Annotated in this window: 220 protein-coding genes, 1 tRNA gene, 1 rRNA gene, 4 pseudogenes and 7 riboswitches (1 of these 233 cut by a window edge); of the genes and pseudogenes, 170 read left to right on the top strand and 56 right to left on the bottom strand. The window is 41.1% G+C overall.

Annotated features, from left to right (window positions below):
• The first annotated feature begins 107 nt into the window (after nucleotides 1-107).
• Nucleotides 108-249, top strand: a riboswitch (cyclic di-AMP (ydaO/yuaA leader).
• A 180-nt stretch (nucleotides 250-429) separates the two neighbouring features.
• From QNH36_RS20215 to QNH36_RS20160, 12 genes are all read left to right on the top strand, one after another.
• On the top strand, nucleotides 430-1,770 hold the full coding sequence (locus tag QNH36_RS20215) for a TrkH family potassium uptake protein (protein WP_283904068.1): 1,341 nt from the start codon (nucleotides 430-432) through the stop codon (nucleotides 1,768-1,770).
• Between the two features lie 12 nt (nucleotides 1,771-1,782).
• Nucleotides 1,783-2,439 carry a potassium channel family protein gene (locus QNH36_RS20210; protein WP_251544452.1) on the top strand — a complete coding sequence of 219 codons (657 nt, stop codon included), beginning with the start codon at nucleotides 1,783-1,785 and terminating at the stop codon, nucleotides 2,437-2,439.
• A 162-nt stretch (nucleotides 2,440-2,601) separates the two neighbouring features.
• Nucleotides 2,602-3,582 carry a BMP family lipoprotein gene (locus tag QNH36_RS20205; RefSeq protein WP_144478697.1) on the top strand — a complete coding sequence of 327 codons (981 nt, stop codon included), beginning with the start codon at nucleotides 2,602-2,604 and terminating at the stop codon, nucleotides 3,580-3,582.
• Between the two features lie 23 nt (nucleotides 3,583-3,605).
• Nucleotides 3,606-5,261, top strand: coding sequence for a methyl-accepting chemotaxis protein (locus QNH36_RS20200; protein WP_144478699.1), 1,656 nt, complete (start codon nucleotides 3,606-3,608; stop codon nucleotides 5,259-5,261).
• Nucleotides 5,262-5,618: 357 nt separating this feature from the next.
• Nucleotides 5,619-6,194, top strand: a complete 576-nt coding sequence (locus QNH36_RS20195; RefSeq protein ID WP_283904067.1) for a chromate transporter — start codon at nucleotides 5,619-5,621, stop codon at nucleotides 6,192-6,194.
• Nucleotides 6,191-6,721 carry a chromate transporter gene (locus tag QNH36_RS20190; RefSeq protein ID WP_283904066.1) on the top strand — a complete coding sequence of 177 codons (531 nt, stop codon included), beginning with the start codon at nucleotides 6,191-6,193 and terminating at the stop codon, nucleotides 6,719-6,721. Before QNH36_RS20195 ends, QNH36_RS20190 begins: the two co-directional genes overlap by 4 nt.
• Before the next feature lie 143 nt (nucleotides 6,722-6,864).
• Nucleotides 6,865-6,969: riboswitch (SAM riboswitch) on the top strand.
• Nucleotides 6,970-7,043: 74 nt separating this feature from the next.
• Nucleotides 7,044-8,057 carry a methionine ABC transporter ATP-binding protein gene (locus QNH36_RS20185; protein WP_283905447.1) on the top strand — a complete coding sequence of 338 codons (1,014 nt, stop codon included), beginning with the start codon at nucleotides 7,044-7,046 and terminating at the stop codon, nucleotides 8,055-8,057.
• Entirely contained in the window at nucleotides 8,047-8,712 is a 666-nt protein-coding gene (locus QNH36_RS20180) for a methionine ABC transporter permease (protein ID WP_283904065.1), read from the top strand. Before QNH36_RS20185 ends, QNH36_RS20180 begins: the two co-directional genes overlap by 11 nt.
• Before the next feature lie 20 nt (nucleotides 8,713-8,732).
• Nucleotides 8,733-9,560, top strand: coding sequence for a MetQ/NlpA family ABC transporter substrate-binding protein (locus tag QNH36_RS20175; RefSeq protein WP_283904064.1), 828 nt, complete (start codon nucleotides 8,733-8,735; stop codon nucleotides 9,558-9,560).
• Nucleotides 9,561-9,739: 179 nt separating this feature from the next.
• Nucleotides 9,740-10,999, top strand: coding sequence for a DUF445 domain-containing protein (locus tag QNH36_RS20170; protein ID WP_283904063.1), 1,260 nt, complete (start codon nucleotides 9,740-9,742; stop codon nucleotides 10,997-10,999).
• A gap of 89 nt (nucleotides 11,000-11,088) precedes the next feature.
• Nucleotides 11,089-11,481 carry a hypothetical protein gene (locus QNH36_RS20165; RefSeq protein ID WP_283904062.1) on the top strand — a complete coding sequence of 131 codons (393 nt, stop codon included), beginning with the start codon at nucleotides 11,089-11,091 and terminating at the stop codon, nucleotides 11,479-11,481.
• A gap of 5 nt (nucleotides 11,482-11,486) precedes the next feature.
• Entirely contained in the window at nucleotides 11,487-11,846 is a 360-nt protein-coding gene (locus QNH36_RS20160; RefSeq protein ID WP_283905446.1) for a cupin domain-containing protein, read from the top strand.
• A gap of 50 nt (nucleotides 11,847-11,896) precedes the next feature.
• Here the strand turns inward: QNH36_RS20160 and QNH36_RS20155 are convergent, their stop codons facing one another.
• Both QNH36_RS20155 and QNH36_RS20150 read right to left on the bottom strand, forming a co-directional pair.
• A complete protein-coding gene (locus QNH36_RS20155; protein ID WP_283904061.1) occupies nucleotides 11,897-12,397 on the bottom strand; it encodes a DoxX family protein in 501 nt (166 codons plus the stop codon).
• Between the two features lie 193 nt (nucleotides 12,398-12,590).
• Entirely contained in the window at nucleotides 12,591-13,106 is a 516-nt protein-coding gene (locus tag QNH36_RS20150) for a DoxX family protein (RefSeq protein ID WP_144478717.1), read from the bottom strand.
• A gap of 196 nt (nucleotides 13,107-13,302) precedes the next feature.
• Between QNH36_RS20150 and QNH36_RS20145 the strand changes: the two genes are divergently transcribed.
• From QNH36_RS20145 to QNH36_RS20125, 5 genes are all read left to right on the top strand, one after another.
• Nucleotides 13,303-14,490, top strand: a complete 1,188-nt coding sequence (locus QNH36_RS20145) for an MFS transporter (protein ID WP_251544432.1) — start codon at nucleotides 13,303-13,305, stop codon at nucleotides 14,488-14,490.
• A gap of 192 nt (nucleotides 14,491-14,682) precedes the next feature.
• Nucleotides 14,683-16,068: an MBL fold metallo-hydrolase gene (locus QNH36_RS20140; protein ID WP_283904060.1), complete on the top strand. Its 1,386-nt coding sequence runs from the start codon at nucleotides 14,683-14,685 to the stop codon at nucleotides 16,066-16,068.
• A 671-nt stretch (nucleotides 16,069-16,739) separates the two neighbouring features.
• Entirely contained in the window at nucleotides 16,740-17,438 is a 699-nt protein-coding gene (locus tag QNH36_RS20135; protein WP_144478723.1) for a response regulator transcription factor, read from the top strand.
• Nucleotides 17,428-18,834, top strand: coding sequence for a HAMP domain-containing sensor histidine kinase (locus QNH36_RS20130; protein WP_144479023.1), 1,407 nt, complete (start codon nucleotides 17,428-17,430; stop codon nucleotides 18,832-18,834). The genes QNH36_RS20135 and QNH36_RS20130 overlap by 11 nt, the downstream gene beginning before the upstream one ends.
• Nucleotides 18,835-18,894: 60 nt before the next feature.
• The gene (locus QNH36_RS20125; protein ID WP_144478725.1) at nucleotides 18,895-19,878 is read left to right on the top strand and encodes a Gfo/Idh/MocA family protein; all 984 of its coding nucleotides are present in this window, start codon (nucleotides 18,895-18,897) and stop codon (nucleotides 19,876-19,878) included.
• Between the two features lie 68 nt (nucleotides 19,879-19,946).
• Here the strand turns inward: QNH36_RS20125 and QNH36_RS20120 are convergent, their stop codons facing one another.
• Nucleotides 19,947-21,002: a lactonase family protein gene (locus QNH36_RS20120; protein WP_144478727.1), complete on the bottom strand. Its 1,056-nt coding sequence runs from the start codon at nucleotides 21,000-21,002 to the stop codon at nucleotides 19,947-19,949.
• A gap of 219 nt (nucleotides 21,003-21,221) precedes the next feature.
• On the opposite strand from QNH36_RS20120, the gene nadE reads away from it, so the two are divergent.
• Nucleotides 21,222-22,043 carry an NAD(+) synthase gene (gene nadE / locus QNH36_RS20115; RefSeq protein ID WP_251544424.1) on the top strand — a complete coding sequence of 274 codons (822 nt, stop codon included), beginning with the start codon at nucleotides 21,222-21,224 and terminating at the stop codon, nucleotides 22,041-22,043.
• A gap of 51 nt (nucleotides 22,044-22,094) precedes the next feature.
• On the opposite strand, the gene QNH36_RS20110 is transcribed toward nadE, so the two are convergent.
• Nucleotides 22,095-22,439, bottom strand: a complete 345-nt coding sequence (locus tag QNH36_RS20110) for a hypothetical protein (RefSeq protein ID WP_144478731.1) — start codon at nucleotides 22,437-22,439, stop codon at nucleotides 22,095-22,097.
• A 239-nt stretch (nucleotides 22,440-22,678) separates the two neighbouring features.
• A riboswitch (cyclic di-GMP riboswitch) is annotated at nucleotides 22,679-22,763 on the top strand.
• Between the two features lie 274 nt (nucleotides 22,764-23,037).
• Here QNH36_RS20110 and QNH36_RS20105 point away from each other — a divergent pair.
• Complete coding sequence (locus tag QNH36_RS20105; protein WP_144478733.1) at nucleotides 23,038-23,262, top strand: hypothetical protein; 225 nt, start codon at nucleotides 23,038-23,040, stop codon at nucleotides 23,260-23,262.
• Between the two features lie 53 nt (nucleotides 23,263-23,315).
• On the opposite strand, the gene QNH36_RS20100 is transcribed toward QNH36_RS20105, so the two are convergent.
• From QNH36_RS20100 to QNH36_RS20080, 5 genes are all read right to left on the bottom strand, one after another.
• Nucleotides 23,316-24,500, bottom strand: a complete 1,185-nt coding sequence (locus QNH36_RS20100) for an acetyl-CoA C-acetyltransferase (RefSeq protein WP_283904059.1) — start codon at nucleotides 24,498-24,500, stop codon at nucleotides 23,316-23,318.
• Nucleotides 24,501-24,563: 63 nt separating this feature from the next.
• Complete coding sequence (locus tag QNH36_RS20095) at nucleotides 24,564-26,006, bottom strand: GntP family permease (protein WP_144478737.1); 1,443 nt, start codon at nucleotides 26,004-26,006, stop codon at nucleotides 24,564-24,566.
• 37 nt (nucleotides 26,007-26,043) lie between these two features.
• Nucleotides 26,044-27,639 carry an acyl CoA:acetate/3-ketoacid CoA transferase gene (locus QNH36_RS20090; protein ID WP_283904058.1) on the bottom strand — a complete coding sequence of 532 codons (1,596 nt, stop codon included), beginning with the start codon at nucleotides 27,637-27,639 and terminating at the stop codon, nucleotides 26,044-26,046.
• A gap of 45 nt (nucleotides 27,640-27,684) precedes the next feature.
• The gene (locus QNH36_RS20085; protein WP_283904057.1) at nucleotides 27,685-28,410 is read right to left on the bottom strand and encodes a beta-ketoacyl-ACP reductase; all 726 of its coding nucleotides are present in this window, start codon (nucleotides 28,408-28,410) and stop codon (nucleotides 27,685-27,687) included.
• A gap of 187 nt (nucleotides 28,411-28,597) precedes the next feature.
• Entirely contained in the window at nucleotides 28,598-29,482 is an 885-nt protein-coding gene (locus QNH36_RS20080) for a LysR family transcriptional regulator (RefSeq protein WP_144478743.1), read from the bottom strand.
• A 184-nt stretch (nucleotides 29,483-29,666) separates the two neighbouring features.
• Between QNH36_RS20080 and QNH36_RS20075 the strand changes: the two genes are divergently transcribed.
• Nucleotides 29,667-30,002, top strand: a complete 336-nt coding sequence (locus QNH36_RS20075; RefSeq protein WP_144478745.1) for a nucleoside triphosphate pyrophosphohydrolase — start codon at nucleotides 29,667-29,669, stop codon at nucleotides 30,000-30,002.
• Between the two features lie 47 nt (nucleotides 30,003-30,049).
• On the opposite strand, the gene QNH36_RS20070 is transcribed toward QNH36_RS20075, so the two are convergent.
• Nucleotides 30,050-30,565: a DoxX family protein gene (locus QNH36_RS20070; protein WP_283904056.1), complete on the bottom strand. Its 516-nt coding sequence runs from the start codon at nucleotides 30,563-30,565 to the stop codon at nucleotides 30,050-30,052.
• Nucleotides 30,566-30,813: 248 nt separating this feature from the next.
• On the opposite strand from QNH36_RS20070, the gene QNH36_RS20065 reads away from it, so the two are divergent.
• On the top strand, nucleotides 30,814-31,266 hold the full coding sequence (locus QNH36_RS20065) for a DinB family protein (protein ID WP_283904055.1): 453 nt from the start codon (nucleotides 30,814-30,816) through the stop codon (nucleotides 31,264-31,266).
• 90 nt (nucleotides 31,267-31,356) lie between these two features.
• Nucleotides 31,357-31,752, top strand: a complete 396-nt coding sequence (locus QNH36_RS20060) for an HIT family protein (protein WP_283904054.1) — start codon at nucleotides 31,357-31,359, stop codon at nucleotides 31,750-31,752.
• Nucleotides 31,753-31,796: 44 nt separating this feature from the next.
• On the opposite strand, the gene QNH36_RS20055 is transcribed toward QNH36_RS20060, so the two are convergent.
• Nucleotides 31,797-32,009 carry a methionine aminopeptidase gene (locus tag QNH36_RS20055; RefSeq protein WP_283904053.1) on the bottom strand — a complete coding sequence of 71 codons (213 nt, stop codon included), beginning with the start codon at nucleotides 32,007-32,009 and terminating at the stop codon, nucleotides 31,797-31,799.
• A 208-nt stretch (nucleotides 32,010-32,217) separates the two neighbouring features.
• Here QNH36_RS20055 and QNH36_RS20050 point away from each other — a divergent pair, with 208 nt between their 5' ends.
• The gene (locus QNH36_RS20050; protein ID WP_283905445.1) at nucleotides 32,218-32,658 is read left to right on the top strand and encodes a Dps family protein; all 441 of its coding nucleotides are present in this window, start codon (nucleotides 32,218-32,220) and stop codon (nucleotides 32,656-32,658) included.
• 89 nt (nucleotides 32,659-32,747) lie between these two features.
• On the opposite strand, the gene QNH36_RS20045 is transcribed toward QNH36_RS20050, so the two are convergent.
• Nucleotides 32,748-33,056, bottom strand: a complete 309-nt coding sequence (locus QNH36_RS20045; protein ID WP_144478755.1) for a winged helix-turn-helix transcriptional regulator — start codon at nucleotides 33,054-33,056, stop codon at nucleotides 32,748-32,750.
• 183 nt (nucleotides 33,057-33,239) lie between these two features.
• Here QNH36_RS20045 and QNH36_RS20040 point away from each other — a divergent pair, with 183 nt between their 5' ends.
• From QNH36_RS20040 to QNH36_RS20025, 4 genes are all read left to right on the top strand, one after another.
• On the top strand, nucleotides 33,240-33,647 hold the full coding sequence (locus QNH36_RS20040; RefSeq protein WP_251544388.1) for a DoxX family protein: 408 nt from the start codon (nucleotides 33,240-33,242) through the stop codon (nucleotides 33,645-33,647).
• 13 nt (nucleotides 33,648-33,660) lie between these two features.
• Nucleotides 33,661-34,515: a VOC family protein gene (locus QNH36_RS20035; protein WP_251544386.1), complete on the top strand. Its 855-nt coding sequence runs from the start codon at nucleotides 33,661-33,663 to the stop codon at nucleotides 34,513-34,515.
• A gap of 28 nt (nucleotides 34,516-34,543) precedes the next feature.
• Nucleotides 34,544-35,143 (top strand): NADPH-dependent FMN reductase, encoded by a 600-nt coding sequence (locus tag QNH36_RS20030; protein WP_283904052.1) that lies wholly within the window; start codon nucleotides 34,544-34,546, stop codon nucleotides 35,141-35,143.
• Nucleotides 35,144-35,266: 123 nt separating this feature from the next.
• The gene (locus QNH36_RS20025; RefSeq protein ID WP_283904051.1) at nucleotides 35,267-35,902 is read left to right on the top strand and encodes an FMN-dependent NADH-azoreductase; all 636 of its coding nucleotides are present in this window, start codon (nucleotides 35,267-35,269) and stop codon (nucleotides 35,900-35,902) included.
• A 404-nt stretch (nucleotides 35,903-36,306) separates the two neighbouring features.
• Here the strand turns inward: QNH36_RS20025 and katA are convergent, their stop codons facing one another.
• Nucleotides 36,307-37,767, bottom strand: coding sequence for a catalase KatA (katA, locus tag QNH36_RS20020; RefSeq protein WP_283904050.1), 1,461 nt, complete (start codon nucleotides 37,765-37,767; stop codon nucleotides 36,307-36,309).
• A gap of 457 nt (nucleotides 37,768-38,224) precedes the next feature.
• Between katA and QNH36_RS20015 the strand changes: the two genes are divergently transcribed.
• Nucleotides 38,225-38,812 (top strand): cell wall hydrolase, encoded by a 588-nt coding sequence (locus QNH36_RS20015; RefSeq protein ID WP_283905444.1) that lies wholly within the window; start codon nucleotides 38,225-38,227, stop codon nucleotides 38,810-38,812.
• A 154-nt stretch (nucleotides 38,813-38,966) separates the two neighbouring features.
• On the top strand, nucleotides 38,967-39,881 hold the full coding sequence (locus QNH36_RS20010; RefSeq protein ID WP_186326807.1) for a nuclease-related domain-containing protein: 915 nt from the start codon (nucleotides 38,967-38,969) through the stop codon (nucleotides 39,879-39,881).
• 1,020 nt (nucleotides 39,882-40,901) lie between these two features.
• Here QNH36_RS20010 and dacB read toward each other — a convergent pair.
• Complete coding sequence (gene dacB, locus QNH36_RS20005) at nucleotides 40,902-42,383, bottom strand: D-alanyl-D-alanine carboxypeptidase/D-alanyl-D-alanine endopeptidase (RefSeq protein ID WP_481825327.1); 1,482 nt, start codon at nucleotides 42,381-42,383, stop codon at nucleotides 40,902-40,904.
• Between the two features lie 113 nt (nucleotides 42,384-42,496).
• Between dacB and QNH36_RS20000 the strand changes: the two genes are divergently transcribed.
• Nucleotides 42,497-42,697, top strand: a complete 201-nt coding sequence (locus QNH36_RS20000) for a hypothetical protein (protein ID WP_144478771.1) — start codon at nucleotides 42,497-42,499, stop codon at nucleotides 42,695-42,697.
• Between the two features lie 76 nt (nucleotides 42,698-42,773).
• Here QNH36_RS20000 and QNH36_RS19995 read toward each other — a convergent pair whose 3' ends face one another.
• The 3 genes from QNH36_RS19995 to QNH36_RS19985 are packed head-to-tail and all read right to left on the bottom strand — an operon-like array spanning nucleotide 42,774 to nucleotide 46,471.
• Nucleotides 42,774-43,898: a Ger(x)C family spore germination protein gene (locus tag QNH36_RS19995; RefSeq protein ID WP_283904048.1), complete on the bottom strand. Its 1,125-nt coding sequence runs from the start codon at nucleotides 43,896-43,898 to the stop codon at nucleotides 42,774-42,776.
• Nucleotides 43,882-44,994 (bottom strand): GerAB/ArcD/ProY family transporter, encoded by a 1,113-nt coding sequence (locus tag QNH36_RS19990; RefSeq protein ID WP_144478775.1) that lies wholly within the window; start codon nucleotides 44,992-44,994, stop codon nucleotides 43,882-43,884. Before QNH36_RS19990 ends, QNH36_RS19995 begins: the two co-directional genes overlap by 17 nt.
• Nucleotides 44,981-46,471, bottom strand: coding sequence for a spore germination protein (locus QNH36_RS19985; protein ID WP_251544375.1), 1,491 nt, complete (start codon nucleotides 46,469-46,471; stop codon nucleotides 44,981-44,983). The genes QNH36_RS19990 and QNH36_RS19985 overlap by 14 nt, the downstream gene beginning before the upstream one ends.
• Nucleotides 46,472-46,633: 162 nt before the next feature.
• Between QNH36_RS19985 and QNH36_RS19980 the strand changes: the two genes are divergently transcribed.
• The 9 genes from QNH36_RS19980 (at nucleotide 46,634) to QNH36_RS19940 (ending at nucleotide 55,818) form a co-directional block, all read left to right on the top strand.
• On the top strand, nucleotides 46,634-46,975 hold the full coding sequence (locus QNH36_RS19980; RefSeq protein WP_144478777.1) for a metal-sensitive transcriptional regulator: 342 nt from the start codon (nucleotides 46,634-46,636) through the stop codon (nucleotides 46,973-46,975).
• A gap of 56 nt (nucleotides 46,976-47,031) precedes the next feature.
• A riboswitch (FMN riboswitch) is annotated at nucleotides 47,032-47,177 on the top strand.
• A gap of 129 nt (nucleotides 47,178-47,306) precedes the next feature.
• Entirely contained in the window at nucleotides 47,307-48,389 is a 1,083-nt protein-coding gene (gene ribD / locus QNH36_RS19975) for a bifunctional diaminohydroxyphosphoribosylaminopyrimidine deaminase/5-amino-6-(5-phosphoribosylamino)uracil reductase RibD (protein ID WP_283904047.1), read from the top strand.
• A 12-nt stretch (nucleotides 48,390-48,401) separates the two neighbouring features.
• Entirely contained in the window at nucleotides 48,402-49,058 is a 657-nt protein-coding gene (gene ribE / locus QNH36_RS19970; protein ID WP_144478781.1) for a riboflavin synthase, read from the top strand.
• Between the two features lie 11 nt (nucleotides 49,059-49,069).
• Nucleotides 49,070-50,263 (top strand): bifunctional 3,4-dihydroxy-2-butanone-4-phosphate synthase/GTP cyclohydrolase II, encoded by a 1,194-nt coding sequence (locus QNH36_RS19965; protein WP_283904046.1) that lies wholly within the window; start codon nucleotides 49,070-49,072, stop codon nucleotides 50,261-50,263.
• Nucleotides 50,264-50,306: 43 nt separating this feature from the next.
• Nucleotides 50,307-50,777, top strand: coding sequence for a 6,7-dimethyl-8-ribityllumazine synthase (gene ribH, locus QNH36_RS19960; RefSeq protein WP_144478785.1), 471 nt, complete (start codon nucleotides 50,307-50,309; stop codon nucleotides 50,775-50,777).
• Nucleotides 50,778-50,939: 162 nt separating this feature from the next.
• A complete protein-coding gene (locus QNH36_RS19955) occupies nucleotides 50,940-52,337 on the top strand; it encodes a S1C family serine protease (RefSeq protein WP_283904045.1) in 1,398 nt (465 codons plus the stop codon).
• Nucleotides 52,338-52,349: 12 nt separating this feature from the next.
• Nucleotides 52,350-53,228 carry a peptidylprolyl isomerase gene (locus QNH36_RS19950; protein ID WP_283904044.1) on the top strand — a complete coding sequence of 293 codons (879 nt, stop codon included), beginning with the start codon at nucleotides 52,350-52,352 and terminating at the stop codon, nucleotides 53,226-53,228.
• 277 nt (nucleotides 53,229-53,505) lie between these two features.
• Nucleotides 53,506-54,315: a zinc transporter ZupT gene (gene zupT, locus QNH36_RS19945; protein WP_283904043.1), complete on the top strand. Its 810-nt coding sequence runs from the start codon at nucleotides 53,506-53,508 to the stop codon at nucleotides 54,313-54,315.
• Between the two features lie 261 nt (nucleotides 54,316-54,576).
• A complete protein-coding gene (locus QNH36_RS19940) occupies nucleotides 54,577-55,818 on the top strand; it encodes a S8 family peptidase (protein WP_144478791.1) in 1,242 nt (413 codons plus the stop codon).
• A gap of 464 nt (nucleotides 55,819-56,282) precedes the next feature.
• On the opposite strand, the gene QNH36_RS19935 is transcribed toward QNH36_RS19940, so the two are convergent.
• A complete protein-coding gene (locus QNH36_RS19935; RefSeq protein WP_349654827.1) occupies nucleotides 56,283-57,407 on the bottom strand; it encodes a CAP domain-containing protein in 1,125 nt (374 codons plus the stop codon).
• Nucleotides 57,408-57,630: 223 nt separating this feature from the next.
• Here QNH36_RS19935 and QNH36_RS19930 point away from each other — a divergent pair, with 223 nt between their 5' ends.
• The 11 genes from QNH36_RS19930 to QNH36_RS19880 all read left to right on the top strand — a co-directional run bounded on the left by QNH36_RS19930 (nucleotide 57,631) and on the right by QNH36_RS19880 (nucleotide 68,837).
• Nucleotides 57,631-58,626, top strand: coding sequence for a hypothetical protein (locus tag QNH36_RS19930; protein ID WP_283904042.1), 996 nt, complete (start codon nucleotides 57,631-57,633; stop codon nucleotides 58,624-58,626).
• Between the two features lie 126 nt (nucleotides 58,627-58,752).
• The gene (gene kynU, locus QNH36_RS19925) at nucleotides 58,753-60,039 is read left to right on the top strand and encodes a kynureninase (protein WP_144478797.1); all 1,287 of its coding nucleotides are present in this window, start codon (nucleotides 58,753-58,755) and stop codon (nucleotides 60,037-60,039) included.
• 15 nt (nucleotides 60,040-60,054) lie between these two features.
• Nucleotides 60,055-60,888, top strand: coding sequence for a tryptophan 2,3-dioxygenase (gene kynA / locus QNH36_RS19920; protein ID WP_283904041.1), 834 nt, complete (start codon nucleotides 60,055-60,057; stop codon nucleotides 60,886-60,888).
• A 97-nt stretch (nucleotides 60,889-60,985) separates the two neighbouring features.
• Nucleotides 60,986-61,612 carry an arylformamidase gene (gene kynB, locus QNH36_RS19915; protein ID WP_251544355.1) on the top strand — a complete coding sequence of 209 codons (627 nt, stop codon included), beginning with the start codon at nucleotides 60,986-60,988 and terminating at the stop codon, nucleotides 61,610-61,612.
• A 139-nt stretch (nucleotides 61,613-61,751) separates the two neighbouring features.
• Nucleotides 61,752-62,381, top strand: coding sequence for a TetR/AcrR family transcriptional regulator (locus QNH36_RS19910; RefSeq protein ID WP_283904040.1), 630 nt, complete (start codon nucleotides 61,752-61,754; stop codon nucleotides 62,379-62,381).
• A gap of 58 nt (nucleotides 62,382-62,439) precedes the next feature.
• Nucleotides 62,440-62,664 carry a hypothetical protein gene (locus QNH36_RS19905; RefSeq protein ID WP_283904039.1) on the top strand — a complete coding sequence of 75 codons (225 nt, stop codon included), beginning with the start codon at nucleotides 62,440-62,442 and terminating at the stop codon, nucleotides 62,662-62,664.
• A 68-nt stretch (nucleotides 62,665-62,732) separates the two neighbouring features.
• Nucleotides 62,733-63,617, top strand: coding sequence for an ABC transporter ATP-binding protein (locus QNH36_RS19900; protein WP_283904038.1), 885 nt, complete (start codon nucleotides 62,733-62,735; stop codon nucleotides 63,615-63,617).
• 3 nt (nucleotides 63,618-63,620) lie between these two features.
• A complete protein-coding gene (locus QNH36_RS19895) occupies nucleotides 63,621-64,418 on the top strand; it encodes an ABC transporter permease subunit (RefSeq protein WP_251544349.1) in 798 nt (265 codons plus the stop codon).
• A gap of 15 nt (nucleotides 64,419-64,433) precedes the next feature.
• On the top strand, nucleotides 64,434-65,231 hold the full coding sequence (locus QNH36_RS19890; RefSeq protein ID WP_283904037.1) for an ABC transporter permease subunit: 798 nt from the start codon (nucleotides 64,434-64,436) through the stop codon (nucleotides 65,229-65,231).
• 488 nt (nucleotides 65,232-65,719) lie between these two features.
• Nucleotides 65,720-67,126, top strand: coding sequence for a protoporphyrinogen oxidase (gene hemY / locus QNH36_RS19885; protein ID WP_283904036.1), 1,407 nt, complete (start codon nucleotides 65,720-65,722; stop codon nucleotides 67,124-67,126).
• 232 nt (nucleotides 67,127-67,358) lie between these two features.
• Nucleotides 67,359-68,837, top strand: a complete 1,479-nt coding sequence (locus QNH36_RS19880; protein WP_349654849.1) for a PAS domain-containing sensor histidine kinase — start codon at nucleotides 67,359-67,361, stop codon at nucleotides 68,835-68,837.
• 81 nt (nucleotides 68,838-68,918) lie between these two features.
• On the opposite strand, the gene QNH36_RS19875 is transcribed toward QNH36_RS19880, so the two are convergent.
• Nucleotides 68,919-69,299 (bottom strand): SET domain-containing protein, encoded by a 381-nt coding sequence (locus QNH36_RS19875; protein ID WP_283904035.1) that lies wholly within the window; start codon nucleotides 69,297-69,299, stop codon nucleotides 68,919-68,921.
• A 137-nt stretch (nucleotides 69,300-69,436) separates the two neighbouring features.
• The gene (locus tag QNH36_RS19870; RefSeq protein WP_144478814.1) at nucleotides 69,437-70,246 is read right to left on the bottom strand and encodes a hypothetical protein; all 810 of its coding nucleotides are present in this window, start codon (nucleotides 70,244-70,246) and stop codon (nucleotides 69,437-69,439) included.
• Between the two features lie 151 nt (nucleotides 70,247-70,397).
• Here QNH36_RS19870 and QNH36_RS19865 point away from each other — a divergent pair, with 151 nt between their 5' ends.
• From QNH36_RS19865 to cydS, 4 genes are all read left to right on the top strand, one after another.
• Complete coding sequence (locus QNH36_RS19865) at nucleotides 70,398-71,057, top strand: phosphatase PAP2 family protein (RefSeq protein ID WP_144478816.1); 660 nt, start codon at nucleotides 70,398-70,400, stop codon at nucleotides 71,055-71,057.
• Nucleotides 71,058-71,406: 349 nt separating this feature from the next.
• Nucleotides 71,407-72,753: a cytochrome ubiquinol oxidase subunit I gene (locus QNH36_RS19860; RefSeq protein WP_283904034.1), complete on the top strand. Its 1,347-nt coding sequence runs from the start codon at nucleotides 71,407-71,409 to the stop codon at nucleotides 72,751-72,753.
• The gene (locus tag QNH36_RS19855) at nucleotides 72,750-73,775 is read left to right on the top strand and encodes a cytochrome d ubiquinol oxidase subunit II (RefSeq protein ID WP_144478820.1); all 1,026 of its coding nucleotides are present in this window, start codon (nucleotides 72,750-72,752) and stop codon (nucleotides 73,773-73,775) included. The genes QNH36_RS19860 and QNH36_RS19855 overlap by 4 nt, the downstream gene beginning before the upstream one ends.
• 11 nt (nucleotides 73,776-73,786) lie before the next feature.
• The gene (gene cydS, locus QNH36_RS24005) at nucleotides 73,787-73,885 is read left to right on the top strand and encodes a cytochrome bd oxidase small subunit CydS family protein (protein ID WP_395883519.1); all 99 of its coding nucleotides are present in this window, start codon (nucleotides 73,787-73,789) and stop codon (nucleotides 73,883-73,885) included.
• A 49-nt stretch (nucleotides 73,886-73,934) separates the two neighbouring features.
• Here cydS and QNH36_RS19850 read toward each other — a convergent pair whose 3' ends face one another.
• Nucleotides 73,935-74,258, bottom strand: coding sequence for a BC1872 family protein (locus tag QNH36_RS19850; protein ID WP_144478822.1), 324 nt, complete (start codon nucleotides 74,256-74,258; stop codon nucleotides 73,935-73,937).
• 151 nt (nucleotides 74,259-74,409) lie between these two features.
• On the opposite strand from QNH36_RS19850, the gene QNH36_RS19845 reads away from it, so the two are divergent.
• Together QNH36_RS19845 and QNH36_RS19840 are read left to right on the top strand one after the other, a co-directional pair.
• Nucleotides 74,410-74,538 (top strand): hypothetical protein, encoded by a 129-nt coding sequence (locus QNH36_RS19845; RefSeq protein ID WP_260983618.1) that lies wholly within the window; start codon nucleotides 74,410-74,412, stop codon nucleotides 74,536-74,538.
• A gap of 17 nt (nucleotides 74,539-74,555) precedes the next feature.
• Nucleotides 74,556-74,678: a hypothetical protein gene (locus QNH36_RS19840; RefSeq protein ID WP_260983619.1), complete on the top strand. Its 123-nt coding sequence runs from the start codon at nucleotides 74,556-74,558 to the stop codon at nucleotides 74,676-74,678.
• Nucleotides 74,679-74,709: 31 nt separating this feature from the next.
• Here QNH36_RS19840 and QNH36_RS19835 read toward each other — a convergent pair whose 3' ends face one another.
• Nucleotides 74,710-75,702 carry an LLM class flavin-dependent oxidoreductase gene (locus QNH36_RS19835; RefSeq protein ID WP_283904033.1) on the bottom strand — a complete coding sequence of 331 codons (993 nt, stop codon included), beginning with the start codon at nucleotides 75,700-75,702 and terminating at the stop codon, nucleotides 74,710-74,712.
• A gap of 200 nt (nucleotides 75,703-75,902) precedes the next feature.
• On the opposite strand from QNH36_RS19835, the gene QNH36_RS19830 reads away from it, so the two are divergent.
• Nucleotides 75,903-76,163, top strand: coding sequence for a flagellar basal body L-ring protein FlgH (locus QNH36_RS19830; protein ID WP_144478826.1), 261 nt, complete (start codon nucleotides 75,903-75,905; stop codon nucleotides 76,161-76,163).
• 95 nt (nucleotides 76,164-76,258) lie between these two features.
• Here the strand turns inward: QNH36_RS19830 and QNH36_RS19825 are convergent, their stop codons facing one another.
• Entirely contained in the window at nucleotides 76,259-76,432 is a 174-nt protein-coding gene (locus tag QNH36_RS19825; protein WP_251544333.1) for a hypothetical protein, read from the bottom strand.
• Nucleotides 76,433-76,630: 198 nt separating this feature from the next.
• Between QNH36_RS19825 and QNH36_RS19820 the strand changes: the two genes are divergently transcribed.
• Nucleotides 76,631-77,431, top strand: coding sequence for a DUF2935 domain-containing protein (locus QNH36_RS19820; RefSeq protein WP_283904032.1), 801 nt, complete (start codon nucleotides 76,631-76,633; stop codon nucleotides 77,429-77,431).
• 35 nt (nucleotides 77,432-77,466) lie between these two features.
• On the top strand, nucleotides 77,467-77,805 hold the full coding sequence (locus tag QNH36_RS19815) for a YmaF family protein (RefSeq protein ID WP_144478830.1): 339 nt from the start codon (nucleotides 77,467-77,469) through the stop codon (nucleotides 77,803-77,805).
• A 184-nt stretch (nucleotides 77,806-77,989) separates the two neighbouring features.
• On the opposite strand, the gene QNH36_RS19810 is transcribed toward QNH36_RS19815, so the two are convergent.
• A complete protein-coding gene (locus tag QNH36_RS19810) occupies nucleotides 77,990-78,520 on the bottom strand; it encodes a DUF1259 domain-containing protein (RefSeq protein ID WP_313959730.1) in 531 nt (176 codons plus the stop codon).
• Nucleotides 78,521-78,728: 208 nt separating this feature from the next.
• Between QNH36_RS19810 and QNH36_RS19805 the strand changes: the two genes are divergently transcribed.
• On the top strand, nucleotides 78,729-78,851 hold the full coding sequence (locus tag QNH36_RS19805) for a hypothetical protein (RefSeq protein WP_283904031.1): 123 nt from the start codon (nucleotides 78,729-78,731) through the stop codon (nucleotides 78,849-78,851).
• Between the two features lie 47 nt (nucleotides 78,852-78,898).
• On the opposite strand, the gene brnQ is transcribed toward QNH36_RS19805, so the two are convergent.
• The gene (brnQ, locus tag QNH36_RS19800; protein WP_144478832.1) at nucleotides 78,899-80,263 is read right to left on the bottom strand and encodes a branched-chain amino acid transport system II carrier protein; all 1,365 of its coding nucleotides are present in this window, start codon (nucleotides 80,261-80,263) and stop codon (nucleotides 78,899-78,901) included.
• 315 nt (nucleotides 80,264-80,578) lie between these two features.
• Here brnQ and QNH36_RS19795 point away from each other — a divergent pair, with 315 nt between their 5' ends.
• On the top strand, nucleotides 80,579-80,713 hold the full coding sequence (locus QNH36_RS19795) for a hypothetical protein (RefSeq protein ID WP_260983621.1): 135 nt from the start codon (nucleotides 80,579-80,581) through the stop codon (nucleotides 80,711-80,713).
• Between the two features lie 97 nt (nucleotides 80,714-80,810).
• Here the strand turns inward: QNH36_RS19795 and QNH36_RS19790 are convergent, their stop codons facing one another.
• On the bottom strand, nucleotides 80,811-82,019 hold the full coding sequence (locus tag QNH36_RS19790; RefSeq protein WP_144478834.1) for a M20 family metallopeptidase: 1,209 nt from the start codon (nucleotides 82,017-82,019) through the stop codon (nucleotides 80,811-80,813).
• A gap of 55 nt (nucleotides 82,020-82,074) precedes the next feature.
• Here QNH36_RS19790 and QNH36_RS19785 point away from each other — a divergent pair, with 55 nt between their 5' ends.
• Nucleotides 82,075-82,455, top strand: a complete 381-nt coding sequence (locus QNH36_RS19785) for a hypothetical protein (RefSeq protein WP_283904030.1) — start codon at nucleotides 82,075-82,077, stop codon at nucleotides 82,453-82,455.
• 388 nt (nucleotides 82,456-82,843) lie between these two features.
• On the opposite strand, the gene QNH36_RS19780 is transcribed toward QNH36_RS19785, so the two are convergent.
• The 4 genes from QNH36_RS19780 to map form a co-directional block, all read right to left on the bottom strand.
• Nucleotides 82,844-83,680 (bottom strand): MetQ/NlpA family ABC transporter substrate-binding protein, encoded by an 837-nt coding sequence (locus QNH36_RS19780; RefSeq protein WP_283904029.1) that lies wholly within the window; start codon nucleotides 83,678-83,680, stop codon nucleotides 82,844-82,846.
• 15 nt (nucleotides 83,681-83,695) lie between these two features.
• Nucleotides 83,696-84,346 (bottom strand): methionine ABC transporter permease, encoded by a 651-nt coding sequence (locus tag QNH36_RS19775; RefSeq protein ID WP_144478840.1) that lies wholly within the window; start codon nucleotides 84,344-84,346, stop codon nucleotides 83,696-83,698.
• On the bottom strand, nucleotides 84,336-85,367 hold the full coding sequence (locus tag QNH36_RS19770) for a methionine ABC transporter ATP-binding protein (RefSeq protein ID WP_144478842.1): 1,032 nt from the start codon (nucleotides 85,365-85,367) through the stop codon (nucleotides 84,336-84,338). The genes QNH36_RS19775 and QNH36_RS19770 overlap by 11 nt, the downstream gene beginning before the upstream one ends.
• A gap of 85 nt (nucleotides 85,368-85,452) precedes the next feature.
• A riboswitch (SAM riboswitch) is annotated at nucleotides 85,453-85,556 on the bottom strand.
• Between the two features lie 89 nt (nucleotides 85,557-85,645).
• Nucleotides 85,646-85,749: riboswitch (SAM riboswitch) on the bottom strand.
• A 175-nt stretch (nucleotides 85,750-85,924) separates the two neighbouring features.
• Entirely contained in the window at nucleotides 85,925-86,668 is a 744-nt protein-coding gene (gene map, locus QNH36_RS19765; RefSeq protein WP_283904028.1) for a type I methionyl aminopeptidase, read from the bottom strand.
• A 254-nt stretch (nucleotides 86,669-86,922) separates the two neighbouring features.
• Here map and QNH36_RS19760 point away from each other — a divergent pair, with 254 nt between their 5' ends.
• The 27 genes from QNH36_RS19760 (at nucleotide 86,923) to QNH36_RS19630 (ending at nucleotide 122,694) form a co-directional block, all read left to right on the top strand.
• On the top strand, nucleotides 86,923-87,738 hold the full coding sequence (locus tag QNH36_RS19760) for a ZIP family metal transporter (RefSeq protein WP_144478845.1): 816 nt from the start codon (nucleotides 86,923-86,925) through the stop codon (nucleotides 87,736-87,738).
• Between the two features lie 262 nt (nucleotides 87,739-88,000).
• The gene (locus QNH36_RS19755; protein ID WP_283904027.1) at nucleotides 88,001-88,987 is read left to right on the top strand and encodes an ABC transporter permease; all 987 of its coding nucleotides are present in this window, start codon (nucleotides 88,001-88,003) and stop codon (nucleotides 88,985-88,987) included.
• A gap of 84 nt (nucleotides 88,988-89,071) precedes the next feature.
• Entirely contained in the window at nucleotides 89,072-89,899 is an 828-nt protein-coding gene (locus tag QNH36_RS19750) for a carbohydrate ABC transporter permease (RefSeq protein ID WP_283905443.1), read from the top strand.
• Between the two features lie 209 nt (nucleotides 89,900-90,108).
• A complete protein-coding gene (locus QNH36_RS19745; RefSeq protein ID WP_283904026.1) occupies nucleotides 90,109-91,764 on the top strand; it encodes a type 2 periplasmic-binding domain-containing protein in 1,656 nt (551 codons plus the stop codon).
• Between the two features lie 182 nt (nucleotides 91,765-91,946).
• Nucleotides 91,947-93,809: a sensor histidine kinase gene (locus QNH36_RS19740; RefSeq protein WP_251544326.1), complete on the top strand. Its 1,863-nt coding sequence runs from the start codon at nucleotides 91,947-91,949 to the stop codon at nucleotides 93,807-93,809.
• Nucleotides 93,802-95,310: a response regulator gene (locus QNH36_RS19735; protein WP_283904025.1), complete on the top strand. Its 1,509-nt coding sequence runs from the start codon at nucleotides 93,802-93,804 to the stop codon at nucleotides 95,308-95,310. Before QNH36_RS19740 ends, QNH36_RS19735 begins: the two co-directional genes overlap by 8 nt.
• Nucleotides 95,311-96,024: 714 nt before the next feature.
• Entirely contained in the window at nucleotides 96,025-96,828 is an 804-nt protein-coding gene (locus tag QNH36_RS19730; RefSeq protein ID WP_283904024.1) for a glycoside hydrolase family 16 protein, read from the top strand.
• A 22-nt stretch (nucleotides 96,829-96,850) separates the two neighbouring features.
• Nucleotides 96,851-98,185, top strand: a complete 1,335-nt coding sequence (locus tag QNH36_RS19725; protein ID WP_283904023.1) for a GH1 family beta-glucosidase — start codon at nucleotides 96,851-96,853, stop codon at nucleotides 98,183-98,185.
• A gap of 26 nt (nucleotides 98,186-98,211) precedes the next feature.
• Nucleotides 98,212-101,391: a cellobiose phosphorylase gene (locus tag QNH36_RS19720; protein WP_283904022.1), complete on the top strand. Its 3,180-nt coding sequence runs from the start codon at nucleotides 98,212-98,214 to the stop codon at nucleotides 101,389-101,391.
• Between the two features lie 20 nt (nucleotides 101,392-101,411).
• Nucleotides 101,412-102,746 (top strand): glycoside hydrolase family 30 protein, encoded by a 1,335-nt coding sequence (locus tag QNH36_RS19715; protein WP_251544317.1) that lies wholly within the window; start codon nucleotides 101,412-101,414, stop codon nucleotides 102,744-102,746.
• A gap of 117 nt (nucleotides 102,747-102,863) precedes the next feature.
• A complete protein-coding gene (locus tag QNH36_RS19710) occupies nucleotides 102,864-105,794 on the top strand; it encodes a carbohydrate binding domain-containing protein (RefSeq protein ID WP_283904021.1) in 2,931 nt (976 codons plus the stop codon).
• A 471-nt stretch (nucleotides 105,795-106,265) separates the two neighbouring features.
• Complete coding sequence (locus QNH36_RS19705) at nucleotides 106,266-107,201, top strand: aldo/keto reductase (protein WP_144478863.1); 936 nt, start codon at nucleotides 106,266-106,268, stop codon at nucleotides 107,199-107,201.
• A gap of 31 nt (nucleotides 107,202-107,232) precedes the next feature.
• Nucleotides 107,233-108,222 carry an L-glyceraldehyde 3-phosphate reductase gene (gene mgrA, locus QNH36_RS19700; RefSeq protein WP_144478865.1) on the top strand — a complete coding sequence of 330 codons (990 nt, stop codon included), beginning with the start codon at nucleotides 107,233-107,235 and terminating at the stop codon, nucleotides 108,220-108,222.
• 226 nt (nucleotides 108,223-108,448) lie between these two features.
• Nucleotides 108,449-109,396, top strand: coding sequence for an ABC transporter ATP-binding protein (locus QNH36_RS19695; RefSeq protein WP_251544310.1), 948 nt, complete (start codon nucleotides 108,449-108,451; stop codon nucleotides 109,394-109,396).
• Nucleotides 109,393-110,910, top strand: coding sequence for an osmoprotectant update ABC transporter permease/substrate-binding subunit OpuFB (gene opuFB, locus QNH36_RS19690; protein ID WP_283904020.1), 1,518 nt, complete (start codon nucleotides 109,393-109,395; stop codon nucleotides 110,908-110,910). Before QNH36_RS19695 ends, opuFB begins: the two co-directional genes overlap by 4 nt.
• A 629-nt stretch (nucleotides 110,911-111,539) precedes the next feature.
• On the top strand, nucleotides 111,540-111,707 hold the full coding sequence (locus QNH36_RS19685) for a hypothetical protein (RefSeq protein WP_186326811.1): 168 nt from the start codon (nucleotides 111,540-111,542) through the stop codon (nucleotides 111,705-111,707).
• A gap of 16 nt (nucleotides 111,708-111,723) precedes the next feature.
• On the top strand, nucleotides 111,724-112,185 hold the full coding sequence (locus QNH36_RS19680; RefSeq protein WP_023626815.1) for a cytochrome c oxidase subunit II: 462 nt from the start codon (nucleotides 111,724-111,726) through the stop codon (nucleotides 112,183-112,185).
• 15 nt (nucleotides 112,186-112,200) lie between these two features.
• Entirely contained in the window at nucleotides 112,201-113,886 is a 1,686-nt protein-coding gene (locus QNH36_RS19675) for a cbb3-type cytochrome c oxidase subunit I (protein ID WP_144478871.1), read from the top strand.
• A gap of 394 nt (nucleotides 113,887-114,280) precedes the next feature.
• Nucleotides 114,281-114,913 (top strand): SCO family protein, encoded by a 633-nt coding sequence (locus QNH36_RS19670; RefSeq protein WP_144478873.1) that lies wholly within the window; start codon nucleotides 114,281-114,283, stop codon nucleotides 114,911-114,913.
• A 2-nt stretch (nucleotides 114,914-114,915) separates the two neighbouring features.
• Nucleotides 114,916-115,473 carry a hypothetical protein gene (locus QNH36_RS19665; protein WP_283904019.1) on the top strand — a complete coding sequence of 186 codons (558 nt, stop codon included), beginning with the start codon at nucleotides 114,916-114,918 and terminating at the stop codon, nucleotides 115,471-115,473.
• A gap of 126 nt (nucleotides 115,474-115,599) precedes the next feature.
• A complete protein-coding gene (locus QNH36_RS19660) occupies nucleotides 115,600-116,280 on the top strand; it encodes a Dph6-related ATP pyrophosphatase (RefSeq protein WP_283904018.1) in 681 nt (226 codons plus the stop codon).
• Nucleotides 116,281-116,480: 200 nt separating this feature from the next.
• A complete protein-coding gene (locus QNH36_RS19655) occupies nucleotides 116,481-116,873 on the top strand; it encodes a MarR family winged helix-turn-helix transcriptional regulator (protein ID WP_144478879.1) in 393 nt (130 codons plus the stop codon).
• Between the two features lie 37 nt (nucleotides 116,874-116,910).
• Nucleotides 116,911-117,612, top strand: coding sequence for a polysaccharide deacetylase family protein (locus QNH36_RS19650; protein WP_144478881.1), 702 nt, complete (start codon nucleotides 116,911-116,913; stop codon nucleotides 117,610-117,612).
• An 81-nt stretch (nucleotides 117,613-117,693) separates the two neighbouring features.
• Nucleotides 117,694-118,689, top strand: coding sequence for a LacI family DNA-binding transcriptional regulator (locus tag QNH36_RS19645; protein ID WP_283904017.1), 996 nt, complete (start codon nucleotides 117,694-117,696; stop codon nucleotides 118,687-118,689).
• A gap of 228 nt (nucleotides 118,690-118,917) precedes the next feature.
• Nucleotides 118,918-120,318 carry a sucrose-specific PTS transporter subunit IIBC gene (locus QNH36_RS19640; protein ID WP_283904016.1) on the top strand — a complete coding sequence of 467 codons (1,401 nt, stop codon included), beginning with the start codon at nucleotides 118,918-118,920 and terminating at the stop codon, nucleotides 120,316-120,318.
• 92 nt (nucleotides 120,319-120,410) lie between these two features.
• Entirely contained in the window at nucleotides 120,411-121,901 is a 1,491-nt protein-coding gene (locus QNH36_RS19635; RefSeq protein ID WP_283904015.1) for a glycoside hydrolase family 32 protein, read from the top strand.
• Nucleotides 121,902-122,256: 355 nt separating this feature from the next.
• Nucleotides 122,257-122,694 carry a GreA/GreB family elongation factor gene (locus QNH36_RS19630; protein WP_283904014.1) on the top strand — a complete coding sequence of 146 codons (438 nt, stop codon included), beginning with the start codon at nucleotides 122,257-122,259 and terminating at the stop codon, nucleotides 122,692-122,694.
• A gap of 325 nt (nucleotides 122,695-123,019) precedes the next feature.
• On the opposite strand, the gene eutH (QNH36_RS19625) is transcribed toward QNH36_RS19630, so the two are convergent.
• The gene (eutH, locus tag QNH36_RS19625) at nucleotides 123,020-123,193 is read right to left on the bottom strand and encodes an ethanolamine utilization protein EutH (protein WP_251544471.1); all 174 of its coding nucleotides are present in this window, start codon (nucleotides 123,191-123,193) and stop codon (nucleotides 123,020-123,022) included.
• Between the two features lie 456 nt (nucleotides 123,194-123,649).
• On the opposite strand from eutH (QNH36_RS19625), the gene QNH36_RS19620 reads away from it, so the two are divergent.
• The 5 genes from QNH36_RS19620 (at nucleotide 123,650) to QNH36_RS19600 (ending at nucleotide 130,644) form a co-directional block, all read left to right on the top strand.
• On the top strand, nucleotides 123,650-127,333 hold the full coding sequence (locus QNH36_RS19620; protein WP_144478893.1) for a nitrate reductase subunit alpha: 3,684 nt from the start codon (nucleotides 123,650-123,652) through the stop codon (nucleotides 127,331-127,333).
• A complete protein-coding gene (gene narH, locus QNH36_RS19615; protein WP_283904013.1) occupies nucleotides 127,323-128,870 on the top strand; it encodes a nitrate reductase subunit beta in 1,548 nt (515 codons plus the stop codon). Before QNH36_RS19620 ends, narH begins: the two co-directional genes overlap by 11 nt.
• Nucleotides 128,845-129,402: a nitrate reductase molybdenum cofactor assembly chaperone gene (narJ, locus tag QNH36_RS19610; protein ID WP_144478897.1), complete on the top strand. Its 558-nt coding sequence runs from the start codon at nucleotides 128,845-128,847 to the stop codon at nucleotides 129,400-129,402. The genes narH and narJ overlap by 26 nt, the downstream gene beginning before the upstream one ends.
• Entirely contained in the window at nucleotides 129,399-130,106 is a 708-nt protein-coding gene (narI, locus tag QNH36_RS19605; protein ID WP_144478899.1) for a respiratory nitrate reductase subunit gamma, read from the top strand. The genes narJ and narI overlap by 4 nt, the downstream gene beginning before the upstream one ends.
• Before the next feature lie 64 nt (nucleotides 130,107-130,170).
• Entirely contained in the window at nucleotides 130,171-130,644 is a 474-nt protein-coding gene (locus tag QNH36_RS19600) for a hemerythrin domain-containing protein (RefSeq protein ID WP_144478901.1), read from the top strand.
• An 83-nt stretch (nucleotides 130,645-130,727) separates the two neighbouring features.
• Here QNH36_RS19600 and QNH36_RS19595 read toward each other — a convergent pair whose 3' ends face one another.
• Nucleotides 130,728-132,221 (bottom strand): nitrate/nitrite transporter, encoded by a 1,494-nt coding sequence (locus QNH36_RS19595; RefSeq protein ID WP_283904012.1) that lies wholly within the window; start codon nucleotides 132,219-132,221, stop codon nucleotides 130,728-130,730.
• Between the two features lie 89 nt (nucleotides 132,222-132,310).
• Between QNH36_RS19595 and QNH36_RS19590 the strand changes: the two are divergent.
• Nucleotides 132,311-132,478, top strand: a pseudogene (locus QNH36_RS19590) (IS1595 family transposase); the annotation flags it as partial.
• 83 nt (nucleotides 132,479-132,561) lie between these two features.
• Here QNH36_RS19590 and QNH36_RS19585 read toward each other — a convergent pair.
• Nucleotides 132,562-133,203: a hypothetical protein gene (locus QNH36_RS19585; protein ID WP_283904011.1), complete on the bottom strand. Its 642-nt coding sequence runs from the start codon at nucleotides 133,201-133,203 to the stop codon at nucleotides 132,562-132,564.
• A gap of 220 nt (nucleotides 133,204-133,423) precedes the next feature.
• On the opposite strand from QNH36_RS19585, the gene QNH36_RS19580 reads away from it, so the two are divergent.
• The 8 genes from QNH36_RS19580 (at nucleotide 133,424) to QNH36_RS19545 (ending at nucleotide 144,678) form a co-directional block, all read left to right on the top strand.
• On the top strand, nucleotides 133,424-134,497 hold the full coding sequence (locus QNH36_RS19580) for an NAD(P)H-dependent flavin oxidoreductase (RefSeq protein WP_283904010.1): 1,074 nt from the start codon (nucleotides 133,424-133,426) through the stop codon (nucleotides 134,495-134,497).
• Between the two features lie 264 nt (nucleotides 134,498-134,761).
• Nucleotides 134,762-137,098: a helix-turn-helix domain-containing protein gene (locus QNH36_RS19575; protein ID WP_144478908.1), complete on the top strand. Its 2,337-nt coding sequence runs from the start codon at nucleotides 134,762-134,764 to the stop codon at nucleotides 137,096-137,098.
• Between the two features lie 325 nt (nucleotides 137,099-137,423).
• Complete coding sequence (locus QNH36_RS19570) at nucleotides 137,424-138,845, top strand: MFS transporter (protein ID WP_144478910.1); 1,422 nt, start codon at nucleotides 137,424-137,426, stop codon at nucleotides 138,843-138,845.
• Nucleotides 138,846-138,905: 60 nt separating this feature from the next.
• Complete coding sequence (locus QNH36_RS19565; RefSeq protein ID WP_283904009.1) at nucleotides 138,906-140,093, top strand: amidohydrolase; 1,188 nt, start codon at nucleotides 138,906-138,908, stop codon at nucleotides 140,091-140,093.
• Between the two features lie 54 nt (nucleotides 140,094-140,147).
• Complete coding sequence (locus QNH36_RS19560) at nucleotides 140,148-140,771, top strand: trimeric intracellular cation channel family protein (protein WP_251544276.1); 624 nt, start codon at nucleotides 140,148-140,150, stop codon at nucleotides 140,769-140,771.
• 172 nt (nucleotides 140,772-140,943) lie between these two features.
• Nucleotides 140,944-142,476: a spore germination protein gene (locus QNH36_RS19555; RefSeq protein ID WP_251544274.1), complete on the top strand. Its 1,533-nt coding sequence runs from the start codon at nucleotides 140,944-140,946 to the stop codon at nucleotides 142,474-142,476.
• On the top strand, nucleotides 142,469-143,566 hold the full coding sequence (locus QNH36_RS19550; protein WP_251544272.1) for a GerAB/ArcD/ProY family transporter: 1,098 nt from the start codon (nucleotides 142,469-142,471) through the stop codon (nucleotides 143,564-143,566). Before QNH36_RS19555 ends, QNH36_RS19550 begins: the two co-directional genes overlap by 8 nt.
• Complete coding sequence (locus QNH36_RS19545; RefSeq protein ID WP_283904008.1) at nucleotides 143,563-144,678, top strand: Ger(x)C family spore germination protein; 1,116 nt, start codon at nucleotides 143,563-143,565, stop codon at nucleotides 144,676-144,678. Before QNH36_RS19550 ends, QNH36_RS19545 begins: the two co-directional genes overlap by 4 nt.
• Nucleotides 144,679-144,850: 172 nt before the next feature.
• Here QNH36_RS19545 and QNH36_RS19540 read toward each other — a convergent pair whose 3' ends face one another.
• Complete coding sequence (locus tag QNH36_RS19540) at nucleotides 144,851-145,951, bottom strand: carbohydrate kinase (protein ID WP_251544268.1); 1,101 nt, start codon at nucleotides 145,949-145,951, stop codon at nucleotides 144,851-144,853.
• Between the two features lie 323 nt (nucleotides 145,952-146,274).
• Here QNH36_RS19540 and QNH36_RS19535 point away from each other — a divergent pair, with 323 nt between their 5' ends.
• The 17 genes from QNH36_RS19535 (at nucleotide 146,275) to QNH36_RS19455 (ending at nucleotide 161,846) form a co-directional block, all read left to right on the top strand.
• Nucleotides 146,275-147,252 (top strand): carbohydrate kinase family protein, encoded by a 978-nt coding sequence (locus tag QNH36_RS19535; RefSeq protein ID WP_283904007.1) that lies wholly within the window; start codon nucleotides 146,275-146,277, stop codon nucleotides 147,250-147,252.
• Complete coding sequence (locus QNH36_RS19530) at nucleotides 147,236-148,153, top strand: pseudouridine-5'-phosphate glycosidase (protein WP_144478924.1); 918 nt, start codon at nucleotides 147,236-147,238, stop codon at nucleotides 148,151-148,153. Before QNH36_RS19535 ends, QNH36_RS19530 begins: the two co-directional genes overlap by 17 nt.
• Nucleotides 148,154-148,511: 358 nt before the next feature.
• Nucleotides 148,512-149,255, top strand: a complete 744-nt coding sequence (locus QNH36_RS19525; RefSeq protein WP_283904006.1) for an SDR family NAD(P)-dependent oxidoreductase — start codon at nucleotides 148,512-148,514, stop codon at nucleotides 149,253-149,255.
• Between the two features lie 410 nt (nucleotides 149,256-149,665).
• Nucleotides 149,666-150,025: a hypothetical protein gene (locus QNH36_RS19520; RefSeq protein ID WP_283904005.1), complete on the top strand. Its 360-nt coding sequence runs from the start codon at nucleotides 149,666-149,668 to the stop codon at nucleotides 150,023-150,025.
• 103 nt (nucleotides 150,026-150,128) lie between these two features.
• Nucleotides 150,129-150,725: a histidine phosphatase family protein gene (locus QNH36_RS19515; RefSeq protein WP_283904004.1), complete on the top strand. Its 597-nt coding sequence runs from the start codon at nucleotides 150,129-150,131 to the stop codon at nucleotides 150,723-150,725.
• Between the two features lie 123 nt (nucleotides 150,726-150,848).
• Entirely contained in the window at nucleotides 150,849-151,337 is a 489-nt protein-coding gene (locus QNH36_RS19510; protein WP_283904003.1) for a putative periplasmic lipoprotein, read from the top strand.
• Nucleotides 151,338-151,812: 475 nt separating this feature from the next.
• Nucleotides 151,813-152,316 (top strand): RNA polymerase sigma factor, encoded by a 504-nt coding sequence (locus QNH36_RS19505; protein WP_283904002.1) that lies wholly within the window; start codon nucleotides 151,813-151,815, stop codon nucleotides 152,314-152,316.
• Complete coding sequence (locus QNH36_RS19500) at nucleotides 152,306-153,211, top strand: anti sigma factor C-terminal domain-containing protein (RefSeq protein ID WP_283904001.1); 906 nt, start codon at nucleotides 152,306-152,308, stop codon at nucleotides 153,209-153,211. The genes QNH36_RS19505 and QNH36_RS19500 overlap by 11 nt, the downstream gene beginning before the upstream one ends.
• Nucleotides 153,212-153,329: 118 nt before the next feature.
• Complete coding sequence (locus tag QNH36_RS19495) at nucleotides 153,330-153,656, top strand: hypothetical protein (protein ID WP_283904000.1); 327 nt, start codon at nucleotides 153,330-153,332, stop codon at nucleotides 153,654-153,656.
• Nucleotides 153,657-153,843: 187 nt separating this feature from the next.
• Nucleotides 153,844-154,314 (top strand): IS200/IS605 family transposase, encoded by a 471-nt coding sequence (gene tnpA, locus QNH36_RS19490; RefSeq protein WP_144481521.1) that lies wholly within the window; start codon nucleotides 153,844-153,846, stop codon nucleotides 154,312-154,314.
• 458 nt (nucleotides 154,315-154,772) lie between these two features.
• Entirely contained in the window at nucleotides 154,773-155,873 is a 1,101-nt protein-coding gene (locus QNH36_RS19485) for a GerAB/ArcD/ProY family transporter (RefSeq protein ID WP_283903999.1), read from the top strand.
• Nucleotides 155,870-157,345: a spore germination protein gene (locus tag QNH36_RS19480; protein ID WP_283903998.1), complete on the top strand. Its 1,476-nt coding sequence runs from the start codon at nucleotides 155,870-155,872 to the stop codon at nucleotides 157,343-157,345. The genes QNH36_RS19485 and QNH36_RS19480 overlap by 4 nt, the downstream gene beginning before the upstream one ends.
• A 6-nt stretch (nucleotides 157,346-157,351) precedes the next feature.
• Nucleotides 157,352-158,500 carry a Ger(x)C family spore germination protein gene (locus tag QNH36_RS19475; protein WP_283903997.1) on the top strand — a complete coding sequence of 383 codons (1,149 nt, stop codon included), beginning with the start codon at nucleotides 157,352-157,354 and terminating at the stop codon, nucleotides 158,498-158,500.
• A gap of 181 nt (nucleotides 158,501-158,681) precedes the next feature.
• Nucleotides 158,682-158,975, top strand: a complete 294-nt coding sequence (locus QNH36_RS19470; protein ID WP_283905442.1) for a DUF2199 domain-containing protein — start codon at nucleotides 158,682-158,684, stop codon at nucleotides 158,973-158,975.
• Between the two features lie 109 nt (nucleotides 158,976-159,084).
• Complete coding sequence (locus tag QNH36_RS19465) at nucleotides 159,085-159,927, top strand: sugar nucleotide-binding protein (RefSeq protein WP_283903996.1); 843 nt, start codon at nucleotides 159,085-159,087, stop codon at nucleotides 159,925-159,927.
• Between the two features lie 436 nt (nucleotides 159,928-160,363).
• On the top strand, nucleotides 160,364-160,813 hold the full coding sequence (locus tag QNH36_RS19460) for a GNAT family N-acetyltransferase (RefSeq protein ID WP_283903995.1): 450 nt from the start codon (nucleotides 160,364-160,366) through the stop codon (nucleotides 160,811-160,813).
• Nucleotides 160,814-161,189: 376 nt separating this feature from the next.
• Complete coding sequence (locus QNH36_RS19455) at nucleotides 161,190-161,846, top strand: lysoplasmalogenase (RefSeq protein WP_251544252.1); 657 nt, start codon at nucleotides 161,190-161,192, stop codon at nucleotides 161,844-161,846.
• Nucleotides 161,847-161,935: 89 nt separating this feature from the next.
• Here QNH36_RS19455 and QNH36_RS19450 read toward each other — a convergent pair whose 3' ends face one another.
• Genes QNH36_RS19450 through QNH36_RS19440 form a run of 3 tightly spaced genes read right to left on the bottom strand, consistent with a single transcriptional unit; the run spans nucleotide 161,936 to nucleotide 165,726 of the window.
• Nucleotides 161,936-162,481, bottom strand: coding sequence for a 4Fe-4S dicluster domain-containing protein (locus QNH36_RS19450; RefSeq protein WP_251544469.1), 546 nt, complete (start codon nucleotides 162,479-162,481; stop codon nucleotides 161,936-161,938).
• A 4-nt stretch (nucleotides 162,482-162,485) separates the two neighbouring features.
• Complete coding sequence (locus tag QNH36_RS19445; RefSeq protein WP_251544250.1) at nucleotides 162,486-164,489, bottom strand: molybdopterin-dependent oxidoreductase; 2,004 nt, start codon at nucleotides 164,487-164,489, stop codon at nucleotides 162,486-162,488.
• A 16-nt stretch (nucleotides 164,490-164,505) separates the two neighbouring features.
• Entirely contained in the window at nucleotides 164,506-165,726 is a 1,221-nt protein-coding gene (locus QNH36_RS19440) for a PucR family transcriptional regulator (RefSeq protein ID WP_251544248.1), read from the bottom strand.
• A 259-nt stretch (nucleotides 165,727-165,985) separates the two neighbouring features.
• Here QNH36_RS19440 and QNH36_RS19435 point away from each other — a divergent pair, with 259 nt between their 5' ends.
• From QNH36_RS19435 to QNH36_RS19400, 8 genes are all read left to right on the top strand, one after another.
• Complete coding sequence (locus QNH36_RS19435; protein WP_251544246.1) at nucleotides 165,986-167,314, top strand: radical SAM protein; 1,329 nt, start codon at nucleotides 165,986-165,988, stop codon at nucleotides 167,312-167,314.
• Between the two features lies 1 nt (nucleotide 167,315).
• Entirely contained in the window at nucleotides 167,316-168,038 is a 723-nt protein-coding gene (locus QNH36_RS19430) for a TorD/DmsD family molecular chaperone (RefSeq protein ID WP_283903994.1), read from the top strand.
• 14 nt (nucleotides 168,039-168,052) lie between these two features.
• On the top strand, nucleotides 168,053-170,620 hold the full coding sequence (locus QNH36_RS19425; RefSeq protein ID WP_251544242.1) for a molybdopterin-dependent oxidoreductase: 2,568 nt from the start codon (nucleotides 168,053-168,055) through the stop codon (nucleotides 170,618-170,620).
• 19 nt (nucleotides 170,621-170,639) lie between these two features.
• Nucleotides 170,640-171,179, top strand: a complete 540-nt coding sequence (locus tag QNH36_RS19420; protein WP_251544240.1) for a DMSO/selenate family reductase complex B subunit — start codon at nucleotides 170,640-170,642, stop codon at nucleotides 171,177-171,179.
• A gap of 14 nt (nucleotides 171,180-171,193) precedes the next feature.
• Entirely contained in the window at nucleotides 171,194-172,027 is an 834-nt protein-coding gene (locus QNH36_RS19415; RefSeq protein ID WP_251544238.1) for a dimethyl sulfoxide reductase anchor subunit family protein, read from the top strand.
• 40 nt (nucleotides 172,028-172,067) lie between these two features.
• Nucleotides 172,068-172,988: a 4Fe-4S dicluster domain-containing protein gene (locus tag QNH36_RS19410; RefSeq protein ID WP_251544237.1), complete on the top strand. Its 921-nt coding sequence runs from the start codon at nucleotides 172,068-172,070 to the stop codon at nucleotides 172,986-172,988.
• 432 nt (nucleotides 172,989-173,420) lie between these two features.
• Nucleotides 173,421-173,618 (top strand): helix-turn-helix domain-containing protein, encoded by a 198-nt coding sequence (locus QNH36_RS19405; RefSeq protein WP_283903993.1) that lies wholly within the window; start codon nucleotides 173,421-173,423, stop codon nucleotides 173,616-173,618.
• A gap of 94 nt (nucleotides 173,619-173,712) precedes the next feature.
• A complete protein-coding gene (locus tag QNH36_RS19400) occupies nucleotides 173,713-174,072 on the top strand; it encodes a hypothetical protein (RefSeq protein WP_283903992.1) in 360 nt (119 codons plus the stop codon).
• Between the two features lie 263 nt (nucleotides 174,073-174,335).
• Here QNH36_RS19400 and QNH36_RS19395 read toward each other — a convergent pair whose 3' ends face one another.
• The gene (locus tag QNH36_RS19395) at nucleotides 174,336-175,247 is read right to left on the bottom strand and encodes a DNA-3-methyladenine glycosylase 2 (RefSeq protein ID WP_283903991.1); all 912 of its coding nucleotides are present in this window, start codon (nucleotides 175,245-175,247) and stop codon (nucleotides 174,336-174,338) included.
• A gap of 208 nt (nucleotides 175,248-175,455) precedes the next feature.
• Between QNH36_RS19395 and QNH36_RS19390 the strand changes: the two genes are divergently transcribed.
• The 3 genes from QNH36_RS19390 to adaB all read left to right on the top strand — a co-directional run bounded on the left by QNH36_RS19390 (nucleotide 175,456) and on the right by adaB (nucleotide 177,401).
• A complete protein-coding gene (locus tag QNH36_RS19390; protein WP_283905441.1) occupies nucleotides 175,456-176,157 on the top strand; it encodes a 2OG-Fe(II) oxygenase in 702 nt (233 codons plus the stop codon).
• An 88-nt stretch (nucleotides 176,158-176,245) separates the two neighbouring features.
• Nucleotides 176,246-176,884 carry a bifunctional transcriptional activator/DNA repair enzyme AdaA gene (locus tag QNH36_RS19385; protein ID WP_283903990.1) on the top strand — a complete coding sequence of 213 codons (639 nt, stop codon included), beginning with the start codon at nucleotides 176,246-176,248 and terminating at the stop codon, nucleotides 176,882-176,884.
• Nucleotides 176,868-177,401: a methylated-DNA--[protein]-cysteine S-methyltransferase gene (adaB, locus tag QNH36_RS19380; RefSeq protein ID WP_283903989.1), complete on the top strand. Its 534-nt coding sequence runs from the start codon at nucleotides 176,868-176,870 to the stop codon at nucleotides 177,399-177,401. The genes QNH36_RS19385 and adaB overlap by 17 nt, the downstream gene beginning before the upstream one ends.
• Nucleotides 177,402-177,811: 410 nt before the next feature.
• Here the strand turns inward: adaB and QNH36_RS19375 are convergent, their stop codons facing one another.
• Entirely contained in the window at nucleotides 177,812-179,008 is a 1,197-nt protein-coding gene (locus QNH36_RS19375; RefSeq protein ID WP_283903988.1) for a NupC/NupG family nucleoside CNT transporter, read from the bottom strand.
• 137 nt (nucleotides 179,009-179,145) lie between these two features.
• Nucleotides 179,146-179,247: riboswitch (purine riboswitch) on the bottom strand.
• Between the two features lie 1,058 nt (nucleotides 179,248-180,305).
• On the opposite strand from QNH36_RS19375, the gene QNH36_RS19370 reads away from it, so the two are divergent.
• From QNH36_RS19370 to QNH36_RS19365, 3 genes and pseudogenes are all read left to right on the top strand, one after another.
• Nucleotides 180,306-181,865 carry an ATP-binding protein gene (locus tag QNH36_RS19370; protein WP_283903987.1) on the top strand — a complete coding sequence of 520 codons (1,560 nt, stop codon included), beginning with the start codon at nucleotides 180,306-180,308 and terminating at the stop codon, nucleotides 181,863-181,865.
• A 164-nt stretch (nucleotides 181,866-182,029) separates the two neighbouring features.
• Nucleotides 182,030-182,401 (top strand): annotated as a pseudogene (locus tag QNH36_RS24000) (YfmQ family protein).
• Between the two features lie 235 nt (nucleotides 182,402-182,636).
• Complete coding sequence (locus QNH36_RS19365) at nucleotides 182,637-182,903, top strand: hypothetical protein (RefSeq protein ID WP_251618587.1); 267 nt, start codon at nucleotides 182,637-182,639, stop codon at nucleotides 182,901-182,903.
• A 65-nt stretch (nucleotides 182,904-182,968) separates the two neighbouring features.
• On the opposite strand, the gene QNH36_RS19360 is transcribed toward QNH36_RS19365, so the two are convergent.
• The 3 genes from QNH36_RS19360 to hxlA all read right to left on the bottom strand — a co-directional run bounded on the left by QNH36_RS19360 (nucleotide 182,969) and on the right by hxlA (nucleotide 184,982).
• Nucleotides 182,969-183,685, bottom strand: coding sequence for a 3-ketoacyl-ACP reductase (locus QNH36_RS19360; protein WP_251618589.1), 717 nt, complete (start codon nucleotides 183,683-183,685; stop codon nucleotides 182,969-182,971).
• 98 nt (nucleotides 183,686-183,783) lie between these two features.
• Nucleotides 183,784-184,341 (bottom strand): 6-phospho-3-hexuloisomerase, encoded by a 558-nt coding sequence (hxlB, locus tag QNH36_RS19355; RefSeq protein ID WP_144478968.1) that lies wholly within the window; start codon nucleotides 184,339-184,341, stop codon nucleotides 183,784-183,786.
• A gap of 8 nt (nucleotides 184,342-184,349) precedes the next feature.
• Nucleotides 184,350-184,982: a 3-hexulose-6-phosphate synthase gene (gene hxlA / locus QNH36_RS19350; protein ID WP_144478970.1), complete on the bottom strand. Its 633-nt coding sequence runs from the start codon at nucleotides 184,980-184,982 to the stop codon at nucleotides 184,350-184,352.
• 252 nt (nucleotides 184,983-185,234) lie between these two features.
• On the opposite strand from hxlA, the gene hxlR reads away from it, so the two are divergent.
• Nucleotides 185,235-185,594, top strand: a complete 360-nt coding sequence (gene hxlR, locus QNH36_RS19345) for a transcriptional activator HxlR (RefSeq protein WP_144478972.1) — start codon at nucleotides 185,235-185,237, stop codon at nucleotides 185,592-185,594.
• Nucleotides 185,595-185,743: 149 nt separating this feature from the next.
• Here the strand turns inward: hxlR and QNH36_RS19340 are convergent, their stop codons facing one another.
• The gene (locus tag QNH36_RS19340; RefSeq protein WP_144478974.1) at nucleotides 185,744-186,178 is read right to left on the bottom strand and encodes an Rrf2 family transcriptional regulator; all 435 of its coding nucleotides are present in this window, start codon (nucleotides 186,176-186,178) and stop codon (nucleotides 185,744-185,746) included.
• 221 nt (nucleotides 186,179-186,399) lie between these two features.
• Between QNH36_RS19340 and QNH36_RS19335 the strand changes: the two genes are divergently transcribed.
• Entirely contained in the window at nucleotides 186,400-187,263 is an 864-nt protein-coding gene (locus tag QNH36_RS19335; RefSeq protein ID WP_144478976.1) for an SDR family oxidoreductase, read from the top strand.
• Nucleotides 187,264-187,756: 493 nt separating this feature from the next.
• The gene (locus QNH36_RS19330) at nucleotides 187,757-188,851 is read left to right on the top strand and encodes an L-dopachrome tautomerase-related protein (protein ID WP_144478978.1); all 1,095 of its coding nucleotides are present in this window, start codon (nucleotides 187,757-187,759) and stop codon (nucleotides 188,849-188,851) included.
• Nucleotides 188,852-188,962: 111 nt separating this feature from the next.
• Here QNH36_RS19330 and QNH36_RS19325 read toward each other — a convergent pair whose 3' ends face one another.
• From QNH36_RS19325 to QNH36_RS19300, 7 genes are all read right to left on the bottom strand, one after another.
• A complete protein-coding gene (locus QNH36_RS19325) occupies nucleotides 188,963-189,262 on the bottom strand; it encodes a spore coat protein (protein ID WP_144478980.1) in 300 nt (99 codons plus the stop codon).
• An 18-nt stretch (nucleotides 189,263-189,280) separates the two neighbouring features.
• A complete protein-coding gene (locus QNH36_RS19320) occupies nucleotides 189,281-189,475 on the bottom strand; it encodes a hypothetical protein (RefSeq protein WP_144478982.1) in 195 nt (64 codons plus the stop codon).
• Nucleotides 189,476-189,492: 17 nt separating this feature from the next.
• Nucleotides 189,493-190,629, bottom strand: a complete 1,137-nt coding sequence (locus QNH36_RS19315; RefSeq protein ID WP_144478984.1) for a zinc-dependent alcohol dehydrogenase — start codon at nucleotides 190,627-190,629, stop codon at nucleotides 189,493-189,495.
• 18 nt (nucleotides 190,630-190,647) lie between these two features.
• On the bottom strand, nucleotides 190,648-191,016 hold the full coding sequence (locus tag QNH36_RS19310) for a spore coat protein (protein WP_144478986.1): 369 nt from the start codon (nucleotides 191,014-191,016) through the stop codon (nucleotides 190,648-190,650).
• A gap of 16 nt (nucleotides 191,017-191,032) precedes the next feature.
• The gene (locus tag QNH36_RS19305; protein WP_144478988.1) at nucleotides 191,033-191,278 is read right to left on the bottom strand and encodes a spore gernimation protein GerQ; all 246 of its coding nucleotides are present in this window, start codon (nucleotides 191,276-191,278) and stop codon (nucleotides 191,033-191,035) included.
• A 270-nt stretch (nucleotides 191,279-191,548) separates the two neighbouring features.
• Nucleotides 191,549-192,004 (bottom strand): CBO0543 family protein, encoded by a 456-nt coding sequence (locus QNH36_RS23995; protein ID WP_395883520.1) that lies wholly within the window; start codon nucleotides 192,002-192,004, stop codon nucleotides 191,549-191,551.
• 172 nt (nucleotides 192,005-192,176) lie between these two features.
• Nucleotides 192,177-192,320: a hypothetical protein gene (locus tag QNH36_RS19300; protein ID WP_186326814.1), complete on the bottom strand. Its 144-nt coding sequence runs from the start codon at nucleotides 192,318-192,320 to the stop codon at nucleotides 192,177-192,179.
• A 264-nt stretch (nucleotides 192,321-192,584) separates the two neighbouring features.
• Between QNH36_RS19300 and QNH36_RS19295 the strand changes: the two genes are divergently transcribed.
• The 7 genes from QNH36_RS19295 to QNH36_RS19265 all read left to right on the top strand — a co-directional run bounded on the left by QNH36_RS19295 (nucleotide 192,585) and on the right by QNH36_RS19265 (nucleotide 197,969).
• A complete protein-coding gene (locus QNH36_RS19295) occupies nucleotides 192,585-192,959 on the top strand; it encodes a VOC family protein (protein ID WP_144478990.1) in 375 nt (124 codons plus the stop codon).
• A 210-nt stretch (nucleotides 192,960-193,169) separates the two neighbouring features.
• The gene (locus QNH36_RS19290) at nucleotides 193,170-193,589 is read left to right on the top strand and encodes a VOC family protein (RefSeq protein WP_144478992.1); all 420 of its coding nucleotides are present in this window, start codon (nucleotides 193,170-193,172) and stop codon (nucleotides 193,587-193,589) included.
• Between the two features lie 238 nt (nucleotides 193,590-193,827).
• The gene (locus tag QNH36_RS19285; protein ID WP_144478994.1) at nucleotides 193,828-194,646 is read left to right on the top strand and encodes a VOC family protein; all 819 of its coding nucleotides are present in this window, start codon (nucleotides 193,828-193,830) and stop codon (nucleotides 194,644-194,646) included.
• Nucleotides 194,647-194,671: 25 nt separating this feature from the next.
• A complete protein-coding gene (locus QNH36_RS19280; protein ID WP_144479044.1) occupies nucleotides 194,672-195,436 on the top strand; it encodes a helix-turn-helix domain-containing protein in 765 nt (254 codons plus the stop codon).
• Nucleotides 195,437-195,611: 175 nt separating this feature from the next.
• The gene (locus QNH36_RS19275) at nucleotides 195,612-195,989 is read left to right on the top strand and encodes a VOC family protein (RefSeq protein ID WP_144478996.1); all 378 of its coding nucleotides are present in this window, start codon (nucleotides 195,612-195,614) and stop codon (nucleotides 195,987-195,989) included.
• Between the two features lie 146 nt (nucleotides 195,990-196,135).
• The gene (locus tag QNH36_RS19270) at nucleotides 196,136-196,954 is read left to right on the top strand and encodes a GNAT family N-acetyltransferase (RefSeq protein WP_144478998.1); all 819 of its coding nucleotides are present in this window, start codon (nucleotides 196,136-196,138) and stop codon (nucleotides 196,952-196,954) included.
• 235 nt (nucleotides 196,955-197,189) lie between these two features.
• Nucleotides 197,190-197,969, top strand: coding sequence for a hypothetical protein (locus tag QNH36_RS19265; protein ID WP_144479000.1), 780 nt, complete (start codon nucleotides 197,190-197,192; stop codon nucleotides 197,967-197,969).
• 204 nt (nucleotides 197,970-198,173) lie between these two features.
• Here the strand turns inward: QNH36_RS19265 and QNH36_RS19260 are convergent, their stop codons facing one another.
• Nucleotides 198,174-199,409 (bottom strand): IS110 family RNA-guided transposase, encoded by a 1,236-nt coding sequence (locus QNH36_RS19260; protein ID WP_283903986.1) that lies wholly within the window; start codon nucleotides 199,407-199,409, stop codon nucleotides 198,174-198,176.
• 309 nt (nucleotides 199,410-199,718) lie between these two features.
• Between QNH36_RS19260 and QNH36_RS19255 the strand changes: the two genes are divergently transcribed.
• The 3 genes and pseudogenes from QNH36_RS19255 (at nucleotide 199,719) to ltrA (ending at nucleotide 202,350) form a co-directional block, all read left to right on the top strand.
• Complete coding sequence (locus QNH36_RS19255; protein ID WP_144481372.1) at nucleotides 199,719-200,174, top strand: hypothetical protein; 456 nt, start codon at nucleotides 199,719-199,721, stop codon at nucleotides 200,172-200,174.
• Between the two features lie 74 nt (nucleotides 200,175-200,248).
• Nucleotides 200,249-200,566, top strand: a pseudogene (locus tag QNH36_RS19250) (lipid II flippase family protein); the annotation flags it as partial.
• Between the two features lie 455 nt (nucleotides 200,567-201,021).
• On the top strand, nucleotides 201,022-202,350 hold the full coding sequence (gene ltrA, locus QNH36_RS19245; RefSeq protein ID WP_144481371.1) for a group II intron reverse transcriptase/maturase: 1,329 nt from the start codon (nucleotides 201,022-201,024) through the stop codon (nucleotides 202,348-202,350).
• A gap of 509 nt (nucleotides 202,351-202,859) precedes the next feature.
• Here ltrA and QNH36_RS19240 read toward each other — a convergent pair.
• On the bottom strand, nucleotides 202,860-203,807 hold the full coding sequence (locus tag QNH36_RS19240) for a DMT family transporter (protein WP_144481370.1): 948 nt from the start codon (nucleotides 203,805-203,807) through the stop codon (nucleotides 202,860-202,862).
• Between the two features lie 126 nt (nucleotides 203,808-203,933).
• Between QNH36_RS19240 and pdxR the strand changes: the two genes are divergently transcribed.
• The 7 genes and pseudogenes from pdxR (at nucleotide 203,934) to QNH36_RS19205 (ending at nucleotide 208,889) form a co-directional block, all read left to right on the top strand.
• The gene (pdxR, locus tag QNH36_RS19235; protein ID WP_144481369.1) at nucleotides 203,934-205,319 is read left to right on the top strand and encodes a MocR-like pyridoxine biosynthesis transcription factor PdxR; all 1,386 of its coding nucleotides are present in this window, start codon (nucleotides 203,934-203,936) and stop codon (nucleotides 205,317-205,319) included.
• Between the two features lie 152 nt (nucleotides 205,320-205,471).
• Nucleotides 205,472-205,887, top strand: a pseudogene (locus tag QNH36_RS19230) (nitric oxide synthase oxygenase); the annotation flags it as partial.
• Nucleotides 205,888-206,021: 134 nt separating this feature from the next.
• Nucleotides 206,022-206,396: a hypothetical protein gene (locus QNH36_RS19225; RefSeq protein ID WP_144481368.1), complete on the top strand. Its 375-nt coding sequence runs from the start codon at nucleotides 206,022-206,024 to the stop codon at nucleotides 206,394-206,396.
• Nucleotides 206,389-206,763, top strand: coding sequence for a hypothetical protein (locus QNH36_RS19220; RefSeq protein ID WP_144481367.1), 375 nt, complete (start codon nucleotides 206,389-206,391; stop codon nucleotides 206,761-206,763). The genes QNH36_RS19225 and QNH36_RS19220 overlap by 8 nt, the downstream gene beginning before the upstream one ends.
• Nucleotides 206,764-207,005: 242 nt before the next feature.
• A complete protein-coding gene (locus QNH36_RS19215) occupies nucleotides 207,006-207,563 on the top strand; it encodes a helix-turn-helix domain-containing protein (protein ID WP_144481366.1) in 558 nt (185 codons plus the stop codon).
• A 61-nt stretch (nucleotides 207,564-207,624) separates the two neighbouring features.
• Nucleotides 207,625-208,731 (top strand): ethanolamine utilization protein EutH, encoded by a 1,107-nt coding sequence (gene eutH, locus QNH36_RS19210; RefSeq protein WP_144481365.1) that lies wholly within the window; start codon nucleotides 207,625-207,627, stop codon nucleotides 208,729-208,731.
• A complete protein-coding gene (locus QNH36_RS19205; RefSeq protein ID WP_186326891.1) occupies nucleotides 208,731-208,889 on the top strand; it encodes a hypothetical protein in 159 nt (52 codons plus the stop codon). Before eutH (QNH36_RS19210) ends, QNH36_RS19205 begins: the two co-directional genes overlap by 1 nt.
• Nucleotides 208,890-209,000: 111 nt before the next feature.
• Here QNH36_RS19205 and QNH36_RS19200 read toward each other — a convergent pair whose 3' ends face one another.
• Complete coding sequence (locus tag QNH36_RS19200) at nucleotides 209,001-209,897, bottom strand: DMT family transporter (protein ID WP_144481364.1); 897 nt, start codon at nucleotides 209,895-209,897, stop codon at nucleotides 209,001-209,003.
• Nucleotides 209,898-210,135: 238 nt separating this feature from the next.
• Here QNH36_RS19200 and QNH36_RS19195 point away from each other — a divergent pair, with 238 nt between their 5' ends.
• From QNH36_RS19195 to QNH36_RS19180, 4 genes are all read left to right on the top strand, one after another.
• Nucleotides 210,136-210,537, top strand: coding sequence for a DUF3231 family protein (locus QNH36_RS19195; RefSeq protein ID WP_260983685.1), 402 nt, complete (start codon nucleotides 210,136-210,138; stop codon nucleotides 210,535-210,537).
• Between the two features lie 31 nt (nucleotides 210,538-210,568).
• Nucleotides 210,569-211,150, top strand: coding sequence for a DUF3231 family protein (locus QNH36_RS19190; protein WP_260983684.1), 582 nt, complete (start codon nucleotides 210,569-210,571; stop codon nucleotides 211,148-211,150).
• A gap of 43 nt (nucleotides 211,151-211,193) precedes the next feature.
• On the top strand, nucleotides 211,194-211,652 hold the full coding sequence (locus QNH36_RS19185) for a hypothetical protein (protein ID WP_144481363.1): 459 nt from the start codon (nucleotides 211,194-211,196) through the stop codon (nucleotides 211,650-211,652).
• An 84-nt stretch (nucleotides 211,653-211,736) separates the two neighbouring features.
• On the top strand, nucleotides 211,737-212,282 hold the full coding sequence (locus QNH36_RS19180) for a hypothetical protein (RefSeq protein ID WP_144481362.1): 546 nt from the start codon (nucleotides 211,737-211,739) through the stop codon (nucleotides 212,280-212,282).
• A 152-nt stretch (nucleotides 212,283-212,434) separates the two neighbouring features.
• Here QNH36_RS19180 and QNH36_RS19175 read toward each other — a convergent pair whose 3' ends face one another.
• On the bottom strand, nucleotides 212,435-212,617 hold the full coding sequence (locus QNH36_RS19175; RefSeq protein WP_048009494.1) for a hypothetical protein: 183 nt from the start codon (nucleotides 212,615-212,617) through the stop codon (nucleotides 212,435-212,437).
• Between the two features lie 654 nt (nucleotides 212,618-213,271).
• Between QNH36_RS19175 and QNH36_RS19170 the strand changes: the two genes are divergently transcribed.
• The 8 genes from QNH36_RS19170 (at nucleotide 213,272) to QNH36_RS19135 (ending at nucleotide 225,805) form a co-directional block, all read left to right on the top strand.
• Nucleotides 213,272-213,718 (top strand): GNAT family N-acetyltransferase, encoded by a 447-nt coding sequence (locus tag QNH36_RS19170; protein ID WP_000620148.1) that lies wholly within the window; start codon nucleotides 213,272-213,274, stop codon nucleotides 213,716-213,718.
• A 296-nt stretch (nucleotides 213,719-214,014) separates the two neighbouring features.
• Nucleotides 214,015-215,235, top strand: a complete 1,221-nt coding sequence (locus QNH36_RS19165; protein ID WP_144481361.1) for an ROK family protein — start codon at nucleotides 214,015-214,017, stop codon at nucleotides 215,233-215,235.
• A 9-nt stretch (nucleotides 215,236-215,244) separates the two neighbouring features.
• Nucleotides 215,245-216,120 (top strand): carbohydrate ABC transporter permease, encoded by an 876-nt coding sequence (locus QNH36_RS19160; protein ID WP_144481360.1) that lies wholly within the window; start codon nucleotides 215,245-215,247, stop codon nucleotides 216,118-216,120.
• Between the two features lie 122 nt (nucleotides 216,121-216,242).
• The gene (locus tag QNH36_RS19155; protein ID WP_251009825.1) at nucleotides 216,243-217,004 is read left to right on the top strand and encodes a carbohydrate ABC transporter permease; all 762 of its coding nucleotides are present in this window, start codon (nucleotides 216,243-216,245) and stop codon (nucleotides 217,002-217,004) included.
• A gap of 15 nt (nucleotides 217,005-217,019) precedes the next feature.
• Nucleotides 217,020-218,294 carry an ABC transporter substrate-binding protein gene (locus tag QNH36_RS19150; protein ID WP_481825288.1) on the top strand — a complete coding sequence of 425 codons (1,275 nt, stop codon included), beginning with the start codon at nucleotides 217,020-217,022 and terminating at the stop codon, nucleotides 218,292-218,294.
• Between the two features lie 66 nt (nucleotides 218,295-218,360).
• Entirely contained in the window at nucleotides 218,361-221,765 is a 3,405-nt protein-coding gene (locus tag QNH36_RS19145) for a glycoside hydrolase family 31 protein (protein WP_144481359.1), read from the top strand.
• A gap of 18 nt (nucleotides 221,766-221,783) precedes the next feature.
• Nucleotides 221,784-224,117 (top strand): glycoside hydrolase family 31 protein, encoded by a 2,334-nt coding sequence (locus tag QNH36_RS19140; protein ID WP_283903985.1) that lies wholly within the window; start codon nucleotides 221,784-221,786, stop codon nucleotides 224,115-224,117.
• Complete coding sequence (locus QNH36_RS19135) at nucleotides 224,096-225,805, top strand: glycoside hydrolase family 13 protein (RefSeq protein WP_144481357.1); 1,710 nt, start codon at nucleotides 224,096-224,098, stop codon at nucleotides 225,803-225,805. The genes QNH36_RS19140 and QNH36_RS19135 overlap by 22 nt, the downstream gene beginning before the upstream one ends.
• 49 nt (nucleotides 225,806-225,854) lie before the next feature.
• On the opposite strand, the gene QNH36_RS19130 is transcribed toward QNH36_RS19135, so the two are convergent.
• Together QNH36_RS19130 and QNH36_RS19125 are read right to left on the bottom strand one after the other, a co-directional pair.
• Nucleotides 225,855-225,927 (bottom strand) — tRNA-Ala (locus QNH36_RS19130).
• Nucleotides 225,928-226,033: 106 nt separating this feature from the next.
• Nucleotides 226,034-226,729, bottom strand: coding sequence for an MgtC/SapB family protein (locus tag QNH36_RS19125; RefSeq protein ID WP_144481356.1), 696 nt, complete (start codon nucleotides 226,727-226,729; stop codon nucleotides 226,034-226,036).
• A gap of 147 nt (nucleotides 226,730-226,876) precedes the next feature.
• On the opposite strand from QNH36_RS19125, the gene QNH36_RS19120 reads away from it, so the two are divergent.
• From QNH36_RS19120 to QNH36_RS19105, 4 genes are all read left to right on the top strand, one after another.
• Nucleotides 226,877-227,791 carry a DMT family transporter gene (locus QNH36_RS19120; RefSeq protein WP_144481355.1) on the top strand — a complete coding sequence of 305 codons (915 nt, stop codon included), beginning with the start codon at nucleotides 226,877-226,879 and terminating at the stop codon, nucleotides 227,789-227,791.
• 14 nt (nucleotides 227,792-227,805) lie between these two features.
• On the top strand, nucleotides 227,806-228,357 hold the full coding sequence (locus QNH36_RS19115; protein ID WP_144481354.1) for a GNAT family N-acetyltransferase: 552 nt from the start codon (nucleotides 227,806-227,808) through the stop codon (nucleotides 228,355-228,357).
• Nucleotides 228,358-228,912: a GNAT family N-acetyltransferase gene (locus tag QNH36_RS19110; protein ID WP_144481353.1), complete on the top strand. Its 555-nt coding sequence runs from the start codon at nucleotides 228,358-228,360 to the stop codon at nucleotides 228,910-228,912.
• A gap of 611 nt (nucleotides 228,913-229,523) precedes the next feature.
• Nucleotides 229,524-230,686 (top strand): 16S ribosomal RNA (locus tag QNH36_RS19105) (it continues 387 nt past the right edge of the window).

The following is a 230,686-nucleotide window of genomic DNA, read 5'->3' as shown; positions in this document are numbered from 1 at the left end:
TAAAATAAGTCATTTTTGCGTTCCTTTTCATGTTTACAACCGAAATCCGGAGGAGTATGATTACAACAGTTTCAGATTTCTGGAACAAAAAACTGAATGAGTTTCATATTTCTAAATCGCTGAATCCGGCAGGAGCGGGGGAACCAATATTGTGGATGCGTCCACTTGGGGTGAAGCCTTTTCAAAAGGCAGGGCTATTCTGAGTCCTAATCCGACAGCTAACTTCGCAAGCGTTACAGAAGAGGAAGATGAAGCTTGTGTGACGACTATTCAAAAGTCCACAAGGCTGAAATCTTTTAGCCTCCGGGGGCTTTTTTGTTTTGCGTGATTTTAGATATGCCGGCTATATCTTGAACCAGTTAAACATAACTCCCTGCCAGGAAATATTAGACGCGTAATTCCTCATACTAAGGAAAGAAGGAAAACACCATGCGTAGGAGATTGTTTATTGAGCTGGACCCTCCAAAGATACTCGTCTTAGGTTTTGGGACGATTATCCTGCTGGGGGCATTGCTGCTGTCACTGCCCTCTGCTACAACTGATGGTAAGGGGCTTCCGCTGCTTGATGCATTTTTCACTGCAACATCGGCTACATGTGTGACAGGGCTGGTTGTCGTGGATACCGGTGACACCTTTACTGCCTTTGGAGAAGTGGTCATCCTGTCGATGATCCAGGTCGGCGGTTTAGGATTTATGAGCTTTGCTACATTGCTCGCATTCATCTTGGGGAAAAGAATCTCATTAAAAGAAAGATTGATCATCCAGGAGTCTTTCAACAACGAGAACGTTGAAGGAGTCGTAAGGCTTGTAAAAAGAATCCTGATTTTCACAGCAACTGCCGAGATTGTCGGCGGAATCCTGTTATCATTCAGGTTTTCGCAGGATATGGCTGCGGGAAAAGCTATTTATTTCGGCTTCTTCCACGCAGTGTCAAACTTTAATAATGCCGGATTTGACTTGATGGGAGGTTTCAGGGGCCTTACTGCCTATGCTGAAGACCCGATCGTCAATCTTACGGTGACGTCACTGATCAGCCTGGGAGGCATCGGGTTCATTGTAATGAATGAACTATTCGAGTATCGAAGCACTCGCCGCTTGTCCCTGCATTCGAAAATGGCACTATCTGTTTCAAGTATTCTGGTAGTTGGCGGGGCTCTCCTGATTTTTATCCTGGAGTATAATAACCCTGCTACCCTGAAGCCTTTATCAGCGGCTGGTAAAATTTTCGGGGCATTTTATCAGGCTGTCACTCCAAGGACTGCGGGTTCAAATACCTTAAGCATTCCTGATTTAAAACAATCAACCTTGTTTTTGATCATCTTCCTGATGTTTATTGGCGCTTCTCCCGGATCAACAGGAGGGGGGATCAAGACTACCACATTTGCCGTCTTGATCGGTGCTGTCAAATCGCAAATCCGCGGCAGGGAAGATGTGACCTTCTTTGGAAGGAGGATGGATTTCTCCATCGTTTCCAAGTCTTTGACGGTTACACTTATTGCTATTTTCTTAGTGATATCCATGACGATGGTGTTAACTATCACAGAACCGGGAAAAGATTTTCTTATGATTTTTTTTGAAGTGGTGTCAGCCTTTTCGACTGTAGGACTTTCAATGGGCTTGACCCCTGAGCTGTCCTCATTCGGGAAAATTTTAATACTTATTACGATGTTTGCGGGCCGGGTTGGTCCATTGACACTTGCTTATGCAGTGGCAAAAAAAAGAAAAGAGGATCACTATCGATATCCAGCTGGAAAAGTGATGATTGGGTAGGAGGAGTATATTATGGCAAAGCAATACGCAGTAATCGGGATGGGGCGTTTTGGGTCCAGTGTAGCGACAACACTGTATTATGAAGGAAATGAAGTGCTGGCGATTGATAAGAGCGAGCAGCATATTGAGGAATATAAAGAGTTTGTTACACATGCGGTAATCGGAGACTCAACTGATGAGCAAACCTTGAAGGCTGTGGGGATCAGGAACTTCGAGACGGTCATCGTGGCAATTGGCGATGATATCCAGGCAAGTATCCTTACCGTTCTGATTTTAAAAGAAATGGGCGTTTCCAATGTCGTGGCCAAAGCGCTCAACAAACACCATGCACAAGTATTATTCAAGGTTGGCGCTGACAAAGTCATCTTCCCTGAACGGGACATGGGGGAACGTGTTGCCCATCAACTGATGGCGTCCCCGAATGTATTGAATTTCATCGAGCTTTCAGATGATTACAGTATTGAGGAAATCAAGCTGCCAATGAGCATGGCAGGCAAAAACCTGATTGAAATCAATCTCCGTGCAAAATACAATATTACCGTAATCGGCGTCAAAACAGCAAATAAGGTCGATATTTCTCCAGATCCTGAAAAGACACTTCGAGCAGAAGATATTCTGATCGTCCTGGGAGAAAATGGCGACTTGCATAAATTCGCGAAAATTAAATAATGACAGTATGAGGCAGGCTGGGAAGAAGACAGCCTGCTTTTTTATTCGTTCACTATTTTGAAAATTTACAAAAAATAGACTTTCTGTTCTGGCATTAATAAAAATAGACGGTGGCCGATGAAATAAATATAAATTTACTTGAAAAGGGAGCAGGACATCAAGATGAAACGAATTATGTATATATTTTTTATCGCAGTTTTACTCGCAGGGGGACTTGCTGGCTGCGCCAACACAGAGTTGAAGGCGAAGGAAAGGGTTAAAATTGGCATCATGTTGTCTGACGTCGGACTTGGCGATCAATCTTTTAGTGATGCAGCGTTTGCCGGACTGACAAAAGCAAGGGATGAATTGGATATTCTTTTTGATTATCGTGAGCTGCAGGAAGCAGGCAGCTATGAAAAGGGGTTTACTGAGCTGGTGGAAGACGGAAATGATCTTGTCATCGGGCTTGGTTTCATGGTTCTTGAGGATTTGGAAAAAGTCGCAAAGAAATATCCGGAACAACAGTTTATACTGGTGGATTCGGTATCAGAAATGGAGAATATCACATCGATTACTTTTAAAGAAGAACAGGGCAGCTTCCTGGCCGGTGCGGTTGCCGGGATGACCACCAAATCAAAGGTCGTCGGATTTGTGGGCGGTGCGGATGTGCCGCTGATCCGCAAATTCAAATCGGGATTTGAGCAGGGTGTGAAAGCAGTCAAGCCGGATGCTGAGATAAAGGTCGCTTACTCTGAGGATTTTGGCAATGCTGACCTTGGAGGAAAGATTGCTGCAGGAATGATCGATGAAGGTGCTGATGTTCTTTATGCTGCCGCTGGTTTTACCGGAGTAGGTGTATTGAAGGAAGCGCAAGCCAGGAAAAAGTTTGCGATTGGTGTAGATAGCGACCAATACTTTTTTGCCGAAAAGGCCATTATTACTTCCATGCTGAAGAATGTGGATATCGCACTATATGAAGCAGTTAAGGAGTTCCAATCCGAGAAGAAGCTTAAATCAAGGCAAATCGAACTGGGCATTAATGAAAAAGGTGTCGGGCTTGCACCAATCCGGGTCATCAAGCTGAGTCCAGAGCAGGAAAAAACCTTGAAAGACTTGGAAGAGAAATTATCAACAAATGAAGTTTCAATTCAGCTAGATTAACAGCTGCAACTGGGGGAACAGACATGACAATAAAAAAGAAATTACTATTGAATTTATTGCTCGCCATTGGCTTATCGATTGTGATGATTTCTTTTATCATTTACAGAATGCTGATGGTCCAGGCATCTAATCAAGATTATGTACAGGTACTGCTGACCGTTCAGAACCTGGAGGCTGAAACATCGGCAACCAAACAATCGCTAAGCAATTTTTCCTTCAGTCCGACCGAAGGGAACAGGCAGGATGCATTAGCGAAAATGGAGAAGACCTCTAAAATTTTTGCTCAGGCAGAAGGATTGATTCAGCAGGAAAACAGCAAGAAAGTGTTGGACAAAGCTTTTGAAAAGTTTAATGCACTCAAATCCGAAGCTGAGAAGGCACTTGATGATAAAATCAGTGCCGAAGTGAAGCGGCAATCGCTGCGCAGTGAGGGCGTCCTAAATGATCTGTACCTCTTGAATATCCAGGTAAATGATTATTACGATTATCTTCAGGAGGATTTGAAGAACCAGATTCAATTCATAATCCTCTCGGCAATCATCGGCAGCATCCTGCTTGTTGTTGTTGCCGGGGGAATCGGGATCAGGCTGACGAGTTCGATTACAAGGCCATTGAAGCAGATTGCCATCAATGCCCAGGAAATCGCCAAAGGAAACCTGATGATTGAAAAAGTCCCATACAAGCATAAGGATGAGCTGGGGACTTTGAATGAGTCCTTCGACATGATGGCATCTCAATTGACTTCCTTGCTGCAAAAGGTGAATAGGACAAGCAAAGAAGTGGAAGAGTTTGCAGCGGAAATTGAACAGGAAAATGTATCGCTGACAGAGATTTCTAATCAGGTAGCTGTATCAACGGATGAGCTTTCAGCAGGTGCCCAAACTGTTTCGGAAGATCTGCAGCAATCCGTCGAACTGATTGACGACATGGATAAGGAAATCATGCTGAATCTGGACTACAGCCAGGAGTCATCCTCATATAGCCAGGAAGCAGTGGAAGCAATCGGAGAAGGCAGAAAAGCAATAGAAGGGCAAAAAGTGTTAATTACAGAAAACAAAGCGGCATCCTATTCCATCCAGACAGCAACGGGCAAGTTTGTTGGTTATGCCGCTAAAATTGAAGACATGGCCAAATCTGTTTCGGCAATCGCAGCCCAGACCAATCTGCTTGCGTTGAATGCAGCGATCGAAGCTGCAAGGGCTGGAGAGGCTGGCAAAGGATTTGCGGTCGTTGCGTCCGAGGTCAGGAAGCTGGCTGAAGAGTCAAACCTCGCAACAACGCAAATTTTCGATATGGTCAATCTGTTGAAGACTGGACTAGATGAAATCGGAGAAGCTGTGAACAAAGGCGGCGCCATCGCTGATGAGCAAATGGATTCGATGAACCTGACAATGTCAGCTTTTGAAAATATCGAAGCCAGAGTCAGCGGCATCTCTGAAAAAATCACCCAGCTTGTAAGCGGAATGGAAGCCTCCAAGGAACTGGGAGCCAAGGTCCTGCACAATGTTGAATCCATCAGTGCCGTCGTCGAAGAAACAGCAGCTGGAAGTGAAGAAATTTCAGCCTCCACAACGGAACAATTATCGGCATTCGGCAACCTTTCGAAAAAGGTAACAGACTTAAGGAAACTGACCAATGAGTTGAATGAATCTGTTTCTATCTTTAAGTTTAATAAATGATTATAAGAGTATCATGGCCTGGAGCTGTGGTACTTTTTTTATGGAGCAAAATGGACACTTGGTCGAATTATTTGAAAAAGTGGTCGAAATAATCCAAAATGTGGTCGATATATCCGGAAATTTGGTCGAAATAATCTAAAAAGTGTTCGAAAAAATGAAAAAATCGCCAAAATAATGAGTTGCGCAGTAAATCAGTGCATATAAAATGGCGGAAATTATGATAAATGATTCCCGACGGTGATATGATCCCTTTAATTTACATGCAGTTTCCAATATATGAGTCTATAATAAAATAAAAGAAATAAGAATTATAGAAAGAGACTGCATAGGGCTAAAAACAGAAGAGAAGGTGAAGTGTTGAAACAAAAAGATTTATTCCTGGCATTTTTCCGCGTGGGAATCCTTGGCTATGGCGGCGGGCCGTCATCGATTCCGCTCGTACATAAGGAAGTGGTAGATAAGTATAAATGGATGGACTCTGATGAGTTCGGTGATATTCTGGCTTTGGGAAATGCGCTCCCCGGTCCGATCGCGACGAAAATGGCAGGGTATATCGGCTATCGTGTGGGCGGGATCCTGGGCATGGTCAATGCCCTGGCCGCAACGATGATTCCGACGATTATCCTGATGATTATCCTGCTTACGACTCTGAACTCATACAAGGATCAGCCGTGGGTAAAAGGAATGGCAGATGCTGTTGTACCGGTTGTTGCCGTCATGCTCGCTGTCCTGACATGGGACTTCATTAAGAAATCGGGTAAATCGAAGCTTGGCTGGGCCAGGACAGCTATTGCGCTGATTGCCAGCCTGGTGCTCCTCCAGATCTTGAATATACATCCGGCAATCTTGATTTTCATTTTGCTGCTTGGCGCTTTAATAAAAAAAGACTCTTCTCCAATTGAAAAGAAACAAATGGGAGGGGAGCAGAAATGATTTATTTCCAAATATTTTTGGCCTTTTTCATTCCTGGTATTTTAGGCTATGGCGGAGGGCCGGCCTCGATCCCGTTGATTGAAAATGAAGTCGTCGACCGATATGACTGGATGACGGTCAATGAATTCAGTGAAGTCCTGGCGATGGGCAATGCACTCCCGGGGCCGATTGCGACGAAGATGGCCGGGTATATCGGCTATTCAGAAGGCGGAATCCTCGGCGCCATTGTCGGTGTGTTTGCAGCCGTGGCACCATCGCTGATTCTGATGATCGGTCTGCTAGGACTGTTGATGAAATTCAAGGATTCTCCTCGTGTCAAAAGGCTGACAATCGTTGTCCGGCCAGTCATTGCGGTGCTCCTGGGAGTCATGACCTATGATTTCTTTTTTTCCTCCTATGAAGGTGTCGGTTTGACACAGACCATCCTGATTGGCGGCATCAGCTTCGTCCTGATGGAAAAACTGAAGGTACACCCGGCGTATGTCATAGCCGGTGCCCTCGTCTATGGTGCCCTTGTTTTAGCGTAAACAAGGGTTTTTCTTTTTGAAAATAAATTCTCTTACAGCCCCAATGATGTAAGCGATTACAACCTGAAAAAGACTAAAAAACTCTGTTGACAAATATTTCAGAGAGTTTTAATATTTCAATTATCAAAATGAATTTAATAAGTTACTTATCAAGAGAGACTGAGGGATTAGGCCCGATGACGTCCGGCAACCTCCTTTATGGAAAGGTGCCACTTCCTACAGAATGGTTTCATTCTGAAAGATAAGTCGTATAGATATTTACGATGCCTCTTTCTTTGAATGAAAGAGGCTTTTTTTATTGAGTGAAAATGGGGGTGCAAAAATGATTGAAGTGAAGAATCTGGTCAAGGTATATGACACGAAAAAGGGATCGGTGACAGGCGTTGACGATGTTTCGTTAAAAGTAGAAAAGGGCGAAATTTACGGGATTGTCGGATACAGCGGCGCAGGCAAAAGTTCTTTGCTTAGATGCCTGAACCTCCTTGAGAAGCCGACATCGGGAGAGGTTTTTATTGAGGGTGTGGAGCTAACCTCTTTAGGCAAGGGCGATTTAAGGAAATCCCGGTTGAAAATCGGGATGATTTTTCAGCATTTCCATCTTGTAAGTGCAAAGACAGTCAGCGAAAATATCACTTTTGCGCTAAAAGCTGCCGGCACTCCGAAAACAGAGATAAATGAGAGAGTGCTAGAGCTTTTACATATGGTGGGCCTTTCCGACAAGAAAGACGTCTATCCTGCACAGCTGTCCGGCGGCCAGAAACAGCGTGTTGGCATAGCCAGGGCGCTGGCGAATAATCCATCCGTCCTGCTCTGCGATGAAGCAACCTCTGCTCTTGACCCAAGCACGACCCGCTCTATTTTATCTTTACTAAAAAAGATTAATAGAGAGTTAGGAATCACAATCGTGCTTATAACGCATGAAATGGAAGTGGTCAAGACGATTTGTGACCGAATGGCTGTGATGCAAGATGGAAAAATCATTGAAGAGGGAAATGTCTACGATGTTTTTGCCAATCCACAGGAGCCGCTGACAAAGGATTTCGTCAACTCCATCCTACAATTCGAATTGCCGGAAAGACTGATGAAGGAGCGGGAAGGCAAATTGATCAAGATTTATTTCCAGGGCGAGATTGCCGAGCAGGGGGTCATCTCGGATGTATTCCAGAAATTCAAGGTGAGGGGAAACATCCTTCACGGCAAAATCGAGTATATTCAGGAAATCCCACTAGGGATTTTCATTATGGAAGTTTCGGGCGAGACACTTGAAATCGACCGGGCCATTGAATACATCGCAGCAAGGACAAGAAATCTGGAGGTGATTGAAGATGCTGCTTGATAACCTGATCGCACTGCTGCCGGAACTGAATAAAGCATTCTTTGAAACAATTTATATGGTCGGCATCTCCATCCTTGTCTCGATCATTGTTGGGCTGCCGACAGGTGTTCTTCTTTTTGTCACCGATAAAGGCCTGTTCCTGGAGAACCAGCTTTTTAAAACTATTGCTGGTTTTATCGTCAATATGATCCGCTCGGTTCCGTTCATCATCCTGTTGATCGCACTGCTGCCGCTGGCGAATTTAATCGCCGGCACGACAATCGGGCCGACTGCGGCATCTGTTTCATTATCTGTCGCGGCGATTCCGTTCTTTGCGAGAATCGTAGAGCAAAGCTTGCGCGAAATTGATAAAGGGGTCATCGAGGCAGCGGTGGCCACCGGAGCGACTCCGTGGATGATCATCAAGGATGTCCTCATTCCAGAGGCAAAGCCTGGAATCGTCCAGGGTATCACCATCACGATCATCAGCCTTGTAGCATACTCGGCAATGGCCGGGATCGTTGGCGGCGGCGGAGTCGGTGACCTGGCAATCCGCTTCGGTTATTACCGGTACGACAATACCATCATGATTACGACGGTTATTATCCTGATATGCCTTGTCCAGCTGATTCAGTTTGGCGGCGACAGGATTGCTAAATTAGTAGACAAAAGATAAAAATTGGGGGTTATTTTAAAATGAAGAAATTATTATTCTCTTTACTGTTACTTCTATCAATCAGCTTGTTGGCTGCATGCGGCAGTGACTCAGCCTCAGGCGGCGATGCGAAGGCTGACAAAAAGCAGGTAACATTCGGAGCGACATCCGGACCGTACAGTGATATGGTCACAAAAGGCATCAAGCCTCTGCTTGAGAAAAAAGGCTATGAAGTGAAAGTGGTCGAATTCAGCGATTACATCCAGCCTAATCTGGCTTTGTCAAAAGGAGACCTTGATGCCAACCTGTTCCAGCACAAGGTGTACATGGAGAATTTTGCAAAAGAACACGATCTTGAACTGTCTGAAGTAATTGTTGTACCAACAGCGCCAATGGGGATCTACTCCAAGAAGTTCAATTCACTGGATGAAGTCGCAGAGGGTTCAGACATCGCGATTCCAAACGATCCAACAAATGCTGCGCGTGCCTTCCTGATCCTTGAGGATGCCGGCCTGATTACACTCGATCCTAATGCTGATCCGCTGACTGTTTCTGAAAAAGATGTAAAAGATAATGTCAAGAACCTGCAGTTCAAGCCAATCGAAGCAGCTCAGCTTCCAAGGGCTGTTGAGAGCGTCGACCTGTCAGCGGTACCCGGCAACTTTGCCCTCGCAGCAAAAATGGATCTGTTGACTGCGCTTCAGCTTGAAAACATGCCGGACCAGTATCGCAACCGTGTCGTCATTAACACAAAGGACCAGGATGCCCAATTTGCAGAGGACATCAAGGAAGTCGTCGAGTCTGATGAGTTTGAAAAAATCATCGATAATGATTTCAAAGGTTTTGGAAAGCCAGAATGGATGAAGTAAGAGTATGATGTAAGGAAGTCCCAGCAGCCGATGCTCCTGGGACTTTTCCTTTTTTATAGCTTTCTCCCCTATAAATTGGGTAAAATATTGAAGAGACTTTTTTTCCGAAATTCACATTGGGGGCTCCAGAACTAGAAACATTACACAAATTTCAATCAAACAGTAACAGAGGGAGATATATGGAAAAACGAAATAATAGATCTAGACATTTAGCGGCTATTTCGCTGGCGATTATGGGAGCGGGGTTCCTTGCGATGATTCCTTTCCAGGACTCGCTGATCGGGAAACTGCTGATGGGCGGCTTTGAAGCCGGTCTGGTCGGCGGACTCGCTGACTGGTTTGCTGTGACGGCGTTGTTCAGGCATCCGCTCGGCATTCCGATTCCGCATACGGCACTTTTGCCGAAAAATCGTGATAAAGTAACACGCGCATTAATCAATATGCTTGAGAATGACTGGCTCACAAAAGAAAGCATCATGGAAAAGTTCAAGCAGATTCATATTTTGGATAAAATTTTTGAAACAGTTGAGAAGGAGCTTCACTCTGAATCTGTTAAAAACAGCCTCCAGGCATTCAGCCTGGATGTGGCTAGGAAAGTGGACGTTGAAAGATTTGCGCCAACAATCGAAAAAGAAATCAAAGGCTTCCTGCTCTCAGCTGATTCTTCCGAGTTTTTGCAAAAGGCCTCAAGCCATATCCTGGCGAAGGAATATGATTCAGCTGCATTTGACTATGTCCTGCAAGAGACAGAAAAATGGGCATCACAGGCTGAAGCGAAAATGGTCCTTGGCAAGCTTGGAAAACAGGCAATTGATACAACCGAAGCGGATGGTCTCCTGAAATTCGCAATTCAATCTTTCAGCAATATGATCACCGAAGAAAAGGTCGGCAACATCTTGCAATCATTTATTTTAAAAAGAATGAAAAACCTGCAGCAGGAGGATAACCGATACCGCCATATGATTCTTGAAAAGATCCAAAAAGAACTGGGAAGTATCAATGAGCGCGAAGCCCTCATGTCGGAAATCCAATCCTGGAAAAATAAAATGGTCGAAGAAATGGATTTGACCGGACAAATCAAAGGAGTCCTGGCTAAGTCTAAGGATCGCTTGATGGCTTTTATCGAAAAGGACAGTTTTGTGGATGACACGGTGATTCCCGTAGTGAAAAAATTCATTGATGAAATCAAAGCAGACGATGAAAAAGTTTCAGCGACCGAAACATGGCTTCATGCTAAAATAGCTGGGCTGATTGAAAGAAACCATTCAAAAATCGGGAAGCTTGTCAGAGAAAACCTGGATAAGCTTGATACAGAAACACTGATTGACATGATGGAAAACAATGTTGGAAAAGACCTGCAATGGATCAGGGTGAACGGCGCGGTATGCGGTTTCCTGATCGGGCTGGGCTTAACCATCTTCAAACTCATTGTCATGTGAGCTTGAGACCAATTCGTTATCGGATTGGTCTTTTTACTATATTCGGGAATAAGAAATAAATGGTAGTATAATGGCGGGGAGGGGGATGTATGGTTAAAAACGGATTGCTTTTGAAACTGGGGTTGCTAATTGTGTTCATGACTGCTTTAACGGTGTATGGAGCTTATCACTGCAAAATTGTGAATGGACCGTACGATAAGCTGACAATCAGTAACATGGATGGCATCATTCACGTGATTGAGGACAAGGGTGAAATCGAAAAGATCGTATCCAAAATCAATGAAGGCAAACGTTCATTCAACTATAATGCTGGCTTTACATACGATTTTTTACCCCATGGCATCCTGAGCTTTGAAAATGAAGCGGAAAAAGTCCAAATAGGATACATAGTAACAACCGGGAATACGGTAACAAAATTTTGGGAGATAGAGACGGATTTTCTATTTGAAACTCTTCCGAATGCAACATCTAAAAAGGAGTGATTAAGCTGAAAAAGGTTAATATCAGTGAAAAGTTTTCGCTTTTTAATGACTATTGGAGCCCGAAAATAGCGGGGGAAATCAATGATATGCATGTGAAATTCGCCAAGCTGAAGGGGGAATTCATCTGGCATATGCATGAACATGAGGATGAGATGTTCCTAGTTATGAAAGGAAAGCTCTTGCTCAAGTTTCGGTATAAAGATGTGCATTTGAATGAGGGAGAATTTATCATTGTGCCAAAAGGCGTAGAGCACCTTCCAATTGCCGAGGAGGAAGCAGATGTCATCTTTTTTGAGCCAAAGTCCACCTTGAATACCGGTAATGAACAAAATGACCGAACGGTGTCTGATCTTCAATCGATATAAATGGCTATATGACAAAAGCCTCCTGAGTTGACTCAGGAGGCTAGCGTAATTCATTTAGCTGCCGCTTTGTTCCTAAGGATTGTTTTTCGGATGAATGGGATCACCCAGCGGTCCAGCCCATATCTTCCTGCGTTATATCCGGCGAAAAGGAGGATGAAGCCAAAGAAGATATCTGTTGGGTTATGTGATACGGTTCCGGCAAGGAAGAAACTGAAGTTCATGATCAATCCGAAGAACATTGCTGCTGTTGTCAGACAGCCAAGAATGAGTCCCAATCCAACGAGGAATTCACCGACAGGAACGATAAAGTTGAAAAGCTCAATATTTGGAAGTGCGAAATTTTCCAGAAAAGATACATACCATCCATAAACAATTCCATCAGGGCCTTTGACAGGGTTGGCAATGGCATTGGTCAAATACCCTGTTGCATCAAATCCCTCTCCGGTCAATTTTCCCCATCCGGCAGTCATCCAGTTATAGCCTAGCCAGATCCGAATGAATGTCAGCAGGCCAGCTGCCACATTGTTTTCCCTTAACCATTTTGCGAACATATGAATCGCATCCCTTCAAAATGAATGATTATTTGATTACACTACAATATATTGGTTTTCGGCCTTTTGATGCGGGCCAGAGAACGCTGTTCACAAAATAGCAATAACATATTGTCAAGAATTTGAACGAGCGATAATCTGCAAGGAAATGAAAAAGAGCCTGCAGAAAACAGGCTCTTTAAGGTCTTTAATGTTAAACGGTTTTATGTGCGGCTTCCGGTTCTCTCTTTAAAACAGTCTTGCGGATGAAAGGAACTACCCAGCGGTCTAAACCGTATTTGCCAGCATTGTAGCCAGCGAACAGAATGATGAAGCCGAAGAAGATGTCAGTTGGGTTATGAGATACAGTGCCGGCAAGGAAGAAACTGAAGTTCATCACAAGTCCGAAGAACATCGCAGCAGTTGTCAAACAACCTAGGATCAATCCAAGACCGATAAGGAATTCACCAAGCGGCACGATGAAGTTGAATAGGTCGACGTTTGGAATCGCGAAGTTTTCAAGGAAATTCACATACCATCCATAAACCATGTGTCCATCCGGGCCTTTCACTGGATTGGCAACTGCATTTTTCAGATATCCGGTAGCATCGAATCCTTCACCAGTCAATTTACCCCATCCAGCAGTCATCCAGTTATATCCGAGCCATACCCTGATGACAGTCAACAGGCCAGCAGCAACATTGTTTTCTCTTAACCATTTCGCTAACATCTAAATCGCTTCCCTTCAAAAATTAGTAATTATTGATTACACTTACAATATATCAAAATCCGAAATAAAAATGAGTTATCTGTGAAGTTGTTCACAAAAACGCAACAACAAATTGACGGAATATTGAACATGATCCTTTTTTAAAGGAAAGGTGGCGACAGTGCCTTTTCAATTCAGTCAGAAAGGAAGAAAGCATATGGATCAATCAGCAAGAGAAGCTCAGCAAAATCAGGGCACTGAGAAAATTTGGAGCAAGGATTTCCTGTTTATATTCCTGGCGAATTTCTTCATATTCCTCGGGTTTCAAATGACCTTGCCTACCATCCCGCTATTCGTGGAGCATTTGGGCGGAAATGACCAATTGATCGGTTTTGTCGTAGGAATTTTCACCTTTTCGGCATTGCTCGTGCGCCCATTCGCCGGCCGGATGCTGGAAACGAAAGGGAGAGGCTTCATTTACCTCACAGGTCTGGCAATCTTTGTGTTCTCAGTAGGTTCATTTGGATTCGCATCTGGAATTGCCTTCTTGTTTCTAATGCGAATTATCCAGGGGGTTGGCTGGGGATTTTCGACAACAGCATCTGGCACGATCGCAACGGATTTAATCCCGCCGAGGCGCAGGGGAGAAGGAATGGGATACTTCGGGCTCTCCGGAAACGTTGCTCTCGCGATGGGACCTACGCTTGGACTTGCTTTGGCTGCTGCCATTACCTTCAAACAATTATTTCTAATCAGTGCCGCTCTGGGCATTGCTGCATTTCTCCTTGCATCACGTATCACCTATAAAAAGGTGGAACAGTCCGAAGAGAAAACAGTGAAGCGAAGGTGGGATGTATATGAAAGATCTGCCCTGCAGCCGTCCTTGCTATTATTGTTCATTACGATCACCTTTGGAGGAATCGCTTCATTCCTGCCGCTCTACTCAGCGCAGAAGGGAATCGCAGGGATCGAGTGGTACTTTTTTATTTTTGCGTTGACGCTGATGCTCTCCAGGTCATTCGCAGGCCAACTTTATGATAAAAAAGGACATGGTGCTGTCTTCCTGCCAGGAACATTTTTAATCATGATCGCTATGATCCTTTTGGCGTGGCTGCCTAACAGCCTTGTGATGTTCATTGCAGCCGGCCTGTATGGATTCGGTTTTGGCTCCGTCCAGCCCGCATTACAGGCTTGGGCTGTCCAGGATGCTCCGATGAACAGGAAAGGGATGGCGAATGCCACTTTCTTCTCCTTTTTCGATTTAGGTGTTGGAGTCGGGGCGATGGCTTTCGGCCAGATTGGCCACTGGCTTGGATATGGAAGCATCTACATTGCTTCCGCCATTTCCGTTTTTGCTTCAATTCTTCTCTATATTTTAATGATGAAAAAGACCCCAAGAACCTAGACCTGCTTCCGGCTTTGGAGCAGGTTCTTTTTATTTGAAGTAGAAATTTTAATAGAGTAAAATACTTGTGTAGGTATATTTTGGAATTAGAGCAGCACCCGGCACCGGGGTTTTTTACTTTTAAAAAATATGGTGTGGGGTATAAAAGAATGAACTCTTCATAAACCTATTAAAAATGAAGGAGGAATTCATATGTATTTCAAATCATTTTTTGATGACCAGCTAGCACATATGTCGTACTTGATCGGCTGCCAGAGGACGGGCGAGGCGCTTGTCATCGACCCGGCAAGGAATATCCAGCCTTATCTGGATATCGCAAAAAAAGAAGGATTCAATATTTCAGCCGCAACCGAAACCCATATTCATGCGGATTATCTGTCAGGAGCAAGGGAACTTGCTCACCACCATGGCGCCAAGCTGTATGTATCAGATGAAGGGGATAAGGACTGGAAATATCAATATGTCGACCAGTATGAGCATGAATTGCTGACTGAGGGCTCGACTTTCAATATTGGGAATATTTATTTTGAAGTGATCCACACGCCAGGACATACGCCGGAAAGCATCTCATTCCTGCTGACGGATAAGGGCGGCGGTGCCAATGAACCAATGGGCATCTTTACGGGCGACTTCCTGTTTGTAGGCGATGTCGGCCGTCCTGACCTTCTCGAAAAAGCAGCTGGCATCAAGGATACATCGGAAGCAGGCGCCCGCCAGATGTACGAATCGCTCCGCAAAGTGGAAAACCTGTCTGACTTCCTGCAAATATGGCCAGCACACGGAGCAGGAAGCGCCTGTGGAAAATCCCTAGGCGCGGTGCCAATGTCGACATTAGGCTATGAAAAAAAATTCAACTGGGCTTTCCAGATCAAAGAAGAGGACCAATTTGTTCAGGAGCTGCTAGCCGGACAACCAGAGCCTCCGAAATACTTCGCTCAGATGAAAAAGCTGAACAAGGAAGGCCCTGAATTGCTCAGACGCGAGGAAACCCCTGAAGTGTCATTGTCCGACACAGGGAATGCTGCAGTCGTAGATACCCGGCAGGCAAGTGACTATGCCGCGGGGCATGCAGAAGGAACGATCAACATTCCATACAATAAATCCTTCGCAAACTGGGCAGGATGGCTATTAAGCTATGACCAGGACATCGTATTGATCGCAGAACCGGAAAAACTGCCTGATGTGAAAAAATCCCTGCAATCAATCGGTCTTGACCAGGTAACCGGGTATGTTGATTCGGAAGAGCTCGGAGGAAGCCACGAGGAATATAAGTCTGTAACTGCCAGCGAGGCAAAAGAGCTAATGGAAGACGAAAACTACTTTGTCATCGACGTCCGCAACCAGAGCGAATGGGACAGCGGCCATATCCCCGGTGCCCATCATATGATGCTCGGCAACCTGACCGACAAGATTGACGAAGTGCCAAAAGACAAGAAAATCATCGCCCATTGCCAATCAGGAGCACGCTCTGCCATCGGAACAAGCCTGCTGCTGAAAAATGGCTTCAAGGATGTATTAAACCTCGAAGGCGGCTTCTCCGCATGGGAACAAGAAGGATTGCCTGTTAAAAAAAATTAATACCAGAGCCAGCTCATTCTGTGAGCTGGCTTCTTTTTTTTACAAGAGTTAGTGCTGATGCATGTGAATTTGAAAAAGCAAAGCTCCCTTGTTTGTAAGAATATAATAGTTGTCACCAATAGAGGTTATTGGAGCCTTGATTTGTAAGAATATAGGAGAACTGGGTCACCTATAGAGCCTATTGGGACCTTGATTTGTAAGAATATAGGAGAATTGGGCTACCAATAGAGCGTATTGGGGCCTTGATTTGTAAGAATATAGGAGAATCGTGTCACCAATAGAGCGTATTGGGGCCTTGATTTGTAAGAATATAGGAGAATTGTGTCACCAATAGAGCGTATTGAGGCCTTGATTTGTAAGAATATAGGAGAACTGTGACGCCAATAGAGTGTATTGGGACTTTGATTTGTAACAATATAGGAGAATCTTGTCACCAATAGGGCGTATTGGAGCTGTGATTTGTAAGAATATAGTAGGGTCGTGGCATCAATACAGCTTATAGGAACCCTAATTTTTAAAGTGGCTAGGAAAAAGAGGTAACTGTCCCTTTTAATCATGAACAAACTATGTCCAATCCATTAAATAATCTGTAACATTACCCTAATCAGTTGATTATGTTCCTGTTGCGCTATAATTTAGAGATAACAGATTTCGTGATAGAGGGGATTGCCGTGAAAATATTAGTGATTGAGGATAATGAGAGTGTGTGCGCGATGATTGAGATGTTTTTTTCGAAAGAGGGCATTGAAGGCAGGTTTGTGAATGATGGCCTAGAGGGTTATGAGGCTTATAAAAATGAGGATTGGGATTTAATGATTGTCGACTGGATGCTGCCGGGGATGGATGGTGTCACCTTATGCAGGAAGATCAGGCAGGAGGGCAGTGATATTCCCATTATCATGCTGACGGCAAAGGACAGTGAGTCGGACCAGGTTCTTGGGCTTGAAATGGGGGCGGATGATTATGTGACGAAGCCGTTCAGTCCGCTGGCTTTGATGGCGAGGATCAAGGCTGTGGCACGCCGTTACCAAAAACAGAAGCCTGACGAGAACAGCGATGTCGGGACAAGCCGGCTGAAAATCAACAAAGAAACACGTGAGGTGAGCCTGGACGGCAAGCCAGTGACGAATTTGACACCAAAAGAGTTTGACCTGCTCCTGCTTTTCGCCCAGCATCCGCGTCAGGTGTTTACGAGGGAACAGCTTCTCGAGCGTGTCTGGGGTTATCAGTTTTACGGAGATGAGCGTACGGTCGATGTCCATATCAAGCGTTTAAGGAAGAAGCTTGGCACAGCTGAACAGCCATTCTTCCACACTGTATGGGGAGTCGGCTATAAATTCGACGAATGTGTTGATGGGCATGAAGGTTAAGTATATCTACCAGCAATTCCTCAGCCATATCAGCATTATCATTGTCGCTTTCCTCATCCTTAGTCTTGTTTTCACACAATATGTTGAAACACTGGTCTATAAAAACAAGACGGAGGAGCTGGTTTCCTATGGTGAGAATATCCTGCGGGATCTCGACCGGGGTAGGGAACAGCCGGACCAGGTGATCAACCAGTATGCCCGCGTCCTGTTTGGACGTGATATCCAATTCAGTGTGTTTGATGAAAATATCCAGCTGCTGAATCCCATCCGGTGGAGAGGGCCGGCGATTGAATTATCGGAAAAAGAGTGGAGCCAGCTTACAAACGGAAAACCGATTGTGAAAAATTATGACCTTGAAAGGTATGACCGTGCTGTGACCTTGGTTGTTTTGCCATATTTGGACCGCGGGAATTTCGTTGGCGGCATTCTCCTTACCTCTCCAATCAGCGGGACACGGGAAATGATTACCGAAATCAATAAGTATTTGTTTTATACGATGCTGATTGGCCTTGGCGTTTCGTTTTTGCTGAGCTGGGTGTTATCGCGAATTCACGTCAACAGGATCAAAAAGCTCCAGGAAGCAACATCGGCCGTCTCAGCTGGGGACTATACTGTAAAAGTACCAAGTTCGGATTTTGATGAGATTGGCGAGTTGGCAAATGATTTTAACGGCATGGTCGACAGGCTGAATGAATCAAAATCCGAAATCGAGAACCTGGAGAACCGGCGGCGCCAGTTTATGTCCGATGTGTCACATGAATTGAGGACGCCGCTCACGACCATCAGCGGGATCATCGAAGGCCTGAGGAATAATATGATTCCCGAGGCGGAAAAAGAGCGGGGAATCAACCTGGTCAGCCAGGAAACGAAGCGGCTGATCAGACTCGTCAATGAGAATCTTGATTATGATAAGATCCGTTCAAACCAGGTTCAGCTTGTAAAAGAAGATATTGAACTGATCGAAGTGCTCGAAATCATCCAGGATCAGCTCGGATTGCAGGCAGAGGAACGCAATAATAGAATCGAGATCGAGGCAGAGGAAGCGGCGATGGTCCATGCTGATTATGACCGTCTCGTCCAGATTTTGATCAATATTACGAAAAACAGCATCCAGTTCACGGATAACGGAACAGTCTGGCTCCGTGGCAGGATGAAAGGCAGCACAACGGTGATTGAGATAGAGGACACTGGCATCGGTATTGAACCGGCCGAAATTGAAAAAATCTGGCATCGTTTTTACAAAGCCGATATCTCGAGGACGAGCAATCCGTTTGGGGAATTCGGTCTCGGTTTGTCCATCGTCAAACAGCTGGTGCAGATGCATGCCGGGAAGATTTCTGTGGAAAGCGAGCATGGAAAAGGGACCAGGTTTGTGATTGAGCTCCCTTTTCGCTAAGATAATAAAGAAGCTGTGGGCATTGCCCCCGGCTTTTGCTATTGGAAAGGGTGAACCGACATGGTGCGTTTCGGAGTGGTAGGAACAAATTGGATTACGGAAGCGTTTATTAAAGGAGCACGCCATCAGAAGGATTTTAAGCTGGCTGCAGTATATTCCCGTTCAGAGGACCGTGCTGCGGACTTTGCAGGGAAGTTCGGAGTGGATACCGTTTTTACAGACCTGGAAGAGATGGCGAAAAGCGATGCCATTGATGCTGTCTACCTTGCCAGCCCAAATTCTTTGCATGCCAGCCAGGCGATCATGCTAATGGAAAATGGCAAGCATGTTCTTTGTGAAAAAGCGATCGCGTCTAACAGCCGCGAACTGAACGATATGATCCGAGCGGCAAAAGAAAATCAAGTTGTTTTGATGGAGGCGCTGAAATCGACCTTGATGCCGAACTTCAAGGCAGTCCAGCAAAACCTGGGCAAAATTGGCACAATCAGAAGGTACTTCGCAAGCTATTGCCAGTATTCTTCCCGCTATGACAAATATAAAGAAGGTACCGTCCTGAACGCATTTAACCCGGAATTCTCGGCAGGTTCGCTGATGGATATCGGTATTTACTGCATTTATCCGCTCGTTGTCTTGTTTGGAGAGCCAAAGTCTATCCAGGCAAATGGCTACATACTTGAGTCAGGAGTTGATGGGGAAGGAAGCCTGATTTTGAAGTATGATGAAATGGATGCTGTCATCATGTTTTCGAAAATCACTGATTCAACACTCCCTTCTGAAATACACGGTGAGAACGGCTGCATCAGGATTGATAAAATCAGCACTCCTACAAAAGTAGAAATCCTTTACCGTGATGGAAGCAGTGAAGATCTGTCAGTAAAACAGCTTGAGGATAATATGTTTTATGAAGCAGAGGAATTCATTACATTGATCCAGCAAGGAAAACTGGAGTCGGTAAACAATTCGCTTGAAAACTCAAGGATCACCATGAAAATCCTTGATGAAGCCAGATTGCAAATGGGTGTCAGCTTCCCGAGCGACAAATAGAAAACAGGCAGGTGCTGCTAAGTGCACCTGCCTGTTTTTCATGGTATCGGCTGTTTATGGAACGATCCTTAGTAATGTAAAAATTTTACGCAGACAGGGTCCGGGACTTGCACATCAGACTGTAATAATGTCAATCTGCCTGTTTCTGTGTTACGAGAATAAAGCGTGACATTGCTGGAATTCTGGTTGGCGGCAATCAGGAATTTCTCGCTTGGGTCAAGCATAAAATCCCTTGGCCAATTGCCTTCAGTTGAAGTGTGTTCAACAAAGGTGAGCTTGAAGCTTTCTGGATCCACCTTGAAAACGGCAATACTGTCATGGCCGCGATTGGCAGCGTAGATGTAGTTTCCGTCAGAAGAAATATGGATGGCACTTCCCTGATTGTTTTCGGTGAAGTCTGCTGGCAAGGTTGTGATTGTCTGAAGTTGTTCAAAGCTTCCATCTTCAACATTGTATTTTAAGACAAGCACCTCAGAGCTGAATTCTGTCATCAGATAGGCAATTGTGTTGTTTGGATGGAAAACAAGATGTCTTGGACCGCTTCCTGGTGCAATATTCAATACACTCTTTTCAATCAGCTGACCGTTGTCCAGGGTGTAGGTGATCAGTTGGTCGATGCCAAGGTCGATCACTGCCGCATATTTCCCGTCAGGAGTGAAGCCGGCATAATGCGTGTGCGCTTTTTCCTGCCGCTCATCCGGTCCTGAACCCTCATGGACCACGCTTGATAACACATTTTCAATACTGCCGGTTTCAGCGTTCAGCAGATAAGAATCTGCAGTCCCTTTATGGTAATTAGCGGATAAAAGCAGAGTGTTTTCCGGGTTCACGCTCACATGGCAGGGAGATGCTCCTGGAGCAAGCTGTGAATCGATGAAAGATAATTTTCCGGAGTCAAGAATGTTGAAGCCTGCAACTCCTCCGGAATCACCTTCTTTTGCGACTGCATAAAGGAAGCGGTTGTCATCGCTGATTGTCAGGTAAGTAGGGTTTTCCAGAGCTGCAGCTGGTTCCACATCAAGGATTTTTCCATTTGCCGCATCCAATGTGAAAGAATAGATCCCCTCGCTGTTGCCTTTTGTATAGGTACCGAAATAGCCTTTGAACTTTTCATGGGTTGCCATTATGAATGCCTCCAATTTAATTCGCGTTAATACTATGGTTTATAGTCTAGCAAAAAAATCATGGCAGACAAAATGTTACGTCCACCATGGTAATGGGTAAAATAAACATGAGCATTTTTGGTATTGGGATGTTAGGTTTTCTGACGAAAATCTGGACTTTGGACTTTAGAAGGGATATGCTCTTTTTTGAATAGTTTTTCGTGAATTAGGAGGGTTATCATGAGCTTGCAAAAGCAGATAATTGAAGATTTGAATGTGCAGCCGCAAATTGATCCCCAGCAAGAAATCAGGAAAAGAATCGATTTTTTAAAGGAATATTTGCTTACATCAAGGGCGAAAGGGTTCGTTCTAGGCATCAGCGGCGGCCAGGATTCCACTCTGGCGGGGAAACTTGCGCAAATGGCTGCGGAGGAATTGCGGTCAGAAGGCAAGGATGCCAAATTCGTCGCTGTCAGACTTCCTTATGCGGTGCAAAAAGATGAGGATGATGCTCAGAAAGCACTGGAATTCATCAAGCCGGATCAAACGATCACCTTCAATATCCAGCCTGCTGTCGACACCTTCAATACCCAGTTCGAGGAAGCGATTGGCGAGAAGATGACAGACTTTAACAAAGGAAATGCAAAGGCAAGGATCCGGATGATCACCCAATATGCTATCGGCGGGCAGGACGGCTTGCTGGTGATTGGGACAGACCATGCTGCTGAAGCAGTAACCGGATTTTTCACAAAATACGGGGATGGAGGAGCTGACCTGCTGCCGCTTACCGGCTTGAACAAGCGCCAGGGCAGGGAACTGCTCAAAGCATTGAATGCAGAATCAAGACTGTATCTGAAAGAGCCTACCGCTGACCTTTTAGACAACAAGCCGCTTCAATCGGATGAAACCGAACTTGGCGTCAGCTATGAAGTAATCGATGATTATCTTGAAGGAAAGCAGATTGATGAAGCAGCAGCAGCCAAAATTGAGGGCAGATATCTTGCTTCAGAGCATAAACGGCATGTTCCAGCGTCCATGTTTGATTCATGGTGGAAGGAATAAGCACAAAAAAGGCCTGGCTAAGATTTTCGATCAAAAGCCAGGCTTTCCTTTTTATTCAGTTTGCGCAATAGCTAACTGTGGCGCATCCTCTTTGTCTGTCACTTTGTCGATTTTATCGGTGAACATCTGGAAGACCCGCTTTTTTTCTTCCAACTCCTTGATATACTCTTTCAAATCATTGAATTTCTCCTCAAATGGCTGATGATACAATTCGCGAATCTTCCTGTTCAGGTCCGGATTCACTGTCGACTGGACAACCTGCTTCGTGATGTTAAATTTATATGTATACACTTTAAGCTCATTTTTTACTTCGTCATACTCCGCATCTATTTCTTTAAGAATCTCTTCAATTTCTGCTTTCCATTCATCTAGCGACTTTTTAACATGCTGTTCCATAAGGATCCTCCTGCCATTCGCCTGTAATAAAGCTTCTTCCTTTTATTCTAGCAACTGAACTTTACATAGAGATTGCTGGGATATTACATTGTGAAAACAATGCGCTAATCAAAGTTGGCGCCTGAAAGGGTTGTCTATCTTTCATGCGCTCACAAAGTTATAGGAAATTAGACTCATCTTTGTAATTAATTGGCGAATTTTGTTGAAAGTATGGTTCTAAAGTTTTATATTTTAAGTAGAACTGAAAAAGGCAAACTTATCGAAAGGTGAGGACGCAAAGCCACGAGTCTAAGGCCATGCTGCTAGGATAGTCGGGTTGCCAATAAAAGATCGGATGAGTATAGAACATATCGGTGAATGGTATTGGTTGACTGTTTGCCAAAGGAAATCCGCCGTCTTTTTTGGAGGATTTTTTTTATTCTTCCTGGTCCATTCTGCACAATCATGCAAAAAGAACTGAATTTCACGTTTGCCGAGTGTGAGAAAGGATAAATAAAACTTAAGTATCTTGACAGGACGAGTGAAAATAATCCTTTTGGCAGGTTTTGTTTTTAGGAAAAAGGATTTTTGAAAAATAGAATGGAAGGTGGAGGAAACGTTGACTGTATTGTTTGGGACGGTAGAGTACTTTGAACGGGAGATAGAGTTTCATTTAACAGATGTTGAAAAAAGGGAAAGGTTCCAGGAAGAAATTCAGCAGATACAAATGAAGCTGGAAGAAGAGCTTCGGAATGATTTCATCTGTGACGAGAGGCTAAGAAGGGAATGCCTTGAGAATCTATCAAATGCATGCAGTAAATTAACTGAAGATTATGTAGTTTGATAACTGCTAAAATATGAAAGCCTGTGGTGCGGACCACAGGCTTTTTCTATTGATTAAACATTTTCGATGATCGTTGCGACACCCATTCCGCCGCCTATGCAGAGGGTGGCCAGTCCGTATTTTTGTTCTCGTTTCTTAAGTTCGTGGATGAGTGTGACTAGAATTCTTGCTCCGCTTGCTCCAATTGGGTGGCCAAGCGCAATGGCACCGCCGTTGACATTTACATTCTCCTCGCTCATGCCAAGTTCCTTCATGACGGAAAGAGCCTGTGCCGCAAATGCCTCATTCGCCTCTACTAAATCGATATCCGTTAACTCCATTTCCGCTTTCTTAAGGGCTTTCTTAACAGCGCTAACAGGCCCAATACCCATGATGGATGGATCAACGCCCGCAGAAGCATTCGCCTTGATGGTTACAAGTGGAGTAACTCCTAGTTCTTTTGCTTTTTTGCCACTCATCACCACAACTGCAGCTGCGCCATCATTGATTCCAGAAGCATTGGCTGCGGTTACGGTTCCGTCTTTCTTGAATGCAGGCCGTAACTTGCCAATCTTTTCAAGAGTGCTGCCGAATTTAGGATGCTCATCCTGATCGACAATAATAGGATCGCCTTTACGCTGTTTCACTTCTACAGGGACGATTTCATCCTTGAAACGTCCAGAAGTGATCGCTGCTTCTGCCCGGTTCTGGCTTTTGACTGCGAAAGCGTCCTGTTCATTGCGCGAGATTTCATATTTTTCGGCAAGGTTTTCGGCAGTAATACCCATATGGTAGTCATTAAATGCACATACGAGTCCATCGCCAAGCAATGTATCAACGAGTTTTTGGTCGCCCATTTTGAAGCCTTCTCGCGCACCTTTGAGAACGAAAGGCGCCTGGCTCATATTCTCCATTCCGCCAGCGACAACGATATCGGCTTCACCTGCTGCAATTGCTTGATATGCCAGGTGAACGGCCTTCAAACCTGAGCCGCATAGTTTATTGATTGTCATGGATGGGCATGTCTCTGGAAGTCCTGCTCTCATGGCAGCCTGGCGTGCCGGATTTTGACCAAGCCCGGCTTGAAGGACATTTCCCATGATGACTTCATCGACGGAATCAGCACTAATATTTGCTTTTTCCAATGCAGCCTTAATAGCGGCCGCTCCAAGATCAACTGCAGATACCTTTGAAAAAGCTCCGCCAAAAGCTCCTGTAGCGGTCCTGACCGCACTTGCAATCACAATTGAATTTTCCATTTTTACTGCCCCTTCCGAATTAAAGTTAAGAAAGGGGGAATTGCTCCCCCTTTGTTGTTATTATTATACTAGTCCAGTTAACTTGTAGACTGCAATAATGAAGAATACAGCCAATGTTTTTATTACAGTAATAGCAAAAATATCTTTATAAGATTGTTTATGAGTTAATCCGGTAACAGCAAGCAAAGTAATAACTGCACCGTTGTGAGGAAGTGTATCCATTCCGCCTGATGCCATCGAGATGACACGGTGCATGACTTCTGGCGGGATATTGAATTCTGTGATTGCCTTCATGTAAGTATCAGCCATTGCACTCAAAGCAATCCCCATACCGCCTGAAGCAGATCCAGTCACACCTGCAAGAGTTGTAGTCGTTACTGCTCCATTGATGAGCGGATCTGTGAATGTTGTTGAAATTCCTTTACTCACAACAGAGAATCCTGGAAGAGAGGAAATGACTCCGCCAAAACCGTATTCAGCCCCAGTATTCATCGATGCAAGCAAGGCACCGCCTATTGCAGTGTTGACTCCAACTTTAAATCCTCCGGTAACCTTCTTCCAGTCATATAAAAGAGTAGCCAGGATGCCAAGAATCAACGCCAGTTCAACGGACCAGATTCCAACTACTCCAGCCATCTGGACCGTACCATAGGATTCAAGACCAATCTTTGAAAAATCAAACCCATTCGGATACCATTTTGGCAGATTCACTGTGAAGAATTTGTTAGCTACACCAACAAGCACTAATGGTACGAATGCAAGTACAGCTCTTATTGTGCTCGTTTTAGCAGTCATGTCAATGTTGCTGACACCTTCATCTAGTGCCTCAGCTTCTGCTGCAGCAGCGGATTCTGCATTATCAAATCCGTAGAAACCTTCGCCGCGTTTTGCAGCTCTCTTTCTAAGAGTTTCAAGATAAAGCATGCCTAATGTGAAAACAAGGATTGCACCAATGATCCCGAGGGCAGGTGCCGCGTAAATATCAGTCCCGAAGAAGCTTGTTGGAATAACGTTTTGGATCTGGGGCGTGCCTGGAAGTGCGTCCATCGTGAATGTGAACGCTCCAAGGGCAATCGTTCCCGGAATAAGCCTTTTAGGAATGTTCGCTTCTCTGAATAAGTTTTTAGCAAAAGGATAGATGGCAAATACCACAACGAACAAGCTAACCCCGCTGTATGTTAATATAGCGCCCATCAACACGATTGCTAGAATGGCACGGGTGCCGCCAACCAATTTAATGATGGACTTAGCGATGGATTCGGCAATCCCAGACATTTCGACTACCTTACCGAAAATTGCACCAAGCAGGAAAACTGGAAAATAGTTTTTGATGAATCCGACCATCTTTTCCATGAAGATGTTGCTGAAAAAGGGCAGTACGTGGCTTGGGTCCGTCAGCAGCACAGCCAAAAGGGCAGCGATTGGTGCAAAAAGGATGACTGAATACCCTTTGTAAGCTGTGAACATCAATAATCCAAGGGCTAATAGTATAATGAATAGCTCCATATGGGGAACTCCTTTCTAAAACACAAGTTTTGATGGATCAGATTGCTGCAATATTTCGTAAGCCAGGAGTTTTTTTATCCTTTAAACCCATAGGTTCATCCATGAAAATCCTGCTGTCCATTAATTTTAAGTCTTTGGCAATCAATGGCCTGAAATTCATCTGGGAAAGGATATCTCTTTCTAAATTGATGCCAGGGGCAATCTCTGTAAGCGTCAATCCCTCAGGCAAAAGTTCAAAAACGGCTCGTTCGGTAATATAGATGATTCTTTTATTATTTTCACGTGCCACATCACCACTGAAAGTGATTTGCTCTACATTTTCGATGAATTTTTTTGCTTTGCCCTCCTGGAGGATTTCAAGCTTCCCTTTGCCGGTCCCTACCTTTAAGCCACCGGCAGTGAATGTTCCGCAAAAAGCGATTTGCCTGGCGTTTTGGGTAATATTGATGAATCCGCCGCATCCGGCAATTTTAGGGCCGAACTTTGAAACATTAATATTTCCTTTAGTATCACATTGAGCCAGGCCAAGGAATGCTGCATCAATTCCGCCGCCATCGTAATAGTCAAACATATATGGTTGATCAATGATCGCCTGTGGCCCGATTGAGCAGCCAAAATCCAGCCCGCCTGCTGCTGTGCCGCCAATTGCACCAGGCTCAAGAGTTGGAGTGAATTGGTCATTCATTCCTTCCTCCTGGAGGACATGTGCGATAATTTCAGGCACTCCGATTCCATAATTCAGTACTTTGATATCCTCGTTCAATAGCATGGCTGCACGGCGCGCGATCACCTTGCGTTCGTTAAGGGGATATTTTTTATCGGATTGCTTATGAACAACATCGCTCCGGTAAAAATCTTCATTGTGCTGTGTTCCGAATGTCTGCATATGGTTGGCCGGGTTTTCAACAACAACCACATAATCGACGAGTATTCCCGGTATAGCCACAAGCTTAGGATCTATTGAACCGTTTTTGACAATCTTTTCTACCTGGACAATCACCTTGCCTCCGCTATTGCGTGCATTCATGGCGATGGATAGGATTTCTAGTGTAAGCGGTTCCTTTTCGAAGCTGATGTTACCGTTTTCATCGGAAACCGAACCTTTCAGCAGAGCAAAATCAAGCTTCTGTGTTCTATAGGCAAGATAAGATTTGCCGTCAAAGTTTACTTTTTCAACGATTTCCTCTTTTGTAGCTTGATTCAGCTTGCCGCCGTCAATATCCGGGTCGACAAATGTTCCTAATCCTACATGTGTGACCGTGCGCGGTTTACCAGCTGCTCCATCACGAAACATCTGTGAAATGACACCCTGCGGCAGGTTATAGGCTTCAATTTTGTCATTGACCACCAATGGCTGGAATTTTGGCGCAAGTCCCATATGACCGCCGATGATTCGCTTCACAAGTCCTTCATGAGCGTAATGGTTCATGCCTCGGTCAACACCATCACCGTTTCCTGCTGCATACATAAGGGTTAGGTTTCTTGGAGACTGGCTTTCAAGGAATCTCTTTTCTACCTCGATATATATTTCTTCTGCAACGCCAACGCCAATAAAACCGCCCAGGCCCACAATCGTGTTGTCGGTGATCAAATTTGCTGCTTTCTGTGATGAAATGATTTTTACAGAAGACATAGTCAACACCTCATTGTCATTTTCTATTTCAGTCCAGGGGTCGGATTAAAGTCTTAATCCACCGGTCACTTCCAGGACATGCCCATTGACATAACTTGACTCGTCGCTTGCAAGGAATAATACTGCGTTTGCAATTTCCTGCGGCTGACCAAGGCGCCCAAGCGGGGTTTTCTCTCTGATTGGCTGGAGGACTTTATCAGGTACAGTTGCCATCATTTCTGTTTCAACATAAGCCGGGGCAATAGCATTTGAGCGTACTGCAGCCCCTTTGCGAGTGAACTCTTTCGCCCAGGTATAGGTCATGCCAATGACACCTGCTTTTGTTGCTGCATAGTTTGTCTGTCCAACATTTCCATATACGCCAACAACAGAAGAGATACTGACAATTGAGCCCTTTCCATTTTCCATCATGATTGGCGCCACAGCTTGAGTCAGGTTGAATACTCCTTTAAGATTTACATCTATTACTGCATCCCACATATCTTCAGTCATTTTCTGAATCAAAGCATCACGGGTAATTCCGGCGTTGTTGACAAGGACATCGATTTTTTCGAACTCAGTTTTCACGTCTTCAACAAATTTCGCAACCTGGTCGCGATTCGTCACATTTAACTGCACATGGCGTACATTTGGCAATTGATATTCTCCGACTCCCATATCGAGAGAATAGACAATCGCAGCACCCTCTTGCGCAAGCGTTTCCACTATTTGGCGGCCGATTCCACGTGCTCCTCCTGTTACAATAGCCACTTTACCTTCCATTCTATTCATAATGTAAGCCCCCTACACGATATTAAATGATTACACTAATAATGTAAGCGGTATCAATATTAAAATAAAATACATATAAATCATGATTGTTATAACTTTAAGTTATGGAATAAAAAAAGCAGGAGTACAAGGTAATTGCCTCGTACTCCTGCCATTTTGTCTGGACAATGCTAAATTCGAAAAAAAGTTATTTAATATGTTCTCGGATGTATTCGATGAATTTCTTCGCAGCAAAAGAGATGTATCTGTTTTTTTTCAGGATGATTGCAATCCGCCATTTCATTTCCGGATGATCAATCGGGATTTGCTTAATGCTATTGCTGTTGAATCTGGCCAGGATTGGACGCGGTAAAATCGAAATCCCCTGGTTAAGACAGACCAATTCAGTTAGGAAGTCCCATTGGGAGCTCTTAAAATAAACATTTGGTTCAAAGCCAGCTTCACGGCAAGCCTTGAGGACATGGTGATGGAGAAGGAAGGTTTCATTGAGGAGTGCAAACGATTCGTCCTTTAAGTCTTCGAATGTAACTTTCTCCCTTTCAGCCAGCGGATGGTCGTTATGGACGATTAAGACCACTTCGTCTTCCGTTACTGGAATGTACTCAATTCGATCAGAAAGCTCAGGCAATATAACCAGCCCAAGGTCGACGAACCCCTTTTCGACCATTTCATAGACTGTGACAGCTCCATTTTCAATAATTGAAAGGTTAATTCCTGGGTAATCTTGCCGGAAATTAGCAATAAGAGGAGGGAAGTAGCTTGTCCCTATTACAGGCGGGATTCCCACGCTTACATTTCCAGTCCTTAAATTTTTTGTATCCTGAATCGCTTCTGTGATCGAGTCCATCTCCAACAGAATTTTTTGCCCCTCTTCGAATAGTTTTTCTCCTGCATCAGTCAAAGTCATTTTATGCTCGGACCGGTCAAAGAGCTGGACACCGAGATCTTCTTCCAGTTTTTTAATCATTTTGCTTAAAGCAGGCTGAGAGAGATGGAGATTCCTCGCTGCGACTGTAAAACTATTATCTTTTGCAACCTGGACAAAATACGCTAACTGACGTGTATCCATCATTATTCCTCCGTATTAATCCCATAAGTACCGCTATTGTAACATAGGCTGACCATAGAAAAATAATGGTTTAGAAGCACTACTTAATGAGGCAAGCAGGATGATTGCCATGTATTATAAGAAAATGCGTTTGAACACATAGATTTAAGGTTATGTTTATCAGTAAGACAGCAAAAGGGGAATCGTCATGGAAAAAAAAGAATACAACAAACTCGTAAGGGACTTTTTTCCGGATTTGATGAAGGATAAAGGCAAGAAAATTGAATATGAAATCTTGGAAGGCAGTGCATATAGTGAAAAGCTAATGGAAAAATTCAATGAGGAAGTTGAAAAATTCCGGAATGCCGGAACCGATAGGCTGCTGAGTGAAATAGTGGACTTGCTTGAGGTGGTCTATGCGATTGCGGAACATCGAGGAATCACCGAATCGGAAGTGGAGTTCATGCGCCAGCTGAAGAAGAACCGAAGCGGCGGCTTCCGCAAAAAAATCCTTCTCAAATCAGTAGATGAACGTTCAAAATAAAAATAAGCCCTCTGCCATAGTTGGCGGAGGGCTTTATCTATATCATGTTAAGCAGTTTTATGCACAGTTTCCGGTGCCTGTTTGAAAACAGTTTTGCGGATGAAAGGAACCACCCAGCGGTCTAAACCGTATTTGCCAGCATTGAAACCGGCAAACAGAATGATGAAACCGAAGAAGATGTCAGTTGGGTTGTGGGATACAGTGCCGGCAAGGAAGAAACTGAAGTTCATGACAAGGCCGAAGAACATGGCAGCAGTAGTCAAGCATCCAAGAATCAAACCAAGGCCGATAAGGAATTCACCAAGCGGAACGATGAAGTTGAACAGATCCACATTAGGAATCGCAAAGCTTTCAAGGAAGTTTACATACCATCCATACACCATATGTCCGTCTGGACCTTTTACAGGATTGGCAGCAGCATTTTTTAAAAATCCAGTTGCGTCAAAACCGTCACCCGTCAACTTTCCCCACCCAGCAGTCATCCAGTTGTAACCAAGCCATACACGAATCACTGTCAACAGGCCAGCAGCAATATTGTTTTCCCTTAACCATTTAGCGAACATCTAAATCGCTTCCCTTCAAAAAATATAATGATTACACTAATAAAATATCAAAGAAAAATATGGAAATCTGTGAATAAAGTGTGAAGACACATATCAGCCATAATGTTTTGAACAATTTTTGACAGAGAGTTCCTTTTATGGATAATATACCCTTATAGGTATAATGATATTTCTTTTCCTTGTCACATATGTTGGAAATATATAGAATAAACATAAGGAGATAACAAGCAGGAAAGGGGAATGAAGTAATGAGCGAGCTATTGTTTAAACACTTTGAATTAACAAGAGGGAATTTTATAAAAGATATTGAGGGATTGGATCCTAAGCAGGCGAGTTTTCAGCCCGAGGGCTTTAATAATAACATCCACTGGCAAATCGGACATGTGTTGACGGTCGCAGAACAATTCATGCTGGGTTATCCTAAAAAATCAAGTCATCTTCCAGAGAATTACATAGAGCTATTTGGGAATGGTACGCGCCCATCTGATTGGTCGGGCGATGTTCCTTCTGTCGAGCTATTGACTGAACAATTAAAAACGCAGCTTGGAAGAATCAAAGAGGTCCCGGCTTCGATGCTGGACGAGAAGCTGAAAAAGCCTTTTCTCGGACTGGAGACGTTTGGGGAACTTGCCAATATGGCCTTGTTCCACGAATCCTACCATCTTGGCCAAATCCATGCGATGAAAAAATTAGCGAAGTAATGACAGATATGGCAGTGACCATTTGGCCACTGCTTTTTATAATTGCAGGCATCGGCCTAAATTAGACCATGCGAGAAATGGAGGCTGCCAATGTACCAGGAGACTTGTCCATATTGCAATATACATGCGGATGAGGAGCAGAATGTCGTTTTTGAAAATGAAACCTGTTATTTTATCCAAAAGGAATCAGAGCAGCAAATCCTGCAGGGGAGCGGACTGATCATCCCGAAACAACATAAGCAGAATGTATTTGAGCTGTCAGATCAAGAGTGGATGGATTCAAGGGAATTGCTGGCCGCAGCAAAGGAACGGCTCGACACAAAGTACTCGCCAGATGGATACAGCGTAGGCTGGAATACTGGCAGAGCAGGCGGCCAATCGATCTTCCATGCTCATTTGCATGTCATTCCGCGTTTTAAAGATGAGCCTCTCGCCGGGCGGGGAATCAGATACTGGATCAAGCAGGAAGCAAATAGGAGGAACTAGTTAGATTGGCACAAAAAAATGGCTCTGCAAATGCAGGGCCATTTTTAGGTTGTGCTCTCATACCAATCTGAGTATAATCCGCTTCCGTTGCAGCCGGGACATTCGTATGGTGCCGCGTAATAAACAAATTCATTCGCGGAAAAAGCGTAGTAACCCCTGCCATGGCAGTCAGGGCATTTATTTTGATCCTTCATATTGGCAAGGTGGTTTTCGTATCTTGCATTTCTCCATTGATTAAGCGCATTGAATAAACCCAAAATCATACACCTCCAGTTCTATGCATAGTTTGGAGAAATTCACATGTTTTTATGTATAGTTTATGGAGAAATTTGGTTTTTGCCCCTGGTACGAGCACATACCATAATTGAAAGTTGACATTAATGTGAACAATCCATCATTAACAAACCTTACTGGATAATCTTGGACTATAATGAACCTGAATAAAAAATCCAGGAGGAATTCATGATGAAAAATGAATTGACACAAATGGTCAACCAGCAAATTGCAAACTGTACAGTCCTTTACATCAAACTCCATAACTACCACTGGTATGTAACGGGACCAGAATTCTTCACTCTGCATGCGAAATTCGAAGAACTGTACAATGAAGCTGCATTGCATATTGATGAATTAGCCGAAAGATTGCTGGCGATGGGGGACAAGCCGGTGGCAACGATGACTGGTGCGCTCGAGCTTGCTTCGGTAAAAGAAGCCGCAGGAAATGAGTCCGCTTCAGAAATGGTTGCAAGCATTGTTCATGACTATTCAACCATGATCGAAGAATTAAAGCGGGGAATGGAACTGGCTGGAGAAGTACACGATGAAACAACAAGCGATCTTCTTTTGTCGATTCATTCAGGGCTGGAAAAACATGTTTGGATGCTGAATTCATTTTTAGGCAGATAAGAGAGGAAATGAAAGAGACGTATGCCGATGCATACGTCTCTTTTTTATCCTAATCCTTTTAGGCTCTGTTGGTGTACTTTGTTAGTTTTTCAGTCTTTCAGCCAGCTCTGGGACCAATCTTCAATTTTCCCCATAAGAGGTTCAAGTGCCTCGCCTTTATCGGTCAGAGAGTATTCAATCCGCACAGGAGTCTCTGGGTAGACTTTTCTTTTAACAATCCCTTCATTCTCCAAATCCTTTAAGCGTTCAGAAAGAACCCTGCCGCTGATCCCGATTGCAGACTCGATGCTGCAGAATCGTTGTGGACCAGATAGGAGCTGGTAAATGATCAGCCCGGTCCATCTTAAGCTCAGGATGGTCATGGCTTTTTCAAATCTAGGACAAATAATCTTATCCATTCTAATCACTCCTTACTTAATATTATAATCATATTAAATTAAAAATAAATTACTTTTAACAAAAAGATTACTTGACGTATATAGTTAACTAAAATATAATTACTTACATAAAGTAACCTACTAACGATATTGTAACTGCAGTGCTGTTTTCGTTAAAGTAAATGAAAAAGGAGAATAATACAAATGATAAAGATGAATGAAGTTGGAGCAACAATTTTAAGAATTGTTTTAGGAGCAACTTTCCTGATCCATGGCGCGGCCAAGTTCCAGGGTGGTATCGAAAACACAGTGGGTTTCTTTGAAAGTCTTGGCCTGCCAGGTTTTTCGGCATACCTTGTAGCTTTAATAGAATTAGTAGGCGGTATCGCGATGATACTGGGAGTTGGGACAAGGATTGTTTCGATTTTGTTTGCGGTTGTTTTGGCCGTAGCGGTCATTAAAGTAAAGCTCGCCGGAGGATTCCTTGGAAACGGCCAGATGGCGGGATATGAACTTGACCTTGCGTTAATGGCCATCTCAATTTATCTGGCAATCACTAATAAATCACTCTTCGCTATTGATAATGTCATTTTTCAAACTAAAAACGCCTAAAGGAGGAAATCCAATGAATTTTCATCAGCCTCCGGTTACTTTTGTGGGCCGGGTGGATTTAAAGGTGCAAGATCTTGAGCGTTCGGTTGCTTTTTATCAAGATGTGATCGGTTTTAAACTATTTGAAAAAACGCAGAAATCAGCAAAGTTTACGGTGGATGGCAATAATGTGCTGCTGTCAATTGAACAGCCAGAGGATGTAATGCCAAAGCAGAGAAGAACCACTGGACTTTATCATTTTGCCATTTTATTGCCTCATCGCGCCGATTTAGCCAACATACTGAAACATTTTGTACAGTTAAGGCTTCCGCTTCAGGGAGCATCAGACCACCTGGTGAGTGAGGCACTTTACCTTGCCGATCCAGATGGAAATGGAATTGAGATCTATATAGACCGGCCAGCTTCAGACTGGACATGGAATGAGTCTCAAGTTGTCATGACCACGGAGCCGTTGGATGCAGAAGGTCTGCTTGAGGAGGACAAAAGAGGGACATGGAATGGTCTGCCTGCAGGCACTGTAATGGGACATATCCATCTGCATGTTTCTGAATTAGACAAAACGGAAGAGTTTTACACAAAGGGACTTGGCTTTAATGTAGTTTCTCGATATGGGCCTCAGGCTCTGTTCATTTCAACAGGGAAATATCATCACCATATTGGACTGAACACCTGGAATGGAGTTGGAGCTCCGAAACCAGCGGAAAACAGTGTGGGACTCAGATCATTCAGTTTGGTACTGCCAGATGAAGAGTCGGTAAAAGAAACGATTTCCCGGCTGATCAGCGTTGGTGCTGAAGTTACAGAAGAAAATGGTGTTATTGTTACAGTTGACCCTTCGGGGAACAGGATCAAGTTAGAAACAGCATGATAGAAAAAGATAACAGGCGGTGGAGAGAATGGGTCTATTAAACAAACTATTTGGGAACAAAACGAAGGAGGGAAAAATCATGACTGCAGAAAAAATGAATATCGGGATTATTTTAGGAAGCACAAGACAGGGCCGTGTGAGCCCGCAAGTTGGCGAATGGGTTAAGGAACTGGCTGACAAGCGCGGGGACGCAAATTATGAAATCGTCGATATAGCTGACTTCGATCTGCCATTTTTGGGAACAACGGATGGAACTGAGCCGGGGATTGCTGCCTGGAATGAAAAGCTTTCAAACCTCGATGGTTTCGTGTTCATTGTTCAGGAATACAATCACAGTATTACCGGAGCATTGAAAAACGCGCTTGATTTTGCACGCGAGGCATGGAATAACAAAGCAGCCGGAATCGTCAGCTATGGTTCAACAGGCGGCGCAAGAGCAGCTGAACATTTAAGAGGAATCTGCGGAGAATTAAAAATAGCCGATGTCCGAACACATCCAACATTATCTCTATTTACTGACTTTGAAAACGGAACAGAATTTAAGCCGCAAGCCCTTCATGGTGATAATGTAAATGCAATGCTGGATGAAGTAGTGGCATGGAGCGGAGCATTAAAGACTTTAAGATAGAATGAGCAAATTAATTGACCTGCTTTTTTAAACGGGGTAATATCTCGAAGTAAGCTATTTTTACTTCGAGATTTTTCATGAAAATAGCTTGGAGAATAAAAAAGGAATAGGTGGAATCACATCATGGCAAAAGTTTTATATATCACAGCACACCCACTTACTGAAGAACAGTCATTCAGTTTGTCAGCAGGAAAAGCCTTCATTGACACATACCAGGAGCAAAACCAGAACGATGAAGTCATTCATCTGGATCTATTCAAAGAAAACATCCCACACATCGATGCCGATGTATTAGGCGGCTGGGGAAAACTGCAGAAAGGCACTGGATTTTCAGCCCTAACTGCAGAAGAACAGGCAAAAATCGGACGTCTTGCAGAGCTTGTTGACCAGTTCACAGCAGCAGACAAATTCGTTTTCGTGACACCGCTTTGGAACTTCTCATTCCCGCCAGTCATGAAAGCATACCTGGATTCCGTAGCAGTCGCAGGCAAGACATTCAAATATACACAAGAAGGCCCTGTTGGTTTAATGACCGATAAAAAAGCCCTGCACATCCAGGCTCGCGGCGGATACTATTCAGAAGGACCAGCAGCAAGCATGGAAATGGGAAATCGCTACATCGAAACAATCATGAACTTCTTCGGAGTACCTTCATTTGAATCCCTTGTTCTTGAAGGTCATAACGCAACCCCAGAAAAAGCACAGGAAATCAAAGAAAACGGAATCGCCCGTGCGAAGGATCTGGCACATACATTCTAATAGAAGATTTAACAAGAACAAGCAGGTCAGAGATGGCCTGCTTTTCTATTTATTAGAGGGATTCCTGAAGTTAATTGATGTGTGATTGTTTGATAGAGTTCGTGTAAGGGGCACTTTTTGGGAAAAGCGTCGTGAGCTTGTCCGATAGAGGTCTTGTAACGGACACTTTTCGGGAAAATCACCATGAATATGTCCGATAGGGCCCTTCTAGAGAATGTCCGATAGAGGTCTTGTAACGGACACTTTTCGGGAAAATTATCATGAATTTGTCCGATAGGGCTCTTCTAACGGACGCTTTTTCAGGAAATAATCCTGAGTTTGTCCAAAAAGAACCATTCAAAGGCCATTTGCTTATTTATGATAAAACGGATGCCCAATATAGGACATCCGTTTTATCATACCTTTTAAACTTCCTGTGGCACCTGCAGTCCCAATCCTTGCGCGATACGGGTTCCGTACTCAGAATCTGCCTTATAGAAGTGGCCGATCTGGCGGAGTTTGATATCATCGCGTTCAACTGGCTTCATTGCTGTGACGATATTAGCAACCAGGCGAGCTCGTTCTTCTTCGCTCATCAGGCGGTACAGGTCACCGGCTTGTGTGTAATGGTCATGGTGATCATAGCCCGCGTTTTCGGCCACACCGCTGACAGGAAATGCTGCCTGTTTTTGCTCATTCACTTCTGTTGGTCCTCCGAAACTATTAGGCTCGTAGTTTACAGATTTGCCGCCATTTCCATCAAAGCGCATCTGGCCGTCACGCTGGTAGGAATTGACTTCTGTTCTAGCCCTGTTGATCGGCAAATGATTGTGATTTGCGCCTACACGGTATCGGTGCGCATCAGCATAAGCGAACAGGCGGCCCTGTAGCATTTTGTCTGGCGATACATCGATACCAGGTACCAGCGTTCCAGGAGAGAAGGTTGCCTGCTCAACTTCCGCAAAGTAATTTTCCGGGTTACGGTCCAAGACCATGCGGCCCACTTCAATTAATGGGTAGTCTTTTTGTGACCAAACCTTTGTAACATCGAATGGATCAAAACGGTACGTATTCGCATCCTCCAATGGCATGATCTGGACATAAAGCTTCCAGGCAGGGAAGTCTCCCGCTTCGATGGCATTGAATAAATCTTCTGTATGGAAATCCGGGTTTTCGCCGGCGATTTGTGCCGCTACATCGGCAGTCAGGTTCTTCACGCCTTGCTCTGTCTTGAAGTGGTACTTGATCCAGACGCCATCTCCTTCAGCATTAGTCCATTTGAATGTATGGCTGCCAAAACCATGCATATGGCGGATAGTAGCCGGAATGCCGCGGTCAGACATCAGGATCGTTACCTGATGCAACGCCTCAGGTGACAGTGACCAGAAATCCCACACTGCATTTGGATCCTTCAGGTGAGTCTGAGGGTTCCTTTTTTGTGTATGGATGAAGTCAGGGAACTTTATCGCATCACGGATGAAGAATACCGGCGTATTGTTGCCGACAATATCATAGTTTCCTTCCTCTGTATAAAACTTTACGGCAAATCCGCGTGGGTCACGCACTGTATCAGCTGATCCCAGTTCACCAGCAACCGTTGAGAAACGGACGAATAAAGGTGTTTTCTTTCCTGCCTCTGAAAGAAATGCTGCCTTCGTATATTTGGTTACATCATTTGTCACTTCAAAATATCCATGTGCTCCGGCACCTTTTGCATGCACAACACGCTCAGGCACACGCTCGCGGTTAAAGTGCGCCAATTTTTCCAAAAGGTGAACGTCCTGCAGTAAAGTTGGACCTCTTTGGCCAGCTGTCATGGAGTTCTGGTTGTCCCCAACCGGTGCTCCCCAGCTTGTAGTCAGATTCTTCTTTTGATCATTACTCATTCTTCATCCCGCCTTTTTAAAATTTGTTGTTGACTAAATGATAACATCTTTCAATTAAAAATCAATATTAATTTATAATTATTTTAAATAAGGAGGTGATACATTAAAATAATTACTATAAATATGGCCCTGTCACAAAATATGGTAGATAAAAAAAGACTGAAAAGCTGTCGACATTTTTGAATCTCTCCAATCCAACTGAATATGCCTCTGACAAAGTTACAAACCTGTAACACTATGTAAAAAATGAACCGGATCCTTACAGTGCTGGCTATTGAAGGAAGGGGAAGAAGAATGGTATAAACTGCTAGGTTTATAAAGACTCAAGCGTTATCAATAGATTGAGAAGGTTTATCCTGATTGGCACTTATTGGACGATGAATCCATATGTTACAACTGCTAGCCTTATTAGTAGAGAAAAAGAGCAACTCTACTGGAGGTTTGGAAAATGAAAAAGATGAAAAAGACTTTGGCAGCACTCACAGCTGCAGTATCTCTATCTGTATTTTCAATGGGTGCGGCTGCAGAAGCGGCAACTTACCAGGTGAAAACAGGAGATACACTTTGGGGAATTGCGAGTAAAAATGCAGTGCCTGTGAATCAATTGAAAAAGGCCAATAACCGGACTAGCAATCTACTATATCCAGGACAAAAGTTGACGATTCCTGCCTCGCCGGTATCTGCGGCAGATCAGGACTTGCTTGCAAGACTGGTCCACGCTGAGGCAAAAGGCGAGCCATATGCTGGGAAAGTAGCAGTAGCGACTGTTGTCTTGAATAGAGTAGCAAGCTCTGAATTCCCTAATACAATCAAGGGAGTCATTTATCAAAAATCAAACGGCTATTATGCATTCACACCCGTGAAAAATGGCGCCATCAACAAGGCAGCGGATGCAGAGTCCAAGAAAGCCGTTAAAGAAGCCATTGCATTCAGGGGACAGGGGAATGGATCATTATTCTTCTTTAATCCGAAAACCGCAGTAAGCAAATGGGTGTTTTCAAGAGAAGCAACCGTGACAATCGGAAATCATAGATTTGCGAAGTGACTCAAAAAAGCTGTGCAGATTCTCATTCTGCCCAGCTTTTTCTCAATTAGGCTGCTTTTCTAAAGCCAAAAAACAAAGTGATAAAAAACCTTGTTAAATAATCGAATAAAACATACTATTTAATTGCAATACATAACGAATGGAGGAATGTTCTTTGATAGTTAAATCGCGTGTTGAATCGTTGGAACTACAGATTCTGAGAAAGCTGAATTCAAGAATGAAATTGTCTACGAAGGAACATAGTAACTATCTGTACCTGGAAAAAGGATATGAAGGCGAAGTGATTTTTGATCATTGGATGGGGGAGGTAGAAAAAGGCTTTCTGGTTTTGAACGATTTGCTGCTGGAACATGGAAATACGAAATTCCAAGTCGATTCCCTATTCCTGTCCCAGATAATCCACATGTTCGAAGTGAAGAATCTCGAGGGAGATTATTATATCGAAGGCGATAGGTGGTACACCCATAATGGAGTAGAAATTAAAAATCCTCTGATACAAATGGAAAGGGCAGAGTCTCTCCTGCGAAGGATGGTGCGAGACCTTGGGTACAACATAAATATTGAATCAACACTGGTCTTTGTGAACAACAATTTTTACCTCTATCAAGCTCCGCGTAATTTACCAATTATCTTTCCGAACCAGATTCCAAGACTTCTTAAAAACCTGCAAAAACAATTTTCTCCAATAAAAAATACCCACACAAACCTAGCCGAACGTCTGCATTCCCTGCATACTCAAGATTCGCCATACTCCCGGCTGCCTCAATATAGTTTCGACAAATTGAAGAAGGGAATAACCTGTTCCCATTGTCATAGCATGAATACAATCGTGACTCGAAAAACACTAATATGCACCAGTTGCGGGAAACGGGAAACTTTACATGAAGCAGTATTGAGAAGTGTTAGAGATATTCAATTACTTTTTCCGGAAGAAGCTTTAACAGTCAATACGGTCCATGAATGGTGCAAGTCTGTCAAAACAAAGAAAGCCATTAGGAACATTCTTTCAGAAAACTATACATTGGAGGGCCATGGCCCATCTTCCCGCTATATAACTGTTGATAAATGATTCTTGAAGGAGAATGATACCCTTATACAAGCGAAACTGTCCACATAAGGGTACCACTCAAGCGGAAAAACACCCTTATGCAGGCGAAACTGTCCACATAAGAGCACCATTCAAGCGGAAAGACACCCTTATGCAAGTGAAACTGTCCACATAAGGGCACCATTCAAGCCAAAAGACACCCTTATGCAGGCAAAACTATCCACATAAGGGTACCACTCAAGCGGAAAGACACCCTTATACAGGCGAAACTATCCACATAAGGGTACCATTCAAGTCGAAAGATACCCTTATGCAGGCAAAACTGTCCACATTAGGGTACCACTCAAGCGGAAAAACACCCTTATGAAGACCAAACCATCCACATAAGGGTACCATTCAAGCGGAAAGACACCCTTATACAGGCGAAACTATCCACATAAGGGTACCATTCAAGTCGAAAGATACCCTTATGTAGGCAAAACTGTCCACATTAGGGTACCACTCAAGCGGAAAAACACCCTTATGCAGTCGAAACTGTCCACATAAGGGCACCATTCAAGCGGAAAGACACCCTTATGCAGGTGAAACTGTCCACATAAGGGCACCATTCCGATCGAGAGACACCCTTATGCAGGCAAAACTGTTCACATAAGGGTACCATTCAAGCGGAAAGGCACCCTTATGCAGGCGAAACTGTCCACATAAGGGCACCATTCCGATCGAGAGACACCCTTATGCAGGCGAAACTGTCCACATAAGGGCACCATTCAAGCCAAAAGACACCCTTATGCAGGCAAAACTATCCACATAAGGGTACCACTCAAGCGGAAAGACACCCTTATACAGGCGAAACTGTCCACATAAGGACACCATTCAAGCCAAAAGACACCCTTATACAGGCGAAACTGTCCACATAAGGGCACCATTCAAGCGGAAAGACATCCTTATACAAGCAAAACCATCCACATAAGGGTACCATTCTAGCCGAAACACCCTTATGAAGACCAAACTATCCACATAAGGGTATCATTCAAGCTTCAGTCATTGTCTTGAAAGTATTCTAACGATTTGATCCTCAACATTCCTGCCATCCCTGTCATCCAGCAGGTTATTCAGCATTATCGTAAAAATTAGTGTCTCGCCGCCGGGCTTTTCCACATATCCTGCGAGGGTGCTTACTCCAGTCAGCGAGCCTGTTTTGGCCTGAACGGTAACGAACTTCGCCTCTTCTTTCAGTCTGTTTCGCATCGTCCCGCCAACCATCCTATCCTTTGCTCCGGCCACGGGAAGGGAATTCTTGAAAACAGGAAACCATTCCTCTCCTTGCACTTCATAAAGAATTTTTGTGATTTCATTTGCCGGAACGAGGTTCGCATGGGATAGACCAGAGCCATCACGGAGGATGATTTTACTTGTATCGACACCGATACTCTCCAACTCATCCAACATTCCCTCAATACCCTTGTCCCAGCTGCCGTCACCGTGGACGGCTTTGCCTATTTCTTTCACTAGTACTTCTGCATGGCCATTATTGCTGAGCTTCATGAATGGAATCATCAGGTCAGCAAGGGGAATGGATTTATGAAAAATTAATACCGGCATGGCATCTGCAGCCTTGCCATTTTTTATTTTCCCAACAATCTCGATGCCCTGGTCTTCCAGGGCTTTCTTAAAAAGGGTTCCGGCATATTGCGCTGGATTCCAGACGGCGACCCATTCCCTTACCAGTTGTGAATCCGCAGGAATCGACCCTTTCACGACAATAGCATTTGTGCCATGCTCCCGTTTGATTTGGATATCTTGCTTTCCTTTAGGTTCGATTGTTTTAGTTTCATTAACGACTGTGACGAAATCTGTATCCGGCTCAAGCGAAATCTTGGCTGCTTTGCCTTTTTTGCCGGGGGAAATGGAGACTATTACTGTTCCGGCATCATAGTCCAGATTCGGTGATGCTGTCAGTGCCGATATTTGCGCTCCATAATATTGATGCTCATCATTCCAGGATAGGTCCTCTGAATACCTGACATCATCATACCAGCTGTCATCGGTGATAATATCACCATCAATCTTGGAGATTCCTTTATTCTTCAATTTTTTTGCTATTTCAGCAAAATCAGCTGGAAGGAGTGTTGGATCTCCTTTGCCTTTTAAATAAAGATCTCCTGATAGAGTGCCGCCTGCTATTTTACCAGTCGTCAAAACTTCGGTTGTAAAACGATAATCTTCCCCTAAAACTGACAGTGATGCGGCGGCAGTGAACATCTTCAGTATAGAAGCCGGCTGCATTCGAATCTCTCCGTTATGCTCATACAGCAGCTTTCCGTGATCTGCTGACCTGATGCTGATACCCGCCAGCGCACCATCAAGAATCGGTTCGTTTTCAATGAATTCATTGATTTCCTCTGACAGATCAACACTGGTTGAAACAGCCTGTGCAGGAGGTTCATCCGTATAGAAAAGCGGAATGATGGCTAAAATGCTAATAAACATGAACAGGACGATGAATGTAGTTTTTTGTTTCAATTTTTCGTTCATTCCCTTCATAACTCTTCTGTTTTCGACAGGAATTTTCCCAATAAACAACTAGTAGAGTCTATGATAATGTTTAAATTAATAGAAGGTTGAGGAGGAAAAATATGTACCGATACGTTTGGAATACTTTATTCATTGTAGCCATCGGAGCAGGATTTTACTTCTATGTCCAACTGATTTTTTCCAAGGTGACAGATCCGTTGTACGGGACATTGGCACTTCTCGTAGGCTGCCTGTTCGCAGCCGGGATTTCAAGGGAGATGCTGTTGCTTTTGCAAAATAGAAATGAAAATAGCCAGGTTTAACTTAAAAAATACTCCTTATTGATCTTCTTTAGATTTGGAAGCTCAATAGGAGTATTTTGTTTGGTTGAAATCAAGTTTATTCTATGATTCCATGTCCGACAATTTCTACAACGACTTTTGGAGTTATGACCACGTTTGGATATTCCTTTATCCAATCCACATGCTTCCAATAGTCGGGGTATTGCGCAATCAGTCTTCTGCCAATCCCTAAACTATCACTATTTGCTTCCTGAAGAGTTTTAATAGTGGCTGCTGCATCATTGGTCAGCATCTCAGATAGTTTATTGTTCAATTTTGTAATTTCCTGCTTATTGTATAAATGGTTCTTAACGTAGTCGGTGATATCAATTTTTAACTTTAAATGTATATTCGCAATAGCCCGATTGTTCTTCACTTTTACCTCTAATGTTTCCTTTGCTTTTTTTACGGTAAAAGAAACAAAATGTGGCGGCTTGAAACTTTCACCTTCAGATATTCTTTTTGTGAATTTTGGTGACTTTCCTGAATTGCCGTCAAGCAATAGGAAAATAACCGCCTCGTCCCCGGTAAGTACCCGACCAGTGAATTTCCTATCGTTAAATAAGGCGATACCCTCAACACTGGCGGCTTTCCTGTCTTCTGATGGACGAAGGAAAGGCAAAACGAAATCTTCTCCTGGATCAAACATCTCCGCGCAGATCGATTGAATGTTTTCGGCTGGAATGAGGGAAGCGATTTCCTGGCTCTCTAATAAATCATAGAAATATGAACTGGCCTTCTCCTCTTCAATATTTATTCGCAGCAAATCCTTACCCATCCCCTCGGCTACGACTACTTTGGCGCTTAGAGCACTCTTGGGATCCCGATAGAATAAATCAAGTACAGAATAGATATCCTTTTTTGCGAGCTCATTCCCTATGATTAACACCCTTAGTTTGGATGCATCAAAGACCTTTTCCGATTTTCTGTCTATGTCCGCCCGTGCCTCTCTTGGTGTATTTCCGAGGCCAGAACTGATGGTATATCCGCTGACCCCTCCTCCCTCTTGATTCTTTTTTATGATTGGGGAAGTAAGCTCATCGAGTATTTTTCCGTCAGGAGTCAAATCGAAGCTGGCCGCCATGAATAATTTTACATCCTTCAATAAATGCTGATCCCAGCAGGCACTAAGCAACAGAAGGGTGACAATAGCAAGAATGCCTGTTTTAAGAATTCGGGTCATTGGCCTTACCTCCATGCTCGGATTTTTTGAACAGGAATGAAACGGTGAGTAAAAAGGCAGGGAAAAGGATGAAAATAAAACCGGCCTTCGGGATATTGCTACTCATGATATCTAAATATTTGATGTCAATTTCAGGTAAAAAAGAAAAGCCATAAATGATAAGCGCCATACAATACACAAGTTTCCGTCGATCCCTTTTATAAAAAATTTTAGCGGCTGAGTCAGCGGCCAGAAACAGGTAACTGCAGAAAGAAGTGAATACAAGGAATATCCAGATTGACAGAAATAGTAAATCCGTTCGTTCAATGAGTTTGAACGTATAAGATTTTAAGATATACAAAAGCGGTTCTGGCAATATTTTTATTTCAGCCGGGCTGAAGTAAATGAAACTGATGATAACCACATAGGCATAAAGTATGGTACTGAACAGGTTAGCAAAAGATACTGCCTTGAATTTTTGAAGTGTCGTTCCTGATACCATTGGAAAAGTGAGAAGGATGATTTCAAACCCCAGCATGGAAAGGATCGCGTCTTTACTGCCAATGACAATATCTTTGATGCCAGCCTGTCCTATCGGTAACATATAATAAATGTTCGCATCCTTCAACGTGTAGGAAACAAGCAGCAAGAGCAAAAGGATAAGCGGTGTGACCAATGTGTAAAAACGGGCCAGGACTTTCAATCCGCCAACACTTAAATAGATTCCGGACAGCAAAAGCAAACCGCCGATTACCCAATTTGGAGTATAGGGAAGGATCCAGCGATCGATAATTCTGACATAGAGCACAAGAATCAGACTCCCGACACTGATGAAATATAGCATATAGAAAAGAGAAATTAGTTTACCAATCTTCCTGCCTAACACAAACGCTGAAATATCAAGGATGTTTTTAGACTTGAATTTTTTAAAAAGCATGAAATACATTAATAAGACCCCTTGAAGCAAAAGGCCGGCCAGAAGTATCGAAATCCATCCATCTGACTGCGCAGATTTATGCATTTCATATGGGAGAGACAGGGCACCTACACCCAACTGTGTCTGGATGATCAAAAAGAAAAATTGCTGATGGGTAATCGTATCTTTATCTCGGTTCATTTGTTTTCCATCCTCTAGAGTCCCGCTGTCTCTTGGTGTTTACCGCATGTGAATTGCGCGGACGCTCATCCATTTTCCAAAGAGGCATTCTCAAAAATGTGTCCTTAAGATCCTTGACCTGCAATGGAGCCAATGGCGAAAAATATGGCACTCCGAAAGATTCGAGCTTGCACAGTTTAATGAAGACGAATATCAGGCCAAAAGTCAGTCCCACGAAACCTAATATTGAAGCCGCAACCATTAGGGGAAACCTGATCAGCCGGACGGTCGTACTCATTTCATTGGAAGGGACGACAAACGCAGATATCGCAGTGACAGCGACGATGACAATCATGATATTAGAAATCAATCCTGCGCTTACAACGGCATCACCAATGACAAGACCTCCAACAATTCCGATGGTTTGTCCAATCGGTCTCGGAAGCCTGATCCCAGCTTCCCTGATCAATTCAATCGTTATCTCCATGAAGAAAGCCTCCAAAAGCGGAGGATATGGGATTCCTTCTACAGATCCCTTTAATGGGAGAATTAACTCATGAGGGATGACTTCAAGGTGAAAAGCAATAATCGCAATGTAAAAGGCCGGCAATGTGATGGCGATAAGAAAGCTGACATACCTGAGCAATCGGATGAATGACGAAGGAATCCACCGGCTGTTATAATCATCCGAAGACTGATAGAATGCAAAAAAAGTAATTGGCAATATCAAGGCTGTCGGACTGCCATCACCAATGATGGTGATCCTGCCTTCCATCAGATTCGCGATCACCCTGTCCGGCCTCTCGGTGTTGATGAGCTGTGGAAACAAAGAGAATGGATCATCCTCAATGAACTCCTCTATATAGCCTGGACTTAAAACCATGTCAGTCGAAATATAGGAAAGCCTTCTTTCAACTTCATCAACGATTTTCTGGTCAGCAATCCCTTTCATAAAAATGACAGCTACTTTGGTTTTTGTCTTATCGCCTAACTCATGGTAGTTAACCGTGAATTCTGGATTTTTAATTCTAAGCCTTAGCTGGCTGATATTTGTTTCAAGTTTTTCAACGAAGCCATCATGTGCGCCGCGAACCACTGCTTCATTTATCGGTTCCTGTATGGCACGTTGGATATCCTTAGGGAATGTGAATAACCAGGCTTCGTCCCGTTCGCATATGAACAAAACATATCCACCGCTGAGGATGCCGCTGATCATTTCCTCTTGTGTATTCACCGGTGCACCATTTAACGACTTAAGCTCAGCGGGTGTAATCTTCGAATCTTCCATCAATAAAGGAATCAATAATAGTTCCTTGAATTTGTCGGGCGACACCATGGTTTCAAGGAAACAAAAACGCAATGTGCAATTTCCTCTTTTAAATTCAGACTCTTTAAAGTCTGCAGTCTGCTGAAAGATTGCTTTAAGTTTTTCATATCCACTGCAATGAACTTCTTTTTTCTCGCTAATGGATGCAGGAAGCCGGAACTTTTTCATCATCACACCACTTTTTTGCTTAATAGAAACTTTATTAATATATTCGTTAAAAATAGTTATCCCTTTTAAAACGTTTTATATGTAAAAGTTGATTGTGAATTTGCGATTATTTACTGTGTAGGGGTATGATAAAATATAATTAAAGATGTAAAAGGGGGTTTTTAGATGGACATTTTAGAGCCCGAAGTACACCCGGCTGAATGTGGTGACAGCTGCTGCTCTTCAGAGCGCAAAAGCCACCATTCTGAAAAAACGAAAAAGAATCTCGTCACGAGATTGAATCGGATAGAAGGACAAATACGCGGCATAAAAGGACTTATTGAAAGAGATACGTATTGTGATGACGTGATCACACAAATTTCTGCGACTCAGGCGGCATTGAACAGCGTGGCTAAGCTGCTGCTTGAAGGCCATATGAAATCATGTATCGTTGAACGGATTCAGGAAGGTGATAACGAAGTGATCGATGAACTGTTGACGACGATTGAGAAACTGATGAAAAAATAAAAGGTCATTTTGTTTTCTATTTATGAACATGTTCTGTATAATGTCACTAACTTAATATATTCCTTCGGGGTCGGGTGAAATTCCCAACCGGCGGTGATGAAGCATGTGCTTCTTAGTCCGTGACCCGGTTAACATTTGTTAAGCGGTGGATCTGGTGAAACTCCAGGGCCGACAGTTAAAGTCTGGATGGGAGAAGGAAAAAACGAGGATTAGAAACAAGGGAGCAGTATACCCTTTTTTTACCCTCTAGTTTGACATTGTCTTTTTTAGGACCCCGAAGCGCTTATGTTTCGGGGTCTTTTTATATTTTTTAAAAGAGGGAGGGATGAAAGTGAAGAATCAGGACTATATGGCCCTTGCCATCAATCTTGCAAAAGCAGCGGAAGGTCAGACCTCCCCGAACCCTCAGGTTGGCGCTGTGGTTGTAAAAGAAGGGCAGGTTGTTGGCATGGGCGCGCATTTGAAGGCAGGTGAGCCGCATGCCGAGGTCCATGCCATCCGGATGGCAGGAGAGAAAGCGGATGGGGCGAGTCTTTACGTGACACTTGAGCCGTGCAGCCATTTCGGGAAGACTCCGCCATGTTCGAATCTTGTCATAGAGTCGGGCATCAAAAAGGTGTTTGTGGCTTCGGTTGACCCTAACCCGCTCGTTGGCGGAGCAGGAATCAAAAAGATGCGTGAGTCGGGAATTGAGGTAGAGGTTGGATTATTGGAGGAAGAAGCTATTGCTCTTAATAAGGTGTTTTTTCATTACATAAGCACAGGGCTTCCATATGTAACCTTGAAGTCAGCCACAAGCCTTGATGGCAAAGTCGCAACAGTGACCGGGGAGAGTAAATGGATCACCGGGGAGGAAGCGCGTAAGGATGTCCATCACTTCCGCCATACACAGGATGCCATTCTGGTTGGTGTCAACACCGTCATAACAGATAACCCAAGCCTTACGACCAGACTTGAATCTGGCGGGAAAAATCCCATCCGGGTGATTCTGGATTCCACCCTCAGGACCCCTTTCGATTCAGGGGTGATCCATGATCAAGCAGCTAAGACAATCATCGTGACAGGAGCGGGTGCTGAGCCTGAAAGGGCAAAACAATTTGAAGAACAAGGCATCGAAATCATCAAGCTTGAGACTGAGAAAGTCGGAATTAAAGAAATGCTGGAAAAACTGGGGGAGCGCGGCATTACTTCACTGTATGTTGAAGGCGGTGCCGAAGTCCACGGCAGTTTTTTAAGGGAGAAGGCTTTTCAGCGGGTGATTACCTATATTGCACCAAAGCTGATCGGCGGCAGAAATGCCCCGTCAGCATACGGAGGCGAAGGCATTGCCCGTCTGGAGGAAACAGTTCCCTTGAAGGTCATTGATGTAAAGCAAATCGGCCAGGATATCCGGATCATTGCTGAGCCGGTCTAGAGGGAGGTTAATATGTTTACAGGGATTATTGAGGAAATCGGGACCGTTGCAAATATCCAGCACAGCGGGGAATCTTTTGTGCTGACAATTGACGCGAAAAAAGTCCTGACAGATGTCCATCTTGGTGACAGTATTGCTGTCAACGGAGTATGCCTCACTGTCACGTCTTTTACAGAAAACAGATTTTCGGTAGATGTGATGCCGGAGACGGTAAAAGCCTCGAGCCTTAAAACCGTCAGGAGAGGCTCAAAGGTGAACCTGGAAAGAGCGATGGCAGCCGGAGGCCGGTTCGGCGGGCATTTTGTTGCCGGCCATGTGGATGGAGTCGGGGTCATCAAAGGGAAAACCCAAGTTGAAAACGCAGTGTATTATGAAATCCAGCTTGATCCCGAATTGCTGAAATACGTAATCATGAAAGGCTCCGTCGCAGTTGATGGTACAAGCCTGACTGTTTTCGGGATATCGGAAGACAGCCTGACATTGTCGCTGATACCGCTGACACTTTCTGACACAGTGCTTGGCTTCAAGGATAAAGGCGATATCGTCAATATAGAATGTGACATGATCGGCAAATATGTAGGTCACTTCTTGAGTAACCAGGTTCCAGCAGCTTCAAAAAGAGGAAGTAATATTACAGCCCAATTCTTAGAGGATAACGGGTTTATGTGAGGGTGATGAAAATGTTTGATCCGATTGAAGAGGCTATATATGAACTCATGCAAGGCAAAGTAGTCATCGTTTGTGATGATGAGGACAGGGAGAATGAAGGGGATTTTATCGCGCTGGCTGAGAAGGCAACGCCGGATGTCATCAACTTCATGGCGACGCATGGCCGGGGTTTGATCTGTGTTCCAATTGAAACAGAACTGGCACAAAGCCTTGACCTGATACCGATGGTTTCTCGCAACACTGATCCGCATGGTACTGCCTTTACCGTTAGTATCGACCATAAGTTCTCTACAACAGGGATTTCTGCGTTTGAGCGCTCGGCAACAGTACTCAGCATGCTTGATCCAGAGTCTAAGGCTGCCGATTTTAAACGTCCGGGCCACGTCTTTCCGCTTGTCGCCAAAAAAGGCGGCGTGTTAAGACGGGCTGGCCATACGGAGGCAGCGGTTGATCTGGCAAAAATGTGCGGCGCCAAGCCGGCTGGCGTTATTTGTGAAATCATGAATGAAGACGGCACCATGGCACGAGTGCCGCAGCTTCGCAAGATTGCTGACCAGTTCGATTTAAAAATGATCACCATCAAGGATCTTATTCAATACCGCAACCGTAAGGACAATCTGATTCAAAGAGAGGTTGAAATCAATCTCCCGACTGAATTCGGGATGTTCAAGGCTGTCGGTTATTCGAACGTCGTGGATGACAAGGAACATATTGCCCTTGTGAAAGGTGACATTGACCCGGATGAGCCGGTATTGGTCAGGGTCCACTCTGAGTGCCTGACCGGAGATGTATTCGGTTCGTACCGCTGTGACTGCGGGCCGCAGCTGCATGCCGCATTAACACAGATAAACGAAGAGGGGCGCGGCGTCCTTTTGTATTTGCGCCAGGAAGGCAGGGGCATTGGCCTGATGAATAAGCTGCGGGCCTATAAGCTGCAGGAAGAGGGCTACGATACTGTAGAGGCCAATGAAAAACTCGGCTTCGGTGCTGACCTTCGCGAATACGGGATCGGAGCACAGATTTTAAAAGACCTTGGCATCAAGCAAATGAAACTGCTCACGAACAATCCGCGGAAAATAAGAGGACTTAAGGGTTATGGCCTTGAAGTCGTCGACCGGGTGCCTATCCAGATGCCAGCAAGGGAAGAAAACGAAAACTACTTAAAAACAAAATATAGTAAATTAGGTCATTTACTAAAATTTTAAATCGGAAAAAAACTAAATAACATCTATAAATGGAGGAATAGTCATGAATAGAACTTTTGAAGGTAATTTAGTAGGAACGGGTCTTAAAATCGGAATCGTTGTTGGCCGATTCAACGAGTTCATTACAAGCAAGCTTTTGGGCGGTGCACAGGATGCACTGAAGAGACATGGTGTGGACGAAAGCAATGTCGATGTTGCCTGGGTTCCTGGTGCATTCGAAATTCCATTGGTAGCGCAAAAAATGGCAAAGAGCAATAAATATGATGCAGTCATCACTTTAGGAACCGTCATCCGGGGCTCCACTCCGCATTTTGACTATGTTTGCAATGAAGCTGCCAAAGGGGTATCAGCCGCGGCGATGAACTCAGGAGTCCCTGTCATCTTCGGTGTCCTGACGACCGATACAATCGAGCAGGCAATTGAACGCGCCGGAACGAAAGCAGGCAATAAAGGCTGGGACGCAGCGGCTTCGGCAATCGAAATGGCAAATTTGATGAAAAATATTGAAATGTAATCTTTTAAAGAAGCTGCAGGCTACCATGTCTGCAGCTTTTTTATGTGGCCACGACTAGCAAAGTCTTCCCAAACTTTTAAAATCCTCGCCTTAGTTTGTTAATAATTTGTTCATAATTTCTGGTTATGATGAAAACAAGTTAACAAACGAGGAGGAAATACCATGAAAGAGTTTGAGCAGCAATCCCGTTATGATGAATCGGAACCAGTCAACGAGCAGGAATCCCGGTACCATGAACCGGAACCGGTCAAGGAGCAGCAATCCAAGTATCATGAATCGGTAGCGGTCAAGGAGCAGGGATCCCGCTACCATGAATCGAAATCGGTCAACGAGCAGGAGTCCCGGTACCATGAACCCAAACCGGCCAATGATCAGCAACCCCGGTACCCTGTATCGGAACCGGTCAAAAAGTCCAATAAGTTCAAAAGCATTTTATCAACTGTCATGGCTGGAGTGGTCGGTTCGGCTATAACGCTTGCGGCTGTTAATTTTACCGAAACAGATGCTGGGCAAAAGGAGCAGGCCCAGACGGAAACAGCAGCAGAAAGCAGTTCAAATATTGTGACGACCCCTACATCTGCAAAAAGCTCAGGATCGATTGCCGATATCATTGAGGATTCCTCTAAATCGATTGTCGGTATCACCAATATTCAGCAGCAAAGCAATCCTTTTTCCCGCAGCCAGGGCAATGTTGAAACCGGTTCTGGTTCTGGGGTGATTTTCAAGAAAGAAGGGAATAATGCCTTTATCGTTACGAATAACCATGTCATTGAGGGTGCATCCAAGGTGGAGGTTTCCCTGTATAATGGCGAGAAGGTTGATGCGCAAGTGGTCGGAGCAGACGCGTTAACTGATTTGGCGGTTATTAAAATCGAGGCAGCCAAGGCGGCGGATGTCATCGAATTCGGTGATTCTTCAGCCTTAAGACCTGGCGACCAGGTACTGGCCATCGGAAACCCGCTCGGCCTGGACTTATCACGGACTGTCACTCAAGGAATCGTCAGTGCGGTTGACCGGTCCATCTCAGTGCCGACTTCTGCCGGGGAATGGGAAATGAATGTCATCCAGACCGACGCAGCAATTAACCCGGGGAACAGCGGCGGCGCATTGATCAATACAGATGGAAAAGTAATTGGAATCAATAGTTTAAAAATCTCGCAAAATGGAGTGGAAGGCCTTGGCTTTGCGATTCCGAGCCAGGAGGCACTGCCAATCGTCAACCAGCTGATTGAAACAGGAAAAGTTGAACGCCCTTATTTAGGTGTAAGTCTTGCTGATTTGGAGCAGATCCCTGAAATGTATCTCAAAAATCTGCCAGACAATGTGGACTCCGGTACGATGGTTACCAGCGTCGATCCAAATTCCGCAGCAGCCAAAGCAGGCCTTCAGGAACAAGATATCATCGTCGGCATCAATGATGCACAAGTGAAAAGTGCGAGTGACCTAAGGAGATATATGTATACCAAGCTTAAAAAGGGTGACAGTGCACAGGTGAAAATTTACCGTGACGGCAAACAGCAAACTTTGAAAGTTGTGTTGTCTGCTTCAAGTGTTGAATAATGGAGGGAAATAATGATTGCTTATATGAAAAAGAATAAATTGATGCTGACTTTTGCCGTAATTACCTTAGCACTTCTCTTGATTTTTGCGACAGCTTTTTCAAAAACAGAGACAGCAGCGAGCGTCAACGGTGAAAAAATCACAAAGGATGAATTGAACACAAAATTAACTGAGATGTATGGCGCCGATACTTTGGATTCACTGATCACCAATAAAGTGATTGAAATGGAAGCTGATAAGCAAAAGGTAAAAGTAACGGGAAATGAAATAGATGAAGAGCTGACAAAACTCCAAGACTCTTATGGCGGTGAAGAAGCTTTTGCAGCGGCACTTGAACAGAACAAAGTGTCAATCGACAGGATCAGGGAGGACATTCAAATGTATCTCCTTGCTGAAAAAATGATTAAACCTTCTATCAAAGTGACGGAAGAAGAAATGAAAACATACTTCGAGGAAAATAAAGAAAGTTTTGATCAAAAAGAACAAGTAAAAGCAAGCCATATCTTAGTCGAAGATGAGGCAACGGCAAAGAAAGTCAAGAAAGAGCTGGACAGTGGCAAAGACTTTGCTGAATTAGCCAAAGAATATTCCACGGATGCAAGCAATGCAGCTAAAGGAGGAGACCTCGGCTATTTCGGAAAGGGAGAGATGGCGAAAGAATTCGAGGAAGCAGCCTTCGGAATGAAAGTGGGGGAAGTCAGTGCCCCGATAAAAACAGACTTTGGCTACCATATCATTAAAGTTGCCGATAAAAAAGCGGCAAAGACGGCGGTATTCGAGGATCATAAGAAAGAAATCAAGGAATCTTTATTCGACCAAAAAATCCAGACTGAATATCCAAACTGGCTTGAAAAGAAAAAGGCAGATTACAAAATTAAAAGAAATCTATAGTTTTGAAGGAACCTCTGCAGCTTTGCAGGGGTTTTTGTATTTTATTCTTGCAGAAGGAGTTTCTTATACGATAAAATGTTTACTTAAGGAAACTTTTTAGGGTAAATGCATATATTGTTAGGGTAAAGGGATTCTTGCATCTTGAAAGTTTACCAAAGGAAACATTTTAGTGTAAGACTATTTTTCGAACTGTTGAATGGATTCATTCAGGTAACAGACATAGACGATGAATTCCCGTTGGGTCAGCACAAATATCGATTTTAAAAGGAGAATATCAATGACAGAGGAGATTTTATCTGCTTTCGGTTTGACATTATTTGCAGGCCTTGCCACAGGAATTGGCAGTGTCCTTGCTTTTTTTACATCACGGACGAATACAAAATTCCTTTCGCTGGCTCTTGGATTTTCAGCCGGGGTCATGATCTATGTATCGATGATTGAAATCTTTGTCAAAGCCAAGGATGCTCTCGTTTCGGCGATGGGCGTGCAATTGGGAAACTGGGCGACCGTGGGAGGTTTTTTCGCCGGAATAGTATTGATTGCCTTAATAGATAAGTTCATACCGAAACAGGGAAATCCCCATGAACTGAAGAAAGTCGAGGATATGAACATCTCCAAGAAACCAGCCAACGACGCAGCTTTATTGAAAATGGGTACATTCACTGCGCTTGCGATTGGAATTCACAATTTTCCGGAGGGAATTGCAACCTTCACCTCAGCAATCCAGGATCCCGCATTAGGTGTTGCCATTGCGATTGCCATTGCCATCCATAACATTCCGGAGGGAATCGCCGTTTCCGTGCCAGTCTATTTCGCGACCGGAGATAAAAAGAAAGCTTTCAAGCTATCATTTTTGTCCGGGTTATCAGAGCCGATCGGCGCACTGGCGGCTTACCTGTTCCTGATGCCTTTCCTGAACGATATCATGTTCGGCGTCATTTTTGCCGCGGTTGCCGGAATCATGGTCTTCATTTCACTTGATGAACTGTTGCCCGCCGCGAAAAAATACGATGAATCACACCTCGCGATTTATGGGTTGGTAGCCGGTATGGCGGTCATGGCTGTGAGTTTGTTGTTGTTTATATAAATTTGCAAGGGGATAATTTACTATTATTTTCCATTTGGAAAGAGTGGCTTGTAGCAAAAAGGCCACTCTTTTTAGTTCTTTCGATATTGGGAAAATTCAAAAATAGAACTTTGTGCATGAGACTTTTGTGTAAACGTGTATTTTTACCTGATTCGAAAGTCTCAAAAATGAATAGTTTAGCATATTGTTGTTATCAGAATATTTTAAATATAATAGATTTTGTAAAACCAGCAACACCATAAAATGCAGAGGAGTGGTTAGATGAAAAGAAGGAAAGCACTTGGAGCGGCACTACTAAGCATGACAATGGGCTTATCTTTATTCACGGCCGGGGCATTTGGCCAGGCACCAGAGGCACAGGATTCATACCGGGTATTAGTTCAGGGTCCTGCAGCTGAAAAGGCTAAGGCAAAAGATCAATACGGTACCAGATGGGATTTTGGGGCGAATGGTTTTACAACAACGGTTAATGCCAAGCAATACCAGGCACTTTTGAAAAATAAGAATCTAAAAGTAGAGACAGTTCAACAATTGCAGCTGGAAGCGAAGCCTGGCGCTGTGGCGCAAGCGTCACCTTCCGATCGGACTCCATGGGGAATGGAAGCAATCTATAATGATAGTAATCTTCAGGCTACATCTGGCGGCAATGGAATTAAGGTTGCAGTACTGGATACAGGAGTTAATATTAACCATAGTGATTTAACTGGAAGTGCAGAACAATGTAAGGATTTCACCAACCGAAGGACTGCCCTCGTGGATGGTTCTTGTACGGATAAGAACGGGCATGGTACCCATGTTGCCGGTACAGTACTTGCCCACGGTGGAACTGGCCTGGGAATTTACGGGGTAGCGCCTGAAGCAGACCTTTGGGCTTATAAGGTTCTGAATGACCAGGGCTCAGGCTATTCCGATGATATCGCAGGTGCGATTCAGCATGCTGCAGATCAAGCAGTCAGTACAAATTCAAAAGTTGTCATTTCGATGTCACTTGGATCCAGCAGCAAGAGCACACTAATTGCAGACGCTGTTGACTATGCATATGGAAAAGGTGTCCTGGTTGTTGCAGCAGCTGGAAACAGCGGCCCTAATGCAGATACAATCGGCTATCCGGGTGCCCTTGTTAACGCAGTTGCAGTCGCCGCACTTGAAAATGTCCAGGAAAACGGTACATACCGTGTCGCTGACTTCTCATCCCGCGGAAACCCTGCTACAGATGGTGACTTTGTCATCCAGGAGCGCGATGTAGAAGTTTCTGCTCCAGGAAGAGCAATTGAATCCACATGGTTTGATGGAACGTATAACACAATCAGCGGAACATCAATGGCGACTCCGCACGTTTCCGGATTGGCTGCGAAAATCTGGGCTGCTAACCCAAGCATGACTCACAAACAGCTTCGCGCTGAACTGCAGAACCGTGCCAAAGCGAATGATATCCTTGGTGGATCAGGTGCAGCATCAGGTGATGACTATGCATCAGGATTTGGATTCCCGCGTGTGAAGTAAATATATTGTGAAAAAACCGCTTAATCAGTGAGTTGATTGAGCGGTTTTTTTGTGTAAATTGGAAGAAAATGCCCGGAATTTCCAGTTCGCCAATAAAATTAGATTTTCGCCAATAAATTAGTGGATTTCGTCAATAAAAAAATATTTTCGCCAATAAAATTTGAAAATCGCCAATAAAGTTGTGAAAACCGCCAATAAAATGATTCAAGCATGAAAAAGCGCCTGACATTGTATTGAAAATCAGTCTAAATCATGCCTCTTCATACGAAAAAAACGATATCGCAGGGACAATTTTTATTTATATAGCTAGTTTCTGATTAATATAGCGACTTTTTTATTTATATAGCGACTTTCCGATTAATATAGCGACTTTTTCATTTATATAGCGAAAAATTCATTTTTATAGCGAATTGGAAATTATCCGCGACTTTTTCCAGCCAGCTGTATTACTTTATGACACGTTTTTAAAACTTCCTCTTACTATAAAAGTTCTCTGTAAAATAAGGTTCATGCTTCGGGCCGAATGCGACGCCGACGCCTAGCAGCTTGAAGTCTGGTTTCAGGATATTCTCACGGTGCCCGAGTGAGTTCATCAAGCCTTCATGGGCGAAGATGCTGCTGAATTGGCCGTATGCGAGATTTTCCCCGGCGACGGAAAAGGCAATATCGTCTTCAGCCATTCTGTCAAAAGGCGACTGGCCTTCGGGATTCGTGTGGCTGAAATATGAGTTTTCCGCCATATCGGCACTGTGCTTGCGGGCCGTCACCCTGACCGGATCGTCCCATGTCAGGATGCCTAAACCATGAACGACCCTGGATGCATTCGTCAAATCGAACAACTGGTATTCAAAACCTTCCTTCAACGCATCACTCGCTTCCGTATAAAACCCTGCCTTACTTTGTTCCAGCTTTTCGCTGATAATCTGGATGGCTGTTACGGTATTATTCCTGTGTTTATCATAAAAAACAGTCACATAGCTGTCATCGATATTGTACACGTCATAGTCCTGATCCTTCTGGAACTGGTAATAGACAAGCCCTTTCCTGATTTCACCCAGTGGTTCCCCAAGTGTCTGGCGGACGGTTTCTTTTGGAACTCCATATTTGATGTCATTATTGGCCGCAATCAGGTCCTGGTTTGTAAACAGAGCATTCACTGTTCCGTCATTGCTGTAGGAAACCATGGTGAAGTTTTGAAAATTTTCATGATAGGCATGCCACTCTGTTCCGTACTCATTCACGGAAACCCGTTTCGGAGCGCCGAGCTGTTTTTCAACTTCTCCCTTTACATCACCAACTCCAATATTGTGGATTGTGAATGTTACCTCAGAAGGTGTTGCCAGCTCTGGCTTAGATACTTCAGGCAAAATCTTCTCATCCTGTGTCAGTTCTTCTTTTTTCTCATTAACCTGCCAGATCAGCTGATTAATTCCACTATTGAGTTTCTCCAGCGCAGAAGCAAACTCCGGGTTTTCCTTTAGATTCTCTATTTCGTTTTTTATAGTCTCTTTATTTTCAGTAAGATATGGCCAAGAAAAATAAGCCAAAGCCCCGATAATCAGAAGCGAAAATAATCGTCTCAAAGCCAATCGTCACCATCCTTTATTCCTTATCCCCAATATACCCATTAATCCATAATTAAAAAGCATAACGGCAAAGGGAAATGGGAAACTTAATTAATTCTAACTGATCAGAATGACCTATTTGTGAATAATTTCACAAAATGTTCATAACTCTGATGATCAAATCTGTAACTCAGACTGTATTATTACTATATCGATAGTGTTTACATTGCCACAGGAGGTTTTACTCATGAAAAAACTATTACAAATCATCATCGGGTTAGGATTCATTCTAACACCTTTATATACAAATGCTCACGTAAAATGGTTCACTGAGGTAGCACCAAAGAAAGAAACCATTGAAAATATTTTATCACCATTATTCATGGGACTAGCCTTATTGGCAGCAGTCGTCCTCGCATCTTTGACTCTGATCATCCCCAAAATGGCCCAATGGCCGCTAATCAAAAAGTGGGATGATTTCCTTTCTGGTTTCAGGAAGTATTCACGATATATTTTAAAATACGGAACGGCAGCAGCATTGATCATCCAGGTCACTAATGGCACCCTTTTCGCACCTGAATTCCATATTGACAGCACATTGATGACGATTTTAGTATGGGCGGCAATTGGCCTTCTTCTTGTGCCCCATCATATTGCAACAAAGTTCGGAGCATCACTTTTACTCATTTTATTCGTCATGGTCACTGTTAATCATGGCATTTTCTATATGCTTGACTACGGCTTTTATTTAGCGATCATTGGCGTGTTGCTTGTTGGCAAAACGAAGCTGGAAAAGGTAGGTTTCCCATTTTTGTATTTAGGCACAGGCCTCTCTCTTTGCTGGGTAGCTGTTGAAAAATGGGTGTACCCAACGATGTCGCTGGATATCGTCGCGAACCACCATGTGCCTACTTTTGGATTCGAACCAGCGGCCTTCATTGTCATGGCCGCCTTTGTCGAATTCGTCGTCGGTTATTTGCTGGTCGTCGGAATCCTGAACCGAGTTCTCGGATTTGTTGTCACTACCATCTTTATCCTGACAACTATGCTATTCGGATTCACAGAAGTCATCGGCCACTTCATGATCCATATCGTCCTGATCATTTTCATCATCGAAGGCGTTTCCTTCTACAATCCGCCAATCAAGCTGCACAAGACAAAAGTGGATCAATTTGTGTTTATATTCTTGAACTTCATTTTTGTTTTATCGGCATTTGTGCTGATTTATTATCGATTTGCTTAAGGACATGAAACAGCCGCAGAAATTGAGGCTGTTTTTCTTTTTGGGAATTATCAGACCATTTGTTGACGCTTGCTTCTGTTCTTTGTTACGATTTCTCTAGTTGCAAATGGGATGGGAGAGATGACGATGAGATCTTATGCTTTTGAACCTGGTGCACAATTTGCTGCACAGCTTGACAGCGGTGATTTACTAGCTCGTTTTCGAGATGAGTTTTACCTGAAGCCAGGTTCGATTTACCTTGACGGGAATTCGCTTGGGCTTTTATCAAAGCGGGCTGAACAAACTTTGCTGGAATCATTGGCTGACTGGCGCGAGCTTGGGATTGATGGCTGGATGGATGGTAAGCATCCGTGGTTCTATTTATCTGAAAAACTAGGAGAATTGACGGCTCCGCTTGTCGGTGCTTCAGCAGAAGAGGTAATTGTAAGCGGATCCACAACGATCAATTTGCATCAGCTGGTTGCTACTTTTTATAAACCTGAGGGTAAAAGAACGAAGATCCTCGCTGACGAATTGAATTTCCCTTCTGATATCTATGCGCTGCAAAGCCAGCTCAGGATCCATGGCTTTGATCCGGATACACATTTAATCAGAGTGAAAAGCAGGGATGGAAGATTCCTCGATGAGGACGATATCATTGAGGCGATGACGGAGGATATTGCGCTTGTTGTTCTGCCGACGGTTTTATACCGAAGTGGTCAAATCCTGGATATGGAAAGATTGACGAGAGCTGCACATGAACGAGGTATCCTGATCGGTTTCGATGGCTGCCATTCCATCGGTGCCATTCCGCATTCATTCTCGGATTGGGGAGTTGACTTTGCCTACTGGTGCAATTATAAGCATCTGAATGGAGGTCCCGGGGCAGTTGCCGGTCTTTTTGTGAATTCGAAGCATTTTGGAACAAAGCCGGGACTTGCTGGCTGGTTCGGTTCGAGGAAGGACAAACAATTTGATATGGAACATGTCCTGACTCCTGCTGAGAATGCGGGCGCCTACCAGATTGGGACGCCACATGTATTGAGCCTGGCACCTTTACTTGGTTCACTTGAAATGTTCGCCGAGGCTGGCATCGAGAATGTTCGTGAAAAATCATTAAAGATCAATCAATATCTTATGGATTTGATTCAGCATGAGCTGGGCGACGAAGGTTTTAATATTGGCAGTCCAGCAGAGGATTTCAAAAGAGGTGGCCACGTCAGCCTGGAGCACAAAGAAGCTGCCAGGATTTGCAAAGCTTTGAAGGAAAAAGGAATCATACCCGATTTCCGCGCTCCGAACATTGTCCGCCTCGCACCTGTGGCATTATATACTTCTTATAGTGACGTCTGGAATGCCGTCCAAATCTTAAAAGAAATTATGGATCATAAATTGTACGAGAAATTCAGCAATGAGCGCGGAGTCGTAGCCTAAGGGGGAAGCCGGGAAATGAAGGAAGAACAGAAAACTCCACACGAAATCCATACTGATTTTTCAAAAGAGTTGTCCTATGGGAGCTACCTGCAATTGGATAAAATCTTATCCAGTCAGCAGCGTTTGTCGGATCACCACGATGAAATGCTCTTCATCGTTATCCATCAGGCAAGTGAGCTGTGGATGAAGCTGATTTTACATGAAGTGAACGCGGCGATTGACTGCATCCGAAAAAATGATCTGGAGCCGTCTTTCAAGATGCTGTCTAGGGTGTCGCGGATTCAGGAACAGCTGATTCAATCATGGAGTGTGCTGTCGACGCTGACTCCGGCAGAATATATGGAGTTTCGTGACAAGCTTGGGCATTCATCCGGATTCCAATCCTATCAAAACCGGCTGATTGAATTCGCTCTTGGGCAGAAGCAGGCACATGTTTTATCCGTCTATAAGCATGATGCGGAACTGCACAAAACCATGGAGGATGCACTGCACGAACGCTCGATTTATGATGCCGCCATCCAGGCATTGTCAATGCGCGGACTTCAGATCGATGACGCCGCGCTGAACCGTGACTGGTCGCAGCCGTACGAACCAAATGCAAGCGTCGAGGAAGCGTGGCTGACGGTTTACCGCAATGTCGACCAGTACTGGGATCTTTATGAGCTTGCAGAAAAGCTTGTCGATATCGGCAGCAAGCAGCAGCTCTGGCGTTTCAACCATATGAGCACAGTCGAACGGATTATCGGCCACAAAGCTGGAACTGGTGGATCCGCCGGTGTATCCTATTTGAAAAAGGTCGTCGACCATCGGTTTTTCCCTGAGCTGTGGAGCTTGAGGACAAAACTATAGCAAGAAAAGGAGGAAGACACCCTTTCGCTTGGTAAATTGAGAACGGAAGAGGATCTGGAGTGTGAGGGGAAATCTATATTTGAAAGAAGGAAAATGTATGGGAGACTGGATTGATATTTCACAGGTTTTAAACGATAAAATTCCTGTCTGGCCTGGCGACACGCCATTTGAATATAAAGTGAGCTGGGGAATGGAAGAGAGTGGTTCGGTGAATGTTGGACAGGTGACGATGAGCACCCATACCGGCACACATATCGATGCCCCTTTTCATTTCGAAAGCGATGGAAAAAAGGTAATTGATTTAGACTTCAATCTCTATATTGGACCTGCGCTTGTAATCCATGTGGCTAAGCCAGCCAGTATCGGGCTTAAAGAGCTTGAAGAGGTGGATTTAAAGGGAGTCCAGCGCCTGCTGATCCGTACCGATGCATGGCAGGATAAAACGGCATTCCCGGAATCGATTCCGTATATTGAGCCGGAATTGGCTGCTTACCTGGCTGAGCATGGAGTAAAATTACTTGGGCTCGATCTGCCATCCGTCGACCCACTGGACAGCAAGGAACTCAGTGCGCATCATGAATTGAACAATCATGGAATCCATATCCTTGAAGGCCTGGTGCTGGACCGGATTGAACCTGGGGAATATGAGCTCGCCGCCCTGCCGCTGCCGTTGGATCAGGCAGACGGCAGCCCGGTCAGAGCTGTAATCCGGAAAATGAAATAAAAATAAAGAGACTGCCAATTTGGCGGTCTCTTTGTTTGTTTATGTCGAGAAATTTACTATGATTATCATTGACCGCAGTGGTCAATGAGGAATACAATGATATTGACCACTGCGGTCAATTAACATTAAGGAGGGCAAGATGACTTCGAAATTGTTAAGTTTGAACCCCGAAAAACAGGAACGAATCCTGAACGCTGCTCTCAAGGAATTTGCCCAAAAGGGATACGAGAACGCTTCTACGAATGAGATCGTTAAATCAGCAGGTATTTCAAAAGGACTCTTGTTTCACTATTTTAAAAATAAAAAAGAGCTTTACTTGTTCCTTTACGACCACTTTGCAGATGTTTTGTCGGAGGAATTCTTTCAGGAACTGAACTTTGCCCAACGAGATATCTTTGAGCGGCTGAAGGACCTGATGATCCTTAAAAACAGGCTGATAGCCAGGCATCCGGAGATATTCGACTTTATGATGTCTGCCTCATTGGAATCCTCGGTAGATGTAAAAGAGAGCCTGAATAACACCACCACAGAACTGATGCACGACAGCTATAGCAAACTATTCGAAAATATCGACCTTTCCCAGTTCCGTGAAGGGACGGACATCCACAGAACAATCAACATCATCATGTGGACACTCCAGGGCTTCAGTAACCAGGAACTCGAAAAAGCCAAAAGGCTGAACAAAGGAATTGATGATTTCGATGAAGCATTCCAAGAAGCAGAAGTGTATATCGATATGATGAAGAAGGCCTTTTATAGAAGCGAGTAGCGAAATATCGAATGCCGAGTAGAACAGTGCATCTGGGATTATAGGCGGATCAAGCGTAATGATAATTAGCTTAACCGTAGATAAAAACAGCCCAACCGAAAATAAAGACAGCTTAACCGTAAATAAAAATAGCCCAACCGTAAATAAAAATAGCCCAACCGTAAATAAAAAATGCTTAACCGTAAATAAAAACAGTCCAACCGTAAATAAAAAAGACTTAATCGTAAATATAAATAGATTTACCAAAAAAAGGTGTGCGTCCGGAGGAAAACGCTGCAACTGATCAAGAAATTCGAAAAAACAGTCCAGCAAGTGCAATATTGGAACAGAGAAATAGAGGGAGGGTCTGGCATGAACGTGATTGAGATTAAGAATCTGACGAAAATGTACGGCAAATCCAGGGGGATTGAGAATGTAAGCTTTAATGTGGAAGAAGGGGAGATTTTCGGTTTCATCGGCCCGAATGGTGCGGGAAAATCGACGACAATCCGGACATTGCTGTCACTGATCTATCCGACAAGCGGCAGCGCAACGATTTTTGGCAAGGACATCATTACAGCCGCACCTGAAATTAAGAAGGATATTGGCTACCTTCCTTCTGAAGTATTTTATTATGACAATATGAAGGTCATGGATCTGCTCAAGTACTCTGCAAGTTTTTACAAAAAGAATTGTACAGGGCGGATCAAGGAGCTTGCCGAGATCATGGAGCTGGACCTGACCAAGAAAATCGATGATCTTTCGCTTGGGAACAAAAAGAAGGTCGGCATCGTGCAGGGGCTGCTTCATGAACCGAAGCTGATCATCCTCGATGAACCGACAAGCGGCCTCGATCCGCTCATGCAGCAGAAGTTTTTCGACCTTCTTGAAAAAGAAAATAAGAAAGGCGCGACGATCCTGTTTTCTTCCCATATTCTCAGCGAGGTGCAGAGGCTGTGTGACAGGGTGGCCATCATCAAGGACGGCCGGATTGTCACGGTCGAGAAAATCAGCACGCTAAAAGAGAATACGTACAAGAAATTCAAAATAGAATCAAACGCCGCGATTAATAAAGAGCTTTTCAATATCGAAGGTGTGAACCAGCTGCAGCAGGACGGCCCTATCATCAGCTTTTTATTCAGGGGAAATGTCAATTCCATTATGAAAAAAATTGCTGAAATTGAGATTGCGAATCTCTGGGTGGAGGAGCCTGACCTTGAAGAGATCTTCATGCACTATTATGAAAAGGAGGAATAGAACATGAATATGTTCCTTCATGAACTGAAGGCCTGCCGGAAATCGACTGTCATCTGGACCTTGTCCCTGGTGGCGCTGGTGGTATTGTTTTTATCGATGTTCCCTTCCTTTTCAAAGGATGCAGAAGAGTTCAAAAAACTGCTTGAGGGATTTCCAGTAGAGTTGAGGAAAGCAATTGGATTGTCAGTGGACAGCATTGCAACATTGATCGGGTTCTTCTCGTATGCGTTCCTTTACCTGAAGCTTGCGGGCGCCATTCAGGCTATGAATCTGGGAACCTCGATTTTATCGAAGGAAACACGCGAAAAGACGGCGGACTTTCTGTTGACAAAGCCGGTGACCAGGGGGCAGGTCGTCACATCTAAACTGCTGGCTGCATTCGTTTCCCTTGTCATTACCAATATCATGTTTATCACAGCGATATTTGTGATGGCATCCATTGTCTCGGAGGACGCTTTTAACAAGGAGGCTTTATTCCTGATTGCCATTTCCCTATTCTTTCTCCAGCTGATGTTCATGGCGCTGGGAATCGTTGTTGCCGCGATGTTTCCGAGGATTAAATCGGTGATCTCAGTTTCACTCGGAACGGTTTTCGGCTTTTTCATGCTAGGGATGATCAGTTCGACAACAGAGGATGAGGCATTGCGTTATTTGACGCCGTTCAATTATTTTGACGCAGCTTATACCACGCAGCATGAGGGCTATGAAACTTCTTTTCTGATAACCGCTGCCATTTTTATCATTGCCGCAATCGTTGCCAGCTATTATTTATACTCGAAAAAGGACGTCCATTCCGTTTAGGGAGGAGGGAAAATCGTGAATCTTTTTAAAAGAGAATTGAAAGCAAGCCGGAAAGCGTTAATCATCTGGTGTATCGGAGTTGTCTTTATGGTCGCCTCGGGCATGGCAAAATACTCAAGCCTCGAGGGGACAGGGCAGTCGATGAATACGCTGATGGCCGATATGCCAAAATCGCTGCAGGCAATAATGGGTACTGGTTCGCTTGATTTGTCGACACCGATCGGGTATTTTGGAGTCCTGTTTCTTTACCTGGCCGTAATGGCATCCATCCATGCAGCGATGCTCGGCTCGAATATCATCGCCAAGGAAGAGAGAGACAAAACCGTAGAGTTCCTGCTCGTCAAGCCGGTCTCAAGGACATGGATGATATCAGCAAAGCTATCCGCTGCGATGGTCAATATTTTGATTTTCAATCTTGTCACCCTTGCTTCCTCTATCAGCATGGTCGGGAAATATGCGGAAGGAGAGGACGTCACTGGGGAGATTGCGATGCTGATGATCGGGATTTTCATTCTTCAGTTGATTTTCCTCGTCATCGGGACTGCTATCGCCGCTGTTTTAAAGAATGCCAAAAAAGCCACATCGCTGGCAACGGGAATCTTGCTTTTCCTGTTCATCCTGTCGATTGTAATTGACTTGAATGAGAAGCTAGATGGACTGAAATTCGTGACTCCATTCAAATATTATGATGCGAAGCTTGTGCTGGAGGATGGCGGGTTTGAACCGATCTACTTGGGATTGTCAGCGCTGATATTGTTAGTGCTCACATTGGTGACTTACTTGTTTTACCGAAAAAGAGATATGAATGTGTAGATCCCGGGAAACCGGGATTTTTTTAAAAGGTGATGTGGTCGATATATTTGGGAATGTGGTCGAAATAATTCAAAAAGTGGTCGATAAAATTGAAAATCCGCTGATATATTTCGAAATGTGGTCGAAATAATCAAAAATTCGCCAAAAAAAATGAAATCAGGTCAGTCAACAGTGCATGATTGTTCAAAACGCCAGCTTAATTCCGTTTTTCTTACGCAAAACAGATGTACATTTGACGGAAATCTGTTAATCCCGCCTCCATAATCACCTTTTCATGGACTTAAGTTCACATTTTAGTAAAAAAACTTCCATCAACGAGTCTATTTCTGGTGCTATACTTTTGTTATGTTAAAAAGTTCACATAGTGCAGGATAACATTAGAAGAATCAAAACTATTTCTGGTGCTATACTTTTGTTATGTTAAAAAGTTCACATACTTACAGGGTAAAACTATAAGATAATCAAAACAAAAAGAACAGGTGAGCGATATGGACCAAAGGAAGGTTATCATCATAGGCGGAGGGATCACTGGGCTGGCGACTGCGTATTATCTCCAAAAGGAGGCAAAGGTAAAGCAGCTGCCGATCGAAGTGAAATTGATTGAGGCGAGCGGACGTCTTGGCGGTGTCATCCGTACCGAGAAGCGTGACGGCTTCATCATTGAAAGAGGGCCGGATTCCATCATAGCGCGAAAAAAGAGTGCCATGAGACTGATAGAGGAAGTAGGTCTCCAGGACAAAATCATCTCGAACACGGCGGGGAGGTCCTATATTTACGCAAGGGGCAGGCTTCATACCATGCCCGAGGGATCTTTCATGGGGATTCCTACAAAAGTCACCCCGTTTGCGTTGTCAGGGTTATTTTCATCACTGGGCAAATTGCGTGCAGCAGGGGACTTTATTTTGCCAAAAGATGCACCAAAGGCGGATCAGTCATTAGGTGCTTTTTTCCGCCGCCGGCTTGGTGATGAGGTTGTTGATAACCTGATTGATCCTTTATTATCGGGGATTTACGCAGGCGATATAGATGAACTCAGCCTGATGGCTTTGTTCCCAAATTTTTATGAAATCGAACAGAAGCATCGAAGCCTGGTGATCGGCTTGAATAAATCGATGCCTAAGCCTCCGAAAACAGCCAAGAAGCCTGGTTCTAAAAAAGGGATGTTCATTTCATTGTCAACAGGTTTGGAGGAATTGGTCCATCAGGTTGAAAAGCGTCTAGACGAAGGATCAGTCTTGAAGGAAAGAGCTGTTAAAAAGGTTGAGAAGACAGGCAAGGTCTATAAAGTCCATCTCGAATCTGGAGAATTGGAAACAGCAGACAGTGTAGTGATTGCGACAGATCATTTCCACGCCCAGCACATGCTGTCAGAATATCCATTCATGGAACCGTTCAAACACATGCCTGCCAATTCTGTGGCAAATGTAGCGATGGCATTCCCGAAATCGGCGATCGAAAAAGATATCGACGGAACAGGATTCCTGGTCTCGAGAAACAGTGATTTCCGGATCACAGCATGTACATGGACACATAAAAAATGGCCCGGCACATCGCCTGACGATATGGCGCTCCTCCGCTGCTATGTCGGGAAGCCGGATGACCAGGAAGCTGTTAATCTATCAGATGACGAAATCATCGAATTGGTTTTAAGAGATTTGAATAAAACGATGAACATTACCGCAAAGCCGGAATTCACTGTTGTGACCAGATGGAGTAAAGCAATGCCGCAATATACTGTGGGTCATCTCGAGAGAATCGCAAAGGTAAAATCGGAGCTTGAAAAAGAGCTTCCAGGCATCTGCCTTGCAGGTGGTTCTTTTGAGGGTGTCGGGATTCCGGGATGTATTGACCAGGCAGAAGCTGCTGTGGCAAAAGTGTTAGAATATCTCAAATGAATGGAATTCAAGCCGCTCCTTATAAGGGATAGCGGCTTCTTTATTTTTAACGGTCTGTTAAAGCTAATGCTATTTTTACACCTGTTGATTGTAGCGGAAAGCGAAGCGCCTGGAACGAAAATCAACAGCCTTGTTTAACAGAGCCTTGCTCTAAAAAAGAAGATTAAATACTCCTTTTGAAAAATCATAACTTTCTGTAAAATAGAGTTATAAGGATAATAGGTTTGGAGAGATCTCTATTCGTAACAATTTTCCGATATTTGGTCAGGATGATACAACTATCTATAATCCGGATGAACTACTAAGTTTATTCCTGGATTGTACGGCTGACGGGTTTGCAATTGTAGATATGGAGAACCGTTTTTTGAGGATCAATCATATGTACACAGAGATTTTCGGTTATACAGAAGAAGATTTGATAGGCAGGACCTTTCATGAGTTTTCGAATCCGGAGGTTGTACAAGAGATCATTTCCGAAGTCAAAAACGGAAAAGCATTTACCAATATGATAACGAAGCGATTCCATAAAGATGGATCATTACTCGATATTGCCGTCTCTTACTCCCCCTTCCGTAATAAGCAGGGCGAGATTATTGCCATCATCGCGATTTACCGAGATATTACTAAATTGGTAAGTATGGAGAATGAATTACACCGAACACGGGAACTGTACGAGCTGATCACCGAGAATACGACTGACATGATTCTGGTGATTAATAAAGATAAATTGATTCTGTATGCTTCACCCTCCCATGAAAAAGTGATCAGCTTGAAACCAGAGCAAATTGTAGGCAAAAGTCTGGGTGAATTTTTGACACCAGAGGAAGATGCTGTTCTGGATCTTAAGCTTAAGGAGATACTCGAAACTGGAGAACCGCAGATTTTACGGAAGAAGTTCATCACTTGTGACCTGGAATCCGTTTATACAGAATATAGCTTCTCGCCAATCTATAATGAAAAAAAGGAGATAGACTCCTTTGTCAGTGTCGGCCGGAATATAACAGACCGGGTCAAGCATGATGCCTCCATCCGAAATTTGGACAGGCTGTCTGTCACCGGTCAACTGGCAGCGGGTGTGGCTCATGAAATCCGCAATCCGCTGACAGCGTTGAAGGGGTTTTCAAAATTGCTGCAGACATGTCTTGATAAGGAGAAGCAGGAAGGTTACCTGGCAATTATCATGAACGAGCTGGACAGGATTGATATGATTGTAAATGAGTTTATGTCACTAGCTAAACCGCAGGCAATCCAATATGTTAAAGAAGATTTGAAATCGATTTTGGACAGCACGATCAATATCATCCATCCGCAGGGGATGATGCACAATGTCCAAATCATCCCTACTTATCCAGATGAAAGAATCATGCTTTCCTGCAATCCACATCAGCTGAAACAAGTATTTTTGAACTTTATGAAAAATGCGATTGAATCCATGCCAAATGGCGGGAATGTCGTGATCGACCTGCAAAAGAAGGTGAAGGGAAAAGTGCTTATCAGCATTTCGGATGAGGGAACAGGAATCGAGCCTGACCGCCTTCGTTATCTTGGATCTCCGTTTTATACGACGAAGGACAAAGGCATCGGACTTGGACTGACGGTGAGCAATAAAATCATTCAGGAGCATGATGGAACCATGAAAATTGTAAGTGAAATAGGCCAGGGGACGAATGTCATTGTTGAACTTGAATGTTTAGAAGACGACATCACTTAGTCTTTTTTAAAAGAAGCGGCTTCCTAATGGGAGCCGCTTTTCTTACGAGATAAGACAGTATTAAATCACTTTGAGCTTTTCTTATTTCTCTTCATTGAACCAGAGTGGGTCGTTGTTATCGACTTCGCCATTATAGTTGATGACAATCTCTTCGCCGGCTTTGATGTCACGATACGCATAGAAATCAAAAGTATGATTGTCAAAATTGATTTCATAGATTGCGTTAGGCTCATAGGAGTGGTTGAAAAGCATGCCGTAGCCCAACAGAATGGCTGAATGATTGATCCCGTATTCAAAGGCATAATCGGCTAATGCTGTTTTCTCGATGTGTACATGCTGGTCGTTCGGATAGGAGAGAACAGGGGCTTCGTGTATCAGTTCACCCTTTGCTATATATCTCTTGGCGAATACGCCTCTATTGAACTCACCATCGCTTATTTCAGAATTCTTTATTTCAATCATTTTTTTCACCTGTGTTTTATGACTTTTAAATCTGTTCTTTAAAGCATGACGGTTATTTGCCATAATTGCAAACTAATTTTTCCCTGTCCCGCGCAAACAGGTGATAAAACCCATTCCGTCCATTCTGAATAGTAAAGCTATTTTTTAATGATTTTTGAAGGATTATTGATCTTGTATCCTACCGAAACATCAAGAAGCATCGACTCGTCTTCCACGTCCTTTCCTTTGGGAAGGCTCTTCTTGACGATCTTGCCGTTGAATTCAAGCTCCTGTCCGGGCTCCAGTTCGAGTTTTTTCAGTGTTTTGCTGTGTGAGCCCCATGCAAGGCCAACCTCGATTAGTTCTTCCTGGTCGATTCGGACGTCTTCGAACACAATGACTTCATCATTGTCCTCATTGAAGTGATTCCAGCTCAACGCGAACTGCTTCACTTTCGCGGTAAAATGGACTTTATCTTCTGGGAGCACCAATTTAGGGGCCTTTTCTTTTTTTGTTTTAGCAGGCTTATCTGCCGAAGCTTTCGCTGTTTTTTCCGTTTTAGCCTCCGCTGGTGGAGCTGTTGTTTCTGCTGCTGCCAGTTCAGGATTTTCCATACTCTCCGATTTCGTTTTAGGCTCGTCCCCGGTCTGTTCAATAATTTCCTTGCCGAAATTGGAGGATTGCATTTCCTTCAAATATGCAGGATGGATGCATGTCAGCCTGCCATCTGGAAATTCAACGACAAGCGTATTGTATTCAGTTGTTTCACCGAAAACTTCATAACCTTTTATCGTAACAAGACAATGCTGGAATCTGTCTTTGTACCAAAATTCTTTCTTTGTGCTTAATCCCCATTCCTTGACCTTCTCAAGATAATGAGCTTCATTTTCAAACGTCTCATACATTCCTTTAGGCGGGATATACTGCGTTAAATGCGATTGTTTAGAACCTGTAACTGAATTTGCCATTCGCCCACTTCCTTTCAAGTCTATTTTACCTTCCCCGCAAGAAGAAAAAAAGTTTCCCCCCTTGTCGTTCTGTCTATTTGTCTTTTGAAAATCTGAATAAGGGGAATAGTAAAGGATGCAGAACATGGAAGGAAACAGGAGGAACAAGGACATGAAGTTTAATTTGCAGTTATCCATAGCGTTTTTCGGTTCATTATTCCTATTTATTTTGCTCTCTTTTCTTGTTAGAGCTGATTATCTAATGGCCTTTGATCGCCATGTCATCTCATTCATCCAGGGACTGGAATCCCCCTGGCTAACTAGCATCATGAAGTTTTTTACTTATATCGGAACCATCCGGTTTATTGCTGTTCTGACAATCCTCCTTTTTATTTTGATGTTCTATGTATTAAGATTCAGGCTTGAAGTACTCGTTTTCCTGGCAGTGGTCTTTTGCACACCAATCCTGAACAGATTGCTGAAATTATTTTTCCAACGGGCACGCCCGGATTTTCACAGGTTGATTGAGATTGGCGGGTACAGTTTTCCGAGCGGGCATGCTATGAATGCATTCTCTTTTTATAGTATCATGGCCTTCCTGCTGTGGCGCCATGTCCAAGGCCGTATTGGCAGAATGGCTGTGATTCTTGCAAGCAGCTTCATGATTCTCTCGATTGGAGTGAGCAGGGTTTATCTTGGCGTCCACTATCCTAGTGACATTGTCGGGGGGTTCCTTGCCAGCAGCCTCTGGGTTGCTGCAGTGATTTGGCTTTTTCAGCGATATAAGGATCGGCAATTTTACGTACAGCGCAGGAAAGAGCCGTCAGCTTGAGCCCGCTGTTAAGAACAGGCCGTTAAAAAGTCCCAGTCTAACCAGATTATTATTTTCCTAACGATATATGGCAGGTCCAATCGTTTTAACTATTGGGCTAAGGGGAATAAGGAATGAAGGAGACTACATATCATATTTTTCTCACATCTATCCTGTATAAATAGGTGGAAGGGACTTATTTTTCTGAGTTATGTGATTAAATGAACAAACTTAGCGAGCGGGGTGACAATTACCATATGTATAAAAAGCAAGAACGAGTGCTGATGTGGGTAGCGTTTATTGTAGCGGCGATTATGGGACTGTCCTTTATCGGCCGTATAATTGCCGGATAGAAAAGGGGGATTGAAGGATGGGAAATGAAGAATCTGTTTTTTTCAGCCGAGTGTTGACTGAGCTTACTTTATCTTTCCACATTATTTATGCCACCATTGGCGTCGGGATTCCGTTGATGATCATGATTGCTCAGTGGCTGGGAATCAAGAAGCAGGATGAACATTATATTTTGCTGGCCAGGAGGTGGACGCGCGGCTTTGTGATTACGGTTGCGGTTGGCGTTGTGACCGGGACGGCGATTGGATTGCAGCTATCGTTGCTATGGCCGAACTTTATGGAACTTGCGGGTAATGTCATTGCCCTGCCGCTTTTTATGGAAACATTTGCGTTTTTCTTTGAAGCGATTTTCCTGGGCATTTATCTATATACATGGGACAGGTTTGAGAATCAGAAGAAACACTTGCTGCTTCTTATTCCAGTTGCGATTGGAGCATCTTTTTCGGCTGTATTCATCACCATCGTGAATGCCTTTATGAATGCCCCGCAAGGCTTTGATCTTGTTGATGGTCAGCTGGTCAATATCAATCCGATCCTGGCGATGTTCAATCCAGCCATGCCGACAAAGGTGGCCCATGTGCTTGCCACTGCGTATATGACTTCGGCATTTCTCCTTGCTTCCATCGGGGCTTACAGGCTGCTTAAGGGATCGGATCATATCTATCATAAAAAAGCAGTATTTTTGACAATGAAAATCGGTTTGATTTTTTCGATTGCCGCAGCGGTGATTGGTGACTTTTCCGGGAAATATTTAGCCGAGTACCAGCCAGAAAAGCTGGCAGCCGCGGAATGGCATTTTGAGACCCATGAAGGTGCACCGTTAATGCTCTATGGCGTTCTCGATGATGGCGAGATTAAATACGCTCTTAAGATTCCATATGCGCTTAGTATTTTGGCACACAGTAATCCGAATGCGGAAGTGATTGGTCTAAATGAGTTTCCTGAGGACGAAACCCCGCCGCTTTACATCCACTATCTATTCGATGGGATGGTTACGATCGGCATATGGATGACGGTGCTCTCACTTATGTATGTTGTCGGTGTCTGGATGAAATGGAGTTTTATCCGGACCAGGTGGTATCGATGGCTCATTGTCCTTGGAGGCCCGTTATCGATGCTTGCGATCGAGCTGGGCTGGTGGTTCGCCGAGGTTGGGAGGCAGCCGTGGATCCTGAGGGGAATCATGAAGGTTGACGAAGCAGCGACGACAAGCGGACAGGTCGATATGATGCTGCTGATGTTCGCCGGTTTATACTTGGTGCTTGCCGTAGGAAGCATCGTGGTTTTAACAAGGATGTTCCGGAAGAATCCTGTTGAACAAGAACTGGCAGACAGGGAAGCTGAAAAGGAAGGTGAGTTGCGATGACACTTGAGATAATTGGGATTACTGTTCTATGGCTGTTTCTTTTTGGCTATGTCATCGTCGCTTCCATCGATTTCGGGGCAGGATTCTTCAATGCATACAGCCTTTTCCGGGGAAAGCAGCATATCCTGACCCGGATCATCCAGCGGTATTTGTCGCCGGTATGGGAAGTGACAAATGTATTCCTGGTGTTTTTCTTTGTCGGAATGGTCGGATTCTTTCCTAAAACGGCGTATTACTACGGAACCATCCTGCTTGTTCCTGCCAGTATCGCAATCGTCCTGCTGGCGATTCGGGGATCCTATTATGCTTTTACGACTTATGGCGGTTTGAAGCACAAAAGATATTCGTATTTATACGGATTATCAGGTTTGTTCATCCCGGCCTCACTGTCGATTGTGCTGACGATTTCAGAGGGCGGCTTTGTCACAGAAACGGCTTCGGGTATTAATCTGGATTACTGGGCGCTGTTTACCAGTCCGCTGACATGGAGCATCGTTGTCCTCAGTCTGGCAGCGGTACTCTATATTTCAGCTGTATTTTTAACATGGTACGCCCATAAAGCTCAGGATGAACCGGCCACAGAGCTGCTTCGGAAATATGCTTTAATTTGGTCGGTGCCGGCCATTGTGAGCGCAACAGGAATCATCGTCGAACTTAAGGACCACAATCCGGAGCATTACACCCGGCTCGTTGATTTATGGTGGCTGTTTGCAATTTCCTTCATCTTGTTTGCGGGAACTGTTTACTTGCTTGGAAAACGCAAATCATATGGAGTCGCATTCGGGTTGTTAACAGGTCAATTCCTGATTGCATTTTTTGCTTATGGCATTTCGCATTATCCCTATCTGCTTTATCCTTTTCTCAAGCTTTATGACAGCTTCACAAATGAAGCGATGGCAATCGCTCTCATTATTGCCTTTATAGCGGGGCTTGGTTTGCTGCTCCCTTCACTGTATTTATTGCTGAGGCTGTTTCTGTTCAATAAAGATTATGTTCAGGGTAAACGGGATGACCATGCATAGGAGGGTGGAAAATGGCTGAATTCACAATGTTCTACGCTCCCTTCATTATCATCATTGCCTCAATTGCCGCTGCATTCTGGCTGGCAGGTAAGGATGAAAAAGTGGAGTGATTGAAAAAAGAGCTGCCGTCCATCAAAGGAGGCAGCTCAGTTTTATTTATTATGATAATTTCCGCCACAGTGTTGCGCTCGCCACGACCGAGTCATTTTCAATGATGGCATAGGCAGCATTTGTAATCGCTTCAGGCAGGTTTTCACCCGTCCCTCTGAATTGATTGAAAGCAGCCTCTGAACCCCCATTTGATGAAAAGGCATAGCCCAGCTTCTCCAGTCTTTCGACAATCAGCATTGCATGCAGAAGATTCTGCTCTGGCTGGAATTCAGAGTCATTGATGAAAACACCTTTTTCATAATCAAACCAGCGGTCCCATCTGTTCAGCTTCCAGCCTAAAATCCTTCGCGCAATTGCATCCGTTTTTGTCATGTTTCTTCCTCTCTTTCTGAATATTGTTATATAACAGATTATTTTAATTGAATTATATTACATAACAGGGATTTTAGGCAATAACAAAGATACGAAATAGGAAGTTTTATTTGAGGATTTTGAGCATCTTAAAAAGTGGGGGTGACAAAACATGAGTGGAAAAGAAATCAGCCAGCAGAATGTAAGACTGGGCGGAAAAATTGCCAAAGAGAAAGGCCGTACGAATGGCGAGCTTGGCAATGACAATGACATCAATTCAGGAAAGAACCGCAAAAAGTAAAATGGAGGAGGATCATCATGACAAATCGAAACGATAACCGCGAACGCAAAAATAAATACCCAAACAATAAAGAAAGAAATATCTCCAAAGACATCAATGTGCGAAGCGAGATGACCAAAAAAGATTTGAAGGAACAATAAAAGGAAGGGGGTTTCCCCTTCCTGCATTACTTTAGAGTAGGGCTTCCGCAAGCATTGTGTATGTCTTAACTTTATCCTGGAAGCTGTGCAGATTATTGATGATCATAAACTCCTCAGTCCCATAATCATCACTCAGCCTCAAGAGCTCACTCTTCACTTTTTCCGGCGTTCCGATGATCATTCTTTTTCGGTTTTCCACGATCCTGTTCCGATCCTCCGCCGTTAGCGTTGTATTCTTTGCTTCTTCCAATGATGGAATCCTTGTATCCATCCCCTTTTCTACCCGCAAAAGCCATAAGTCCTGACTCAAAGCCAGTTCATCAGCCTTTTCCTGGGTTTCAGCACATACAACAAAAATACACACATTTGCTTTGGGTTTTTTCAGGAATGGAGAAGGCTGGAACTCCCGGAAATATTGTTCCAATGCTCTTTTTCCGTTGGCGGGTGTTATGAAATGGCCGTATGTAAATGCTGTTCCCTGTTCTGCTGCAAGTCTGGCTCCGCGATGAGTGATTCCCAATAACCATAATTCAGGGAAAGCTGTTTTGTCAGGATAGGCTTTAACGCTATGAAAGGGATGGTCACCTGGCAATTCATTCTGTAAGAATCCTTTTAGGTCACTAATTTGTCTGGGAAACTCATTTAAACTTTTCCGAAGTCCATCTGTCAACGCAAGCCTCGTGGTGGCTGACCCGCCAGGAGAACGGCCTAATCCAGCATCTATCCTGTTTGGGAACAGAGCCTCTAAAACCTTGAAGTTCTCTGCCACTTTAAAAGGGCTGTATTGAGGGAGCAGGACTCCGCCTGAACCAATTCTGATTCTTTTGGTCATCGATGCTATGTGGGATATCAATATTTCAGGAGAGGAACCGGCAATGCCGTTGGTGTTATGATGCTCAGCAACCCAGAACCTGGTGTACCCAAGATCTTCTGTGATTTGGGCCAGCTCAACTGTTTTGCGAAAAGCCTGTGCGGCCGAATCCCCCACGCTGATGACGGATTGATCAAGTACACTTAACTTCACTAATTAACCCTCCAGTTGCAAGCTGCTTCATTTTACCCATTATTCCCTCAAGCAATCCGCCCAAACTAGCATCCACACGTAAAGGTCCTTTAACCTGGAAAAACACATAGTCATCCAAAACTTTAAGGCAGGGGGGGAATGTTTATGATTTTCCAGTTGGGCTATAAGTAAAGTAACCTGTTACAGAAAGGAGTGACAACATGATGAAGCGAAACTTGATGCTTTCGTTTACGTTAGGGGCAGGCATCTTGCTGGCAGGCTGCGGAGCCACAGAAGAGCCGCCGCCAGAAGACGATCCGGTAATGGAACAGGATGAACAAGCACCACCAGCACCTGATGGAATGACAGAGGATCCTGGTGAACCAACCGATGGTACAACCGAGGATGATGAGAATTTAACGGACGATGAAAAAGACAAGGTTGAAAAGTCTGTTGAAGATAATGAGAATGAACAACCTTAGGACACCAGAGGTTCTAAGGTTTTTTATTGATTATATTATAGAGGGAATTGGTACAGAAAAAATGCTGTCTCTATGGAAGAGGCAGCATTTTTCCTTTATTGCTTTTCATCACCATCAGATTCTTCTTGATTCAATTTGAAATCTTCATCCTTAACATCATTTTCAGTATCCTCAACTGGCGGTTCATTTTCCTGGTCCGTCTCAGAGGAACATCCACCGATAAAAATTGTCAGCGCCAAAGGAATTCCATAAAAGAGTTTCTTTTTCACAATAAAAACCCTCCTCCTCCGAAATATTCTCGGCAGAAAAACATACCCAGTCAGTAAGCTGGACTGGAACATCTCACTCAACAGAGTCACCTATGTGGAAATCACTTTAGGCATAGAAAAAAACATAATAATGTTTTGGGACAAGAAATAGATACATATATTTTAAGATGTATGTATAGTGTGATGAGGAGGGTGTTCATGGCTAATCCGATTGTTCTTAGATCACTGGACGAAATTAGATTTTGGTCCAGAATCATGAAGGAGCACACGCTGTTTTTAAGTCTGGGGTTTACGTATGAGCAAAAACAATTAATTGCTGAAGCACAACAGTTTATTGTGATATTTGAGCGGATTGAGGAAAAACTGGCACGATTTAGCGCTAACACGGATATTCGTCAAATCCAAGCTTTTAACAATGAGGTTTATCAAGCTGCCGCCTCAATTTGGAGTTACAAAAGAAAAGTATTAGGACTCACTCTGCGCTGTGAAATAAGACATAATAATTTCCCTTTGCTAATTGATCACGTAAGCAGAGAAGCAGCGTATTTTGCTAATCGTTTGAAGGAGTTAAATGAAGGGAAATTAGTTCCAGAGCCAGAGGCCATAATCGCTGAAAATGTTTTCTTCCTAAGAATTATGGCAGACCATGCAAAATTTATCGGGCATCTCTTAGATCCTTCAGAAAGGAAGCTGGTTGAGCAGGCTAGGGAATTCAGTCATGACTTTGACCAATTGGTGTTCCAGGCTGTGGATTTGGATTCGATGAGACCTCAATCGGAAACAGTGCCAATGCTTGATCAATTCCTGGATCAAAACAGGGTTTCGGTTGCTTCATTAAGAGATTTTAAGAAAACAGCTAGAGAATTAATTGAAGCCTGCAGAATCAAAAGCAATATTCATCCGCTGTTAGCTGACCATACATTCAGGGAAGCGGAACGGTTTTTGGAAATCATCGATCATTTTGAAGCTAGCCTAAACGCACAGACCATAAAAGGGTAACGTATATTTGAGTTATCAAGAGTGAGGGTGAGGGTATGGCGAAGATAGGGAAAGATGATTTTGTAAAAGGTTTTGTACCACATCATAATCATGGTTCAGTCGATTACACTTCTATGGGTGCAGGACATGTTCATCAATGCCTGGATGTAACTTCACCGCCCATCATGACAGAGGATCACAACCATGTCCACTACACTGAAGGATATGTGGTCTTTGAAAACGGGCATACCCACCATTATCAGGCTTATTCCGGACCAGCAATTCCAGTCGGAAATGGAATGCACGTCCATTATTACGATTTCTACACTACTGAAAACGATGGACACCGCCACCGGGTAAAAGGTATTGATCAGCCAGCACCCGGTGATAAATAAAAAAGAGCGACCTTCAAAAGAACCGCCGGCCTTGAGAGGTTGGCGATTTTTTGTTTGTTGTCAGGTTATTTTCCAGATGACTTACTTACAATGGAAAATATACTTGTGCAGAAGATCCGATGCTCTATAATGAGCCGAACCGAAAAAAAAGCTGCCGGCAAGGACCCACAGCTTAAAATGATATTTAAAATAATCCAGCATCTTTTGCCGCTTCGATGCTGTCACATGCAAATTCGAACGGATCTCCGACATTTTCCCAATGCATATACATTAAACGCGGTTCTTCAAATAGCCAGTGATTGTGTACGGCTGTTACCTTGATTCCTCTTTTCCGTAATTCTGTAAGGAAAGGATTAATTTCTTCCTGCAGGATGACAGTTTCACCTAGATTCAGAGTTTTGCCGCCTTTGTTGTTTTCAAATGATAGTGCAAATGGAAGAGCAAGCGGGGACCGGGTGCGACGCCCCAGGATCGTAGCTTTTATGTTTCTTAAGCGCTGTACAACACAGGCTGGGGTAGTTGTAATAACATCTCCTCCGATAATATCTGCAAGCTCCTCGCATTTTCTTGCGCTAATGCCTCTGACTGTTCCACGTTCATGCATATGGGAACTTGATTCAAATTCATCTTCCAGCACGTCCTTTTGTTTATGATGATTTTTCGAAAACCGGAAGAAGGTTTGATTTCCCATGCTGTCAAATTCTCTTCTTTCCAATCTGTCCAACTCCTTTCATCTTATCAAAAGCAGTATATTCGAAGGAAATGGACATGACTGGATGGATTAATTAGGACAAACTCACTTTTCGCCTTTCTAAAAATATAGAGAAAGCATACCCTCGAAAAAGAAACACAAACTAATGGGTGAATGGTGAAGGATAGAGCATCTTTGATTTATATAAATTGAAAACAAAGGGGGTGAAAAAATGACGAAAAATAAACAAAAACATAATAAGGCAATGCCAAAAGCAGATGTAGAATTTGCTGAGGAAAGAGGAAATGGATTAGAAAAGGTAGCATTAAAGGCTCAGAAAAAACATAATAAATAATTTGCCTGTATTGCAGAAACAAAAGAAAAAAGAACTGCAGAGGATCTCTACAGTTCTTTTTGGTATGTTCCTGAAGTTAATTCTGTTTTAGGTAAAAGGAAGCCAACCGCTGCTCCAGTGAAGGCTGGAATGATCCACCCAAGACCTATATCGTATAACGGAAGGTAATCCATGTATAACGTCTTGATCGAATTGAAAACTGGAACATTCAGATAGGGAACATTTGCTGCTAATGTACTATATCCATCAAAAAAGCTTACAAGAAATGTCATCGCCATCGAAGCAGAGTAAACGCTCTGTTTATTACCGAATAGCGGTGATAATAGGGTTAACAGGATCAGGATGATGGCTAAAGGATACAGGAACATTAAAACCGGTACAGCGAATTGAATGATATTGTTTAAGCCGAAGTTTGCAATGGCAAAGGAAACGAAGCTTAGAATAAATACATAACTTCTGTATGAAACCTTCGGAAACACGTCATGGAAGAACTCGCTGCAGGCTGTGATCAGGCCTATGCTTGTTTTTAAACAAGCAAGCACAATGATGGTAGCAAGAAGGACGGCACCGAATGAGCCAAAATAGTGCTGTGCGACTGCTGCAAAAATCTGGCCGCCATTTTCGAATGTCCCGATGGCTGTCACGCTTGATGCTCCCATAAATGTTATAAGCCCGTAGATGAGCATCATCAGTGACATTGCGAAAATCCCTGATTTCATGGTTGCTTTGGCGATTTCTTTTTTGCCAGTAATACCTTGTCTTTTAATCGCGTGGATGACAACAATCCCGAATGCCAGGGATGCCAGGGCATCCATTGTATTATATCCTTCTTTAAAACCTGTCATGAAGGCAAGCTTCTCATAAGCACCGGCAGGTTCACCATAACTCCCCATAGGATTGAATATCGAAAATCCAATTAAAAGAAATAAAAAAACGAGAAACGCCGGAGTCAAATATTTGCCGATGTAATCCATGACCTTTGCTGGATGGAGGGAGAAAAAATAAACAATGGCGAAAAAGATGAAGCTGAAAATCCCCAGCCATAAACCAGCCTGCCCTGGAGCAATATAAGGCTCAAAACCAACAACGAATGGAACAGTGGCTGTTCGTGGAATCGCAAAAAATGGTCCAATGGTTAAGTATAGAACTGTTGCAAAGGCAATGCCGAAAACAGGGTGCACTCTGCTGGCCAAATCACGCAATCCGGTGCTGCCGGAAAGTCCGATCGCCAATATACCTAAAAAGGGAAGGCCTATGGCTGTGACCAGGAAACCGATTAACGCAGGCCAGAAGTTTGTGCCTGCAAGCTGGCCTAATTGAATCGGGAAAATTAAATTCCCTGCGCCAAAGTACATGCCGAATAGCATGGTTCCAATGAGTGCATAGGTTGAAAACGAGATTTTTTGCTGCAATTAAATTGCCTCCTCTTCTTGATGTAGTGAATCATGGTTTCTTCAGTTGGCAGGGAGGTATTTCTATTGAAGAAGGGAAGGAAATAGATAGAGAGAAATGAATTGTTCAATCTATCACAATAGAGTGTTCCGTTGTACCCAAAAGAAGAATAATACACATTACTATATATACTTACAGTTCACAAGTCAATGGAATTTTTAGTATTTTTAGAATTAAAGGAAAGCAATTCGCGGCAAGGACTTCTTCAGGAGTTTTGCTAACGGCGGTTCAGATTGCATCCGATAGAGGGAGTTTTGATTTCACGAGAGAATCTGATGACGATCGAACAAGCAAAAGCAATATTGAAAAATCCAGAGCTGGGACGACATTTGACAAGAGAAGAAATGGAGGCGATTGATTTCTTAATCAGCGTCGCCAAAGCAAGAGAACAGTGCTTCTGTTCCTTTTGATAGGTATCGATCAGGCTGGTAACTTAAAACATACCATAAGACCCTTGCGCAAGGGCAAAGGTCTTCTTTCAATAGTGGGCAAGTATAAGGAAACAGGTTATTGTTTGTTTTCCGCTGCTTTCCTCAGCTCGAACTCAGCTTTGATATCTGTCAATAGTTCCTGGTCTGTAAATAATTGTAAAGCTGTCAGAGCAAGAGCTTTTGCTCCCTTTAGCAAGGCTTCGTCTCCCTCTGGTGAAGCTGCAGCTTCCCTGAAGGGAACAGTGTGGGCCACGAGATTATCAGGGCCTATCTTGATATAAGGGTGAATGGTTGGAACGACCTGGCTGATATTACCTGCATCGGTAGAGCCAATTCCCTCCCTTTCATTGGCTGCAACGTTCTCCCCAAGGTCTTGAATCACATTTTTAAAGACTTCATTATACCGATCATTCAATAGCAAATTATCGACTTTATTTTGGAAGGCGATAACATTCAGCTTTGCACCAGTTGCAAGGGCTGCACCTTCTGCAACAGCCTTTACGCGCTGGGTGACATCATTCAATCGGCTTCGGGTGGCTGCGCGGAGGAAGAATCTGGCTTTGGCATATTCAGGAATGATGTTCGGTGCATCCCCTCCATGGGTGATGATGCCGTGAATCCGAACATCATCCGTCAGCTGCTGTCTCAATGCATTGATTCCGTTGAACAGCTGGATCACAGCATCCAGAGCGTTTATACCTTCATGAGGAGAAGCCGCTGCATGGGCGGGCTTTCCGATAAATTCAAAGTCGAGAGGATCCACAGCAAGCGAGGTTGATGTCAATCTGGTCTGTCCTGAAGGGTGCAGCATCAAAGCCGCATCGATTCCCTCAACAAGGCCATGCTTTACAAAGCTTCCTTTCGCGCTCCCATTTGGTCCGCCTTCTTCGGCAGGCGTTCCAAAAACGACTGCTTCACCGCCAGTTTCATCCAATACTTTGCTTAGCGCGATCGCTGCGGCGACACTGGTTGTGCCTATGATATTATGTCCGCAGGCATGGCCAATCCCAGGCAGGGCATCATACTCTGCCAAAAAGGCGATGGATGGTCCCGGTTTTTCAGACCTTTTGCGAGCAACAAAGGAGGTTTCGTGTCCTGCTACCGCCTTTTCAACTTCAAAACCTTCATCTTCTAAAATATTGATAAGCCGTGCGGAAGCGAAAAACTCCTCATTGCCGATTTCCGGGCGTGCGTGAATTTCATGGCTGGTCGTTAAGTAAAGATATTGGTTCAGTTCCACGTTTTCTGTAATGATATCTTTAAGTGACTTTACTGATGTTGACATCCTGATTCCTCCTTTAAACTTTCATAAAAATAGTGAGTAACAGGGGCATCCCCTTTTGAAAGCTATTAACTTCAGTCCCAAGCCTGCTGGTCTTTCCCGAAAAGCGATGGCTTCCGCAATCATGATCGCAGAATATTCAAAGCTGCGCCCGAAAAGCGAAGGCTTCTGGAATTACGGTCGCAGAACAGTCAAAGCTGCGCCTGAAAAGCGAAGGCATCTGCAATTACAGTCGCAGAACAGTCAAAGCTGCGCCCGAAAAGCGATGGCTTCCGCAAACTTGGTCGCAGAACGACCAAAGCTGCGCCCGAAAAGTGATGGCTTCAGCAATCATGGTCACAGAACCAGTCAAAGCTGCGTCCGAAAAGTGACGGCTTCCGTAATCTTGGTCGCAGAACGACCAGAGCTGCGCCCGAAAAGTGATGGCTTCCGCAATTAGGGTCGCAGAACAATCGAAGGTGTGCCCGAAAATCGGTGGCTTCCGCAATTACGGTAGCAGAACAACCAAAGCTGCGCCCGAAAAGTGATGGCTTCCGCAATCTTGGTCGCAGAACGACCAAAGCTGCGCCCGAAAAGCGATGGCTTCAGCAATCATGGTCGCAGAACAGTCAAAGCTGCGCCCGAAAAGCGATGGCTTCCGCAATCTTGGTCGCAGAACGACCAAAGCTGCGCCCGAAAAGTGATGGCTTCAGCAATCTTGGTCGCAGAACGACCAAAGCTGCGCCCGAAAAGCACTGGCATTCACAATTACGGTCGCAGAACAGTAAAAGCTGGGCCCGAAAATCGGTGACTTCAAGAATGACGGACGCATTAAATGAGATTTCTTCTTACCATCCAATCTCACTGAGCGGCACAAAGGTAGGGAGGGTGTTTCCTTTGTATTCTTTTTCGATGAATTCTTTTGTGTCATCCTCCTGGTAAAGTTCAGCTAATTTTTTCAAAGCTTCATTGTCCTTATCTTCTTCGCGGACAGCAATGATATTGATATATGGAGTGGCAGTGGCACTTTCAAGGAAGATGGCATCCTTCTTTGGTGTTAGTCCTGCATCAACCGCGATTCCGTTGTTGATGATCGATGCGGCTACATCCGGCAATACCCTTGGTGTCTGGCCGGCAACCAGCGGCACAAGTTCAAGATTCTTTGGATTTTCAACGATTTTATCGAGGGCGCCAATTCCGTCGAAGCCTTCCTCAAGCTTGATGAGCCCAGCTTCCTGGAGTAAAAGAAGTCCTCTTCCCATATTTGTCGCTTCATTTGCAAGAGCAATCTTCCCGCCTTCAGGAATGTCTTTCACTTCTTTATATTTTTCAGAGTAAATACCCATTGGAGCAATCATTGTGGTTGCGATTGGAACAAGGTCAAGATTATGTTCTTTGATGAAAGCGTCAAAATAAGAAACGGTCTGGAATGAGTTTGCATCCAATTCGCCTTCTGCAAGCGCAAGGTTCGGCTGGACATAGTCCGAGAAAGTGACGATTTCGACGTCAATTCCTTCTTTTTCTGCCTTTTTGGCGACAAAATCCCATACACGGTGATCTGTTCCGCTGACGCCAAGCTTTACTTTGACAGTCTCTCCGCCTTTCGCTGATGATGAGGAGCTCGAGCATGCTGTGCTGATTAATGCCAGACTAAGTACGATCAATGCTAGTAAAAGTTTTTTCATTTTTGATTCCTCCTGTTATCTTCTTCTGATTTTTTTAGCTGAAATATTTCCAAGGGATTGGAGCCCCTGTACCATGACTATCAAAATACCAACGGTGATGAACATTGTCTGGGTATCAAACCGCTGGTATCCGTATGTAATCGCGAGGTCGCCCAAGCCGCCTCCTCCGATTGCTCCGGCCATTGCCGATGCACCGATCAATCCGACCGTTGCAATCGTGAAAGCAAGAATGAGTGAACTCATAGCTTCTGGAAGAATGAATTTGAATACAATCTGCCATGGAGTGGCACCCATTGATTCAGCGGCTTCGATAACTCCTGGATCCACTTCCAACAAAGAATTCTCTACCAATCTTGCAATATACGGTCCTGCATAAAAGACAAGCGGGACGACGGCAGCGGCCGTACCAATTGATGTGCCGACAATCAGCCGGGTCAGCGGAATGATTGCGACCAGCAGGATGATGAATGGCACTGATCGGAATACGTTGATGACACTGTTAAGTACATTGAAGACAGGTGCATTTTCTAGCAAATGGCCTTTTCTCGTCACGACAAGCGCAATTCCAAGGGGAACTCCAAGGACTGCCGAAAACAGCAGGGAGAACGCGACCATTTGCAGTGTTTCAATTAATGCCTGGATGATTTGTTCTGAATTAACTAGCATGTGCGGTCACTTCCTTTATGTTGACTTTTTGCTGATTGATAAAATTAAGAGCCCTTAAAATTTCTTTATCACTTCCCTGGAACTCGACAATCAGGTTGCCGAATGGAATTCCCTGAAGCTCGGTGATATTTCCAAACAGAACATTGACATGGATATCAAAATTCTTTGACAGCTGTGACAGCAGCGGCTCGCCTGCTGACTCACCGACGAAGTTGATCCTAAATACCTTTTGAAGCCCCGAATGTCCTTTGATGATTCTGCGGACGGAATCTGGAATATTGTCATTCATGATGGTGCTGACAAAATTTCTGGCTGTTACTGTTTTGGGAGCTGAAAAAACTTCAAATACTGAGCCTTCCTCAATGATTTTACCTTCCTCGATGACCGCCACCCGGTCACAGATTTCCCTGATGACAGACATTTCGTGGGTAATGATTAATATCGTGATGTTGTACTCCTTGTTGATTTTTTTCAAAAGCTGAAGAATCGAACTTGTAGTCTGCGGATCCAGGGCCGAAGTTGCTTCATCACAAAGCAGGATCTTTGGCTGGGTTGCCAGCGCACGGGCAATGCCGATTCGCTGTTTTTGTCCGCCTGAAAGCTGGTCCGGATAATTGTCCGCCTTATCAGCGAGACCTACAAAGTCGAGGAGCTGATAAACCCGCTCTTTGATTTTCGCCTTCGGAACCTTACCGAGGACAAGCGGCATTGCGACATTTTCAAATACGGTCTTGGAGTTCAAAAGATTGAAATGCTGGAACACCATCCCGATATTCCTTTTAACCTCACGGACTTCTTTAAGTGAAAGGGAAGTCATGTCGCAGCCATCGACAATCACCCGGCCGGATGTCGGGCGTTCCAACAGATTCACACAGCGGATCAGTGAACTTTTTCCTGCTCCGCTAAAACCAATGACCCCAAATATCTCTCCTTCTTTGATTTCCAGATCAATTCCATTAAGTGCCGGTACCTTTTTCCCGCGGCTTTCATAAACTTTCTCCACTTGTTCAAATGTAATCAACAGTCTTCCTCCTTTGTAGATAATAAAAAAACCTCTTCCAGGAAACAGGAAGAGGCATGCCGCAACGAATGCAGGACAAGATCTCTTCTTATCTCCCAAGCTATTGCTTGCTGGATTTGGCACAGTCCTCAATGTGAGTCCGCTGCCGAGGCTTCATAGGGCCAGTCCCTCCGCCTCTCTTGATAAGAAAGTCTCGATATTAATTTGTAGATGGGGATTATTGGAAAATAAAAAGTCCCCTTCAGAAAGAAGAGGACATGAATTAAAAAGTCGGCCTCTTCTTATCTGTCAAGCTCACGCTTGCTGGATTTGGCACAGTCATCCATAGGAGTCCGCTGCCGAGGTGTCATAGGGCCAGTCCCTCAACCTCTCTTGATAAGAAGTAACGAATATTGAGTTGTAAATCTTGTTTATTACTTTACTGCGTCACAGATAATGTGTCAATCATTTTGTGGGAATTTTTTTAGAAACACGAAAAATAGGAATTTAGTATTAAATGGCAGAGAGCCGATAAAAATACAAAAACCCCTGCATCGGCAAGGGGTTCAAGTGGAATTTTATCTGGTAATAACGATAGGTCCATTTTTAGTGAGGATGATTGTATGTTCACATTGTGCAACAAAGCTGCTTTCCGTGACATAAGTCCACTCATCATGTTCGTATTGGAAAACTTCTTCCTCACCAGTGGAGATGAATGGCTCAAAAGCGATGACCATTCCTTCTTTCAATAGCTCGTCATCCCATGGCTCATTATAGTTGTAGATGTGATCGGGAGCTTCATGGATGGTCCGCCCGATTCCATGTCCTGTAAGGTTTTTAATTACATTAAGTCCGTTTTTCCGCGCAGTCGCCATAACCGCCTTGCCCAGTCCGCTTTTCTTCGATCCGGGTTTCGCCTTTTTCAAGCCTGCTTCAAAAGCCTCAACAGCTGTTTCGCATATCTTCGTTAAAATCGGATCACCTTGGCCAACGACAAAGGAGATTCCTGTATCGGCAAAATAACCATTTTTTGATCCGGAAACATCGATATTAACGATATCACCTTCTTTAATGACTCGGCTCCCTGGAATCCCGTGGGCTACTTCTTCATTCACACTGATGCAAGTGTACCCTGGGAAATTGTATTCGCCTTTCGGAGCAGAAATCGCTCCATTCTCTTCAAACATGGCGCCTGCCAGTTCGTCGAGTTCCTTTGTGGTTATTCCGGGTACTGTCTTTTGCACCAATTCCTCCCGTATCATGCCGACAATCATGCCAATTTCTTTTAACCCGTTAAAATCTTCTTCTGTTTTTGCAATCATGATTTAATTCCCTTCCATGTATGAACTATTTTATTAGCGTATCCCTTTTTTTCGTGAAAATCCATTCATCTGGCTCAGTGCCTTCAGATAAAAATAAATAGGATTGGAATTACGTATTGAATGTAGTAATCTTGAAAAAACAAACTTAGCCGTCTGATTTATGCTGAACAAGATATATTCACCACTTCATAATCCATATAATACATTAAAATGAGTTACATTAGATTACAGAGCAAGTCTTAGGAGGAAAAAAGATGCTTGATTTTTTCATGGGTTTCCATCCGGTTGTCCAGGCGCTGATTGGGACTTTGTTTACCTGGGGAATGACTGCTTTGGGCGCTGCTTTAGTATTTACAACGAAAAATCCAAACCAAAAGTTTTTGGATAGTATGATGGGTCTCGCGGCAGGAGTTATGATTGCTGCAAGTTTCTGGTCACTACTTGCTCCTGCGATTGAGATGGGTGAGGGAGGAAGCCTGCCGAGCTGGATGCCTGCTGCGACTGGTTTTCTTTTAGGCGGGTTGTTCTTAATGGTCGTAGATAAATTGATGCCCCATTTACATCCTAATTTATCAATGGAAAAAGCTGAGGGAATCCATCCCGAAAAGAAAAGACGAAGTACTTTGATGGTCTTGGCCATTACCTTGCACAACATCCCCGAAGGTCTCGCGGTCGGAGTGGCTTTCGGAGCTGCAGCTGCAGGCTTTCCTTCGGCTTCGCTTATGGGCGCGATTGCGCTTGCAATAGGAATCGGTATCCAGAACTTCCCGGAAGGTGTCGCAGTATCGATGCCACTTCGGCAAGTAGGAATGTCAAGAAAGAAAAGCTTCATGTACGGCCAGTTTTCAGGCATGGTCGAACCAGTTGCCGCAATGATTGGAGCAGCCGCTGTCATGTTCATCCAGCCACTTCTGCCGTATGCGCTAAGCTTTGCAGCCGGAGCGATGATTTTCGTGGTAGCCGAAGAAGTAATCCCTGGATCCCAGGAAAACGGCAACAGCGATTTGGCATCATTAAGCCTCATGTTTGGATTCGCCATCATGATGATCCTCGACGTGGCATTAGGATAAAAACTGGATAAAAAGCTGAGAAAACTGTGCACCGGACTGAACCATTAGTCTGGTGCACAGTTTTTTTATATTAAGGACAACTTAAAATCTTCGCCTCCCGAAAAAATGAAAACGATAACAATGTGATGGTATCAATATTTTGGCCGATTTTTCCAAAACTAAAAAATTGGTACCATAAGCAAAATTCGATGGCTTATAAATGTAAGCCCTTTTTTTTATGATGAAGATACAAGAAAGACAAAGCAGCCAAGGTGGTGAAGAAATGGAAGTCAAGATAGAACAGCCAGTCGAACAACAAGTTACTGACACCATTATCGAAAAGGCAACAAAAAAAGAAAAATACCAAAAAATCAAAAAGACAATCATTTCACAAAAGTATTTGCAGACGATGGCGCTTCTGGGTGTAGTATGGATGTTCATCTTTAACTATATCCCAATGTATGGGCTGATCATCGCGTTCAAGGAATATAGCATCATCAAGACGATTTCGGAGGCACCATGGGTTGGATTGATGCAGTTTAAGGAATTCCTGCAGGATGAGAATTTCTGGATTGTCCTCAAAAATACCCTGGGAATCAGCTTGATTAAATTGATTATCGGTTTCCCGCTCCCAATCATTTTTGCTCTTTTGCTTAATGAACTAACATCTATGAAGCTAAAGAAAGCGGTTCAGACAATTTCTTACTTGCCGCATTTTATTTCATGGGTTGTACTTGGAGGCATCTTGACTACATGGCTGGCGGATATCGGTGTCATCAATGATATTTTGCTAGGTTTAGGGTTGATCAGTGAACGGACGAATTTCCTGGCTGAGCCGGATAACTTCTGGGGGATTGTCATTCTCTCGGATATTTGGAAAGAACTTGGATGGTCAGCAATCATCTATCTGGCAGCTATTGCTGGTGTATCTCCGGAACTATACGAATCATCCACAATTGATGGAGCAAACCGGTTCCAAAAAATGTGGCACGTCACATTGCCGTCAATTCGCCCAACCATCACAATCTTGTTCATTCTTGCTGTAAGCGGTGTCCTGAATTCAAACTTCGATCAGATCTTGATTTTGCGAAACTCATTGAATGAGAGCGCCAGTAACGTTATTGATATTTACGTCTATCAAATGGGTCTGCAAAATGCCCGCTACTCATACGCAACAGCAGTTGGTTTATTGAAAGCGATCATCGCCTTCATCCTGCTCCTGTCTGCGAACAAGATTACGAAGAAACTGAATGGAACATCTTTATTCTAAGGGGGTGAGGTTGTGTTTAAGCTTTTTAAACGGAACCGGCGAACAACAAGCGAATATATCTTCGACAACGTTAACATTCTCATTATGCTCTTTATCTGCGGCATCACGGTCTACCCAATCTGGTATGTTCTCGTCAACTCACTGAATGATGGTGTCGATGCCATGCGGGGGGGAATCTACTGGTGGCCGCGTGAGTTCACTTTTGCAAACTATAAGGCGGTTTTTGAAACACCTGGCATTGTTACATCATTTGGTGTGACCATTGCCAAAACGGTTATCGGCACAATCACCCATGTATCTTTTACAGCGATGGTTGCTTATGCTATTTCGAGACGAGACCTTTACGGCAGGAACTTTTACATGCTGGTTGGTGTCATCACGATGTTTTTCAGCGGCGGATTGATTCCCTACTTCCTGTTGATCAGAGACCTTGGGTTGTTTGATAACTTCCTGGTGTATATCATTCCGACAATGTTCAACTTCTTCCATCTGATCATCTTTGTTTCCTTCTTCAGGGAATTGCCAACTTCTCTTGAGGAAGCAGCAAAAATAGATGGGGCAAATGACTTTATGATTTTTATCAAAGTAATCATCCCGCTGTCAATGCCAGTTATTGCTACCATCGCACTGTTCCAGGGTGTCTACCAGTGGAATGACTATTTTGCCGGAGTCATCTTTGTAAATAACCCTGACCTGCAGCCAATCCAGACCTATTTATATAAGGTTGTAGCTGAGTCCAGCTCTAACCAAATGATGACGAATGCAGCAGGCTCGATTGCAACGAAGACAGTAACCTCTCAGTCAATCAAACTGGCAACAATGGTTGTAACGACGCTTCCGATCATGCTGGTCTATCCATTCCTGCAGAAATACTTTGTAAAAGGAATGCTGATTGGATCAGTAAAAGGTTGATTCTATTAACAATGATTTAAATTTTTCTTCTTAGAAGAAATTTAAATAATACCAGGCTTCATTATTAATTGAGTACTGCTTATTCATGAAAGATACCCCTTATGATCTTGGGAAAGGCCGTTTTTTTGAAAAAAGCCTTTCCCGCTTTTTCAAAGCAGTGTACATTGAATAATGTGGCCCAAAAAACAAACAAGAGAGAGGGTCAAAAAATGAGGAGAAAATTTCTTTCCAAAGGCTTTTCACTAATGCTTGTTCTATCTTTGGTTTTGGCATTGTTTTCAGGTTGTTCCAACAAGGCAAATGAAAACGCTTCCGATGAAAAGGACACAGACAAACCAAAAGCAACAGCCGATGCACCTGGATGGCAGTCCAACAAGGAACCGATTACTTTTGATTGGTATGTGAACTTTTCCTGGTTCGCACATAAATGGGGCGACGATGTTGTTTCAAAGTATGTAACAGATAAAACCGGTGTTTCTGTCAACTTCATTTCACCAGCAGGCAACGAAGCTGAGAAAATGAACACGATGATTGCATCAGGCAAGCTTCCTGATTTCATCACGATCGGCTGGTGGGAAGATGCTGTCAAGAAGATGATCGAAGGCGAGCTTGTCCTTCCATTGAATGAACTTGCTGACCAGTATGATCCGTATTTCTTTAAGGTAGCAGATGGAGCAAAGATTGAATGGTATAAGCAGGAAGATGGCAATACTTACGGTTATCCAAATGCTTCTTCATCACCAAAAGATTTTGACAAATATAAAGACCTTAAGCCATCAAACCAGACATTTCTTGTAAGAAAAGATATGTATGAAGCAATCGGCAGCCCTGATATGAGCACGCCTGAAGGATTCTTGAAGGCGCTTGAAGCTGCCAAAGAAAAATTCCCTGAAGTGAACGGCGCACCGCTGATTCCTTTCGGCTTAAATGAATTTACGGATGTAGGAAACACTTCCCTTGAAGGCTATTTGCAAAACTTCCTTAACATCCCGATGGAAAAAGACGGAAAGGTTTATGACCGCAGCCAGGATCCAGAGTATCTTGCATGGTTAAAAACTTTTAGAGAAGCAAATGACAAAGGGCTTCTTGCTAAGGACATCTTCATTGATAAGCGTCCGCAAATGGAAGAAAAGATCTCACAAGGCAGATACTTCGCAATGCTTTATCAGCGAAGTGACCTTGCAGCACAACAACACGCATTGTATGCTAAAGATCCTAACTCCGTATATATTGCAGTAGACGGACCTGCTAACTCAAATGGAGACGCACCTGCTTTGGCTGGTGACAGCATCTCAGGATGGACAGTGACTCTGATTTCCAAAGATGTAAAAGATAAAGAAAGAGCAATTCAATTCCTGACTTACCTGATCAGCGAAGAAGGACAAATGGACCTTTATATGGGTAAAGAGGGCGAAACATATGATATGGCAAACGGTAAGCCTGAATTCAAACCGGAAGTATTGGATCTGCTGAATAAGGACCGCGCAGCTTTTGACCAGCAGTATGGTGCTTCATTCAAGTACTGGATGCTTATGGATACAAACATGAGCCTCGCATGGGCACCGCCAGCTTCTGAACCATTCAAGCAAATGGAAGACTGGACAAAAGGAAAAACAGTCAGCTATGCAGAGTTTGATGGCATCAGCCCAACTGGAACTTCCACAGAAGGTGTCGCAGCAAGCAAGATCGCACAAGAATGGGGTAAAACACTTCCTAAGCTTCTGCTTGCTAAATCCGATAAAGAGTTCGATAAACTCTACAACGACTTCCTGAAGAAACGTGATTCTTTCGGCTATGAAAAAGTGGAAAAGTATCAGCAGGAAGTATATGAAAACAATAAGAAAAAACTTGATGCAGCAAATTAAGTAACATTCGGAAAGACTGTTCCTTTTAGAATTAATTTTCTTGAAGGGACAGTCTATTCCTGCTTTTACGTTGGGCGTGCGTGAATCCTGTTAGACTTCAAAATATTGAAACACTTTTTCACGCTACTTTTAATACTTAAGATGTATCATTTGAATGTGGATAAATGTTGGGTGTGATTAAAGTGGACTTTCATAAAAAAATTAAAGAGGCAGCGACCTGGTTTGACCGCCTTTCCCTGCAACAAAAGCTAATTGCCTTATATATCATCATTATCATTATTCCGATTATCATTTTTATCTCCATCTATTCCAGTAACGTATATGACAGGGCGATAACCGAAATCAGCATCAAGAGTGAAAATGCTTTGGAAATTGAAAAAATCCACATTAAAAACAATATAGAATCCATGAGAAGGACGGCCCAGATGGTCGTTTCAGATATGGAATTCATTGATTTCGTTAAAAGCCGAAATGAAGCGAACGTCGACCAGTTAATAGATTTCAGGATGAACGAGCTTTCGAATGTCACCAGGCTGCAGGCAAATAACCCTGCCATAGAAAATATCCGCCTTTATACGACCAATCCATATGTAACCGAGATGTGGCCGATTCTCTTCAAGGAAGAACGGATCATGCAAAAGCCATGGAGAGATGAAGTCATCAACAGGAATGGCATGGAGGTATGGTGGTTTGACCAGCAGACAGAGGATGTTCTGGAACGGCTGCCATCACAAAACACGGCGAAAATTTCTTTGTTGCGGGAACTGGATTATCCAAAGGACGAACATTTAGGGATCATCGAAATCAATATGTTCCTGAAAAACTTTTTTCCTAAGATGTTCGGATCTGTTCAGGATCCTGATTCAGTGTATGTCGTGATCGACAAAGACAACAACATGATCAGGAACTTCCATCATACCTTTTTTGAAGATGAGGGAATTGACACAGAAGAGCTCAAACTGAAATTCAATAAATCAAAACACGAAGGCACTGGCAGTTTTCAGTTTGAAAACAATGAAACTCCATATCTAGTCATTACAGCCTACATCGAAGATTTGGATGCCTATCTGCTGAATGTCATTTCACTTGAGAGCCTTTATGCTGAAACTGCCAAGACAAGGAATGTTATTTTTAGCGGAATTATCTTTTTAGTTATTATTCTTTCTTTTGTCACCTATGTATTGGTCTTATTGCTCTTGAAAAAAATGTACAAACTGAAGGATTCAATGGAGCGAGTCGGGCACGGGGATTTTTCCGTGGATGTAGAGGTTGACGGTCAGGATGAGATTTCAGAACTGGCATTTCATTTTAAAAGCCTGCTTGGTAAAATGAACGGACTGATTGCTGAAGCTGTCAATAAGCAGGCAGCCGCAAAGGAAACCGAATTAAAGGCACTGAAGACCCAGATTGATTCCCACTTTCTGTATAACACATTGGAAAACATCAAAATGATGGCAGAAATAGAAGGGGAGTACGCTATTTCTGATGCAGTAACCTCGCTTGGGGAAATGATGCGTTATAATCTTAAATGGAAAAATGACTTTGTGATCCTGGAAGAAGAACTCAATTATATAAAAAACTATGTAGATATCATGAATCTGCGTCTGGATGGGCAGCTGACTTTAACGATTGATGTCCCAAACGAATTGCGGGACCAGGAAGTCCTGAAAATGTCACTGCAGCCGATTATCGAAAATGCGATTAAACATGGAATTATTCCGAACAACCAGAAAGACAGAGGCATCCTGCAGGTGAGCGCGAGGTATTCTGATGACTATGTCACTATTGAGATCGAGGATAATGGCGTTGGGATGACGCAAGAGCAGTGCGAGGCCCTCAACAGATCCCTCCAAACTGGTGAGGAACATCAAAATCATGGTTCCAAAGGCGGCAATGGCATTGGGATCCACAATGTGAATGAGAGGATCAAGCTTTACTATGGAACAGAGTATGGAGTGTTTGTTACAAGTGTCAAAGGCGAATTCACGATGGTGACATTAAAAATGCCTTGCAAAATTATGAAAGGGGGCAGCCAAAGTGTATAAAGTCCTTATAGCTGATGATGAGAAAAATATCCGATTGGGCATACAGGCAATGATTAAGAGAGAGCATCCAGAGTTTACTACTTTTATTGCCAGTGATGGACAGGAAGCCCTTGAACTAATAGCTGAAAATGAACCAGATATCGTGATCACTGATATTAAAATGCCGAGGATGGATGGTATCCAGCTGATCAAGGAAATCCAGCAAAGAGAAATCAAAACAGCCATTGTGATCCTAAGTGGCTATGATGATTTCACTTATGCCAAGGAAGCGATCAAGTATAAGGTGAGAGATTATCTTCTGAAGCCGGTCAATCGTTCAGAGCTTTTCAAAACTCTTAAATTGATCACTGAAGAACTGGAACAAAGCCAGAAAATGACCTATCAGCACATGGATGAATATCGTGCCAGTCAGCTGAATTATATTTTGCTCAGTCCTAATCTGCAAATGGATGTTGTAGAGGTTCTTTATAAGAAAATGAAAATCGAAGCCTATCCGGATGGCTTTTATGTAGGGATCATCGATGCGGAGGCTGAGATTGAAAAGAATCATTTGCTTGAAAAGATCAATCAGCTGCTTTGTTCACCCAATGATTGCATTCCATTTCTCGATAATGATGGCAGGGTGACCATTATTTCAGCAGATCTCGAGCTATTTTCCCTGTTGAAAGAGCAGCTTGGCAGGGACAGGCATTTGGTCTTCACCATTGGCATCAGTGAGAAGGAACAGGACATACGGGAATTGAAAAAAACGTATGAACAGGCAGCCACTGCCTTGAAGTACCATTTCCTCTATCCGCGCAGACAGGTTATTTATTATGAAAGTGTCAAAGAAAAGCCGGATGGTTCTTCAGTTCCGGTGGAATTGATCAATAAAATCTCCAATATGCTAGGAACAGAAAGGGAAAATGAAATAAAAACCAACCTGAGACAGGTGATGGACTTCGATGTCATCTCGCACAGCAGCATCAGCTATCTGGAAGACTTGAATCAGGCAATCAATGAGACCATTTTCAAAGGGTTTTTTAAGCGGCTGGGGGATGAATCCCTTGTGACGTTTGAGCTATTGAACAAAATTGATGACATTTATAACTTTGATAATTTCCATGAATACTTCCATGCCCTCGAAGGCTTGCTGATGAGGATCCACGAATACAATAAACAAATGAGATCAGTGTATTCAGAGCAAAAGTATATGGACCGGGCAATCGCCTATATCAGGGAAAATTACCACAAGGACTTGAATCTCGCCGTAGTCGCAAATTATATATCTTTGAATTACTCCTATTTCAGCCACATGTTCAAGGAGTATATTGGTCAAAACTTCGTTGATTATTTAAAAATGGTCAGGGTAGAAAATGCAAAAAAGCTGCTGAAAGAAACGGACTTTAAAATTCTTGAAATCAGCGAGATGGTTGGCTACAAAAATCCCAAACAGTTTGCACGAGTGTTCCGCGAAGCAGAAGGAATCTCGCCAAAAGAATATCGGGAAATGAATGGATGAAGAGAGCTGAATAGGCTCTCTTTTTCTTTTTTGCCCAAGTTTGGACAAAAGCTTGCCCGTGTGACTTTGTTTTGTCTGAAGTGACGCCAAGTTCGGACAAAGTGTGGCCTGTGGGGCTTCGTATTGTCCGAAGTGCCTCCAAGTTCGGACAAAGTGTGGCCTGTGCGGCTTCGTATTGTCTGAAGTGACGCCAAGTTCGGACAAAAGCTCGGAGGTAGGGCTTGGTTTTGTCCGAAGTGCCTCCAATTTCGGACAAAGTGTGGCCTGTGTGGCTTCGTATTGTCCGAAGTGCCTCCAAGTTCGGACAAAAGCTCGGCGGTGTGGCTTCGTATTGTCCGAAGTGCCCCCAATTTCGGACAAAGTGTGACCTGTGCGGCTTTATATTGACCGAAGTAACCCAGGGTTCGGACAAAAAGATTGGCGGCACGTCTTCGTTTTGTCCGAACTAGCTCCAGGTTCGGACAAAATCTCTCCTGTGCGCCTTCACTTTGTCTGAAGCAGCGCTATGTTCTTATACCTGCATCTAAATCAACGCTCTTATCCCAATAAAATTTGCACTTTTTGGAAGTGTTTTCACCTGGAATTCCGTTCTTCTAAAATATTGACACCCTAAACAAAATTCTCTATCTCAAGATGCTTTGCTGGCAAAGGTAGAATAGGAATTGAGAGATATTTTGTTCGAAGCAATCAGTTTTTCTGAAAGGGGAAGTTTAGGTGGAGCAAAAAGATCAGGGGAAGGCAAACAAAGAAATGATGGCGCTTTCAAAAACTGAAACAGTGTGGAGCCTGGTGTGGGAGGAGAACTTTGATCTTCCTGATATAGATGAAAGTAAGTGGAATTTCGTTGAGGCGGGAACGGGGTTTGGCAATGAAGAATCCCAGTTCTATACAAGACGGAAAGAAAATGCACGGATTGAAAATGGCCACCTGATTATCGAAGCCAGGAATGAGAAGGATAACGTGATGGATTATACATCTGCAAAATTGACGACCAGAGGTAAGGCAGCCTGGACATACGGTCGTTTTACGATCCGGGCGAAGCTGCCTGAAGGCCAGGGAATCTGGCCGGCAATCTGGATGATGCCAGAAGATATGGAATTATACACAGGATGGCCGGCCTGCGGGGAAATTGACATCATGGAGTTGATTGGCCACCAGCCTGGCACGGTTTATGGAACGCTGCATTACGGAATGCCTCACACATATACAGGAGAAAACTATACGCTTCCTGATGGCAAGAAGTTCTCGGAAGATTTCCATGTCTTTACCCTGGATTGGGAGCCAGGTGAATTCAGATGGTATGTGGACGATGTTCTGTATGCAAGGCAGACTGACTGGTTCAGCAAGACTCCAGATTCAGAGGAACCGCAAGCTGGATTTGCACCGTTTGACCGCGATTTCTACCTGCAGCTGAACCTTGCTGTTGGAGGAAAATGGCCTGGTTATCCTGATGAAACAACTCATTTTCCTCAGCAGATGACAGTTGATTACATCAAAGTATACAAAAAAGAAAAATAAACTCAGCAGAGGTGAACAGAGGATGAACAAGTTTTCAAAGGATTTTATTTTTGGTACAGCAACTTCTTCCTATCAGATTGAAGGGGCCTATCAGGAAGATGGCAGAACCCTGTCCATATGGGATACGTTTTCCCGGACTCCCGGAAAGGTCTTCAATATGGATAACGGGGATAGCGCATGTGACCATTACCACTTATATGAGAAAGATATTGAGATTTTAAAAACGCTTGGTGTGGATTCTTATCGTTTCTCGATTGCCTGGCCAAGGATTTTCCCAGAGCAGGGCATGTATAACGAAGCTGGGATGAACTTTTATAAAAAGCTTATATCACGCTTGATCGAAAATGGAATCAAACCCGCAGTCACTCTGTATCACTGGGATCTGCCAATGTGGGCACATAAAAAGGGTGGCTGGACAAACAGGGAATCCGTCAATTGGTTTTTGGAGTATGCAGAAAAATGCTTTGAGGAACTTGATGCACATGTGGAAATGTGGATTACCCATAATGAACCATGGTGCGCAGGTTTCCTCGGCTACCATCAGGGCGTCCATGCACCAGGACATACCAATATGGAAGAGGCGGTGAAGGCTGTCCACCATATGCTTCTGTCCCATGGGGAAGCTGTATCTCTGCTGAAGGGAAAGTTTGCTTCGGAAACTCCGATTGGGATTACGCTGAACCTGTCACCGATGTACCCGGCAAGCAATTCTGCCAATGACCAGCTGGCTGCCAATAATGCGGATGGCTACACGAATAGGTGGTTCCTGGATCCTGTGCTAAAAGGATCTTACCCTGCGGATATGATGAATCTTTTTTCAAAATATGTCCATTCCTTCGACTTCATCCAGGAAGGCGACTTGGAGAAAATTTCCGTGGAATGTGATTTCTTTGGAATCAACTACTATAATCGCAGTCTTGTTGAATTCAATGCAGCATCGGACTTCCTGTTCAAGAGTGCCTATTCAGATTATCCAAAGACCGGAATGGGATGGGATATATCGCCGGCTGAATTTAAAGAACTGATTCATCGCCTGCGCAAGGAATATACGAATCTGCCAATCTATATAACCGAAAATGGCTCGGCGTTCGATGATTTTGTTTCAGATGACCATCGTGTCCATGATACCGAGAGACAGGACTATGTGGAAAAACATATTCGTGCCGTTGCCCAGCTCAATGAGGAGGGCATGAACGTCGCCGGGTATTATCTATGGTCTTTGCTCGATAATTTTGAATGGGCATTTGGCTACGACAAACGCTTTGGAATCACGTATGTTGATTTCGAAACACAGGAGAGAATCCTTAAGGATAGCGGTTACCGCTATGCCGAAATTATCAGGAACCGCTCAATCTAAATCCAACATCTCTGGAGTGAGAAATAATGGGGAAATATCGATTTGATGAAAAAGAATATTTTGTAATTGAAAACTTCGATCAGGCAAAGACCTTTTCGAGCTTCCTGCCGGGATTGGCCGGGTTGTACGGTATACCGATGTGGGCTTTTTACGTAAACCGCGGCCAGGCGATGGTCAGCTTTGGTGTCCAGGATAAAAACCATGCGATCACAGAGTTTTTCCCGGCAAACCAGGCCTACCAGCGAGTATCAATGAATGGTTTCCGCACTTTTATTAAATTGGCTGGAAAAACCGTATTTGAGCCATTCTCGTCATATGGAAGCAAAAAAGATCGCACGAGAAACATGTATATAAAAGAAAACGAACTGAAAATTGAAGAAATCAACCATAAGTATGGGGTCAAGACACTGATTACGTACTTCACGCTGCCGAATGAAAACTTTGGCGCACTGGCAAGAAAGGTTCAAATAGAAAATCTATCTGAACGATCATTCGAACTGGAAGTGCTTGATGGTCTTCCAGCTATCATCCCATACGGAATCGATGATGCAGCATACAAAGCGGTTGGAAATACGCTTAAAAGCTGGATGGATGTTTTCAATCTTGAAAATGGAATTCCGTATTACAGAGTCCGTTCTTCTACGAATGACTCTGCGGAAGTTGAAGAAATTTCGAAAGGTCATTTTTACTTGAGCTTCGATGACCATGGGCAATTGATCACTCCAGTCGTTGATGCGGAGCTTGTCTTTGGGTCGAACAGTTCATTCTCTTTCCCGGATGAGTTTGAAAGCAAATCACTTCATGAGTTATCGAAAGCTCAGCCGGTTACCTCCAACAAAGTGCCTTGTGGATTCTCCGGTCTTAGAAGGGTGCTTGGAAAAGGAGAACAAGTCACATTCCACACACTTGTCGGTCATGTGAAGGACATTGAAATCATTAACGAAAAAGCAGCTGACATAAGAACTGCCGGATATATGGATAGAAAATACGAAGAAGCGCAGAACCTTGTTACGGAGATTACGAAGGATGTCGAGACAAAGACAGCGTCCCCGCTATTTGATGCCTATGTAAACCAAAGCTATCTTGATAATGTACTGCGCGGCGGCTTTCCAATTGAACTGGAGACTGATGATTCAGCCTTTACTTATTATGTTTTTTCCCGCAAGCACGGAGATCTGGAACGGGATTACAACTTTTTCTCGCTTGCGCCTGAGTACTTCTCGCAGGGGAACGGCAACTTCCGTGATGTGAACCAGAACCGCAGGAATGATGTGTTTTTCCATCCTGAGACGGGAGACTACAATATCAAGCTGTTCATGAGCCTGATTCAGGCGGATGGCTATAATCCGCTCGTCGTAAAAGGAGCAAGCTTTGAACTAAAAGATCAATCAGATTGGGGCTGGCTGGATGAACTGGTTCCTCTGCAGAAGGATGCTGAATTCATTAAAAAGAAGCTGATCGGAACCTATACACCAGGATATTTACTCCAAACGATTTCAGACAGCGACATTCAGCTAAACTCATCACTTCCAAATTTCCTGGAAAAAGTCCTTTCAAAGAGCAGCCAGAACATTGAAGCAGAGTTTGGAGAAGGGTACTGGATGGATCACTGGACGTACAATCTCGATCTGGTTGAAAACTATTTGAAGGTTTATCCGGAAAATAAAGCTCAGCTATTGTTCGATGATTATGGCTACAAATACTTCCACAGTCCAGTGTTTGTGAATCCGCGTTCTGAAAAATATGTCCTCGCTAATGGCAAAGTCCGTCAATACGAAGCCATCACAGAATTTGGGCATCAGCAAGGGTCAAATTGGGTGATGAGACCTGATGGTGAATTCTTTACTTCCAATCTTTACAGCAAACTGTTCTCATTGGCATTGCTGAAATTTTCTACATTGGATCCTTTTGGGATGGGGGTGGAAATGGAAGCGAATAAGCCAGGCTGGAATGATTCCATGAATGGCCTGCCAGGAATATTCGGTTCAGCCATGAGTGAGACATTAGAGCTGAAACGCCTGCTTGAATTTCTCATATCTTCTGGAGAGGCTGCAGAACTGGAGATTGCCCTGCCTGCAGAAATAGCCGTTCTGGCTGATTCAGTTGTGGAGTTCCTGAACCAATTTGAAAATGGCGAACTGGATAATTACAGCTACTGGAATCAAACAGCGGCTGCCCGTGAAAAATACCGCGAGTTAGTGAAAAACGGCTTTGAAGGTACGGAAAAGAATATCGAGTTGCAAAAGCTTACTGCTTATGTAAAGAAAATGCTTCATAAAACAAAAGCGGGAATTGACAAGGCAACGGAGCTTGGCAATGGGTTGCTTCCAACTTATTTCTCCTTCGAAGCAGTGAACTGGGAAAAGATCGTCGATGAGAACGGAAATGAAAAACTGAATAAAAAGGGCTTGCCGTTGGTCAAGGTCAATAGCTTTGAAGTGTCTGTTCTTCCGCATTTCCTTGAAGGTCCTGCAAGGGCTTTGAAGACTGCCGACCTGCAAACAGCTAGGTCGACATATCAGCATGTAAGGAACTCGGAAATTTACGACAGTAAGCTGAAAATGTACAAAACTTCTGGATCTCTTGAAGACCAAACATTTGATATCGGCCGTGCGAGGGCATTCACTCCAGGCTGGCTTGAGCGGGAATCCATCTTCATGCATATGGAATTCAAATATCTGCTCAGTGTCCTGAAGTCCAGATTGTATGAAGAGTTCTATGAAGATATCATCTATGCAATGCCGCCGTTCATGGATGCAGAAGTGTATGGAAGAAGCGTCCTGGAGAATTCATCCTTTATCGCGAGCAGCGTAAACCCTGATTCCAGCCTCCATGGACAAGGTTTTGTCGCGAGGCTGAGTGGAACAACGGCAGAATTTTTAAGCATCTGGCAGTTGATGATGATGGGGAAAAACCTTTTTGACGTAAACGAAAAAGGGCTGACGCTGCAGCTTGAGCCGATTCTTCCTTCATGGCTTTTCGATTCAGAGGGCAAGGTGCAATTTACATTGCTGGGCAAAATTCAGGTAACCTATCACAATCCATCAAGGAGAAATACTTTCGGTGATGAAGGTGCCAAGACTGTTAAGTATGTACTCCAAATGAATGGCGAAGAGGTTGAGGTTAATGGCGATAAGCTGCAGGATGCCTATGCACAAGCTGTTAGGGACGGAAAAGTATCAAGGATGGATGTTTACCTAGATTAATAGGACTGAGGTGCTGACAGATGGAAATGAAAATGATCCAAACTTCAAAAAACACAGGCGACCGCTTTGCTGACAAGGGCAAAATTTCTTTTACAGATGAGCCTGGCCGCGATTTTGTGATGAAGCTTGACCCAGAAAAGAAATACCAAAGCTTCATGGGATTCGGCGGAGCTTTTACAGAGGCAGCTGCTTACACACTTTCGCAAATTCCCGGGGAAGAACGCGCAAAAATAATCGACAGCTATTTTAACCAGGAGACAGGTCTTGGTTACAGCCTGGGCAGGACCCATATCCATAGCTGTGATTTTGCCCTCGAAAATTACACCTATGTTGAAGAGAATGACACGGAGCTTAAAACCTTTTCAATCGAGCGTGAAAACAAATATGTATTGCCGCTCATAAAGGATGCTGTGAAGGCCAGAGGGGAAGGATTGACGATCCTTTCTTCTCCATGGAGCCCTCCAGCCTGGATGAAGACCAATAATGAAATGAATAACGGCGGGAAGCTAAAGGCTGAGTTCAATGATACATGGGCTTTGTATTACACCAAATATATCAAGGCAATGGAAACAGAGGGTGTGCCGATCTGGGGGATCACCGTCCAAAATGAGCCTGAAGCCACGCAGGTTTGGGATTCTTGCAGATATACAGCAGAAGAAGAGCGTGATTTTGTCAAAAATCATTTAGGTCCTGTCATGGAAAAGGAAGGCCATGAGGACAAGAAAATCATCATCTGGGACCACAACCGGGATATCGCCTATGAACGGGCAAAAACGATTCTATCAGATTCTGAGGCTGCAAAATATATTTGGGGTACAGGTCTCCACTGGTATGTATCAGAAGAATTCGAGAATTTGAGCAAGATTCACGAAGACTTCCCTGACAAGCACCTGATTTTTACCGAAGGATGCATTGAAGGCGGAGTCCAGCTGGGCGCATGGCATACTGGAGAACGTTACGCCAGGAACATCATGGGCGACATCAACAACTGGCTTGAAGGCTGGATTGACTGGAATATCGTCCTTAACGAACAGGGCGGGCCGAACCATGTAGGCAACTACTGCGATGCTCCTGTGATCGTCGACACGAAAACTGGTGAGGTTCACTATAACAGCTCCTTTTATTATATTGGACACTTCAGCAAATACATTAAGCCGAACGCAGTTAGAATCGGGCATGAATTAAATCATGAATCTTTAAAAGCAGTTTCATTTAAAAATGAAGATGGCTCGATTGTTGCGGTTGTCATGAATGATGCAGACACAACAGAGTCATTCTCACTATCGGTCGGAGGCAAGATTGCCAAAGCCGAGCTGCCTGGTCATTCAATTACAACATTCATAATAGAAAGTTAAGCTCTGCCGCCTCCTTGTCATGACAAAATGTGATTTACGCTAATGATCAACATGAAAAGGAGGTGGATTTATTTTAGAAGTCTTTAATGCTTGTAAAATAATGAAGGAGGAATTGGTATGAAGAAGACCTTGGCTCTTTTGTTGAGTGCCATGATGATTTTGCCAGCAGCCAGTTTCGGGGCGCCAAAAGATAAACCAGGAAATGAAGAGTTGAAAAACAAACAGAACAAATCTGAGTGGTCACTTGTCTGGTCAGATGAGTTCAGCGGTCCGGAAATCGACCGCAGCAAATGGACTTATGATATCGGGAACTGGATCGTAGATGAGGATGGCAACGGGGTTACTTCAGGTTGGGGCAACAACGAGAAAGAGTATTATACGGATTCTGATGAAAACGCTTTTATTGATGATGGCAAGCTTGTCATAAAAGCGAAAAAAGAACAGGTTACAGACCAGTTTGGAACATACGATTATACTTCTGCCAAACTCAAAACAAAAGGTCTCTTCAGCAAGACATACGGCAGATACGAAATCAAGGCGAAGCTGCCAACAGGCAAAGGACTTTGGCCTGCGATCTGGATGCTTCCTGAAGAAGATAAATATGGTTCCTGGGCAGCCTCCGGTGAAATCGATATCATGGAGGCGTGGGGAAGCCGGCCGAATACAGTGGCAGGAACAATCCATTATGGCGAAGGCTGGCCAAATAACAAGTATACAGGTAAGGAATTCGAACTTCCTGAAAACAGAGGCATTGACAAGTGGCATACATATGCTCTCGAATGGGAGCCTGGAGAGCTACGCTGGTATGTTGATGGTCAACTCTATCAAACTCAAAATAAATGGTATTCAAAAGGAAAGGATAACGCAGCAAACTATTCCTATCCTGCACCTTTTGATCAGGAATTCTATTTGGTTATGAACCTTGCAGTTGGAGGCTGGTTTGACGGTGAAGTTGACGAGACGACGAAATTCCCAAGCCAGATGGAAGTCGACTATGTAAGGGTGTACGACTTGAAGAAACGGGATTACCGCGAACCTGTGGAACCGGTGTCCGGACCTGTGGAATTGCCAGCAGATGCTAAGCAGCCTTTAGAGGATGGCAATTTGGTTTATGACCAAAACTATCAAAAGCCAGTAACAGTAGTGGATCAGCCTGGGGTGGAACTGGATCCGCTATATTGGAACTTTGTGAAGTTACCAGAGTTCGGAGGAGACGGCAGATTAGAACTAGAGGAAATCGATAGCAAGAATTTTGCTAAAATGAATATCACGAATCCAGGTTCACAGCTTTATTCCCTGCAAATGATCCAGAACATCTCGCTTGGCAATGGCGGGAAGTATAAGGTCAGCTTTGATGCCAAATCGACTGCGGGAAGAAAGGTCATGGTAAAAGTAGGGGCTGGCGAGAAACGAGGCTGGGTGAAGTATTCGAATGAGGAATCCTTCCAGCTTTCTGCCGAGCTGCAACGCTATGAATTTACATTTGATATGCTGAATGAGACTGATATTGCATCAAGGCTTGAGTTCAATCTTGGCGGCAATGGGACGAATCCGGTTTGGATCGGCAATGTAAAAGTTGAAGATATTACAGGCACACCAGTAGATCAAAATGGTGCAAAACAGCCGTTGCCAAATGGCAACCATGTTTATAATGGAACATTCGACCAGGGTGGCATGGACCGGATGATATTCTGGAATTTCTCAGTTGAAGAAGCAGCTGCAAAGGCCTCTGTTTCTGAAAACACACGAGAACTTCATGTGGCAATTGAAGAGGGGGACAGCCATCCTGAAGCAGTCCAGCTTGACCAAAAAGGGATTAACCTGGTTGCGGGAAATGATTATAAGCTTTCCTTTAAAGCAAAAGCAGCAGAACAAAGACCGATTCAAGTCAGCCTTTTGAATGTTGGCGGCACGGTTAACTACTCTGGAATTGGCACAATTGAGCTCACTTCCAATATGGAAGAGAAAACATTTGAATTTACAATGCCAGAAAATATTTCTGATTCAGAAGCTCAGCTTGTCTTTAGTTTTGGCGGCGGAGATGTCGATGTTTATATGGATGATGTTGTCCTGATAAAAACATCCAACATTCCGGACTATGGAGACATTGACTTATATCCTTTGAAAAATGGGGATTTCACAGACGGATTATCAGCTTGGGAAAATTATGCTCATTATGATGCCAGCGCCCAGATCACTCCAGAAAATGGAGAGGCCAAAGTGGCTATTGGCAATGAAGGAAATGAAACTTGGAGCGTCCAGCTGATACAGCCGAACTTGAACCTTACTAAAGAAGTGGTCTATGAATTATCCTTCGATGCCCGTTCTACAAAGGATAGACAGGCTGAGGTAACGATTGAGAACGCTGAATATACTCGGTTCTTGAGTAAATCGATCACACTTAGTGGTCAAATGCAGCAATTCACCTATGAATTCAAAATGCCCGCCGATGACATTGCGTCCTTCAAAATGCTGCTTGGTAAAAACGCTCTTTCACCAGTCGGCGCACATGATGTATTTATCGATAACGTGGTGTTGAAGGTTAAAGACGCTCCGTCCGAGCAAGATCCCGGCTCCACTCCGGGAATTGATAACGGAACATTCAGCGCTGGAACGGAAAGCTGGTCCTCATGGTGGGGCGACCAGTGGAGCGGGTATGCTGCTGGAGAGATGACGGCTGACAATGGAGAACTAAAGGTTGCGATTTCACAGATTGGCGGTGCATCGTATTCTCCTCAGGTATTTCAGAAGGATTTGCTTTTTGAAAATGGCAGCAGCTATACAGTAGCTTTTGATGCAAGAGCAGATGTGCCAAGGAAAATGAATGTCAATATTGGCAGGGAATTGAGCACGGACCCTTGGTTCATAGCTTATATGCCAACACACACAGTGGATTTAACGACAGATATGACCCATCACAGCATCACTTTTGTCATGACTGAAGAAACCTATGCAGATGGCAAAATCGTTTTCGAGCTGGGCAATATTTTCGAAGGCAATGCGGCAGCAAATGTCTATCTGGACAATGTGAGCATCATAAAAAAATAGGTGAATTAGCGGATGTATTGACTTGGTCGAAATAATTGGGAATGTGGTCGAATAATTTAAAAATTCGCCGAAAAAACTCAAAATGTGGTCGAATAAATTAGAAATTCGCCAATAAAATTTAAAATGTGGTCGAATAATTTTAAAACTCGTCAATATAATTCAATAATAGTCGAAATCAAGAGGCAGAACAGCAAGGCTTTTCTGCCTCTTTTCCTTCAAATTCAGGAAAAGGAATATTGAAGAAGCGTGGCCAGAGTAATTTTATCAGAGGAAACTTTTAAAGGTGGAAATGCAAGATGACTTTACAGAAAAACAGTCTGCCTAAACAGATTGGCTTATTAGATCGCCTTTATCATTGATGAATGGTTCAGGGGAATCATCATGTACATAAGGTGGAAAAGCAGAGTATGGGAAAAGAAGGTACTGATTGATGCAAACGAACAGCCAGCATGACAGTAGAGGAGGAGGAAGATGAATTACAGACAGCTTGGAAGTACAGGGATAAAAGTGTCGGAAGTTGGTTTCGGTGGCTGGCAGCTCGGCAATGCAAGGGACTGGGAAGGCATGGATGACAATCAGGCAATCATGCTGGTGCATGAAGCACTTGACCGGGGCTGCAATTTCTTTGATACTGCTCCTAATTATGGAGGTGGCAAAAGTGAGTCATTGCTTGGAGAGGCTCTTTCCGGAAGAAGGAGCGAGGCAGTGATTAACAGCAAATTTGGCCATCATCCAGATAACACCCTTGATTTTGATTCGCAGAAGATCCGCAGTTCGGTTGAAGGTAGTTTGCAGCGGCTTAAAACGGATTACCTGGATTCGATTTTATTGCATAATCCCCCGCTTGAAATCCTGACCGGAAAAAGCGATCACTTTTACATATTGGAATCCCTCAAGCAGCAAGGGAAGATTCGGGCATACGGAGCTTCAGTCGATTCCGGGTATGAAATGGAGGAGCTCATGAAGTCTACTGGCAGTCAGATCATCGAAGTGATGTTCAATATTTTTCATCAGGAGCCTAGAAGCGCCTTCACTATGGCTGCAGAGAAGAATGTGGGACTGATTGTTAAAGTTCCGCTTGATTCTGGGTGGCTATCAGGCAAGTATGATGAAAATAGTGTTTTTACAGATATCAGGAGCCGTTGGGATCAGAATCAACTCAGGAAAAGAGCCGAGCTGCTGCCTGTCCTCAAGGAAATGCTCGAACCAGGGGAATCGCTGGTCCAGTTGGCCTTAAGGTTTATACTTGATTATCAGGAGGTGTCTACCGTAATACCTGGAAACAAGAAACTTGAACAGCTGATTGAGAATTTATCTGCGTCAGATAAAAGGATTTCAACGGAAAAAGTAGAAAACCTAGAAGTATTATGGGAAAAGACGCTGCAAGCCAATCCATTGGGATGGTAGAAATGATTAGGAATATTTGGAGGTTAAAATTATGGCATATCAACCAGACAGCAGTCGCTATGAAACGATGACTTATAACAGATGCGGTAAATCAGGGCTTAAATTGCCAGCCATTTCACTAGGGCTATGGCATAATTTCGGCGGCCAGGATACTTTTGAAAATGGGCGTTCGTTAATCAGGCGGGCTTTTGATCTGGGTATTACCCATTTCGATCTTGCGAATAACTATGGACCGCCCCCGGGATCAGCAGAAGAAAACTTCGGCAGCATCCTCCGCAAGGATTTTTCAGGATACCGTGATGAAATGGTGATTTCGACCAAAGCTGGCTACGGCATGTGGCAGGGGCCCTATGGTGATTGGGGTTCAAGAAAATACCTGGTAACCAGCCTCGACCAGAGTCTAAAAAGGATGGAACTCGATTATGTCGATATCTTTTATCATCACAGGCCGGATCCGGAAACTCCTCTAGAGGAAACGATGATGGCACTTGATCATGTCGTCAGGCAGGGGAAGGCTCTTTATGTTGGTTTGTCCAATTATGGAGTAGAGGAAACAAAACAGGCTGTCGCGATTCTAAAAGAACTGGGAACACCGTTGTTGATCCATCAGCCTGCTTATTCAATGTTCAACCGATGGGTAGAAGATGGACTGACAGATTTGCTGAAGGAAGAAGGAGTCGGATCGATTGCGTTTGTTCCACTTGCCCAAGGGTTGCTGACCAATAGATACTTAAACGGAATCCCCGAAGATTCCAGAGCCCTGAAGCCAAACAGTTTCCTCAATGAAGGTGATGTATCTGAAGAAGTTCTTGCCAGGGTTAGAAAACTAAATGAAATTGCACAGGAACGGGGCCAGTCACTTGCCCAGATGGCACTGGCCTGGGTTCTTAGGGAACAGAAAATCACCTCAGCCCTTATAGGCGCAAGCAAAGTAAGCCAGATTGAAGAAAATGTCGCCGCCCTGAACCGTCTGGATTTCAGTGAGGCAGAATTGAACATGATTGATGATATTCTTAAATAGTTACCTGAACAAGCTGTAAAGCCAATTGGTTTTGCAGCTTTATTTTTTGCCGGAATAAATTTCTTGGTATCAGGGTAAAGGTAGATTAGCTTTCTTTTACCAAAAGACATAGGTTTTGGTAGTATTTAATTAGCAATATCCGGCTCTGCCTGTAACGAAAAATAAGAACTGATGAAAGTGTTAACACTAATAGTAAAATTAGACAAGAAAACTTAGGGGTGAAAAAGTGATCAGCTTTGAAAATGTCGCAAAGAAATATGACGATGGAACCTATGCGGTGAAGAATTTTAATTTACATATTAACGAAGGGGAATTGCTTGTCCTGATCGGTCCGAGCGGCTCCGGTAAGACGACGACTTTAAAAATGATCAATCGGCTGATTCCGCTTACGGCCGGCTACATAAGGATCAAGGATAAGATGATCAGTGACTATGATATTCACGAGCTTCGCTGGGATATTGGGTATGTGCTTCAGCAGATTGCCTTGTTTCCGCATATGACGATCGAAGAAAATATAGCGGTCGTCCCAGAGATGAAGAAATGGGATCAGAATAAAATCAGTCACCGGATCGATGAATTGTTGGATATGGTTGGACTTGACCCGAAAACCTATCGTAAAAGGCTGCCCCATGAACTATCCGGAGGGCAGCAGCAAAGGATTGGCGTAGCCCGGGCGCTTGCTGCCAATCCGCCGATCATTTTAATGGACGAGCCATTCAGCGCATTGGACCCATTGAGCAGGGAAAAACTTCAGGATGACCTGATTCAATTGCAAAACAACATAAAGAAAACGATCGTATTCGTGACCCATGATATGAGCGAGGCATTGAAGCTTGGTGACCGGATTTGCCTGATGAGGAATGGGGAAGTTGTCCAGACAGGATCCCCGGAAGAACTGCTGCAACAGCCTGCGAATGACTTTGTCCGTGAGTTTGTCGGGATTGACCAATCTAAGGGGAAAATGGTGGATATCATTGAAGCTGTTCATCCTGCGAATCCTATGGAGATGGAGCACCTTCCTGTCATTTCCCGCAAGGTGTCGATCAATGGAATCCTCGTGTTATTGAGTGAGCATGAACAGCTAGCGGTTGTTGATGGTGATGAAAAAATCGGTACCATTGACCGACAGGGGATGATCCAGATTTTATCTGGCCGAATGGAGGCGATGAAATGAACGGCTGGACTTCCACTTTTGCAGAAAGAAAAGATGAACTTTTAAGTGCCCTGCTCGAACATATCCAGATTTCTTTCATTGCGCTATTCTTCGCAGTGTTAATCGCCATTCCGCTCGGTATTTTCCTGACAAGAAGGAAGCGGATATCAGAAGGAATCATAGGAGTAACTGCGGTGCTGCAAACAATTCCTTCACTTGCATTGCTCGGACTGTTGATTCCTCTGTTCGGAATTGGCAAAGTCCCGGCAATCATTGCCCTAGTGGCGTATGCACTTCTTCCGATTTTAAGGAATACATATACAGGAATCAATGAGGTAGATCCCGCGTTAATTGAAGCTGCCCGGGCCATGGGAATGAACAGCAAGCGGCGTTTGATGAAAGTGGAACTTCCATTGGCGATGCCGGTCATTATGGCTGGAATCCGGACAGCGATGGTCTTGATCGTTGGAACAGCAACGATTGCAGCCCTGATTGGAGCCGGTGGGCTAGGTGACCTGATCCTCCTCGGAATCGATCGTAATAACACGGCATTAATCGTTCTTGGGGCCATACCCGCTGCCCTTCTTGCGATCCTGTTCGACCTCGTGCTTAGAAGGTTTGAAACGGTTTCTTTTAAAAAATCACTTGTAACAATTGGGGCCATTTCATTAGCCGTAATCCTCATGATGGCCATGCCATTCCTCGGCGGGAAAAATGAAGACGAACTTGTCATCGCCGGAAAGCTGGGATCGGAACCGGAAATTCTGATCAATATGTACAAGCTCCTGATCGAAGAAGAAACGGACCATTCGGTACAGCTGAAGCCGGGACTGGGAAAAACATCTTTTGTTTTCACCGCATTGAAAAATGGAGATATTGATATTTATCCGGAATTTACCGGCACGGCCATCTCGGAATTTTTAAAAGAAACAGCCGAGAGTACAAGCCGCCAAGAAGTATATCAGCAGGCAAAAGAAGGGATGAAAAAAGAGTTCGACATGGATATGCTTCGGCCGATGGATTACAACAACACCTATGCTTTAGCCGTTCCGGAACAATTGGCAAAGGAAAAGGACTTGAAAACCATATCTGACTTGAAATCGATTGAAACATCATTAAAAGCTGGCTTCACGCTTGAGTTTTCAGATCGGGAAGATGGCTACAAAGGAATCCAGAAGCTTTATAATCTGAATCTGCCAAGCTTGACCACTATGGAGCCAAAACTTAGGTACGGAGCGATAAAAAGCGGGGAAATCAACCTGGTGGATGCCTACTCCACCGACAGTGAGCTCCAGCGCTACAAGCTGGTCGTACTTGAAGATGATAAAAACTTATTCCCTCCATATCAGGGAGCCCCTCTCATGAGAGCTGAAACAGCAGAAAAATATCCCGAAATCGTCGAGGCACTTAACAAGCTCGAGGGTAAAATCACCGATGATGAAATGCGGAAAATGAATTATCAGGTGAATGTAGAAGGGAAGTCGGCTGAAGAGACAGCACGGAAGTATTTAAGAGAAGCCGGATTATTAGAATAAATACATCATGAACATCAGTTAAGACAAGAGGCAGGAAAACCAATTGGTTTTCCTGCCTCATGTCAGTGGTGAAATTAATACAGACTAATTACTAATACTCGATAGAAAGCGAGTTTTTGCCTGTGCAAAAATGGCATTGATTTCGCCATAAATGGATTCTCTTTCATTTTTATTCGTCACATCAATAACCTTATATTTTAATTCTTTTACTAAATTATGTTCTTCTGATGTCAAAATATCCTTAAATATATGAAATCCTCCTGTTGAAATATTGATGTGTTAGGAAATTTAAAAATCCCATGAAGGAAAAAACCTGGCAGGCTTTCATGATAGATGATTGTTTACCCTCTTTTGAAAACAAATAAACTGATTCTTAACTACTCTAAGAGGTTCGCCCGCCCCAGCATATTAAAGGGAGTGAATCGAGCTATAGTTTTTTCATGAAATGACAAATTACTGTTAAAAACCCTCGTCACAACAGCGGGGGTTTTTATTTGCGTAAATTTGAACCGCTCCTAAAAAAAGTTAAATTTCTAGTACTCCCAGGGGTTTGATATGTGATTTGACTCACTACATTGATAATCATTCGCAATTAAGATGAAGGTAAGAAATCAAAGGAGGGGATTTGGTTGAAAGTTACAGACAGAAGTGGCCAGGAAGAAGTTCAGGGTGAAATCGTGGAGGTTACAAATCACGAGAAAACAAAGGTAGGGACCTGGATATCGGTTGGCGTAGTGGGAGCAGTGATTCTTGCTACCTACTTTATTCTATTCGGACTTTATATGGCAAGAGTCTAGAAGGGGGAGAGAAAAAATGCATTTAGATGAAAAAATCTGGCTGTTTTTAAGTTTTGGAATGATCATGGGATTCATGATTTTTACTGGGTACCAGGCAGTGGCATTAGGAATGGGGCCGCCAAGCCATAAAGAAACGATTGATCCGCAAAAGGTCGATGAAACAGCTCCATTTGATGAGCCGGGAATAAAACAAATTGGTGAAAACGAGTACGAAGTTGTCATGACGCTTCAGGTATTTAGTTTTACACCAATGGAAATCGAAGTTCCTGCCGGTTCTACAGTCCATTTCACTTTAACGTCAAAAGATGTTGTCCATGGTTTCCAGGTGGCAAATACGAATTTAAACGCAATGGTTATGCCGGGTCATATCCAAAAAATATCTCAGAAGTTTGATGAACCAGGTGAATATTTGGTGCTATGCAATGAATATTGCGGTGCCGGGCACCAGGCCATGAGCACGAAAATCATCGTTAAATAAAAGGGGGGAAAAAATATGCAGTCTGCAGTAAACTCAACTTCATTTAAACAAAAAACTAATCAAGTATTAGGAATTAGCCAGGAAGATGCAAGAATCTCGAAATCATACTTATCTATTGCGTTCATCGCATTGCTGCTTGGCGGTTTCCTGGGCTTGCTTCAAGGCCTGAATCGAGCGGGTGTCCTGCAATTGCCGCCATGGCTTAACTATTATCAGGTGCTTACGGCCCATGGAATCTTGTTAGTCGTTGTATTATCGGCATTCTTCACGATTGGGTATTTTTATGCCGGACTCTCTCACACGCTGGGAGGATTGCTGCCTAAAGTAAGGAAAATGGCATGGATCGGTTTTTGGATGAAGATATTCGGATTTGTTTTGGTCGTCATTCCAATTTTAAAGAATGAAGCCTCGGTCATGTACACCTTCTATCCGCCAATGGCCGCATCACCAATGTTTTACTTTGGCCTGGTATTCATTGTCTTGGGCATCTGGATGCTAGCATTAGGAGCGTTTACACAGGTTGCGAACTGGAGAAGGAATCACAAGGGACAACACCTCCCGATCCTCGCCTTCTTTGCAACAGGTGTCTTCGTCCTGTTAGTCGGCGCAACAGCTTTTGTTGCGGTGGAAGTCCTGTTCATGATCATTCCATGGACACTTGGCTGGACAGACGGCATAAACGTATTGCTGGCGCGTACACTTTTCTGGGCATTTGGCCATACTGCCGTTAACATTTGGTATCTGACAGCTGTCTCTGCATGGTATGTCATCGTACCAAAAATAATCGGCGGACACCGTTGGAATGATCTCTTAACACGTATGGTTGTCATTCCGTTAGTAATTATGAACATTACCGGCGGATTCCACCATCAGATCATTGACCCCGGTATTTCGGAGTCGATTAAATATATGCACGTGTTCATGAGCCTTGCAATCGGATTTCCATCTTTAATGACCGCATACGCGATGTTCAGGGTTTTTGAACGTACTGCACGAGCGAAAGGCGGAAAGGGTTTAGTTGGCTGGTATAAAAAGATGCCATGGGGCGATGTACGATTCCTGTCGCCGTTTATCGCCATGGTAGCATTCATTCCCGCTGGAGCTGGCGGAATTGCACAAAGCACGAACCAATTGGACCAGGTTATACACAATACAATGTGGGTGGTAGGCCATTTCCACTTAACACTTGGAATGTCTGTCATCATGACCTTCTTCGGCATCAGTTACTGGCTCGTTCCATATCTGTCAAAACGGGTGCTGACACCTGCCATTAATAGATTGGGAGTGATTCAAACCGTCATATGGACTATAGGTATGGTGATCATGTCGATTTCCATGCATGCTGCCGGGCTATTTGGCTCTCCAAGGAGAACATCCTTCACAACCTATGGGGACTTTGCAGAAAAACTTGGATGGAATCCTCTAATGGCAGCGGTGGGGATTGGAGCAAGCTTATTGCTGATTGCCGTCATCCTTCAAGTTTATGCGGTATTCAACCTCATGTTTTTCGCACCAAAGGGAGTAACAGAATTCCCAATTGCCGAAGAGGAAGCAGGAGCGTCGAAAACGCCATACTGGACAGAGCGCTGGGGAATCTGGGTTGTGCTCATGCTATTGGTTGTTTCGATGGCTTATGTATTGCCAATCGCAGACATGATCATGAATGCACCTCCAGGATCGCCGCCATTTAAGACTTGGTAAAAAGAAAAGCGAAAGCGCCTTGGTCAGTCCCGACAAGCGTTGGAGGGCCTGCCAGTGAAGTCGCTCTTTGACTTCATTGGCAGGACTGAAATTGAAAAGCGGAGGCGACTGCCCAACTCCGACAAGCGCTGGAGGGCCTGACAGTGAAGTTGCTCTTTGACTTCATTGGCAGGACTGAAGCGTCTCGAGGAGTTAGGAGCCGGAGCTAGAAAAACGACTCGAGGGGCTAGGCGCTGTAGCTGGACACTAATCTAATTGCAAAAAACTTTTTACTTTCTTGTTATGTAAACAAAGAGATAGCTCCTGAAATCAGGACTATCTCTTTCAAGTCAGAATGTAATGTGAAAACAGGACCTATATAAGAATCACCACTGAAAAATGGGATGTGATCAATTTGATCAAAAATCGGCAAACGGCCGTATCTTGTATAGTTATATTGGTGTTTGGACTTCTTTTATTTTATACAGGAACAGACGGATTCACAGCTTATACAGCAGAGACAGCAAGAGTGACAAAACTGGTTGAAGAACAGCCCCAGTTTCCACAAGTAACCTTTGAGGATAGTGAGGATCGGACCTATTCTATTTCCGAATTTGAAGGAAAATATGTATTTATCACTTTTATCTATACAGGCTGCACTACGATATGCATTAAGCTAGAAGAAAATATGTCGCAGGTGTACGAACTGCTTCCCAGTGAATATATAGGCAAGGATATCATCTTTTTAAGCATCAGCTTTGACCCGGGCAAAGATGATCCGGCTACGTTGAACAAGTATAAGGATTTATTCGGAAGTGATGGAGAGACATGGAGAATGGCCAGAATCCCTGACCAGGAACAGTTGGATACCTTGCTGAAGAAGTTTGGCGTCATTGTGATTCCGGATGGAAATGGGAACTTCGCTCATAATTCTGCGTTTTATTTATTGGACCGTCAAGGCGCACTAGTGGATGTAATGGATTTTACACTGGTAAATGAGGCAGCAGATAGGCTGAAAGAGACTTTAGAAGCAGACAGGGGGAAATGACGATGAATCAGTTTTTGTTCGGGCTTGCCCTTTTAATCGGTTTAATGCTTCCTCCTGTTGCAAACTTAATGGAATCCGTCATGATCATCCACATGCATATGCAGATGCCGATGCTGGTGATTGCCGGTTTTTTCATGGGACAGTTTTTCCAGCAGCGCTTTCCTCATTTCTTTTCCAAATATAATCAAGAGGGCATCCCAGGAATCCTTCTTTTTATCATCATCATGGGTAATTGGATGCTGCCGCGCACAATGGATGAAGCCTTGACTGCAAATAGTGTGGAATTTTTCAAATTCTTCAGTTTGCCTTTCCTCGCGGGAGTGCCTCTAAGAGACTCCTGGAAAAAACTCAAAAAGAATCGAAAAAATTTTACGATTGGATTTTTCACAGTGGTTTTTCTGGGAATGGGCTGGTTATATATTCAAGCAAACGACCAGCTATGCAATAATTACTTAGTAGTTGACCAGATGATCCTCGGGTGGGGATTTATCACAATGGCGATCTGTATGGTAATTTACCTGGCGTATACGGTATTAGTGGACCCTTCATTATATGAATAAGGAATTGATCCACTGTGCAGATTTCACAGCACGATGCTATAAAGTATAATAAGTTAAAGGTAGTTTGTTAGAAATACTTGATATACAAACAGCCAAAAAGGCGAATCAGTGTAGAGGAGGACTAAAATGAAAATAGCAATCTCATTCAGTGGCGGGAAGGACTCCATGCTGGCATTATACAAAATACAAAATAACCCTGTTTTTGAGGTTGATTCATTGCTCGTGACCCTGACAGAAGGATTCGGCCGGGTATCGATTCATGGGGTTCGCTATGAGCTGTTGAAGCTTCAATCTGAGTCATTGGGAATTCCATTAAGAGAGGTCTGGCTTCCGCAGGATTGTCCGGATGAAAAGTATCAAGAAATAATGGGTAAAGCGATAGCAGGGATGAGAAAAGACGGCGTTACCCATATTGCCTTTGGCGATATACATCTTCAGGATGTACGAGAGTATCGGGAGGAATTATTCTCTGAATCGGGAATAACCCCTGTTTTTCCGCTCTGGGGTATACCGGTAGAGGAAGTAAGCCATGATTTTGTTGATCTTGGTTTCAAAACGGTTTTAACATGTGTTGATTTAGAAAGGCTGGATCCGTCCTGCGCAGGCAAAGTATATGATCGAAAATTCATCATGGAATACCCGAAAGAACATGATATTTGCGGAGAGAATGGAGAATTCCATTCATTTGTATTTGATGGTCCAAACTTTGAATTTCCTATCAACTATGGATTAGGCGAGAAAAAAGTGACAAAGGATTATTTCACTAAAAAAGATCGATTCTTGTTCATAGATTTAATCCCATATTAAAGCTTATAAACTTTTAAGTTCAAATAAATGGTCAATAAACTGCCAGCTAGAAAAATAATGACTCCGGAAATAGAGTTTGGAGAAAGATATTGTAAAAAATCCATAAAAAGCACCCCTTTATTTAGATGTAAATATCGTATTACGATATTTTGTATTTTAATTATATCGTGTTAAGATATATTTATCAATAAGAAAGTAAGGTGGAATTTTTGCTTAGTAAAGACGTATATGAGTACCTTGCTGAGTTTCGGTACCAATTGAGGAAGTTCCAGAAGTTCAGTGAAACAGCAGCTGAAAATATGGGCATAACCGCCCAGCAGCACCAACTGATGCTAGCCATAAAAGGATATCCGGAAAGGGAGTATGCTACACCGAGCGAGCTGGCAGAACGATTGCAAATCACCCATCATTCATGCGTCGGCCTGATCGATCGCTGCGAAAAGTCAGGACTGGTCTCTCGCAGGAAAAACCCGGAAGACGGCAGGAGTGTCTTTGTAGATGTAACCGCTAAAGGGATGGAGATCCTTGAGGGTCTGTCTGAAATCCATCTGGAAGAGATCAAACGAATCGGATTGTTTAAGGAGAAGCTTTGATACATAACTGAATGACGGGAGAAATAAGAGGTAACTTATGAAAAAGAGAATTGTCTATCTTGGAATTATAATTACGATCGTATTCCTTTTTTTGCTTGGGACATATAAATTAATGAATTCCAGGACTTTTCAACTGTTTGGCGGTCTAACATCCCAGGTGGAAACCAAAGAAAAAGTAGTCGCATTAACCTTTGATGATGGTCCAACACAACAAGTGCCAGAAATTTTGCAAATACTAAAGAAGTACGATGCTAAAGCAACATTCTTCCTGATTGGAAACGAAATCGAAAAAAATCCAGATGCAGCAGAAATGATAGCCAGGGCAGGTCATCAAATTGGGAATCACACATACTCCCATAACAGGATGGTGTTGAAATCCCCGACTTTTATCAAAAAGGAAATTACCCGAACAAATGAATTAATTGAAGCAGCAGGGTATAAAGGGGAGATTGACTTTCGGCCTCCTAACGGGAAAAAACTAATAGGACTGCCCTATTACTTGCATCAGCAAAATATTGACACCATCACCTGGAATCTTGAACCAGATTCCTTCTATCATACATCTGCTGATAAAATAGAATACGTGATAGATAATGTAAAGCCTGGTTCCATTATTTTATTGCATCCGATGTACGATCAATCTGGAGATGAGCTTAAGACCATCGAAGGAATTTTGAAGGATTTAACAGTAGAAGGGTATAAATTCGTCACGGTAAATGAGCTTCAGGAAGTTAATTGATCTATAAATGTATATGAGGCATTGTGAATCATGCAATCCATTGGTATTATGGTTCTGATAGCAAGTTAGGGAGATGTTTTGATGTTGACCATTAAGGAAATTGCAGAGATGGCAAATGTTTCAAGAGCAACAGTCTCGAGAGTTTTAAATGAATCGGGTTATGTAAGTGCAGCAGCTAAAAAGCGAGTGCTGGAGGTAATTAAAAAAACAGGGTATGTGCCCAGCCAACATGCAAAATCACTTCGAACCAAACAAACAAAAGTTATTGGTGTTATCCTTCCGAAAATCAGTACCGAAACATCAAGTCGTGTAGTAGACGGTATGAATGATGTATTTAGCGAGCACGGTTATCAAATCCTGCTGACTACAACTAACCTTAATCCTGAAAAGGAAATCGAATATATCCGATTGTTAAAAAGCAGACAGGTTGATGGGATTGTTTTAATTGCTACCAATATAAATAAGGAACTAATGGCAGAGATCGAGCAGCTTCAAATACCCTTTGTGGCTATTGGACAAGATATTCCAGGTGTATGCAGTGTTACCTATGATGATTATGAAGCCTCGAAAACAATGGCGAAAGCGATTATCGAAAAAGGCTATAAATACATCGCTTTCATTGGTGTAGATGAATCAGACCGTGCAGTGGGAATAAGGCGCAAAAAAGGATTCCTGGATTCAATGAAAGAACATAACCTTACAGTCAGAGAGGGATGGGTCAAAGAGACAAATTTCGATATATTATCTGGTTACGAAGCGATGAAAGAAATAATGGAGCAATCTGAAAAAGATGACTACCCAGATGCTGTATTCGCAGTAACGGACAGAATTGCTATTGGAGCCATGCAGTATTTGAAAGAAGCTGGTTATAAGATTCCCAATCAAATAGCTGTTTCAGGTATGGGTGCTGCTGATATTTCTCAATATGTCCAGCCGGCATTAACCACAATTGAATATGAAAATCAGAGGGCGGGCGAAGAAGCGGCTTTCATGCTCCTGGATCAAATTGTAAAGAATGAAAAGAATGATAAGAAGATGATTTTAGGTTATAGACTAATAGTTAGAGATAGTATATAATCGTTGTGTAATCGATTTCATATTACAGCCTAAGGATAAACATTGATGTAATAAATCAATGAATGTTTTTAGGATTTATTTTTACAGAAATATGAAATCGATTCCATTTATTTTAATTTTTAATTTATTTTATGGAAGTACATTTTTTTTGGGTTTATATGAAATCGATTTCATGTTCGCAGGTGATTGGTTTCATTAAGAAATTTTTTAAAAAAGGAGTGTTTACTAATGGCTGACAATCGTCAAATTGCAAAAGAAATTATTGATGCAGCAGGCGGACAAGAAAATATTTTATCAGCTGCCCATTGTGCTACCAGGCTAAGGATCATGGTAAAGGACAAAGAAAAAATAGACCAAAAGAGAGTAGAAGAAATTGAGAAGGTAAAAGGTGCCTTTTTTAACTCTGGTCAGTATCAGGTAATCCTTGGAACGGGTACGGTCAATAAAATTTATGAAGAAGTAATAGGTCTGGGGATTGGCAGTTCCACAAAATCTGAGCAAGCCAAAGAGGCAGCTCAAAGCGGGACAGTTTTCCAGAGAGCGATCCGGTCTTTCGGGGATGTTTTTGTGCCCATCATTCCTGCTCTTGTCGCAACTGGATTATTCATGGGTCTGCGCGGTCTTGTTATGCAGGAACAAATCCTGGCTTTATTTGGTTTGACACCAGATGATATATCACAAAACTTTCTATTATTTACTCAAGTTTTGACTGATACTGCTTTTATCTTTTTGCCTGCACTTGTTGCCTGGTCTACTTTCAGGGTCTTCGGCGGATCACCGATTATTGGTTTGGTCCTGGGGCTCATGCTTGTTAGTCCGTCGTTGCCAAATGCCTGGAACGTAGCAGGCGGGAGCGCAGACCCAATCATGTTTCTTGGGTTTATTCCAGTGGTAGGTTATCAAGGATCTGTATTGCCAGCTTTTATTGCCGGTATTGTTGGTGCCAAGCTCGAGCAGATGATTCGCAAACGTGTTCCTGATGCCTTTGATTTGATTGTTACGCCATTTTTAACTTTATTAATTATGATTAGCCTGGCATTATTTGTGATAGGCCCTGTCTTCCATACAGTTGAAAACTGGATTTTGGATGCAACAGTTACCGTTTTGGAGTGGCCATTTGGCATCAGCGGATTCCTGATTGGGTTCTTGAACCAAATCATCGTTGTAACAGGTGTTCATCATGTTTTCAATATGCTGGAAATATCTCTGCTTGAAAAATTGGGCAATAATCCATACAACGCAATTGTTACCGCTGCCGTTGCTGCCCAGGGTGGCGCTACATTGGCAGTAGGTTTAAAGACTAAATCCAAAAAGTTGAGAGCGTTGGCTCTGCCATCCTCCTTATCCGCTTTTCTGGGTATAACTGAACCAGCGATTTTCGGTGTGAATCTCCGGTATGGAAAACCGTTCCTGATGGGCCTTATTGGCGGTGGTGTTGGCGGCTTTCTCGCTTCCATCTTTGGCTTAAAAGCAACGGGGATGGCGATTACAGTTATTCCAGGTACCTTGCTCTATTTGAATGGACAAATTTTACTGTATTTATTTGTTAATATCATCGCAATTGCCATAGCTTTTGTTTTAACTTGGATGTTTGGTTTTTCCGATAAGCAGTTAAAGGAGAACCAGTAACTAGTTACTAAAGGGTAAAAGGCCAACTCAATAATAGTTCCAGGTGAGAGGAAGCGATTCCTCTCATCGCTATTTCAGCAGGAGGGAACAACATGGCAAGACATACTGAATTAAAATATCGAACGATTTTTGAAGCTAAAGAAAATGAATTAGAAGGGCTTAAAGCAATATCAGCTAATTCCAGATGGAAGCCTGCTTATCATATTCATCCTCAATATGGCCTGATTAATGATCCGAACGGACTTGCCTATTTCAACGGCGAATACCATGTCTTTTTTCAATGGTTTCCGTTTGATGCGATTCATGGGATGAAGCACTGGGGGCATGTGAAATCAACGGATTTGGTCAACTGGGAGCGTCTGCCAGTTGCCATTGTCCCTGTAAAGGATTATGAATCGCACGGAGCCTATTCCGGTGCTTCTCTAGAAGTAGATGGAAAGCTCTACATGTACTATACGGGGAATATTAAATATAGCGCAGTGGAAAGATCGGCTAATCAGTGTCTGGCCATCATGGATAAGGCTGGTACGATTACGAAATACGCAAACAACCCAATTATTGAAGGTGTGCCGGAAGGATATACCGGTCATGTCCGCGATCCCAAAGTTTTTGAAAGGAATGGCCGCTACTACATGCTCCTTGGTGCACAAAGAACGGATTTAACAGGAGCCATTATTGTCTATGATTCTGCCAATGCGATTGACTGGTCCTTTAGAGGCGAATTAAAGATTGATCTGGAATTTCCTGATTCCGTCTATATGCTCGAATGTCCGGACTTTTTTGAATTGGATGGACAGGATGTGATGATTTTTTCACCCCAGGGCTTGAAAGAGGAAGGTCATGATTATCACAATCTCTATAATGTCATCTATCTGCTGGGCAAACTGGATATCGAAAACCTTACTTATCAAGTAGAGTGCTACCAAGAGCTGGAAAAAGGATTTGATTTTTATGCACCTCAGACCTTTGTGGGTAAAAACAAGGAGCGGCTGCTGTTTTCATGGGCTGGAATGGGGGAAGTGGAATATCCTTCTGACAGGGAGTCATGGGCGCATTGCCTATCCGTTCCGCGAGAACTGGGAATTGTTAATGGAAAGTTGGTTCAAAAGCCTGCACAGGATTTAAAGCTGCTTAGACAAACATCAAACTCCGGTGAAATGACGATCTCGGAAACTGGCGGGGAAATCGGAAACCCATCAGACCAGTATGAACTTGATCTTAATTTTAATAGCATCCAAAGCAACAAATTCGGGCTTGAATTGTTTGTTTCTGAAACGGAAGGGCTTGTACTGGAGTTTGACCGTGAGCAGCAGATAGTGAGCTTGAATCGTGAGAATTTCGAAGCTGCGTTTGGCGGAGAATACGGTTATGTAAGAAGCGCTGAACTTGCATTAGGGGACAATGTGAAGGTCCAGGTTTTTGTTGACCACAGCATCGCAGAGATTTTTATCAATGATGGGGAAGTGGTATTTACTGCACGTGTATTCCCCAAAGCAGAGTCAAAGGGAATCAGGATGTTCAGCGATGGTAACATAAGCTGCAGTTATAGCAAATATGAGCTGGCTCAAGGAATTTCGATTTAAGCGTTGGGTGATGACGAAACTGTATTCATTCCGAGAAGTCGATTTTATCAGACAGCAGAAGGTTTCTTAAACAATAATTATGGTGATTTTAAATCAATCATCAGTTTGTTGAAGCTGAAAAGAAGATACTTGAAAGTGTAATTAAGAGTATGAATCGCTTTGACTCTGAAAAGAAAATGTGACTCTATAATTCTGGCTTTATCGGAATGAATATGATATGGTCGTGGCATATGGCAGATCCTTCAAAAATTATGGGGTCTGCCATATATTTATATATTTTTTTAGGAGGAATGGGATATGAAAGTGGAAATGAAGTTTTGCAAGGTGTTTAGTTGCAGCAAGGAGGCGAACTACTATGAGCCTTAGCCAGATAGCACACATTGATTCTATAAGGGAAACGTTTCTAAAGCAGCTCGTCTTTATTGAAGAGAACTATAATGAATTAAATAACATGTACCTGTATTCAACCCCAATACAGGAAAGAGTCAAGAATTTTCTAAGTCTCTATATTAGTGAATTGGAAAGCTTTATAAAAGATGAAGACTGGAATGGTCCTTTGTCAAAAGTGTTTATTGGCACAAAAGTAACTGTCCTGTTTCAAGATGAAAAGGAAACGGAAGACTACTTTATAAGCCTGCCCGATCATTCAGACCCGGATGCTAACTGTATTTCATTTTTATCACCGGTTGGAAGGCAGCTTTTGTTAAAAAATGTGGGAGATGAGATTTCTTTGGTTGTTCCCAATGGTACAGTTTCTTTATCAGTCAAAAGAATATACTTTTCTGGAAATTGAACATAGACTGGACCTGACTACAAGGGGGAGTGGCAAAAAGCTTTTTTTCTCGCTTAGTGTTGTCTTTAATCCTCTTAATAAGTCAGTTTCTTCCCAGATAAATGCAGGTACCTGCTTCGTTTAGTACGGCAGAAAGCAGGATGATGCATACTTCCAGCCACTGAAGCGATGTGACCATTTCTGATAAAATCAGCCTGGCTGAAAGGTGAAAACACAAAAATACCCTTGTTTTTTCATAGTTGGACCTTCTGGATGACAAAACTAGTAAGTTATAAAAATAAATTCAAGACGTGTGTATGCACGTCTTTTATATTATTGAAACCAATTATTCTCTGACAGAAAAATAGGCAATGTTACCTGCTAAAATTCCCGCTGTCAGTTTTCCGGCAATCATCGGGACAATAGAGCTTTTATCAACGGGTCCTATAAATCCGAGGTGACTGCCAAGAACAAAAGAGCCACTGACTGCAAAAGCGGTGTTAACGACTTTTACTCTGATGTTTTAATCATGGAACCTGGGATGATGTTTGCGCATAAGGTAATTGAAAACATGGAGGGATTCATAACCATAGACAGCTATATGTTTAAGGGCACTGAAATCAAAATTTCTCTCCCGTGTATTCAAAATTAATATTTGTATAAAAAAACAGGTCTTCTCCCCATCTACAAGGGAAGTAACCTGTTTTTTTATTTATATAATGTTCTTACATCTTTGAATGCAGAAGTAACTGTGAGAAAAATAATTCCATTAAGTAAGGTTCATTCCATTGTCCATTTTATTGTGATGATTATATGTCCTAGCGTTAAATAAATTTATGGTATTTTTACAATAATGTTTATTTTCTGACAACCAGGGTAATCGGCAAGCGAGGGGTCTTCCAAAAATGCCTGAAAAAGGATAATTTTTCATGGTTTTGAGAAGTATAAGAATAGTAGAAAGGAAGGGATGAGAAAATTGAGTGAAAAGCTACCGCCATTCTTAAGGAAACTGAGCTATTTCGGGAGATCAGAAGACATTTCCGATCATGCCACAATTGCACCTGATGATCGATCAACTGAAAAAGTTTACCGCCGGCGCTGGCAGCACGATAAGGTTGTCAGGACAACTCATGGCGTGAACTGTACGGGTTCCTGCAGTTGGAAGGTTCATGTAAAGGACGGAATCATCACCTGGGAGACGCAGCAGACAGACTATCCGACAACAGGACCCGATATGCCTGAATACGAACCGAGGGGCTGTCCACGAGGAGCAACATTTTCGTGGTATACATATAGCCCTGTAAGAATTAGATACCCCTATGTGAGAAGCGCGTTAATTGAATTGTGGAGAGAAGCATTCAACGAACATAAGGACCCGGTTCAGGCTTGGAAGAGTATTGTGAATGACCCAGCCAAATCCGAACGATACAAGTCTGCTAGGGGGAAGGGGGGCTTTGTCCGTTCTAGCTGGGATGAACTGAATACGCTTATCTCTGCCTCATTGATTCATACAATCCAGGAGTACGGACCAGACAGGATTTTTGGATTCTCCCCTATCCCCGCAATGTCGATGGTCAGTTATGCCGGGGGTTCAAGGTTCTTGAATTTAATCGGTGCACCTTTATTAAGCTTTTACGATTGGTATGCAGATTTGCCGCCAGCGTCACCGCAAATCTGGGGAGAGCAGACAGATGTCCCTGAAAGCTCTGATTGGTACAATTCCTCCTATTTAATTGTCTGGGGTTCGAACCTTCCGCAGACAAGGACACCTGACTCCCATTTCTATGTGGAGGCAAGATACAGAGGAGCAAAAGTAGTCGCAGTAAGTCCTGACTATGCTGAATTCGTCAAGTTTGCTGACAAATGGCTGCCTGTTCAGGCTGGTATGGATGGGGCTATTGCGATGGCAATGACTCATGTGATTCTAAAGGAATTCTATGTGGATCAACAGGTTGATTATTTTAATGACTATGTAAAAAAATATACGGATTTGCCATATCTGCTCCTTCTGAAAAAGAATGGTGATTTTTATCAAGGGGATAAGTTCCTAAGGGCTTCCGATATAGGCCGACAGACAGAAAACGGAGAATGGAAAACCGTTGTCCTTGATCAGACGTCAAATGACTTTGCTGTTCCTAATGGAAGCATCGGACATCGATGGGAAAATAACCAGAGCTGGAATCTCCACTTGAAAGACAGTGATAACCAGCTCGATGGTATTGATCCAGTCTTGACCCTGCAAGGAATAGAAGATGAGATTGTCATGGCCGGCTTCCCATTTTTCGGGCCGGATAAAAAAGAAATTTTGAAAAGAGGAGTTCCAGTAAAGAAAATCATTAAAGGTGGGGAAGAGGTGTATGTGACGACCGTCTTCGATATGCTTCTTGCCAATTGTGGCGTGAATCGCGGATTGCCAGGTGATTATCCTGCTGATTATGACGATTTAAAGCCATATACTCCTGCCTGGCAAGAATCAATTTCAGGAGTCAGCAGACGAGATTGTGCGCAGATAGCCAGGGAGTTTGCCCAAAACGCCATCGATTCAAAAGGAAGATCAATGATTATTATGGGCTCAGGAATCAATCACTGGTATCATTCCGATATGATTTATCGGGCAATCTTGAATCTTGTACTGTTGACAGGATGCCAGGGAGTGAACGGCGGCGGCTGGGCACATTATGTCGGGCAGGAAAAGGTACGCCCTCTTGAAGGATGGCAGACAGTGGCGATGGCAAGAGATTGGGGCGGACCGCCAAGATTGCAAAACGGGACGTCTTTCTTCTACTTTGCATCGGAGCAGTGGAGGTACGACAACCAAACATCGGATGAACTCATTTCACCATTGATTGACAAGCCTACTTACCAACATCCCGGCGACTATAATGTGCTGTCAGCAAGATTGGGTTGGCTGCCTTCTTACCCACAATTCAATGAGAATCCAATCAAGATGGCAGAAAGGACAGGTCAAACCGACAAAGATGCCATCATTCAAGAAGTGGTTAAGCAGCTGAAGGACGGCAAACTGAAATTCGCCATAGAAAATCCGGAAGATCCAAGGAATTTTCCAAAAGTCCTGTTTGTATGGCGCGCAAACCTGATTGGCAGTTCAGCTAAGGGACATGAATACTTCCTTAAGCATTTACTTGGCACCCACCATGGCAATTTAAGTGAACAGAATGAAGAAGATCTGACAAAAGAAATCAGCTGGGTCCAGGATGTGCCAGAAGGCAAGCTCGATTTGATGCTTGACTATGATTTCAGGATGTGTGGGACCGGTCTGTACTCTGATATTATTCTTCCATCGGCGACCTGGTATGAGAAGTACGATGTCTCAAGCACGGATATGCACCCATTCATCCATCCATTCAATCCGGCAATCACACCGCCATGGGAAGCGAAATCAGATTGGGACGCATTCAAGAATCTTGCCAAGACGTTCTCTGAAATGGCTGGAAGATATTTTAATGAACCGGTGACTGACCTGGTTGCAACCCCTCTCTTGCATGATTCCAGAGATGAAATTTCCCAGCCATATGGGAAAATCCCGGACTGGAAAAATGGAGATGTCGAGCCGCAACCGGGCGTGAATATGCCGCGTCTCCATTTGGTCGAGCGTGATTTGACAAAGGTATATGACAAGTTCATCGCACTCGGTTCGAATGTAAAGGAATCCATTGGTTCAAAGGGGATTGGCTGGGAAGCGGCCAAGGAATATGAAAAGCTGAAGGCGATAAATGGTACTGCGTCACAAACAAAGGAATACAAGGATTTGCCAAGCCTTTTTACCGATAGGAATGCTGCCGAGACAATTCTTACCTTATCAAGTACCACTAATGGTTCGCTTGCAATGAAAGCATGGGATGCGTTAGAAAAGAAAACGGGTCTTGAGTTAAAAGACCTGGCAGAAGAGCGGGCTGAAGAGCATATGTCATTTGCGGAAATTACTGCTCAGCCAAGGAAGGTGATTTCCTCACCAGTTTTCAGCGGGTCCGAAACAGGCAATCGTCGTTATAACCCTTTTACCACAAATGTTGAACGGCTTGTGCCATGGCGAACACTGACTGGACGACAGCATTTTTATATGGATCATGACCTGATGATTGAATTTGGGGAGGAGCTTCCTAACTTCAAGGCTCCGCTTCATAAGCTTGCTTTTTACAAAGGAGATCATGAACCTGATGCAAAAGGGAATGAAATTACACTCAGCTACCTGACGCCTCACTTTAAATGGTCCTATCACAGTACGTATGGAGATACCCTGCCGATGTTGACGTTGTTCCGTGGAGGGCCACATGTATGGCTGAATAATGAGGATGCTGCTTCTGTCGGGATAGAAGATAATGATTGGATCGAAATGTATAACCGTAACGGGGTGGTGGTAGCGAGAGCGGTAGTCAGTCACAGAATGCCTAAAGGAATTGTCTTCATGTATCACGTACAGGAGCGGTATATCAACGTGCCAGGCTCTCCGATCACAAAACAGCGTGGCGGGACGTTCAACAGTCCAACCCGTATCCACATCAAACCGACGCAGATGATTGGTGGCTATGCGCAATTGAGCTACGGATTCAACTACTATGGACCGACCGGAAACCAGAGAGATGAGAAGGTAGTGATCCGGAAAATGAACAGGGATGAGGTGGATTGGCTTGAAGATTAAGGCACAGTTCGGAATGGTCATGAATCTAGATAAGTGCATCGGCTGCCATACATGCAGTGTGACCTGCAAGAATACCTGGACAAACCGGCCTGGTGTGGAATATCAATGGTGGAACAATGTCGAAACAAAACCGGGAATTGGCTACCCGAAGGAATGGGAGAATCAGGAACTGCGGAAGGGCGGCTGGGCACTTAAAAACGGGAAACTGGAGCTTAAGGCTGGAGGCCGTGTCAATAAACTGCTGAATATCTTCTATAATCCAAACCTGGCAGATATGGATGATTATTATGAACCATGGACATATGATTATGAGAATCTGATCCAAAGTCCGGAGAAAAAGCATCAACCGGTGGCGAGGCCTAAATCACAGGTTACCGGAGAATACATGGATATCAAATGGGGACCAAACTGGGAGGATGATCTTGCGGGGGTGCATGTAACAGGGAAGAAGGATCCGAACATGGCTGGGCTTGATGAGCAAATCAAATTTGAATTTGAACAGGCATTCATGATGTACCTGCCAAGAATTTGTGAGCATTGTATGAATCCTTCCTGTGTTTCATCCTGCCCTTCTGGTGCGATGTACAAAAGAGAAGAAGATGGAATCGTCCTTGTGGACCAGGAGGCCTGCCGCAGCTGGAGATTTTGCATGACAGGCTGTCCTTATAAAAAGGTTTATTTTAATTGGAAAACACATAAGGCTGAAAAATGTACTTTCTGCTACCCGCGTATTGAAGCGGGATTGCCAACAGTTTGTTCTGAAACATGTGTGGGCAGGCTGAGATATATCGGAATTGTCCTCTATGATGCGGATAAAATCAAAGAGGCAGCATCAGTCAAGGACGACAAGGAACTATATGAGGCACAACTGGGGATGTTCCTTGATCCGCATGACCCGGAAGTGATCAGGGAAGCGAAAAAAGAAGGCATCCCTGATGACTGGATTGAAGCAGCACAGAGATCACCGGTTTATAAAATGGCTGTTGAACAAAGGATTGCACTTCCGCTTCACCCGGAATACCGGACACTTCCAATGGTCTGGTATGTACCGCCTTTAAGCCCTTTCGTCAATGCTTTCGGCGGTCAAATTGATGATCTTGATCCGAATATCATTTTTCCGACGATCAACCAGTTCCGTATCCCTATTGAATATCTGGCAAATCTTTTTACGGCTGGGGATACTGATGTGGTTAAAGCGGTCCTTCGGAAGCTGGTTGCAATGCGCATGTATATGCGCCAGGTAAACTTAGGTAAAGAACCCAATCTTGAGGTTCTAGAAGCGGCAGGTATGACCGAACAAGTGGCAAGGGATATGTATGAGCTCTCGGCGATTGCCAAGTATTCAGAACGCTATGTCATTCCGCCTTCCCATAAGGAGCGATCAGGGGACATGCATTTTATGCAAGGAAACGCAGGCTTCGAAGACCTGGCTCAGGACTGTGAATCATGCAGTGTCGGTTCTGAACGTGATCCCCTCTATTATTATGGTGAAGATTACTGGAGGAATTTAGATGAACAAAAGCCAAGTGGTTTATAAGCTGTCTTCCATTCTGCTGCATTATCCGGATAAGGAATGGAAGGAGTATCTTTCACTGCTCTATGAAGAGGCGAGTTTGATTGATGATGCACAAGTACGTGGCATGATTGAAAATTTCCTGGACTACCTAGACAGGACCAGTATGGAAAAATTGTGCCAGAACTATGTGCTTACATTTGATTTTAATGACAGGAGTACGCTCTATCTTACCTATTCTGTCTTCAAGGATAACCGGGAAAGAGGCCCTGCACTAGTGAAGCTGAGGAATGAGTTCCTTCAGGCAGGAGCGGATCTGGAGAGTGATGAATTGCCTGATTACCTTCCATTGATCCTGGAGTTCGCTTCCATCACGGAAACAGAGAAATCAGCAAAGATTCTTAAACTGCATTTCCGGGCAATCGAGCGGCTCTGTCTGGAACTAGAATCGATGAACAGTCCATACCATCATTTGCTTGGGGCATGTGTGTTATGCATCAAGCGGCTAAGGTCAAATGAGCAGGTCAGTAAATCAGGTGAAAGGAGAATCATATGAGCAGCCTCGATCTCTTTTTATGGGTGGTCTTCCCTTATATTTGCCTGACGGTCTTTGTGCTGGGGCATATATACCGCTACAATACTGATCAGTTTGGCTGGTCAGCAAAATCCAGCCAGTTTCTTGAAAAAAAGAAACTTAAGTGGGGAAGCATCCTGTTCCATTGGGGGATTATCTTTGTATTCTTCGGTCATGTGGCAGGGGTGCTTATCCCCAAAATCATTTATGATAGCATCGGGGTAACAGATCATATGTATCACTTCGGCGCAGTTTGGTTCGGCGGAGCGGCAGGAGTCATCTGCGTCCTCGGAGGAGCGTTGCTTTTTATGAGAAGGGCATCTGTAAAACGGATCAGAGTGAACAGTAAATTCAAGGACTGGTTATCTCTTGTGTTACTGGGAATCGTGGTGATTGTTGGTTTTACCAATACCGTTGGGTACACAGCCTCAGGCGGCGATTTCGACTATCGTACAACAATCGGTCCCTGGTTCAGGGGAATCCTTACCTTCAATCCGGAACCTGGTTATATGATTGGTGCACCGATTGGTTTCCAGGCGCATATCCTGTTGGCTTTTGCCTTATTTGCAGTATGGCCATTCACAAGGCTTGTGCATGTGTGGAGCCTGCCACTGGAATATCTGAAGAGGAAATACCTGGTCTACCGTAGGATGACACCTGCAAAGAATGTCACAAAGAGAAATTAATCATTAAAGAAAGAAAGGCTGAATTTCAGCCTTTCTTTACGATTTTGTAAAGGAGGATACGTATATGTCAGGTCCCGCGTTAAAGAATCATTTTTCCCATCAATCAATCCATGATGGTTATTATACAGAAGGACGTGATTTGACGGAATTGCTGGTTAAGCTATTCAGGGAAGAGCGTGAAGAGGATTGTGCAGTAGCTGCAGACGCGCTTGTGGAGCACTGGGAAACAAGGACAATTGCTCATGCGGATTCTGAGGAAGAAGGCTTTTATATGGAGATCATGGAAAAAAAGCCTGAATTGAAGGAAGAAGTAATCAAGCTCATTAGAGACCATGATTTAATTCGAATGATAGTGGCCGACGTCAAAGGCAGACTGCCGAACGAAGGAGTAACAGAAGAAGTCATCGATCGCTTCAAAACCATTCTTCATTTGGTGGATATTCATAATCATGAAGAAGAACGGATTCTATTCAGGCAGGACCATCATCATCTTGACCAAATCCGCGAACAAGATGAAAAACCAGCCTCCGGACAATAGCCTAAGGTTGCTGTGTGCAGTTAGGATACGCAATTGGTGAAAACAGGAAGCAGAGAATCGGCTAAAAAGATTCTCTGCTATTTCTAATGAATTGAAAGATCACTGAACATCGCGACTAGCATTTTGGGCTCACCAGCATCATCCTTTATCGTACTAATTGTCAGCCATTCAGGAAAAACTTCTCCATTTTTCTTTTTATTCCAGATTTCTCCTTGCCAATAACCATCAGCTTTAATCTTTTCCCACATCTCTCTATGAAAATCCTTGTCGTGTTTACCTGATTGCAGAAGGGCAGGTGTTTTTCCAATCGCTTCTTCTTCCATATAACCAGTCACTTTTGTAAAAGCAGGATTGACCTTCTTGATGATTCCATTCATGTCTGTAATCATCATCCCAGATTCTGTACTTTCAAGAACGGTGGAAGCGAGCTTGAGTTGGTCTTGATAATAAAGCCATACAACGAGTATCAGGCTGGCAAGTGCAAATTCAGACAGCGCCATGAATCCAATTGCGTAATGCCCTGTCCAATTGAACAAGGTGGTGAGGATCAATGGAGGGAAAAACCCTCCGAGTCCACCCATCGCAGCAACGATTCCATTCACAATCCCAGCCTGTTTTGAGAAATACATTGGAACTAGCTTAAAGATTGTCCCATTCCCAATCCCCGCACAAAACGCTACTCCCAAAACGCCGATTGTGTAAATCGGCAAGGATGGGGTGAAGGAAAGGAGAAATCCGCTAAACGTCAGCCCAGTAAAGACAAACATCAGGATGATGAACGAATTGAATTTGTCGCCAAGCCATCCGCCAACTGGGCGAAGGAATGTGGCAATGGTAATGAAACCTGCTGTTCTAAGACCAGCATCCACTTTACTGAGATCAAAATGATTCACCAGGAAGTTTGGCAAATAGATGGTGAACGCCACAAACGACCCGAAGGTAATAAAGTAGAATAAGCTAAGCAGCCAAAGTTTAGGATTATGATAGACACCTTTAATCTGATCACCCAGGGACACCTTAATCCTCTTCTCTTGTTTGTCCCCGAGCAGAAAATTTAGGACTGCAATGATGATCAATAAGATCAGGTACATATTAACTGTTGCACGCCAACCAAATTCATTTGCAATCACTGGAGCTAAAAATGCAGTGAAGGCCGTACCGATATTTCCGGCACCGTAAATCCCATTTACAAAACCGTGTTTTTCCTTTGGATAATATTTAGGTAACGAGGTAACGCCGACAGAAAAAACAGCTCCCCCAATACCAAGCAACAGACCGCCTGTGATCAAAATTATGATTGAGTCAGCAGAACTTATGATGAAGACGGGGAGCAAGAGGATGATAAAACTAATGGTGAAAATCAAACGGGCCCCATACCTGTTTGTCCAATAGCCTATAGGAATTCTTAAAATTGAACCGAGAATAACTGGTACTGCGGTTACTAGAGTCATTTCACTTGCAGTCAAATCAATGTCTGCCGAGATATAGGGCATAAGGGAGGAAAGGATGACCCACACCATGAAACCAATCACCAGACTTGAGGTCTGAAGAACGAGTTGAAAGCTTCCTTTTTGCATTGTAGAACTCCTTTCATTGATTAGCAAAGATAACGGCGTCAATACTTAAAATACCCATATTGATGCCAGTAAACCGAATATTTTTACAGAAAAATGTCAACAACCTCTATAGTCATCTAAAAACTTGGATGAAACGGTTCCAGGGTGTTGCGACTAGGTATTTAGATAACTATCTTTATTGGTACGGGTGGTTAGAAATAGACAAGCATTTGTCCTTTGAAAAACAGGCAGAACAAATGCTTATTTCATCGTGCTAAAAATCGAATAAAACCACAGTGGAAATTTTAAGGGCAGTTTAAAAGGTCCATAAATTTATGGTCCTGATCCTCACCGAACTATCTCAGTATTTTTTAATCTCTAGAATTCTCCATTTTTCTTCCTTATCTAAATCGAATCCAATAGGCGAGGATTTATTTTCCTTCAATCCCGTTGCCTTGGTCATTACAAATTGATAAGCAGTATGTTCGTTTTGAACTGAAGTAAAAATGAGAATGATTTTCCCCTTTTCCGTTCTAAATTCACTAAGGTTTCCAACTACGTTAGGTTTCCATTCAAATCCTAGCCCGTCAAAATTGAAAAAACAAGGGCAATTACCTTCAAGGTCAAGATATGAGTAACTTACAGTACCATCAAAGGCTATATAGTTATTTGCTTGAAAAAATGTTTTCGCTGCCTTATAGGAGTTAACTGTGCTAATCGCATCATTTAAATCTTGGTATTGAATGAACGTTTTGAATTCTTTAACTTCCTCTTTTAATTGAGAAATTTGCTCACCTAATTGTTTATTTTCGTTTTGCAACTGTTCCGTCTCGGTAGAACCCTTTTGATTTTGTTTCTCTAAGCGAGACACTTTTTCTATTAGTATATTTTTATCATTTTGAAGGTTATTTACCAATCGAGAAATGTCAAAGTAGTCTAAAACGAATATCGTACCAAGAACTAATAGGATGATAAAAGTGTAAGTTTTAAAACCTCTCTTCATTTTAATACCTCCATTTCAAGTAATCATCCATACGAAAATTAAACACAAAAGTTACAGAATAGTAAAAATTAGTTTCCTTTAAAAAAATCTAAAACAACAAACTTTACGAAACGAGCGTTACGAAACCAGGCTTTTTTAAAACTAGCCTTCAAAAAAGGGGATTTTTTTTACGTATAGAATTGATTAATAGATAAAGTTCAAAAGAAATGAGGCTAATTCAATGCTGAAAAATGAAATGACTGAGCTTTTGAATATTGAATACCCGATCATACAGGCACCAATGGCCGGAGGCATTACGACTTCACAACTGGTTTCAGCAGTCTCCAATTCAGGAGGCCTTGGAATGGTAGGGGCAGGCTATATGTCTCCTGATGCAATGCAGGAACAAATCAAGGAAATCAAACAGCTTACTACCGGAAATTTTGGTGTTAATCTTTTCGTGCCGAATGAATTTCATGTTACGCCGGATGAAATTGAATCTGCTGAAAATGCCCTGAAGCCTATACGCGAAAAATTGAAACTTGAGGACCAAAGACAGCTTGATCTTCCAGATTACAAGATGAATATCGAAATATTTGAAGAACTGATTCAGATTGTTATTAATGAAAACATCCGGGTTTGTTCCTTTACCTTTGGACTGCCTCCTAAGGAAATCGTAAGAGAACTTAAAACTCACAATATTATTTTATTGGGAACAGCCACGACAGTCAGGGAAGCAATTGAAGCTGAAAATAGCGGAATGGATGCCGTGATTGTGCAAGGCAGTGAAGCAGGAGGCCATCGGGGGAATTTTATCAGCGGAGATAAGGAAAGTCTCATAGGTCTAATATCGTTAATTCCTCAGGTTGCCGACCATGTGAAAATTCCTGTTATTGCTGCTGGCGGCATCATGGATGGAAGAGGGCTAATGGCATCCCTTTGCTTAGGTGCAAAGGCTGTTCAAATGGGCACAGCTTTTTTAACATGTACGGAAAGCGGAGCCCATCAACTTTATAAAAATGCTATATTGGATGCCTCCGAAGATCAGATGGTGTTAACAAATGCCTTCTCCGGCAAATGGGCTAGAGGCATGAAAAATCGGTTTATAGAAGAAATGCAGGAGAAAGAGGTTCCATTCCCTCAATTCCCAGTCCAAAATGCACTTACACAATCAATCAGAAAAGCTTCAGCAGCACAAAACAATCCGGAATTTATGTCAATATGGTCCGGCCAGAGTCCAAGACTTGCTAAAACGCAATCGGCAGAAGACTTAATCAGAAGGATTGTAAATGATGCAAATAACATTCACCTATAAGTTTCATCATGTGTAAAGAGAATGGATATTTAGACTCAGGCTGCAGGCAGACTCGATTAAAACAGAGTCGGACTGCAGTCTTTTTTGAATCCTATGTATGAAAATTCAACAATGTTTAAATATAAATGAATAGTACTTACCTTATAGGAATCTGAAGTGAAAAAGGGACATGTTTTATGTGTTAAAATAGGTTTTATCTAAAACATTAATAATTTTCCGTACGGACTGGCAAGATCATTCGTTAATTAGATAGTAGGTGAACACATGAATCAGCCGCTGACCGATTTTCAAATTTCTTTGAAGAAGATTCAATTTTTATCCCCAAAAGTGAACCAGGGTTTGAAATTCATTTTTGTGATTGACGGCGAATTAATGGTTGAGATTGATAGCCGGTATTATGTTTTAAAGGAACAGGATTTGCTTGTCATTAATCGAAATCAGCTTTTTCAGGTGAAAGGAAATGAAGCTAATAGGGTGTTAGTGCTGGATATATCGGACTCATTTATGGATCGATACTATCCAGAATACCGGAACAGCCGGTTTGAGGTCTTTTCTCAAGAAATAGAAATGGGAAGAGAAATCATGCTTGATAAAATGAGGAAATTGCTGGTTGAATTAATGATTACCTACAGCAGAAAAGATGAAAGCTATCAAATCGAGATGCAAGGATATATATGTGACATTTTGCTGATTCTGATTCGCAGGTTTAAGCAAAGAGGAACGGCCATCGAAAAAATCGATGCAAACGATATCCGGCTGACAAAAATGGTTGATTATTTGGAGAAGAATTATCATCAGGTGATTACATTAGAAGATATGGCACAAAAGTTCTATCTTTCAACAGGGTATTTATCCCGCTATTTTAAGCAGAAGATGGGCATGGGCTTCAATCGCTTTTTAATGGAAATCCGATTGAAACACAGTGTGAAAGATTTAGTGTATACAGATGATACGATTTCACAAATCGCAATGAAAAATGGTTTTGCGAATACAAAGTCATTTTCCAAGCTTTTTAAAGAAAAGTATGAAGTGACTCCTCATATTTACCGGGAGAATCATTCAGAAGCCCAAATCGATTCATTTCAAAGCCTGTCGATTGAAGATACTGATACCCTGGTCAATACTCCTGAAATTCTGGCCAAATTGGGAAGCGTACTGACCAAACATGACCAATCATATACCAACACCGAGACCCGGTTTGAAGAATTGCAGCTTGAAGTAACAGATACAATCAATCAAAACCTATCTCTCCCTGATCATGTACTGATTGTCCGGGAATTAAAGGAACTGCAAAAAGAAGATGTCAGGTCGCAAATACTAATGACAAAAGATGATATGCGTCTTAATTATATCGGAATCAGCCATTTATTAAGCGGGGAGACGATTACGGCAGAAGTTGAAACAGATGAAGAAATTGCCACAAGTTCCCCTTATTTTAAATCAGATGTTGCCTTGAATTTCATGAAGAAAAATGGACTATCGCTTTTTGTAAGAATTGAATACCAGGAAATTACCAAGAATGAAGAATTCTATTTCCAAAAGCTCTATGGTTTTATGAAGCATTGTTTACAAGTATATGGGGCCTCCTATCTGAAAACATGGCATTTTTTATTTTATGAGTCCTATTTTACTGGTGCTGAAGCTTTGGAATTGAAACGTGTCTATTTAAAAATGTACGATTTGCTGAAAGAACTGGTACCGGACATTCATGTGGGTGTTTTTTTGCCTTTCTCTTTTAAAGAAGAGAAAACGAAGGAACCCCATAAATGGATACTGACGGAAGGGAATCATATCGATTTCATTGCGTATCATTCAAATCAGAATGACATGATCGATTTCAAGGAATTGAGTGATAACCGTTTTAATTTGACAAAGGATTATGTAAAGGAAAACACGGCGAAAATTAAATCTTATCTGAAAAAACATCATCTTGAGAAACCGATGCACCTTATTTCATGGAACACACTTTCTGGAAATACCCGTTTTACAAATGGAACTTTTTTTCGTGCAGCCTTAGTGTTGAAAAGTGTATTGGATATAGCCAATGATGTTGAGTCCATCGGCTTTTGGATTAATACTGCATTGCATGAAGGCAGTGATAATGGACAGAGAATCCGTATTGAGGGATTGGAATTTTTCCACTATTTCAGCGGGAAAAGACCTGCATTTTTTGCCATGATGTTTGCTAATAAGCTCGATGGGACCATCATAGCCCGGGGGTCTGATTATTTGATGACCAAAACAGACCGGGGCTATCAGTTGGTGTTGATGAATTGTAAAACGATAAATCCATATTACTCCATCGAGGAAGCATTTTTGCAAAAGCTGAATAAAGAGATCCAGGTCAAGATTGCTGGGCTTGAAGCAGGGGAATATCAAATTCGGAAATATATTTTTGATAAAGATCACGGAGCTTTATATACGAAATGGTGGAATCTTAACAGCAGACATGGAATTGATCTGGAGATTATCGATTACATCAATAGGACAAGCCATCCAGATATTGAGCTTTATGATGAAACCATCACAGGAGAATGGTCATTTTATTCCTATTTAACAGTTAATGCTATTCATTTTTTTGAAATAAGAAAAGCGATGTAAAACAGAAAGTCATTGCCGTATCGGCAATGGCTTTTTGTTTTACATCTTAAGAATCCAGGATTTCGCATAGGGAAGTCAAATTTTGACCTCCCTTTTTTTACCCTAATTAGTGGTGGTGAAATATTTTACATTTTACGAAAAGGAATACAGCAAATAATGACTCTCTAATCTGCAGGATTTGGACTACAATTTTCTTGTAGGAACAAAGAGAAGATGTTCATTCCAGGAGGAAGGTGAACGTTAGGCAGAACAAAAACTGACTTAATTAATTTCAATTTGGGACAATACTATTATTGCCATTTATGTGAATTAGGAGGTTATATTCATGGAGACAAGTTATAAAGGTACAAATAAAATGATCACAGGCATAGTGTTTGGTGTTATTACCTTCTGGCTGTTTGCCCAGGCGATTGTCAATGTCGTTCCAGCAGTCCAGCAGGATTTGGGCATATCAATTGGAACGGTAAACATCGCAATTAGTTTAACGGCTTTGTTTTCCGGAATGTTCATTGTTGCTGCCGGAGGCCTTGCCGATAAAATTGGCAGGAAAAAGATTGCGTACATTGGCTTTATATTAAGTATTATCGGTTCACTTTTCCTTGTTTTAGCCCAGGGTTCAGCAATGCTGATTATTGGACGTATTATTCAAGGGATTTCAGCTGCATTTATTATGCCATCAACCATTGCATTGATGAAAGCCTATTTTGAAGGAAAAGAGCGGCAGCGTGCATTAAGTTTTTGGTCCATTGGATCATGGGGCGGTTCTGGGATTGCTTCATTTGCAGGCGGCGCCATCGCTACCTCAATGGGCTGGAGATGGATCTTCATTTTTTCTATCATCTTTGCTTTGATTGGAATGTTCCTGCTGAAGGATACTCCAGAAAGTAAACAAGAATCTGTGGGCGGTTTTAAATTCGATTACACAGGTTTATCGATTTTTATCATCACAATGATTGCTCTGAATGTCTTTATCAACTACGGAGCTGATTTAGGGTGGGCCAGCCCGCTTACATTAGGTCTTCTGGCAGTTACAATCATTGGTTTCATTGTGTTCATCAAAGTGGAAAGAAGTAAAGAGGTCGTACTGATTGATTTCGATGTCTTTAAAAATAAACCATATACAGGCGCGACGATTTCGAATTTCTTGCTTAATGCTATCGCAGGTACACTAGTTGTCGCCAATACGTATGTACAAGTAGGGCGGGGATTTAATTCCTTCCAGTCCGGTATGCTATCACTCGGTTATCTAGTCGCAGTGCTTGCCATGATTCGTGTAGGTGAAAAAATCCTGCAGAAGGTTGGAGCTAAATTACCGATGATTTGGGGAGCCTTCATTACAACAGTCGGCGTGGCGATGATGGGACTGACATTCTTGCCAGACCTTGCTTATACCATTACCGTTTTCATTGGATTTGCCCTATTTGGTCTTGGACTTGGAATTTATGCAACTCCATCAACAGATACTTCAGTTTCCAATGCTCCCGCAGACAAGGTCGGTGAAGCAGCAGGGGTTTACAAAATGGCTAGCTCACTTGGAAGTGCCTTCGGCGTTGCTATATCTGCAGCCGTCTACGGTGCAATCGCAGGAAACGGAAATTTAGAAACAGCAGCTTCAATTGGGATTATCGTAAACGTCATTTTCGGGATACTTTCGATTTTATCAATCATCTTCCTCGTACCGGGAGATGCCGGCAAGACTGCTCCTGCCAAAGGATCTCGGACCAGCCGAAAGCCAGTTGCAGAATAATGCTTGGTAAACGAAGCTTTTTGTTGAGTTTTAAAAAGTTAAAGAAGGGATGATAGGATCATGAGACAAAAATTAATGGAAATGCTTGAATCGCGTAAGGATGAAATCATTAAAATACGCAGGCATCTTCACGAATATCCTGAACTTTCTTTTCAAGAAGAAAAAACAGCTCAATATATTTTAGATTTTTATAAAGGAAAAGATGTCGAGGTACAATCGAATGTCGGAAACGGACACGGGATCATCGTCACGATAAAAGGCGGGAAATCAGGTAAAAACATTGGTTTGCGAGCTGATTTTGATGCCCTCCCAATCGTCGAGGAAACAGATGTACCATTTAAATCGAAAAATGAGGGTGTCATGCATGCATGCGGCCATGATGGACATACAGCTTATTTGATGGTTTTGGCGGATTGTCTTATTCAATTAAAAGAGGAAATACCAGGCACAATCAAAATCATCCATCAGCATGCGGAAGAAGTACCGCCAGGCGGAGCTAAAAGCATTGTTGATTCCGGTGTACTTGATGATTTAGATAATATCTTCGGCATCCATCTGCTGCCGATGGGTCCAGCTGGGGTTGTCGGATATCACTCTGGATATTCTTTTAACGGCAGGGCTTACATGAAATTAAAGATCAATGGAAGAGGCGGACATGGTTCTTCGCCGCATTTGGCGAACGATGCTATCGTCGCTGGGGCCCATTTTGTAACAGCCGTTCAGACAATCATCAGCCGCAGGTTAAGTCCCTTTGATATCGGGGTGATCACGATTGGATCCTTTGATGGAAAAGGAACCTTCAATGTCATTAAAGACAGCATTGAACTTGAAGGTGATATCAGGTATATGACTGTTGAAACGAAAGCTACTATTGAAAAAGAAGTAAAACGTCTTGTGAAAGGAATCGAAGAAGAATTTGGTGTAAGCTGTGAACTGACTTATTTAAATGATTATCCGCCATTATATAATGATCCAGCCGTAACAGCACAGGTTGCAGAGATTCTTAAGAGTGCAAACGATAAAGATATAAAAGAAGTGAAGGAATTCCCAGCAATGGCTCCATCCGAAGACTTTGCATACTATGCTGAAAAATTCCCTTCCTGCTTCTTTTACATCGCCTGCACACCTAAAGGAGTAGAGGATCCGTACTTCAACCATAATCCGAAGTTCGATATCGATGAAGATGCCCTGCTTGTCGCAGCTAAAGCGGTAGGACATGTTGTTTGCGGTTATTATGAATTAGATTAGGAGATATAGTAAGGTCTATCTTAAAAATTGAACCAGAGATTGGAGTGGGTGCTCATGACGTGGGAATTCCTTAACATCATTGGCACCCTAGCCTTTGCTATAAGTGGCGCAATGGTCGCAAGGGAAGAAGAATATGATTTAATAGGAATTTATGTATTAGGATTCACTACTGCCTTTGGTGGCGGCATTATTCGTAATCTGTTAATTGGACTGCCTATTGAACATATTTGGAAGCAGGATTATTTATTCGAATTTGCCTTTTTGGCTATGACCATCGTTTTTATCCTCCATAATAAATGGATCAATCGTTTTAAAAAATGGGTAATATTTTTCGATGCGATTGGTTTAGCGTCATTTGCCATACAAGGAGCAAAATATGCAGTCTCCATTGACGCACCTCTAATAGCGGTCATTATTGCAGCTGTAATGACAGGAACCGGAGGCGGGATGATACGGGATGTTTTTGCACGGCGGACGCCAATGATTTTCCACTCAGAAATTTATGCTTTATGGGCAGCAATCGCGGGAATCACCATTGGATTAGGTTTGATACGGGGACCGTATGCCACGACTCTGCTCTTAATTGCCATCGTTCTGTTTCGAATCATATCAGTTTACTTTAGATGGAATCTGCCACAGAGCATCCAAAATAGTAAAAGGAGTTTGGATAAATCATAAGTTTGGATTCAAAAATATTGCTTTTATATACAGACACTCAGAAAGCTCATGTATACATGGGCTTTTTTTGTGTCTAAGAGGATGTTCTTCCACGTGCAGTAACTACTATTCATGTATGATTTGCCAACTGACGATACAAAATAAACTATCATCAACTAGGTGGGAATATCACATGGTATTTTTTCGGAAGTATAACGCATCAGAGGGTTCTGAATCCAGATATGGAACAAATCAGGGACGGATAAGTGCAAAATTAGAGGAGAATACTGCTGAAATTCAAGCCATTTTTTGTGATACACCTGATCTAGTCGTGAGGGAGTTAGTCATAAGGCAAACCAGTAATAAGGCTGCGCTTGTGTATTTAAGTGGAATCACCGATAGTAAGGTTGTTTTTGATCATATATTGGACCCGCTTTTATTCCAGGGAGAGAAAGAAAAGAAGGAGGGAGATATAAAGGTCTCTCTTGGTCATATCAAAGAGGCTGCCACATGGAAGCAAGTGGAAAGTGCAATATTAAGTGGCGAGTGCGTCTTATTTTTGGATAACCATAAAGAGGCGTACATATATGACACGCCGGCATTTCCAAAGAGATCTCTGGAGGACTCCCCTATTGAAACTTATTTATCTGGGGCACATGTGGGGTTTACGGAAACTGGCGGCGATAATATTGCATTAATCCGTCAGCAAATTCCTAATCGAGAACTGAAAATAAAGGAAATGACAGTTGGAGAAAGAGGGAAGACGAAGCTCTCCATATTATATCTGGCGGATGTAGCGGATCAGGAAATATTGAAAGAGCTTGTGGACCGGATACAGAGGGTGAATGTCGACAGCGTCATCAATGCGGGGGTACTTTCACAATACATAGAAGACCATTCATACTCTCCCTTTCCTCAATTTTTATTAACAGAACGACCTGACTTCGCAGCAACAGAAATTTTACAGGGCAGATTCGTAACCGTGGTCGACCGCTCTCCAAGTGTGATCGTCGGACCTGCGTCTTTTAATAATTTTTTCACAACAGTAGATGACTATAGTAACCGGTGGATGGTAGCATCTTTTGTTCGACTGCTTAGATATATTGGCTTTTTCATTGCGATCTTCCTTCCTGCAATTTATATTGCTACTATTTCATTTCATTTTGAAGTCATTCCACTGAAGCTGTTATTTTCTATCGGAGAATCGAGAGAACGGATTCCTTTTCCGCCTTTTATTGAGGCTTTTATTATGGAGCTGACTCTTGAAATGCTCAGGGAAGCGGGAATTCGGCTTCCTGCCAAAATTGGGCAAACAGTAGGCATTGTTGGGGGTATTGTCATTGGCCAGGCAGCCGTAGAAGCTGGAATTGTCAGCAATATTATGGTGATCGTTGTTGCTTTGACAGCAATCGCTTCTTTCATCATACCTAATTATGAAATGGGTTCAGCTATTCGGATTGTCCGGTTCCCGATGATGATTCTTGCTTCATTGTTTGGTTTCGTCGGAATCATAGTAGGACTGATGATCTTACTTTCCCATTTTATCGGTCTCGAATCACTGGGAATGCCTTATGGCAGTCCGGTTGCTCCTTTACGTTTTCCTGACTGGAAGGATCTATTTATTCGCTTCCCTCAGTGGTCGCTCGAAAAGCGCCCTTTCAGTACAAGAGCCGTACAAATGAAAAGAGCCGATAGCCGCCTTCCTAAAGGTGAAGAAAATGAATAACATGAAAAATAAAATTACTTTAATGCAATATATCTTTTTAATACATGGTGTTCAAATGGGTGTTGGCGTACTGACGTTGCCCCGTGAACTAGCGGAGAAAGCAGGAACAGATGGCTGGATTGCGATTTTCATTTCCTGGTCAATATCAACTCTTGCCAGTTTATTGATCATTCAGATCATGAAGAAACACCCAAATGGGACTCTTCTTGATTTATTAACCAATTATTTTGGCAAATGGGTCGGGAAAGCAGGAACAATCCTGTTTGGATTGTATTTTGCTTTATTAGCTCATGTGATATTTATTAGGGAAGCGCTTTTTATCCAGGCATGGATCCTGCCTCATACTGAGGTGTATGTAACGATTTTGTTGTTATCAATCCCCAGCTATCTCATTGCCAGAAAAAACATCAACATTTTAGGAAGGTATTCAGAACTCGTCTTTTTCATGACCTTGTGGACGGTGGCCATTTATTTAATTCCTTTGAAGAATGCCGAGTGGCTTAATCTGCTTCCCGTTATAAAGGAGGGATGGTCCCCAATCTTTAAAGCTGCAAAAACGGCCATCTTTTCATTCGTAGGTTTTGAAATTGCCTTTTTTCTTTACCCCTTTTTGCACAAGAAAGAGAAGGCATCCATGGGGATTGTGATTGCCAATAGCTTATCGCTTCTCGCATTCTTGACTATCACAATAGGTGCCTTTGCTTTTTTCAGTCCGGATGAAATTACGGCTTATAATGAACCGACTATTGCCAAATTGAAAGTCCTTGAATTCAAGTTTATTGAAAGATTGGAAATTGTCTTTTTTTCCTTTTATTTGTTTGTAATGTCTACGACCGTTCTGCCACTCATGTATTTAACGGTTTTTTGCACAACTCGGCTGACAGGAAATGAAAATAACAATAGGCCCTTATTCTTGCTTTTACTGATTGAAGGGATTTATGTCATTGCGTTTCCTCCAACTCTCGATCAGAATACTTTTCTCCAGCAAATAACGGAACAGTTTAGTTTGGTTCTAGCATTTGCTTTTCCTCTTTTTTTGTGGGGGATTTTAAGGATACGAGGGCTTTTTCAAAGGAGGGCATCTAAATGAAACGCCTTTTTCTCGCATTGCCATTAATGATTATTGTTGCCACGCTTACAAGTTGTGGAGGCAATGTTCCATTGGAAGATTTAACGATTTCATTGATTCTTGGTATTGATCTGGATGACGATAACAACCTGATTATTTCTGAATCAAGTCCAGTATTCAATAAAGAGAGCAAAAAAAATACAGAAACCTATCAGGTAAAGGCTAAATCAATCAGGGAATCCCGGAAATATTTTGATGTGAAAGCCACAGGTGAAGTCACTGCGGCGAAAATTCAAATTTTACTGATTGGAAAACGCGTACTTAAACATGAAGGCTGGTTTTCTCTTCTGGATACAGTATATCGGAATCCCACCTTTTCCTTGAATACAAGGGTAATCGTGGTGGATGGCCCTGTCTCGGATGTTATTTATTTTGAACCCGATAATAAACCGCAATTACCTTTATATTTGAAAGAAGTGATTGATAAAAACAGTGATCGTACGCAGACTGTAATGACCACACTCCAGGTGCTGCATCGGCAAATGTACGAAAAGGGAATGACGCCGTCTATATCGGAAATAAAAAAAGAAAAAGACCTTGAACTTGTCGGGGTATCATTGTTGGATAAGAAGGGAAAGATTGTAGACACGCTCAGTATTCAAGAATCTGCTCTCCTCATAGTCCTCCAGGATCAAAAGAAGAAGGAATTGACCTATTCCCTGGAACTCCCCGCGCTGGAGGATGAAATGGAGGTTTTTAATACTAAAGAAGTAAGCATAGATGTAAGGCGAGTTCAATCTAACGTAAAGACCAAATATGCCCAGGGGAAATTCCATTTTCATTATAAGATTAATTTGGGTGTTAATATTGTAGAGCGCTTATTTCCTAAAGACAGTGTAAAAGATGAAGAGTTAGAGAAAATGATTGAGAAAGAATTGAAATCAAAGTTCGAAGAAGTCATTAAAAAAGTCCAGGACAACAAAATTGACCCCATCGGGCTTGGAATCTATGCAAGAGCCTATGAATATGAACATTACAAAAAAGTGCAGGATGATTGGGGCAAAGCTCTTTCGGAAGCAAATATTGATATGGACTTAAATATAGAAATAAAATCGATGGGGGCGACAAAGTAATAAAAAAATGTTAGAGAGCTTTTTAAGCCTGCTGATTGTTCTATTTTTTTCTGCAAATTGAAAGCGTCAAAAACAGTTTACCAAGGGAGGGGTGACCCAGAAAAAAGTCGTTCATACAACTTTTTGAGTCACCCATATTTGAATAGGTGAAGGGATATTGTTGCTTCACCTGTTATTTCTTGCTAGAAAACATCTTTATGATTTCATGAAGTTTTTCAGGCTTCAAAACTGGGGATATTGATTCCTCAGTTTGAAGGGTAAGCGCAGCACCAGCAAGGCCTAATTGACACGAGCCGATTAACGATTCTTTCATCATCATCCCATAGATGGCACATGAAGCAAATGCGTCATCTGCTCCAGTGACATCAATAATGTCAGTTGTAAATGGCGGCAAATGCCCGGATTCATCAGATGACGAGTAAAAAACACCTTCATTCCCAAGTGTTACAATGATTTGTTTAACCCCACGCTGCCTAATTTTTTCACAGGCTAACTGGCAGTCCGTGATAGATTCAATTCTCATATCTGACAGGACTTCGGCTTCTTCCCGGGTCGGGAGCAGTAATTCTACTCCGTCAAGGCGAACAGGCAATCTTTGTGCTTTCGTTGAAGATACTGGATCAATATATAAAGGAATGCTTTCATCTCTGCAGCGTTTAATTAAATATCGTATACTGTCCTCAGGAATATTCGTATCCAGAAAAACAGCCTGTGAAGCAGCGATATGGGACCATTTTTCTTCAAACATGGAGGTTGTGATTTTTTCATATATAGTCATGTCAGCCATCGCAACAATACTTTCACCATCAACATCTAACAATGCTGTGTAATTGCCTGTCCGTTCCATTGGCAATACCCATACCTGACTAATATCGACACCAACACTTTTCGTCTCCTTCAATAACCAGTTTCCTTCTTTGTCCTCTCCGACACATGCAATTAGAGATGTGCTGACGCCGAGCCTGCTTAAATTTTCGGCAAAATTGCGAGCCACCCCGCCACATGTTTCGGTAATTCTTACTGGATTTGAAGAATATAAGCGTACCTTCTGATTCGTCCGTGCTTTACGGTCTGTGTTTGCCCCGCCAATACACACGATTGACGATTCTTCTCCAAGTATATAACCGCGCCCTTTGATCTCTCCGCGCCTTGTCAGGTTGGCAATATAGTTAGCGACAGCAGGTCGGGATAACCCTACCTTGCTTGATAATTCCTGTTGTGAAATGAAAGGATTCATTCTTATATGGTGTAAAATTTGCTTCTCTTTATCCATGAGACAACCTCACTTCCCGAAAAACCATAGTTTTTCAACTCAACGTGAATAGATTTTCAAATTTAATTTCATCTCGTTAAGCTTTTGCAGAATCAACTGATTGTTTTTTTTGATAGTTGTTTTAATCAATCCATTATAACCAAAAAAACAACGGCAAAAAAGCCCCTGTAAAATGGGACGATTAAAATGCATTTTCCAGTAATTGATGTTCAATCTAGAGACTACTATTCTTTTAAACTCATTGACAAATAAAAAAGAAAGCGTATACTAAACTTATGTTTATTAAGTAAACAAATGTTTTGAACTTGGGAAGGGGGGATAAAATGACGAAGGAAATGGCCGAAGCATTCAAGGAAACAAATCCTATCATTTGCATTGGCGGAGCCAATCTTGATCGAAAATTTTATGCGAAGTTTGACATAACTAGCGAAACTTCCAATCCTGTCAAATCTTCTACATCGGTTGGCGGAGTAGCCAGAAATATTGCCGAAAACCTGGGCAGATTAGGGGAAGAAGTCATCCTTTTAACAGCAAGAGGAAACGATGCTGAATGGATTGGAATCTATGATTCATCATCCCCGTTCATGAATCTGGAGTATGTCACGCTATTTGAAGATTCTTCAACGGGAACTTATACGGCCGTTTTGGACCGAAATGGCCATTTATCAGTCGCGTTAGCGGATATGGATATTTACGAAAAAATCACTCCTGAACTGCTAATCAGTAATATCCACATTCTCAAAAGAGCTAAATGTATCGTTGCTGATTTGAATTGTCCAAGTGAAACGATTGATTATCTATGTTCTTTCACTTCTCAGCATCAAATTCCATTTGTGATCATCCCTGTTTCATCCCCAAAAATGAATAGGCTTACAAAATCGCTGCATGGTGTCAGTTGGCTGATCGTAAACAAGGATGAAACCGAAACATTCATGAACATGAATATCCTGGATGTTCAAGACTGGGAAAATGCTGTAAAGAAATGGTTAGAATTAGGTGTGAAAAATGTGATTGTCACTAATGGCTCAAAAGGTGTGATGGCGGGAGTCGAAAATGGAGAGCTATCTTACTTTCCGGCAATCGATACACCAAAGGTTGTAGATGTAACAGGTGCAGGAGATTCCTTTTGCTCAGGAGTCATTTATTCCTGGTTACAAAATAAAGAAATGGACTACATTATCAAGTCAGGTTTGATCAATGCCCATAAAACGATCATGTCAAAATATACAGTTAGACAAGAGTTAACGCAAAAACAATTTATCTTAGATATGGAGGAATTAAAAAATGAAACAATATATTGAATTATCAGCAGAGGTACAACAAGCAAAAAAGGAAGGGAAAGCTATCGTTGCATTGGAATCCACGATTATTTCCCATGGTATGCCGTATCCGCAAAACGTTAAAATGGCCCGTGAGGTTGAACAAATTGTTCGGGATAACGGTGCTGTCCCAGCAACAATTGCCATCATTGATGGGAAAATCAAAATTGGTTTAACAGATGATGAATTAGAATTGTTTGGAAAAAGTTCTGGTGTTGCAAAGGTATCAAGGCGTGATCTTGCGCAAATCGTTGCCACAAAACAACTAGGCGCGACCACTGTTGCATCCACCATGATTTGTGCTGACTTAGCGGATATCAAAATCTTCGTGACAGGCGGTATTGGCGGGGTTCATAAAGGAGCAGAAAGAACCATGGATATCTCGGCTGACCTCGAAGAGCTTGCTCAAACGGATGTAGCAGTCATCTGTGCAGGTGCTAAATCAATTCTTGACCTGGCGCTTACTATGGAATACCTCGAAACAAAAGGAGTACCGGTAATTGGTTATGAAACAGAGTACCTTCCAGCATTCTATACGAGAAGCAGCGAACATAAATTAAACTTCTCCACAGATTCTGTCGACGTTATTGCCGAGACATTAAAAACAAAATGGGAACTAAACCTTAAAGGCGGAGCAGTGATTGCAAACCCGATCCCGGAAGAATTTGCTATGGATGAAGACTATATCAATTCCATTATTGATCAAGCAGTGAAAGAAGCAGAAGAACAACATATCATCGGGAAAGACAGCACGCCATTCCTGCTCGGAAAAATCAAAGAATTAACAAACGGTAAAAGCCTTGATGCGAATATCGAATTAGTAAAACACAATGCTAAAGTAGGAACGCAAATTGCTGTCAGCTTTAACAGCCAAACGAAGTAAAATGAATTCTTAATAAACCAAACACAACTTCAATAGAGCGAAATCTATCAATCTTGGTTTCTGCTTTATTGAAGTTGTTTATAATATGCTTTTTAGTTATTGATGGTCAGCAATATACGATTAGGCAAACTCTAATAATATGATTATTCTTGATTGCAGGCTGTGCAGTTGGCTGCATATTCACCAATTATCAATAACGGAAAAAGCTAAACAAGGGTATTAGTATACAAAAATATCTTTAATTCGAGACTCTTTAATTGAAAGTAATTAATAATAGGATTATTATTAAATTGTTCATTAAAGCAAATAATACAAATTGAACATGGAGTTGTTTTTAAAATCGAAAGGAGAATTTAAAATGGGAAAGTTAGATGGAAAAGTGGCAATCATTACAGGGGCAGCACAAGGTATGGGTGCTATGCATGCTCGTAAATTTGTGGAAGAAGGCGCAAAAGTAGCGATTACAGATCTTAATTTTGAAGGTGCACAAAAACTGGCCGATGAATTAGGAGACCATGCAATTGCTCTTAAATTAGATGTATCCAGTGAAGAAAACTGGGTAGAAATTGTAGCAAAAACCGAAGAGACATTTGGACCAATCAATGTCCTGGTAAACAACGCAGGAATTGGTATCTTCAAAACATTAGAAGAACTAACGGTAAAAGACTTCGAATTAACATTTAAGGTAGACGAGCTTGGCGTATTCTTGGGGATGCAAAAAGTACTTCCGTCAATGAAAAAGGCTGGCGTTGGTTCTATTGTTAACATTTCATCCGTAGATGGTTTGGTAAGTGCTCCAACCGCTATTGCTTATAGTGCTTCAAAACATGCTGTAACCGGTATGACAAAAGGTGCTGCAACCGAACTAGGGCAATATAACATCCGTGTTAATTCTGTCCATCCAGGAATTATCAAAACACCTATGGCTGACCAGCCAGATGTTGAAGAATATCTAAAACAACTTGAACAAGATATTCCACTAAGAAGAAGGGCAGAAGTTGAAGAAGTGTCTAATTTAGTTGTATACCTCGCTTCTGATGATTCTAGTTACTCCACTGGAGCACAATTCGTTGTTGATGGCGGAATGATTTCAGATTTGTAATTGTATCAAATACATTGGCATTTAAAACAATTTAGTTCAATTAAGAGCATGTGGTAAAAAAAGGTCAGTTAAGATAAAATTTAACTGGCTTTTTTTATGAAGGGATATAATTCATATATGGTACACACAGATTTCCAGATGAATAAAGAGAGCTTAGGTACACAGTTAAGATCAGAACGACTCAAAAGGAATATGTTTCAAAATCAATATGACAACCAGGACTCTAGGCAATATAGAAAATGACAAAGGAAATCACAGAGGATCAACTTTAAAAAAGTTAGCAGATTTCTATGGGATAAATCCTGAAAGGAAAATAGCTCTCCATTTTGTTGGCTATAATTTTGACTTGTTTAAAGTAAATCTTTTTTATTCCGATATACACTGTAGCCACCAACAAGGAGATGGATACATTGAGTTTAGAATCACTTACAGCAAAGATAAACAAAAACGTAGAAGAAATGGAACTTGCTATAGCAAGGGTTTATATTGAAGAAAACATTGGAATCTTAAATGAGCATAGAAATATGTTAAATAAAAATGCAAGGGAGTTACTGGATTTTATCTTGCAAATGCAGGCTCATGATGGACAGCCGTTGACAAGAAAGGATATGGCTATCATTAATGCAATTAATACCTACGCAAATAAGTTCGACGTTAGAGGAATAAAAATGATTGTAAAAGACCATCCCAACTTACTGATTAGAAAAGATACACCAGCATATCTGAATGCTGATGCAAAAATTATCCTAGAAGGCATGAAAGCAATCTGAAAAATTCAATATACCTTACAAAGCCCTTCATTTGAGAAGGGTTATTTCATTTCTGTCATAACAAGCTAATGTTTTTTAAAACTTTTTTAATGGAGAATATATTATGAGTACCTTTGTTTATATGGTAAGACACGGTGAATCGCCAAAAGAAGGTAATGAAAGAACAAGAGGGTTAACTAAAAAAGGTTATTTAGATGCTCAGAGAGTGAATGACATATTGAAGAATGAAGAAATTGATGTAGTTGTTTCAAGCCCATACATACGCTCAATCTTAACTGTCGAAAGTTTAGCTCAGCAAATTGGGGAAGAAGTTTTAGTGTTTGAAGATTTAAAAGAGAGAATATTTTCTTCTGAAGGCAATCGTCTTTCTGATAAAGAATTAGGTCCACTTTTGGAAAAGTCATTTTCCGAGCCTGATTTCTCTTTAGAGGGAGGAGAATCAAATGCTGATTGCCAAAAAAGAGCTATAAAAGTCTTAAAAGAACTTTTAGAAACCTTTAGGGATAAAAAAATATTAATAGGTACTCACGGAGCTGTTATGACCTTGATGATGGGATATTTCGATAACTTTTATGACTTAAACTTTTTACACAGCACATCAAAGCCTGATATTTATAGAATGGAATTCAATGAAAAAGAATTAGTGAAGGTTCAAAGACTATGGGGTAAAATTCTTTTGAAAAAAACTTACTGCCATTAGCAGCTTTCATCTTTGAAAGTAGGAGATGAATAAAATCCATAAAAATTTTAAAAATTCAAACTCCCGTCAAATAAATCCTATATAATGGTAAAAAGAGGTAATCTAAAAAGAGAGGGATTTTGCGTGAAGAAGTGTATATGTCTTTTCTTATTTTTAATTTTAATAACAGGGTGCTCACAAGAAGCAACAACTAATGAGAATGACATCACAAAAATTCAAAACGGAGATGTAAAAGTTTATGAGGATGTTTTAACACTGGAGGATGTTGAAGAAGATGTTGATGGAGATGGTCAGAAAGAACGCATTATTTTAAATGTTTCTCCAGCTCCTCAAACTCACCCAGATAATGATGGTCAGTATCTTTGGGATGATAGTCAGGTTTGGCAGTTAGTTGTTAAAGATGGTGAAAATCAATACATCTTATTCGATGACCATGTACAAGGATTAGCTGAGTTATATATAGTAAATGAAAAAGGAAACCAGAATGCTATTGTTTTTCAGCAAAAAGGTACCAATTTAAAGTTGTCTGTATTCAGATATAAAGACGATTACTTTGAAAAAGAAGTAGTATTTAATTCAGAAATGATGCTTCACCGTTCAACCATTAAGTGAAATTTGTTATTGCATTAACGGTCGCGTTGATCCATGAAGGATAAAACACCTTTATTATTGGATTTCTTAATGAACATATGGGGCAGGAACACAAGAAGAAAATAATACTGTGACATGCTATTGGTTTTTATGTTTGTTATGGATTTGAGGATGCAGAAGTGTTAATTTACACTTTAATTTTGTTTGTTATCCCTGTTCTATATCTATACAAATAAACTGCAATAGCTGAGGAAACAAGATGCCACCACAGGTGGTTTTTCTTTTTTCTTATTAGAAATGAGAGTGGACCTTTAAATTTCGTTATGGAACACTACTACTTCTTCAAGTAATTGGGCTTATCTGGATACCTTAGTGGGCTTTAAATACTTGCAATTTTTCTGACAGAATTGCAGTTTTTCTTTAACAGAATATTTTTGCCTAAACTTTGATAACTTTTTTTACATTTAAACGTCGTATAAACATAGGAGGAGGGAGAATGGAAGAACCATTAAATAATGAAGTCCTAAACAGAGAACTTAATATTGTTTTTCAATACCTTGTAAAAAAAGGTGTGCCACACCTGGATGCTCAAGACGCAGTACAGGAAACAGCATTCAAATACCTTACATATGCTGATTCTATTCGTTCAAATAAAGTGCGAAGTTGGTTAATCCGAGTCGCATTGAATTATTTTTATGACCAATGCAGAAAAAACAAAAAATACATATTGAATTTTGAAGAAGATAGAGTTGGGCACCAAGTCGAAGAACTCCCAGAATTTATTATCCTGGCCAAAGAGCGTGCAGAGGAATTTAGTAGATTACTTGTTAGTCTGAAACCACTTTATTCAGAACTGCTTCTGTTAAAGTATGAGTCTGACTTATCATATGCTGAAATTTCTCAACTGCTAGGTATAAGCATAAGTTCAGTAAAAATGAATTTATTTCGGGCTAGAAAAAGTTTATTAAAATGTTTTAAGGAGGCTCATTATGAACGATGAAAGGAACTCTAAACAAAACTCAGAATTAGATTTTTTAAGCGATTCTTTATTCCAACGGACCATAAAAAAAACCAGATGGAAACAATTCGGGTTATACACACTCATTTCTATCGTTACAGTGATTATTTGTATTGTCATCATTCATCTAGGGACAGAGTATCTCATAAATAAAAAAATACAAGCGGAAAACTCACCTCAGGTTAGATTTGCTCGTGGAGGACTTGTAAAAGGGGCAGGATATACGAATAGCAGTACGAGGTATCGTTATAATATTTTTAGTGCAGAGGGTGAAACTATCTATTATAAACAAATAGGAAATAGACAATTCGTTTGGGACACAAAGACGAAGAAATATCCTGCAATAGGGAGAGTAGAAATAATCGATCGTGGGAGCGGAATGACTGAAATAAATCAAATGGATGAAGATGCAAAAAGGGTGGTCAGGTACAATCAACTAAATAATGAACGGATCATTGACTTTTATTATCCCAAAATAGAATACAGCTTTTTACCACAAGAGTTAGAGATAGCCACAGGGTTAGATGATAACACGTTAATTGAGGTAGCCCTTTCCTTTCATAAACCGATGACTCTAAGCGAATTAGGTGAAATTTTGGGGTATAAGAATGTTGATTGGTTATGGGTCAATTCAAAAACAAAGGAACAAATGGATAAAATAGAGGATATGCAAGATTCTGATTCAATAAAAGTTCTAAATGGGAATAACGCCTATGGTTTTAGAGTTGCAGAAGAATATCCATACTCTGACTTGCCAGGTGAAAATACAAAGATTAGTGGAGCTGTAATTAGTGGGACACCTCAGGAATTGGAAAGATTTCTGAATTTGGATATTATTAGAGTCTCTGTAATAGGTGCAACAATAGATGAATATTAGTAGGGGCATGGTTTGAATAAGTCCTTGCGGTGAGGATGTTATATTCAAAATAAGCTGGCGAACTATACTAATGAAGCATGACTGTTGAAGAAGAAATTTAATGTAGAGGTGTAATTTTATGCCGTTAGAACAGGAAGTTATGGGTTTGTTAATTGGTGGGGTGTCTGTTGTTATGGGGATTGCAATTTTAGTTACTGTGTTCCTTTGGATGAAAAATAAAAATAAAAGTACAGGATATATCTGGACATTGCTGCATTTTCTATTAATTTCTGTTGCAGCATATTTTGTATTAAAGGCTATTGTCTTTGACTATAATCATCCGATGGCTTCAGAAGAGATTTCACTCCAGATAGGTATTTCTGGAGCTGTTTGGGCATTGAGTATGATTTGTTTGGTAATAGCATTATTTAGCTTTTCGAAAGAGAGAAAGCATGACGTCTATTAAACAATCGGGTGCGTTGATCCAGGAGGATTAATGCACCTTTTTGTTTGTTACTGTGTTAGAAAACCCCTGGCTATGCCGGGGGTTCCAGAGAGCTTATAGCGTGGTAGTAATAAAAAAACCTCACTTCATGGTAGGATAAAGTTGGTTTCCCGACCACTTCATCTCACCGTAGAAGGAGGTATGCCCTATGAAGGACATGAACAGTTTAGCACATACAACATGGAATTGTAAGTATCACATAGTATTTGCCCCAAAATACAGAAGACAAATCATTTATGGAAAATATAAAAAGAGTATAGGCCAAATTATCAGAGATTTATGTGAACGAAAAGGTGTTGTGATCCATGAAGCTAATGCCTGTCCGGACCACATTCATATGTTAGTTAGTATCCCGCCGAAATTGAGTGTGTCTCAATTCATGGGTTACTTGAAAGGAAAGAGCAGCCTCATGATTTTCGATCGACATGCCAATTTAAAATACCGGTATGGAAACCGGAAATTTTGGTGCCGAGGCTTCTATGTTGATACAGTAGGCAGAAACAAAAAGCAAATACAAGAATACATTCGAAATCAGCTCGTGGAAGACTATCAAGCTGACCAGTTAACATTGTTCGAAGAGTTTGATCCTTTCACAGGACAAAAAAATAAGAATAAATAAAGAAATTCTTTAGAATTGGTGAGTGAATGTGGTGCAGAAGGGAAACCCTTTCAGCGGGCCTTTAAGGCCAAGGCCGGTAAGAGAGGCTTTCAGCCGCAGAGCAAACCACCAGTTCACACTGGTGGTTTTGATTGAATTCCTAATTGAACGTGGCAGTAATGTTTATAAGATTCTTCAGTAATCATAAGTTTCTTCATACCTAAGCCCCCAAAAAGTTGAGTCATTTTCTAAAACAAATACTTCAACACCTATAAACTATATCCCTAGCATTTTCGGATGCAGATTTCCGGGGTGAATGTCCTCAAATTCTTATTTCTACTTCAAATCCAAACCTGGAATTTATGCGCTCCTCTTCAACCTAAATAATCGTCTCGCCATTTCCCCGTTTTTCCAATACATACTTTCTTAATTTTTTCCAAATACTAATATGAAACATATGGGAATTTGGGTGGATTTTTATGAGCTCTAATGCGGATGACAAAATTAATGCCTTTTTAGGTCTTTTTATGATTATGTCGGCTGCTGGGATTGTTTCACATGTCATTGTAATTCCTGCGATTCTTGACAAGGCTGGCAGAGATGCTTGGATTTCTGTTCTTTTGATTGGTTTTTTATTTATGGGATGGATTTTCATTGTGTACTGCATACAGCGGAAGACAAAACAGCAGCATTTATTTATGTGGATCAAGGAAAAAGGAAACAAGGTGCTGGCTTATTTCTTTGGCGCACTGGTTGCTTTATTCTTGCTTGCTGCCTCAACGGTTTCTTTTATCGATACTGTCTCATGGGCCGCGACGACCTATTTGCCAAGAACCCCTGGTTTCGTTTTAAGTTTTTCTTTAGCAGTCATATGTTTGTTGCCTGCCTTGAATGGGATAAGAAGTATTTCGGTCATAAATGGCATATTGCTGCCTGCCGTCATTATCTTTGGGTTTACGGTGGCTTTCGGTAATATCCCGCATAAGAATTACAGTTTATTGCTCCCCTTCCTTGAAAATGGCTGGCTTCCTGCCTTGAGAGGCAGTTTAGCAGCCGGAGCTGGTATATTTGAGTTATTTCTCATCCTTCTTTTCCAACATAAAATAGAAGGTAAATTCAATCTCAGATATCTTTTAGGAACCGGTGGTGTCCTTATTATCCTGACACTTGGTCCGCTCATGGGGTCAATCGCTATATTTGGCCCCGAGGAAGCTTCCAAGCAGCGTTTCCCTGCCTATGAGCAATGGGCTATGCTAAGCCTGGGAAGATACCTGGAACACTTGGATTTCATCTCTATATATCAATGGATGGTTGGAATCTTTATTCGGATTTCCTTAACGATTTATTTAATCCCTGAGGTATTCAACTTCAAAGGCAAAAAGAGAGTGATCATTCAAATTATGATAGCTTTGTTCCTGAGTTTTTCAGTGCTGTTGAATCCTTTGAGCGATTTGGCATTTTTGACTTTTGTGAAAAATTTTTTCCTTCCGATCTCGACTCTTTTCATTTTTTTCTATACGTTGACCCTGTGCTTTTATGTATTGATTAAGTCTAAGAAAAGGGGGACTAAGACACTGTGAAGCATACTAAGGATAATCAAGAGGGCCTCTCGAAAGAGTTGGAAGAACTCGATTTTGCCGGTGTATTGGACCTTTTCAAGGACTGCGATGATGTCAGCCATCAAACGATCATAATTAAGAGGGGCTGTGCCATGAACCTGTTGTATTGCCAGGGGCTTTACGATAAGCGGAAATATGACACAATTTTGATTCCTTCGCTTAAAAAGATCCTTGAGGAGCGCTGCGACGGTAGAATGAACCTAAATGATTTCAAAGAGCGGCTGGACATTCCTCCCAATAGTTTAAAGGATCTTAAAGAATTGATTCCCAGAGTCTTCAATGGCGAAATTTTTATTTATATTAACAAACGAGTGTTTTTTACTGTTGATATTTCTGACCACCCGAAAAGAAATCCACAGGATTCAAATACTGAAATCAGCATTAAGGGAGCAAGGGATGGTTTCGTTGAAGAGATTGGAGTCAACATTGCCCTGATAAGAAAGAGGCTGCGGACCAACAGCTTAATATGCAAAAGCTATATCATTGGTGAGCGGACACAGACGAAGGTTGCCTTGCTGTATGTAGACGATATTATCAACGAAGACATAAAAGACGATATCCAAAAACGTCTTTCAAAAATCAAAATTGATGGGATTGTAAACTCCAATCAACTAAAAGAGCTTCTGTCAGATTCAGGAATTGATTTGCTTCCGATTTTGGATTATACCGGAAGACCAGATTTTGCTGTCGATTGTTTGCTGAGGGGAAGATTTTTAGTCTTGATTGATGGAATTCCGACGATCGCCATTGGTCCAGGCAATTTAACCATGCTTTTTAAAAGTGCGGAAGATAATGAATATAATTTTTTATATAACTCATTTGAAAGGATCATGCGGATTATTGGCCTTTTCATATCGACTTTTTTACCTGGTATATGGATTGCCCTCATTACAATCCATCAAGACCAGCTTCCTTTTACACTATTAGCAGTACTGGTGGAATCGAGAAAAGGTGTCCCGCTGCCTTCCGCAGTGGAAGCAACGATTATGCTGTTATTGTTTTCTCTTTTTCGAGAAGCAGGTTTAAGACTGCCTCTAGCTATAGGTCAGACCCTGAGTGTTATCGGGGGATTGATTATTGGTGACGCTGCCATCAGAGCTGGATTGACTAACCCTGCAATGCTGGTTGTAATTGCTACATCGGAGGTAGCTACCTATACACTTGTCAATCAATCTTTGACCGGTGCAATAAGTGTTTTTCGTTTCATTGTCCTTTTTCTTGCAGGCACTCTGGGTTTTTGGGGAGTGTTCCTGGCTATTGCCCTCGTGCTTATATATACAGCACAGCTTCGTCCCTTTGGAATCCCTTATTTGGCTCCATTCATGCTGGAAGAGCCAAAATCATTATTAAATACGTTCTTCAGAATCCCCTGGAAGTGGAACAAAACCAGGCCACAGTTTTTGAAACCCCAGGATTCTACTAAACAGGAGTGATACCCAATGTTTAAGAAGAAGTTGGCTGCCGTCTTAATGATTCCGCTTTTGCTTTCTGCGTGCTGGGATACCAATGAAATTGATAAAATTTTGTATATTCATGCCCTGGGTATAGATTACAAAGAAGAAGAGTATCGGGTATATGCCCAACTTATTAATATAGGCGGCCTTGGAAGGGGAGAGGGTGGGGGAGGTACGCAGACTTCCCCTGGTACAGTCGGAATGGGAAAAGGAAATACGGTTGATGCTGCTATTTTTGATTTTTATAAAAATGTGCCTCAAAGGATATTTTGGGGACACCTCTCTTCCATTATTTTTACAGAGGAAGCTTTAAAACAACAAAACATTGTATTATCGGCAATGGATGTCATCAACCGGTATAGGGAAACAAGATATACAATTTGGGTTTCCAGCACAAATTCTCCGATAAAGGAATTCTTGAGAACTTTCCCTGTGCTTGGGATATCACCAATGTTCACAAGGCTTTCAGATCCAAGGACCAGTTATGAACAAAGTTCCTTTGTAGAGCCCAAAAGATTCCAAAAATTCATAGTAGAATTAAACGAACCAGCCCATGCTTCAGCGATTCCAAGAATAGAGCTTTTGGATAATTATTGGGTGGAGAAGGATAAAGCAGTACCGGCTTACAGAATCAATGGGATAGATATTTATAGCAAGAGCGGGTATAAAGGGGGACTGACAGGAGAGAAAATAAAGGGTCTTAGCTGGATAAAAGAAGGGGAAAGGAACAGTGTTTTTATTAAGAAGGACGGTATGCAGGCCGCTTCTATCGTATTTAGTAATGTAAAGACAAAAATCAAACCGAAAATCAAAAAAGGTTCACTAACGTTTACAGTGGAAATAAAAGCAAAAGGAACCCTTTCGGAGATTGATCAGGAATTATCAGAAGCTGAAATAAATCAACTGGCAAAAGAACAGATTTCCTCCCAAATAAAGAAAACCTATCTTGCAGCATTGGAAAAAGAGACTGACATATACAGAGTCACAGAAACAATATACCGAAAAGACCCGCAATCATGGAAAAAAATCACGAACAACGGCCGAACATTACCCTTAACTAAAGAATCTTTGGAAAAAATTATAATAAACTCGAAAATACAAACATCAGGGAAACTAAAATTAGAAAGGACATGAGATGAATTTGTAGTTCTGTTGGTCTTTTATATTTACCGGCCGTCACATCCTTAATTCTCTTTCGATAAAGAATAATATTAAATAAATAAATAAATAATCTTTTATGTAATGGAGTATGTTCTCATATAATTCACCATAAGTTATCTTCTTTATCTGGCACTAATAGGCGCAAGAAGATAGGATAGAATTGTATGATGATTTGTGTATCATAGACGATGAATATTACTTTATTCGTGGATGTATCGAACTTCCTGTAATGGACGCCAATGGCTCTTTTATTTGGGATGATCAACATCCCTGCCCTGAAACAATTAACTTAAAAACGATTGTTCATACCAGACCAGCAGGTGCAGCTCCTTATATAGAATTAGAGCCGACTGAACATCCATTAGCTTTAAAACAAAAAAATGGCATATCAAAGGATCGAATTAAACAAATTGCCGAAGAGTTATGCCAACAAGATGAACAACATTAAAGTTTTATTGCCGGGCTTATGGCCTGTTATGAAATTAAGGGTGCTTTGATCCAAGAAGGATTAAAGCATCTTTTTGTTGAATTCGTTATTTAGCTAAAAGGCAGGGAAAATGTTAAAGAATGTGAGAGGAAAAATGAAATTACTTATTTTAGGTGGAAAAGGATTCTTAGGCTCGAATTTAATGGTTACAGCAAATAAGAAAAACATAACTGTTTATGGAACTTCACGCTCTGTATCTAATGAAATAAATATCATAAAAACAGACATTTTTGATAAATCTTCTTTATTATCTGTTTTAACTAAAACCGCTCCTGATGTAATTGTTTGGACCCTTATGAGTAGTCAAAACGAAATTGAATTAATCAATAGCGGACTTCAAAATTTACTATCAATAATAAGAAAAGAAACAAAGCTAATATTTATTTCAACAGATGCAGTTTTTACGGAAGGTATAGGAAATTATAAAGAAACAGATAGAATTGGAATACTTCCTAACGAATCTCCACTTTCAGCTTATGTTAATGCAAAATATACAGGAGAAAGCCTCATAAAGTCTCACCATAAAGATCATATGATAATTCGTACTGGCCCTATTTATGGGGGTTCTTCAAATATTGAAAAAAGAACCGCCCGTATAATTAAGAAAATAGCGAATAAGGAAAGTGTTAAGGCAGCGACTAATTTGTATCGTTCCTTTGTACACGTTGATGATCTATCTACTGCAATACTTGAGTTAATATCTATAAAATTTATAGGTACTATACATTTAGGACCTTCGAAGAAAGTAAGTTACCATTCCTTCTATAATCGACGCTTGAAACAATTGGGATTCAACTACTCCGTAAATCCTTTTAAAATTGATAAAGAAGACAGTTCATATATATCTTTGGACACTTCACTCAATACCCAAAAGGCAAATTCATTACTAAAAACTGAATTTCGAGAAATTTAAAAGTCAAGTTCGCTCTATTAAAAAATAATGCGAAATGCGTGTATGTATCCCTTATTTGATTTGTTTAATTTTATTGATGGTTCTGGTAAAATACCTAACTCTAACTACGAAAAAATTGAGTTAATCGAAGGTACATTCGACGAGATAGAGGAATTGGAAGATAGAGAGGAATTCTTACATGATTTGTTAATGTCTACATATTGGGATTGGAAAGAGAAGATAGATAAAGGGTGACTCTTGAACTAATGGTTGCGTTGTTCCAGTATGATTAATCTCCTTTCTTTGTCGAATTTTTTATTTAAAAAACGGTGCGGTAGAGGGAAAGAAGGTAGGAAGAAAATTCATAAAAGCTAAATACAATATAATATGTAGTATTTATCGAACTTATAACAAGAAAACAACAAAAAAGCAGTAACAAAAATGAGGAGGTATTGCAGTGAACCAACACCAAATCATCATTACTCAGTATAATTCAAAGTACGCTGAACAAACAGTGAAAATGTGGCGCGATAGTAAGGAGCAGGCAATTGGTCAGAAAGAAATTCATAGCTTTGAAAATCACGTTTATTTTTTAAATACTATATTACCTAAACAGTTTCAAATAAATTTAGCGTTAATTGACGATAAAGTAGTAGGAATGATTGCTTTTAATGAAACGGAAATAAGCCAACTTTATATTCATACAGATTATCAAGGAATGGGTATAGGTCAATCATTACTAGATAAAGTAAAAGTAATATCAAGTGGGAGATTAACATTATATACATTTGAAGTAAATGAAAATGCACAACGATTTTATGAAAAGAATGGATTTAAAATCATTGGTAGAGGACACGGAAATGAAGAAAATTTACCTGATATTCAATATGAATGGATTTCAAAATAAACAAAAGTTAACGGAGGCTAAAGGTATCAGGCATAAAAAGCTATAGTAAAAGCAATGACTTGGTAAATGTCGGTTCTTTTTTGTGTTGGTCGAAACAATAGCCAGGGATTATAAATAAATACTGAAACATAAGGGTGCAATAGCAGAATAAAGCTGTCACGTCTTCCACTATTGGAAGTTTAGCAGATCAAGGAAAAGATTCAATGTAATAAAAATCCAATTTGATTTAGCATATGAACCATGCAATTCCAATGTTACAGGTGCTTTCCCTATCGGCTTACTACTGAAGTTATAATTACCAGTTTCTTTTAAAAAGTCCTATTAATCTACAATAAAACATAAAATATAATAAAAATTATTAGAAAGTGATGTACATATGAAAAAATTTGTATTACCTCTTCTAATCTTATTCATGAGTGGACTTTATATCTTTTTTATCCCCGAAGATCCTGCATCTGTTAAAATCACTTTTAAGCTCATTCCTATGGTTTTAATCATTATTTATGCATACCTACATTGCAATACTAATCCTAAACCTGCTCAATGGATTATAATAACTGGATTGTTTATATGTATGTTGGGAGATGGCTTAATTGCAGGTTCTTTTATCTTTGGATTAGCAGCATTTTTAACAGGGCATCTATTTTACTTATTCGGATTCATTAGAACATGGAAGTTTTCTAAAACACGTTTCGCAATGATCATTCTTATATTTGTTTACTCTTTCTTAATTAGTAACGAACTTGTAAAAGCTTTGATGGACAATGGAAACAGTAATCTCATTATTCCTGTTATTGCATATGTTTTTGTGATTTCACTTATGGCATGGTCAGCCATTATGACAGGTAATAAATGGGCAATTGCAGGAAGTTTTTTATTTGTCCTATCCGATTCTATATTATCTTGGAATCTGTTTGTATCTGATGTTCCACAATCAAGTTTACTCATCATGTCTACATATTACACAGCTCAGTTTTTAATTGCCCATAGCCTCGGTAGCTTATTAACCAAATCTAGAAAAGAAGGATTGTAAAGTATTCTTTCAAAAAGTTTAGTAATAGGAATTTCTCCCCCAACGGAACGGGTTAGTACTTATAATAGGAGGGCTAGTTTAAGAACATCTTATGTTTTCAGTCTACCCTGGGATAAAAAGTAACGCTTCCTCGTCTTCTGTCCAAAAAAAACAATTGACGGACTCGTAATCGAGATATCAGGAAAGCCTGGGAGAGACCTTACTATGTTGGGGTTGTTAAATTCCCCCAGATTCACGAGTTTGAGTGCATTAGTTGTACAGGCTTCCACACAAGCGGGTAAATGGCCTGTATCCTGTCGTGGATAGCACATCTGACATTTGGATACCTTATGGGACTCAGGGTCGAACTTTGGTGCATGGTATGGGCAGGCTGCGACACAGAGTTGACATCCGTCACATAGATTTTGGTTTATTTCCACAATCCCGTCTCTTCGCTTAGTAAATGCTCTATGTGGACAGACTCTGAAGCATTCTGGGTTATCGCAATGGTTGCAGGAAACGGAAAGGAACAATTCAGGACTCACTTTCTTTACTGTCCTCCAGTTGATACCGGAGGGAGTCTGATTTTCATTTTTGCATGCAATTTCACATGCACTGCAGCCTATGCAATCATCAGCATTAAAGCAAAATCCCATTTGTTTAAACATTGCATTCCCTCCATTTCCTCAAATGCACAATACTATCATAAAAATAAGTGCTGCTATCGGGTTTTTCATTTTCTTTATTTCTGATCAACTGGTTAATAGGATTGTTTCCAGCCTGATGGGTTAGCACAATGTTGTCAGGTAGATGCGTGGAGATTCTGGCGGTTCCAATGATGCTGCCCGATTCGTTGTATAGCTCGACTTTGTCCTGGTCTGCGATGCAGTTCTTCCTTGCTGCTGCAGGGGATATTTCAATTATGGATTCATCTTTTTTTGAATTAAGCCATGATACCCACTCATATTGAGAATGGATTTTGAGTAGTGATTGAGGAGTTAACAGTGTATAGCTGTCTAGCTCAGATGAGTTAATGGCCAAACTGTTATTCTCATTTGGTGAAAAAAAACTGAATACTTGTCTTTCATAGGGGAAGGTGAATTTCTCTTTTTTATGGTGAGCTTTTGTCATTAAATCCTCGAAACGATTAATTCCATAAAGATGCATGATTTCAGGTGTTATTTCGTCCCGAATCCACTCTATTGGTTCCTTCTCATATGGAAAGTTAGAGAAACCCGGTGAAAGTTGATTCAGCTTCCTTGTCAGCTCTCTTGCTATCTGAAGGTCGCTTTTAGCTTCGTAGAATGCAGGAATTGCTTTTTGATTCAAGGAAATCCAATAATGCCAGTATCCGATGTTTAAGTCTTCCTCCTCAAAATGGGTAGCTGCGGGAAGAACCAAATCTGATTCCATAGCTGTTTTCGTCAGATACATATCTACAGTAACGATAAGTTCAAGTTGATCAAACAGCTCTTTCCATTTCGCCAGATTTTGGTCTTGAGTAAAGATATTCCGTGAAGCAATCCAAAGTAATTTTAATGGCGGATTATCGAAAGAAAGAGCATTGTTAGCATAGTCACTGATATCAACAGACCTTGAATCTGGAACAAGCTCATTTAGCGGCCCTTCACGATTAAGCAGCCTGTTAGGAAACAGTTCTACATCATTATGCATAAAATATAAGCCTGCATTGGGAATGGTTAAATTTCCGGACAGAGCCACAAGACTGTTAATTGCCTCGATGCTGTCCTTTCCATTGCTGTTTCTTTGGATTCCCAACCCAGCCCAGGTAGCGGTGGGCTTAATAGAGGAATACAGACTGGCCAGTTCTGTAATAGCTTCTTGAGAGACTCCTGTTATTTCGTAAATCTCCTGCATTCTAATCTTGTGAGTTATGAAATTAATATAATCCTTCCAGCCTTCTCCTCTTTCATTAAGAAAATCATTTGAAGCATAGCCATTCTCGTATAAGATTTTTGCGACTCCGAGTGCGAGCCACATATCAGTACCAGGTTTAATTTGAATATATAAGTCTGCTTTTTTCGCTGTCTGAGAAAGGACAGGATCAATGACAACCAGGATTGCGCCTTTTCTGCGTGCTTCGTAAATGAACTTCATTTGATGCACATTGGTCACGGCAGGGTTTGCTCCCCAAAGGACAATCATTTTAGAGCAAGCCATATCCTCTGGAACTGCACTGAACTTCTTGCCAAAGGACCGCTCCAGAGCATTCAAGCCAGTCAAGGCACACGGGTTGCCAACTGGTTTAGTATGAGGACCAATGCTGTTGAAAAGCCCTTCAGTCGCATAGTGAAGGAGACCAAGGTTACCAGAATATTTATTGTATCCAGAAGCAAGGTTGGATCCGTATCGAACTTGGAGTTCGATCATTTTCTTCGCAATTATAGTATAGGCATCATCCCAGGATATCCTCTTCCAGTTGCCAGAGCCTCGAGGGGTCTGCAACATGGGATATTTCAGCCGGTGAGGATTATAGACAAACTGGGTATAGGCGTAGCCTTTAGCACAGAGACTTCCTTTAGTAAAACCATGAGAAGGATCACCTGTTACCTTAACTAGTCTATTGTTTTTTACATAAGAGAGAATTCCACACGTACCATAGCAGTTTCTCGGACAGGTATTCCGGTATATTCCATCCGCCATGACTACACTCCCTTTGTTAAATCTTTCTCATCTTCTTGATTTTAAAAGCAGCAGAAACATTCAGCCTGTTATTGATATCATCTAGTTTGTATCCCAGGATTTCTTCAATCTTTTTAAGTCTATATCGAAGGGTATTTTTGTGTAAAAACAATGCTTGAGATGTAGAAACCATGTCAAATTGATTGGTCACATACGCTTCCAATGTTTCCGTGAAATCAGTATGATGAATGCTATCGTAATTAATCATTTTTCCAAGAATCGTTTCATAATACTCCTTCAAATCCTGGGTATCATGCTTATATAAAATGCGTTCTAGTCCGAGTTCTTCGAAGTAGGGGACTTGGATATCCAGTAATTCTCCAATCTCAAGAGCAACCTTTGCTTCTTGAAAACTCCGAAATAAATCCCGAGGATCGCTGTAGGTTTTTCCTATCCCACATGAAAAGAAGCGTTCAGTTTCTTGTCTATCCATTTCCTTTAATATAATTTCTGCAATTGTCCTTATTGAGTCCTTTAAACTCATCTGATCTTCTTTTTTGGCAGTCAATATTAAGGAAACTTGATTACCTCGCTTCATGGTTATAGGTTCCCATTGTCTCTCCACAACGGTTCGTTCAACTATATATAGCAATTTATTTATTAGTTTTTTATCTGTCGCATAATGGTTAAAATCCCTCAATGCAAAGACAAGCACTGCTTGTTGAAGGCTAAAGTCCCAATTCCATATTTGAGCGTGTTCAAGAATCTCGTCCTTTTGCTTGAGGTTCCCATATAGAAGATCAAAAAGGAACGGTTCCTTGAACTTAAGCTTCTCTTGCCGTATTTCAAGCTTCATTTGTAGTTTGGATGCTATTAGGAGGGATGCAAGCGACATCAACGTTTGAGTTTGTACCTCCATGATAGGAATCTCTGAATCTACGAGGTAAAGGTACCCAAGGATATTATTATCATAGGCAACAACGGTTCCCCAACCCCAATAGACATAAGAATCGGTTATCAGCTCGTAAAGAGAAAAAGACGGGTCTTTATGCTGCTCCAATTGTTGGATGGCCATAATGCTTCCGATAGTATGATAAGGGTCTTTTAATGCACTCGAAATAAGTTGATTATGGCTATTCGTTAAAATAACTGCTTTGCCAGACAGGTCAGAAACCTTTTGGATTAAAAAGGTTATATTTTCGTGACTTGCCCTGGTTAATTCTGTTGCAATTTCAGGTATACATGCGGATCGTTCCATGTGGTTAATCCTTTCAAATATATACTTTGTAATTCAATTTCATGGTAGTGCAGACCCGGAGCTTTAACAACTAGTTTCACAGAAACGTAAAAGTTAACTGCAACGTTGCAGTCACAATTTGGACACCATCATATTGTGCAAAGACACAAAAAAGGACTTAAAGATTCGTACTCTCCGTACATTGGAGTGGGCTCCGATCAATCCTATAATGTACTTGTAAGTGAAAAGTTTCACAATATGACGGATAGAGGTGAAACAAGTGATTAGAACACTAGAGCAAGATTTAGAAAAGATACAAAATCAATCACTTAATAGGTATGCAAGGATTTATAAAGATATCGAAAAGGAAACACTCAAACATATTGAGCAATTTGGTCTTACTTTTGAGGGAAGACCCGACCAAACTGAGAGAGAAAAGCAGCTCAAGGACCTAAAAGGCTGTGATGCAGCCTTCCGTAACAATGGCAAAAGTGTCGTCTCAAATGGCAAGATTTCTACCGCATGTGAGGCATGCCAGACCGGGGTCGGAAGCTATACAAATTTCGTTTCGTTGAAATGCCATCGTGACTGCTATTTCTGCTTCAATAAGAACCAAGACAATTACCAGTTTTATCACGAAAACCAACGAAATGCCGTGGAGGAACTAGACCAACTGTTCGATAGCGGAAGCACCGTTACCCACCTGGCGTTGACAGGAGGTGAGCCACTCCTTCATCCAGGAGAGACGATTGATTTCTTCAGGAAGGCAAACAAGTTTAACCCTGCCATTCATACAAGGTTATACACAGCAGGTGACCTTCTAACAAAGGATATCCTTATAGAATTACGGTTAGCTGGGTTAAATGAAATTCGCTTCAGTATAAAATTGGAAGATTCGAAACAAAAGCAAAAGCACATTCTACAGAAAATAAAGCTTGCTAAGGACTTTATTCCAGATGTAATGGTTGAGATGCCGGTCATACCAGGCACTGAAAAAGAAATGAAGGAGCTGTTATCAGCTCTCGAAGAGGTTGGAATCTTTGGTATTAACCTGCTTGAATTTTGTTTTCCACTTGGGAATGCTGATGCTTTTCAAGAGAGGGGATTCAAACTGAAAAATCCACCTTATGATATTTACTATAACTTTTGGTATGCAGGAGGTCTGGCGGTAGCGGAAAGCGAGAAGCTTTGCCTTGAACTTGTCAGATTTGCTATCGAGAAAAAGTTTAATATGGGTGTCCATTACTGTTCACTGGAGAATAAGTTCACGGGGCAAATTTATCAGCAAAATTATAACCAAGTACTTGATGAAACTTATACATTTTCTCCAGTGGACTACTATTTTAAAACCGCAAAGGTGTTTGGTAAGGACCGGAAAACAGTACGCAAAGTGCTCGAAAAGAAAAAAATCCCCTATATCGAGAATTGCGACTATGATTTTCTGCAGTTTCCAGTTGAAAGCATTCCGTTTTTACGGAATAAGGAAATTCCTATTATCATGTCATCTAATGTCGTTGAAATAGATGAAGATGGACGTTCGATTAGGGAAGTACATCTTGAGTTCATACACCCAACTGAGTTGGAGAAATTTAGAAGAAAGGGTGATTGATATGCAAGCAACCAGGAAGGCGTTAAAGGTGGAAGAAATTGTTGACCTTTTTTATGCACGGCAAATCGCATACGACATGCTTAGAAGGTTTTTCATGGAGGAGCCATCAAAGGAATATCTATCGTTATTCATACAAGAGAATGTGTTGGATGCGTTTCCTTTCCAGGAGGAATCAGAACTTATTGCGTCAGGTGTGAAATCTATAACGAATTTCCTGGAGAAATCCAAACCAATTATATCTTCAAGAGATTACGATGATTTGCATTGGGATTATACAAGACTATTGATTGGACCATTCGAAGTACCAGCTCCACCATGGGAGTCAGTTTACCTCCGTACTGATCGTTTGCTTTTCCAAAAAACAACGATGGATGTCAGGAAGCTGTATCAAAAATATGGATTTCAAGCGGCTGATTATAACATGGAAGCCGATGACCATATAGGTCTCGAACTGGACTTCATGTTTCGACTGAATTCCTTATGTATAGAGTCGTGCGCCACAATAGTGGACACATCCGTTCCTGAAGTGATCTATCTATTAAAAGAACAAAACAACTTTATGCGAAATCATCTTGGGAAATTTGCTCCAGCTTTCGCCAAGAATGTTATACAGCATGCAGAAACTGAGTTCTATGCAGGAATGGGAATGATTCTTGAAGGTTTTATTGATATGGATTCTAGCGTTCTATCAGAATTGCTGAACATAGAATTAATAAAGGAGTAAAAGGAGGTTACACCATGTTGGATTTAGTAGAAAAAATAAAAGACTTAAAGATGTCCAGGAGATCTTTTATTGGCTGGTCATCTGCTACAGCAGCAGCGGCAGCTATCCCGGTTACAAGAGGGCTGGTTGCGAAAGCAGAGAAAAATGCCTCAGGCAAATCGGATGAAGAGGTATGGAAAACGGCAGCATGCTGGCATAACTGTGGCAGCCGTTGCTTAAACAAAGTCCTGATCAAAGACGGGGTGGTCATTCGTCAAAAGACGGACGATACACACGAGGACAGTCCGGATTTCCCACAACAGCGCGGCTGCTTAAGGGGACGGTCCCAGCGGAAACAGGTATTCAGTGCTGACCGCCTGAAATACCCGATGAAAAGGAAGAACTGGGAGCCGGGAGGAGGTAAAAAAGATCTCCGTGGTCGTGATCAGTGGGTACGTATCTCTTGGGACGAGGCATTTGGCATTGTGGCTTCCGAGATTAAAAGGATTACTGGGAAATATGGGAATGAATCTGTGTTAGTAACCGGTGGAGATGCCAATATCACCAACGTGATGAAAGCTGCCGGAGGATATACAGCTTGCTACGGAAGTTCTTCATGGGGAGCCTGGCGATGGATTTGGGAACAGATGGGTGTAGGAGAAGGTTTAATTGTCAATGGCATTAATGACCGCTTGGATTTGAGAAACTCCCAGTTGATAGTTCTTTGGGGTGCCAATCCTGCATGGAGTACCATGGGAAGTGTCACCTACAACTACCTTCAAGCAAAAAAAGCTGGTGCACGATTCATCTCTATTGATCCAATGTATTCGGAATCGGCAAGGGTTTTTGAAGCTGATTGGGTGCCGATCCGACCTGGAACGGACGATGCGCTCGCATTTGGAATCATGCATACGCTTCTTGATGAAGATTCCCCGACCAATCCTTTGGTAAAGTGGGACTTCCTTGATAAATATACAATTGGCTTCGACGCTGACCATATGCCTAAAGGTGCTGATCCAAAAGAGAATTTGAAAGACTATATACTCGGAACTTATGACGGACAGCCGAAAACACCTGAATGGGCTTCGGAACTTTGTGGAATAAAACCATCCGATATCCGGAAATTAGCTCGTCAAATTGGAGGAACGGAACGTGTAGCCTTGTTGACAGGATGGTCACCGGCACGTATTTCAAATGGCGAAGGCTGGGTACAGGCATTTTCAGCACTTGGGATGATGACTGGCCATATGGGAAGCCCAGGAAATATGACTGGTGTCAGTTGTTGGGAGTATGCAGGCAACATGGGTCCTATGCTCCTGACAGCAGGAGGTAAAGGAACGCCAACCATAGAAAACAAAATTGATAATAACATTAATGAAAATGAAATCTGGGATGCGGTACTGAACGGCAAATTCCTGCAGCGCTATGAAGGAGAGCGCAAGGCAAACATTCAATTTATCTACCATAATTACAACAATACGCTCCAAACCCGAAGTAATATCGCGAAAGGAATCGAAGCACATCGCAAGGTGGAATTTATCGCCGCTAACTCCTATGTGCTGACAACAAACGCGAAATATGCTGATGTCGTCCTTCCTGTTGCCACTCAATGGGAAACCGAAGGAGCAGTAACTGGAGGTAACAGAGAAATTCTGATTACCTGGTCAAAGATCATAGACCCGTTATACGGATCTAAGACCGACCAACAAATTGCGGAGGGGATCCTAGAGAAACTCGGGATAAGCCCTAAAGAAGTATTCCCGATTTCTGAAAAACAGCAATACTTCAACCAATTAGCTGGCAGCATGGTTGTCAAAGATAATGGAGTCGACTATGAGCCGCTTTGTACCATTACGGCGGCTGATATCAAGGAAATGGGTGTAGAAGGCAAACCGCAAAAAGGACGTATCCCATTAAAGCAATTTATTGAGCAGGGGATTTATCAAGTGCCTCGTAAGCCAGGAGACAATTTTGGATTCATCGCTTACAAAGAGTTCATTGATGACCCAAAAGCTCATCCAGTATCGAGTGAGAGTGGTAAATTCGAAATTTACTGTAAGGCAATCAACGAACTTTCCAAAAAAGCATATTCCGAAATCAAGCCAATCCCGGTGTATGAACCAAAAGTGCACGGCTATGAATCTACTTTTGAAAACTGGGAATCCAAGAAGAAAGGAAAATATCCATACCAAATTATCAATCCTCATTATCTCAGACGTTCACACAGTACCTTTGACAATGTCCCGCAGCTTCGTGAAGCCTGGTCAAATCCTGTGTATATCAGCAGTCATGATGCGAAAGAAATAGGGATTAAGGATGGCGATACAGTACTAATGTCAAATGAATTTGGCAAGTCACTTCGTCCGGCAAAAATAACAGAAGGGATTATGCCAGGAACCATTGGGCTTCCACATGGAGCATGGATTGATATTGATGAAGAGACGGGCATTGATCGTGCTGGTGCGGACAATTTATTCGTGCCTCACATTCCAAAGGGACTTGGTTCATCCGGTTTTAACCTGGCCCGCTGTAACATGGAGAAGTGGGAAGGTAAGCCAATTGAAGAAGATGTCAAATGGCCGCAAAGAATCATCAAATTTTAGTAGAAAGAGGGTGTAATTCATGGTGCAAATGGGATTTTATATCAATGTTGCTGAATGTGTAGGCTGTAAGACTTGTACAGTCGCATGTAAAGACAAAAATGATCTGGAAGTCGGAAGGAACTTCAGAAGGGTTTATGATTTCGAAGAAGGATCCTATCCAAAGCCATCAATGTGGCATCTGTCTATTTCATGTAACCACTGCGACAATCCGGCGTGTGTGCAAGGCTGTCCAACAGGGGCATTGTACAAGCGAGATGAAGATGGAGTGGTCCTAATTGATCAGGATCACTGTGCAGGGTGCAGATATTGCGAGTGGAACTGTCCATATGGTGCTCCACAATTCAACGAAGAACTTGGCAGGATGAGCAAATGTGATACCTGTATCGATTTGCGAGAAAAAGGGGAAGACCCTGTTTGTGTATCCTCATGTATCATGCGAGCGATCGAATTCGGCCCAATTGATGAATTACGTAAGAAATACGGAGCAAACGCAGATATTAAAGGTTTACCTAAGTCATCCATTACAAAACCAAACTTAGTTCTTGGAGGAAGCAAATAAAAGGAGGGATTAACATGCATGAGTGGCCGTTATTAATATTTACAGTTGCTATTCCAGCGGCTGCCGGAGGGATTTTCTTCCTTTGGTTAGTCTCTAGGAAACTCGAAAAAAGTGGCAAGGATTTAATTAGTATTATGAAGATTCCAGTGGTGGGACTTGCCTCCATCTCTCTTATTGGGCTTGCCGGTTCTTTTTTCCACCTTGGCAGCCCGATGAATGCTATTCATACCATCAGAGGTGTGGGACGGTCATGGATGAGCAATGAGATTATTTTAACCGGTGCTTTCATTGCTCTTCTATGTATCATTGCCGGGATGGTTACTATTTATAAAAAGATCAATCCAATGCTGATGCTAATCACGGGGATTGTTGGGCTAGTTGCAATTTATGCAATGGGCAGCGCATATGCAGTTACCAGGGTTAACGGCTGGGACCACCTGAATACGTATCTCGTTTTTTATGGAACTGTATTTGCGTTGGGTCCAGTTTTAGGAGCAGCGTTATTACTGCCAAAACTATCTGGTGATCAAATCAGACAAGTGATTCAGTGGGCGTTTATTTCCGGTATCTTTGGGATAGGAATTCAGTTAATTGGAACAGCCATGTTCTCAGCTTATAGTCCAGAAGTGCAATTGATTTCAGGTATGACAGCTGCAGATAAACTCGCACCTTATTCAGGAATGATTGGAACTCGATGGTTTATAGAAATTCTTGCTCTTGGAGTGCTGGGATATATGTCACTTAGTGGGAAGCAAAAAGTCAATTATGCTTTTGTGATGGCCGCTTTGCTTGTTTTCGCAGTCGCAGAAGGTATGAGCAGATATGTATTCTATGTTTTGGGATCCTGAATTTAATCAATAATGATGATGAATGGCAGAGGTGAATGGTATGGGAGTCGTTGGAAATTGGCTGGAAAGTCTCGATTTTGAGTATAAAATTTCCGATGGATGTGTCCGTGGTAAGAGCAAAAAAGCTACTTGCACAACATGTGTTGATAGTTGTCCGGAAACAGGAGCGATTGTTATCTCGGATAGAATTCCATACATTCAACCTGACCTCTGTAAGGAATGCGGAGATTGTATAGCTGCCTGTCCGGTGCATGCAATTGAAGGAGTCTTTCCAAAACGGCATGTCAAAGCAGGCAAACTACTTGCGTATAATGGTTCCAAACCTTCTGTCTCTGAATTATTGATCCATTCATCAAAAGGGATTCAGTCAATCCTGCCTCAAGAGCCCCTTGATGAAGTGTGGTTAGAAAGAATACAAGCAGCCAATAATCTGCTTTTGGATATGGAAAAAAATAAAATAGAACTTCTTCCTATAAAAAGCATTAATTTAGAGGAGGAGACGGTATCTCGTCGTGAGTTGTTTACGATGTGGGGGAAAGGAAGCAAGAAGCTTGCAAAGGACGTAACTCCTGCCAGCTGGCGTTTTAATCACAAAAAGTTAGAGCTTGCTCCTTATTATCCAGACTTCCAGTTTAACCAAGTAGAAATTAATAGTGATACATGCACACTCTGCAGAACCTGCGAGAGGCTATGTCCGAAACAATGCTTCGAATTAAATGAGGCTGGATTTAGAATTTCTTCACAGGCCTGTTCATCGTGTATGCTTTGTGTCGATAGCTGTCCGGAGCAGGCAATATCAGTCAAAGAAAGGGTATCTAAAGCTACGACCATGAACATAGAGATTTATCAACATACCTGCTCTGTCTGTAAAAAGCCTTTCAAAACTCTTCATAGAGATGAGGAGAAATGCTCTGTCTGCTCACGCATAAAAGAAGGGTATCTCAGCAGCAGGACTTGTTAAAAATTCATTGGAAACAAAAAGAAAAAACCCTTGCATTTGCAAGGGTTTTTAAGGATGGAGAATAGGGGGATCGAACCCCTGACCTCAACGCTGCCAGAGGAAATCCATTAGTTAAACTGAGTTAAATAAGTTAAATTAAGATCAATTAAGTCTTGATTTATAAGGGTTTGTGGACTGTGGTAAACAATTTAAGTTAATCTAGTTCAATTAAATAAAATAAGTCTGTGCACTGTTTCGTGCACTATTTTAAAAGCGTGTGGTCAAAAAAGGTCAGTTAAGTAAACACTTAACTGGCTTTTTAAATGAAGGAAACGAAATCTATCTCTCTTGTAACTGAAAAATAGCCCAGTAAAGAGTATCGTTTGAGTTAGTTGAATTTTTTTAATGGAAGGATATAACCTCATATATACAACAGGGAGGTTTGGTTTCTAGATGAATAATGAAAGCCTGGGTACTCAGTTAAGGTTAGAACAACTTAAAAGGAATATGTCTCAAGAGCAGGTTTGCGAAGAACTCAATATGACAACCAGGACTCTAGGCAACATAGAAAATGACAAAGGAAATCACCGAGGATCAACTTTAAAAAAGTTAACAGATTTCTATGGCATAGATACTGAAATTCTAAAATAACTCTCCCGTATTGTTGGCTATAATTTTGACTTGTTTAAAGTAAATCGTTTTTATTCCGATATACACTATAGCCACAATCAAGGAGATGGACAGATTGAGTTTAGAATCACTTACAGCAAAGATTAACAAAAACGTAGAAGAAATGGAACTTGCTACCGCGAGGGTTTATATTGAAGAAAATATTTCAATCTTAAATGAGCATAAAAATATGTTAAATAAAAATGCAAGGGAGTTATTGGATTTCATTTTGCAAATGCAGGCTCATGATGGACAGCCATTGACTAGGAAGGATTTGGCTATCATTAATGCAATTAATACATACGCAAATAAGTTCGACGTTAGAGGAATAAAAATGATTGTAAAGGACCATCCTAACTTACTGATTAGAAAAGATACACCAGCTTATCTTAATGCAGATGCAAGAATTATCCTAGAAGGCATGAAAGCAATCTAAGAAAGTCAATTTACCGAAAAAGCCCCTCTCGTTTGAGAAGGGTTTTTTCATACTTAACAAAACAAGCTCATGGTCCGTCAAAAGTTACCAATAAAATCTAAAATCATCTTCATATTCTCTAAACATGAAGGTTTGTCGCTCTTGTTTCGAAATGTGTTCCCTTTGTCTACAAATGCTGCAAACTGACTAATCTAATCTCCATTATATTATTTGAGTGGTGGCTGGGTGTTGAATTACTCGAATCAACCCCCTGTTACCGTGATTCAATAAAGGACACGCCATAAATAAAAGGTAGCGTATGATTCCCAGTTTTTCCATGGAACCGATATTTCTAAGATCTCATCTTTCGTTGGCTTTCGATCCATATTACGTAATATTTTTATCGAATTAATTAGACCCACATCTTCGATTGGAAAAGCTGTCTGGAACCTAAGGCAGCGCATTAGAACATAATTGGCTGTCCAAGGACCGATTCCTCGTATTTTAATTAAGTTTCTTTCAGCATCTTTAAAGTTCATTTTCAGTAATTTTTCCCTCGATAATTCTCCACTGGCCATTAATCGGGCAACCCCAATAATATATTCACTTTTTTTTACCGTCATTTTAATATCTGCTAGGTCGGCAGGTGTTAACTGTGCAATTCGCTCGTACGATGGGAATACCCAATACTTTTTACCATTCCAGTCGATTGAATCGCCAAATCCTTCTACAAATTGCTTCTTTAAAGAGTACGCGAAGGCTAAGTTAATTTGTTGCCCCAAAACTCCCCAACATAAAGCTTCAAATAAATCGGGAATGCCGATAACACGCAATCCAAAGAATTTTCGGGCAGGGATTTTAAGTAATGGGTCTGCTTTTGCCATTTCATAAAATGGCTCTAAATCGTTATCGAGATCAAACCATACATGAATATATTTTACAATCTCTTCCCGTTTCCACTTTTCAATAGGCCTGGAATCATTTAGGAATTGAACAAGCATTTGTTTATTATTGATTGCGCTGACCTGAACTAGGGACCGAATTTCCCCAATGGCTATAACTTTTGTGATTATATCGTTCTCTATTTCATACATGCATTCATTTTTTTTCCTTGTCAGATAGCCTAGGTTAGCATTCATGTCGAAATGTTCAGGTAGTGTAATTACAATAACATCATTGAATTCATGCCAAGTCATTTTCTTCATTCTCCTCATCTTATTACGATTGTCTATACCATTACAAAATAATTATAGGAAAACTCACATTTACTTTATCACATAATAATCTTTACTAATTTTGTTATCTTGCTATTACATTCAAAACACCTTATTTTTTTCTATTTTTGAGGTTATAGTGTTAGTTATAAAGAATGCTGAATAGGGGTGTATAAACTTGATCTGAGATATAAAATCACGTGTCGAAAACTTAAATTGGGATTCAATCCAAAATGAATTAGATGAGCAAGGATTTGCAAAGCTTCCTGCGATTTTAACAAAAGAGGAATGTCAATTCTTCATAGAATTGTATTGTGAGGAAGAGTCATACAGAACGACAATCAATATGACCAGATATCGTTTTGGGAGTGGGGAGTACAAATATTTTTCCTATCCACTACCTGAAATCATCCAAAGTTTAAGAGAGTCATTTTATCGGAAATTATCCAAAACAGCCAATCGATGGTTGGGTTATTTAAAGAAAACAGAACAGTTTCCGGATCATCTTCAAGATTTCTTGAACATCTGTGAAGAATACGAACAAACTAGACCGACACCTTTAATATTAAAGTATGAAACAGGCGGGTTTAATTGTTTGCATCAGGATTTATATGGCGACATATCTTTCCCGTTTCAAGTAGTATTTTTATTAAATCAGCGAGATAAAGACTTTTGCGGTGGAGAATCTCTATTAGTGGAACAAATACCCCGTGCTCAAAGCAGGGGGCATGTAATTACTTTAGAACAAGGCAGTGCGCTAATTTTTCCTACTAACCATAGACCTGTTCTAGGTAAAAAAGGATATTACAAAAATACAGTTCGTCACGGAGTAAGCACAGTAACTTCTGGAGAACGATACGGTCTTGGAATCATTTTTCATGATTCAAAATAAAAGTTAACTTCAATAGTTTGCTATTTCATTCCTTGAATTGTACCTTCTGAAGTTTATAAGGATTATATTATAAGGAGAGATGAGATAAATGCCGGATAGTATGGATAACGGACATAAAGAGAGCCATGATCATAGAATTTTTAATGATACAGATATGATAACAGATGTAAAGTGGCAAGCAATTATAAATAATGATCCAGCTTACAATAATGAATTTTTTTACGCTGTAAAGTCGACAGGAATATTCTGTAAACCATCCTGTAAATCACGCGTTCCGAAAAAAGAAAATGTATGCATTTTTCCAAACGCAGAACAAGCTCTCCGCGCAAATTTTCGCCCATGTAAACGTTGCAAGCCCACTAATGAATATCTGCCTGATACCGAGTGGGTTGATTTTATTACTGAATATATTGATAAAAATTTCTCAGAAAAATTAACTCTAGAATCGTTAGCAAATATTTGCCATGGGAGTCCGTATCATATGCATCGAACATTTAAAAAAATTAAAGGCATTACTCCGGTTGAGTATATACAACAAGTTAGAGTAAACGCGGCTAAAAAGTATTTGGTCCAGACAAATAAAGCGATTGGAGATATCGCCGCATATGTGGGTATGGCTAACGCGCCTTATTTTATTACTTTATTTAAAAAGAAAACTGGACAGACACCAGCACTATTTCGTCAAGTGAATAAAATGGAGGGAAAGTACAATGGAAACAAAGATTAAACCAACCCTTTATTGGTCTTTACTAAAGTTTCAAGGTTGGAATTTTTATATTGCTTCAACTTCAAAGGGGCTTGTGTTTGTAGGTTCACAGAACAACCCATTCGAGGAATTGTTCGAATGGGCTAAGAAATGCTTTCCAGGAAGTCCTCTTGTTGAAGATGATGAAAAGCTTGAACCTTATATCCTTGGAATCACTCAGTATCTAGAAGGAAAGCGGAATACCTTTACTGTTCCATTTGAGTACGTAGGTACGCAATTTCAGCTAGCAGTCTGGAATGCACTTTGTGACATTCCTTATGGGAAGACTAAATCCTATTCCGACATTGCAAATGATATAAAGAAACCGACAGCTGTTCGTGCTGTAGGTACGGCTATTGCGGCTAATCCAGTATTAATTGCTGTACCGTGCCATCGTGTAATAGGAAAGAATGGCTCATTAACTGGCTATCGGGGCGGATTAGAAATGAAGACACTGCTCCTGGATCTGGAAAAGCGAGCTTCATCTAGCACTGAGTAATTATTTTATTTGATACAGATTTGCCTCTTTTTGCATTAGAGGTCCTGGAAAGGGGGATTTGTATTAAGATGGAGATATCGAATCAAACTTGAAAAAGTAAAAAAACTTGTTTTACGTGTGCAAGTGTTTTAAACAAACTGCATTGTAGAAGCATTCTGTGCTGGTTTGTACAACAGGGGAGATTAGGATTTTTGTTTTTTATGGAGTTGAGACACCTTTTAGTTGAACTCCTTATTAAACGAAGAGGCAGTATAGGTGTAGAGAAATAAATTGAGTGATTAGATTATACTCACATCATTAACTAACATATCCATAAAAAAGCTGCCTAACAAAGGCAGCTAAAGGATGTTTTATAGATTTATTACAAACTCAGTGAAATTTATTGATATCATTACAATTACAAAGGTTAGTTAGATAAACATATTTACAAAGATCGCTGTAATAAAGCTTGCCATTGTACCGGCGATAATAGCTTTAAAGCTCAGAGATGCAATTAGTTTTTTCCTTGAAGGAGCCAAGGAACCAAGGCCTACAATTAATTGTCCGATAGATGACAGGTTTGCGAAGTTACATAATGCAACAGATAAAATCGCAACTGTTTGAGGAGTTAGTTGATCTTGAAATTTGAGCAGGTCCTGGAAAGCAATAAGTTCATTGGCTGCAAGCTTTGTCCCGATAATGGAGGCAGCTTTGAAAGCATCTTCAACAGGAATCCCGACAAGTAATGCAAAAGGAAAGAATACATAACCAAATATTGTAGCTAAATCCATTCCGATGATGCCTAGAATGCCGTCTGTAAGTGCCAATAGACTGATAAAGGCAATAAGCAAACCACCAATATTAGCGGCAAGCTTTACTCCACTTACAGCTCCTTCCGAAATAGCTTCAAAAATATTTGAGTGTTCTGCCTGTACCATTTTGACATCTTCCGCCGTTTCAGATTGTTCTGTTTCAGGTTCCATGATTTTGGACATGACTATAGCGACAAAAGGGACAGAGAAAACAGATATCAATAAATATTTAATATCAATACCCATTTGAGCATATGACAAAAGAATCGCACCACTTGCTGAAGCTGTACCTCCGACCATAACCGTAAACAATTCCGAACGTGTCAGTTTTGCCAGATAAGGCTTAATTAGTAACGGGGCTTCTGCCACTCCCAACATCGTGTTAGCAACTGTATTAAAAGATTCAACACGGGTGGTACCAAACACTTTACCAACAACCCAACCGAGTCCACGTACAACAATAGGGATGATTCTTAAATAATACAGAACTGAGACCAAAGCAGAGATAAAAATGATAACAGATAACACCTGAATCGCAAAAACAAATCCTACATTTGTTCCTTCCGCAAAAAATCCACCAAATAAGAATTCAATGCCTGCTTGGCTATAGTTCATTACGTTTTGCACGCCTTCTGCAGTATTTGTAAGAACCCAGCGACCAAGGGGAACATTGAGCATAAAATAAACGAAAATCCCTTCTAACGCCACACCTACAATAATCGTACGCCATTTGATTGACTTTTTATTTTTACTTAAAAGCCAAGCCAAAAACAGCAATCCTACTAGGGATAGTAAACCATATATAATATTCACCATTTAACCTCCTTAAATTTGCTTCATAGACTACCCTAATTATTGTCAGATGTCTGACTTCTTGTTATGGAAATAAAAAAGGTGCATTCCCTCAATCTATAAAGAAAGAAGAGAATGCACCAGGGTAAACGTATCCCGTGTCGCGCTCTAACTTTCCTTATAGTCCGGCATTTTACGGCTGCCGGGTAGAGACTTATGGACCATATTTCCATAGTTATATAAGGATCATATGAAGTTGATTTTTGAATTCTAACAGAGGTCTTTCGAATAAACAAGAGATTAGTATAAAGTAATATAATACTGAATTTTTCAAACATCAGTTTATTTAATATATCACTCCAATTAAAAGTAAATAAATACATTATCTTTTAACGTTAAAAGCCGGAGGGGCAAGATCTCTGCGGGGAACCTTGCCCTTGAGAAAATAATCCGTTCTAGAGGTCGAATTACTATGTCTCAGGATTATGATTGCCGATTTTCGAGGCAAATATCCTAAGAACCAAACTGGTCATTTTTTGTGTGTCGTTAAATCCAAGACGCTTAACTGGCTTTTTATGTTAAATCTATTTTTAGATTAGAATTGGGAGGACTAAAGAGGAATTATTGCGGATATATCGAATAGGAAAAAAATAATACATTTATGAAGGAAGGTGTAAATTATTCCAATCCCTACTAAAAACGATTTTATTCAAGCTATCCAGAAATCAAAAAAGTTCAAAAAAAACGAACTGGAGTATTATTTAAATTTTATCTTCTGAGTTACACATAGAAAATCAGTCCATAACCCTGGTTCAAAGGATGGTTTCATGCTGTGACGCTGTGTTGAATTCAATGGAAAAACATAAGGTGAAGAGATACTCACAAAGCGACCTAAAGGCGCAGAGCCTCACTAAAAGTTAGATATTATCTATAAGATACAATATTAATCAAACTTGGTAGAATTCTGTGATAAATCTTTGTTTGAACCCAATTATTGAAAATTTGTCCTTATACTTTGGTGTACATTTATTCAAGGAGGATTAGTGCGCAATCGTTGAAGAAATAATTGAAAGAAGTATAGCGTTTTTTTTGAAGGATGGACCTTGTGCGCACTTCAAGCTGACACTTAGTAGAAGAAGGTTTAATAGAGATGGTTATTTTACGATTAAAGAAATTAAGGGCAAAATCGATAAAAATGGATATCCGGCAATTAAAAAGAAATCAGTTTCGTACTCTAATAAATTGTAATTTTGTTTAGCTAAAAGGTATTTTGAAAAGATTTATCTATTTATTAAGTAAAAAAATTTTAGTGAGGTATAAGATGAACAAAGAAATTGAGTATATTGGCAGGAAGTTTAAAGAACTAAGTGGAGATACTTTTAAAAAAATCAAAACGCAAATAGGTGAAGAAAATTTTAATAATCCTATATTTACCAAAATGGATTTTTCTAGGATTTCAGAGAAAAACTTATTTATTCATTTAGGGCAGTTTTTAATTAATCCGAATGAAACACACAAAAATAACTTAATAGCCTATGTAGAATCCTTTGGCCTGAAATTAATCAAATCTAAAGCCTCCCTGGATCAATCAATCAATTTTGTTTATCTGACTCGTTGCTCAATAATGGATTTGCTTGAACAAGAATTGCTGCAAAATAGGATTTCCATAAGCAGCTTTTTTGAAGTGCTTAAAATAATTGAATACTCCTACCAGCTTATTTCCAAAACGCTTTTGAATATCTACAATGAGGAATTGTTGTTCATTAAGCTTGCTTTAGATGAGTCTAAAGAGGATTTAAAAATGACACTAAGAGAGCTGGCGGATTTAGAGAGAGTCTTAAATGAAGCAACCATTTTTGCTATTACAGATCGTGAAGATAAAATTTTGCATGCAAATGACAATTTTTGCGATTTATATAAGTATACCAGGGAAGAATTGCTCGGGAAAAAACATGATGTATACTCTTCTAACTTTCATCCTCCTTCATTTTTTCATGAAATATGGGAGACGATACAAGGGGGAGAGGTTTGGAAAGGGGATATTCTAAATCAAGCGAAGGATGGGACGCAATATTGGTTAGATACAACCATCGTTCCCTTTGTAGATTCAAATGGAGAGCGTTATAAACATATTTCAATTCAATATGACATAACTGAAAAAAGAAAAACTGAAGAAACATTGCTTAAAACTGAGAAACTTGCAATGATTGGACAATTGGCAGCTGGCTTCGCCCACGAAATACGCAATCCGTTAACAACCATTCGGGGATTTGTACAGCTTCTGTCTGCTAATGAGATTGAGCCAAATTATGCAAGCACGATCCTTGATGAAATTGATCGTATCAATCTAATTGTCAGTGAATTCATGGTCTTTGCAAAACCTCACCAGATTTACTTCAGTGATTGTAATATAAAAAGTATTGTAACCAGTGTTGTTAAGTTTATCGAGCCCGAAGCAATCATGAAAAATGTGAAAATTAAATACCATTTCCCGGCAGAAGATGTAGTGATTTATGGGGAAAAAAATCAATTGCAACAAGTATTTTTAAATATAATTAAAAATTCCATTGAGGCAATGCCTACTGGTGGCAAAATAGACATTATGATCGAAAGGACAGACCAAAATATATCTATCACAATAAAGGATAACGGTATAGGGATGGAATCCGATCAGGTTAAAAAACTTGGAGAGCCTTTTTTTACAACAAAGCAAGATGGAAATGGCTTAGGGCTTATGGTGAGCTATAAAATTATTCAGAACCATAAAGGGAGCGTCGATGTTAAAAGCAAATCGAATAATGGGACAACTTTTAAAATAACATTCAAAACTCAAATGAATAAAGAAAAAACTTATAGCTCCAATATAACTGAGAATGAATAAGTGAAATTCATTAATCAAAGACTCGAGAAAGTAGAATGCCAATCATAAGGCATTCTTTTTTTATTTCAGAAGTTTAATTATGCGGTTGTCAGATGCTTATTCCTCTATATAAATGACGTGCAAAAGCAGCATGAACATGAAAATGTAGAACACAAGGGGAGGATATAATTGACCTGGTCTGGATTATCCCAATTATTCTGTTAAGTTTATTTAACATAGTAATTATATGTCTTCCATCAGGTCCGGTAGAGTTAGTTTTAAGTAAATTTGAACTGAATTCAACGTTAGATAAAGAAAGCATCATGGTGTTTAACAGCGGTAAAGAAAAGGAAGGCAGTGAAAAAGCTTGAATCGTTCACTCTTTTAACGAAGTAACATTTTTAGAGAAATATCATATTTGGCCGGGGATTGAGGATTTGTATTTTAATCCAGAGAGCAATAAGACTCCAATTATAATCCAAACTCACAGAGGCAAGACGAATGTTATGTTTTGGTTGTATTGTTATAACGATTGCGTTGATGTAGTAAAAATATAAAAATAAAGTAGGTGCATATAGTCTTCGGTCCGATAGCCTTCAGGAGCAAATGTCCGCAAGCTGAGGAGGTTCTAACACTGTAAAGTGAGCAAATCATTGTTTTAATATTTTAATACTGATAAAAGGGTTGAGGGAGTGAATTATATTTCGCTCCCTTAACCCTTTTGTTAACATTTTGCATCTAGTATTTATTTGGAGGGGAAACTAAGAAATATTGATTTTGAGGAGTGAGAGCATGTATATGCAAGGTACAATAATTGCAGGTGAATTTGATTCCTCCATGAATGAATTTTCTTTACAGAAAGTGAAAAGTTTAAATACAGAATCGGTTCTTAAGGAAAACCAGTTAAACAATATATATCATTATTTAAAAAAACATCAGCATGAAGATGATGGGCAAATAATTATCCTTTACGATCAAATGCCTTTACACCTGACACAAAATGAAATTAATGAGTTGATTTGTGATTTGGAGAGAGTAATGTCCATGTACCACCAATGACGGATGCGGCTGCTAATGGTGTGAATAAAAAAGAGGCAGATCCAAATGGATCTGATTCATTTAGATTAAGGATTGGTTGACCAAAGCCCGGCAGTTTTAACGAATACCCTTTGATTTAATTTTAGGCCAGCTACGATTAATTCAGCAAGGTCTTCTGGCTGCATAACATGATCTTCATTACCGCTGACAAGGTTAGTATCAATTGCAAGGTCTGTTACAACCGTACTTGGTGTAAAAGCTGTTACACGGATGTTGTGCTTCCTTACTTCGAGCATAAGTGATTCTGTTAGTCCTAAAACAGCGAATTTAGAAGCACTGTAAGCACTTGTTACAGGAGCACCTTTTTGTCCGGCAGAGGAAGAGATATTGATAATATCACCTGTTTTTCTTTCAATCATGCCGGGAAGTACGGCTCTTGTTGCATTATAAACTCCCATTAAATTCACTTGGATGATTTTCTCCCATTCTTCAGGAGTTAAATCAAGGAAATCGCCAAACTTGGCAACTCCAGCATTGTTAATGAGGATATCAATTGGTTCGTGATCAGCTTTAATATGTTCAACTGCATTAATAACTGATTCGAGATTGGAAACATCTCCTGTTGCTATTGAAACTTTCACATCAAATTGTGCTAGTTCAGCCGCAACCTTTTCAAGGTTAGACATATTCAAGCCAAGCAATCCTAAATTGACCCCTTCTTTTGCTAAGGCGATAGCAGTAGCTCGTCCTATACCTCTGCCTGCACCAGTAATTAAAGCAGTTTTGCCATTTAATGAATTCATTTTTTCACTCCTATGAACAAGGTTTTTACACAAAGTTAAATAGAAAGACCGCAATCTTGCATGGAACAGTTTGCGGTCTCTCATAGACAATCAGCGTTTTATTCTAAATTGGCGTGTCTGCCATACATCTTATTCGAATCTAAGCCCTTTTTCTCCATGAACCTCAGAATGAGAGCGTCGCAGAATAGTAAAAGAGTTTGCTCGAATAATGAGCCCATAGGCTGAATGGTTTTATAATCACCTTCCGATTGATCTTTAGGAGATCCGGGTAATTTAACTGTCATATCTGCCAATTTTCCAATAGTGGAATCAGGGAAAATGGTTAAAGCTGCAACAGTTCCACCTAAGCTTTTTGCTTTCTCAGCCATGGAGACCAGGCTTTTTGTTTCACCTGAACCAGAGGCGAAGATGATCAGGTCACCTTCCTCAAAGTTAGGGGTCACCGTTTCGCCTGGGACATAAGCATCTATGCCCATATGCATCATTCGCATCGCAAATGACTTGGCCATAAATCCAGATCTACCTGCGCCAGCTATAAACACTTTCTTTGCTTCAAGAATCCCATTGACTAATTTCTCAGCTTCTTCATTCGAAATGAGATCAGTTGTTCTGATCAACTCTTTTAAGATCTTAGCTAAATATTGTGTCGTATGCATGCTCGAAATTACCCTTGTTTGATCATTTCTTGCATTTTTGCTGCTGCAGCTTTTTTATCAGCTTGACCTGTAATACCGCCGCCAACAATGACAAGATCTGGATTTACTTTAATGACTTCTGGAAGTGTTTCTAATTTAATGCCGCCTGCGATTGCAGTTTTTGCATTTTTTACAACACTTTTAATGGTTTGCAAATCTTCGAAAGAGTTTTTACCTACTGCTTGAAGATCGTAGCCAGTGTGGACACAAATATAGTCTACACCCATTGCATCGACTTCTTTAGCTCGAGCAGCCAGATCTTTAACAGCGATCATATCAACAAGGATTTTTTTGCCTTGTTTTTTCGCTTCTTCTACAGCACCTTGAATAGACATATCTTCGGCTGTGGCTAGAATCGTAATAATATCAGCACCTGCTTCAGAGGCTTTCATCACTTCATAACCAGCAGCGTCCATGATTTTCAGGTCTGCTAATACCTTTAAATTAGGGAATGCTTCTTTTACTGCCTTTACTGCATGGAGACCCTCGTTGATTACGACTGGGGTACCGATTTCTACGATATCGATATGCTCCTCCACTTCTTTCACCAATTCAATGGCTTCTGGAATATTGACTAAATCTAAAGCTAATTGTAATTCCATATATGTTCACTCCTATTAATTTTATTCGGATTTTTCGTGCAGTTATACTGTCTCCAAAATTAAATAGATCCTCTTCAGGAATATTATCCTTTTGGAGTATTATCTGTACCAGCAACCAGGATCGATGATGTTCCTAATCGCTGAACAATTGCAAGTATACAACCTATAACATTTTAGTGGAAGTACGCACTTTTATTTTACATAGTGCTAAAAAGTATACTATGGGGTATAATAACGATTGAGGTGAGTGAAATGTCACGAATGCAGGATAAGATCTTTAACTGTGAGAAGGAATTGACGCTATCAGTTATCGGTGGAAAGTGGAAAATGCTTATTTTATGGCATCTAGGGAAAGAAGGAACCAAGCGATTTGGTGAATTGAAGGCTCTCATGCCAGGAATCACGCAAAGGATGCTTGTGAACCAATTGCGTGAACTGGAAGAAGACTTGATAGTAGAGCGGAAAGTTTACCCGGTTGTTCCTCCAAAAGTGGAATACTCCCTTACTGAACAGGGGAGAAGCTTGATGCCGATTCTTGATGCTATGTATAAATGGGGTAAAAACTATATGGAGACTGTAGGGTTAAACCCTAAGAAAGAGTCAATTAATTAAAACTTGACTATATAAATCGAGGTAAATAGCACCACAATATAGAAAGGGGCAATGTGAAATAGCATTGCCTCTTTTTCTTGACAAAACATATCTTTTAAATTGTAAATGCCAATGGTAATGACATACTTTTATTAAACTATGACTAGTTGTTAATTTATTTTTTCTTTTTCAAGCATATCCTTAACTACATCCTCGATGGTTACATTTCCTAAGACCTTTTCCATCGCTAATTGTGCGGCAGACAATATAGGAATGATCGTATTTTGAATGTTTCTTCCTACAGGACATTTAGGATTTGGACTTTCATGAACATTAAACAACTCATTGTCCTGTACTACATTAACTGCCTTATATACATCTAACAGAGTTATGTCAGATAAATTCCTTGCAAGTTTAGTTCCCGGAATACCAGGATGTACCTCTACTAACCCTGCTTTCTTTAGCATTCCAATAATTTTTCTTATAAGTGCTGGATTTGTGTTTACACTTTCTGCCAAATATTCAGATGAACTTACACCTTCTTTATTAAACTCTATAAGAGATAATATATGAACGCCTACAGCGAATCGGCTGCTAATGGACATTTATTCATCACCTTTCTTGCATTTTCATAAGGATAAAACTTTAATTGTAATAAAATTGGTTACACTGTTTATATTATACCTTAAAAAATTATCATTTATAGTTATTGACAAAATCTCGAGTTGTAATTATTATGGTTACATGTAATAGAGATGGTTACAGTTAATCGAATTGGATGTAACTGAAGGATGGAACGAAAACATTTAATTGGGAGGAATGGAAGATGAAATTGTTAGTAACTGGAGCTACAGGGAAATTGGGTACCAAAATTGTTGATGAATTGTTGAAAACTGTACCAGCTAATCAACTTGCAGTTAGTGTTCGTAATCCGGAGAAGGCAGAAGGAATAAAAACTCGAGGAGTAGAAGTTCGCCAGGGAGATTTTGACCGTCCAGAAACTTTAGATATAGCTTTTAAAGGAATCGATCGCTTATTGATTATTTCTGCGGATGGAGACAATGAAACAAGAATTCGTCAGCACACAAATGCGGTTGCTGCAGCAGAGCGTGCCGGTGTTAAATTTATTGCATATACTAGCATTGCAAACGCACAGGAAAGTAAAAACATGCTTGCGCCAACACATAAGGCAACAGAAGAAGCTATTTTGAAAACAGGAATTCCTTATTCTTTCTTACGTAACAATTGGTACTTGGAGAATGAAAGTTCAAGCATTCAAGGTGTACTGGCAGGAGCCCCATGGGTGACTTCTGCAGGAACCGGAAAGGTTGGATGGGCATTACAACAGGATTATGCAGAGGCTGCAGCGGCAGTATTAGCTGGTAACGGGCACGAAAACACTATTTATGAGCTCTCTGGCAAGTTATTCACACAGGAGGAGTTTGCCTCTGCACTTGGCGCTGTATTGGGTAAGGAAATACCAGTACAACAGGTTGATGATGCTTCTTATGCTGAGATAATGAAGGGTGCTGGCGTTCCAGAATTCCTCATTCCTTTTCTAGTTGGTATCCAGAAAGATATTCGAGAGGGTACACTTGAAATCGAGAGCAGCGATTTTGAAAAACTACTAGGTCGTCCTGCTGCACCACTTAGCGAAGGGTTATCTCAAATCGTTCAAAGTATCCAATAAAGTGTATTTTGGGATTTTATTTTAAATCCGTTAATAAAGATTGCCTTTTAATAAACAAATAAACAACATAATGCAGAAAATAAGTAATAGGTCTGGTTTTTGAGTAAAAAAAATAAAAAGCACCCAAAGAAGCAGTCTAATTCGCAACTGAATTGGTCTGCTTCTTTGGGTTAATGAGAAATTTTGAATAGTAATGGTATATTAGGCGACCAACCTATTAATGTTTATAGGAGATAATAATAAATCGTGAGACTGACTATAAAAAATTAGCTTACTAAATTGCCATGGTACAATTTTTAGGCTTTTTTGCATCAGCATTATCTTATATATTTCTTAGAAAATATCAGCCTTGAAGAATAGGGAATGGTTCGAATTTCCGAACAATCAACTCCATCATCTTTTCGTAAAGGAAAATTTGTTACAAAACATGCACTAGAAAAAATATAAATCATATATAGGTGATATCCCGTTTTAAATGGTTGAGGAGGATATCATGAAATCTATGCTGCCTAGTGAAAAATATTTCGGTAATTTAGAACTGGTTCATACATTTTATGGGGCTATGCCTACAGGTGTTAGTGTTTCGGAAACGGGTCGTATTTTTATTTGTTTTCCGAAATGGGGAGATGATGTTAAATTTACGGTTGCGGAAATTGTTGAGGGTCAATTGCAGCCGTATCCTAACTTTCAAACCAATTTGGCTAACCCCGCAAATATCAGAATGACTTTCATCAGTGTCCAAAGTGTGGTTGCGGATGGCAGGGGAACGCTTTGGGTATTGGATACAGCGGCACCCAATTTTTCTGAACCCATAAAAGGTGGGGCAAAATTAGTCGCTGTCGATTTAAAAACCAATACAATTAGAAGAGTATATACCTTTACAGAAGATGTGGTCCTGCCAACAACTTATCTGAATGATGTCCGATTTGATTTTCGTGTTGGAAACGCAGGTTATGCATATATAACGGATTCATCTTCCAAAGGACCCGGAGCTATTATCGTTGTAGATTTAGAAACTGGAAACGCGTTTAGACGGTTAAATGGGGCAAATTCAACTTCACCCGATCCTTATATTTTACCGAAAGTAGAAGGAGAAATTTTGAAGAACCGAAACAAAGATGGTTCCACCTCTCCATTTAGATTGGCGTCTGACGGTATTGCGATTTCTCCAGATGGAAAGGTTTTGTTTTTTTGTCCACTTACAAGCCGTCATCTATACTCGATTCCAACAGAAGTCCTGAGAGACAGAAATATACCGGACATGGATTTACCTTATCATGTGGTGTACTGGGGAGAAAAAGGGGCGTCTGATGGAATGATCACTGATGCAAAAGGAGCCATTTATGCCGGAGACTATGAAAACAACAGTATTCGAAAGATATGGCCAAATGGCACAATGGAAACCATCGCACATGACCCGAGAATCTTATGGCCGGATACTTTTTCGATTGGGCCGGATCAATACTTATATGTCATTGTGAACCAATTACATCGGCAGGCAAGATTTCATTATGGGAAAGACCTGCGACAAAAACCTTATAGTTTACTTCGTATAAAAATTGGTGAATTTCCTGCTCCTACCATTTGATCATAAAAATAATTTCAAATTTATAATTGTAATTTGGTCAAGAAAGGGAAGACTCTTTGAGTTTTTGTGGGAACAGTTTAGGTGTAATTCTAAACTGTTCCTATTTTATTTTTATAGAGTGGGTAAGTTCAATGCTGTATCGATATTATTTAAATCCAAACTGATTTGTTCGTTTGTATCCCAAGCATGATACCATCCTTTTTCTTCCATATATAAGGAAATTTGTTCATGCATATCTAGTGCTTCTGTTAAATGGCGAGTGAGAATTTCTTTAATTTCGGGCGTTCCTGATTCTGTAACAGCCATGGCATAATTTCTTACTCCACTCTTAGCTGCAATCAATAAATCCATTGCAACCACTTGATCAGATAGTGCGTCCATGCCAGTGAAAGTTTCAATGATTGGATTCATGTTCGTTCACCTCCTAATTTACTGCTTAGCATTGGAAAGGATAGAAGCATATTCTTGTAATTGTATCGTAGATAAATCAATGTCTTGCTGCATAATATCTCTTAATCGCTGATCTGTAACTAATGCTTTCATCGTTTTGGACTTAGTAAGACAATTGGTCTTAAATGCCGCCATCTCATGGACCTCAAGAACTTCATGCAAGGCGTAGTTCATTTTTCATACCTCCTTCCTTAAGGTTTCAACACGACTTTAATACATTCATCCATTTTTGTATCAAAAATTTCATAGCCATGTTTTGCTTCACTAAGAGGAAGGACATGACTTACGACATCGCCTGGGTCAATCTTGCCAGTTGTTACCAGTTCGAACATGTATGGCATATAGTGGATGACAGGGGCTTGGCCGGAGCGGATATTGATATTCCGCTGCATAATATCTCCAAATGGGAAACCGTTATATCTGCCGCCGTAAACGCCTGTAACTTGGATTGTCCCGCCTTTACGCACTGCTTGTGAAGCCATAATAAATGGACTTAACGCTCCCCCTTGAAGCTTCATTCCGCTCGCAAGGAACTCCATATCAGTCATTTTGCCGTCCATACCAACGGCATCAATGACAACATCAGCGCCGCCTTTGGTAATTTCTTTAAGATAACTTCCCACATTCTCATGGTCCTCAAAGTTAACAATTTCAACTTTGTTGGTACGTTTGGCGTGCTGTAGGCGATAATTGACATAGTCTACAGCAATGACACGCTTTGCTCCTTTTAACCAACAAAATTTTTGAGCAAAAAGGCCAACCGGACCGCAGCCAAATACAATAACAGTATCTCCGGCCTTTACGCCTGCATTGTCAACACTCCAAAAACCGGTAGTCATCGCATCGGCAATAACTGTTAACTTTTCATCTGGTTCTTCACAAGTCTCAGGGATTTTGAAATGAGTAAAGTTGGCAAAGGGCACTCTTAAATATTCGGCTTGCCCACCGGGATAGCCACCCGTCGTACCAGAATATCCGAAATAGGCACCCATATCACCATTATCATTAGAATTATCACATTGGCTTTCCAAATGGTTTTTACAATAAATGCATTCCCCGCAGGCAATGTTAAAAGGAATAATAACACGATCCCCTTTTTTTACTTTCGTAACATTTGGTCCCACCTCTTCAACAATTCCCATCGGTTCATGACCGATAATATAGTCTTCTTGCATATTTGGAATCATTCCATGAATTAAATGTAAATCAGACCCACATATAGCTGTACTCGTAACTTTAATAATCATGTCATCTGGTTTTTCAATCTTTGGATCTGGGACGTCTTTGACTACAACATTTTTAATACCTTGATACGTTACTGCCTTCATTGGTTACAGCCTCCAGTGTTAGTGATCATCAGGTGTCCGGTCAAACATACCTTTTCTATTGGTCTCAACAGGAAAAAGATTCATTTTTCCAATCATCAATGTATTGTTAGCAGAGAGTTGATCTAGTTTATACTGTTCACTTAGTTCGTATGGATGGAACCATTTTTTATTAATCATTAGTTCTGAAATTTCTTGGTGCATGGCAATCCCTTGCATTAACTGTTTTCGTAAGAGGGCTCTAAGATCAGGTGATGCGGTCTCCGTTAATGCGACAGCGATATTGCGGACACCTTCTTTGGCACGAAGGAGTAAATCCATCGCAAATGTGGTATCTGCTAGCTCTGGTACGTGTAGCGAGTTTATAGGGTCTAAATAGTCATTATTCAATGAATTTGCCTCCTTTTCAATTTACTATTGGTGTTGGCCGGTTTTGAGGAACAGGAGCTTCAAAAGGTGCACGTTGATAAATTGCCTGTAATTCTTTTAGCGCTTGCATGGATTGTTCAACATCTTTTTTCATTAAATTTCTCAAATCCTGATCAAAAACCAATCCTTGCATTAGTTTTGATTTGGCTAAGCAAAGGGTTTTAAAATTTATAACTTCATGTAAATCCAATGACTCATGATCGGCTAATTTTTGATTATCCATTTCTGATTACCCTCCTGATTTGTTAATACAATCAAATTGTATTGTTCCAAAAGTAGGAGGAAAACATTCTTTAATGTTTTTTAAAAATTGGTAAATTAGCTTAAATGGTTGGAACATTTATGCATTGTGTTGACTGAGGATGATTGTTGGGACGGTTTTTTCTTTTATTTTAAAAAATGTACAACTAGAAAAATCTGGTTGAACATAAAATAAGAAAGGAAGAAGAAATGCCTTATCCTTTTTACTCTCTTGTGATTAAGAACCCCAATCTTAAGAAAAATCGTATTTATTATTGAAGATACTTCTTATAACAGCTATTGAAAATCTGACCAATAAAAAGGAAAAAGAAAGCGAATAGAAAGTGGTTTTCCAATTCCACCCCTTTTTATACTTAACAAGCTGTGTATTTTTTTCTAGCCATAGCTCAGTAATAGTCATCGGTACACTGAAATACAGAACTTTTAAAAGGCACTGAAGGATACGAGAATCCTTAGTCAGTTGATTATAAAAGACACAAGAAATTGGGAAAAGTATGTAATCAAAAATAAAACTTGTTTTAACTCGTTTTGGAAATATGGTGGGATATTTAACATAACCTTTATTTACAACTAGTTGATCGACCAATGATGCATAATAACTTTTTATAAAGAAAACAAGGAGCCAGTCCTTTGCAAGTGGTTTTTTAATTAAGTAAATAAAGGAACTAATACCAAAGAAATAAAGCAATTTTATAATTTTCGCCCCATGTTTAGCACTTCCATAAGATAGGTTATCTCTTATACTGGTGGTTATACTTAGGACCTTCGAGGGGATTAGTTAAGTAAACAATGTAGAGAAAGGGGGGTTAATCAGTGATTAATAAAAAAAGCGATGAAATCATCGCCATCTTTAAGCATCTTTATTTTGAACGTTCCTTATGATAAATATAATCTACCCGTTCCTTAGTTTTCATAAGTAGTGAAGCCAAAATTGCAGTGTAGATTGATGTTAAAAGCATTGCAATCATTCCTATACCAAACAAATTATTATTATTACCATACATTAGTACCACCACCTTCTTCTTTTAATGTTGCAACAATATTTTGCTCTTGAACCTTATTTTTATTCAAAAGAATCAAGGGATTTTTGCATTTTGGTTGTGATGTCTATCACTCCTTTGATTCAACCAAACGGAAAGACTAAGCACCTTTTTTATCGAACTTCTTATTATACGAACGGAGCAGGTTAGTTCAATAAATTGGAAGGAAAAAGGGATATAAAAAGGGAATTACTTAATAAATCATACTAAATAAAGGAGAGGTAGTTTATGAGTAATTCATTTATTGAACAAGTACATTATATTAGAATTCCGGTAAAAAACTTGGAGCAGTCTGCACAATGGTATAGAGATATACTAGGGCTTCAATTATTAACAATTACTGAGGATCCATTTGCCATTATAAAAGTTAATGAGGGACCATTTTTACTTATCTTAGTTCCTACTGAAGATGATACATTTGCACATTTCACAATTGGTAATGTCCCAGCCTTTAGCATTGGTTTTACAAGTCCAGAACTATCTAAGTTTCATACACACCTTATTGAAAAGGGTGTTAAGGTTGAGGATATAAAAGAGGATAATGGACATGCCTATTTCAATTTTTTTGATTTAAATGGCAATAAACTTCAGGTGCACTGGTAAGGAATATATATAAAGGTAATATTCGGTGGAAGGTCACTCTTATACTAAAAGGGCATTTTTTTTAGAATGCTTTTTTTAAGTAAAGGGGCAGTTTAGTTGATTAACGGTTACTAAAACAGTATAAAATACTTACTTTAAGGCAGGAAGTAAGTATTTTTTTGTTGAATAATTAAATTTAGTATATTTTGGAATTTTGGAGGGGGCAGAAAAATGGATGAGCAATTACTAAGGATAGGCACAACTTATATACCAGTGACTAAGGTAGACCTTTCTACTGATTGGTATGTAAATAAGCTAGGAGCAGAGTTAAGCTACAAAGATCAAGACAAAGCTATTTTAAACTTTGCCAATCAAAGTATTTTTCTTGTAAAATCTAATGAAAATCAAAGCTCCAATTTCATTGATATTTACGGTAATGAGCGTTTTTCGTTAACATTCGAAGTTAATGGATTAAATGCCTTGGAAGCAATACATAAAAGATTCAGGCAAAGTGAAATTAGAGTTGGAGAGATTGAAAACAGAGGACACTCAGGAAGAAATTTCGTTTTTTATGATTTAGATGGTAATAAATTTGATGTATGGAGTGAACTAAGTCCAATCTTTAAAGAAAAATATCTCAATTCCAAATAGATAATTTAATGAGAAGGCGATGTTTTAATAAGGCATAGCCTCCTCTTTGTTCCATAACGGGAACGTTTGTGAGTTGAAGATCCACCAGGGATCGGCAGCTCTTTTTTCTTATCGATTAAAGGGGAAGATTAGTCAAATAAATTAACCTAAAAACACTTGACCTTAAACTTACTTTAACCTTTAGAATGAAATTGGTAGAACATACCGAATCAGAAATTAGAAAGTAGGGGTGCGACAGATGACATTCCGTTGGGATGGCGGTTTTATTATGGTATCATGGGATAAATTTGAAGAGGGAGTGGAATGGTATACCAAGCATATGGGGTGGTCTTGTTTGGACCAGGTAATTACTCCAGTGGGGAAAAAGGCTTTTCTTAAAATGCCAAGATTAGGTGTTGTAACTTTAAAATCTTTTGAGTCTGATATGGAGCATTTTAAAGCTGATAATGACTTTGAAGGCAACATGAGAATAGGTTTCGAGATAACGAACCTCAAGGAAACACTAAACTATTTTGATAGGGAAGGAATTAATGTTACAGAACTGAAAACATTACCTGATGGGCAAGTTAGTTTTGATATTACTGGATTTGAGAACGCTAGGCTTACAGCTGTTTATAATAAAAGTATTGAAGGAGAATTTCTTACATCAAGAATAACAGGATTCAGTGATGTAAATGTAAGAATAGGAGTGCGTGATATCGACAGAGCTATATCTTGGTATAAGGAATACCTTGGAGTGAAATTAGTAAAACAATACAATAAAGATTTTGCTCACCTGCATATTGAAGACGCTTATGATTGGATGCAGCTTTCTGAAGTGTTCTATGATAATATTTGGCTGGAAAAGCTTGAACATGAATATTTTAGAAAGGCTAACCCTGCTGTGAGAAATTATTTTGATATCCGACCAGAAGTATTTAATGATACCTACAACCATTTAAAACTAAAAGGGGTGGAATTGTCTGAAGTTGCAGGTGATCCAAAAAATGGGTGGGCAGGCTTTCATTTTTTTGACTTAGATGGTAACCGTATAAATGTTTGGTCATATCCTTTCTAAGATAAAAGGGGGAAGAGTTTTGGAAATGACAATTAATAAGTTTTCCGAACGAACAGGTCTATCACCAAGCACTCTTCGATTCTATGACCAAAAAAAATTGTTAGAACCGCTTAAGAGGTTAGAGAATGGATATAGAATATATTCAGAAAATCAAGTTGAAAAGGCCTTAATCATCCATTCCCTCCGGCTAGCAGATATAAAGATTGAAGAAATATATCAGTTTCTGCAAGTAGATGAAGGAGAGAAGCAGCAATTAATCTCTGCATGGAGAGAAGAAGTTGAAGCAAAGTTATCTTCATTAAATATTGCTAAACAATACTTAAATGGTTTGAATTATAAAGAGCAACATATGCACCTAATTAAATGGGCTTCTCCAACTACATTTGTCTGGTTTAGACATGTGGTACCCAGAATGATAAACCCTTTTCAATCTGTAATGAAGGATGATATAGATAGTTTGAAAAAATTAGGGATAGATGTGCGGCCTGGAATATTTATAAGGACACTAGATTCGAAAGGCGCTTCAATGGTGGGAGAGGTAGGTTTTATCTTAAATGAAGAGATTTCCTCCGATTCATTAAAAAGTGATAGTAATATCTATATAGAACAATTGGAGCCCACATTATATGCAACAATGAATTTTAATGTCTATGACCAGTTTATCTGCTTTAATTTTATCAAGTTAGTTCACCGTTTTGGTTTTAACACTAAAGGAATTAAGTTAGAAAAATTTGAATCACCGAATGCGCAAACGTTTAGTTACATGATTCCTCTTTTAATACAAAGTTAGTGTTAAAGCGGAATATATTGTTAGACTAAGGGGTCGATATTCAAGAACAGCTGCCAAATGTACCAGGTGGCTTTTTCTTATTGAACAAATAATAATGCAGTTTGCTAAAGAAGGTTTACATAACAAATGTGTAGAATTGTAAACGTAATACAAATTTTAACAAGGAGCTGGATATATGACAACTGCCCTCTTTAAAGGTATGGAAGGAGTTTTTATTCCTGTTACAGATCCTCAATTGTCTGCAGAATGGTATGAGGACATACTTGGATTTAAACTGATTTATATTGAAGAAGATGCAGCCGTGATGCGTATTGGAGAACAATCCCCAACAGTAGTGTGTTTGGTTAAAACCGCAAATCATCAACCAATGAAGTTTCCAGAAAATAATTTTGGGGTGGGGAAATACTATAATTTTATTCCTAATGATATAGAAGAAACCCACAAACTCTTACTGGAGAAGGAAGTAAAAGTAAATCCAATTGGTGGAGATGGAGCAACTAAATTTTTTACTTTTTATGATCCAGATAATAATCCTTTAGGGGTTTGCCAATAGAATCTTATTATAGGTTAATTTTTGAGGTGCCAACAGCACCTCTTTTGTTTGTGGAACGAACGAAGCAGTTTAGTTGAATAAAAGGAGATAATAATGTCACTGTTGAATAAATATAGCATTAATTAATTTTTCGGGGAGGTGTGAGAATGGGCTTAGTTGTGGATAAAGGATTAGCAGAGAGGCTGGAGAATTCAGAAATTGATACTTTAAGCTCTAGGTTAACAGAAATGCAAAAAATAGATGGGAATCCAATGAAAGTTGAAATTCAAAAGTTTGGCAATGCAACTGCATTCTCGGTAAAGAACATACCTGGTCCATCCTTCAACACGGTTAAGGGGCTAAGAAAGGGTGATGAAAATCAAATAGGTAAGATAATAGATTTTTATAAGCAAAAAGAAATTCCTGTACGATTTGAATTAACTCCAGGACATACTTCTCCAGAATTACTAACCCACCTCAGTGAAACTGGTTATTATCATAATGATTTTCATACAACTCTTTATGCGTCTCGCTCAAACGAATTAAAACCAAGCTATGTATTAGGTGACCAAAAAATTGTTATCCGTAAGTTAAAAAGTAACGAATTTGATACTTTTGCAGAAATCTACACAAAGGGTTTTGAAATGCCACCGTTCTTAAAAAGTGGAATAGCACAAAATAATGAAATACTTTATAACATAAAAAATTGGGCATTTTATCTAGCCAGCTATGAAAAAGAACCTGCTGGAATTGGAGTTTTGTTCATAAAAGACCGTATAGCTACGTTAGCTGCAGCGACAACATTACCGACATTTAGAAAAAAAGGTATACAAAGTGCATTAATAAAGTATCGTATCTACCAAGCATATCTAAAAAAATGCGATTTAATTGTGGGACAAGCAAAATTTGGCTCAGTCAGTCAAAATAATATGGAGAGAGCGGGATTGAGTATAGCTTATACAAAAGCAATATGGGTTAAAAAGTAAAAATTCACTGATGGGTGCGTTGATCCAGGAAAGATTACTGAACTTTTTTGCTGGATGCCTTATTAAGCTAAAGGTGTTAGTTGAAGAATGGTGTTTAATTTTATTATTGGACCATTAATTGTAACTTTACAATGTTACAATTAAATTATAATACGATTTATTCTTCTAGCAATATTGGTGTATCATCGAGAAAGTCTCTGTTATACAATAATTATCTTAAGAGGATGAAAAATTAATGAATGAATGGAGTAAAATTATAGTATATATTTTAAGTGGTTCAGGATTGGTAACAGCATTAATAACGCTATTTAAACAAAGAACAATTATGAAATGGAGCAATAGGTATCAAAGGCAAATTGAATCGCTTAAAGGGGATATTCATAAAAACAATGAGATAATGAATTCCTCGCTAAACATTTTCTCTCAAGGATACAATCAAGCTCAAGAAAAGAGATCAGCCGCAATTGAGGAAATGTGGGATAAAGTTCTTAAAATTAGAGAATCTTCATCTAAGATAGTGACATTCTATACTCTTTTTTTGCCCGAAGAATACAACAACGAGGAAAATATGTATCTTACCTCGTTGAAAATGCATTTACCCTCAGAGGAAGAATTGGTCAATTTTATTGGAAGTATGGATGAATTAGAAAAGAAAAGACCATATTTAGGAGAAAAATTATGGATCTTATTTACAATATATAGAGCATTTTCTGGGCGTCTAGTAATAATTTTTAAAAGAAGTGTTAATGAAAGAAATATCAAGCGATGGCATCAAGATAGAGGATTAATGCAACTTTTAGAAGCTGCATTGACCAAAAAAGAATACGAAGAATATACAAGAAATAAGCTAGGACAACATCATTCTTTGACTGAGGCAATAAATATTATTGAACAAAAAATACTTAAAGAATTTAATAACACATTATCGGGTACTTATGCATCTGAAGAAAGCTTCCAGCAGGCAAGGAAAATACAGAATTTATTGAGCGAACTAGAACAAGGAACAAAAATTTAAGTGTTTCACCAATGGGTGCGTTAATCCAGAAGGATTAGCCACCTTTTTTGTTGAATCCTTTATTAAACAAAACCAGCTAATAGTTTGTCAATATTTTTCATTAAAATCTAAAATTCAACCGTGATATACTAAAAAAGGGTATACCAAATAACCTTCATATTCTTAGAATTGGAAGGTTTTTCGTTAATTAGTTAGATGTTGTTTCTAAGCAATATCTTGGAAAGTGGTTCTGTTTTTTAAAAGGGCAAATATCCAATGTAAGAGCTTATTTACACAAGCAATTACAGCTACTTTAAATGGTTTTCCTTCCTCGCGTTTCTTATCATAGAATTCTCGTAATTTCTTATTTCGAGGAATGATCTCATCACTTGTTTTGCTCTTGCGACAGTCTCGTATCGCACAACGAACAGCCATATATAAAGCGTGACGAAGCCTGCTGGATCCTCTTTTTGTGATTCGGTTTTTGGTGGCAGTAAACTTGCCAGATTCGAAAACACTAGGGTCTACTCCAGCGAAAGCCACAAGCTTTTTAGGGTCAGTAAATCGATCTATTTCCCCAATTTCAGAAATGATCGTTGCCGCGATCTTTTCACCGATACCAGGGATAGATTTGATAATATTATATTCTTCAACTTCTTTTGCTAGGGCATCTATCTCCGACTCCAATGTGGATAGGTGCTCTTTGTATTGAAGAATAATATTAATATACATACCTAGGCTTAAGATATGACTCTGATAGACTGTCTTTTCAAAGGGATTGCGGGCTGCCGCCTCTTTTAGTTGTAAGGCTTTTTCATTGGCCCATCTGAATGAACGACTTTTACATAATTCCTTAATCCTCATTGAGAGAGTTTCATTACTAGCTTCTAAGATGTCTTCAGATGACGGAAATTCCTTTAACGTTAAGAGTGATACCACAGAATATAAATCACCGAACACTCCACGATATTCTGGGAATACTTGATCCAGAATAGCCTGGAACTGAAGCTTTGTCTGAATCATCACTCCTGTAATATTCTCGTGTTGTCTTGTAAGGTTACGAAGGTTTAAAAGCTGAACCCCTCGCTTTTTATAAGGCTCTAACTCCTCCTTGTAAAACAACTCGCAGAGGTGGTAAGCATCAATGGCATCTGTCTTTACTTTCCTTAAACTTGAACTTTTCGCCTTGTAGGAAATCAATGGGTTAATAATGATTAATAAATAACCACGTTCCTCTAAATATTGGACTACGGATGTTTGATAGTGTCCAGTAGCTTCAAGAATAACTGGAGGTTTTAGACCGGATTCTTTTTGTACTACCTCTAAAAACTCTACAAGTGAATCAAGCCCCTGAAGTGTATGAGCTACTTTAAAGCTCTTACGGAAGGGTTTGCCTTTATCGACAAAAGCTTGAACCTGACTTTCCCCCTTAGAAATATCCAGGCCAACGACTGGATTCATTCATAACCATCTCCTAATCTTTTATTTTGCCGGTACCCCTTATTTTCCTTGCAGTGTCACAGCTTCGCTTGTTATACGAGATCTATGTCCCAACCAGCCTCAATCATGTTTCTACAAGTAGGGGGCAAACTGTTTTGTTGACGGGATTCAGATCCCACGGGCAGTTACGTTTTACCCCGGCTACCGTTATAATAAGACCATATAGAAAAAGGTCAACCAGAAATATTTTCTTTTCTGGATGACCTTATAATACGAACGGGGCAGGATAGGTGAGGAACGAAATGTAATAAAAAAAAGGTTGGTGATAGAATGATTAATAACATTGAAGACTTTAATCAAATATTGTTAAGTAAAAGAAATACAGGAAATATCACTTGTGAGTTTAAAAATATACAACTTGCCTCAGATAAAATTACTAAGGATCAATTTTTGAATGAGATTGGTTTTAAGCCCATTGAAATTAAGGAAAACTGGAAGAAAGTTGATAAAAACGAAGCTCAAAGAATCCTTGAATATATCTTGTCTTTTGATATGGCTTATGACACTGAATTAGATGCAAAACCTGAGGCAAAAACATTAAGTAGTTATTTTTTAAGTATATTTCATAGGAAAGCTGCATTTTTTACTAATGGATATTTTGAAGAAGATGCAGGATCCTATCGACTTAGAGGGTGGACACCAATAACAGATTCTACTTTCGATACAGGAATTTTGGCGATAGATAAATATAAGATTGGTATACTTTGGGCTGAAGATACCGACTAATACCTATTGAACTACCATGAAAATTAAATTCTGTAACTTCAGGAAAGTGGCCATACTTAAATCCTAAACGTCTCTTTTTAATAAATGTTCTTATTTCTGCTGTGTTTACGACAGGTGTTCTTTCATCGATTTACGCCTCAATGCTAGTCCCAAGTGATTATGCCCAGGCCGCATTGATGTCTTCTGGAATTATAAATGGAATTGCGATCTACTTGAAAAGTTATTCTTTGACAATGGTTAGTTCCAAATTGGTTGGAACGATAGCTGCCCAGTTAATTTTTATTCCTGCTGCGTACTATGTCGCTTGGTTCGCTGAGTGGATAAACAAACGGGGCAGGTGTGCGGCCGAGCCTAGGTCGTATCATATAGCGGGTGGGATTCCCGCCGAGTAAGAACTAGCCATTCACTCGTAGCGAGTCTTGGAGGGCTAAAGGTAACTTTAGTCTTTAAGCGTAGACAGTTAGGTGACGGGCCGAAAGCCAAATGGTTGAAGGGATTGAGCTCCATATAGTAAATCGGGAAGGCTGATGCCTTACCTGCGTGCAGAAAGCAACATTTTATCCTTCGTAAAAGGCAAGAAGGGTAAAGCTTCCCTGGAGTCAGAGACCTTGGCACGTTACACATTGATATGATACGGCAACTCGGGAGACCCTACCGGTCTTTTCTTTTCTTTTGAAGAGTATGGTCTACAAGCGATAACAAGCAAGGAAACCAAATGCCGATGGTAGGGAGTCGGATAGCAGCGTAGTACCAATGAAGTTGGGTAATGCCTATGGAGGGAAGGCTAGCTACCAGTTATCACCCTTACTAGGGACACATTTACTACACACAGAGGTAGGAATAATAAATGGAAACAAAACTACTAAGGATAGCAGAATTAGCAAGATCTGAGCCTAAAATGAAGTTTACCTCTCTTGCACATTTACTGAATGAGCAATCTTTAACTCAGTGTCATCATGAATTACCTAATAAAAAGGCAACTGGTATTAACGGAACGACAAAAGAACAATACAGTGACAGCCTGGAAGAAAACATAGCAGATTTAGTAAGTAGGCTTAAAAGCAAAAGTTATCGTCCTGTTCCTGTAAGACGAATGTATATACCAAAGCTCAATTCAAACAAGATGAGACCATTGGGAATACCGGAACATGAAGATAAAATTGTTCAAAAGGGCATTACGAAAATACTAAATGCCATCTATGAAAATGACTTTCTAGACTGCTCATTTGGGTTCCGTCCAAATAGAAACTGCCACGATGCGCTGAAAATACTGAATCAATATATTGAGAAGAGAGCAGTAAGCTATGTAGTCGATGTAGATATTAAAGGATTCTTTGATAACGTTGACCACAAATGGATGATGGAATTCTTGAAACTCCGAATCACTGACCCAAACCTACTGAGAATAATCAGCAGGTTTCTTAAAGGTGGATACATGGAGGAAGGTAAGAAATACAAGACAGACAATGGCACTCCGCAAGGTGGAGTGATATCTCCTATATTAGCCAATGTCTATCTCCATTATGTGCTTGATCTATGGTTTGAGAAAGTGGTTAGAAAACAATGTAAAGGCCAGGCATTTATAGTAAGATACGCAGATGATTTTGTATGTTGTTTTCAGAATAAAAGCGAAGCGCATCAATTCTTCCATTCATTAAAAGCGAGGTTAAAGAAATTTAACCTGGAAATAGCTGAGGATAAAACGAAAATAATTCCCTTCGGACGGTTTGCGGAAAAGAATGCAAAACGTGACGGGACTGGGAAACCAGACACCTTTGATTTCCTCGGATTTACACACTATTGTGGGATAAGTAAACACGGGAAGTTCCGAGTAAAGCGGAAAACAAGCAGAAGGAAAGTCCAAGGCAAACTAAGAGAAACGAAAGAATGGCTGAAGAATAATAGAAATAAAGATATTCATATGATTATGGATAGATTTAAACGCTCACTAATAGGTTATTACAACTATTATGGCATCACAGATAATACCCAAACTGTTAATAACTTCAAAGCGAAAATTGAGTACTTACTGTTTAAGTGGCTAAACAGAAGAAGCCAAAGGAAATCCTTTACTTGGGATAAATTCAGGCTCTTTCTTAATAAATATCCACTACCTTCACCAAGAATCAAAGTGAATATCTATGACTTGAGAAAAGAAATTAGCTACATTCTGTGAACGGTAATTTGGAGGAGCCGTGTGCGTTAATAGCGCAAGCACGGTTCTGTGAGGGGGGAGGAGTACAATTTACCGAAAGGTAGAAAGGCTCCCTTCTACTCGACTCCTCAATGTAACCGTCGGTACCCCACCAACATACAGGGGAGCCGGTTCCAGTCTTTATTTCTGGACCCGGCATTCGAAGAGACCGAGTCTTGCAATATAATGTACTAGGGTGGGCTTCCATAGCCACTGTCATTTAACGTGAAGCATTTTTGTAAGGATTTTGCATGGACTAATAGGAAAAGTGAAAGCAAGGTAATTAACGAACCTAAGCCGATAAAATTTTAGTGGTAGTGTACCTGTGTAATAATTTATAGAATAAAAAAGGACATGCATCTTAGCCTCACTGAGATGCATGTCCTTCTTATTTCCAATGAACTTCAGGAAATTAATCTGCAAGGCTTCCCGTAATTAAAGGTAGGAACCCTTAATCCATTATCAAGACAAGTGGTTGTCCTCAAATTTTTTTAAACCTGTCTCCTATCATTAATACATATACTCTGCAGTTGTTTTTTACTTTGCTGATTATCCGGGAACGATAAGAGGACAACAGCTGTAACGATAAAGAATCCGCCTAATAGTTGAGTAGTGCCAAACCCTACGTTTAACCACAGGATAGAGACCATTGCAGCAACTAGGGGTTCGATACTGGATAATAAACTTGTTTCCGTGGCGCTTAAATACTTGAGACTGCCAATATAGAGAATAAAAGAAACTGTGCCGCTGATAATCACAAGAAGCATCATCGAAAATGTATGAATTGTTAAGGTTTGCGCCAATTGTACAACGCTAAAACCAGGATTGAATATTAACAGGACAATGCCGCCAATTAACATACCCCAACCAATGATGACCGAGGTTCCCCACTCCTTGATCAATGAAATAGGATGGAGTGTGTAGAAAGTAAAACCAAGTGTAGTTAGTAGTCCAAGAATAATGGCCCTTTTCGATAATATGACAGTTTCCATTGAGCCATTTGTAATTAGGAGAACGGTTCCAACTAAGGCTGCAATTACAGCTAGGAATTGCATTATTGTTGGCAGTTTTCTTGTTTGCCATGCTACATAAATGGTAATGAAAACTGGACCAAGAAATTGGAATAATACTGCTGTGACTGCATTACTTACACGGATGGTTTCTATAAAAGCGTACTGGGCGCCAAGCATACCTAACACACCAAAAATCATGAGTTGAAACCAAGAGCGACGATGCTTCCAAATGCCAAAAATGTTTTTTTGAGTGAGATACAACAGCCCCAAAGTGATGATTCCAGCCATAATTAATCGCACAACAAGGAAATTATTCAGAGTTAATTCGCTGCTTTGAAAAAGCCACTGGATCATTGGTCCGGAGAGACCCCATAATGTTGCTCCACTAATTATCATCAAAAGTCCGACATATCGGGATGTTTTCATGATGATTGCCTCCCTACTAATAGTTTTTTAATTGTAATTAATAGAAATGTTTCTATAGTTGTATTATAATAAAGAACTGACCTTGTTTATAGGGTCAGTTTTTGTAATTGCCAGGGGGTCAGATGAATGTTTGAATTAACACCAAAATTTGATTCGTATAGTAAAGAACCTCAATATGTACAGTTGTATAATTATATTAAGCAAGAGATTGATAAAGGGAGGCTTAAGCCAAATACTAAGCTGCCTTCCAAACGAAAACTTTCTCGGTATCTAAAGGTGAGCCAAAACACTATAGAGGCAGCGTACGACCAGCTTGTTGCCGAAGGATATATCGAGGGAATCCCACGAAAAGGGTATTTTGTTTGTGAAATTGAGCCAACATTTTCTAGTGCTGAAAAAAATACCGGTTATATCCAGGAAAAAATCTTAAAAGGCGACGTCACCTTCGATTTCACTCATACTGGAGTTGATTACCATACATTTCCTTTTGCTGTTTTTCGAAAAATAGCAAATGATGTATTAAGGGATGAGAGTAAACAACTGCTGTCGATTGGGCATCCTCAGGGAGACTACGAACTCCGTGAAGAAATTGCCTCTTATCTGTACGAATCCCGTGGCGTCCGGACATCGCCGAGCCAGATAATCATTGGGTCAGGAACACCAACTCTAATACGACTTTTGTTTAAGCTATTAAAGGGAAGCTTGTATGCTGTTGAAGACCCCGGATACCATAAAAGACTTATAACCTTCGAAAAAGGACCTGATAGTGTGAAGGGAATTCAGCTTGATGATGAAGGAATCATCATAACCAGCTTAAAGGAAAGTGGCGCTAATATAGCTTTTGTTACGCCGTCGCACCAATTTCCTTGTGGAATGATAATGCCGATATCAAGGCGTAAGCAGTTATTGAGTTGGGCGAAGGAAAAAAAGGGACGATACATCGTCGAGGATGATTATGACAGTGAATTTCGTTATTCAGGCAAACCTATCCCTGCATTACAAAGCCTGGATTCCGATGAAAAAGTAATCTATATGGGTACATTTTCTAAAGCGTTGCTGCCGTCCCTGCGCATGGCTTATATTGTCCTTCCCAAACCGTTAATGGAAAAGTACCATGAACATTATTTTCACTTCGTTCAGTCTGTGTCTCGTCTTGACCAAGAGATCATAAAAAGATTTATGCAGGAAGGCAGCTGGAAAAAACATATTAACAAAATGCGAATTGTTTACAATAAAAAAAGAGATGCACTCATCACTGCGCTTTCGAATCATTTCCCAAATTCAATTGAAATCATCGGCCAGGATTCTGGATTGCATCTATTAGTCCGCACGAATAACGGTATGATGGAAAAAGAGCTTATTGAACAGGCTGCTAAATATGATATCAAAGTTTATCCTGTATCAGATTATGGTCTAAGTGACTATCAAACCATTCTATTGGGTTTTGCAGTATTATCTGAGGAAGAGATCTATTCGGGAGTTCACTTGTTGGCGAAAGCCTGGGGTGGGTAGCACCCCAAAAATGCTGTGAGATTTACTGCGCTGGAGGAACAAACCAAATATTGCTTAAGTAACAAAAGATAGAGTAATGTAGTTTAACCAATCATAAATTACTTACCCTCGAAAATACCTACATCAACATAAAGGTTTTTTCGATGAATCCCCTTATGATGAAATACACAGGATTAGAATATACCGCCGCTCCGTTCAATGGTTGGTATATGGGAACAGAAATCAGGAGCGCGCATTCTTGCGGACGACTCACGCTATAATTTGCTGCCTTAGATTGCTGAGAGGATGGGGCTTAATACAGCCAAGAAAAAGATAGGTCATTGGTTGAATTGTTGCGAGCGTCCTGAATTCATTTAATGAAAAAAAGGTTTCCATTGTTGACCACCATACCGCAGCTGCACAGTTCAAGCAATTTGAGGACAGGGAGAAAGCGAGCGACCGAAATCTTACAGGTGATTGGACGTGGCTTATTCCACCTATTTCTCCGGCCACCTCCCATATCTTCCATAATGATTATAAAAATGAAATTATTAAGCCAAATTATTTTTTTCAGGACCGGCACTATTAAAAGTACAGACCACCAATTGAATTTTTGTGGGTCTGTTTTATTTTGTGTTAACTATTCGAAAAATGGATATTACAATTAATAGCCCAATAAATGATAATATCAAATATATATATAAATGACATTGAAGCATTATCATGAAGTATAGATTTATTGCACCAATCCATTATTCAGTTTTAAACAAGGGAATTTTGCCTTGGAAGAATGTAAGGATAACCAATAATAATAAATACATTGAAAATCTAATGGATACCACAGATATATATGAATATATAGGAGTTGTTGGATATCAGGAGTTAAAAGAAAGTACATATGTTTATGCTGAAGGTGATTTTTCAAGCTTAAATGAGATGTATGGAGAAGAAAAATCACCTATAAATTATGCGTTTACCTTTCTGAGAGAAACAGACCGATTTTTAACTGATTTATGGCGTATTGAAGATCATAGTTTATATGTACGGATGTTATTTACACCTATACGGTTCCGACCCCAAAGATGGAATAGTGCATAGGGCATCTATTTCTTCAGTTTATTCTACAGGGGAAGGGTTCCAGAAAGAAAGTGTTTTTGCAAAAGCTCAAATCTTACAGGCTAGAGAACAATTTAATGGTTATTACACAGCTGGAGCACAAAAGTTAATAGACGGGGACAAATCCCCTTCAACTAACCCTTTTAATAAAGAATTAACTAGAATAGGGCGTTCAATGGCATTCATTAAAATAGCAAGGGGTGAATCTGTTCTCCCTTTAAAAATATTTAACTACTGTACAGCATTAGAATGCCTATTTACCAACGATAATTCCGAAGTTAGCCACCAGGTAGCTGAACGAGCAGCACTCTTACTTGGTTCAAATACAGAAAAAGAAAATTTACTATGAACAAATCAAAAAAGCATATGGCGTTCGATTTAAGTTAACACATGGGCAAGCAATTTCTACGAATAATGATGAATATAGAATGTAGAGCATAAGAAATGCTATCAATGCATTTTGTTTTTATATTAGTGTAGGGATGGGATCAATCGAACAATTTCATTTATATGAAAATGTTTCGTAAAAAACCGATAAATTTTCATATAAATGTTATAATGTTTATAAAAATGAAATTAGGAGGTGAAGTAATGAATATAGGAATGGAAATAAAGAAACTGAGGACTGAAAAGGGAATGACTTTGAAAGAGTTAAGTGAAAAAAGCGAACTATCTGTTGGATTTCTTTCTCAATTAGAAAGGGGGCTTACAACTATTGCTGTTGATTCTCTTGAAAAACTAGCTGATATTTTGGAAGTACATTTAACACACTTTTTTGATTATCCACTAAAAAGGAAAGACATCGTTTTAAGAAGTTATCAACAAGAATTAATAAATTCGGTAGAAGGAGGATTTATTAAGTATAGTTTAAGTACGAATTTGGAAAATAAACAACTTGTTCCGAGATTAATAGAAATTCTTCCTCAAAAAAAAGATGAAGAAATATTATCCTATAAGCATGAGGGGGAAGAGTTTATTTATGTTTTAGAGGGGATATTGACTGTTTACGTAAATGATATGAGATATGAAGTATATCCTGGTGACAGTGTTCATATAAACTCAAATGTTGCCCACAATTGGGTTAATTATACTAATAAAAAGGTCAAGCTAATAGCTGTTAATACACCTAATTATATCTACAATAATTAGGTTTAAAATAAATTAGTAAAGACACTATGTTATTCAAAATTAATTGAAAGTGATATTTACAATGGATAAATTAATTTTATATCTAATCGGATCTTTTTTTGTAATAGGAGCTATTGATTATATTACTGGAAATCATTTAAAACTGGGTGTGAAATTTGAAGAAGGCATAAAGACCATGGGGGCTTTAGGGCTTGGCATGATTGGAATAATTTCTTTAGTGCCTATATTTACAAATTTTTTATCGGCTGCGATTATTCCGATTTGTGAAGTTTTTCATCTAGATCCTTCTATAGTTCCTGCAGCATTTTTGGCTGTAGATATGGGGGGCTATCAAATGGCTAATAAGCTGGCTTTGACAGAGGAAATGGGGGCATTCTCAGGAATTATCATTGCATCCACTTTAGGAGCCACAATTAGTTTTTCAATACCTGTCGCATTAGGAATGCTTTCTAAAGAGGATGAAAAATATTTTGCTAAGGGTGTGTTGATTGGAATTATTACTATACCAATTGGATGTCTTGCAGCAGGATTATGGCAAAAAGTAAATACCAATGTATTAGCGTTGAATATGGTACCAATATTTGTTTTTACCATTATTTTAGGGGTAGGATTATTAAAAATCCCTCTTGTTTTTATAAAAGCTTTTAATATATTTGGAAAGCTAATAGTGAGTTTGAGTACTGTTGGACTACTTTTACAAGGTATAGATGTGATATTTGGTCTAAGGCTTGTATCAGGATTAGCACCATTATATGAATCTACTGTTATAGTAGTCAAAATCGCATTTGTTTTAGGTGGAGCATATCCAATGCTAGCACTATTAAATCGAATTTTTAAAAAGAGTTTTGAAAAAACAGGAGAGAAGCTTGGACTTAATTCGGTGTCAGTAGCAGGCATTCTAGGGAGTTTAGCCAGTAATCTGTTGATATTTGCCACATATAAGGAAATGAATCCTAAAGGAAAAGTGGTATGTACCGCCTTTGGAGTAAGTGGAGCATTTGTATTTGGTGGTCAACTTGGATTTGTGTCAGGAGTAGCACCAAATATGATAGGAGCATTTATAATATCAAAGCTTACTGCCGGAATAATTAGTATAGTACTGGCAGTATGGCTGTATGACCGTGAAAGTAGAAAACTTGGTCTTAAGGAAAATGGGGGGTATTTGTAATGAATATCAGGGATAGGATTGAAAAGTTAAGACAACTAGAAGAGTTTAAACCACCGTCGAAAAGTATCTATATGGATGTTATAAATCAACCCGTTCAGCAGGGTGCTGGGGGATTATTCTGGGCTGTACTGAAATCCCTTTGCTATAAATCAGGATGATACAACTATCTCTATATTTAATACTACTCATATTCATGCAAAACATGTTGTTGACTAGGCATTTAATCTATACGAAGTATTTTTATAGACTAAAGGTGAAGAGAAGCATCTTCACCCTTTTAGTAACCCTTTATAAGATCGTTTGCCAAGCATATTTACTAAAAGCACACCGGATAGCGCTATTATTCCTCCGATAATTGAAACTGTAGTAGGTAGCTCATTTAGCCAAATCCAAGCTACGAATATAGCAATTGCTGGTTCTAAATACATCATACTGCTAACAGAACTTGCACTTCCCAAGGATAACGCGATTGCCCATGTCACATAAGCAATGGCGGCTGGAAAAACCCCAACATACAGTGTAGACAGATGTGCCTCTAGAGTTGCGTTATGGATCGATGTAGTTAAGCCAGGTAGAAAATAGAAAAAAGGAAGAGTACCTCCCCATGTAAAATAAGCGGTCAATTCAATAGGATTGTATCTAGTTAATAATTTTTTTTGAAAAACAAAAAACAATGATGTTGCTACTGCAGAAATTAGTATTAGCAGAGATCCTTTCGTGATGTTCAGAGATGATCCTGATGAACCAATAGTAATACAAAGAATACCAATAAATCCAATACCAAGACCAATCCAGCCCAGTAAACTTAGTCGTTCCTTTAAAACGATAATGGCAATAATTGCTGTGAAAATAGGTGCAGAGCCAATAAGCATACCTGCTGCCCCTGCGGAGACAGTTTGTTCGCCGAAGGTTACTCCAATATGGTAGACGCTAATACCAACCCAACTAAGGATAAGTATACTAAGTACATCTTTCTTTTTTGGTAATTGAAATTTGACCTTAGGCCAAAGAGCATAAAGGAGAAATGCCCCCGATGCAATTAGGTATCGTACTAAAACTAAATGCCCAGCCTCATAGCCACCATGTAAACTAGCACGAATGGCAGCAAAAGTAGAACCCCAAATAATGATTGTGAAAAATGCCATAAGGGAAGCTTTAATATTCATTTACAAAGGCTCCTTTCCCTAGTGCGATTGTTTGTGGTTTTTCTATTACGATATAAGTTACCTTTTGAAAAAGAATGTTAAGGCTTTTATTTTATAGATTTTTAAGGATTGTATAATAATTTTTTGCGTATTAGAAAATTATAAGGGATTTACAAATAATCAACAAGAACAAGTTTCCATAGATACTTTTCCTATTTTCGGGGATATTATCCTCAAGAGTTTACATAGGGAGGATTTTATGGATATGGAAAATAATCATGTACATATTAAATTAACTACTGCTGAAATCGCAACTCTGTGGAGAACATATATTCAAAACACAGCTGTCAGATGTTTTTACAAATATTTTCTTCAATACCTTCAAGATGAGGAGATAAAGTCAATTATTAAAGAAACTGTGGTTTTGGTTGAAACAGTTATTGGAAAGGTAGAAACAATTTTTGAAAAAGAAAACTTCCCAATACCAAAGGGATTTTCGGATAAAGATATTGACTTATCAGCCCCTGCCCTTTATACAGACTTATTTGCTTTAAGTTTTCTATATCGTGGAGGGCAAGTAATTATTCCTCAGTATGCTAATACCCTTTCTAGAGTGACACGAATTGATATTTATAATTTTTACGGAGTGTTTAAACAGTGAGACGGAATTACATAAGAAAGCATTAAACCTTATGCTTTCAAAAGGATTAAATGATCGGGCTCCAAAGATGGAGTATCCAAAAAATGTTGAGTTTGTTAAAAATCAACCATCATTAATAAATACCTGGTTAGGTGAGAAAAGACCTCTAAATACTTTAGAAATAACAGAACTTTTTATGGAAATCGAAAGAAATGCAGTTGGTCTAATCCTTTTGATGGGATTAATACAGGTAACAAAAGATAAGGAAATAAAGAACTATTTATTAAAGGGAAAAAAGCTGGCTAAAAAGCAAGTGGATATTTTTGATAAGTTATTAAAAGAAAATGATCATTTTATCGGATTTCCAATAACTATGGAGGTAAGAAATTCAACAATTTCCCCATTTTCTGAAAGATTAATACTGTTTATTATAGCTACTTCAAACCAAATTGCTATTTCTGCACTTGCAGATGCATTGTCTGTCTCAATGAGAAGAGATTTAGCGGCTCATTATTTCCTTGTTTTAGGGGAGGTAATGAGGTACGGTGACGAAGGGCTTAAACTTTTGATTGAACGAGGCTGGATGGAGCAACCTCCACAACCCATTGATAGAAACAAATTTTATAAAAAATAACATTTCTATGAAAAGATGATAATAATAAGGGGACTGGGATTATGTGAATAATGCAATCGAAAAATTATTATGGAGCATCGCCCTTCCTGGGTATGGTCAGTTTCTAAACGGAAAAGTAATTAAAGGCATTGTTTTTGTAATATTGGAGTTTCTTGTAAATGTTCAAGCAAATTTCAACGTTGTGATTATTGCAAGTTTTCAAGGCGATATTCAAAATGCGATTGCACAGGCTGATTACCAGTGGTTAATGTTTTATCCATGTTTATATTTTTTTGCAATGTGGGATGCCTACAAGGATGCTGGAGGAGGGAAAGAAAAGTATTCTTTTCTCCCCTTTGTGTTTTCTGCCTATCTTGTTACAGTGGGATGTATTTATTCCTCAAGTTTTCTATTATTTGGGGTTTTGCTGGGACCTGTTTGGCTTCCTATGCTGTGTGTAATTCCTGGATTAGTTGTAGGAATAATAATAAAGAAAGGTCTAACCAAAAACATTTACAAATAAGACTCCTTTCTTTTATTAAACCAACGTTTCAGGTTAGTTACTGAACATTTAGGGCACATTACTTTAAAAAAAGGAGTAACCTAAATGAAAAATTCTTTACTAATTAGCTTGTTTATTTTATGTAGTATTTTTGAGTTATTGGGCAATCCTGTCTATTCACGGGCTTCTAATTCACATAAAGTTGACTACCTGTATCCTGCAAATACTGAAAAAATCATTGATGAAACTGTAGATGAATTTTACCAGGCTCTAAAAGATAAAAGGTATCCAGTACATCAGGAATTTTATGTAAGACATAAGCAAAGCCAAGAAGATTTGGATGCGGGTTTCTTTAAGGAAATGGCGGATGCATCGGTTAATACTAGGAAAAAGGTATTACTTAAAGAGGTGAAAGGATACAATTATATTACTTGGGATGGAAATGTTCTTCATACTTATCCTGATTTAGATTTAAAAAACCATCAGTCAGTCAGCCCCAACAGGCAAGTTTTTTTCTTCTACTCCTTTAAAGACACAGAAAATGAATTTAGTGGCAGATATGCAATATATGATGTTGAAACAAAAGAAATATTATTTAGTGGAGGTGCGTATTTCCCAAAGTATCCGATTTATAAGAATTATTTGAAGTAACAAATGAGTATATTTAAAGAAACGGGTGTGCTGATCCGGAAGGATTAGCCACCTTTTTTGTTGAATTCCTAATCGAGCAAACGGGGCAGTTTAGCTCAAATTGCTGTTTTATGTATAATAAAAGACGGTGAAAAAACACCGCCTATAATAAGCTATTTATTTTGTGTTATTTCTTTGTAATAAAGGTAATCGACTTTATGTTTGGTAGCCATTAATTGCGAAGCTAAAACAGCAGTATAAAGAGTGGTTAGTACAATTGCTCCAACACCAAGACCTGAAAGGTTTAGTTTATTAGAAGTGCTCATTCCATTATTACTTGTGGTTGCTCCTTCCATTTCATAACCCCCTAATTTGTTATAGGGATATTATCTGTAACCGCATTTAAATTTATACCAACAAATAAAGGACGGACGTATAGAAAGGAAACAGGCAGGTGTCTAATAAGGTCTTAAGTTTGTGAATAAATACACTTAAACTAACGGGTGCGAGTGTTAAGTAAGTAGTGCTGCGGTGGCACTTTTTGTTTATTCAACTATAGAGGCAGTTTAGTTTAACAAGGCATTGGCTGGAGAAGGAAAAGTGTCCGTTATGTAGAAATATATATTCAGCTTAAATATAACAATCACAGAGGTGTTTAATATGGATAGTAATCACTGGACGATAGTTTATAGACTTGCTGTAGTTGGAATTTTGATTTATATTGGTACTCGGTTAAATCTATTAATTGACCTAACAAGAGTCCTGATTGAAGGCTTGTGAAACATTATACTTAAACTATCGGGTGCGTTGATCCAGGAAGGATTAAGCACCTTTTTTGTTGAATTCCTTATTGAACTATAGAGGCAGGTTAGTGAAAGGCAAGTTATTTAAAATATATATTAAGACTTCAACAAATTTTAGTGTTATATATAAACCCATGCCCAGTCTTTTAAATTATGTTATAATTATCGCAAGAACAAGTATTTAAACAAAACTCGGAGATGTATAAGATGATTAGATTAGAGAAAATAAACGCTGATAACTACCAAAAAGTTTTTGACTTAGAACTTGTAGGAGAACAGGAAAACTTTGTTTCATCAAATATGAGATCGTTGGCACAAGCCTGGGTATTTTACGAAAGAGCCAAGCCTTATGCTATTTATAATGATGATACAATTGTAGGATTTATAATGTTTGACTATAAAATAGAAAATAGGAAAGTAGAGATTTGGCGATTTATGTTAGGGAGTGCATATCAAGGAAAAGGCTATGGTAAAGAAGCATTAAACAAAGCTATAGAATTTTTGAAGCAAGAAAATTTATTCGACTATATCCAAATAAATTATGTTGAAGAAAATTTAGTGGCAAAAAAACTTTATCAAAAAGTTGGTTTTTCAGAAACGGGAGAAATGGAAGGAAACGAAGTTGTTATGAGGCTCTCAATAGTGAAAGAATAGGTGTCAAATATATTCCAGTTTCATTACCTAACAGCAGTGATGAATAGCTAAAAGTATATTTCAAATAGATAGAACGTTTTAGGTTGGCAGCTGCTAGCCCTTTTTGTATTCTTGTTTTGTGAATAGTTACACTTAAACTAAAGGGGTGCTTATCTTCAATAAGAAGAACAAATAGACTGCGAATCAGCAGTCTATTTTATTTTACATAAAATTGTCGAAAAATAATGAAAAAACTTACTTGCTTCAATGAAGAAAGTAAGTTACTCTTTAATTAGTAAATTATGGAGATGGATAATATGAATGGACTTAGGAAAGGCAGTAAGGATCTAATCAAAGAAATTAACCGATCCATAGTAATTAACCTAATTAGGAAATCAGGCAGGATCAGCAGGTCTGATGTTTCTAAGGTCACCAAGATGAGTTTATCTACAATAACTTACATTGTTGATGAACTAATGGCCGTTGATCTGGTAAGGGAAGTTGGTGTTGCTACATCTACTGGGGGCAGAAGACCTGTACTGCTGGAGTTTAATGCGGATTACGGCTATACAGTTGGTGTGAAGATTGAGGAGAAAAGAGTTCTATTTGCTTTAACCAATCTAAACGCTGACATTTTGGATTTAGTAGAAAAGAAATTTAACAGATTTGATAATATCCAGGATGTTGTATCGATGATTGCTGATGAAATTAAGGAGCTTTTACAAAGTGCTGATAAGCCAATGGAGCAACTTATGGGTATTGGAATCGCTGCTTCTGGATTAATCAACCGCCAGGAAGGTACGATTGTTAGATCATCCATGCTGGGATGGGAGAACGTACCTTTATGTCAATTGTTAAGCGAGCAGCTGAACAATATTCCAGTATTCATTGATAAAAATGTCAACGCTTACACTATGGCGGAATTATGGTATGGAGAAGGAAAAGACCTGTCAAACTTCATCTGTATCTCTGTTGGTGCCGGATTAGGTATGTCCCTCGTGGTCGATAAGAAAATTTATTACGGAGAATCCGGGGGAGCTGGTGAGTTTGGCCATACGGTAATGAAAATTGGCGGGTATCCATGTCACTGCGGACAAAAAGGTTGCCTTGAAATGTATGCATCTGAATTCTTTCTATTTAACCGTGGCAGTGAGATAAAAGAAAGCTATCCTGAAACAATCATTGAAGATTTTTCATTCGAAGAAGTATCTACTGCAGCAGAAAAAGGTGATGTTCTTGCAATTGAATTGATGAAATCATTTGGTGAAAACCTGGGATACGGCATACTAAATGCAATTAACGCACTTAATCCCCATACAATTTTGCTTATTGGAGAAGGGATGAAATACAAGCACTTATTCCTGGATGCCGCTGTAGATGTTGCAAGGGTGAACTTTTTTTCAGCCGCAAATATCCAAACAGAAATAAGGCCAACAGAACTCGGAGATGATTCATGGCTAAAAGGGGCAGCCTTACTCGCAATCACTCATTTGTTTCAGGCTCCAATCTATGAAGAATCTAAATCTATATTAAATTGAGGTGAGAACATGGTTGGAATGACAAAGAAAAAGACAGCCTTTTGGGTAGCTGTGTTCCTTTTGCCCAATTTAATCGGTTTCCTTACTTTTATCGTTTTCCCGCTTTTATCATCATTAGCCATCAGCTTTACGAATTGGGACCTAATTTCCACTATGGAATTCGTCGGTATTTATAATTACAAACAGCTAATGGTGGACAAAGAATTTTGGGCAGCATTTACCCACACGGTAACTTTCATTATTGGCTATTTACCCTTAGTAATGATTTTCGGATTAGCTTGTGCTCTACTGCTTAATCGAAAAGTAAAATTAAGAGCATTCTTTAGAGCAGCGTATTTTTTACCAGTAGTGACATCGTGGGTTGCTGTATCTCTTGTATGGAAATGGCTGTTCAACCCTAGTTACGGATTAATAAATTACTTCTTATCATTTGTTGGTATTGAGGGGCTTAATTGGCTCCAAGATGAAAGCCTAGCAATGCCAGCTATCATCATCACAAGTGTCTGGAAAGACATTGGATTTGTTATGGTACTATTCTTAGGCGGCCTACAAAATATTTCTACCTCCTACTACGAAGCCGCAGATATCGATGGGGCAAATTCCTGGAAGAAATTCTGGAATATCACCCTCCCGCTTTTGACACCTACGACATTTTTTGTAACCATCATTTCTTTGATTAACTCATTCCAAGTTTTTGACCAGGTCATGATCATGACTGAAGGCGGTCCTGGCGGCGCAACCAATGTGCTAGTTCAAAACATATACAATCATGCTTTCAGGTATTTTGAAATGGGCTACGCTTCCGCAATGTCATGGATTTTATTCATCGTCATATTTGTGATTACTTTGATCCAGATGAAAATGCAGAAAAGGTGGGCGGATTAAACATGGAAATGAATCCGGTTACAAAACAATCAACTGTCCTTCAGAAAGACTATCAACTTACAAGTCTTAGGATATTTAAAAAAGGTTTACTGTACATCGTTTTGATCTTAGGTGCAATCGCTATGCTGCTTCCTTTTCTATGGATGATTTCGACTTCATTAAAGAATCAAGGAGCAACAATGGTCTTTCCACCACAGTTTATCCCTGATCATGCAACCTTTCAAAACTATAAGGATGTGACTGGGGCATTCCCAATGCTTCACTTTTTAGGAAACTCCTTGTTAGTGGCGGTTCTCACTACTTTAGGCCAGCTGCTTTTATGTTCTATGGCAGCTTATGCGTTTGCCAGGATGCAATTTTGGGGCAGGGATAAACTTTTCCTATTATACCTGGCAACAATGATGGTTCCAGCACAGGTCACCATGATACCCCAGTTTATTTTAATGAAAAACTTTGGATGGCTTGATACATATCAGGCATTGATCGTCCCTGGATTGTTTAGTGTTTTTGGAACCTTTTTGTTAAGGCAGGCGTTCTTGTCGATTCCGAAGGAACTTGAAGAGGCAGCCTTCATGGATGGTGCCAACCATTTTTCAATATTCTGGCGTGTAATCATGCCGTTATCTAAACCAACACTCGCGACGTTAGGCATCTTTTCATTCATGCAATCTTGGAACAATTACTTATGGCCACTTATTGTAATTAATGATAAAAGCTTTGCTACTTTGCCGCTAGGATTATCTCTACTGCAAGGGAGGTGGGAAACGAATTGGAACATGATGATGGCAGGTGTAGTCATTAGTGTTTTGCCAATACTTGCAGTCTATCTATTTGCGCAGAAGTACTTTATTCAAGGAATGACAATGAGTGGAATGAAAGAATAATAAGGGGGAATTAGAATGACTCAGAAAAGGCTTATTTCGGCTATTGTTCTACTATTTATGCTTACTTTTACTGTATTGGCAGGATGTTCTGATTCGGAAAAAAGCTCTAGAGGTAACAAAGATGAAACGGTAACAATCAATTACTTTACCTTTTCACCAGGTACTGACCATGAAAAAGACCTACAAGACATGATCAGTGCTTTTGAAAAGCAAAATCCAAATGTAAAAGTAGATTATGAGATTGCTGCTTATGATGATTATTTCACAAAGCTGCAAACCATGATTGCTGGCGGGAAAGCACCGGATGTATTCGAGCTTAACTATGAAAACTTCGTTAGTTATGCCTCAAAGGGAGCTTTAGCGGACCTGTCTAAATACATTGAAGAAGATAAAGACTTTGATCCATCTAAATTAAATCAAGAAGCATATAAAGCTTATCAATACGAAGGAAAGCAATATGGTATGGTGGAAAGCTTCTCAAACGTTGTTACTTTCTACAATAAAGACTTGTTTGATAAAGCAAAAGTGGATTATCCAACTGCAGAATGGACATGGGAAGATGAATTAGCAGCAGCGCAAAAGCTCACAAACAAGGATGAAAAGATCTGGGGTACTTATGCACCGATTCAGTTCCATGAATTCTATAAAGTGATTGCTCAGAATGGTGGATCTGTATTCAATGAAGACAAATCAGAAGTAACAATCGATAGCCCTGAAAATGCAGAAGCACTTCAATACATGGTTGATAAGGTGAACAAATATAAAGTAACTCCTTCTGTAGGAGATCTATCAGGCCAGTCGCCAGAGGATTTATTTAAAAATGGTCAAATCGGGATCCTGCACACTGGAATCTGGATGTTATCCGCTTTTAAAGATGCACCATTCAAATGGGATATTGCACTTGAAGCAGGTAATACTCAAAAGGCACACCACTTCTTCGCAAATGGATTAGCAGTTTCAAAGGACTCAGATGCTCAAAACGCTGCTTATAAATTTGCACGCTTCATGAGCGCTAGTGACGAAGCCGCAGAAATTCGAATTGCAAGTTCATGGGAACTTCCAGCAATCACGAATGAAGAAATCTTAAAGCCTTATCTGGAACAAACTCCTCCAGAAAGCAGGGAAGTTATTTTTGAAGCACTGGATACGCTGGTTTTACCTCCAGTAATTGAGGATTGGAGTAAAATGAGTGACCTGATTACAAAGGAACTAGAAAATGTGGTGAATGGTAAAAAGAGCCCTGAAGAAGCATTGAAAGTTATGCAGGGAGAATTAGAGAAGTTGAAGTAATCAAATCTGGAGAAGGATATCTGGGCATCCTCATATCCTTCTCTTCTAACATAAGGGGAGAGAGACATGGATTCAAAAGCAATGTACAGCAAGCTGCTTAAAGCTCATGTATACCAGTTAAATAATGATTATCCATCCTCGGAAAGAATTCTTCTTAATCATAAACCTCAACTTGATAAGGACAGTATACACCTTATTGCTACCTGGCTATGGAATGTGCAGAACCATTTAAAAGAGACAAATAGTGAGAACTTGAAAGAAGTTAATGTTCAACCTTACTTAACGTTTCTCCAGGATAATTGGAGAAAACCTTTAGAACGTATCTGGGGAGACGGCAAGAAAGATATTCATGTTTCGAACATTGCAATGGTGTATACGGCATTAACTCAATCCAAAAATAATCTCCAGCAATATGAACTCCAAAAAACAATCACAGAAATCAGAGATTTTGTTTTTGACTCTCTACTTTCTGGGGGTATGTTGCTTAATGCGGTGAATGAACGGCAAATTTCATTGGATATGCTTACTGCAGTTATGCCATATGGATTGTTTTCTCCTGAGGACTTAATTGTGGTAGAAGCAGTTGGCCAAATCGAAAGGAAGTTAGTGAATAATACAGGGGCACTAAAAACGATTGAAGGTAAGAAAGAATCTTCTTCAGCAACTGCGCTTTTGTCATTATATTTTCTGGAAAAGGGCAACTATGAAAAAGCGAATACCTATTTAAATTTGGCACAAAGCTTGATTGGAAAAGAGTCGACAGAGGAATCCGAGCTTGGAAAAGTGATTATTGAAATGATAGAACACTATAAGGTTGATTCAATAGAAGAGTACAAAATAGTACATACACCCTTTGGCAATCATAACATTTACGAACCGCAACTTACAGAACGAAGTCCACATCATCCGACAACCGAAGAGCCAATAACAGTAGCATGCCAGGTATGGCCTGAAGGCGAAGTAGATTCGGTTTTATTAACTTTAAACTCAGCTAGCGGTGAAACTGTAAAAACAAAAGAGTTGACCAGAAAATATCTTGAGGATAAAAAAGTTTACATTTGGACTGGAACTATCGAACCCCTGACCCAGGAAGAGGAATTCAGTTATCAATTCTCCGCTTATAAAGGCGAGGGCCTTAAGGTGCAATCAGAGCGGTTTCCAATCACACCTCTAAAACGTCGGGTACTAAATGAATTCCGCTTATTTGAAAAGGCTGAGAGTGAAGTAGTCTTGTTAGCGAAAGATGAAGATGATTTTTCACTACAGGTCAATCTGGGCTTCACTGAAGACCAGTTTTATATCAATATTGATTCTAATATTAATCAAGAATTTCTCCAGGAAGAATATGAAGCTCTTTCCCTTAGATCCATGAATCAAGAATTTACTGTTGACTTGAAGTTAAATCCATTTTTTATTTGCATAAAAGATGCCAACAAAACACTTTTAGAATCACATGATTTCCTTTCCTTTATTGAATGTACGACTGATAAGAATCGGCAAATAAGAGATTTAAAGCTTAATTTTCATACACCGTTGAACGAAAGCTTTTATGGATTCGGTGAGAGATATAATGCTGTTGAGCAGCGAGGGAATATCATTGATTGCTATGTTTATAACCAGTATCGCGATCAGGGTACAAGGACTTATATGCCGGTTCCTTTTTACATTAGTTCCCTTGGATATGGCTTGGTGGTTAATACTAACAGGTACACCCATTTTGACATCGCTCACTCATTGAAGGATGCCATGTCTATTAAGATAAGGATGTCAGAAAAAGAACAAAGCACCTCCATTACGGCATTCTTAGGAACACCAAAAGAAGTGATTGAATCCTACACTTCGAAAACCGGCAAACCAGTGTTACCACCTGTTTGGGCATTTGGACCTTGGATGTCGAGCAATAACTGGGACAGGGACAGTCTGACCCGTTCAGAAGTTGAGAAAACAAACGAATATCAGATACCAGCGACTGTTCTAGTCTTAGAACAGTGGAGTGATGAAGCCACTTATTACATGTTCAATGATGCCCAATATGAGGTGAAAGGTAATGGAGAAAGTCATACCTACAGCGAAATGGAGTTTCCTGAATGGGGACGATGGCCGGATCCGAAGGGATTGTTTGAATACCTGCATGATAACGGGTTGAAAGTTCTTCTATGGCAGATTCCGATTAAAAAATACTTGAACAGGCAAACGCATCCACAAAAAGATGCGGATGAAAAATACATGCTGGAAAATGGATATGTTGTCAAAAAGAATGACGAAGCTCCATACAGGATGCCTGAAGGCTGGTTTAAGGAAAGTCTATTGATGGACTTCTCAAATCAAGAAGCCAAAGAATGGTGGTTTAGCAAACGGAAGTATTTGCTTGAAATTGGAGTGGATGGCTTCAAAACAGATGGTGGGGAGTTCGTGTTCGGAGACGAATTGCTGTTTTCTGATGGGAAAACCGGCGACGAAATGCGCAACTTGTATCCAAATGATTATATAGGGGCTTACTACAAATTTGCAAATGACTTTAAAAGCGGAGATGCAATGACCTTTAGCCGTGCCGGATATATGGGAGCCCAAAACTTCCCGGCACATTGGGCAGGGGATGAAAGATCGACTTTTGACGCCTTTAAGCGGTCTTTGGCTGCAGGTATCACTTCTGGAATGTCAGGAATTCCATTTTGGGGCTGGGACTTAGCGGGATTCAATGGTGATATTCCAACGGCCGAATTGTATGTCAGATCTGCGGCCATGGCGGCCTTTTGTCCAATCATGCAGTATCACGCTGAAAGCAAAGGTGAGTTTAATCAGGATCGCACTCCATGGAATATTGCGGAGAGAACCAATCAAAAAATTGCTATTGAGGGATATAGATTTTATGCCAATGTCCGAATGAACTTGCTCCCTTACATTTGGAACGAAGCAAGAAAAACTAGTGAAACAGGAATTCCATTAATGCGCTCCTTATTTATGGAGAACCCCGAAGATCAACGTGGTGAAGGAGTATTCGACCAATATTACTTTGGGTCTTCTTTATTGGTTGCTCCTGTAACAGAAGAAGGTACAACTTCAAGAAAAGTTTATTTCCCTGAAGGAACTTGGTTTGATTTCTGGAGCGGAAAAAGAATTATCGGTCCTGCCTATGAATTGATTGATTCACCACTTGACCATATTCCTGTTTACGTAAAAGAAGGGGCCGTAATTTTAACAAATGTGGATCAAACGCTTCAATTAGGTTCTTGGGTTTCCAATGATATTTCCAGTTATGTCAGACCATTATTAAGGATTTATTTGAAGGATGGACTATCCGAAAGAATCAATGACCACCTGAATAATCATTGGGATGTTGAAGTCACAGAAGAATCGGATAGATGGAAGATTTTAGTAAGTGGACCAACAGAAGAATTTGATGTGTATCTTCCTGATGAAGCTAACTCAGAAGGAAAAGCTGTTTTTGTAAACGGAAAGAAAAAAGCTTGAGTACATGGAGGAATGAATGTGTTAGATACAACTAGTTTTGCTATCCTTCCAACCCAGGAAAAGATCGAAGGCGAGCCTAAATTACATGTCGGGTCAGTCAAATCTTTCGCGTGGAAAGATCATATGTTAACAGGCACTAATGAGCATGGTGAGTTTTTGATTTATTTTGCTGAAAAAAAGATTCCTAGAATCATCATAAATCCATTTGGAAAAGTAGACTCGGTATCGAGCATTGCTGTTTCACTTAAGCAAGTTCCTCATGAGGCATCGTTTGAGGAAACCAATGACCAATTAATGATCACCTGTGATACGATAAAAGTTGAGGTAACCAAAGATCGTTTCACAATAAAGATATCGAATGACCAAAGAACAATCTTCCAGTCGGGGAGTCCGTCAGCTTTATATAAAAACAATGGTGAAGTCTTTTTTGATGCACTGATGGAGACTGATGATGTCTTTTATGGATTTGGGGAAAAGACTGGCTTCCTCAATAAGAGAGGTTCGAAACTGTCGATGTGGAATACGGACGTTTATGCACCGCACAATAAGGACACGGTTGAGTTGTATCAATCTATCCCATATTTTGCTGTTCATAACAAGCAGAGATCTTATGGACTTTTCTTTGATAATACATTTAAAACCCAATTTGATACCCAGACCTACTCAAATAAATACAGGATGAGTGCCAATGGTGGGCAACTCGACTTCTACGTTTTTGCTGGTGAGAACTTAAAGGAAATCACCACCCTTTACACCGAGCTGACAGGAAAGATGAGTCTACCTCCCAAATGGGCGATTGGATATCATCAGTCTCGCTATAGCTATCGATCAGAAGAAGAGGTCCTTACAGTCGCTAATCGTTTCAAAGAAGAAGGAATCCCATTGGATTGTATATTTTTCGACATCCATTATATGAGGGATTATCGAGTATTTACCTTTGATAAGGATCATTTTCCGCAACCTGATAATCTAATCTCTACCTTATTAAATAACGGGATCAAGGTTGTGCCAATTGTAGATCCAGGAGTGAAAAAGGATGTTCAGTATCCTGTGTACGCAGAAGGGGTAAACAAGGGCTTGTTTTGTAAGTATCTTGATGGACAGATTTATTATGGGGATGTCTGGCCTGGAACGAGTGCATTTCCTGACTTCATGAATTCTGAGGCAAGGAATTGGTGGGGAAGTTTGCACAAATTCTATACTGATTTCGGCATTGAAGGAATTTGGAATGATATGAACGAACCGTCTGTCTTCAATGAAAGTAAGACCATGGATCTCGATGTGATGCATGATGTGGATGGAGAACTGAAACCGCATTTGGAGATGCACAACACCTACGGACTTTACATGAGCAAAGCAACTGCCGAAGGACTTTCGGAGCTTCTTCCCGATAAACGTCCTTTCGTTTTGACCCGTGCTGGTTATGCGGGTATCCAAAGGTATGCCACCGTCTGGACGGGAGATAACCGAAGCCACTGGGAGCATCTTGAAATGTCACTGCCAATGATCATGAATCTTGGCATATCAGGGGTTGCTTTTACTGGAGCGGATGTTGGCGGTTTCTCTTCTGACTGTACACCCGAATTGTTGATCAGGTGGACACAGGTCGGGGCTTTCATGCCTTATTTCAGAAATCATAGTGTACAGGACAGTATCCGACAGGAGCCATGGGTTTTTGGTGAAGACACAACTGAAATAGTAAAAAAATACATCAAGCTGAGATATAAGTGGCTTCCTTATCTATATTCCCTTTTCCATGAGTCATCCCAAACGGGAGTCCCAATCGTTCGTCCTCTTGTGATGGAATATCCTGAGGATGAAACTACATTTAATATCAGTGATCAGTTCCTCCTGGGAAGCAATGTCATGATTGCACCTATTTTACGTCCAGGTACGACCCATAGGTCCATCTATCTTCCTGAGGGAGTTTGGTATGATTACTGGACTAAAGAATCCTATCAAGGTGGAAAGTATGTCTTAATAGAAGCAGCGTTAGATAAGCTCCCAATCTTTATAAAAGAAGGAACCATTCTTCCTATGGGGTCAGAGGTTCAAAATACAACTGAAAATCAAATCCTTGAGATTGAAGTTTATGCTGGTGATAAAGGGAAGTTCAGTTTGTATGAAGATGATGGAAGTTCCCTTGGCTATAAAGATGGTCATTATTCCATCACAAATTTCCAAACTGAAATGAATGAGGGGTATCTAAAAGTTAATGTAAATATAAGTGGAGATAAGCAATGGAAAAGCCAAGTAAAAGGGATGAAGGTTTATGGCTACTCGGGAGACGTTAGGGTTGAGAATTTAACTGAAGTAAGGGAGCCGGAGAAATGGAAAATCGAGATACTGTAGTGGAAAAGGTAAAGAATGACCAACAATGGTGGAAAAAAAGTATTGTATATCAAATCTATCCTAGAAGTTTTTATGATTCCAATGGGGATGGTATTGGTGATCTGCAGGGGATTATCCAAAAGCTGGATTACTTAAAGGAGCTTGGCGTGGATGTAATCTGGCTAAGTCCTATCTATGACTCTCCAAATGACGATAACGGTTATGACATAAGGGATTACTACCAAATCATGAAGGAATTTGGAACGATGGAGGATTTGGATCACCTTCTTGATGCTGCTCATCAACGAGGATTGAAAATCATCATGGATTTAGTAGTGAATCATACTTCTGACGAACACTCCTGGTTTGTAGAATCGAAGAAAGGCCTGGATAATTCGTATCGAGACTATTATATTTGGAAGCCAGGAAAGAACGGAAAAGAGCCGAACAATTGGGGGTCGATTTTTAGTGGGCCGGCCTGGGATTATGACGAAAATACAAATGAATATTATCTGCATCTTTTTTCAAAAAAACAGCCTGATTTGAACTGGGAAAATCCAGTTCTAAGGAATGAAATTTACACCATGATGAAATTTTGGCTTGATAAAGGCATAGACGGTTTTCGTATGGACGTCATTAACTTTATTTCTAAGGTCCCTGGTCTTCCAGATGGGGAGGTTAAAGAGGGTGCAATATATGGGGATGGAGGTTCATACTTCGTAAACGGACCAAAGATTCATGAATACTTGAGAGAGATGAATGAAAAAGTTCTATCTCACTACGATATTTTGACTGTTGGAGAGATGCCGGGAGCGAGTACTGCAGATGCGGTGATGTACACAAATCCTGAAAATAAGGAAATTAACATGATTTTTACCTTTGAACACATGGGCTTAGATAGTGGTCCTGCTGAAAAATGGGATCTCAAACCTTTGAACCTGGTGGATTTAAAGGAGAATCTGACAAAGTGGCAGACTGAATTGCATGGCACAGGTTGGAATAGCTTGTATTGGAATAACCATGACCAGCCAAGGATTGTTTCCCGGTTTGGTGATGACCAGGAGTACAGAATGGAATCTGCCAAAATGCTTGCGACTTGCCTTCACATGATGCAGGGGACACCTTATATTTATCAAGGTGAAGAGATTGGAATGACAAATGTTAAGTTTGAATCGATCGAACAATATCAAGACGTCGAGACATTAAATATGTTCAGAGAAAAACGTTCTCTTGGAGTTCCAACAGAAGATATCATGAACTCGATTTATGTAAAAGGCAGGGACAACGCCCGGACTCCTATGCAGTGGAACGAACAAATTCATAGCGGGTTCACGAAAGGAACTCCATGGATCAAAGTAAATCCACGCTATAAAGAAATTAACGTAGAAGCCACTTTAGCAGATAAAGAGTCTATTTTTTATCACTATAAACATTTAATTGCTCTTAGAAAGAAATTAGATGTCATCACAACCGGTGACTTCAATCTATTATTTGAGTATCATCCAAAGATTTTTGCATATGGGCGAAGAAGTGAGAATGAAAAGGTTGTTGTGTTATGTAATTTTAGTAGAGACGAAATTGTTATTGAAGAAGAAGTATTCTTAACTGAAATTGCTCAAGCAGAATTGATTGTACAGAATTATAAAGAAGTAGAACACGGTAAGTTAAGGCCATATGAAACATTAGTTTATTATCAAAAAGGTAATTAATAACTAAAAAAGCTGCAAAACCAATTGGTTTTGCAGCTTTTTTAGTAAGTGGAGAATAGGGGGCTCGAACCCCTGACCTCAACGCTGCCAGCGTTGCGCTCTCCCAGCTGAGCTAATCCCCCGTATCTGTTTAGATAAGGTACAAGAAAGATTATATCTCCTTCTTTATGGACATGCAAGACAAAAATTTCGGAAATAAGCAAAAAAGCCGCACATCCGCGGCTTTTCTCATAATCCTTCAATCTCAACCCTGTTAATGCCATCAATTTCTGACACCGCCTCATATACATCCGTTGTCTTTCTGCGGAAGTCCACGGTTACGATCAATTGAACCAGCTGGTTCCCTTCAGCAAGATCCTTAATGCGGACATTTTTCAATGAGATTTTTTCCGCTTTGATCCTGGTAATAATGTCTGCAATGCTTTGTCTCGTAGTAACATTGAACTGCAGCCGGATCTCTTTTTCCCTTAATTGCCTTGGACCAATGAAGGTCATAAGGAATGGGATGAATTCAACACTGACAATCAGCAGTGCTACACCAGCAATGGCTTCCCAGTAAAATCCGGCACCCACTGTGATTCCGATTCCTGCAGCACCCCATATCATCGCTGCCGTCGTCAAACCGGAAATGGTATCATTCCCTCTTCGTAAAATAACCCCTGCACCGAGGAAACCAATACCAGAGACAATCTGGGCAGCCAGGCGTAGTGGATCCATCGTGATATTGACGTCTTCATCCCCGGGAAACATGTAGGCTGATTCACTTGATACAACCGTCAACAGACAGCTGACGATTGATATGACTAAGCTCGTTTTAAGACCGACCGGTTTTCTTTTAATCTCCCTTTCGAGACCGATTATAAGCCCCAGAAAAGCAGATATCCCAAGCTTAAGCAAAATTTCCATATCAATTGATGAAAGCATACTGATCTCCTGCCCCTTATAAGATGTATTTACTTTCCCTAAAAATACTGAATTAAACACGGTATAGCGATTAAATTTCATTTAAGGTAAGCTAAAAATTCGATTTCATTGTAAAATACATATAATTCATATTAAAGGAGAATGGAAATGGAATCACCAAAACTAAATCCATATCTGGCAGTTGCAGTCGGTGTAGTGGCTGTATCGACCTCTGCCATTCTGGTTAAAGTTTCATCAGCACCCTCCGGTGTCATTGCATTTTACAGATTGTTCTTTTCTGTTTTGCTGATGCTACCGGTATTTCTTATAAAGTATGTTTCGGAGCTTCGTCTTATTACGATGCGGGATTGGATGTTTAGCGGGATTGCCGGCATATTCCTAGCCTTTCACTTTATCCTCTGGTTCGAATCCCTAAACTATACTTCGGTAGCGAGTTCAACCGTCCTGGTCACACTTCAGCCGCTTTTTGCATTTATAGGAGCGTATTTTTTCTTTAAAGAGCGTGTATCTTTAAAAGCTATACTAAGTGGAATTATTGCCATCGGCGGGAGTGTCATCATTAGCTGGGGCGATTTTAAGGTTAGTGGCAGTGCGTTATTTGGAGACTTTTTGGCTATTGTAGCCTGCGCATTGGTCACTGTTTATCTATTATTTGGCCAAACAGTGAGGAAGAGGATGTCCCTGATCACCTATACCTTCATTGTCTATAGCATCAGTTCAATAACTTTATTTTTCTATGTAATAGCTGTAGGTGAATCCTTCTATCCGTACCCTGCTAGTGACTGGGTTTATTTTATTCTCCTCGCACTGATTCCGACCTTGCTTGGCCACACCCTGTTCAACTGGTCGGTTAAATGGATCAGCGCTTCGGTCATTTCAATGGCCATCTTGTTTGAACCAGTAGGTGCAACTCTATTGGCCTTCTACCTTCTTGGCGAAAAAGTCATGTTGACCCAGGTAATAGGAGGATTAATTGTTATTGCTGGTATAACTTTATTTTTAGTTGATGAAAGAAAAATGAAAATCAAGAACCAGACAGAGATAAAATCAATCTCAGGTTAGGGGTGTATAAGGGTATGGAAATCAGAAAAGCTGCGATTGGGGATGCTCAGGGCATTGCCAAGGTTCACGTGAAAAGCTGGCAAGAAACGTATCAAGGTATAGTAAGCCAGGAGTATCTTGATTCATTGAAGGCAGAGGATCGCCAGCCTTTATGGGAAAAGAGCATCACACAAACCGCCGAAACTTCCCCGGTATATGTTGCTGTTACTACAGATGGAGAAATAGTAGGCTTTGCATCTTTTGGTAAAGAGAGGACAGGCGAATTCGAGGCAGATGGGGAGTTGTATGCCATTTACCTTCTGAAAAAGTACCAAAGAGAACGAATTGGTTTGAAGCTTCTTCAAGCTGGTTTAGAGGAATTATTAGGGCAAAAATATGATGCCATGCTTGTGTGGGTACTTGAGGAAAATGAAAGCCGGAAGTTTTATGAAAGTCTCCAACCAGTAAAAGCAGGAGAAGAAGAAGTCGAAATAGCAGGCAAAAAATATCCCGAAATAGCTTATCTATGGAAGGACTTAAAATTACTTCATCGGGCAGTAATAGAAAAACAGTCAGGGGAAAGATAAATGGAGCTGGAGAGTGTGTTTGAACAATTTCCTTTGTTGGAGACGGAAAGGTTTTATTTAAGACAGCTCAAAATAGAAGATGCCCCACAAATCTTCAGTTATTTTTCGCAGGATCCTGTGACTAAATATTATAATCTTGAGAGTTTTACACAAGGACAGCAAGCTCTGGAGCTGATTGAGAAATTCAACCAGGGCTATATAGAGAAAAGGCAAATCCGCTGGGGTGCTGAGCTGAAAGAAACAGGCACCCTGGTTGGTACTTGTGGTTTCCATGCAATTGACGCTAAACACCTCAAAGCAGAAATAGGCTACGAACTTCATCCCGATTACTGGGGTAAAGGAATGATGCCGGAGATTACGAAAGAGATATTGAAGTTTGGATTTGGGGAAATGGGTTTAAATCGAATAGAGGCATTGTACCATCCTCAAAATGAACAATCCTGGGCGGTGTTGAAGAAAGGTGGATTCGAATATGAAGGAACGCTTCGAAAGCGATGGTTTGATAAAGACAGCTTCGTGGACGCAGCGATTGCGTCAATCATAAAAATCCCCTGAGAGGGGATTTTTTTAAATGAATAGGTATGTGAACCTTGAGAATAGTAATGCGCAAATTGTGGAGAACATGAAGGTTCCACCATGAACCCTTCCTTCAGTGTTAGCAATTTTTATAGCTTCAATGTAGGCCACACTGAATAAAAAGATGGCCATCAGTAGTGAAAGATTAAGTGCGACTGATTGCAGCAAATAGGATCACCTCTGTTATTTAGTTTGTCCAAAGCATTATATGAGCAAGAACAAAAAAATATTAATAAAAACATTCAATTAAGAAGAAACCTGGATAACAGAATTCCATAATTGAGTTGTGAAAAATTCTTTTAAAATTATATTGCAAACATAATTTATCCGTGGTATATTTAATCTCGCTTCAGAAAAACAACGCTGAATTGGCAAAAACAACATCGTTTTTAGTGAAATAGAAAAACAAAAAACAATGTTGACAATAACAAGACAGCATGTTATATTAATAAAGTCGCTTCTGGGCGACAAACTGAACAACTTGCTCTTTGAAAACTAAACAAACAAGCGTCAACAAACAATAAATTATCATGCTTCTATTATAGAAGACATGAGCCAACGTTTTAACTTATGAGCTAACTCATAACTCTTTCTTGGAGAGTTTGATCCTGGCTCAGGACGAACGCTGGCGGCGTGCCTAATACATGCAAGTCGAGCGGATCTTCATTAGCTTGCTTTTGAAGATCAGCGGCGGACGGGTGAGTAACACGTGGGCAACCTGCCTGTAAGACTGGGATAACTTCGGGAAACCGGAGCTAATACCGGATAATCCTTTCCCTCACATGAGGGAAAGCTGAAAGACGGTTTCGGCTGTCACTTACAGATGGGCCCGCGGCGCATTAGCTAGTTGGTGAGGTAACGGCTCACCAAGGCAACGATGCGTAGCCGACCTGAGAGGGTGATCGGCCACACTGGGACTGAGACACGGCCCAGACTCCTACGGGAGGCAGCAGTAGGGAATCTTCCGCAATGGACGAAAGTCTGACGGAGCAACGCCGCGTGAACGATGAAGGCTTTCGGGTCGTAAAGTTCTGTTGTCAGGGAAGAACAAGTACCGGAGTAACTGCCGGTACCTTGACGGTACCTGACCAGAAAGCCACGGCTAACTACGTGCCAGCAGCCGCGGTAATACGTAGGTGGCAAGCGTTGTCCGGAATTATTGGGCGTAAAGCGCGCGCAGGCGGTTCCTTAAGTCTGATGTGAAAGCCCCCGGCTCAACCGGGGAGGGTCATTGGAAACTGGGGAACTTGAGTGCAGAAGAGGAGAGCGGAATTCCACGTGTAGCGGTGAAATGCGTAGAGATGTGGAGGAACACCAGTGGCGAAGGCGGCTCTCTGGTCTGTAACTGACGCTGAGGCGCGAAAGCGTGGGGAGCGAACAGGATTAGATACCCTGGTAGTCCACGCCGTAAACGATGAGTGCTAAGTGTTAGAGGGTTTCCGCCCTTTAGTGCTGCAGCAAACGCATTAAGCACTCCGCCTGGGGAGTACGGCCGCAAGGCTGAAACTCAAAGGAATTGACGGGGGCCCGCACAAGCGGTGGAGCATGTGGTTTAATTCGAAGCAACGCGAAGAACCTTACCAGGTCTTGACATCCTCTGACAACCCTAGAGATAGGGCGTTCCCCTTCGGGGGACAGAGTGACAGGTGGTGCATGGTTGTCGTCAGCTCGTGTCGTGAGATGTTGGGTTAAGTCCCGCAACGAGCGCAACCCTTGATCTTAGTTGCCAGCATTCAGTTGGGCACTCTAAGGT

Source organism: Mesobacillus sp. AQ2, assembly GCF_030122805.1.
GTDB classification, from domain to species: Bacteria; Bacillota; Bacilli; order Bacillales; family Cytobacillaceae; genus Mesobacillus; species Mesobacillus oceanisediminis_A.
Note: the sequence above shows the minus strand (reverse complement) of the source record. Positions and strands in the feature narration are given on the sequence as shown.

What these genes read in the sequence shown, in the direction of transcription:
- QNH36_RS20175 (WP_283904064.1), top strand. Translation starts at nt 8,733, where the DNA reads ATGAAGAAATTATTATTCTCTTTACTGTTACTTCTATCAATCAGCTTG.
- QNH36_RS19855 (WP_144478820.1), top strand. Translation starts at nt 72,750, where the DNA reads ATGACACTTGAGATAATTGGGATTACTGTTCTATGGCTGTTTCTTTTT.
- QNH36_RS19980 (WP_144478777.1), top strand. Translation starts at nt 46,634, where the DNA reads ATGGACATTTTAGAGCCCGAAGTACACCCGGCTGAATGTGGTGACAGC.
- QNH36_RS20140 (WP_283904060.1), top strand. Translation starts at nt 14,683, where the DNA reads ATGTATTTCAAATCATTTTTTGATGACCAGCTAGCACATATGTCGTAC.
- QNH36_RS19575 (WP_144478908.1), top strand. Translation starts at nt 134,762, where the DNA reads ATGAATCAGCCGCTGACCGATTTTCAAATTTCTTTGAAGAAGATTCAA.
- QNH36_RS20025 (WP_283904051.1), top strand. Translation starts at nt 35,267, where the DNA reads ATGGCAAAAGTTTTATATATCACAGCACACCCACTTACTGAAGAACAG.
- QNH36_RS19505 (WP_283904002.1), top strand. Translation starts at nt 151,813, where the DNA reads ATGGAAGAACCATTAAATAATGAAGTCCTAAACAGAGAACTTAATATT.
- QNH36_RS19440 (WP_251544248.1), bottom strand. Translation starts at nt 165,726, where the DNA reads ATGGAACGATCCGCATGTATACCTGAAATTGCAACAGAATTAACCAGG.
- QNH36_RS19280 (WP_144479044.1), top strand. Translation starts at nt 194,672, where the DNA reads ATGACAATTAATAAGTTTTCCGAACGAACAGGTCTATCACCAAGCACT.
- QNH36_RS20030 (WP_283904052.1), top strand. Translation starts at nt 34,544, where the DNA reads ATGGGTCTATTAAACAAACTATTTGGGAACAAAACGAAGGAGGGAAAA.
- QNH36_RS20015 (WP_283905444.1), top strand. Translation starts at nt 38,225, where the DNA reads ATGAAAAAGACTTTGGCAGCACTCACAGCTGCAGTATCTCTATCTGTA.
- QNH36_RS19455 (WP_251544252.1), top strand. Translation starts at nt 161,190, where the DNA reads ATGAAAAAATTTGTATTACCTCTTCTAATCTTATTCATGAGTGGACTT.
- hxlB (WP_144478968.1), bottom strand. Translation starts at nt 184,341, where the DNA reads ATGCATACGACACAATATTTAGCTAAGATCTTAAAAGAGTTGATCAGA.
- QNH36_RS20110 (WP_144478731.1), bottom strand. Translation starts at nt 22,439, where the DNA reads ATGGAACAGCATGTTAAAAAGTCGCTAGATGAATGGAAAGCAGAAATT.
- QNH36_RS20080 (WP_144478743.1), bottom strand. Translation starts at nt 29,482, where the DNA reads ATGATGGATACACGTCAGTTAGCGTATTTTGTCCAGGTTGCAAAAGAT.
- QNH36_RS19170 (WP_000620148.1), top strand. Translation starts at nt 213,272, where the DNA reads ATGATTAGATTAGAGAAAATAAACGCTGATAACTACCAAAAAGTTTTT.
- QNH36_RS19950 (WP_283904044.1), top strand. Translation starts at nt 52,350, where the DNA reads ATGATTGCTTATATGAAAAAGAATAAATTGATGCTGACTTTTGCCGTA.
- QNH36_RS19135 (WP_144481357.1), top strand. Translation starts at nt 224,096, where the DNA reads ATGGAAAATCGAGATACTGTAGTGGAAAAGGTAAAGAATGACCAACAA.
- QNH36_RS19570 (WP_144478910.1), top strand. Translation starts at nt 137,424, where the DNA reads ATGGAGACAAGTTATAAAGGTACAAATAAAATGATCACAGGCATAGTG.
- QNH36_RS20205 (WP_144478697.1), top strand. Translation starts at nt 2,602, where the DNA reads ATGAAACGAATTATGTATATATTTTTTATCGCAGTTTTACTCGCAGGG.
- QNH36_RS19720 (WP_283904022.1), top strand. Translation starts at nt 98,212, where the DNA reads ATGGGGAAATATCGATTTGATGAAAAAGAATATTTTGTAATTGAAAAC.
- QNH36_RS19320 (WP_144478982.1), bottom strand. Translation starts at nt 189,475, where the DNA reads ATGAACTACGCCTTGCATGAAGTTCTTGAGGTCCATGAGATGGCGGCA.
- QNH36_RS19830 (WP_144478826.1), top strand. Translation starts at nt 75,903, where the DNA reads ATGATGAAGCGAAACTTGATGCTTTCGTTTACGTTAGGGGCAGGCATC.
- QNH36_RS19990 (WP_144478775.1), bottom strand. Translation starts at nt 44,994, where the DNA reads ATGAACCGAGATAAAGATACGATTACCCATCAGCAATTTTTCTTTTTG.
- pdxR (WP_144481369.1), top strand. Translation starts at nt 203,934, where the DNA reads ATGTTTGAATTAACACCAAAATTTGATTCGTATAGTAAAGAACCTCAA.
- tnpA (WP_144481521.1), top strand. Translation starts at nt 153,844, where the DNA reads ATGAAGGACATGAACAGTTTAGCACATACAACATGGAATTGTAAGTAT.
- QNH36_RS19545 (WP_283904008.1), top strand. Translation starts at nt 143,563, where the DNA reads ATGAAACGCCTTTTTCTCGCATTGCCATTAATGATTATTGTTGCCACG.
- QNH36_RS19910 (WP_283904040.1), top strand. Translation starts at nt 61,752, where the DNA reads ATGACTTCGAAATTGTTAAGTTTGAACCCCGAAAAACAGGAACGAATC.
- QNH36_RS19635 (WP_283904015.1), top strand. Translation starts at nt 120,411, where the DNA reads ATGGCAAGACATACTGAATTAAAATATCGAACGATTTTTGAAGCTAAA.
- QNH36_RS19420 (WP_251544240.1), top strand. Translation starts at nt 170,640, where the DNA reads ATGGTGCAAATGGGATTTTATATCAATGTTGCTGAATGTGTAGGCTGT.
- QNH36_RS19540 (WP_251544268.1), bottom strand. Translation starts at nt 145,951, where the DNA reads ATGGATAAAGAGAAGCAAATTTTACACCATATAAGAATGAATCCTTTC.
- QNH36_RS20065 (WP_283904055.1), top strand. Translation starts at nt 30,814, where the DNA reads ATGAGCGAGCTATTGTTTAAACACTTTGAATTAACAAGAGGGAATTTT.
- QNH36_RS20210 (WP_251544452.1), top strand. Translation starts at nt 1,783, where the DNA reads ATGGCAAAGCAATACGCAGTAATCGGGATGGGGCGTTTTGGGTCCAGT.
- QNH36_RS20040 (WP_251544388.1), top strand. Translation starts at nt 33,240, where the DNA reads ATGATAAAGATGAATGAAGTTGGAGCAACAATTTTAAGAATTGTTTTA.
- QNH36_RS19580 (WP_283904010.1), top strand. Translation starts at nt 133,424, where the DNA reads ATGCTGAAAAATGAAATGACTGAGCTTTTGAATATTGAATACCCGATC.
- QNH36_RS19550 (WP_251544272.1), top strand. Translation starts at nt 142,469, where the DNA reads ATGAATAACATGAAAAATAAAATTACTTTAATGCAATATATCTTTTTA.
- hemY (WP_283904036.1), top strand. Translation starts at nt 65,720, where the DNA reads ATGGACCAAAGGAAGGTTATCATCATAGGCGGAGGGATCACTGGGCTG.
- QNH36_RS19930 (WP_283904042.1), top strand. Translation starts at nt 57,631, where the DNA reads ATGAAAAAACTATTACAAATCATCATCGGGTTAGGATTCATTCTAACA.
- QNH36_RS19535 (WP_283904007.1), top strand. Translation starts at nt 146,275, where the DNA reads ATGACGAAGGAAATGGCCGAAGCATTCAAGGAAACAAATCCTATCATT.
- QNH36_RS19240 (WP_144481370.1), bottom strand. Translation starts at nt 203,807, where the DNA reads ATGAAAACATCCCGATATGTCGGACTTTTGATGATAATTAGTGGAGCA.
- QNH36_RS19555 (WP_251544274.1), top strand. Translation starts at nt 140,944, where the DNA reads ATGGTATTTTTTCGGAAGTATAACGCATCAGAGGGTTCTGAATCCAGA.
- QNH36_RS19725 (WP_283904023.1), top strand. Translation starts at nt 96,851, where the DNA reads ATGAACAAGTTTTCAAAGGATTTTATTTTTGGTACAGCAACTTCTTCC.
- QNH36_RS19155 (WP_251009825.1), top strand. Translation starts at nt 216,243, where the DNA reads ATGCTGCTTCCTTTTCTATGGATGATTTCGACTTCATTAAAGAATCAA.
- QNH36_RS20150 (WP_144478717.1), bottom strand. Translation starts at nt 13,106, where the DNA reads ATGTTAGCGAAATGGTTAAGAGAAAACAATGTTGCTGCTGGCCTGTTG.
- QNH36_RS19205 (WP_186326891.1), top strand. Translation starts at nt 208,731, where the DNA reads ATGAATATCAGGGATAGGATTGAAAAGTTAAGACAACTAGAAGAGTTT.
- narJ (WP_144478897.1), top strand. Translation starts at nt 128,845, where the DNA reads ATGAACAAAAGCCAAGTGGTTTATAAGCTGTCTTCCATTCTGCTGCAT.
- QNH36_RS19485 (WP_283903999.1), top strand. Translation starts at nt 154,773, where the DNA reads ATGAGCTCTAATGCGGATGACAAAATTAATGCCTTTTTAGGTCTTTTT.
- QNH36_RS19840 (WP_260983619.1), top strand. Translation starts at nt 74,556, where the DNA reads ATGACAAATCGAAACGATAACCGCGAACGCAAAAATAAATACCCAAAC.
- QNH36_RS20130 (WP_144479023.1), top strand. Translation starts at nt 17,428, where the DNA reads ATGAAGGTTAAGTATATCTACCAGCAATTCCTCAGCCATATCAGCATT.
- map (WP_283904028.1), bottom strand. Translation starts at nt 86,668, where the DNA reads ATGATTGCAAAAACAGAAGAAGATTTTAACGGGTTAAAAGAAATTGGC.
- QNH36_RS20190 (WP_283904066.1), top strand. Translation starts at nt 6,191, where the DNA reads ATGATTTATTTCCAAATATTTTTGGCCTTTTTCATTCCTGGTATTTTA.
- kynA (WP_283904041.1), top strand. Translation starts at nt 60,055, where the DNA reads ATGAAGGAAGAACAGAAAACTCCACACGAAATCCATACTGATTTTTCA.
- QNH36_RS19300 (WP_186326814.1), bottom strand. Translation starts at nt 192,320, where the DNA reads ATGTATGGTAATAATAATAATTTGTTTGGTATAGGAATGATTGCAATG.
- QNH36_RS19260 (WP_283903986.1), bottom strand. Translation starts at nt 199,409, where the DNA reads ATGAATCCAGTCGTTGGCCTGGATATTTCTAAGGGGGAAAGTCAGGTT.
- QNH36_RS19160 (WP_144481360.1), top strand. Translation starts at nt 215,245, where the DNA reads ATGGTTGGAATGACAAAGAAAAAGACAGCCTTTTGGGTAGCTGTGTTC.
- narI (WP_144478899.1), top strand. Translation starts at nt 129,399, where the DNA reads ATGAGCAGCCTCGATCTCTTTTTATGGGTGGTCTTCCCTTATATTTGC.
- QNH36_RS19515 (WP_283904004.1), top strand. Translation starts at nt 150,129, where the DNA reads ATGAGTACCTTTGTTTATATGGTAAGACACGGTGAATCGCCAAAAGAA.
- QNH36_RS19305 (WP_144478988.1), bottom strand. Translation starts at nt 191,278, where the DNA reads ATGGATAATCAAAAATTAGCCGATCATGAGTCATTGGATTTACATGAA.
- QNH36_RS19710 (WP_283904021.1), top strand. Translation starts at nt 102,864, where the DNA reads ATGAAGAAGACCTTGGCTCTTTTGTTGAGTGCCATGATGATTTTGCCA.
- QNH36_RS19775 (WP_144478840.1), bottom strand. Translation starts at nt 84,346, where the DNA reads ATGCTAGTTAATTCAGAACAAATCATCCAGGCATTAATTGAAACACTG.
- QNH36_RS19600 (WP_144478901.1), top strand. Translation starts at nt 130,171, where the DNA reads ATGTCAGGTCCCGCGTTAAAGAATCATTTTTCCCATCAATCAATCCAT.
- QNH36_RS19200 (WP_144481364.1), bottom strand. Translation starts at nt 209,897, where the DNA reads ATGAATATTAAAGCTTCCCTTATGGCATTTTTCACAATCATTATTTGG.
- QNH36_RS19315 (WP_144478984.1), bottom strand. Translation starts at nt 190,629, where the DNA reads ATGAAGGCAGTAACGTATCAAGGTATTAAAAATGTTGTAGTCAAAGAC.
- QNH36_RS19760 (WP_144478845.1), top strand. Translation starts at nt 86,923, where the DNA reads ATGCTTGATTTTTTCATGGGTTTCCATCCGGTTGTCCAGGCGCTGATT.
- QNH36_RS20090 (WP_283904058.1), bottom strand. Translation starts at nt 27,639, where the DNA reads ATGTCTTCTGTAAAAATCATTTCATCACAGAAAGCAGCAAATTTGATC.
- QNH36_RS19665 (WP_283904019.1), top strand. Translation starts at nt 114,916, where the DNA reads ATGAATCAGTTTTTGTTCGGGCTTGCCCTTTTAATCGGTTTAATGCTT.
- QNH36_RS19375 (WP_283903988.1), bottom strand. Translation starts at nt 179,008, where the DNA reads ATGGTGAATATTATATATGGTTTACTATCCCTAGTAGGATTGCTGTTT.
- ribH (WP_144478785.1), top strand. Translation starts at nt 50,307, where the DNA reads ATGAATAGAACTTTTGAAGGTAATTTAGTAGGAACGGGTCTTAAAATC.
- QNH36_RS19715 (WP_251544317.1), top strand. Translation starts at nt 101,412, where the DNA reads ATGGAAATGAAAATGATCCAAACTTCAAAAAACACAGGCGACCGCTTT.
- QNH36_RS20165 (WP_283904062.1), top strand. Translation starts at nt 11,089, where the DNA reads ATGGTTAAAAACGGATTGCTTTTGAAACTGGGGTTGCTAATTGTGTTC.
- hxlR (WP_144478972.1), top strand. Translation starts at nt 185,235, where the DNA reads ATGTCACGAATGCAGGATAAGATCTTTAACTGTGAGAAGGAATTGACG.
- QNH36_RS19905 (WP_283904039.1), top strand. Translation starts at nt 62,440, where the DNA reads ATGATAATTAGCTTAACCGTAGATAAAAACAGCCCAACCGAAAATAAA.
- QNH36_RS19180 (WP_144481362.1), top strand. Translation starts at nt 211,737, where the DNA reads ATGAAAAATTCTTTACTAATTAGCTTGTTTATTTTATGTAGTATTTTT.
- ribE (WP_144478781.1), top strand. Translation starts at nt 48,402, where the DNA reads ATGTTTACAGGGATTATTGAGGAAATCGGGACCGTTGCAAATATCCAG.
- QNH36_RS19705 (WP_144478863.1), top strand. Translation starts at nt 106,266, where the DNA reads ATGAATTACAGACAGCTTGGAAGTACAGGGATAAAAGTGTCGGAAGTT.
- QNH36_RS19265 (WP_144479000.1), top strand. Translation starts at nt 197,190, where the DNA reads ATGAATGAATGGAGTAAAATTATAGTATATATTTTAAGTGGTTCAGGA.
- QNH36_RS19285 (WP_144478994.1), top strand. Translation starts at nt 193,828, where the DNA reads ATGACATTCCGTTGGGATGGCGGTTTTATTATGGTATCATGGGATAAA.
- QNH36_RS19500 (WP_283904001.1), top strand. Translation starts at nt 152,306, where the DNA reads ATGAACGATGAAAGGAACTCTAAACAAAACTCAGAATTAGATTTTTTA.
- QNH36_RS19965 (WP_283904046.1), top strand. Translation starts at nt 49,070, where the DNA reads ATGTTTGATCCGATTGAAGAGGCTATATATGAACTCATGCAAGGCAAA.
- QNH36_RS20100 (WP_283904059.1), bottom strand. Translation starts at nt 24,500, where the DNA reads ATGGAAAATTCAATTGTGATTGCAAGTGCGGTCAGGACCGCTACAGGA.
- QNH36_RS19475 (WP_283903997.1), top strand. Translation starts at nt 157,352, where the DNA reads ATGTTTAAGAAGAAGTTGGCTGCCGTCTTAATGATTCCGCTTTTGCTT.
- QNH36_RS19325 (WP_144478980.1), bottom strand. Translation starts at nt 189,262, where the DNA reads ATGAATCCAATCATTGAAACTTTCACTGGCATGGACGCACTATCTGAT.
- QNH36_RS19660 (WP_283904018.1), top strand. Translation starts at nt 115,600, where the DNA reads ATGAAAATAGCAATCTCATTCAGTGGCGGGAAGGACTCCATGCTGGCA.
- QNH36_RS20050 (WP_283905445.1), top strand. Translation starts at nt 32,218, where the DNA reads ATGAAAAATGAATTGACACAAATGGTCAACCAGCAAATTGCAAACTGT.
- QNH36_RS20000 (WP_144478771.1), top strand. Translation starts at nt 42,497, where the DNA reads ATGTACCGATACGTTTGGAATACTTTATTCATTGTAGCCATCGGAGCA.
- QNH36_RS19450 (WP_251544469.1), bottom strand. Translation starts at nt 162,481, where the DNA reads ATGGGATTTTGCTTTAATGCTGATGATTGCATAGGCTGCAGTGCATGT.
- kynU (WP_144478797.1), top strand. Translation starts at nt 58,753, where the DNA reads ATGAGATCTTATGCTTTTGAACCTGGTGCACAATTTGCTGCACAGCTT.
- QNH36_RS19495 (WP_283904000.1), top strand. Translation starts at nt 153,330, where the DNA reads ATGCCGTTAGAACAGGAAGTTATGGGTTTGTTAATTGGTGGGGTGTCT.
- QNH36_RS20185 (WP_283905447.1), top strand. Translation starts at nt 7,044, where the DNA reads ATGATTGAAGTGAAGAATCTGGTCAAGGTATATGACACGAAAAAGGGA.
- QNH36_RS19445 (WP_251544250.1), bottom strand. Translation starts at nt 164,489, where the DNA reads ATGGCGGATGGAATATACCGGAATACCTGTCCGAGAAACTGCTATGGT.
- QNH36_RS20095 (WP_144478737.1), bottom strand. Translation starts at nt 26,006, where the DNA reads ATGGAGCTATTCATTATACTATTAGCCCTTGGATTATTGATGTTCACA.
- QNH36_RS19995 (WP_283904048.1), bottom strand. Translation starts at nt 43,898, where the DNA reads ATGACCCGAATTCTTAAAACAGGCATTCTTGCTATTGTCACCCTTCTG.
- QNH36_RS19525 (WP_283904006.1), top strand. Translation starts at nt 148,512, where the DNA reads ATGGGAAAGTTAGATGGAAAAGTGGCAATCATTACAGGGGCAGCACAA.
- QNH36_RS20035 (WP_251544386.1), top strand. Translation starts at nt 33,661, where the DNA reads ATGAATTTTCATCAGCCTCCGGTTACTTTTGTGGGCCGGGTGGATTTA.
- adaB (WP_283903989.1), top strand. Translation starts at nt 176,868, where the DNA reads ATGGAAACAAAGATTAAACCAACCCTTTATTGGTCTTTACTAAAGTTT.
- QNH36_RS19640 (WP_283904016.1), top strand. Translation starts at nt 118,918, where the DNA reads ATGGCTGACAATCGTCAAATTGCAAAAGAAATTATTGATGCAGCAGGC.
- QNH36_RS19790 (WP_144478834.1), bottom strand. Translation starts at nt 82,019, where the DNA reads ATGTCAACATCAGTAAAGTCACTTAAAGATATCATTACAGAAAACGTG.
- QNH36_RS20180 (WP_283904065.1), top strand. Translation starts at nt 8,047, where the DNA reads ATGCTGCTTGATAACCTGATCGCACTGCTGCCGGAACTGAATAAAGCA.
- QNH36_RS19330 (WP_144478978.1), top strand. Translation starts at nt 187,757, where the DNA reads ATGAAATCTATGCTGCCTAGTGAAAAATATTTCGGTAATTTAGAACTG.
- QNH36_RS20070 (WP_283904056.1), bottom strand. Translation starts at nt 30,565, where the DNA reads ATGTTCGCTAAATGGTTAAGGGAAAACAATATTGCTGCTGGCCTGTTG.
- QNH36_RS19225 (WP_144481368.1), top strand. Translation starts at nt 206,022, where the DNA reads ATGAAGTATAGATTTATTGCACCAATCCATTATTCAGTTTTAAACAAG.
- QNH36_RS19395 (WP_283903991.1), bottom strand. Translation starts at nt 175,247, where the DNA reads ATGACTTGGCATGAATTCAATGATGTTATTGTAATTACACTACCTGAA.
- cydS (WP_395883519.1), top strand. Translation starts at nt 73,787, where the DNA reads ATGGCTGAATTCACAATGTTCTACGCTCCCTTCATTATCATCATTGCC.
- QNH36_RS19795 (WP_260983621.1), top strand. Translation starts at nt 80,579, where the DNA reads ATGACGATCGAACAAGCAAAAGCAATATTGAAAAATCCAGAGCTGGGA.
- QNH36_RS19585 (WP_283904011.1), bottom strand. Translation starts at nt 133,203, where the DNA reads ATGAAGAGAGGTTTTAAAACTTACACTTTTATCATCCTATTAGTTCTT.
- QNH36_RS19275 (WP_144478996.1), top strand. Translation starts at nt 195,612, where the DNA reads ATGACAACTGCCCTCTTTAAAGGTATGGAAGGAGTTTTTATTCCTGTT.
- QNH36_RS19780 (WP_283904029.1), bottom strand. Translation starts at nt 83,680, where the DNA reads ATGAAAAAACTTTTACTAGCATTGATCGTACTTAGTCTGGCATTAATC.
- QNH36_RS19150 (WP_481825288.1), top strand. Translation starts at nt 217,020, where the DNA reads ATGACTCAGAAAAGGCTTATTTCGGCTATTGTTCTACTATTTATGCTT.
- QNH36_RS19820 (WP_283904032.1), top strand. Translation starts at nt 76,631, where the DNA reads ATGGCTAATCCGATTGTTCTTAGATCACTGGACGAAATTAGATTTTGG.
- QNH36_RS19850 (WP_144478822.1), bottom strand. Translation starts at nt 74,258, where the DNA reads ATGACAAAAACGGATGCAATTGCGCGAAGGATTTTAGGCTGGAAGCTG.
- QNH36_RS19215 (WP_144481366.1), top strand. Translation starts at nt 207,006, where the DNA reads ATGAATATAGGAATGGAAATAAAGAAACTGAGGACTGAAAAGGGAATG.
- QNH36_RS20215 (WP_283904068.1), top strand. Translation starts at nt 430, where the DNA reads ATGCGTAGGAGATTGTTTATTGAGCTGGACCCTCCAAAGATACTCGTC.
- QNH36_RS19630 (WP_283904014.1), top strand. Translation starts at nt 122,257, where the DNA reads ATGAGCCTTAGCCAGATAGCACACATTGATTCTATAAGGGAAACGTTT.
- QNH36_RS20060 (WP_283904054.1), top strand. Translation starts at nt 31,357, where the DNA reads ATGTACCAGGAGACTTGTCCATATTGCAATATACATGCGGATGAGGAG.
- QNH36_RS19650 (WP_144478881.1), top strand. Translation starts at nt 116,911, where the DNA reads ATGAAAAAGAGAATTGTCTATCTTGGAATTATAATTACGATCGTATTC.
- opuFB (WP_283904020.1), top strand. Translation starts at nt 109,393, where the DNA reads ATGAACGGCTGGACTTCCACTTTTGCAGAAAGAAAAGATGAACTTTTA.
- QNH36_RS19175 (WP_048009494.1), bottom strand. Translation starts at nt 212,617, where the DNA reads ATGGAAGGAGCAACCACAAGTAATAATGGAATGAGCACTTCTAATAAA.
- QNH36_RS19955 (WP_283904045.1), top strand. Translation starts at nt 50,940, where the DNA reads ATGAAAGAGTTTGAGCAGCAATCCCGTTATGATGAATCGGAACCAGTC.
- QNH36_RS19565 (WP_283904009.1), top strand. Translation starts at nt 138,906, where the DNA reads ATGAGACAAAAATTAATGGAAATGCTTGAATCGCGTAAGGATGAAATC.
- QNH36_RS19290 (WP_144478992.1), top strand. Translation starts at nt 193,170, where the DNA reads ATGGATGAGCAATTACTAAGGATAGGCACAACTTATATACCAGTGACT.
- QNH36_RS19895 (WP_251544349.1), top strand. Translation starts at nt 63,621, where the DNA reads ATGAATATGTTCCTTCATGAACTGAAGGCCTGCCGGAAATCGACTGTC.
- QNH36_RS19985 (WP_251544375.1), bottom strand. Translation starts at nt 46,471, where the DNA reads ATGATGAAAAAGTTCCGGCTTCCTGCATCCATTAGCGAGAAAAAAGAA.
- QNH36_RS20120 (WP_144478727.1), bottom strand. Translation starts at nt 21,002, where the DNA reads ATGGCAACCCATGAAAAGTTCAAAGGCTATTTCGGTACCTATACAAAA.
- QNH36_RS20045 (WP_144478755.1), bottom strand. Translation starts at nt 33,056, where the DNA reads ATGGATAAGATTATTTGTCCTAGATTTGAAAAAGCCATGACCATCCTG.
- QNH36_RS20200 (WP_144478699.1), top strand. Translation starts at nt 3,606, where the DNA reads ATGACAATAAAAAAGAAATTACTATTGAATTTATTGCTCGCCATTGGC.
- mgrA (WP_144478865.1), top strand. Translation starts at nt 107,233, where the DNA reads ATGGCATATCAACCAGACAGCAGTCGCTATGAAACGATGACTTATAAC.
- QNH36_RS20155 (WP_283904061.1), bottom strand. Translation starts at nt 12,397, where the DNA reads ATGTTCGCAAAATGGTTAAGGGAAAACAATGTGGCAGCTGGCCTGCTG.
- QNH36_RS19815 (WP_144478830.1), top strand. Translation starts at nt 77,467, where the DNA reads ATGGCGAAGATAGGGAAAGATGATTTTGTAAAAGGTTTTGTACCACAT.
- QNH36_RS19745 (WP_283904026.1), top strand. Translation starts at nt 90,109, where the DNA reads ATGAGGAGAAAATTTCTTTCCAAAGGCTTTTCACTAATGCTTGTTCTA.
- QNH36_RS19340 (WP_144478974.1), bottom strand. Translation starts at nt 186,178, where the DNA reads ATGTCCATTAGCAGCCGATTCGCTGTAGGCGTTCATATATTATCTCTT.
- hxlA (WP_144478970.1), bottom strand. Translation starts at nt 184,982, where the DNA reads ATGGAATTACAATTAGCTTTAGATTTAGTCAATATTCCAGAAGCCATT.
- QNH36_RS19385 (WP_283903990.1), top strand. Translation starts at nt 176,246, where the DNA reads ATGCCGGATAGTATGGATAACGGACATAAAGAGAGCCATGATCATAGA.
- nadE (WP_251544424.1), top strand. Translation starts at nt 21,222, where the DNA reads ATGAGCTTGCAAAAGCAGATAATTGAAGATTTGAATGTGCAGCCGCAA.
- QNH36_RS19370 (WP_283903987.1), top strand. Translation starts at nt 180,306, where the DNA reads ATGAACAAAGAAATTGAGTATATTGGCAGGAAGTTTAAAGAACTAAGT.
- QNH36_RS20145 (WP_251544432.1), top strand. Translation starts at nt 13,303, where the DNA reads ATGGATCAATCAGCAAGAGAAGCTCAGCAAAATCAGGGCACTGAGAAA.
- QNH36_RS19560 (WP_251544276.1), top strand. Translation starts at nt 140,148, where the DNA reads ATGACGTGGGAATTCCTTAACATCATTGGCACCCTAGCCTTTGCTATA.
- QNH36_RS19115 (WP_144481354.1), top strand. Translation starts at nt 227,806, where the DNA reads ATGGAAATCAGAAAAGCTGCGATTGGGGATGCTCAGGGCATTGCCAAG.
- QNH36_RS19645 (WP_283904017.1), top strand. Translation starts at nt 117,694, where the DNA reads ATGTTGACCATTAAGGAAATTGCAGAGATGGCAAATGTTTCAAGAGCA.
- QNH36_RS19805 (WP_283904031.1), top strand. Translation starts at nt 78,729, where the DNA reads ATGACGAAAAATAAACAAAAACATAATAAGGCAATGCCAAAAGCAGAT.
- QNH36_RS19530 (WP_144478924.1), top strand. Translation starts at nt 147,236, where the DNA reads ATGAAACAATATATTGAATTATCAGCAGAGGTACAACAAGCAAAAAAG.
- QNH36_RS19125 (WP_144481356.1), bottom strand. Translation starts at nt 226,729, where the DNA reads ATGCTTTCATCAATTGATATGGAAATTTTGCTTAAGCTTGGGATATCT.
- QNH36_RS19680 (WP_023626815.1), top strand. Translation starts at nt 111,724, where the DNA reads ATGCATTTAGATGAAAAAATCTGGCTGTTTTTAAGTTTTGGAATGATC.
- kynB (WP_251544355.1), top strand. Translation starts at nt 60,986, where the DNA reads ATGGGAGACTGGATTGATATTTCACAGGTTTTAAACGATAAAATTCCT.
- QNH36_RS19940 (WP_144478791.1), top strand. Translation starts at nt 54,577, where the DNA reads ATGAAAAGAAGGAAAGCACTTGGAGCGGCACTACTAAGCATGACAATG.
- QNH36_RS19755 (WP_283904027.1), top strand. Translation starts at nt 88,001, where the DNA reads ATGGAAGTCAAGATAGAACAGCCAGTCGAACAACAAGTTACTGACACC.
- eutH (WP_144481365.1), top strand. Translation starts at nt 207,625, where the DNA reads ATGGATAAATTAATTTTATATCTAATCGGATCTTTTTTTGTAATAGGA.
- ltrA (WP_144481371.1), top strand. Translation starts at nt 201,022, where the DNA reads ATGGAAACAAAACTACTAAGGATAGCAGAATTAGCAAGATCTGAGCCT.
- QNH36_RS19195 (WP_260983685.1), top strand. Translation starts at nt 210,136, where the DNA reads ATGGATATGGAAAATAATCATGTACATATTAAATTAACTACTGCTGAA.
- zupT (WP_283904043.1), top strand. Translation starts at nt 53,506, where the DNA reads ATGACAGAGGAGATTTTATCTGCTTTCGGTTTGACATTATTTGCAGGC.
- QNH36_RS19415 (WP_251544238.1), top strand. Translation starts at nt 171,194, where the DNA reads ATGCATGAGTGGCCGTTATTAATATTTACAGTTGCTATTCCAGCGGCT.
- QNH36_RS19465 (WP_283903996.1), top strand. Translation starts at nt 159,085, where the DNA reads ATGTTAAAGAATGTGAGAGGAAAAATGAAATTACTTATTTTAGGTGGA.
- QNH36_RS19900 (WP_283904038.1), top strand. Translation starts at nt 62,733, where the DNA reads ATGAACGTGATTGAGATTAAGAATCTGACGAAAATGTACGGCAAATCC.
- QNH36_RS19595 (WP_283904012.1), bottom strand. Translation starts at nt 132,221, where the DNA reads ATGCAAAAAGGAAGCTTTCAACTCGTTCTTCAGACCTCAAGTCTGGTG.
- QNH36_RS19410 (WP_251544237.1), top strand. Translation starts at nt 172,068, where the DNA reads ATGGGAGTCGTTGGAAATTGGCTGGAAAGTCTCGATTTTGAGTATAAA.
- QNH36_RS19270 (WP_144478998.1), top strand. Translation starts at nt 196,136, where the DNA reads ATGGGCTTAGTTGTGGATAAAGGATTAGCAGAGAGGCTGGAGAATTCA.
- QNH36_RS19860 (WP_283904034.1), top strand. Translation starts at nt 71,407, where the DNA reads ATGGGAAATGAAGAATCTGTTTTTTTCAGCCGAGTGTTGACTGAGCTT.
- QNH36_RS20125 (WP_144478725.1), top strand. Translation starts at nt 18,895, where the DNA reads ATGGTGCGTTTCGGAGTGGTAGGAACAAATTGGATTACGGAAGCGTTT.
- QNH36_RS19335 (WP_144478976.1), top strand. Translation starts at nt 186,400, where the DNA reads ATGAAATTGTTAGTAACTGGAGCTACAGGGAAATTGGGTACCAAAATT.
- QNH36_RS19360 (WP_251618589.1), bottom strand. Translation starts at nt 183,685, where the DNA reads ATGAATTCATTAAATGGCAAAACTGCTTTAATTACTGGTGCAGGCAGA.
- QNH36_RS20075 (WP_144478745.1), top strand. Translation starts at nt 29,667, where the DNA reads ATGGAAAAAAAAGAATACAACAAACTCGTAAGGGACTTTTTTCCGGAT.
- QNH36_RS19865 (WP_144478816.1), top strand. Translation starts at nt 70,398, where the DNA reads ATGAAGTTTAATTTGCAGTTATCCATAGCGTTTTTCGGTTCATTATTC.
- QNH36_RS19120 (WP_144481355.1), top strand. Translation starts at nt 226,877, where the DNA reads ATGGAATCACCAAAACTAAATCCATATCTGGCAGTTGCAGTCGGTGTA.
- QNH36_RS19750 (WP_283905443.1), top strand. Translation starts at nt 89,072, where the DNA reads ATGCTCTTTATCTGCGGCATCACGGTCTACCCAATCTGGTATGTTCTC.
- QNH36_RS19425 (WP_251544242.1), top strand. Translation starts at nt 168,053, where the DNA reads ATGTTGGATTTAGTAGAAAAAATAAAAGACTTAAAGATGTCCAGGAGA.
- QNH36_RS20085 (WP_283904057.1), bottom strand. Translation starts at nt 28,410, where the DNA reads ATGAATAGAATGGAAGGTAAAGTGGCTATTGTAACAGGAGGAGCACGT.
- QNH36_RS19165 (WP_144481361.1), top strand. Translation starts at nt 214,015, where the DNA reads ATGAATGGACTTAGGAAAGGCAGTAAGGATCTAATCAAAGAAATTAAC.
- QNH36_RS19405 (WP_283903993.1), top strand. Translation starts at nt 173,421, where the DNA reads ATGAATAATGAAAGCCTGGGTACTCAGTTAAGGTTAGAACAACTTAAA.
- QNH36_RS19365 (WP_251618587.1), top strand. Translation starts at nt 182,637, where the DNA reads ATGTATATGCAAGGTACAATAATTGCAGGTGAATTTGATTCCTCCATG.
- QNH36_RS19110 (WP_144481353.1), top strand. Translation starts at nt 228,358, where the DNA reads ATGGAGCTGGAGAGTGTGTTTGAACAATTTCCTTTGTTGGAGACGGAA.
- QNH36_RS19255 (WP_144481372.1), top strand. Translation starts at nt 199,719, where the DNA reads ATGATTAATAACATTGAAGACTTTAATCAAATATTGTTAAGTAAAAGA.
- QNH36_RS19845 (WP_260983618.1), top strand. Translation starts at nt 74,410, where the DNA reads ATGAGTGGAAAAGAAATCAGCCAGCAGAATGTAAGACTGGGCGGAAAA.
- katA (WP_283904050.1), bottom strand. Translation starts at nt 37,767, where the DNA reads ATGAGTAATGATCAAAAGAAGAATCTGACTACAAGCTGGGGAGCACCG.
- QNH36_RS19870 (WP_144478814.1), bottom strand. Translation starts at nt 70,246, where the DNA reads ATGGCAAATTCAGTTACAGGTTCTAAACAATCGCATTTAACGCAGTAT.
- QNH36_RS19145 (WP_144481359.1), top strand. Translation starts at nt 218,361, where the DNA reads ATGGATTCAAAAGCAATGTACAGCAAGCTGCTTAAAGCTCATGTATAC.
- QNH36_RS19430 (WP_283903994.1), top strand. Translation starts at nt 167,316, where the DNA reads ATGCAAGCAACCAGGAAGGCGTTAAAGGTGGAAGAAATTGTTGACCTT.
- QNH36_RS19295 (WP_144478990.1), top strand. Translation starts at nt 192,585, where the DNA reads ATGAGTAATTCATTTATTGAACAAGTACATTATATTAGAATTCCGGTA.
- QNH36_RS19190 (WP_260983684.1), top strand. Translation starts at nt 210,569, where the DNA reads ATGCTTTCAAAAGGATTAAATGATCGGGCTCCAAAGATGGAGTATCCA.
- QNH36_RS19675 (WP_144478871.1), top strand. Translation starts at nt 112,201, where the DNA reads ATGCAGTCTGCAGTAAACTCAACTTCATTTAAACAAAAAACTAATCAA.
- QNH36_RS19875 (WP_283904035.1), bottom strand. Translation starts at nt 69,299, where the DNA reads ATGATTGAAATAAAGAATTCTGAAATAAGCGATGGTGAGTTCAATAGA.
- QNH36_RS20170 (WP_283904063.1), top strand. Translation starts at nt 9,740, where the DNA reads ATGGAAAAACGAAATAATAGATCTAGACATTTAGCGGCTATTTCGCTG.